Annotated in this window: 199 protein-coding genes and 1 riboswitch (1 of these 200 running past the window's edge); of the genes, 89 read left to right on the forward strand and 110 right to left on the reverse strand. The window is 57.0% G+C overall.

What is annotated here, in order from left to right:
- From bufB to PQU98_RS07165, 4 genes are all read right to left on the reverse strand, one after another.
- Positions 1-597: the 5' portion of an MNIO family bufferin maturase gene (gene bufB / locus PQU98_RS07150; RefSeq protein WP_272744215.1), read on the reverse strand. 213 nt of this gene lie to the left of the window's left edge; only the first 597 of its 810 coding nucleotides appear in the window; the start codon lies at positions 595-597; its stop codon lies off the left edge, out of view.
- A gap of 209 nt (positions 598-806) precedes the next feature.
- Positions 807-1088: a BufA1 family periplasmic bufferin-type metallophore gene (locus tag PQU98_RS07155; RefSeq protein ID WP_272744216.1), complete on the reverse strand. Its 282-nt coding sequence runs from the start codon at positions 1086-1088 to the stop codon at positions 807-809.
- 94 nt (positions 1089-1182) lie between these two features.
- Complete coding sequence (locus PQU98_RS07160) at positions 1183-1815, reverse strand: NrsF family protein (RefSeq protein ID WP_272744217.1); 633 nt, start codon at positions 1813-1815, stop codon at positions 1183-1185.
- The gene (locus PQU98_RS07165) at positions 1812-2372 is read right to left on the reverse strand and encodes a sigma-70 family RNA polymerase sigma factor (protein ID WP_272744218.1); all 561 of its coding nucleotides are present in this window, start codon (positions 2370-2372) and stop codon (positions 1812-1814) included. Before PQU98_RS07165 ends, PQU98_RS07160 begins: the two co-directional genes overlap by 4 nt.
- Positions 2373-2432: 60 nt before the next feature.
- Between PQU98_RS07165 and PQU98_RS07170 the strand changes: the two genes are divergently transcribed.
- The gene (locus tag PQU98_RS07170; protein ID WP_272744219.1) at positions 2433-2903 is read left to right on the forward strand and encodes a DoxX family protein; all 471 of its coding nucleotides are present in this window, start codon (positions 2433-2435) and stop codon (positions 2901-2903) included.
- On the opposite strand, the gene PQU98_RS07175 is transcribed toward PQU98_RS07170, so the two are convergent.
- From PQU98_RS07175 to PQU98_RS07200, 6 genes are all read right to left on the reverse strand, one after another.
- Entirely contained in the window at positions 2893-3579 is a 687-nt protein-coding gene (locus PQU98_RS07175) for an MIP family channel protein (protein ID WP_303649452.1), read from the reverse strand. The two genes, PQU98_RS07170 and PQU98_RS07175, sit on opposite strands and share 11 nt — an antisense overlap.
- Before the next feature lie 73 nt (positions 3580-3652).
- Positions 3653-4837, reverse strand: coding sequence for a patatin-like phospholipase family protein (locus PQU98_RS07180; protein WP_272744220.1), 1185 nt, complete (start codon positions 4835-4837; stop codon positions 3653-3655).
- A 451-nt stretch (positions 4838-5288) separates the two neighbouring features.
- Entirely contained in the window at positions 5289-6173 is an 885-nt protein-coding gene (locus PQU98_RS07185) for an SIMPL domain-containing protein (RefSeq protein ID WP_272744221.1), read from the reverse strand.
- 67 nt (positions 6174-6240) lie between these two features.
- Entirely contained in the window at positions 6241-7527 is a 1287-nt protein-coding gene (locus PQU98_RS07190; RefSeq protein ID WP_272744222.1) for a methyl-accepting chemotaxis protein, read from the reverse strand.
- A 77-nt stretch (positions 7528-7604) separates the two neighbouring features.
- On the reverse strand, positions 7605-8516 hold the full coding sequence (locus PQU98_RS07195; RefSeq protein WP_272744223.1) for a tetratricopeptide repeat protein: 912 nt from the start codon (positions 8514-8516) through the stop codon (positions 7605-7607).
- A 131-nt stretch (positions 8517-8647) separates the two neighbouring features.
- The gene (locus tag PQU98_RS07200) at positions 8648-11932 is read right to left on the reverse strand and encodes a transglutaminase family protein (RefSeq protein ID WP_272744224.1); all 3285 of its coding nucleotides are present in this window, start codon (positions 11930-11932) and stop codon (positions 8648-8650) included.
- A 146-nt stretch (positions 11933-12078) separates the two neighbouring features.
- Between PQU98_RS07200 and PQU98_RS07205 the strand changes: the two genes are divergently transcribed.
- The 4 genes from PQU98_RS07205 (at position 12079) to PQU98_RS07220 (ending at position 17683) form a co-directional block, all read left to right on the forward strand.
- Positions 12079-13968 carry a class II glutamine amidotransferase gene (locus tag PQU98_RS07205; protein WP_272744225.1) on the forward strand — a complete coding sequence of 630 codons (1890 nt, stop codon included), beginning with the start codon at positions 12079-12081 and terminating at the stop codon, positions 13966-13968.
- Between the two features lie 38 nt (positions 13969-14006).
- The gene (locus PQU98_RS07210; protein WP_272744226.1) at positions 14007-15476 is read left to right on the forward strand and encodes a circularly permuted type 2 ATP-grasp protein; all 1470 of its coding nucleotides are present in this window, start codon (positions 14007-14009) and stop codon (positions 15474-15476) included.
- Positions 15477-15652: 176 nt separating this feature from the next.
- Positions 15653-16594 (forward strand): alpha-E domain-containing protein, encoded by a 942-nt coding sequence (locus PQU98_RS07215; RefSeq protein WP_272744227.1) that lies wholly within the window; start codon positions 15653-15655, stop codon positions 16592-16594.
- Positions 16595-16660: 66 nt separating this feature from the next.
- Positions 16661-17683, forward strand: coding sequence for a hypothetical protein (locus PQU98_RS07220; RefSeq protein ID WP_272744228.1), 1023 nt, complete (start codon positions 16661-16663; stop codon positions 17681-17683).
- Here the strand turns inward: PQU98_RS07220 and PQU98_RS07225 are convergent.
- On the reverse strand, positions 17680-18399 hold the full coding sequence (locus PQU98_RS07225; RefSeq protein WP_272744229.1) for a hypothetical protein: 720 nt from the start codon (positions 18397-18399) through the stop codon (positions 17680-17682). The genes PQU98_RS07220 and PQU98_RS07225 overlap by 4 nt on opposite strands.
- A gap of 427 nt (positions 18400-18826) precedes the next feature.
- On the opposite strand from PQU98_RS07225, the gene PQU98_RS07230 reads away from it, so the two are divergent.
- Positions 18827-20068 carry an ROK family transcriptional regulator gene (locus PQU98_RS07230; RefSeq protein WP_272744230.1) on the forward strand — a complete coding sequence of 414 codons (1242 nt, stop codon included), beginning with the start codon at positions 18827-18829 and terminating at the stop codon, positions 20066-20068.
- Between the two features lie 65 nt (positions 20069-20133).
- Here PQU98_RS07230 and PQU98_RS07235 read toward each other — a convergent pair whose 3' ends face one another.
- From PQU98_RS07235 to PQU98_RS07260, 6 genes are all read right to left on the reverse strand, one after another.
- A complete protein-coding gene (locus PQU98_RS07235) occupies positions 20134-21690 on the reverse strand; it encodes a carboxylesterase/lipase family protein (protein ID WP_272744231.1) in 1557 nt (518 codons plus the stop codon).
- A gap of 101 nt (positions 21691-21791) precedes the next feature.
- Positions 21792-22715: an ROK family protein gene (locus tag PQU98_RS07240; protein ID WP_272744232.1), complete on the reverse strand. Its 924-nt coding sequence runs from the start codon at positions 22713-22715 to the stop codon at positions 21792-21794.
- Positions 22716-22826: 111 nt separating this feature from the next.
- Positions 22827-24176: a sugar MFS transporter gene (locus tag PQU98_RS07245; protein ID WP_272744233.1), complete on the reverse strand. Its 1350-nt coding sequence runs from the start codon at positions 24174-24176 to the stop codon at positions 22827-22829.
- Positions 24177-24656: 480 nt separating this feature from the next.
- Positions 24657-26165: a tryptophan halogenase family protein gene (locus tag PQU98_RS07250; RefSeq protein ID WP_272744234.1), complete on the reverse strand. Its 1509-nt coding sequence runs from the start codon at positions 26163-26165 to the stop codon at positions 24657-24659.
- Positions 26166-26186: 21 nt separating this feature from the next.
- Positions 26187-27704, reverse strand: coding sequence for a tryptophan halogenase family protein (locus tag PQU98_RS07255; protein ID WP_272744235.1), 1518 nt, complete (start codon positions 27702-27704; stop codon positions 26187-26189).
- A gap of 99 nt (positions 27705-27803) precedes the next feature.
- Positions 27804-30815 carry a TonB-dependent receptor gene (locus PQU98_RS07260; RefSeq protein WP_272744236.1) on the reverse strand — a complete coding sequence of 1004 codons (3012 nt, stop codon included), beginning with the start codon at positions 30813-30815 and terminating at the stop codon, positions 27804-27806.
- Between the two features lie 646 nt (positions 30816-31461).
- Between PQU98_RS07260 and pyk the strand changes: the two genes are divergently transcribed.
- Positions 31462-32928 carry a pyruvate kinase gene (gene pyk / locus PQU98_RS07265; protein ID WP_272744237.1) on the forward strand — a complete coding sequence of 489 codons (1467 nt, stop codon included), beginning with the start codon at positions 31462-31464 and terminating at the stop codon, positions 32926-32928.
- Between the two features lie 227 nt (positions 32929-33155).
- Here pyk and PQU98_RS07270 read toward each other — a convergent pair whose 3' ends face one another.
- The 3 genes from PQU98_RS07270 to PQU98_RS07280 form a co-directional block, all read right to left on the reverse strand.
- Positions 33156-33716, reverse strand: a complete 561-nt coding sequence (locus PQU98_RS07270; RefSeq protein WP_272744238.1) for a hypothetical protein — start codon at positions 33714-33716, stop codon at positions 33156-33158.
- Between the two features lie 146 nt (positions 33717-33862).
- Positions 33863-34825: a Gfo/Idh/MocA family protein gene (locus PQU98_RS07275; RefSeq protein WP_272744239.1), complete on the reverse strand. Its 963-nt coding sequence runs from the start codon at positions 34823-34825 to the stop codon at positions 33863-33865.
- Between the two features lie 157 nt (positions 34826-34982).
- Positions 34983-35336 carry an L-rhamnose mutarotase gene (locus PQU98_RS07280; RefSeq protein WP_272744240.1) on the reverse strand — a complete coding sequence of 118 codons (354 nt, stop codon included), beginning with the start codon at positions 35334-35336 and terminating at the stop codon, positions 34983-34985.
- A 173-nt stretch (positions 35337-35509) separates the two neighbouring features.
- On the opposite strand from PQU98_RS07280, the gene fucP reads away from it, so the two are divergent.
- From fucP to PQU98_RS07315, 7 genes are all read left to right on the forward strand, one after another.
- Positions 35510-36814 carry an L-fucose:H+ symporter permease gene (gene fucP / locus PQU98_RS07285; RefSeq protein WP_272744241.1) on the forward strand — a complete coding sequence of 435 codons (1305 nt, stop codon included), beginning with the start codon at positions 35510-35512 and terminating at the stop codon, positions 36812-36814.
- A gap of 13 nt (positions 36815-36827) precedes the next feature.
- Entirely contained in the window at positions 36828-37688 is an 861-nt protein-coding gene (locus tag PQU98_RS07290) for an amidohydrolase family protein (protein ID WP_272744242.1), read from the forward strand.
- Positions 37685-38506, forward strand: a complete 822-nt coding sequence (locus PQU98_RS07295; RefSeq protein ID WP_272744243.1) for an IclR family transcriptional regulator — start codon at positions 37685-37687, stop codon at positions 38504-38506. Before PQU98_RS07290 ends, PQU98_RS07295 begins: the two co-directional genes overlap by 4 nt.
- Positions 38507-38643: 137 nt before the next feature.
- The gene (locus PQU98_RS07300) at positions 38644-39660 is read left to right on the forward strand and encodes an aldo/keto reductase (protein WP_272744244.1); all 1017 of its coding nucleotides are present in this window, start codon (positions 38644-38646) and stop codon (positions 39658-39660) included.
- On the forward strand, positions 39657-39947 hold the full coding sequence (locus PQU98_RS07305; RefSeq protein ID WP_272744245.1) for a UxaA family hydrolase: 291 nt from the start codon (positions 39657-39659) through the stop codon (positions 39945-39947). The genes PQU98_RS07300 and PQU98_RS07305 overlap by 4 nt, the downstream gene beginning before the upstream one ends.
- Positions 39947-41191 (forward strand): UxaA family hydrolase, encoded by a 1245-nt coding sequence (locus PQU98_RS07310; protein WP_272744246.1) that lies wholly within the window; start codon positions 39947-39949, stop codon positions 41189-41191. The genes PQU98_RS07305 and PQU98_RS07310 overlap by 1 nt, the downstream gene beginning before the upstream one ends.
- Positions 41192-41380: 189 nt before the next feature.
- Positions 41381-42118, forward strand: coding sequence for an SDR family oxidoreductase (locus tag PQU98_RS07315; RefSeq protein WP_272744247.1), 738 nt, complete (start codon positions 41381-41383; stop codon positions 42116-42118).
- 168 nt (positions 42119-42286) lie between these two features.
- Here PQU98_RS07315 and PQU98_RS07320 read toward each other — a convergent pair whose 3' ends face one another.
- Positions 42287-43195: an aldose 1-epimerase gene (locus PQU98_RS07320; protein WP_272744248.1), complete on the reverse strand. Its 909-nt coding sequence runs from the start codon at positions 43193-43195 to the stop codon at positions 42287-42289.
- A gap of 91 nt (positions 43196-43286) precedes the next feature.
- Positions 43287-44717 (reverse strand): sugar porter family MFS transporter, encoded by a 1431-nt coding sequence (locus PQU98_RS07325; RefSeq protein ID WP_272744249.1) that lies wholly within the window; start codon positions 44715-44717, stop codon positions 43287-43289.
- Between the two features lie 314 nt (positions 44718-45031).
- On the opposite strand from PQU98_RS07325, the gene PQU98_RS07330 reads away from it, so the two are divergent.
- Positions 45032-45976, forward strand: a complete 945-nt coding sequence (locus PQU98_RS07330; protein WP_272744250.1) for a ThuA domain-containing protein — start codon at positions 45032-45034, stop codon at positions 45974-45976.
- A 149-nt stretch (positions 45977-46125) separates the two neighbouring features.
- Here the strand turns inward: PQU98_RS07330 and PQU98_RS07335 are convergent, their stop codons facing one another.
- From PQU98_RS07335 to PQU98_RS07355, 5 genes are all read right to left on the reverse strand, one after another.
- Positions 46126-47913, reverse strand: coding sequence for an IlvD/Edd family dehydratase (locus tag PQU98_RS07335; protein ID WP_272744251.1), 1788 nt, complete (start codon positions 47911-47913; stop codon positions 46126-46128).
- Entirely contained in the window at positions 47906-48805 is a 900-nt protein-coding gene (locus PQU98_RS07340; protein ID WP_272744252.1) for an SMP-30/gluconolactonase/LRE family protein, read from the reverse strand. Before PQU98_RS07340 ends, PQU98_RS07335 begins: the two co-directional genes overlap by 8 nt.
- A gap of 160 nt (positions 48806-48965) precedes the next feature.
- Positions 48966-49715: a D-xylose 1-dehydrogenase gene (gene xylB, locus PQU98_RS07345; protein ID WP_272744253.1), complete on the reverse strand. Its 750-nt coding sequence runs from the start codon at positions 49713-49715 to the stop codon at positions 48966-48968.
- Between the two features lie 33 nt (positions 49716-49748).
- The gene (locus PQU98_RS07350; protein WP_272744254.1) at positions 49749-50945 is read right to left on the reverse strand and encodes a fumarylacetoacetate hydrolase family protein; all 1197 of its coding nucleotides are present in this window, start codon (positions 50943-50945) and stop codon (positions 49749-49751) included.
- Positions 50946-51169: 224 nt separating this feature from the next.
- Complete coding sequence (locus tag PQU98_RS07355; protein ID WP_272744255.1) at positions 51170-52222, reverse strand: LacI family DNA-binding transcriptional regulator; 1053 nt, start codon at positions 52220-52222, stop codon at positions 51170-51172.
- Between the two features lie 288 nt (positions 52223-52510).
- Between PQU98_RS07355 and PQU98_RS07360 the strand changes: the two genes are divergently transcribed.
- Genes PQU98_RS07360 through PQU98_RS07380 form a run of 5 tightly spaced genes read left to right on the forward strand, consistent with a single transcriptional unit; the run spans position 52511 to position 59563 of the window.
- On the forward strand, positions 52511-54697 hold the full coding sequence (locus tag PQU98_RS07360) for a beta propeller repeat protein (RefSeq protein ID WP_272744256.1): 2187 nt from the start codon (positions 52511-52513) through the stop codon (positions 54695-54697).
- Between the two features lie 8 nt (positions 54698-54705).
- Complete coding sequence (locus tag PQU98_RS07365; protein ID WP_272744257.1) at positions 54706-56640, forward strand: sialate O-acetylesterase; 1935 nt, start codon at positions 54706-54708, stop codon at positions 56638-56640.
- Positions 56641-56653: 13 nt separating this feature from the next.
- Positions 56654-57694 carry a glycoside hydrolase family 43 protein gene (locus PQU98_RS07370; RefSeq protein WP_272744258.1) on the forward strand — a complete coding sequence of 347 codons (1041 nt, stop codon included), beginning with the start codon at positions 56654-56656 and terminating at the stop codon, positions 57692-57694.
- A 19-nt stretch (positions 57695-57713) separates the two neighbouring features.
- A complete protein-coding gene (locus tag PQU98_RS07375; RefSeq protein WP_272744259.1) occupies positions 57714-59348 on the forward strand; it encodes an alpha-L-fucosidase in 1635 nt (544 codons plus the stop codon).
- Between the two features lie 26 nt (positions 59349-59374).
- Complete coding sequence (locus PQU98_RS07380) at positions 59375-59563, forward strand: hypothetical protein (RefSeq protein WP_272744260.1); 189 nt, start codon at positions 59375-59377, stop codon at positions 59561-59563.
- Positions 59564-59726: 163 nt separating this feature from the next.
- Here the strand turns inward: PQU98_RS07380 and PQU98_RS07385 are convergent, their stop codons facing one another.
- Both PQU98_RS07385 and PQU98_RS07390 read right to left on the reverse strand, forming a co-directional pair.
- The gene (locus PQU98_RS07385; RefSeq protein WP_272744261.1) at positions 59727-62597 is read right to left on the reverse strand and encodes a glycoside hydrolase family 31 protein; all 2871 of its coding nucleotides are present in this window, start codon (positions 62595-62597) and stop codon (positions 59727-59729) included.
- Between the two features lie 20 nt (positions 62598-62617).
- Positions 62618-64285, reverse strand: coding sequence for a GH35 family beta-galactosidase (locus tag PQU98_RS07390; RefSeq protein WP_272744262.1), 1668 nt, complete (start codon positions 64283-64285; stop codon positions 62618-62620).
- 459 nt (positions 64286-64744) lie between these two features.
- Between PQU98_RS07390 and PQU98_RS07395 the strand changes: the two genes are divergently transcribed.
- On the forward strand, positions 64745-65452 hold the full coding sequence (locus PQU98_RS07395; RefSeq protein ID WP_272744263.1) for a FadR/GntR family transcriptional regulator: 708 nt from the start codon (positions 64745-64747) through the stop codon (positions 65450-65452).
- Between the two features lie 83 nt (positions 65453-65535).
- Here PQU98_RS07395 and PQU98_RS07400 read toward each other — a convergent pair whose 3' ends face one another.
- On the reverse strand, positions 65536-66744 hold the full coding sequence (locus PQU98_RS07400; protein ID WP_272744264.1) for a glycoside hydrolase family 27 protein: 1209 nt from the start codon (positions 66742-66744) through the stop codon (positions 65536-65538).
- 251 nt (positions 66745-66995) lie between these two features.
- On the opposite strand from PQU98_RS07400, the gene PQU98_RS07405 reads away from it, so the two are divergent.
- Positions 66996-67979 (forward strand): NAD-dependent epimerase/dehydratase family protein, encoded by a 984-nt coding sequence (locus PQU98_RS07405; RefSeq protein WP_272744499.1) that lies wholly within the window; start codon positions 66996-66998, stop codon positions 67977-67979.
- Here PQU98_RS07405 and PQU98_RS07410 read toward each other — a convergent pair whose 3' ends face one another.
- The gene (locus tag PQU98_RS07410; protein WP_272744265.1) at positions 67980-68795 is read right to left on the reverse strand and encodes a hypothetical protein; all 816 of its coding nucleotides are present in this window, start codon (positions 68793-68795) and stop codon (positions 67980-67982) included. It abuts the gene before it with no gap.
- Between the two features lie 17 nt (positions 68796-68812).
- Positions 68813-69589: a TrmH family RNA methyltransferase gene (locus PQU98_RS07415; RefSeq protein WP_272744266.1), complete on the reverse strand. Its 777-nt coding sequence runs from the start codon at positions 69587-69589 to the stop codon at positions 68813-68815.
- A gap of 134 nt (positions 69590-69723) precedes the next feature.
- Here PQU98_RS07415 and PQU98_RS07420 point away from each other — a divergent pair, with 134 nt between their 5' ends.
- The 3 genes from PQU98_RS07420 (at position 69724) to PQU98_RS07430 (ending at position 73768) form a co-directional block, all read left to right on the forward strand.
- On the forward strand, positions 69724-71127 hold the full coding sequence (locus PQU98_RS07420) for a glutamine synthetase family protein (RefSeq protein ID WP_272744267.1): 1404 nt from the start codon (positions 69724-69726) through the stop codon (positions 71125-71127).
- A gap of 155 nt (positions 71128-71282) precedes the next feature.
- The gene (locus PQU98_RS07425) at positions 71283-72560 is read left to right on the forward strand and encodes an NAD(P)/FAD-dependent oxidoreductase (RefSeq protein ID WP_272744268.1); all 1278 of its coding nucleotides are present in this window, start codon (positions 71283-71285) and stop codon (positions 72558-72560) included.
- Between the two features lie 161 nt (positions 72561-72721).
- Positions 72722-73768 carry a methyl-accepting chemotaxis protein gene (locus PQU98_RS07430; protein ID WP_272744269.1) on the forward strand — a complete coding sequence of 349 codons (1047 nt, stop codon included), beginning with the start codon at positions 72722-72724 and terminating at the stop codon, positions 73766-73768.
- A 145-nt stretch (positions 73769-73913) separates the two neighbouring features.
- Here the strand turns inward: PQU98_RS07430 and clpB are convergent, their stop codons facing one another.
- Entirely contained in the window at positions 73914-76493 is a 2580-nt protein-coding gene (gene clpB, locus PQU98_RS07435) for an ATP-dependent chaperone ClpB (RefSeq protein WP_272744270.1), read from the reverse strand.
- Positions 76494-76827: 334 nt separating this feature from the next.
- Here clpB and PQU98_RS17050 point away from each other — a divergent pair, with 334 nt between their 5' ends.
- Entirely contained in the window at positions 76828-79380 is a 2553-nt protein-coding gene (locus PQU98_RS17050; protein ID WP_272744271.1) for a PAS domain-containing sensor histidine kinase, read from the forward strand.
- Positions 79381-79707: 327 nt separating this feature from the next.
- Here the strand turns inward: PQU98_RS17050 and PQU98_RS07445 are convergent, their stop codons facing one another.
- The 9 genes from PQU98_RS07445 to PQU98_RS07485 all read right to left on the reverse strand — a co-directional run bounded on the left by PQU98_RS07445 (position 79708) and on the right by PQU98_RS07485 (position 89690).
- Positions 79708-80250 carry a periplasmic heavy metal sensor gene (locus PQU98_RS07445; protein WP_272744272.1) on the reverse strand — a complete coding sequence of 181 codons (543 nt, stop codon included), beginning with the start codon at positions 80248-80250 and terminating at the stop codon, positions 79708-79710.
- A 4-nt stretch (positions 80251-80254) separates the two neighbouring features.
- Complete coding sequence (locus PQU98_RS07450; RefSeq protein ID WP_272744273.1) at positions 80255-80692, reverse strand: hypothetical protein; 438 nt, start codon at positions 80690-80692, stop codon at positions 80255-80257.
- 17 nt (positions 80693-80709) lie between these two features.
- Entirely contained in the window at positions 80710-81285 is a 576-nt protein-coding gene (locus PQU98_RS07455) for an RNA polymerase sigma factor (RefSeq protein ID WP_438263861.1), read from the reverse strand.
- A 322-nt stretch (positions 81286-81607) separates the two neighbouring features.
- Positions 81608-82897 (reverse strand): MFS transporter, encoded by a 1290-nt coding sequence (locus PQU98_RS07460; RefSeq protein ID WP_272744275.1) that lies wholly within the window; start codon positions 82895-82897, stop codon positions 81608-81610.
- 104 nt (positions 82898-83001) lie between these two features.
- Entirely contained in the window at positions 83002-84339 is a 1338-nt protein-coding gene (locus PQU98_RS07465) for a BNR repeat-containing protein (protein ID WP_272744276.1), read from the reverse strand.
- Positions 84340-84344: 5 nt separating this feature from the next.
- Positions 84345-85217 carry a hypothetical protein gene (locus PQU98_RS07470; protein ID WP_272744277.1) on the reverse strand — a complete coding sequence of 291 codons (873 nt, stop codon included), beginning with the start codon at positions 85215-85217 and terminating at the stop codon, positions 84345-84347.
- Between the two features lie 129 nt (positions 85218-85346).
- Complete coding sequence (locus PQU98_RS07475; RefSeq protein ID WP_272744278.1) at positions 85347-86600, reverse strand: DUF2264 domain-containing protein; 1254 nt, start codon at positions 86598-86600, stop codon at positions 85347-85349.
- Between the two features lie 9 nt (positions 86601-86609).
- Positions 86610-88634 (reverse strand): glycoside hydrolase family 88 protein, encoded by a 2025-nt coding sequence (locus tag PQU98_RS07480; protein WP_272744279.1) that lies wholly within the window; start codon positions 88632-88634, stop codon positions 86610-86612.
- Between the two features lie 186 nt (positions 88635-88820).
- Complete coding sequence (locus PQU98_RS07485; RefSeq protein WP_272744280.1) at positions 88821-89690, reverse strand: transglutaminase-like domain-containing protein; 870 nt, start codon at positions 89688-89690, stop codon at positions 88821-88823.
- Between the two features lie 158 nt (positions 89691-89848).
- Here PQU98_RS07485 and PQU98_RS07490 point away from each other — a divergent pair, with 158 nt between their 5' ends.
- The gene (locus tag PQU98_RS07490) at positions 89849-91552 is read left to right on the forward strand and encodes a GH39 family glycosyl hydrolase (protein ID WP_272744281.1); all 1704 of its coding nucleotides are present in this window, start codon (positions 89849-89851) and stop codon (positions 91550-91552) included.
- A gap of 45 nt (positions 91553-91597) precedes the next feature.
- Here the strand turns inward: PQU98_RS07490 and PQU98_RS07495 are convergent, their stop codons facing one another.
- Both PQU98_RS07495 and PQU98_RS07500 read right to left on the reverse strand, forming a co-directional pair.
- Positions 91598-93925, reverse strand: a complete 2328-nt coding sequence (locus PQU98_RS07495; RefSeq protein ID WP_272744282.1) for a S9 family peptidase — start codon at positions 93923-93925, stop codon at positions 91598-91600.
- Positions 93926-93939: 14 nt separating this feature from the next.
- Positions 93940-95742: a DUF885 domain-containing protein gene (locus tag PQU98_RS07500; RefSeq protein ID WP_272744283.1), complete on the reverse strand. Its 1803-nt coding sequence runs from the start codon at positions 95740-95742 to the stop codon at positions 93940-93942.
- A gap of 120 nt (positions 95743-95862) precedes the next feature.
- Between PQU98_RS07500 and PQU98_RS07505 the strand changes: the two genes are divergently transcribed.
- Complete coding sequence (locus tag PQU98_RS07505; protein WP_272744284.1) at positions 95863-96966, forward strand: alpha/beta fold hydrolase; 1104 nt, start codon at positions 95863-95865, stop codon at positions 96964-96966.
- A gap of 5 nt (positions 96967-96971) precedes the next feature.
- On the opposite strand, the gene PQU98_RS07510 is transcribed toward PQU98_RS07505, so the two are convergent.
- Both PQU98_RS07510 and PQU98_RS07515 read right to left on the reverse strand, forming a co-directional pair.
- Positions 96972-100100 (reverse strand): glycoside hydrolase family 2 TIM barrel-domain containing protein, encoded by a 3129-nt coding sequence (locus PQU98_RS07510; protein WP_272744285.1) that lies wholly within the window; start codon positions 100098-100100, stop codon positions 96972-96974.
- On the reverse strand, positions 100097-102517 hold the full coding sequence (locus PQU98_RS07515; protein WP_272744286.1) for a glycoside hydrolase family 127 protein: 2421 nt from the start codon (positions 102515-102517) through the stop codon (positions 100097-100099). Before PQU98_RS07515 ends, PQU98_RS07510 begins: the two co-directional genes overlap by 4 nt.
- A 95-nt stretch (positions 102518-102612) precedes the next feature.
- Here PQU98_RS07515 and PQU98_RS07520 point away from each other — a divergent pair, with 95 nt between their 5' ends.
- Positions 102613-104403 (forward strand): DUF885 domain-containing protein, encoded by a 1791-nt coding sequence (locus tag PQU98_RS07520; protein WP_368408143.1) that lies wholly within the window; start codon positions 102613-102615, stop codon positions 104401-104403.
- Positions 104404-104654: 251 nt separating this feature from the next.
- On the opposite strand, the gene PQU98_RS07525 is transcribed toward PQU98_RS07520, so the two are convergent.
- Positions 104655-107615 (reverse strand): TonB-dependent receptor domain-containing protein, encoded by a 2961-nt coding sequence (locus tag PQU98_RS07525; protein WP_272744287.1) that lies wholly within the window; start codon positions 107613-107615, stop codon positions 104655-104657.
- A gap of 227 nt (positions 107616-107842) precedes the next feature.
- On the opposite strand from PQU98_RS07525, the gene PQU98_RS07530 reads away from it, so the two are divergent.
- The 5 genes from PQU98_RS07530 to PQU98_RS07550 all read left to right on the forward strand — a co-directional run bounded on the left by PQU98_RS07530 (position 107843) and on the right by PQU98_RS07550 (position 113834).
- Positions 107843-108862, forward strand: coding sequence for a cupin-like domain-containing protein (locus tag PQU98_RS07530; protein WP_272744288.1), 1020 nt, complete (start codon positions 107843-107845; stop codon positions 108860-108862).
- A gap of 116 nt (positions 108863-108978) precedes the next feature.
- Positions 108979-110325, forward strand: a complete 1347-nt coding sequence (locus PQU98_RS07535) for a hypothetical protein (protein WP_272744289.1) — start codon at positions 108979-108981, stop codon at positions 110323-110325.
- Positions 110326-110396: 71 nt separating this feature from the next.
- Positions 110397-111164 carry a ThuA domain-containing protein gene (locus PQU98_RS07540; RefSeq protein ID WP_272744290.1) on the forward strand — a complete coding sequence of 256 codons (768 nt, stop codon included), beginning with the start codon at positions 110397-110399 and terminating at the stop codon, positions 111162-111164.
- 92 nt (positions 111165-111256) lie between these two features.
- Positions 111257-112867, forward strand: coding sequence for an AAA family ATPase (locus tag PQU98_RS07545; RefSeq protein ID WP_272744291.1), 1611 nt, complete (start codon positions 111257-111259; stop codon positions 112865-112867).
- A 79-nt stretch (positions 112868-112946) separates the two neighbouring features.
- Positions 112947-113834 carry a dienelactone hydrolase family protein gene (locus PQU98_RS07550; RefSeq protein ID WP_272744292.1) on the forward strand — a complete coding sequence of 296 codons (888 nt, stop codon included), beginning with the start codon at positions 112947-112949 and terminating at the stop codon, positions 113832-113834.
- Here the strand turns inward: PQU98_RS07550 and PQU98_RS07555 are convergent, their stop codons facing one another.
- The 6 genes from PQU98_RS07555 to PQU98_RS07580 all read right to left on the reverse strand — a co-directional run bounded on the left by PQU98_RS07555 (position 113835) and on the right by PQU98_RS07580 (position 118401).
- Positions 113835-114869 carry a glycoside hydrolase family 43 protein gene (locus tag PQU98_RS07555; protein ID WP_272744293.1) on the reverse strand — a complete coding sequence of 345 codons (1035 nt, stop codon included), beginning with the start codon at positions 114867-114869 and terminating at the stop codon, positions 113835-113837. It abuts the gene before it with no gap.
- A 153-nt stretch (positions 114870-115022) separates the two neighbouring features.
- The gene (locus PQU98_RS07560; RefSeq protein WP_272744294.1) at positions 115023-115805 is read right to left on the reverse strand and encodes an MOSC domain-containing protein; all 783 of its coding nucleotides are present in this window, start codon (positions 115803-115805) and stop codon (positions 115023-115025) included.
- Positions 115805-116203, reverse strand: a complete 399-nt coding sequence (locus PQU98_RS07565; RefSeq protein WP_272744295.1) for a hypothetical protein — start codon at positions 116201-116203, stop codon at positions 115805-115807. The genes PQU98_RS07560 and PQU98_RS07565 overlap by 1 nt, the downstream gene beginning before the upstream one ends.
- A complete protein-coding gene (locus PQU98_RS07570; protein WP_272744296.1) occupies positions 116190-116561 on the reverse strand; it encodes a hypothetical protein in 372 nt (123 codons plus the stop codon). The genes PQU98_RS07565 and PQU98_RS07570 overlap by 14 nt, the downstream gene beginning before the upstream one ends.
- 108 nt (positions 116562-116669) lie before the next feature.
- Positions 116670-117743, reverse strand: coding sequence for a peptide chain release factor 1 (gene prfA, locus PQU98_RS07575; protein WP_272744501.1), 1074 nt, complete (start codon positions 117741-117743; stop codon positions 116670-116672).
- A gap of 43 nt (positions 117744-117786) precedes the next feature.
- The gene (locus tag PQU98_RS07580) at positions 117787-118401 is read right to left on the reverse strand and encodes a glutathione S-transferase N-terminal domain-containing protein (RefSeq protein ID WP_272744297.1); all 615 of its coding nucleotides are present in this window, start codon (positions 118399-118401) and stop codon (positions 117787-117789) included.
- A gap of 235 nt (positions 118402-118636) precedes the next feature.
- Here PQU98_RS07580 and PQU98_RS07585 point away from each other — a divergent pair, with 235 nt between their 5' ends.
- On the forward strand, positions 118637-120880 hold the full coding sequence (locus tag PQU98_RS07585; protein ID WP_272744298.1) for a bifunctional diguanylate cyclase/phosphodiesterase: 2244 nt from the start codon (positions 118637-118639) through the stop codon (positions 120878-120880).
- A 98-nt stretch (positions 120881-120978) separates the two neighbouring features.
- Here PQU98_RS07585 and ptsP read toward each other — a convergent pair whose 3' ends face one another.
- Both ptsP and PQU98_RS07595 read right to left on the reverse strand, forming a co-directional pair.
- Complete coding sequence (ptsP, locus tag PQU98_RS07590; protein ID WP_272744299.1) at positions 120979-123240, reverse strand: phosphoenolpyruvate--protein phosphotransferase; 2262 nt, start codon at positions 123238-123240, stop codon at positions 120979-120981.
- Positions 123241-123503: 263 nt separating this feature from the next.
- Positions 123504-124760 carry an aspartate kinase gene (locus tag PQU98_RS07595; RefSeq protein WP_272744300.1) on the reverse strand — a complete coding sequence of 419 codons (1257 nt, stop codon included), beginning with the start codon at positions 124758-124760 and terminating at the stop codon, positions 123504-123506.
- A gap of 153 nt (positions 124761-124913) precedes the next feature.
- Between PQU98_RS07595 and ubiG the strand changes: the two genes are divergently transcribed.
- From ubiG to PQU98_RS07610, 3 genes are all read left to right on the forward strand, one after another.
- The gene (gene ubiG, locus PQU98_RS07600) at positions 124914-125837 is read left to right on the forward strand and encodes a bifunctional 2-polyprenyl-6-hydroxyphenol methylase/3-demethylubiquinol 3-O-methyltransferase UbiG (protein WP_272744301.1); all 924 of its coding nucleotides are present in this window, start codon (positions 124914-124916) and stop codon (positions 125835-125837) included.
- A 226-nt stretch (positions 125838-126063) separates the two neighbouring features.
- Positions 126064-126930, forward strand: coding sequence for a peptide chain release factor N(5)-glutamine methyltransferase (gene prmC / locus PQU98_RS07605; RefSeq protein WP_272744302.1), 867 nt, complete (start codon positions 126064-126066; stop codon positions 126928-126930).
- A 305-nt stretch (positions 126931-127235) separates the two neighbouring features.
- Positions 127236-128213 (forward strand): DUF4167 domain-containing protein, encoded by a 978-nt coding sequence (locus PQU98_RS07610; RefSeq protein ID WP_272744303.1) that lies wholly within the window; start codon positions 127236-127238, stop codon positions 128211-128213.
- A 34-nt stretch (positions 128214-128247) separates the two neighbouring features.
- Here the strand turns inward: PQU98_RS07610 and PQU98_RS07615 are convergent, their stop codons facing one another.
- From PQU98_RS07615 to PQU98_RS07630, 4 genes are read right to left on the reverse strand one after another with little or no spacing between them, the layout of a single operon-like run.
- On the reverse strand, positions 128248-128724 hold the full coding sequence (locus PQU98_RS07615) for a DUF1178 family protein (protein ID WP_272744304.1): 477 nt from the start codon (positions 128722-128724) through the stop codon (positions 128248-128250).
- Positions 128721-129593: a carbon-nitrogen hydrolase family protein gene (locus tag PQU98_RS07620; RefSeq protein ID WP_272744305.1), complete on the reverse strand. Its 873-nt coding sequence runs from the start codon at positions 129591-129593 to the stop codon at positions 128721-128723. Before PQU98_RS07620 ends, PQU98_RS07615 begins: the two co-directional genes overlap by 4 nt.
- 5 nt (positions 129594-129598) lie before the next feature.
- On the reverse strand, positions 129599-129853 hold the full coding sequence (gene grxC / locus PQU98_RS07625; RefSeq protein WP_272744306.1) for a glutaredoxin 3: 255 nt from the start codon (positions 129851-129853) through the stop codon (positions 129599-129601).
- A 58-nt stretch (positions 129854-129911) separates the two neighbouring features.
- Entirely contained in the window at positions 129912-130745 is an 834-nt protein-coding gene (locus tag PQU98_RS07630) for a ComF family protein (RefSeq protein ID WP_272744307.1), read from the reverse strand.
- 24 nt (positions 130746-130769) lie between these two features.
- Here PQU98_RS07630 and PQU98_RS07635 point away from each other — a divergent pair, with 24 nt between their 5' ends.
- The gene (locus tag PQU98_RS07635; protein WP_272744308.1) at positions 130770-131678 is read left to right on the forward strand and encodes a methyltransferase domain-containing protein; all 909 of its coding nucleotides are present in this window, start codon (positions 130770-130772) and stop codon (positions 131676-131678) included.
- Here the strand turns inward: PQU98_RS07635 and PQU98_RS07640 are convergent, their stop codons facing one another.
- The 7 genes from PQU98_RS07640 to PQU98_RS07670 all read right to left on the reverse strand — a co-directional run bounded on the left by PQU98_RS07640 (position 131679) and on the right by PQU98_RS07670 (position 135908).
- Entirely contained in the window at positions 131679-131834 is a 156-nt protein-coding gene (locus PQU98_RS07640) for a hypothetical protein (protein ID WP_272744309.1), read from the reverse strand.
- Between the two features lie 118 nt (positions 131835-131952).
- Positions 131953-132315 carry an endonuclease domain-containing protein gene (locus PQU98_RS07645; protein WP_272744310.1) on the reverse strand — a complete coding sequence of 121 codons (363 nt, stop codon included), beginning with the start codon at positions 132313-132315 and terminating at the stop codon, positions 131953-131955.
- Between the two features lie 56 nt (positions 132316-132371).
- A complete protein-coding gene (gene mutT / locus PQU98_RS07650) occupies positions 132372-132770 on the reverse strand; it encodes an 8-oxo-dGTP diphosphatase MutT (protein WP_272744311.1) in 399 nt (132 codons plus the stop codon).
- Positions 132767-133150, reverse strand: a complete 384-nt coding sequence (locus PQU98_RS07655; protein WP_272744312.1) for a type II toxin-antitoxin system VapC family toxin — start codon at positions 133148-133150, stop codon at positions 132767-132769. The genes mutT and PQU98_RS07655 overlap by 4 nt, the downstream gene beginning before the upstream one ends.
- Positions 133147-133404: a type II toxin-antitoxin system Phd/YefM family antitoxin gene (locus PQU98_RS07660; RefSeq protein WP_272744313.1), complete on the reverse strand. Its 258-nt coding sequence runs from the start codon at positions 133402-133404 to the stop codon at positions 133147-133149. The genes PQU98_RS07655 and PQU98_RS07660 overlap by 4 nt, the downstream gene beginning before the upstream one ends.
- 47 nt (positions 133405-133451) lie before the next feature.
- On the reverse strand, positions 133452-134858 hold the full coding sequence (gene argJ / locus PQU98_RS07665; RefSeq protein WP_272744314.1) for a bifunctional glutamate N-acetyltransferase/amino-acid acetyltransferase ArgJ: 1407 nt from the start codon (positions 134856-134858) through the stop codon (positions 133452-133454).
- 90 nt (positions 134859-134948) lie between these two features.
- On the reverse strand, positions 134949-135908 hold the full coding sequence (locus tag PQU98_RS07670; protein ID WP_272744315.1) for a peptidylprolyl isomerase: 960 nt from the start codon (positions 135906-135908) through the stop codon (positions 134949-134951).
- Between the two features lie 180 nt (positions 135909-136088).
- Between PQU98_RS07670 and secA the strand changes: the two genes are divergently transcribed.
- From secA to PQU98_RS07695, 5 genes are all read left to right on the forward strand, one after another.
- Positions 136089-138956: a preprotein translocase subunit SecA gene (gene secA, locus PQU98_RS07675; protein ID WP_272744316.1), complete on the forward strand. Its 2868-nt coding sequence runs from the start codon at positions 136089-136091 to the stop codon at positions 138954-138956.
- 201 nt (positions 138957-139157) lie between these two features.
- Positions 139158-139748 carry a hypothetical protein gene (locus PQU98_RS07680; RefSeq protein WP_272744317.1) on the forward strand — a complete coding sequence of 197 codons (591 nt, stop codon included), beginning with the start codon at positions 139158-139160 and terminating at the stop codon, positions 139746-139748.
- A 56-nt stretch (positions 139749-139804) separates the two neighbouring features.
- Entirely contained in the window at positions 139805-140512 is a 708-nt protein-coding gene (locus tag PQU98_RS07685) for a hypothetical protein (RefSeq protein ID WP_272744318.1), read from the forward strand.
- A gap of 36 nt (positions 140513-140548) precedes the next feature.
- Positions 140549-141052 carry a DUF2059 domain-containing protein gene (locus PQU98_RS07690; RefSeq protein ID WP_272744319.1) on the forward strand — a complete coding sequence of 168 codons (504 nt, stop codon included), beginning with the start codon at positions 140549-140551 and terminating at the stop codon, positions 141050-141052.
- A gap of 495 nt (positions 141053-141547) precedes the next feature.
- On the forward strand, positions 141548-142669 hold the full coding sequence (locus PQU98_RS07695; protein ID WP_272744320.1) for a Rieske 2Fe-2S domain-containing protein: 1122 nt from the start codon (positions 141548-141550) through the stop codon (positions 142667-142669).
- Positions 142670-142853: 184 nt separating this feature from the next.
- On the opposite strand, the gene PQU98_RS07700 is transcribed toward PQU98_RS07695, so the two are convergent.
- The 3 genes from PQU98_RS07700 to PQU98_RS07710 form a co-directional block, all read right to left on the reverse strand.
- Positions 142854-143054, reverse strand: a complete 201-nt coding sequence (locus tag PQU98_RS07700; RefSeq protein WP_267526033.1) for a DUF3126 family protein — start codon at positions 143052-143054, stop codon at positions 142854-142856.
- Between the two features lie 138 nt (positions 143055-143192).
- Positions 143193-144020: a serine O-acetyltransferase gene (gene cysE, locus PQU98_RS07705; RefSeq protein WP_272744321.1), complete on the reverse strand. Its 828-nt coding sequence runs from the start codon at positions 144018-144020 to the stop codon at positions 143193-143195.
- Between the two features lie 33 nt (positions 144021-144053).
- On the reverse strand, positions 144054-144680 hold the full coding sequence (locus PQU98_RS07710; RefSeq protein WP_272744322.1) for an NUDIX domain-containing protein: 627 nt from the start codon (positions 144678-144680) through the stop codon (positions 144054-144056).
- A gap of 90 nt (positions 144681-144770) precedes the next feature.
- On the opposite strand from PQU98_RS07710, the gene PQU98_RS07715 reads away from it, so the two are divergent.
- A complete protein-coding gene (locus PQU98_RS07715; RefSeq protein WP_272744323.1) occupies positions 144771-145394 on the forward strand; it encodes a nitroreductase family protein in 624 nt (207 codons plus the stop codon).
- A gap of 49 nt (positions 145395-145443) precedes the next feature.
- Here the strand turns inward: PQU98_RS07715 and queF are convergent, their stop codons facing one another.
- Positions 145444-145905: a preQ(1) synthase gene (gene queF, locus PQU98_RS07720; RefSeq protein ID WP_272744324.1), complete on the reverse strand. Its 462-nt coding sequence runs from the start codon at positions 145903-145905 to the stop codon at positions 145444-145446.
- Positions 145906-146087: 182 nt separating this feature from the next.
- On the opposite strand from queF, the gene PQU98_RS07725 reads away from it, so the two are divergent.
- Both PQU98_RS07725 and PQU98_RS07730 read left to right on the forward strand, forming a co-directional pair.
- Positions 146088-147032 (forward strand): NAD(P)H-dependent flavin oxidoreductase, encoded by a 945-nt coding sequence (locus tag PQU98_RS07725; RefSeq protein ID WP_272744325.1) that lies wholly within the window; start codon positions 146088-146090, stop codon positions 147030-147032.
- Positions 147033-147043: 11 nt separating this feature from the next.
- Positions 147044-147727 carry a TorF family putative porin gene (locus tag PQU98_RS07730; RefSeq protein WP_272744326.1) on the forward strand — a complete coding sequence of 228 codons (684 nt, stop codon included), beginning with the start codon at positions 147044-147046 and terminating at the stop codon, positions 147725-147727.
- A gap of 38 nt (positions 147728-147765) precedes the next feature.
- Here the strand turns inward: PQU98_RS07730 and PQU98_RS07735 are convergent, their stop codons facing one another.
- Positions 147766-148377, reverse strand: a complete 612-nt coding sequence (locus PQU98_RS07735) for a TetR/AcrR family transcriptional regulator (protein ID WP_272744327.1) — start codon at positions 148375-148377, stop codon at positions 147766-147768.
- A gap of 385 nt (positions 148378-148762) precedes the next feature.
- On the opposite strand from PQU98_RS07735, the gene PQU98_RS07740 reads away from it, so the two are divergent.
- Positions 148763-148966, forward strand: coding sequence for a twin transmembrane helix small protein (locus PQU98_RS07740; protein WP_272744328.1), 204 nt, complete (start codon positions 148763-148765; stop codon positions 148964-148966).
- Positions 148966-149538, forward strand: coding sequence for a cob(I)yrinic acid a,c-diamide adenosyltransferase (locus tag PQU98_RS07745; protein WP_272744329.1), 573 nt, complete (start codon positions 148966-148968; stop codon positions 149536-149538). The genes PQU98_RS07740 and PQU98_RS07745 overlap by 1 nt, the downstream gene beginning before the upstream one ends.
- A 50-nt stretch (positions 149539-149588) precedes the next feature.
- On the opposite strand, the gene PQU98_RS07750 is transcribed toward PQU98_RS07745, so the two are convergent.
- On the reverse strand, positions 149589-149864 hold the full coding sequence (locus tag PQU98_RS07750) for a hypothetical protein (RefSeq protein ID WP_272744330.1): 276 nt from the start codon (positions 149862-149864) through the stop codon (positions 149589-149591).
- Positions 149865-149873: 9 nt separating this feature from the next.
- Entirely contained in the window at positions 149874-150179 is a 306-nt protein-coding gene (locus tag PQU98_RS07755) for a hypothetical protein (RefSeq protein ID WP_272744331.1), read from the reverse strand.
- A 296-nt stretch (positions 150180-150475) separates the two neighbouring features.
- Here PQU98_RS07755 and PQU98_RS07760 point away from each other — a divergent pair, with 296 nt between their 5' ends.
- The 5 genes from PQU98_RS07760 (at position 150476) to PQU98_RS07780 (ending at position 154844) form a co-directional block, all read left to right on the forward strand.
- A complete protein-coding gene (locus PQU98_RS07760) occupies positions 150476-151222 on the forward strand; it encodes an electron transfer flavoprotein subunit beta/FixA family protein (protein WP_272744332.1) in 747 nt (248 codons plus the stop codon).
- 1 nt (position 151223) lies between these two features.
- Positions 151224-152159, forward strand: coding sequence for an electron transfer flavoprotein subunit alpha/FixB family protein (locus PQU98_RS07765; RefSeq protein ID WP_272744333.1), 936 nt, complete (start codon positions 151224-151226; stop codon positions 152157-152159).
- 125 nt (positions 152160-152284) lie between these two features.
- Positions 152285-153163, forward strand: a complete 879-nt coding sequence (locus tag PQU98_RS07770) for a 3-hydroxybutyryl-CoA dehydrogenase (protein ID WP_272744502.1) — start codon at positions 152285-152287, stop codon at positions 153161-153163.
- A gap of 30 nt (positions 153164-153193) precedes the next feature.
- Entirely contained in the window at positions 153194-153649 is a 456-nt protein-coding gene (locus PQU98_RS07775) for a hypothetical protein (protein ID WP_272744334.1), read from the forward strand.
- Entirely contained in the window at positions 153642-154844 is a 1203-nt protein-coding gene (locus PQU98_RS07780; protein ID WP_272744335.1) for a DUF418 domain-containing protein, read from the forward strand. The genes PQU98_RS07775 and PQU98_RS07780 overlap by 8 nt, the downstream gene beginning before the upstream one ends.
- Positions 154845-154924: 80 nt before the next feature.
- Here the strand turns inward: PQU98_RS07780 and PQU98_RS07785 are convergent, their stop codons facing one another.
- Positions 154925-155587, reverse strand: coding sequence for a Fe2+-dependent dioxygenase (locus PQU98_RS07785; protein ID WP_272744336.1), 663 nt, complete (start codon positions 155585-155587; stop codon positions 154925-154927).
- A gap of 125 nt (positions 155588-155712) precedes the next feature.
- Between PQU98_RS07785 and PQU98_RS07790 the strand changes: the two genes are divergently transcribed.
- The gene (locus tag PQU98_RS07790; RefSeq protein ID WP_272744337.1) at positions 155713-156480 is read left to right on the forward strand and encodes a hypothetical protein; all 768 of its coding nucleotides are present in this window, start codon (positions 155713-155715) and stop codon (positions 156478-156480) included.
- Between the two features lie 280 nt (positions 156481-156760).
- On the opposite strand, the gene PQU98_RS07795 is transcribed toward PQU98_RS07790, so the two are convergent.
- Positions 156761-157546, reverse strand: coding sequence for a TlpA family protein disulfide reductase (locus PQU98_RS07795; protein ID WP_272744338.1), 786 nt, complete (start codon positions 157544-157546; stop codon positions 156761-156763).
- A 52-nt stretch (positions 157547-157598) separates the two neighbouring features.
- Here PQU98_RS07795 and argH point away from each other — a divergent pair, with 52 nt between their 5' ends.
- From argH to PQU98_RS07820, 5 genes are all read left to right on the forward strand, one after another.
- Positions 157599-158966: an argininosuccinate lyase gene (gene argH / locus PQU98_RS07800; RefSeq protein WP_272744503.1), complete on the forward strand. Its 1368-nt coding sequence runs from the start codon at positions 157599-157601 to the stop codon at positions 158964-158966.
- Positions 158967-158979: 13 nt separating this feature from the next.
- Positions 158980-159267, forward strand: a complete 288-nt coding sequence (locus tag PQU98_RS07805; protein WP_373295600.1) for a hypothetical protein — start codon at positions 158980-158982, stop codon at positions 159265-159267.
- A 21-nt stretch (positions 159268-159288) separates the two neighbouring features.
- A complete protein-coding gene (gene lysA, locus PQU98_RS07810) occupies positions 159289-160587 on the forward strand; it encodes a diaminopimelate decarboxylase (RefSeq protein ID WP_272744339.1) in 1299 nt (432 codons plus the stop codon).
- Between the two features lie 21 nt (positions 160588-160608).
- Positions 160609-161178, forward strand: coding sequence for a DUF4175 family protein (locus PQU98_RS07815; RefSeq protein WP_272744340.1), 570 nt, complete (start codon positions 160609-160611; stop codon positions 161176-161178).
- A gap of 84 nt (positions 161179-161262) precedes the next feature.
- Positions 161263-161814: a thermonuclease family protein gene (locus tag PQU98_RS07820; protein ID WP_272744341.1), complete on the forward strand. Its 552-nt coding sequence runs from the start codon at positions 161263-161265 to the stop codon at positions 161812-161814.
- Here the strand turns inward: PQU98_RS07820 and PQU98_RS07825 are convergent.
- Together PQU98_RS07825 and PQU98_RS07830 are read right to left on the reverse strand one after the other, a co-directional pair.
- Complete coding sequence (locus PQU98_RS07825) at positions 161811-162326, reverse strand: phosphoribosyltransferase (protein ID WP_272744342.1); 516 nt, start codon at positions 162324-162326, stop codon at positions 161811-161813. The two genes, PQU98_RS07820 and PQU98_RS07825, sit on opposite strands and share 4 nt — an antisense overlap.
- A gap of 9 nt (positions 162327-162335) precedes the next feature.
- Positions 162336-163304: an MJ0042-type zinc finger domain-containing protein gene (locus PQU98_RS07830; RefSeq protein WP_272744343.1), complete on the reverse strand. Its 969-nt coding sequence runs from the start codon at positions 163302-163304 to the stop codon at positions 162336-162338.
- 96 nt (positions 163305-163400) lie between these two features.
- Between PQU98_RS07830 and PQU98_RS07835 the strand changes: the two genes are divergently transcribed.
- The 4 genes from PQU98_RS07835 to PQU98_RS07850 are packed head-to-tail and all read left to right on the forward strand — an operon-like array spanning position 163401 to position 166502.
- Positions 163401-164222, forward strand: a complete 822-nt coding sequence (locus PQU98_RS07835; protein WP_438263862.1) for a cell division ATP-binding protein FtsE — start codon at positions 163401-163403, stop codon at positions 164220-164222.
- On the forward strand, positions 164219-165148 hold the full coding sequence (locus PQU98_RS07840) for a cell division protein FtsX (protein ID WP_272744344.1): 930 nt from the start codon (positions 164219-164221) through the stop codon (positions 165146-165148). The genes PQU98_RS07835 and PQU98_RS07840 overlap by 4 nt, the downstream gene beginning before the upstream one ends.
- A complete protein-coding gene (locus PQU98_RS07845) occupies positions 165135-165788 on the forward strand; it encodes a YdcF family protein (protein WP_272744345.1) in 654 nt (217 codons plus the stop codon). Before PQU98_RS07840 ends, PQU98_RS07845 begins: the two co-directional genes overlap by 14 nt.
- A 3-nt stretch (positions 165789-165791) precedes the next feature.
- Entirely contained in the window at positions 165792-166502 is a 711-nt protein-coding gene (locus PQU98_RS07850) for a lysophospholipid acyltransferase family protein (protein ID WP_303649524.1), read from the forward strand.
- A gap of 138 nt (positions 166503-166640) precedes the next feature.
- Here PQU98_RS07850 and hisC read toward each other — a convergent pair whose 3' ends face one another.
- Together hisC and PQU98_RS07860 are read right to left on the reverse strand one after the other, a co-directional pair.
- The gene (gene hisC / locus PQU98_RS07855; protein WP_272744347.1) at positions 166641-167738 is read right to left on the reverse strand and encodes a histidinol-phosphate transaminase; all 1098 of its coding nucleotides are present in this window, start codon (positions 167736-167738) and stop codon (positions 166641-166643) included.
- Positions 167739-167750: 12 nt separating this feature from the next.
- Positions 167751-168632 (reverse strand): chorismate mutase, encoded by an 882-nt coding sequence (locus PQU98_RS07860; RefSeq protein ID WP_272744348.1) that lies wholly within the window; start codon positions 168630-168632, stop codon positions 167751-167753.
- Positions 168633-168861: 229 nt separating this feature from the next.
- Between PQU98_RS07860 and PQU98_RS07865 the strand changes: the two genes are divergently transcribed.
- Entirely contained in the window at positions 168862-169374 is a 513-nt protein-coding gene (locus PQU98_RS07865) for a hypothetical protein (protein WP_272744349.1), read from the forward strand.
- A gap of 8 nt (positions 169375-169382) precedes the next feature.
- Here the strand turns inward: PQU98_RS07865 and PQU98_RS07870 are convergent, their stop codons facing one another.
- From PQU98_RS07870 to PQU98_RS07890, 5 genes are all read right to left on the reverse strand, one after another.
- The gene (locus PQU98_RS07870; RefSeq protein ID WP_272744350.1) at positions 169383-170447 is read right to left on the reverse strand and encodes a DUF2125 domain-containing protein; all 1065 of its coding nucleotides are present in this window, start codon (positions 170445-170447) and stop codon (positions 169383-169385) included.
- 197 nt (positions 170448-170644) lie between these two features.
- The gene (locus tag PQU98_RS07875) at positions 170645-173605 is read right to left on the reverse strand and encodes an ATP-dependent DNA helicase (protein WP_368408144.1); all 2961 of its coding nucleotides are present in this window, start codon (positions 173603-173605) and stop codon (positions 170645-170647) included.
- Positions 173606-173650: 45 nt separating this feature from the next.
- On the reverse strand, positions 173651-174484 hold the full coding sequence (locus PQU98_RS07880; RefSeq protein WP_272744351.1) for a TIGR02186 family protein: 834 nt from the start codon (positions 174482-174484) through the stop codon (positions 173651-173653).
- On the reverse strand, positions 174456-175427 hold the full coding sequence (locus PQU98_RS07885) for a sulfite exporter TauE/SafE family protein (protein WP_368408145.1): 972 nt from the start codon (positions 175425-175427) through the stop codon (positions 174456-174458). Before PQU98_RS07885 ends, PQU98_RS07880 begins: the two co-directional genes overlap by 29 nt.
- Positions 175428-175484: 57 nt before the next feature.
- Positions 175485-178790, reverse strand: a complete 3306-nt coding sequence (locus tag PQU98_RS07890) for an SEL1-like repeat protein (protein WP_272744352.1) — start codon at positions 178788-178790, stop codon at positions 175485-175487.
- A gap of 188 nt (positions 178791-178978) precedes the next feature.
- Between PQU98_RS07890 and PQU98_RS07895 the strand changes: the two genes are divergently transcribed.
- Positions 178979-179206, forward strand: a complete 228-nt coding sequence (locus tag PQU98_RS07895; RefSeq protein ID WP_272744353.1) for a hypothetical protein — start codon at positions 178979-178981, stop codon at positions 179204-179206.
- A 217-nt stretch (positions 179207-179423) separates the two neighbouring features.
- Here the strand turns inward: PQU98_RS07895 and argF are convergent, their stop codons facing one another.
- From argF to PQU98_RS07920, 5 genes are all read right to left on the reverse strand, one after another.
- Positions 179424-180341: an ornithine carbamoyltransferase gene (gene argF / locus PQU98_RS07900; protein WP_272744354.1), complete on the reverse strand. Its 918-nt coding sequence runs from the start codon at positions 180339-180341 to the stop codon at positions 179424-179426.
- Positions 180342-180375: 34 nt separating this feature from the next.
- Positions 180376-181575, reverse strand: a complete 1200-nt coding sequence (locus PQU98_RS07905) for an aspartate aminotransferase family protein (RefSeq protein ID WP_272744355.1) — start codon at positions 181573-181575, stop codon at positions 180376-180378.
- Positions 181576-181716: 141 nt separating this feature from the next.
- On the reverse strand, positions 181717-182613 hold the full coding sequence (locus PQU98_RS07910; protein ID WP_272744356.1) for a TraB/GumN family protein: 897 nt from the start codon (positions 182611-182613) through the stop codon (positions 181717-181719).
- A gap of 25 nt (positions 182614-182638) precedes the next feature.
- Positions 182639-182839: a helix-turn-helix transcriptional regulator gene (locus PQU98_RS07915; RefSeq protein WP_272744357.1), complete on the reverse strand. Its 201-nt coding sequence runs from the start codon at positions 182837-182839 to the stop codon at positions 182639-182641.
- The gene (locus PQU98_RS07920; protein WP_272744358.1) at positions 182839-183270 is read right to left on the reverse strand and encodes a hypothetical protein; all 432 of its coding nucleotides are present in this window, start codon (positions 183268-183270) and stop codon (positions 182839-182841) included. Before PQU98_RS07920 ends, PQU98_RS07915 begins: the two co-directional genes overlap by 1 nt.
- A 276-nt stretch (positions 183271-183546) precedes the next feature.
- On the opposite strand from PQU98_RS07920, the gene PQU98_RS07925 reads away from it, so the two are divergent.
- Genes PQU98_RS07925 through PQU98_RS07935 form a run of 3 tightly spaced genes read left to right on the forward strand, consistent with a single transcriptional unit; the run spans position 183547 to position 186531 of the window.
- Positions 183547-184620 carry a GNAT family N-acetyltransferase gene (locus PQU98_RS07925; protein WP_272744359.1) on the forward strand — a complete coding sequence of 358 codons (1074 nt, stop codon included), beginning with the start codon at positions 183547-183549 and terminating at the stop codon, positions 184618-184620.
- Positions 184617-185585, forward strand: a complete 969-nt coding sequence (locus tag PQU98_RS07930) for a glycosyltransferase family 2 protein (RefSeq protein WP_272744360.1) — start codon at positions 184617-184619, stop codon at positions 185583-185585. The genes PQU98_RS07925 and PQU98_RS07930 overlap by 4 nt, the downstream gene beginning before the upstream one ends.
- A 4-nt stretch (positions 185586-185589) precedes the next feature.
- Positions 185590-186531: a cupin domain-containing protein gene (locus PQU98_RS07935; RefSeq protein WP_272744361.1), complete on the forward strand. Its 942-nt coding sequence runs from the start codon at positions 185590-185592 to the stop codon at positions 186529-186531.
- On the opposite strand, the gene metC is transcribed toward PQU98_RS07935, so the two are convergent.
- Positions 186528-187718: a cystathionine beta-lyase gene (metC, locus tag PQU98_RS07940; RefSeq protein ID WP_272744362.1), complete on the reverse strand. Its 1191-nt coding sequence runs from the start codon at positions 187716-187718 to the stop codon at positions 186528-186530. The two genes, PQU98_RS07935 and metC, sit on opposite strands and share 4 nt — an antisense overlap.
- A 284-nt stretch (positions 187719-188002) precedes the next feature.
- Between metC and PQU98_RS07945 the strand changes: the two genes are divergently transcribed.
- From PQU98_RS07945 to PQU98_RS07965, 5 genes are all read left to right on the forward strand, one after another.
- A complete protein-coding gene (locus PQU98_RS07945) occupies positions 188003-189046 on the forward strand; it encodes a sulfate ABC transporter substrate-binding protein (protein WP_272744363.1) in 1044 nt (347 codons plus the stop codon).
- 25 nt (positions 189047-189071) lie between these two features.
- On the forward strand, positions 189072-189998 hold the full coding sequence (gene cysT / locus PQU98_RS07950; RefSeq protein ID WP_272744364.1) for a sulfate ABC transporter permease subunit CysT: 927 nt from the start codon (positions 189072-189074) through the stop codon (positions 189996-189998).
- Positions 189995-190840: a sulfate ABC transporter permease subunit CysW gene (gene cysW, locus PQU98_RS07955; protein WP_272744365.1), complete on the forward strand. Its 846-nt coding sequence runs from the start codon at positions 189995-189997 to the stop codon at positions 190838-190840. The genes cysT and cysW overlap by 4 nt, the downstream gene beginning before the upstream one ends.
- A 22-nt stretch (positions 190841-190862) precedes the next feature.
- Positions 190863-191903 carry a sulfate/molybdate ABC transporter ATP-binding protein gene (locus PQU98_RS07960; RefSeq protein WP_272744366.1) on the forward strand — a complete coding sequence of 347 codons (1041 nt, stop codon included), beginning with the start codon at positions 190863-190865 and terminating at the stop codon, positions 191901-191903.
- Positions 191904-192033: 130 nt separating this feature from the next.
- Positions 192034-193431 carry a glycoside hydrolase family 27 protein gene (locus PQU98_RS07965; protein WP_272744367.1) on the forward strand — a complete coding sequence of 466 codons (1398 nt, stop codon included), beginning with the start codon at positions 192034-192036 and terminating at the stop codon, positions 193429-193431.
- On the opposite strand, the gene PQU98_RS07970 is transcribed toward PQU98_RS07965, so the two are convergent.
- A complete protein-coding gene (locus PQU98_RS07970) occupies positions 193428-194324 on the reverse strand; it encodes a DUF2608 domain-containing protein (RefSeq protein ID WP_272744368.1) in 897 nt (298 codons plus the stop codon). The genes PQU98_RS07965 and PQU98_RS07970 overlap by 4 nt on opposite strands.
- A gap of 120 nt (positions 194325-194444) precedes the next feature.
- A riboswitch (cobalamin riboswitch) is annotated at positions 194445-194628 on the forward strand.
- Between the two features lie 113 nt (positions 194629-194741).
- Here PQU98_RS07970 and PQU98_RS07975 point away from each other — a divergent pair.
- Positions 194742-196586, forward strand: a complete 1845-nt coding sequence (locus PQU98_RS07975) for a TonB-dependent receptor plug domain-containing protein (protein ID WP_272744369.1) — start codon at positions 194742-194744, stop codon at positions 196584-196586.
- Positions 196587-196810: 224 nt separating this feature from the next.
- Here the strand turns inward: PQU98_RS07975 and moaC are convergent, their stop codons facing one another.
- Complete coding sequence (gene moaC, locus PQU98_RS07980) at positions 196811-197299, reverse strand: cyclic pyranopterin monophosphate synthase MoaC (RefSeq protein ID WP_272744370.1); 489 nt, start codon at positions 197297-197299, stop codon at positions 196811-196813.
- Positions 197289-197753: a molybdenum cofactor biosynthesis protein MoaE gene (locus PQU98_RS07985; RefSeq protein ID WP_272744371.1), complete on the reverse strand. Its 465-nt coding sequence runs from the start codon at positions 197751-197753 to the stop codon at positions 197289-197291. The genes moaC and PQU98_RS07985 overlap by 11 nt, the downstream gene beginning before the upstream one ends.
- Before the next feature lie 344 nt (positions 197754-198097).
- Here PQU98_RS07985 and PQU98_RS07990 point away from each other — a divergent pair, with 344 nt between their 5' ends.
- A complete protein-coding gene (locus tag PQU98_RS07990) occupies positions 198098-199306 on the forward strand; it encodes a polysaccharide biosynthesis protein (RefSeq protein WP_272744372.1) in 1209 nt (402 codons plus the stop codon).
- A 43-nt stretch (positions 199307-199349) separates the two neighbouring features.
- Here the strand turns inward: PQU98_RS07990 and cydX are convergent, their stop codons facing one another.
- The 3 genes from cydX to PQU98_RS08005 form a co-directional block, all read right to left on the reverse strand.
- On the reverse strand, positions 199350-199472 hold the full coding sequence (gene cydX, locus PQU98_RS07995) for a cytochrome bd-I oxidase subunit CydX (protein ID WP_272744373.1): 123 nt from the start codon (positions 199470-199472) through the stop codon (positions 199350-199352).
- Between the two features lie 153 nt (positions 199473-199625).
- The gene (gene cydB / locus PQU98_RS08000; protein ID WP_272744374.1) at positions 199626-200774 is read right to left on the reverse strand and encodes a cytochrome d ubiquinol oxidase subunit II; all 1149 of its coding nucleotides are present in this window, start codon (positions 200772-200774) and stop codon (positions 199626-199628) included.
- Positions 200775-200803: 29 nt separating this feature from the next.
- On the reverse strand, positions 200804-202396 hold the full coding sequence (locus PQU98_RS08005) for a cytochrome ubiquinol oxidase subunit I (RefSeq protein ID WP_272744375.1): 1593 nt from the start codon (positions 202394-202396) through the stop codon (positions 200804-200806).
- A gap of 231 nt (positions 202397-202627) precedes the next feature.
- Here PQU98_RS08005 and PQU98_RS08010 point away from each other — a divergent pair, with 231 nt between their 5' ends.
- Genes PQU98_RS08010 through PQU98_RS08020 form a run of 3 tightly spaced genes read left to right on the forward strand, consistent with a single transcriptional unit; the run spans position 202628 to position 206799 of the window.
- A complete protein-coding gene (locus tag PQU98_RS08010) occupies positions 202628-204313 on the forward strand; it encodes an ABC transporter ATP-binding protein/permease (protein ID WP_272744376.1) in 1686 nt (561 codons plus the stop codon).
- A complete protein-coding gene (locus PQU98_RS08015; protein ID WP_272744377.1) occupies positions 204310-205878 on the forward strand; it encodes an ATP-binding cassette domain-containing protein in 1569 nt (522 codons plus the stop codon). Before PQU98_RS08010 ends, PQU98_RS08015 begins: the two co-directional genes overlap by 4 nt.
- A 57-nt stretch (positions 205879-205935) precedes the next feature.
- Positions 205936-206799: an isoaspartyl peptidase/L-asparaginase family protein gene (locus tag PQU98_RS08020; protein ID WP_272744378.1), complete on the forward strand. Its 864-nt coding sequence runs from the start codon at positions 205936-205938 to the stop codon at positions 206797-206799.
- A gap of 14 nt (positions 206800-206813) precedes the next feature.
- On the opposite strand, the gene PQU98_RS08025 is transcribed toward PQU98_RS08020, so the two are convergent.
- Together PQU98_RS08025 and PQU98_RS08030 are read right to left on the reverse strand one after the other, a co-directional pair.
- The gene (locus tag PQU98_RS08025) at positions 206814-207173 is read right to left on the reverse strand and encodes a YbaN family protein (protein ID WP_272744379.1); all 360 of its coding nucleotides are present in this window, start codon (positions 207171-207173) and stop codon (positions 206814-206816) included.
- Positions 207174-207309: 136 nt separating this feature from the next.
- On the reverse strand, positions 207310-207711 hold the full coding sequence (locus tag PQU98_RS08030; RefSeq protein WP_272744380.1) for an acyl-CoA thioesterase: 402 nt from the start codon (positions 207709-207711) through the stop codon (positions 207310-207312).
- Between the two features lie 294 nt (positions 207712-208005).
- On the opposite strand from PQU98_RS08030, the gene PQU98_RS08035 reads away from it, so the two are divergent.
- Complete coding sequence (locus PQU98_RS08035) at positions 208006-208413, forward strand: response regulator (protein ID WP_272744381.1); 408 nt, start codon at positions 208006-208008, stop codon at positions 208411-208413.
- 135 nt (positions 208414-208548) lie between these two features.
- Positions 208549-209289 carry a LuxR family transcriptional regulator gene (locus PQU98_RS08040; protein ID WP_272744382.1) on the forward strand — a complete coding sequence of 247 codons (741 nt, stop codon included), beginning with the start codon at positions 208549-208551 and terminating at the stop codon, positions 209287-209289.
- Here the strand turns inward: PQU98_RS08040 and alkB are convergent.
- Genes alkB through PQU98_RS08055 form a run of 3 tightly spaced genes read right to left on the reverse strand, consistent with a single transcriptional unit; the run spans position 209282 to position 211151 of the window.
- A complete protein-coding gene (alkB, locus tag PQU98_RS08045; protein ID WP_272744383.1) occupies positions 209282-209926 on the reverse strand; it encodes a DNA oxidative demethylase AlkB in 645 nt (214 codons plus the stop codon). The two genes, PQU98_RS08040 and alkB, sit on opposite strands and share 8 nt — an antisense overlap.
- A complete protein-coding gene (locus PQU98_RS08050) occupies positions 209923-210645 on the reverse strand; it encodes a 2OG-Fe(II) oxygenase (protein ID WP_272744384.1) in 723 nt (240 codons plus the stop codon). The genes alkB and PQU98_RS08050 overlap by 4 nt, the downstream gene beginning before the upstream one ends.
- The gene (locus tag PQU98_RS08055) at positions 210645-211151 is read right to left on the reverse strand and encodes a methylated-DNA--[protein]-cysteine S-methyltransferase (protein ID WP_272744385.1); all 507 of its coding nucleotides are present in this window, start codon (positions 211149-211151) and stop codon (positions 210645-210647) included. The genes PQU98_RS08050 and PQU98_RS08055 overlap by 1 nt, the downstream gene beginning before the upstream one ends.
- 441 nt (positions 211152-211592) lie before the next feature.
- Here PQU98_RS08055 and PQU98_RS08060 point away from each other — a divergent pair, with 441 nt between their 5' ends.
- The gene (locus PQU98_RS08060) at positions 211593-213050 is read left to right on the forward strand and encodes an AlkA N-terminal domain-containing protein (RefSeq protein WP_272744386.1); all 1458 of its coding nucleotides are present in this window, start codon (positions 211593-211595) and stop codon (positions 213048-213050) included.
- 112 nt (positions 213051-213162) lie between these two features.
- A complete protein-coding gene (locus PQU98_RS08065; protein ID WP_272744387.1) occupies positions 213163-213855 on the forward strand; it encodes a peptidylprolyl isomerase in 693 nt (230 codons plus the stop codon).
- Positions 213856-213857: 2 nt separating this feature from the next.
- Here the strand turns inward: PQU98_RS08065 and PQU98_RS08070 are convergent, their stop codons facing one another.
- The 3 genes from PQU98_RS08070 to PQU98_RS08080 form a co-directional block, all read right to left on the reverse strand.
- The gene (locus PQU98_RS08070; RefSeq protein WP_272744388.1) at positions 213858-214628 is read right to left on the reverse strand and encodes a metallophosphoesterase family protein; all 771 of its coding nucleotides are present in this window, start codon (positions 214626-214628) and stop codon (positions 213858-213860) included.
- On the reverse strand, positions 214625-215545 hold the full coding sequence (locus tag PQU98_RS08075) for a diacylglycerol/lipid kinase family protein (protein WP_272744389.1): 921 nt from the start codon (positions 215543-215545) through the stop codon (positions 214625-214627). The genes PQU98_RS08070 and PQU98_RS08075 overlap by 4 nt, the downstream gene beginning before the upstream one ends.
- Before the next feature lie 80 nt (positions 215546-215625).
- A complete protein-coding gene (locus PQU98_RS08080) occupies positions 215626-216054 on the reverse strand; it encodes a response regulator (RefSeq protein WP_272744390.1) in 429 nt (142 codons plus the stop codon).
- A gap of 209 nt (positions 216055-216263) precedes the next feature.
- Between PQU98_RS08080 and PQU98_RS08085 the strand changes: the two genes are divergently transcribed.
- The gene (locus tag PQU98_RS08085; RefSeq protein ID WP_272744391.1) at positions 216264-216467 is read left to right on the forward strand and encodes a hypothetical protein; all 204 of its coding nucleotides are present in this window, start codon (positions 216264-216266) and stop codon (positions 216465-216467) included.
- A gap of 46 nt (positions 216468-216513) precedes the next feature.
- On the opposite strand, the gene PQU98_RS08090 is transcribed toward PQU98_RS08085, so the two are convergent.
- Positions 216514-217287 (reverse strand): EF-hand domain-containing protein, encoded by a 774-nt coding sequence (locus PQU98_RS08090; protein ID WP_272744392.1) that lies wholly within the window; start codon positions 217285-217287, stop codon positions 216514-216516.
- 315 nt (positions 217288-217602) lie between these two features.
- Here PQU98_RS08090 and PQU98_RS08095 point away from each other — a divergent pair, with 315 nt between their 5' ends.
- Both PQU98_RS08095 and PQU98_RS08100 read left to right on the forward strand, forming a co-directional pair.
- Positions 217603-218259, forward strand: coding sequence for an EF-hand domain-containing protein (locus PQU98_RS08095; RefSeq protein WP_272744393.1), 657 nt, complete (start codon positions 217603-217605; stop codon positions 218257-218259).
- 312 nt (positions 218260-218571) lie between these two features.
- Complete coding sequence (locus PQU98_RS08100) at positions 218572-219324, forward strand: prephenate dehydrogenase/arogenate dehydrogenase family protein (RefSeq protein WP_272744394.1); 753 nt, start codon at positions 218572-218574, stop codon at positions 219322-219324.
- A 117-nt stretch (positions 219325-219441) separates the two neighbouring features.
- Here the strand turns inward: PQU98_RS08100 and PQU98_RS08105 are convergent, their stop codons facing one another.
- Positions 219442-221301, reverse strand: a complete 1860-nt coding sequence (locus tag PQU98_RS08105; RefSeq protein WP_272744395.1) for a cation:proton antiporter domain-containing protein — start codon at positions 221299-221301, stop codon at positions 219442-219444.
- A gap of 191 nt (positions 221302-221492) precedes the next feature.
- On the opposite strand from PQU98_RS08105, the gene PQU98_RS08110 reads away from it, so the two are divergent.
- Positions 221493-223601 carry a M13 family metallopeptidase gene (locus tag PQU98_RS08110; protein WP_272744396.1) on the forward strand — a complete coding sequence of 703 codons (2109 nt, stop codon included), beginning with the start codon at positions 221493-221495 and terminating at the stop codon, positions 223599-223601.
- Between the two features lie 32 nt (positions 223602-223633).
- On the opposite strand, the gene PQU98_RS08115 is transcribed toward PQU98_RS08110, so the two are convergent.
- Complete coding sequence (locus tag PQU98_RS08115; protein WP_272744397.1) at positions 223634-223876, reverse strand: hypothetical protein; 243 nt, start codon at positions 223874-223876, stop codon at positions 223634-223636.
- Between the two features lie 204 nt (positions 223877-224080).
- Between PQU98_RS08115 and PQU98_RS08120 the strand changes: the two genes are divergently transcribed.
- Entirely contained in the window at positions 224081-224686 is a 606-nt protein-coding gene (locus tag PQU98_RS08120; RefSeq protein WP_272744398.1) for a TetR/AcrR family transcriptional regulator, read from the forward strand.
- A gap of 448 nt (positions 224687-225134) precedes the next feature.
- On the opposite strand, the gene hisS is transcribed toward PQU98_RS08120, so the two are convergent.
- Positions 225135-226619: a histidine--tRNA ligase gene (hisS, locus tag PQU98_RS08125; RefSeq protein WP_272744399.1), complete on the reverse strand. Its 1485-nt coding sequence runs from the start codon at positions 226617-226619 to the stop codon at positions 225135-225137.
- A gap of 123 nt (positions 226620-226742) precedes the next feature.
- Between hisS and PQU98_RS08130 the strand changes: the two genes are divergently transcribed.
- A complete protein-coding gene (locus PQU98_RS08130) occupies positions 226743-227207 on the forward strand; it encodes a hypothetical protein (protein WP_272744400.1) in 465 nt (154 codons plus the stop codon).
- Here the strand turns inward: PQU98_RS08130 and PQU98_RS08135 are convergent.
- Both PQU98_RS08135 and ispG read right to left on the reverse strand, forming a co-directional pair.
- Positions 227196-229235, reverse strand: coding sequence for a protein-disulfide reductase DsbD family protein (locus tag PQU98_RS08135; RefSeq protein ID WP_272744401.1), 2040 nt, complete (start codon positions 229233-229235; stop codon positions 227196-227198). The genes PQU98_RS08130 and PQU98_RS08135 overlap by 12 nt on opposite strands.
- 252 nt (positions 229236-229487) lie before the next feature.
- Positions 229488-230630 carry a flavodoxin-dependent (E)-4-hydroxy-3-methylbut-2-enyl-diphosphate synthase gene (gene ispG / locus PQU98_RS08140; RefSeq protein ID WP_272744402.1) on the reverse strand — a complete coding sequence of 381 codons (1143 nt, stop codon included), beginning with the start codon at positions 230628-230630 and terminating at the stop codon, positions 229488-229490.
- Positions 230631-230686: the final 56 nt, after the last annotated feature.

The raw sequence follows: 230686 nt of genomic DNA on the forward strand, positions 1-230686 counted from the left end.
TGATGGCACGGCATCGATATAGGCACGTGCCTCCCAGCCGTGATTGAAACTGGACACATGGATATTGTTGATATCGAGCAAAATCCCGCAGCCGGTTCGGGCATGGAGTTCGGCGAAAAATTCAGCCTCGCTTAAGGTCGCGCCATCAAATTCGACATAGGTTGACGCGTTTTCCAGCACCAGTTCGCGCCCCAGCTCCGCCTGCACCTGATGGATGCGTGGGACGATATGCGCCAACGCCTCTTCCGTATAAGGAATAGGCAAAAGGTCATGGCTGTTTTGGCCATTAATGCCGGTGAAGCACAGGTGATCGGACACCCAAGACGCCTCAATTTTATCGGCCAGAGCCTTCAGCGCACTCAGATAGTCCGCATCCAGCGGATCGGTCGTGCCGATCGATAGGCCGACCCCGTGCATGACGATGGGATAGTCGGCCCGCAGGTCGCACAGCATGTCGTGATAGCCGCTATGGGCGCGGATATAGTTGTCGGAGATGATCTCCAGCCAATCGACCGACTTAGGCCGCGCGTTCAGAAAATGCCCGTAGTGTGGGCTGCGCAGGCCGACGCCGTATCCAAGATGAGACCGTGGACTCATAATCAACTAAAGCACTCCCCCTGAAATCAGGGGGAGCTGTATTTTTAATTTCAAATTAAAAATACAGAGGGGGTTTAACCCCACCCCCGCCTGACGGCGGTACCTCCCCTGAGATCAGGGGAGGGGTTTTCATAAGCACATTCCGAAACGCGAGTTCGACGAAGTCAAAAGCGTGACGCGGTTTTCGGACATAATGCGCGCCAAAAAATCTACATCTTCTTCGGCGGGGTGAGCGAGCCGCCCATTTTTTCGCACTCACCTTTTTTGACATACACCCACTCGTTCGGGTCATTGTCCTTGGTGGCGTGGCCGGCGCAGGAGTGCGAACCGTCGGCGGAGGCGCAGGCGTTCTTGCCAGCCTTGGCGACGCCGTAGCATTTTTCCTTATCGGCTTTTTCTTTTTTCATGTCGTCGCCCGCAAAGGACGGGGCGGTCGCGACTGCACCGGCCAAGGCCGAAGCGATAGCAGCGGAAATGAGCAGCTTATTCATGGTTGGTTTCCTTCTGTCGGATAACACCGGCCGGATAATTCCGAAATGCCCGGTCTCAATTGCATTCGCCGCGCCCTTGCCCACGGTTACACTATCACCGAAATATTTTGCGGCCCAGTAACAATGCGCCCCCCGACAGGATCAGCATCGGCAGATAGTGCCAGACCAGAAGCCCGACAGATAACGGCTCGGCATCGACCAGCCGGATACCCAGCCCCCCTGCGGCCAGCGCCATGATCAGGCTAAGACCCGCCGCCTGCATGGGCTTTACCACCATAAGCCGCCGTAGCCGGAACAGCATCCACAGCGCCGGAATAATCGCAAATATAACGATACAGATCAGGCAGTGAAAGCCATGCTTATGAAACACCGCCCCCGCCAGATCAGGGGTCGCGGAGGCCGCCGCCGCAAACACCACGGCATAAAGACTCAATGGTAAAATAAACAGATAGGGCCAGCCTGGTAAACGTGCCCGGTCAGGATAGGCGCAGGCCGTTGCGGTCACGCCAGCGGCGATCACAAGGCTAAGGTTCATCATGATTTCAGCAACGAACAGCGGCTCAGACACCCTCGCCCACAGATCCGCCCGCAGCCCGTAAATCAGCGCAATTTGAATGAAACTTATGAACGTTACCGCCATCGTTTCCATACATACCCGTGCAAACGGCACATGACGGACAGGGCGGCCTTTTTCGGACAGTTGCGTAATGAGGGTTTTCATACTCATGATCCGCCCTCCTTAAGTTTATCTCTCAGACGTTTATAGGCCCGGTGGGCCGTAACCTTGACGGCGGAAATGCTCATACCCAATGCCTTACTGACGTCGGCCACCGACATGTCTTTGATATACATGCCGGTGATCACCTTTTGCTGGCCTTCGGGCAGTTCCGCAATGGCCGCAACTATGTGTTCGTCCAAATTGATGCTTTCGGTTACAGGCGCACAAAGATACGCCTCGACATCCTCAATCGCCACCTTTGGCATACGCTGATCGCGATACCTGCGCCGCAAAGCGTCGTTCAGCCGGTAGTGCATGATCGCCGCCAACCACGGCATGCAGGGGCGCTTCACATCATAGGTATGCAGCCCCTTATGGACTGAGATCAGGATTTCCTGCACCACGTCATCACCATCGGCAGCCAGTTTGCGCCGGACATAGCCCTGAGCAATATCGGATATGGCCGTCAGTAGCGCCGCATAGCCCTGGCGGTCACCATCACACGCCGCTACAAACAGTGGATGCAGGCGGGCCTCATGACCTGTGCGGGTGGGCGTGTCAGACACCTGTAACCTTATCCCCAAAGCCAGCGAATAGGATGGCAGCAACCAAAAGGAACCGCCCCGATGCTGACCCGACCTGCGCCTGCGCGCCCGAATCCATCATCTGCGTTTAGATATGACGCCTATCGTCTGAAACGTCTATATACCCTGCCCGAAGTTTTATCCGCCCCGTGGTGGCTGATGGCGCGGGCGTGGATCGGTTGGGTATTTTTCGTCTCCGGCCTGACCAAGATCGCCGATTTCGACACCACCGTTTCCCTGTTTGCCGATGAGTATCAGGTGCCCGTCCTGCCGCCAGAGTTTGCGGCGTTTTCCGCCACCGCGCTTGAGCTGATCTGTCCGGTTCTGTTGTGGCTGGGTCTGGGGACACGGCTGGCGGCCCTACCCCTGCTGATCATGACGGCGGTGATCCAGTTCACTTACCTGCAACACGATCAGCACCTGTTCTGGGCCATTATCCTGACCGGCCTGATCATCCACGGCGGCGGCAAGTGGTCAGTTGATCACCTGATAGTCCGGCGCCTTAAAGCTTAGACTGCAACCATCCGAACCGGTAAACGCCACCCGCCAGTGCCGCTCCAATCAGCGGCGCCACAATAAACAGCCAGAGTTGCGAAATCGCCTGCCCGCCGACAAACAGGGCGGGCCCCAGGCTACGGGCCGGATTGACCGAAACGCCGGTGACCGGAATACCGATGATGTGAATAGCCGCAAGTGTGAGGCCGATGGCCAGCCCTGCAAAACCGGCAGGGCTTGAGGCATGGGTCGAACCCAAAATCACCACCAGAAAGATAAAGGTCGCCACCACCTCAAACAAAAAGGCAGCTCCCATGCCATAGCCGCCGCCGTAGCCTTCACCCCAGCCGTTTTGCCCAAGCCCGTCAACCGCGACATCATATCCACCCAGCTTACCCGACACCACCGCCGCCAGAAATGCCGCCCCGACGATCGCACCCAAACACTGGGCGATGACATAGATGCCAAAATCGCGCGGTGTCATACGTCCGGCGATTAACACCCCCAGCGACACCGCCGGATTGACGTGACAGCCCGACACGCTGCCGATGCCGTAGGCCATAGCCACAATCGCCAGACCAAAGGCAATCGCAATCCCCAGAACGCCAACCACGTCCGATGAAAAGACCACCGCCCCGCACCCGAACACCACCAGCACAAACGTGCCGATAAACTCCGCTAAGGCCTTGTTCATAATCCCCTCCCGAAAGATGACAGCTCGCAACCATACACCCTATGGGAGAAAAATAAAGTCTTGAGTAACGCCGTTACACCTCAGCCTTAACCGCCTTGCCTGATTTCGCCTTGCGTTTGGCGCCGCGCGTGAAGTCATAGACCATCAGCCCGTCTTTTTCAGTGGGCGGCGTGCGCCATTCTTCATGCCGCATGGCGGTTTGCGCATCGGCCACACCGGACGCCCAGTTTTCCAGCATGGTCACGCGCGAAAACTCATAATCTTTCGACTGGGTCTGGCATTGGGTCCCGCGGTGGATCAGGTGCACGATCGTCACCCGGTCATCTGACGCCAGTTCTTTCAGCGCCTGCACCTCCGCGCACGCCTTGATGTCATCGGGGATATGCTCAAACAGCGTGCGTATCGCCTGCCGCAGCACGTATTTTTGCAGGAACGCATCGGTGTTCAAGCGTGTGCGGCTGGAATAGGTGATGTCCTTGATGCGGGCATAGACTTCATCCAGCGTCTCCGGCATCTGCCCCTGCGCGTTAAACAGGTCGATCTGGAACACCAGCGTGTCTTCGTGCATATCCCCGACCCCGCCATGCAGCACGTAGGTCAGTGGCGTATTCGACACCACCCCGCCGTCCCAATAGGCTTCGCCATCGATCATTACTGCCGGAAAGCCGGGCGGCAGGGCACCCGACGCCATGATGTGTTCAGGGGTGATGGTGCGTTCACGATTGTCGAAATAGACGAAATTGCCGCTGGTGACATGCACGGCCCCAAGGCTTAAGCGGATATCGCCGTCATTCAACCGCTTGAAATCGATGTGTTTCAGCAGCGTATCCCTGAGCGGTGACACATCATAAAAGCTGGTCTCAGACGGCAGCATCCACGGCATAGAAAAGGCCGCCTGCGCACTGGGCCGGAAAAACCCAGGTACGCCCTGAAACATGCTCCATAGGCCGCTCATCTGGCGGAAGCTGGTGTTAAACCACGGATTGAGATTGCTCAGGCCATCGGTAGGAAAGGCGGTCGATATCTGTTCCCAGAACGAGGTCAGTTTGGCCATGCGCTGATCCGGGGCATTGCCGGCAATGATCGCCGCATTGATCGCCCCGATCGACACGCCGGCGATCCAGTTGGGCTCAATGCCGTGGGCGTGCAAAACCTGATAGGCCCCGGCCTGATATGAGCCCAGCGCCCCGCCGCCTTGCAGCACCAGCACCACCTGCTCATAGTGAGCGGCCAGTTTCTCAATCGCATCCATTTTCATTTCGGCACCTTTTTCATCAGCGCCCGAAATTACCTGCTGCGATGCAAAAGGTCACGCCTTGTGGGGTATGCTCTCCGAAAGTTGATCACGCGCTGAAAGAGCGCAGCGTTAGGTCAAGGGGGCAAGCCCCCTTGACCCGAAACTTGGCGCAGGTGGCAATAACAACGCTAAATCTTATACTCCCCCACCGCACCTTGCTTCAGGTTTTGCGGCGCTATGTCATGTGGGGGAGGTGGCGCGGCGCGCAAGCGACGTGACGGAGGGGGGCTTAATAGGTATTCCGAGTGCAGCAGCCCCCCACCGTCACGCCTACGGCGTGCCACCTCCCCCACATGACAAACCAACGTTAAACCTGACGCAAAGTGCGGTGGGGGAGTGTAAGATTTATACCTCCCCGGCGTGCCGGGGAGGGGGACCATGAGCGAAGCGAAATGGTGGTGGGGGCTCTTCTTTAATTCAACCCATAAACCACGCAGGCCTTGGCCGTCAGTTCGCGTAAGGGCGGAGCCTGAATGAACGGATTTTGCGCGGCCTTGGCTTCCAGAGCCTCGACGGGTGACGCAGGCGCAGGCGCGGCCATCATAGCGGGCGGTGAATCGTAAGTGACACGATCCTGCTTACGCGTTCCCATAACCGTAATCGCCTGAGTGTCATCATAGGATTCCGGCGCACCCCGCGCCAGTATATCCGTCTCACAGGCCCGGCCCGTCGGGTCGATCACCTTGACCTTACCCAGCACGGCACCGGCATCGGCTGCCGCCGATTTGGCCCGGCGGGCCGCATCCTTCACCGCTTCGGAATAAAGCCAGGACTTGGTTTCATTGGACGGCTCCAGATTAAAATAGATCTGCGCCGTTGACGTCGGATTGGCCGCCAGCACCAGCGCATAGGCCCGCTCCAGCACCGCCATATCGCGCACCTGAAGCGTCAGCCCCAGATTGACCTGATAGGCATCGATCTTATCACCGCGCTGGTTTTCGATCCGGTTGCCGTCTTTGTCCTTGTACTGCTCATAGAGGGCGCGCATGGTGAAGGACGTCGAAATCTGCACCTTATCGGCGCCCAGTTTTTTGAGCGCCTCATTCAGCGCTTTCGTCTGGGCGATGGCTTTGTTCTGCGCCTCTTCAGCGGTCTTGCCGACCGTCTGGAACTGGGCCGAGAAATTGGCACGGTTGGCCTCCACCTCCGTGCGCACAAAGCCGGTCTGGGTGATGACGCTTTCCTTCATCCACCACGGCGCCTTGTCATACGGATAGGCATTGGCCGCAGGCGCCATTTGCGCCACAGCCGTTCCAGCCAGCGCGATCAGTGATGCGGTTAAAATGAGTGTACGCATAGTCCCTCTCCCTCGATGATTGTATCGGCAGAGTTGTAACAGAATGCGTCGATTTTAAGGAAAAGAATTACGCCTCTTTCCTCAGACGCTCCACAAAGGCACGCACCTTATCATGCAGGTTCAGCGCCTCATCGGATACGGTCTCAAGGCCGCTGCGTACCTGCCCCACCGTCTGGGTCGTTTCGCGCGCCACATCGGCTACGGTTTGCAGCGAATGGGTCACTTCGCCTGTCCCCTGGGCCGCCAGAGCCACGTTCTGTGAGATACGCTGGGTGGCCCCTGATTGCATCTCAACCGTGTCGGCAATCACCACCGAGATTTCATTGATCTGCTCAATGGTTTCAGCAATGGCGCGGATGGCCGATTCGGTCTGACCGGTCGCGGCCTGAATATCGCTGATCTGGGCCGAGATTTCTTCGGTTGCCTTGGCCGTCTGCTGGGCCAGAGATTTAACCTCAGAGGCCACCACCGCAAAGCCACGCCCGGCCTCACCGGCGCGGGCCGCCTCGATCGTGGCATTCAGCGCCAGAAGGTTGGTTTGCGACGCAATGGTCTGGATCAGCTTGATGACATCGCCGATGCGCTCCGCCGCGGCCACCAGACGGTTGACGGTTTCCTGAGTATTGGCCGCCTGCTGCACGGCGTCGCGGGCAATGGTGGTGGAACGCCCGACCTGCTCACCGATCGCGCCGATTGACGACGCCAGATCCTGAGTGGCCTCAGATACCGTGGTGACATTGCTGTTGGTCTGACCGTTGATCGAGACCACGCTTTGCGACTGGCGCGAGGTTTCTTCGGCGGAGTGCATCAGGGTGGCGACAATGCCGGACAGGTCATCACTGGCGCGGGAAATCGCGTCAACACTGGCCCCGACATCACCTTGCAAACTGTCGGCCAGATCGCGGAACTCCGCCCGGCGACGGCTGATTTGTTCGGCAGCATTCATGTCCTGAAGCTGGGCCACCGCATAGGGCTTCCCGCCCAGGGTCATCAGGGTGACGGTGGCGATGACCTCAAAGATGGTGCCGTCTTCACGCACATAATTGGTCGGCCCCGTCCACTTGCCGTCACGGGCAATAGCGGCTTCGGTATTTTTGGCCATCTCAATCGCCGTTCGGCCTTCGGGCTGCTGAGCGGCGAAAAACGAGGATACGGGCTTGCCCAGATAGTCGGATTTGTGGCGGGCGCGAATGCCGTGCGCAAAGGCAGTATTGAGGTACACCAGCCCCTCCTCACCCGGCGTCAGGGCGTTGACAAATACCGGTGAGGTCAGGGCCTCCAGCGTTGCCGTCAGCAACTCAAACTCACCTGTTGCCTGATGCTGCTGTTTTTTAGCCAGACCAAATACCGCCATACCCTTAAATCCCTTAAGCGCGAAACTTGCGGGCCACGATGGCGGATTAACTCTAATTTTGTGTAAACCGCGAACGCCTACCCGCGCGTTTTCAACCAGGCTTTCGCCCGCACTTCACCGCGGCGTTGTTCATCCGGGGTGATTTTGGTGCGCAGGTAGTCACGCACCTCCAGAGCCGCCTGTTTCTGGGTCTTGTCAGGTGTGTGACTGGCGATTTCCGCCCATTTATAAGCTTCCGCGGGATCACGCGGCACGCCTTGGCCGCCCAGGCACAGATAGGCGTATTTAAGCTGCGACAGCACATGACCCATATTGGCCGCCTCTTCGAAATAGGTCACGGCGCGGATGGGACTGGCCAGATCACCGCTTAAGGGGTCGGCATAGATTTCGCCAAGGCTATAAAGCGCGTTCATATCCCCGCGAGCGGCGGCCTTCTGAAACCACGGTAAAGCCTCAGCCAACTGACCCTGGCCCTTAAGTTCCTCAGCATAGCGATTAAGCGCCGGGCCATAGCCGGCATCGGTCGATTGCTGCAGCAACTGCGCGGTTTTAACCGGATCGGGCTTTAGTCCCCCCAAGCTCTTGGCGTGGTACTGCGCCAATTGATACTGGGCGCGGCCATCACCGCCACGCGCGGCCTCTCCATACCAATGGGCGGCCAGTCTGAAGCTTGCGGCATCACCTTTGCGGTCATAGATATCCGCCAGTCCCATCATGGCTGGGACATGGCTTTGGGCGGCGGCTTTTTCGTACCATTTGATCGCCTCAGCCTCATTACGATCCTTGCCGGTATCGGCAACAATGGCCTTGATGTATTGAGATTGCGGATCGCCCATGATCTGCGCACGGGCATAGGTCACCCATTCGTTTTCGCCACTGGGAGACGTATCCGCTGTGAAATAGATCGCCGCAGCCCCGCCCGCCAGGGCCACCGGAACCAACAGCCAGACCCACAGGCCTTTTGAGGCTTTACGTTTTTTAGTCTTCACTCAAGTCAGCCCCAGCACAGTCCCAAAGACGATCTCAACGATTCGCTTAGACCTGATTATACCGGCGCGGCTTGCAATTGCCACCCTGCCCGCCTGACACGCGAAGCTTTTACCGCCTTACCCCAAATGCCCTATCCCGGCCAACGCAGATCAAGCGTGACCGGATAGTCGGGATTGAGGATCAGCGGCGGTGGCTTAAGGCGCCCCGGCGTATGGGTCGGGGCCTCAAAGCGCGACAATCTGCGCCCTTCGGCCTCGTTCTCATTAAGCGGCAGGGTCTCATAGTTGCGCCCGCCCGGATGGATGACATGATAGCGGCACCCGCCGATTGAGCGTTCCAGCCGCGTATCAATCACGTCGAAATTGAGCGGCGTATTGATCGGCAGATTGGGATGCAGGGCGCTGTAAGGTGCCCAGGCCTTATAGCGGACACCGGCGACCTGTGTGCCCAGATCACGGGTCGGGTTCAGCGGCAACCGGCGGCCATTGCAAGTCACCACATGCTGTGACGACACCGCCCCTTTGAGCGCAATCTGCAAGCGCTCAACAGAGGAATCAACTCCGCGCGAGGTGCCACCGCCCGATTGTTCTTCGCCCATGACCGGCCACGGCTCCAGCGCGTTCCTGAGTTCCAGCGTGACATCGCCGATCTGAATGTGGCCGACCTGCGGGAAACGGAAATCAAAGAACGGCACAAACCAGTCAGGGCTGAATTTGAACCCGCCCTGATTAAGGTGGGCCAAGACCTCATTCAGGTCCTCGCGCACATAGTGTTCCAGCATGTATTTGTCATGCAGCATCGTGCCCCAGCGCACCAGCTTAGAGGTGTAGGGCTTCTTCCAGAACAGGGCCACAAGTGCCCGTATCAGCAGCGTCTGAATGAGGTTCATCTGTGGATGGGGCGACATTTCAAAGCCGCGCATCTCAAGCAGGCCCAGACGACCACGGTCGCTGTCGGGGCTATAGAGCTTATCGATGCAGAACTCCGCGCGGTGGGTATTGCCGGTCAGATCGACCAGCAGATTGCGCAGCAAACGGTCGACCAGCCAGGGCGGCACATCGCCGGCATCCGGCGCGTCAGGGATGCTGTTGAAGGCGATTTCCAGCTCATAGAGCGAATCGTGACGGGCTTCGTCGATACGCGGGGCCTGAGAGGTCGGCCCGATATATAGCCCGGAAAACAGGTAGGACAGCGACGGGTGGTTCTGCCAGAAGGCGATCATCGAACGCAGCACATCGGGGCGGCGCAAAAACGGGCTGTCGTCGGGCTTTTGCGCGCCCATGACAATGTGGTTGCCGCCACCGGTGCCGACGCGCTTACCATCGATCATGAACTTATCGGCGATCAGGCGCGCGGATTGCGCTTCTTCATAGACCGTGTTCGTGATGAACTTCAGTTCCTCCCAGTTACGGGCGGGCTGGATGTTGACCTCGATCACGCCGGGGTCAGGCGTGACGCTCATGGATTCGACGCGATGATCGCGCGGCGGCGCGTAGCCTTCGATAATGACCGGGGTTTTCAGGTGGCTGGCGACCGCTTCAATGGCCGAAATCAGATCAAGATAATGCTCGATATAGCTGAGCGGCGGCAGGAACAGGAACAGTTTGCCCTGACGCACTTCGGCGCAGATGGCACTTCGTATCAGGCCATTGGGGCCATCATCTGATGCTGCAATTTCTGCCGTCATCTGGGCGAGATTAGCCGCCACAGCCGTCGCCGCCTCAGCTAACGCCCCGTCTTCGGCATAGGGCGAGCGCGGCGGGAAAACATGCTCATTGACCAGCGCCTGATCGACCAGCGGCAAGGCCCCCAAGGGCAGGCGCAGCCCGACCGGCGAGTCGCCGGGGATCAGCATCATCTTGTCGGTGCGGAACCTCCATGCGTTCGACAGCCAGCCACCGGTCTTGGCCGAAAAGGCCAGCGGCAGAACATAACCGGTCGGCTTACCCACATTGGCATCCAGTTGCGCCTGAAGCCGCTTACGCTCGGTCGCCTCAAACACATCCGCCTTGAGCATTTCACCCTCAAGCGGGATGCGCTGCTCTTTCCACAGCAGGTAAGGAATATCCTCATAGGCCGGGAGAACGCGGCCCTGCGGCACACCCAGCACACGGGTCAATGTGGTGAGAAACGTCTCCGCGACTTCTGGCTTAAGGTCTGCGGCCTTGTCAGGGTCAGCCAGTAACGACTGATCCAGCCATATCGGCGTCTTATCCAGCCGCCAGAACATGTTCATCGCCCAACGCGGCAGGATTTCACCCGGATACCACTTGCCCTGCGCATGGTGCGCCAGAGCCCCAATCGCAAACTTGGCCGCCAGACGCTGAAACAGGTCGTAGCCCAGTTTCTTCTTGGCATCCGACAGGGCCGTGAAATGCCACTCATCGCCCGTGCGGTCATCAAGCGACACAAAGGTCGGCTCCCCGCCCATGGTCAGGCGGACATCCTGCTTAATCAGCGCCTCATCGACCTTTTGGCCCAGAGCATCGATGCGCTTCCACTCGCCGTCAGTATAGGGCTTGGTGACGCGGCGGCTTTCATAGATGCGCTCAATCGTCATCTCATGGTGCAGGGTCGATTGCGCGACCTCAAGACTGCCGGAAATGGGGGCGGCCGATGACGGGTTTGGCGTACAGCACAAAGGAATATGGCCTTCGCCGGTAAACAGGCCCGATGTGGGATCAAGTCCGATCCAGCCCGCCCCCGGCAGATAAACCTCGCACCAGGCATGCAGGTCGGTAAAGTCGTGATCCGTCCCCGATGGCCCGTCGAGCGATTTCACATCGGCTTTTAACTGGATCAGGTAACCGGAGGCAAAGCGCGTCGCCAGCCCTTTGTGGCGCAGAATCTGGCACATGAGCCAGGCCATGTCGCGGCACGACCCGCTTTTGAGGGCAAGCGTTTCCGCGCAGGTCTGCACCCCCGGCTCCATGCGGATGGTGTAGCCCAAATCGCCGTTGAGTTTTTGGTTTAGCGCCACCAGATAGTTTATGGTCGGTGTCGCCTCATCTGAAATCCCAGCCACATAACTCATCAGCAGCGGATCGGAATCCTTGATCTCAAGATAGGGCGCCAGCTCTTCCTTAAGCGCCGGATCATAGACAAACGGGATTTTCTCGGCCGTCGGTTCCAGAAAGAAATCGAACGGGTTAAAGACCTTGATTTCCGACACCAGATCGACCTCGACCCGGAAATGGCTGGTCTTTTCGGGGAACACGATCCGCGCCAGATAGTTGCCGAACGGATCCTGCTGCCAGTTGATGAAATGGTTGGCAGGCTCGACCTTTAGCGCGTAGGACTGGACATTGGCGCGGGCGTGTGGGGCGGGTCGCAATCTGATCGTTTGCATCCCCAGACTAATGGGCCGATCATAGCGATAATCGGTGACGTGATGCAGAGCCGTCAGGATACCCATAGATTTAACCTTTAAACTGTTTTCGCGTCACGAATCTGTAACAGGCCCGTTACGAATCCGAAAAAAAATTGTAACCATACGCTCATCAGGGACTAGACAACCGCATCGCAAAAAAGTCTAGTTGCATTGCGGCACGAGGATAAAAATTGTTAAGTGACATCTCATCCGACATTTTAGCTTTTAGTTTCGATGGCTTATCGTCACCGACCATAGACCTGAAATTTCGCGCCGGCCCGCAAAAAGGCGACCACACCCACGGCTGGGGACTGGCCTGGTATCCGGCCGACACCCGCGCGGCTATGGTCGCCAAAGACCCCGCCGCCCGCGATACGACCTCCCTCAAAGACGCGATGAGCGACTGGGAAGGGTTCCGCTCGACCATCTTTTTCTGCAAGGTGCGTGGGGCCGCGTCAGGCTATACCCACCTTGAAACCCAGCCGTTCACGCGGTCTTTTGCGGGGCAGGACTGGGTGTTCATGCACAATGGCAACCTAGATAAAAACGCCCTGTCAAAGCTGCACCATAATAAGTCGATTTTCCTTGAGCCGCTGGGCCGCACCGATTCTGAGCTAGCGCTGGTGTTTTTGCTGGGCCGGATTCAAGATGCCGGGGCGCGCACACTGGCTGAGGTCGATCATAAGGTTTTGGCGGGCTGGTTCGGGCAGCTTGACGATCTGGGCTCGGCCGACATGGCCATATCCGACGGTGTGACCCTGTGTGTGTTTTATGGCTCCAACTCTCAGTCGGAACTGTACTACAGTCGCCTCAAGCCACCGCACGAAGACGAAGCCTTCACCTCGGATGCCGCGTCTTTTGCTATATCCAACCCGCGCGATACGTTTCGCACGGCACTGGTGTTTTCGTCCTCGCCGTTTCAGACCGGCGAGTGGACGAAGATGCAAGGCGGCCAGTTAATCATCGCCCGGCGCGGTTCTATGGTCTGGACCAATAAGGACGCGGTTAAACCCAAACCCGCGCCCCCCAGCCAGCAGGTCGCCCCTGCCGCCACCTCAGCCCTGAGAAGCCGCGGCTTCAATGAGGCTCAGGCCCAGTCACAGCAGCTATCGATTGCCCAGTCGCTTCAGCAGATGGGCAATGTCTCAAAATACGTCATCAATACCCGCTCGATCACCCAGACCCCGGACGGCAGCCCGCTGCTGTACCGGCTCTATGACCTCGTCCATTCGACCGAATATTCGTATGAAAAGCTGGTCGAGCATTCGACCCACATTTTCCGCCTGCTGCCGGTCGAGGATCAAACGCAAGAAGTCATTCATTCGACTTTGAGCCTATCGGTCGAAGGCGAGGATGTGCGCTTTGAGGATGTGTTCGGCAACCAGAACATTCACTATTCGATCATCAAGCCCTATAAGTCGCTGACGGTCAGCGCGCGCTCACTGGTCAAAATCTACGCCTCTCCGCCGGATGATTATCGCCATGCTAGGCGTCAGTTGACGGTGCCGATTTCATGGATGCCGTGGCAGAACCAGATGATGGAGCCTTACATGCTCCTGCTGGAAATGCCGGAAACCCAGATTTCAGAATTGATGATCTATGCCCAGAGCTTTTCTGAGCGCAACGGCCGCAATCTGATGGAAACCCTGAACGATATCAATCAGACCATCTACCGCGATTTCAGCTATATTCCGGGCTCGACCTCTCTGTCGACGACGCCGTTTGATGTCTATGCGTCGCGCAAAGGGGTATGTCAGGATTTTGCCAATCTGTTCATCTGTCTGGCGCGGCTTCTGGGTGTGCCGGCGCGCTACCGGATGGGCTACATCTACACCGGCGCCAACTATGAGAATAAGATTCAGTCCGATGCCTCCCACGCCTGGGCCGAAGTCTATATTCCCTACATTGGCTGGCGCGGGTTTGATCCGACCAACGGCATCATGGTGACGCAGGATCATATCCGTGTCGCCTGCGGTCGGAACTATCTCGACGCCACGCCCACCTCGGGCACCATCTATCGTGGCGGCGGCAAGGAAACACTTCGGGTTCAGGTGACGATGAACGAGGTGTTTCAGACCTAAAACTACATTTTATAACAAAGCCAGACAGGGGATTTAAAATGGCTTTAGAGGCGTATCAGACCAACGGGTTCTATGACGAACTGTTCAAAGGGGACGGCGTGGCGCATGACAGCGCCCTGCCGTTAATCAAGCAGATCGACGCCTTGAGTAAGGCTGACCTTAAGCGCAAGCAAAAATGGGCTGAAGACATTCTTTATCAGTCCGGCAATACCTTCAACGTCTATGGCGATAAGAAGGGCACGGAGAAAATCCTGCCGTTCGATGTCATCCCACGCATGGTGGCGGCCTCGGACTGGGACCGGCTGGAAAAAGGCATTAAGCAACGGATTTACGCGCTTAACCTGTTCATTCAGGACATCTATAATGACCAGAAAATCCTCAAGGACGGGGTGGTCCCGCGTGAGTTGATTTTTTCCTCAGCCTGCTACCTCAAACCGTGTGAAGGCTTAAAACCGCCCAAGGGGGTGTGGACGCATATTTCCGGCACTGACTTTGTACGCGCCGGCGACGGTGAGTTCTATGTACTGGAAGACAATCTGCGCTGCCCGTCGGGCATTTCCTATGTGCTGGAAAACCGGGCGGTGCTGAAACGCATCCTGCCGCACATTTTCCAGTCGATGAAGGTGCGCCCGGTCTCCGACTATGGCGATCACCTCTACCGGACATTGAAATTCATTGCCCCCGAAGGCGTCGAAGACCCCAACATCATCGTGCTCACCCCCGGCATCTATAACAGTGCCTATTTCGAGCACGCTTACCTTGCCCAACAAATGGGCGTGCCACTGGCACAGGGCTCAGACCTGATCGTCAAGGACGACTATGTGTGGATGCGCACCACGCGCGGCTTGAAAAAAGTCGATGTCATCTATCGCCGCATTGATGATGAATTCATGGATCCTGAGACCTTCCGTAAGGAGTCCGTCTTAGGCGTGCCGGGCCTGATGCGCTGTTACCGGATGGGTCATGTCTCTCTGGCCAATGCCCCTGGCACCGGCATTGCCGATGATAAGGCGATCTATGCCTATGTCACTAAAATCATTAAATATTACCTCGACGAAGACCCGATTGCCAACAACGTCCCGACCTATATCTGCGAGGACGATAAAGAGCGCGAATACGTCTTGGCCAATCTCGATAAGCTGGTGGTCAAGGCCGTCAACCTGTCGGGCGGCTACGGGATGCTGATCGGGCCAAAATCGACCAAGGCCGAACAGAAAGAATTCGCCGCCCTGATCAAGGCCAAGCCGCGCGACTATATCGCCCAGCCGACCCTTTCCCTGTCACGGGCGCCCACTCTGGTCGGCAATGCGATTGAGGGCCGTCACGTCGATTTCCGGCCCTATTCGCTGTACGGCGAAGAGATATTTACCCTACCCGGCGGCCTGACACGGGTGGCGCTTAAGAAAGGCTCACTGGTGGTCAATTCGTCTCAGGGCGGCGGTTCCAAGGACACCTGGGTTCTGGGTGACGACACTACCGTCGTGGAAGGGGGCGCAAATGCTGAGTAGATTCGCCTCTCTTCTCCTCCCCTGTTTACGGGGGAGGTGGCAGGCCGCTGTGCGGACTGACGAAGGGGGCATCCCCCTGACCGTTGTTTGCCCCCTCCGTCTTTTGCTATCGCAAAATCCACCTCCCCCGCTGACGCAGGGGAGGAGAATATCTCTCCTTCAGGGAGGCCCAATCCATGCTTAGCCGTGTTGCCAATTCGATCTACTGGATGAGCCGCTATCTGGAGCGCGCCGATAATGTCGCGCGCTTCATAACGGTCAATACCCACCTGATGCTTGACCTGTCGCTCGATAAGGATTCGACCCAGTGGTATCCGCTGATCGCCACGTCCGGCGATGATGAGGACTTCAATAAACGCTACTCGGTCGCCGATGAAAAATCAGTCGTCAAGTTTCTGACCTTTGATCAAAAAAACCCTAATTCGATCATCTCCAGCATCTTTCTCGCCCGCGAAAATGCCCGCACGGTGCGTGAGATCATCCCGGTTGAGATGTGGGAAATGATCAATGAGCTTTATCACCTGACCCAGGCCCAGAGCCGTAAACGCTCTATCGCTGACCTTCAGGACTATTACGAATTCGTGCGCCGCTGCGGCTACATTTTCACGGGCCTTAAGAACAACACCATGTCGCGCGACCAGAGCTGGCAGTTCGCCCACCTTGGGCAGATGCTGGAGCGGGCCGATAAGACCGCGCGCCTGATCGACGTCAAATACTTCCTGCTTTTGCCGCGAGGTCAGGTCATCGACAGCCCCTATGACACCGTGCAGTGGGGGGCCGTGCTCAAATCGGTCGATGCGCTGGAAATGTACCGGCAGCAATATCATTCGATCAACTACCGCGATGTGACCGAGTTTTTGCTGTTCTCGACCGCCTTTCCACGTTCGGTCAGCTTTACGCTGGAATCGGCGGCGTTTTCGCTTGGGATGCTGAGCGGCGATGCGGCCACACCATCGGTCGCCATGCAGGAAATGAAAACCCTGATCGGCAGCATTCAGGGCTCAAACGCCGATGACATCATCGCGTCGGGCTTGCATGAATTTATCGATATATTTCAGTACAATCTGAACCTTGTCGACACGGCGATCTTTGAGAACTATTTCGACCCGGAGGCGTAAAGCCTCTGGACACCCGCCTCTGGAATGTAACATAGTGCCTCAAATTTTGGGGACTATGGGGCATTCATGCGTATTTCAGGTTTATCTTTATCATTGGCGCTACTGTTGGCTCCACCGTCACTATCTGTGGCTCAGGTCGACAGCAACTCACCTGATTATCGGGAACTGGCCCTTACCCTGGAAGCTGAAACAGGGACGATCATTCAGGATCTTAAGATCACTAAAATTGAAACACGTGGCACTGTCACTAAGCAAACCTCCATGAAAGCCCGTTACCGTCAGTCTTACAGCTACGAAGATACAGCCTTTCGCATCAAAAAGAGCCTTATCGATTTCGAACTTACGGACGCAGATGGTACGGTTTACAACGCGAAAACCCCAAAGAGCCCTGAAACTGAAATTTTGCAGATGGTGATCGGCGGCTTCAGCGACGTGACCTACATTGCCGATGACAGCCTGTCACCTCAACGCATAGAAGACTGGGACGGCGTCAGAGCTACAAGCAAAGCCATTCTCGTCAAGGCCGCCGAAATTTCAGGTGTAGCCAACGGGCCCGCTCAGGCCGGAGCGATTGCAGATCAATTGTATGGAAAGCTCACCCCCGAACAAGCTGCAGACCTGTTTTTAAAAGTAGATAAACAAATCACTTTGCCGCATATGATGGGGCTGGAGTTAAACAAGCCTCTTCGCGCTGAAAGCCAGATTCAATCTCCGGTCGGCGGGCCTCCACTCGATGCCGTTGAAGTCGTGACACTGACCGAATGGGATGACGCTAAGCAGACTGCGCGTTTGAGCTATGATTACAGCCCAACTCCGGAATCATTTACGAAATTTATTACTGAATTCATGCCTGTCTTTCTTAAGAACGCGGGCGCTTCAGACAACGTTATTGCTGAGTTCAACTCGTTCCTGAAGGAAGGAAAAACCAGCGATTTGTTCGTTAACAACACGCACTGCGACTACGAAATGGACATTGCGACTGGCCTTGTGCGCCACGGGAAGTGTACGGAGACGGTCGGCATGAACATTCCCGGAGAAAATGTTAAGAATACTCAGATCAGAGAGTTTAGTGAAAAAATAGGCTCCTAAGCCCGCCCCAGTTTTTGCCTCAGCCAGCTTCCCGCATGGGGATCTGCGTAGTGCATGAGACCGGTGGAGCGAATTTTATCGACATCGCATGGCTCATTGGTATGCAGCGTCCGGTAGCCCCAGAACATATAGACATTCCCCGGCTCCATCTTCAACCGTACCGGTTTAAGCCAGCCAGAGCGGACGCCAAACCTTAGCGCCCACTGGCTCGCAGGATTATCCAGCAGCACCTTATCGATCAGATTGTGCACATAGTTGCGTCTGATTTTGCGACGATTAGGGAACATGATCAGGTCGCCAGATATGCCTTCGATCGGGATAATCACCGGCACAAGGGCCGTGAGCACGTAGGAATCATAGTGGAAATAATAGGCGTGTTTTTGCCCCGTCTTCCCCGCCAGACAGCGCAGCACCATATGAAATCGCGATGGCGGCGGCACATTTTGAGTACCGGCGCGGTAAATTTCGCGGCAGGCCCGATTAAAATTACCGCTTTGTGACAAGGCCTCTAAAAGCGTGCCCTGAACCGCGTCAGAGCCGGTGAAGTGCATATATTCCCCCCCGTTGCGACCGACGCGATCCTGCACAAACCGGCGGGTATTTACCAACAGTGCTTCGGGCAGGCAATTGCGGATGACGCCATACCCAAGCGTGTCGATGGAGCGCACCACCGCGTCAATATCTGCGGCTGAAAGGCAAAGAAAAATATCGCTCACAGGCATCTCCGGCTGGTACCGAATCCGACGCAGTTCAGGCCCATCCATAACATCACGTAACGCTCGAAAGGCTAAACGGTTTCACAAACCGCGGCGCAATTGATCTTAAGTGTGACTTTGCAGGCGCAAAAAACCCGCTGACGGAGGGAATTCGTCAGCGGGCGAAGGTGTGGAAGGGGCTGCGGCACCAAGGGTTAAGGCAAGCCTCATGCCCGCGATGAAGCCGTTATTCCGCTGGAAAGTCAATTTAATATTTCAATTTTCTTTAATATATAGCAATATCTGTATACCTACATTACCGCGCATAAAATGGCACGCCGCCGATAATCGTATAAAATATTGTTTACATTGCTGTTTTATATAGTTTAGCGCACTATATCCTTTATAGGCAACAACGTGAGTCGAAGACCATGACCGGAGCCAGAACATGAGCGCAGATGAACGCGTCGATATAGCTTACAAGGCGCCCAAACCCGCAAACTACGGTGAGGGTCTGTCCGGCACCAACCTGGAGCGGGCCGGTGACCATAATCAGCGCGTAACCTTGCAGGCTATCAGAGCCAACGGCCCGATCACGCGCGCTGATCTGGCGCAAATCACCGGTCTTACGGCGCCCGCCATAGCCAATATCACCAAACGTCTTTTGGATGACAACCTGATCCTTAAGGCCGGCCGGCTGCTGGGCGGGCGCGGGCAACCGGCCACCAAGCTGGTTGTAAACCCTGACGGAGCCTTTTCGATCGGCCTCAATATCGACCGCGACCATATCGCCGTCGTCGCCCTCGATTTTCAGGGTAAGGTTCGTGCGCGGGTCAGCAAAGAAGTGCACTTCGCCATGCCCGACGATGTGGTCGCCTTTTTCAAAGCCGCCACCTCTCAGATGGAAGCCAGCCATGCCATCAATTTTGAGCGCCTGATCGGTATTGGCATCGGTATGCCTGACGACCTGGGCCGGGTGCGGCTGCCGAACCGGCCCGAAGCCTATGAACTGTGGTCTCAGATCAACATAGCGGAATTGTTCGAACCGATCCTGAATGTCCCGGTGTGTCTTGAAAACGACGCGACAGCAGCGGCTATAGGCGAAATGCAGTTCGGTCACGGCCTGCAAACCGCCAGTTTCATCTACACTCTGATCAGTGCCGGTCTGGGCGGCGGACTGGTCATTAATGGCCATTATTTCCGCGGTGCCGATGGCCGCAGCGGGGAGATCGGTTTCTTACCCATTACCCGTACATTGCCCGATGGCGACAAGGCGCCAGCCTCGCTTCAGGATGCGGTGTCGCTCTATGCGCTGTACGGTCATCTGAATGCGGCAGGCTTTGCGGTGTCCACCCCGGCTGATCTGGAAAACCTGACCGCGGCTGGCCTGGAAAAAGTCGATGAATGGATTGAGGCCGCTGTGCAGCACCTGCACGATCCGTTCCTGACCTTAAGCTGCGCCATCAATCCGGAAGCCCATTATGTCGGCGGACGGGTACCTGCGGCCTTTATCGAAAAGCTATGCACGCGCCTGAACGAAAACTACGCTAAACTAAGCGACCGGGTGCCTAAGATCGCGCCGGTGACACGGGCGGCCCTGGCGGCGGATGCTGCGGCGATGGGCGCGGCTATTCTGCCGTTCAATGAGCGGTTTTTGCCGATCCGCGAAGCCCTTATGAAAACGGCTTAAAACCTAAGCGCATCCCCAAAAGTGTGAAGCGGTTTTGGGATCTGGATGCGCGACAAAATAAAAGATCAGGGCCGGTTAAGCATATCGCAGACACCGGATCGCAACCGCTGACGGGCCACCGGGCCTGATTTTGAAAACTGCATGTAGTTTTCATCCAGTCCAAACTCAGGCCAATCGGTCAGATTAGAGCCCCCAGGCACACCCGTCTTCGCAAAACCCGCCCAATAGGCCATCAGCGGTGGCCAGGCACTCAAGGTCGCACCGGCGGGCGGCCTGTTAAACACAAAGGCCAGTTCAGAGCCGTGTCCCGCGACCTTAGCCGGATCGGCATCGACATCCAGTTGATATAGCCACACCTTTTGCCCTGCGGACGCCTGATGATCGGCGACCCACACTGACGGGCAACGGAAACTCAAGTCCGTCGCCAGTTGCAGATCGGCCGCACCCAGCACCGGATCAGACGGTGGATCAAGGTTGATATCGAGTTTATAATAACGCTTAGCCGTAAAGGATCGCTCCCCGAACTCACGCTGGATCGTGCTGTAGACCGCATCCTTGCCGCCGTGCAGGCCCAGTTCACGCGCTGACATACCAATGATCAAAGGCACCTTGGCCTGATCACCATCCATAAACACATCTTCGGGCGCCCGTGGCAGGACATGGCCATCAATGGTCGGTTGCAGCCAGATAAAGCTGTCGTCAGGGATGGGCGCGTCCAGCTTATCCGCCGCCGCCTGCAGCGCCTTTGCCGGAGCGGCCCGCAAGCTCACCAGTGCGCGCACACTTCCCGGATCTTTTTCGGTGCGCGGGCCGATCGATTTGGCCAGTTCGACACCCAAAGCCTCGTTCTGGGTCAGGGTGCGGGGGGGCAGGCCAAACTGCGGCGTGCCGCTTTGCATAATCGCCTTATGGAACAGGCCCGCAGCCAGCGGGGAGCTGAGCAACAGGCCGACATCGTGGCTACCCGCGCTATGGCCAAAGATGGTGACATTGTCCGGGTCGCCGCCAAAGGCCGCTATATTGGCTTTTACCCACTCAAGACCCGCGATCTGATCCATCAGCGCATAATTGCCGGAAACCTTGCCGGGACTTTCGGCGCTCAGGGCCGGATGCGACATGAACCCCAAAACGCCCAGCCGGTATTGCAGACTGACCAAAACCACACCCTCTTCGACGAGGCTTGAGGAGATAGTCCCCGCGCCGCCCCCGGCCCGATTGGCCCCGCCGTGGATAAAGACCATGACCGGTAATTTGGCATCGGCACCTAGTTTGGGTGTGCGCAGTTCGAGGTAAAGGCAATCCTCAGCGCTGGAGGCCGCGTCCTTTTCGTTCCAGCCATAGGACACCTGCAGACAGGCCGGCGCGCTCTTTTGGGCCAGCCGCACCCCTTTCCAGTTCGCCACGGCTTGGGGCGGCTTCCAGCGCAGGTCACCGACCGGCGCTTTGGCGAACGGGACGCCCTTGAATGCAAAGCTGTTATTGGGGCCATTTTCGCCCATCAGAGCGCCCTGGGCCGTCCTGATCACGGGGCCATCCGGTTTTGGCGATTGTGCCTGAGCCACAGCCGACAGCGCCAGCCACAGACCTATTACTACCCCACCCTTGTTGCAGACCTTCGCCATAACGCCGCGACCACTTTAATGAATTACGCAGACATTATCTGTCTTAAAAACAACTCATCTGCCAGATAAAAATCTCAGGTCAAAGATCATGGCGTCCGTTTTTAGCCTTCGCGCCACAGATAAGCCGCTCCGCGCACACCGGACGAATCGCCCCAACGCGCGGGTTTAAGCTGCGCTTGCCAGCCATCCGAGAACACATAGGGCTCGATAATCGCCGGCAGACGCTCATAAATTTCCGGTACGTTCGACAAACCACCGCCAAATACAAACACGTCAGGATCCAGAATATTGACGATCGCCGCCATGCCACGGCCCAGGCGGCTCAACAGCCGGTCAAAGGCGGCCACGGCGTCACGATCCCCGGCGCGCATCGCCTCTATGATCTCTTCGCCCTTAAGTGCGCGCCCGGTCGTATGTTCAAAATCGCGCGCAAAGCCGGTGCCTGACACCCAGGTCTCAAGGCAACCGTGCTGCCCGCACCAGCATTTAGGCCCCGGATATTCATTCAGTTTCGGCCACGGCAAGGGCATGTGCCCCCATTCACCCGCCACGCCATTGGCACCTTCAACCAGATGCCCGTCAACCACCAGCCCGCCGCCGCAGCCTGTTCCCACAATAATGGCAAAGACGGATTTCGCCCCCTTCGCCGCCCCATCGATAGCTTCGCTTAAGGCCAGGCAGTTGGCATCGTTGGCCAGACGTACAGGTCGCTTTAACGCCTGCTCCAGATCCTCACGGAACGGCTTACCGTTGAGATAAACCGAATTGGCATTGCGCATGACACCGGTGCGCGGGGACACGGATCCGGGGGAACCAATCCCTATGGTCGCGCTGATACCGGTAAGTTCAGGGACTTTAATTTTAGCTTCGGTCTCTACCCGCGCCGTGAGCTCACGCACCAGCCGGATAGCCGCCGGGTAACTGCCGGGATTGGGTTCACGTTGGCGCGACAGGAAGGTGCCGTCGGCTGACAGCGCTGCTGCCTCGATCTTTGTGCCCCCGAAATCAACACCAATATAAAGCATCTTTGTCCCAGACCGGCCTAAGCGCCGAAATTTTACTCAAATAAAAAGGCCCCTGCCCGTTTTAAGGCTTAAGCAGGGGCCCTCGTTTACAGTTCAGCGTGAGTGGCCCGATTAGTGGCCGCTGGCAACGCCTTCTTCGATGGCATGAGTCGGCGCCTTGGGGGCCACGATCGCAAACCACAACACATAGACATAACAAATCAACGGCGCGATGAAGCCAAGGTTACGGCTGCCGGTCATATCGGTGATGTAGCCGAACACCAGCGGCAGGAACGCGCCCCCGACAATGGCCAGCACCAGCAGACCCGACGTCGCCGAGGTGGCCGCGGTCGAGCGCTCAAGCGTCAGCGTAAAGATGGTCGGGAACATGATCGAGTTGAACAGGCCTACCAGCAGAGCCGCAAAGCCCGGTATGACGCCGGTGGTCAGCGGCAGATCAACGCCCAGCAGATTGACGGTCGAGTTCAAATCCGACGGCACCAGACCGTTGGAGAAGATAACCACCAGACACATGGCCATCGCACCGACGGCAAACACGCCGAGAAGGATATAGCCCTTAACAAACTTCAGCATGGCCGAACCGGCGAAACGGCCGATCATGGCAAACAGCATGTAGAAGGTGATCAGCTTACCGGCATCCTGAGCACCCAGAGCAAAGATATTCTTTTGCTCAAGAAACAGCAGCAGGTTCAGGGAAATCGCCACTTCTGCACCGACGTAAAGGAAGATGCCGATAGCGCCCAGATTGGCCCACTTGGAACCGAGGGCTGAGAACGGCGACACCAGATGGCCCATTTTCGGCGCGGCATCGGTGATCTTTTGACGAACCAGCCAGATGGCGACGATGAAAACAGCCAGAGCGGCCGCGATCAGGAAGTAGACATTGCCCACAAACGACAGGGTTTCCTGACGCAGGGCTTCGGTAACAACCACATCTTCCTTGAAAATGTCGCCGCCCAGAAGGAACTGCGCCCCAAAGAACATACCGCACGCGGCACCGAGCGAGTTAAAAGCCTGCGACAAGTTGAGGCGGAAGTGCGAATCCTTGGCCGAGCCCAGCGACGCGATCAGCGGGTTCGCCGCAACCTGCAACAGCGTCACACCAGACGCCATCGTAAACAGGGCCACGAGGAAGACCGGATAGATCTGAACCTTGGTGGCAAGCAGCGCGATCAGACAGCCGATGACGATACCGCCAAGGCCGAGCAGAACGGATTTGGCATAGCCGAATTTTGACAGGAATGCCGCCGACGGGAATGACATCACCCCGTAAGCAATAAAGAAGGCAAAGCCGGTCAGGTTGGCTTCGAGGTTGTTAAGCGTGAAGACCGTCTTCATGGCCTTCAAAAGCGGATCTAGCAAATTGGTGACGAACGCCCATATAAAGAAAAGCGCCGTAACGTATATGACCGCCAAAACAAGGCCGGAGCCCTTTTTGGCGCTACTTGTTGGTTCGGACATGTACCCTACCCTGTGTTCGGTGACGAAGGCTCTTTATAGGCCCTTCCCGATTAAATAAATCAAATTTCAAAAAGCGCGTTTTGGCGTTAATTTGCAACTGAAAAAATCGCCTGACGTCAATTTTTTTCGTTTTTCGCCCTTTACGCGCAAATCGTACACAGGACGATTTTCAGCAAATACTTATAATTAGCCAACAAATTTGCCTGACAATTAAACCGCCGCACGCCGCAGACGAAATTTAACCATTACGTGAAAATTTTATAAAAAAATTTCGTAACTTAGGTTTTTTTGACGTTAATGCCGATTTCGCATTGCAGCATTTGCGATTCGCGGGCCGCGGTGGCCGGTTACACCCTCACGTCCCCGGTAACACCGGCCCCGCACCAGGTCTTCAGAAAGTCAGCGTGATCAGGAGCCTCACGCGCCGCCACCGCCAAAGCCTGCGCCATTCGGATGAGGTTTGAGCCGTAATATCCGCACTTATCTGCCGGCCAGATCTATCTGATGCTGTAGAAACTGCTGATGCGAAGGCAACTTTGAAACCAGATCCTGAAAGGTGCTTCTGATACCGTTCAAACTCCCCATGAGGTCCGGCAAAGGCACGGCCTCGGCCAAAGGATCATAGGTCGATGGAAAAATGTTCTGGCCAATAAAGACACTTAGCCAACTCGGCCCTTTAAACAATTCCTGATCATGGAGTGACAAACGTCCGGTTTCAGAAAACAGCTCGATCCGCGCTGTCAGTTGATCGGAAATTTGCCGGTTACGGCAATCCTGCCAGAAGCGGCCGTCACGAAGATTTGCCTTATAATGTAATACTAAAAAATCGCGCACACTTTCATAGTCACGCCTGACTTCACGGTTGTACTCATTCACCAAAGACGCCGGAAAATGCTTACGCGGAAGGCATTGGATCAGCTTGATAATGCCTTTCTGGATTAAATGGATCGACGTCGATTCCAAGGGCTCAAGAAAGCCTGACGACAGGCCGATAGCGATACAGTTCTTATTCCATGCCATCTTACGCCGGCCGGACTGAAACCGAATAACTCGCGGATCAGCAAGCGCTTTTCCATCCAGATTGGTCATAAGAACAGATACGGCTTCATCGTCACTAATATAGTTATCGCTGTACACATAGCCATTGCCGATACGATGCTGAAGCGGGATACGCCATTGCCAGCCAGCCTCCCGCGCCGTAGCCCGCGTATAGGGCGTGAGGGTGGCGGCGCTTTCACACGGCACGGCCACCGCGCTGTTACACGGCAGCAGATCACTCCAGTCTTCATAACCGGTTTTAAGCGCCTGCTCGATCAAAAGGCCGCGGAAACCTGAGCAATCTATAAACAGATCACCGGAAATGCGGGCGCTAGTTTCCAACTCAACCGAAGCAATAAAACCGGTTTCACCATCAAGATGGGCCTGGGATATCTTCCCTTCGATACGTTCGACACCACGGCGCTCGGCGTAGTTCCGTAAATATTTTGCATAAAGGCCGGCATCAAAATGATAGGCATATCCCGTCGTAGACAGAGGCGATCGCTGATCCGGCGTTGGCGGGGCAAAACGATTTTCCTTCGCCATAACTACATTCAGGCTAAAATCGCCAAGGTCATAGGGCAAGCCTTGCTGCCGGGCTCTCAGCCAGTAATGCTGAAACTCACAATATCCCAGCTTATCCGGAAATGTGCCGAAGGGATGAATGTAAGATGCCCCCGGCCTGTACCAGTCGCAAAACTGAATCCCCAGCTTGATGCTGCCCTTGGTTTGCAGAAAGAACTCACGTTCGTCCAGTTCAAGCAGACGGTTAAATCCTATAATGGACGGAACGGTGGCCTCTCCGACTCCGACCGTTCCAATCTCCTCGGATTCAATCAGCACCACTCTGGTGGCCGTGCCTTTAAGAACCTGTGACAAGGCTGCGGCCGTCATCCATCCCGCCGTCCCTCCGCCCACAATGACAATGCGCTCAAGATGTGAAGTCTGCATCTGCCCTATCCGTTCGTCGCGCTATACATTTACGATCTGCGCAGCTTTACAGGTCTTTTCAATGAATTCGGTCTGGGTCGGCCACACGGCCGCTGCCTGGCCAATAATGTCATGCATTTTCTCCAGCCGCGCCCGTGTATCCTCCAGCGACAGCACGTTTACCACCGGATCATAGCCTTCCGGCCAGATATTCTGCCCGGTGAACACAGCCAGATAACTGGCTTCCTGGAACAGCTCTTCATGGCGAAAATGTATCCGACCGCGCGCCTTGAAAATATCAATACGACGCTGAAGCGTATCTGGAATGGGCATGTCGCGGCAGTACTGCCAGAACGGCATATCGGGCTTGGTATTCGCCTTATAATGCAGAATGAGGAAATCACGCGTTTCTTCAAATTCCATAGTGGTCAGGCGATTATATTCATCGACACTGGCCTCATCATATCTGTGGGTCGGCAGGAAACCAACGACTCGTGAAATCGCGGTTTGAACCAGATGGATCGAGGTTGACTCCAAGGGTTCCATAAACCCCGATGCCAGACCGATAGAAACGCAGTTCTTGTTCCAGAACTTATTTCGCCGTCCTGTAGTGAACTTCAGCAAGCGCGGATCGGCCAGCGCCTTACTGTCAAGATTACTCAGCAGGACTGAGCGTGCCTCATCCTCAGTGGTAAAGGCGTCACAAAACACGTGCCCGTTGCCAGTTCTGTGTTGCAGCGGGATGCGCCATTGCCAGCCTGCCTGATGCGCGGTTGCCCGCGTATAGGGCGTAAGCGGCTCCACCCGTTCGCTCGGTACGGCTAAGGCACGGTTGCAAGGCAGATATTTCGACCAGTCCTCATATCCCGTTTTCAACGCCTCTTCTATCAGGAGCCCCCGAAATCCGGAACAGTCGACAAAGAAATCGCCCTGAATAGTCTGCCCGCTTTGCAGGGTGACGCTATCGATATAGCCATCCTCCGGATTCAGATTAACGCCCGTGATTTTACCCTCGACACGATGAACCCCTCTGGCCTCACTCACATCCCGTAAAAATCGCGCATAAAGCCCGGCATCGAAGTGATAGGCATAGGTATAGCCCTCATAGACAGTTCCGACATTGGGTTGCGGAGTCGCAAACCGGTTCTGCTTTGCCGCTCGTATGGCCAGGGAATAATCTTCCAAAGGCAAGGCCATGCCGGTCTGGCGCAATCGCAGATAATACTGATGGAATGGTATCAGGTCGATACTCCGGCCATAAGGGCCGAACGGGTGAATATAGGCGTCCCCGCCCTTATCCCAGTTACGAAACTCGATCCCCAGCTTAAACGTTGCCTGAGTCCGCTTAATGAACTCAAGCTCATCAATGCCATTGACACGGTTAAAATTACGAATCGGCGGGATCGAAGCTTCACCCACGCCAACAATACCGATTTCGTCGGATTCTATGAGCGTAATCCTGACGGTTCCACGCAATGCACTGGATAAAGTACTGGCAGATATCCAGCCCGCCGCACCGCCGCCCACGATGACGATGTGTTTTATATGCTCACCGGACATAGGTGTTCCCTACTTATAAATCTGATCCGTTTATAAAAAAGCCCACCCGGAGAGTATCCGGGCGGGCCTTAGAGTCTATAGCCTTATAAGGCTCTGGTCTTAGAACAGGCCGCGCAGCACGATAGCTAAACGACGATCTTGCTCTACCCACGAGTAGTTGGCGACCTGGCCGGGGAAGCCGATCTTCGTGGTGATACGATCGTTGGTCAGGTTGGTGCCCTGCAGACCGATCTTCAGATTCGAGTTGATCTGATAGAAGACCGAAGCATCCAACTGACCATAGGCATCCATCCACACCGGCATGTTCGAGTTGGCCGCGCTGGTGGTCATCAGATATTCCGAACGCCAGTTATAGGCCAGACGTGCCGAGATGTCGTACTTTTCGTACATCAGAGCAAAGTTGAACACCTTATCGGACAGCCCCTCCAGAGGCAGATCTGCTGCAGTGTTCGTGACCTGATTTGTGTCATTGACGTTAGAGATCGGGTTCGCCCCACCGCTGGAGTCGATATAGGTGAAGTTCGTCTGAACCCCGATACCTGACAGGGCTCCCGGCAGGAAGTCGTAGAACTGCTGATAAGCCAGTTCGATACCGGAAATCTCACCTGACTTACCGTTGTGAACACGGTAAACCGGCACATCCAGAGTTACGCCATTGTTGGTAAAGCTTTCAACCTGGCTGGCACCAAAGAAGTAGTTCTTAAGATCCTTCTTGAACGCCGCAGCCGTAAGGCTACCGGTAGGCGCAAAATACCACTCGGCAGTCAAATCGTACTGATTGGCCGTCAACGGCTTCAGGTTCGGGTTACCACCAATACCGGTTATGCTGTTCAGGCTGGCGATGTAATCACCTGGCGCATAGCCGGGATACTGAGCCTGATTACCGGCGTTGACCGTGAAGGTCGTGGTATTCGCCGTAATCGAAGTATAGCCCTGCATATCAGACAGTTGCGGACGCACCATCGCCTTCGATGCCGAGAAACGGAACTGCAACTCGTCGCTCCAGTGCAGACGCAGGTTCAGGCTCGGTAAGACGTCAGTGTAGTCGTTTTGCGACGGTGTGCTGCCAAAAACCTTGGTATTGTTCAAGAACAGCTTGGCGCGGGCAATTTCCGCCTTTTCGGCCGTAGAGGCTGCCGGATCAACATTTGGTGTCGTGATCTGCGGATAGGTCGTGTAAGGCAGGTCGCCTTCTACGTCCGTCTTAACCACACGGAAGCCGACATTGCCGTCAAGCGCCTTACCACCAACGGCATTATCCCTACCGAAATAAAGCGCCGTATAGAAAGCCTTAGTCGTTTCAGACTGCACGTTGATACCGCTCAGGTTGTTATCACTGCGGCCCTGACCAACGGCTTCGTAATCGCCGTTAAAGGGCGTGAAGCCATAACCACAGCCGCCACACCATGCGTTCAGCGAAGCCTGATGCAGGATATCGCCAGCATTACGAGTATTACTGATGAAGGCTTTCGACGCAAACCATGCGCTTGGCAGATCCAGATCCACATTGCCATGCATGAAGTTATCAAGCTTCACATAGGATGCCACATTCGACAATTGTCCGCCGCTGCCGGTCTTGCCCGGCGTTGCGTCGGCCAGATAGTCATTCACACCATCATTAGTGATGTTGTAATCACCACCCCAGTTGCCGCCCGGAGATACAGCACCCCAGTTCCAGCCGGTTTCACGCGTCGTGGAATTTTTGTCCGTGTAGCGAACGCCAACCTTGACCTTCTTGAGCCAGTCACTGTCGAACTCATAGACCGCATCAAAACGCGCCGCAAACTGATCGGCTTCACTATCTTCGTAGTGGTCCATAGCCGACTGATAGGCGTAGCTTGCTGCGGTTTCATAACCGGCGGTCTGACCTATGGTCATCTGCGGCAGGTCGCCCGACAAATCCAGCTTAAAATCGCTGGAAGCGGAATAGGTCGTATTGACAGTCAAAGACATGGCCTTGGACTGTGACTTTACATATTGCAGATCACCCGTCAGCGTCAGGCTGTCCGAAGGATAGAACTTGAAGCTCAAAGAGACATCATTGGTCTCTTTTTCGTCCTCGCCGTAACGCGCGATAAAGATCGGACTGTCATTACCTTCGGCATAGGTCAGAGCACCACGAGTACCGCCAGCATACTTATAAGTCGATTGAGGCGTCGTATTGATATCAAAATAGGCGGTATTTTCCATGCTCTTTGGCGTGGCCTTAGCCTGGATTGCCTGAAGCGTGAATTCCCACTGGTCATTTGGACGCCACTGCAGGGCACCGGCAATAGCCGTGCGCTCCTGATCCCACTCAAGGGACTTATAACCAAAACCCTTAGGCGTCGAACGGCCCTGAGAATCGGTTATGTAAGAATCCGTCGTAACGGAATCCGAACGTGTCCCGACATTGGAAAGCGATCCGTTGAGCAGAAGTCCGATCTCACCGATCGAGGTATCCCAACGATCACTGTAGGTAAGCGAGCCCGACTGGAAGCTGTCTTTGCGTAGGTCGCCGTAGTTGGAGTCCGCTGAGAAGGCAATGATCCGTTTTTTGGAATCAAACGGCAAACGCGTGCGCAGATTGACCGTACCGCCAATAGCGCCTTCAACCTGATCAGAGGTCGTATTCTTGAAGACGTCCACGCCCGCCATAAGGTCAGCAGAGATATCAGCAAAGCCGATTGAGCGCCCGTTTTTAGCCGAAAAAACATCGCGGCCGTTCAGTTCCGTACGCACATAGTTCAGGCCACGAATGGCCACGCCACCGCCTTCACCCGAAAGACGGGCCGGGTCACGGTTGGTGTCCGTACGCTCCAGCGTTACACCGGCAACACGTTGCAGGGCTTCCGAGACCGAGCGATCCGGCAAGGCGCCAATATCAGTCGCCGTAATCGAATCAACAACCGTGTCAGCATCTCTCTTGATCTTTTGCGCGGACTTCAATTGTGCGCGCTGACCGGTGACCACAACTTCGGTCACATCTGAGTCTTCGACCGGAGCCTCCTGCGCCACAGCAGGCATAGCAAGGGCCGCCGCCAGCGCACCCAGTGCGACTGCCGATACCCCGTTTTTAAGCACGATACTGAAAGCGCTGCGCCCGTTAAGCGCAGTACGTGAGTTTTTCATAAAACTCCTCCCTCTAAATAAACCAAGGCTCAACCGCCGATCTTTAGGCCGGCAAAGGTTGAATGCGTCCCAAAATTATGACCGAAACCTGACCCGGAGATTGCCTGCGTGGGAAATCCCTCAGATCGCGCCGCGACCGCTCTTATTCAGTCAAGATGTTGGGAAAATACAGGATTCAATAGATGGCTCCGCGACGTGCACACCACGTCCGGAATTTTGCGCTCTAAGCCTGGACATCCTTCCAAATCAACTGCCGTTGTCCGGCACCCTATCCACTACATTTTAAAGCTTAAAATGAACCGAACGGGCGCTCTTTGGTGGTAGCGATATCATAATATCATTGAGAAGCCAGCATAGAATGACAGCGCTGCCATAAAAAATATGACATAATGGCTCAAAAGTCACACAAATGGTGCGTAAAATCACTTTTACGCCTAAAATTTTGACTACATGGTCAATTATTAGAGCGCCACACGTCACATTTTTGGCGATTGCCACAAAAATATGACTTGACCCCACATTGAGAAACAGCGCTTTGTCGCAGGCCTAAACAGCCCGGCCGGGATCAGAACAGCGCTTTGCCATTCAATCTATAAGGCCGCCCATAACTACCCCCAACTGACATATATTTTGCATGAGTCCGACCTTGAAGATACTTCGCCGCCGCCGCACCAAAATCGTCGCCACCTTAGGCCCCGCGTCCTCTAATGCCGAAATGCTCCAGCAGTTGTTTCAGGCCGGTGCCGATGTTTTCCGTCTTAACTTTTCCCACGGCAGCCACGAAGATCATGGCCGAAATATAGACCTTATCCGTGACTTAGAGGCGCGCACCAAGCATCCCATCGGCATTCTGGCCGATGTTCAGGGCCCGAAACTGCGGGTCGGACGCTTTATGGGCGGGGCGGTTGTGCTGAATAACGGGCAGACCTTCCGGCTAGATCTTAACCCGACGCCGGGCGATTCGCGTCGCGCCAACCTGCCGCATCCTGAGATTATCGCCGCCGCCCAGATCGGTTCGCACCTTCTGCTTGATGATGGCAAGCTGAAACTCAAGGTCGTGCACGTTCGCGAAGATCATCTGGAAACTGTGGTCATCAATGGCGGTCGTCTCAGCGACCGTAAGGGCGTCAACGTTCCTGACGTGGTGCTGCCGATCCCGGCTCTGACTAAAAAAGACCGCGAGGACATGGCCTTTGCGCTGGAACGTGGCGTGGAATATATCGGCCTGTCGTTCGTGCAGCGCCCCGAAGACGTGCTTGAAGCCAAAGAAATCATTAAAGGCCGGGCGTGGGTTTTATCCAAGCTGGAAAAACCACAAGCACTTGATAACTTAGAAGAAATCATGGCGCTTTCCGATGCCGTCATGGTGGCGCGCGGTGATTTGGGCGTTGAATTGCCGCCCGAGGAAGTGCCTCTGGCGCAAAAGCGCATCATCCAGTCGGCCCGCATGATGGGTAAGCCGGTGGTGGTCGCTACCCAGATGCTGGAATCGATGATTTCTGCCCCCACCCCGACCCGCGCCGAAGCTTCAGATGTGGCCACCGCCGTTTTTGATGGCTCGGACGCCGTTATGCTGTCGGCTGAAACCGCCGCCGGACAGTTTCCGATCGAAGCCGTGACCATCATGGACCGCATCATCGCCCGCGTCGAAACCGACGAAGGCTGGCGCGCCAATACCGATCGCAGACGACCGGAGCCGGAAAAAACCACTTCCGGTGCTATGGCCGCCGCGGCCCGTCAGGTCGCGCAAACCATTGATGCGTCGGCGATTGCGGCCCTGACCAACTCGGCCTCGACAGCCCTTCGGGTGGCGCGTGAGCGTCCGAATGTACCGATCCTTGGGCTTACCCCCAATATAGAGACCGCGCGCCGACTGGCCATCACCTGGGGCGTACATGCGATCGAAGCCCCGGTGACGCACTCCATGTCGGAAACCGTCGCTGTCGCCACGCAACTGGCCCGCAGCGAAGGCATTTCTGAGGTCGGTGAAAATATCGTCATCGTCGCAGGCATGCCGTTTGGCAAATCCGGCTCAACCAACGCGCTCCGGGTTGCCAAAGTCACCCGCACCCACGCCCCCGAGCCTGAATTTGTGGCTGATCCCAAATCGTAGGCAGGTAAAATCTTTTGACCTTTAAAAATATGGCCCTGAAGCTGATATTTCAGGGCCATATTTTTATGCCGCGACTTCCCGCAAACCAGCCCCAAAACCGTCCGTTTTCATGTTAGCTTATCAAAATTATCTGAAATAATTTTTATACCTAAAATATAAAGCGCGTCAGAATCCGGCATAATTCAGCACTTGGCATGATACGTAGCGGTTAAATTGTGACGAGGCTTTTAGCCATACGGGCCATCGGTCTCAGAGAAACAGACCGCAGGTGGTGCCAGTTTCCATGACCCGCTCGAATCATCGAATCGGCAGGCGAAATAGGCGGACATATAGGCTTGCTTGAGGAAGGTTTCGTCTTCCATCTGATCGGCATGTTCGACCAGATAAAACAGCACCGTAAATTCATGATCGGCGCGATCGATTTCCTTCATGGCAATGGCGCCTGAAGCCAGAAGCGGGCGCAGGCCTTTGCGGATATGATCGCGCTCGACCTGATTGAGCTTGCCCTTTTCCGAATACATATCCTCAAAGCCCTGATAACCAAGGATAAGCTTTTCATCGTCGCTGTTGAGGGCAGTGATGAACTTGGCCGCCTGCGGCGGCAGATCCGCAACGGACGAGCGTGGCGCGGTCATTTCCGCCTGCATATAGCTGTCGTCAACGCGGATCGGCACCGTCGCGGGCAGGGCATCCTCAGGCACAGCGGGCTTTGCCGGTTGCGGTTTATCGCACGCACTCAGCATGAGCACGCTTGTCAGCGCCGTAAACGTCAGAAACCGTGCGACCATGCCCTCCCCCGCATTAGCTTACGCGCATTTGAGTCCAAAAACCGCCCAACACTTTTTGGAATGCGCTTTAGACTGTTCGTTAGAACCTTAGCCTATAGCTGAGACGATCGCCACCGGATTTCCCCTGTCAGGTGAGCCGAAATTAACTATTCGATATATGACGGTGCTTCGATGCGTTTTCCGACCATGAAAGCATCCGCCACAATCCGCAGCGGGCTCAGGTCAACATCAGAGGTGCCGCTTTTGACCAGATCATGGAAATGGGCATAAAGACCTGAATATTCAGCCTCTTTTTCCTTCATGATCGTCTTGCCATCGATCTCAAGCTCGGTGCCACCCATCGACAGGGTCAGTTTCTCACCGGCTTCGGATTCGACAAAAATGCTCCAGGTCTGCACACCGGTTTGCAGGAAATCATAGTCAGCGCGAATGGCCATCCCCTTGTCGGTCTGCATGTCCATCTCGACCTGAATAGGGGCGTCGCAGTTGGATGGAATATGCAGATCGGCCTTTTTGACCAACACCGTATCGCGTACAATCCGCGTCAGAATCGACAGGGAATTGATGCCCGGATCGAACACGCCCATGCCACCGGCCTCAAAGATCCAGGTCTGGCCCGGGTGCCATTGGCGAACATTTTCCTTCCAGACGATGTGCACCGACTTGATCGGACGCTCTCCCATCCATTTACGGGTCGCTTCGACCGCCGGGGCATAGCGCGAATGCCAGCTCGCCAGTGCCGATACGCCCTTGGCGGCGGCCAGATCGCGGATCAGTTCGGCTTCACCGATAGTCGCTGCGGGCGGTTTTTCAAGGAAAACGTGACGACCGGCCTCGATCACCTCACGCGCGACCTTGAGGCGCACCTGCGGCGGGGTGCACACAGCGACCGCCTCAATTTCCGGATGGGCTTTCAGCATTTCCGCCAGAGTATTATAGGCCTTGATCCCTTCGGGACGCGAGCCGGGGCTGGCGCCGGCAACCAGTTCCAGGTTCGGATTGCTGCGGATCGACGGCACATGCTGATCGACGGCGATCTTGCCCAGGCCAATCAGGCCGATTTTCAGAACATTTTTCTTTTGTACTTTTGACTTCCCGAAGCCGAACATCAACGCTTTTCCCTGCACATCAAGACATTGACAGTCCTCTTAGCGCACAGGCCGGGATCAGGCAATTGTCATATAATTAAAAGCCCGCCGTACTTATTTGTCCGGCAATTGGTTCACCAGATATCGCGCATTCCCAAAACTGTGAAGCGGTTTTTTTTCAGGGTTGCTCACTCAGGTCGAAGACGGACTGAAGCGCCACCCATTTCTCGCCGGGTTTTGCAAACGGCAAAGGCTTTTGAAACTGCCACATCAAATGCTCCCAGGCCTGCACATCCGCGCTGGACGCATCTGAGGCGGCCTTGGCGGCAGGCGAAAACTGAGGGCCGGTTTCCATGATCATGAACATACGGTCGCCCGTCTGCCAGATTTGCATGTCGCGGATATCGGCCGCCCGGATGGAAGCAATGACGGCGGACGGAACTTTGCCCGGGCGGTGCCAGTCCTTATAACGCTCAATCAGGGCCGGATCATCATTCAGATCCAGCGCAAAGCAATGGCGGGTAAGGGTCATAAAGCCTCCTGACGTGATGCGCCCAAGATTTAAGTGGTATTTTTATCCGCGTCCAATATTTTTGACAATATTGTAAATTTCATATTTGACCAGACCATTCATATGTGATGTGTTGGGCAAAACGGCGCAACCCTACAAAAAACAGCGCTAATACAGGTTGAGGACTTAAATTTATGCGCAACGCCGATACTCCGCGCGTGTCATCTTTTGGCGCGCTGTGGCCTTTGATTTTGATTACCAGCCTGTTCTTTTTCTGGGGCATGGCCAATAATCTCAATGATGTCCTGATCCCGCAGTTTAAAAAGGCGTTTTCGCTGACCGACCTGCAATCGGGGCTGGTGCAATCGGCCTTTTATATGGGCTATTTCCTGCTGGCCCTGCCCGCGGGTTTCTTCATGCGCCGCTATGGCTATAAGGCGGCGGTTGTGACCGGCCTGATCCTGTTTGCGGCAGGCGCCTTCCTGTTTTATCCCGCCGCCAATAACCACCAGTATCTGTGGTTCTTAGGGGCCTTGTTTGTCATCGCGTCAGGGCTGGCATTTTTAGAGACCTCAGCCAATCCGCTGATCACCGTGCTGGGGCCGCCTGAGAAAGCCGCGTTCCGGCTTAATCTGGCGCAGGCGTTCAATCCGCTGGGATCGCTGACCGGCATCTGGGTGGGCAAGGAGTTTATCCTGTCCGGCATCGAGCATGACGAAGCCTCATTAAGCGCTCTGTCCGATCAGGCTCGTCAGGCGTTCTACGCGTCCGAATCTCAGGCCGTCCAAGGGCCTTATCTGATTATCGGCGTGGTCATCATCGCCTGGGCCATACTGGTCGCCCTGTCGAAATTCCCCGCTGCCGCGACGGCTAATACCCACGAACATAGTGGCGAAGAGGTAAGTTCAGGGCGCGCTATTTCCGACCTGTTTAAGCGCCCGCATTTCCTGTTTGGCGTGGTCGCGCAGTTTTTCTATGTCGGCGCGCAGGTCGGTATCTGGAGCTACATGATCCGTTACGCTCAGTCCGAACTGGCCATGCCCGAAAAAGACGCCGCTAACTTCCTGTTTATCGCTCTGATCCTGTTTGCCGTGGGCCGATTTGTCGGCACAGCCCTGATGAGCCGCCTGTCACCGGTTCGGATTCTGTCCACCTTTGCCGTCATCAATATCGGACTGTGCGCCTATGCGGCGACGGCCGGCGGGCTTTATGGCCTTTATGCCCTGACGGCGACCTCGTTCTTTATGTCGATCATGTTCCCGACCATCTTCGCCACCGCCGTGCAGGGCCTTGGGCCGCTGACCAAGACCGGATCGTCGCTATTGGTCATGAGCATCGTCAGCGGGGCCTTCCTGCCGCCGCTGATGGGCCTGATTTCCGACGCCAGCCACATCCGCACCTCGATTCTGGTGCCCGCCCTGTGCTTTGTCATCATCGCGCTCTATGGCCTGAGATCGCCCAAATCACCGGTCGCCATCTCAGCCACGACGTCACATTAAAGGCGCCGGGGGTATGATCGATGCACATCATCATCTGTGGCAGATCGGTCGGAATGGTCATAGTTGGCCCACACCTGATCTTGAGGCCATCGACCGCGATTACGGGCTGGATGATCTAAAATCCGAAGCGGTGTCGACTGGCCTTAATGGCAGTATCGTGGTGCAGTCGCAGGCTCATGATGCCGACACTGACTGGCTGCTTGAGGTCGCGTCCCATGATGAGTTGATCCTTGGCGTGGTTGGCTGGGCCGATCTGGCCGCGCCCAATGCCGCCGCCCGCATTGCCGATTTGGCCAGACACCCGAAACTGAAAGGTTTGCGGCCCATGCTGCAAGGCTTAAGCGACGATGACTGGATCAATCAGCCGGCCGTAAGGCCCGCAATAGACGCCATGATCGCCCATGACCTGAGCTTCGATGCCCTCGTCTTTACCCGCCACCTGCCTGCGATTAATCAACTGGCCGAAGACTATCCGGCCTTGCGTATCGTCATTGATCACGGTGCCAAGCCACCCATTGCCCACCGCCACAGCCATCCGGAAGAGACCCGGCACTGGCGCGAGCAAATCACGGCGATCGCCCGCCGCCCCAATGTCCATGCCAAGCTGTCCGGGCTGGTCACCGAAATGAGGCCGGGTCAGCCGATCGAAGATCTGTGGCCCTATGTTGACCACCTGTTTGAGCAGTTCGGCACTGACCGAATCCTGTGGGGCTCAGACTGGCCGGTCGTCAACCTGCGCCAGTCTTACCGATCATGGTTTGATCAGGTTCACCACCACCTGCGGGGCTTATCCGCCAAAAAAATCGATAAAATTTTCGATGCCAATGCCAAACGCTTTTACAAAATCACAACTGAAACAGGGGAAACACAATGAATTTGCACCACAATCTGCGTGTCGACGATAAGGATACTGAGGCCACCGTCTTGAAATACCGTGCCCCGGCACTGGAAAAAGGGCTCGACGTACTCGAATTACTGGCGGCCCACAAACGCCCGCTGACCCTGTCGCAAATATCGGCTCACCTTGATCGTTCGGTCAGTGAGTTGTTCCGCATGGTGCAGGTGCTGGAAAACCGCGGCTATGTCGCCCCGGCCCTGCGCGGCGATGGCCTGGAGCTTACCAATAAGCTGTTTTCGCTCGGCATGAGCCGTGGCCCCAGCCAGAACCTGCTGGCCAGCGCCCTGCCGATCATGCAGGCCTTGAGTGAGGCCACCCATCAGTCGTGCCATATCGCCATCGCCTCCGACAACCACATCGTCGTCATTGCCCGCGTTGAAGCCCCCGGCGATCTTGGCTTTTCGGTGCGCGTCGGCCACCAGGCCAAGGTGGTGCAGTCGACATCAGGCGTTACCCTCTACAGCTTTCAGCCGCCCAAGATAAAGGAAGCGTGGCGCGCCCAGCTTCAGGGGGATGCCGATGCCCAGACCTGGCAATCTTTCGATGACCTGTGCCAGTTCGCCCAGAAAAACGGCTATGTTCAGCGCCGCTCTGATTTTACCGACGGCATCACCGATATTTCCTGCCCGATCTTCAGCGACGGCATGGTGATTGCGGCCATGACCATCCCCTATATCCGGTCCCTGGACAGCCTTAGCTTAGAGGAAACCACCCAGCGCCTGCAAACCGCCGTTCAGAATGTCTCAAAGTCGCTGGGCGGTATTGAATCGGTTGAGCGCGTGTCTATTCGGTAAGACGGCTTTAAGCAAAACGCGCTCTGCAAAAGCCCTTGCTATCGCTTCGCCAAGGGCGTAATTTTATAGATAACAATGATTTTATTGATAAATAAAACACCACTGGAAACGTCATATATGATCAGGGACAGACTTTTTTGAGATCTATCGGACACACAGGTGTGCATCTGTCGCCGCTTGGGTTCGGCGCTGCTGCCATTGGTAACCTTTATCGGCCCTTAAGCAATGAAGCCGCGGCCGAATGCGTGAACGCGGCCACCGCGGCGGGTATTCGCTATTTCGATACCGCTCCGCGTTATGGTCATGGCCTGTCGGAGCGCCGGCTGGGCATGGCGCTGCCTGCCGATGCCGTGATCTCCACCAAGGCTGGCCGCGTGCTGACACCGATCGCTCCGCCTCCATCAGGTACCGAACGCCACGGCTTTGTCGATGGCGATCCGATGGAGGAGCATTTTGACTACAGCTACGACGGTGTGATGAGGTCGTTTGAGGCCAGCCTGCAACGCCTTAATCGCGACCATATCGACATCCTGCTGGCCCACGATCTGGGTCGCCTGACCCACGGTGATAACCATGACCATCACCTTAAGGTTTTTCTGGAGGGCGGCCTCAAAGCCATGCAAACCCTGAAATCCGAAGGCCGCATCAGGGCCATAGGTTTAGGCGTGAATGAAACCGCAATATGTGACACGGTTCTGGATCAGGCCGATGTGGATGTCATCCTGCTGGCCGGACGCTATACCCTGCTGGAGCAAACCCCGCTCGATGCGTTTTTGCCCAGATGTGAGGCGCGCGGTGTATCGATCATTCTGGGCGGGCCTTATAATTCCGGCATACTGATCAGCGGCGTCAAAGGCGATAAGGTGCCGTTTTACGATTATGGCCCCGCGTCCCCTGACATCATCGCGCAGGTGCGACAGATCGAAAACATTTGCGACGCCCATAATGTGCCACTGGCGGCGGCCGCCCTGCAATTTCCGCTGGCTCACCCCTCGGTCGTCAGCGTCATACCCGGCATGGCCTCTCCGGCAGAAGTACACGCCAACACCGCCCTGTTCAATCACCTCATACCAGCGGCCCTTTGGGATGACCTGAGATCTTCAGGCTGCCTCAACACGGCTGCCCCCACGCCCAAAGCACCTGTATCCGCATGATTTCGCCCCTGATCCTTCTTCATCCCACCGACAATGTTCTGGTGTGCCGCGCCGCCATTCCAGCCGGAGGCGTTGTTATGATTGACGATGCGCCCGCTACGATCCCAACTGACATTGAGGTCGGCCATAAGGTGGCGCGCATTGACCTGAAAGCTGGCGACAAGATCCTGAAATACGGAGCACCGATCGGCTCCATGACCCTTGATGCCAGGCGCGGCGATCATGTCCACATGCACAATATGAAAAGCGATTATATTTCCTCTCACACCCGAAAGGTCGTCGGCTGATGACCATTAACAATGCCTACCTCAGACCCGATGGCCGCAAAGGCATCCGCAATGTCATCGCGGTCGCCTATCTGGTCGAATGCGCCCACCATGTCGCCCGCGGCATCGTCAACCGCTTTACCGACTATGAGCAGTTAGCGTCCGGCGTCGTCGGTGATGCCCCAGAAGTTCACCTGATCGGTTTTCCGGGCTGCTATCCCAATGCCTATGCCTTCAAGATGATGCAGGCCCTGACCACCCACCCCAATGTTGGAGGGGTGCTGCTGATTTCTCTGGGCTGCGAAAGCTTTAACCGTGAGCAGCTTAAAACCACCATCGAAGCGTCAGGGCGACCGGTTGAGACTTTGGTGATTCAAAATTCCGGTGGCACCCAGTCTACCATCCAGAAAGGCATTGACGCCGTCCGGCGGATGCAGGCCATTGCTGCCGCCACACCGCGCGTGGACATGGACATATCCGAACTGATCATCGGCACCATCTGCGGCGGTTCGGACGGCACATCAGGCATCACCGCCAATCCCGCCGTCGGGCGGTCATTCGATGCTTTGGGGACGGCAGGCGCGGCCTGTATCTTTGAAGAAACCGGTGAACTGGTCGGGTGCGAGACCATCATGGCCGACCGCGCGGTCACGCCGGAACTGGGGGCCGAGTTAGAGAAAAGCGTCGAAAAGGCCGAACGCTATTACACCATTATGGGCTTTGGTTCCTTCGCGCCCGGCAATGCCGAAGGCGGGCTGACCACCCAGGAAGAAAAGTCGATGGGCGCCTATTCCAAGTCGGGAGCAGCGCCGATCTGCGGGATATTAAAACCGGGTGATCAGCCGCCGACCGGCGGACTTTACCTTTTGGATGTGGTGCCCGACGGTGAGCCGCGCTTTGGCTTTCCCAACATTTCCGACAATGCTGAGATCGTCGAGTTGATCGCCTGCGGGGCCCACATAACCCTGTTTACCACCGGCAGAGGTTCAGTCGTGGGTTCTGCGATTTCGCCAGTGATCAAGATCTGCGCCAATCCGGAGACCTACCGCAAACTGTCTGAGGACATGGATGTCGATGCCGGCCGTATCATGGAAGGCCGCGCCACACTGGATGAGGTGGGTTCTGAAATCACCGATCTGGTGCTCAACGTCGCAAACGGCACCCGCACCAAATCCGAAGCCCTCGGCCATCAGGAATTTATCCTCACCTATAAGGCGTTTGAGCCGATTGGCCCCGCCTGCCTTCCCCTGAAAAGGCAGGCATAAACGTAAAAATGCCCTGTTTACCTTTAAAGCGAGCGTAAATCTTTTCCTTCTCCCCGTATCACGGGGAGAAGGTGGCTTGTGATTTATCGCAAGCCGGATGAGGGGCAAAAAAAGCCCTTCAGCAAAAATGCCCCTCACCCCAACCCTCTCCCCGCCCGCGGGGAGAGGAGGTTAAATGAGAAATTTGAGATGTCACGACTGAACAACAAAACCGCCCTGATTACCGCTGCCGGACAAGGCATAGGCCGCGCCACCGTCGAAGCCTATGTGCGCGAAGGGGCCCACGTCATCGCCGCCGATATCAATGACGCCTCACTGGCCGAGTTGGCGGCCATAGACGGCGTCACCGCCCGTAAACTCGATGTCACTGATGCCGAGGCGATCAAGGCCATCGCCGCCGAGTTTCCGAACATCAATGTGCTCTATAACTGCGCGGGCTTTGTTCACGCGGGCACTATTCTTGACTGCGACGAAGACGACTGGGCGTTTTCCAATAGCCTCAACGTCACGGCCCAGTACCGCCTGATTCGCGCCGTTCTGCCCAACATGATCAAGAACGGCGGGGGCTCAATCATCAATATGTCGTCGATTGCCTCCTCCATCAAAGGCATCCCCAACCGCTTTGCCTACTGCGCCACCAAGGCCGCCGTCATCGGTCTGACCAAGGCGGTCGCCGCTGATTTCGTGGCCCAAGGCATTCGCTGCAACGCCATCTGTCCGGGAACGGTCGAGACCCCGTCCCTGCTGCAACGCTTACGCGACACCGGCGACTTCGATAAGGCCTACAGCGAATTCACCGCCCGTCAGGCGATGGGCCGCTTCGGCAAGCCCGATGAACTGGCCGCATTGGCGGTATTTTTAGGCTCCGACGAATCCGCCTTTATCACCGGCCAGCCCTATATCATCGACGGGGGTTGGGTGAACTAACCAATTCACTCAAAAGTTTGCCGCTGACGCGCCAATACATTTTGAGTGGGTAAGACTTAATCAAGAAAAATATCGAGATTTGAGCTGAATAATAAGGGACTAGCGACGCGGGTATATTTAATACCCGCTAGCAACGGCCCTGTATTAGTCAGCCAAAGACCGGTATTTTTACCCGTGCAGGGTCATGTCCATCCATATCTGCGCCCGCTCACCGGTCTTAAGGCACTTCAGGCCGGAATTGGGTTTATTGAACGGATCGGGCATGTGATTGACCGGCTCAGCGCAGAAGAAATCCTCGCCCGGCGGCACATAGATATGCAGCCAGTGGCAGTCGGGTGAGGCCTTAACCGTCACCACCGCCTCATCGCCCTCGAATACGTCGAACCGGCCATTAAATTCGGTATGGCAGTGATCGAGCAATTGCTCGGCATCGACCACCGCCCCGTTTGTCCAGTCCTTACCGCAATAGACGCCGCCGTGCCATTCGGTCGGCAGGCAGTCGTCGCTCGACAGCCACACCCCCTCGACATGGGCCTTAAGCAGGGTCTGCGGCGACTTAAGGAAATAGGGGTGAAAGCCCAGCCCTGCCGGCATGGCGCAGGGCGAAAGGTTGGTCACCGACAGATATATCCGCATCCCCCCGTCACGCAGTTCACAAATGACTTCGGCGCGGTAATCCCACGGCCATTCCCCGCATTTATGATCAAAAACCAGCCGCGCCCGTGACGCACTGACCTCCGCCACCTGCCAGCTTGCGCGCCAACCCTGACCATGCAGGGTATGGGGATGATCTCCCAGATTGGGTTTAAGCTGAATGTCCTTGGTGCCCAGCACAAAATGGCCGTTTTTGATCCGGTTGGCAAACGGCACCAGCGGAAAATTGCCGGTTTGCAGCACATCATCCGCCCCGTCGGCTGTGGGCCGCAGATAATCGCGCCCCTTGTGTCTCAGGCTAAGGGTCGAGGCCCCCAGATGCGGGGCAATGATCACTTGTGTATCACCGGCGCTTAAGGCAATCGCTGACTCGCGCGCACGGCTTAAGACGAGGGTATCCCCCTCCTCTGTATAATCGGACATGATGGCGTTTTTCCCGGTTTCATTATTATCATTTTTTTAATGCAAAACGGCGGGGCTGATTACCCCGCCGTCGTTTCAGTCTACCCTAAGGTCAGGGCTTTTTCCAGAGACCTTCGATGGCCTCCAGCGTCTTGCCCTTGGTCTCAGGCACGAACTTCCAGACGAAAATCGCCGCCAGAACCGAAAAACCGGCATAGATATAATAGTTTAGTCCGTGGTTGAATGTGGCGTTGATAGCCGTGTCACCATCGATCACTTTGAATGACCAGGTGACGATATAGTTTGAAATCCACTGGGCGGCGACGGCGATAGCCATGGCCTTACCCTTGATGGAGTTCGGGAACATTTCCGACAGCAGCACCCACACAACCGGCCCCCACGACAGGGCGAAACCGGCGATATAGGCCATGGCGGCATAAAGCAGCAGCGTGCCTTCCTGCTTTTGCTGGAACAGGACACCAAGCGCAGCCATAGACGCGGCCATGACCAGAGCCCCCAGAATCAGCAACGGCTTACGGCCCCAGCGGTCAACCGTAAAGGTCGCCACCAGCGTAAACACCACATTGGCCGCCCCGACCAGAACCGTCTGGAACAGGGCCTGATCGGTACCGGCACCGATGTTCTTGAACATCAGCGGCGCATAATAAAGCACGGCATTAATACCAACGAACTGCTGGAACACCGACAGCAGCACCCCGACCACAATCACGCCAAACCCGAACGACAGAAGCTTGCCCGAATGTGCCGTCAGGGAGCCGCGAATTTCGGACATAGTCGCCTGAGCCGCGGCCGGATCGTTCAGTTCGCCCAAAAGCTTTGCAGCCTTATCGTCCTTGCCCTTAAGAACGTACCAGCGCGGCGTGTCCGGCATAACAAAGGCGGCCACAAAGAACAGGGCGGCCGGAAGCGCGGCCGAAGCCAGCATGTGACGCCAACCGGTCGACAACACCCACTCATCCGTACCGGTCTCGGCAATCTTCAGGTTGACGAAATAGACCAGCAACATACCGCCCACAATGGCAATCTGCTGAAAGGTCACCAAAAGCCCGCGGTGCTTGGCCGGAGCGATTTCCGCTATATAGAGCGGTGAAATCAGCGACGCCATGCCGATGGCCACGCCACCGATAAAGCGATAGATCATGAACGGGTTTAGCCCGTCCACGCCCATTTGCCCGACCGGGGCCAGACCAAATTCCGGATAGCCCGACAGCAATGATGAGGCAAAAAACAGAAACGCCGCAATCAGCATGCCGATCCGACGGCCCAGTGCGGTGGCCAGCGGCCCGGCAATCAGTGAGCCGACCACACAGCCCAGCAACGCGATCCCGATAGCGGTGCCCGCCAGAGAGTTGCGCGCCACTTCGGTCAGATCGGTGCGCGGGGTGACGAAATTATGGACGATGGCTTCTTCCGCCCCCGAAATAACGGCGGTGTCGTAGCCGAACAAAAGGCCCCCCAGGGCGGCACCAATCGCCAGCCCCATGACAAGCCCCATGTTCACCTTACCCAGTGATGAGGTCATTGATGTAATCCTTCCTGCGGGCCACGGCCCGTTCCCTGTCTGCGGGCATGAGCCCGTATTCCCTTGACAATAACTGCGGTATATTTTGTGTTTTAACAGGGTCCCTACTGCCCCATCCCGCCGGCGGAACTATTAACGAAAGGGACAGGGTGGGCAAGTGCCGAAACCGGAAAATGCGAAGGAAAGATAAGGTTTTACGCCAATTTTCGTCTTTTTTGCGCATTAATTTGTTAACGCTACCATTGTGCGCCGCACTCACCGCATTGCATATAAATATCGCCCGCCCCCAAAAGCGAATCCGAGGAAACCGTTCGATGCCCAAATCCCTCCCGATCCCCCGCCCCCTTACCCGCCGTGAGTGGCTTTTAGGGGGGGCGGCACTTTTCGCGTCAGGCGTGCCCGCCTACGCCTCAGGACGCCGTATCCGGGTGTTGCTGCTTGATGGTTTCAACAATCACGACTGGCAGCAGACCACCCGCATCGTTCAGACAATCTTAGCGCCCACCGGCCTGTTTGAGGTGACCGTATCGACCGCCCCGCCATCGCCCACCACTCCCGGCTGGGCCGACTGGCGGCCACGGTTTCAAGACTTCGATGTCGTGATCCAGACCTGCAATGATTACAAAAGCGACGCCGGATGGCCCGACGTGGTTAAAGCCGATTTCGAGGCCTATGTTCGCAAGGGCGGCGGGGTTTATGTACTGCACGCCGCCAATAACGGCTTTCCGGACTGGCCAGAATATAATGACATGATCGGGCTGGGCTGGCGGCCCAAGAACTACGGCATCGCCGTCCATATCGACGGTAACGGTAAGATCGCCCGCATCCCTGCCGGTCAGGGCGATAAATCCAGCCACGGCCCGCGCGCCAACGCCCTTGTTCACCGCCTGAATGATCATCCAGTGCATCAGGGTCTGCCGCGCCAATGGATGACGGCAGATCTTGAGCACTATTCTTACGTGCGCGGCCCGGCTAAAAATTTGACCATCCTGACCTATGCCTATGAGGCCAAAACCCAAATGAACTGGCCGCTGGAATGGGTGGTGCGCTATGGGCAGGGCAGGGTCTATGTGGCCAACTATGGCCACGTCTGGACAGGCGACGTTCAGCCGCTAACTTTGCGCAGCGCGGACGTGCAGACGATCCTTCCGCGCGCCCTGCAATGGCTGGCACGCCGCCCGGTGACCTTTCCGGTGCCCTCAGATTTTCCGACCGCGACGAAAACATCAGTGCGGCCGGAGTTTGAAGGGATACACTGATTTAAATCTCCTCCCTACGCAGTGGGGAGGGGGACCATCAAGGGACGTTTGTCCCGCAGATGGTGGAGGGGTACATACCGCATACCCCTCCGTCTCAATGCGGCCTTTGGCCTTACTCGCCACCTCCCCACGCAGTGGGGAGGAGATAATCAATGATTATGCCGTGGCATCTGCTCGGCTATGTGGGTGAATTTCAGCGCCGGTTCCATGACCGCGCCCGTGTGCAGTTGCCCGACCGTCTGGCGGTAGATTTCCTGCCACGGGGTCATGCTGTCTGGATAGGCCGGAATGCCCTCAAGCTTACGGGCGGCGATGACCGCATCGTCAACCAACGCATTACACGCGCCGGTATTGATATCGATGCGGATCATATCGCCGGTGCGCAACCAAGACAGCCCGCCACCGACCGCACTTTCGGGTGAAGCATTGAGGATCGACGGTGAATCCGCTGTGCCCGATTGGCGGCCATCGCCCAGGGTCGGCAGGGACGTGATGCCTTTTTTGAGCAGGGCATCAGGCGGCTGCATATTGACCACTTCGGCCGAACCGGGCCAGCCGACCGGGCCGGAGCCGCGAATGACCAGAATGGTGTTTTCATCGATATTCAGCGCCGGATCATTGATGCGTTCATGATAGTCGGTCGAGCCATCAAACACGACGGCCCTGGCTTCAAAAATGTTTTCCTGCCCCGGCCGCGACAGATAGCGCGTGCGGAACTCATCGGAAATCACGCTGGTTTTCATGATGGCGAACTCAAACAGATTGCCTTTGAGCACGAGGAAACCGGCCCGTGCCATCATCGGCTCAGCCACGGTCGTGATCATTTCACGGTCCTTGGTTTCACGGCCGATGACGTTTTCAGCAATCGTCTTACCCGTAATGGTTTTGGCATCGCCGTCGATCAGGTTTTCCTTGAGCAACTCCACATGGATCGCCGGAACCCCGCCCGCACGGTGGAAGCGTTCCCCCAGATATTTACCCGCCGGCTGCATATTGAGGATCAGCGGAATGTCGTAGGCCGCCATCCAGTCCTGATCGGTCAGCTCAACCCCGGCGTGACGGGCCATAGCGACAATATGCGGCTGGGCATTGGTCGATCCACCGACGGCAGCCACCAGAGCAATCGCATTGAGGAAGGAATTGCGCGTCAGGATTTTCGAGGGTTTTAAGTCTTCCCACGCCATCTCGACAATGCGCTTACCCGTCTCATAGGCCATCTGCCCACGCTCACGGTAAGGGGCCGGGATGGCCGAACAACCGGGCAAAGATAGGCCCAGCGTTTCGGCGACCGCATTCATGGTTGAAGCCGTGCCCATAGTGTTGCAATGGCCTGCCGAGGGGGCCGACGCCGCAGCCGCTTCGATAAATTCGTCCTCGGTCATTTGCCCTGCGGCCAGCTTACGGCGCGACCGCCAGATAACGGTGCCGGAACCGACCAGATCGCCTTCGTGATGGCCATCCAGCATCGGCCCACCCGACAGGACAATGGCCGGAATATCAACTGCCGTGGCGGCCATAATGCCCGCCGGTGTCGTCTTATCGCAGCCGGTCGTCAGCACCACAGCATCGATCGGATAGCCGTGCAGGATCTCGATCATCGTCATGTAGCTGAGGTTACGATCAATAGCTGCAGTCGGACGGCGACAGTTTTCAAAAATCGGGTGACATGGAAACTCCATCGGAATTCCGCCCGCATCGCGGATACCGGCCTTGACGCGGTCAGCCAGATCCAGATGGATGCGGTTGCACGGCGATATGTCCGACCCCGTCTGGGCGATGCCAATGATCGGACGGCCGGAGCGCAGTTCGGCAGGCGTCAGCCCATAATTCATGAAGCGCTCAAGGTAGAGTGCGGCCATATCGATATGGCCGGGGGCCTCGAACCATTCCTGAGAACGGAAACGGCCATTGGGGGTGGCAGGTTTGCGATTAGACATGATCAATCTCATATTGCGGCTGGCCGGCGATATCGGCCTCAAAACTAAACAGGCCACCGGCCAAAGGTTGCGATTTCAGGTCGTCAGCCGACAATCCCTTGGCAGCCGTGGTGGCATAGACGGTTTTCAGATCACGACCACCAAAGGCGATCTTGGTGACGTTGGACACCGGGAATTTGACGCGCCGGATCAAGTGGCCATCAGGCGAATAACAGTTGACGCCCCAGCCGAAAAACAGCGCGTTCCACACGTTTCCGGCGCTGTCGACCACGGGCCCGTCCATATAACCTTCGCCGTGATCGCCGGTTTTTCCGTTCTGATCCAACTGCGCAAAGATTCGCTTACCCGCAATCTCACCGTCATCATCCAGATCAAAGGCATAGATGACCTTTTTCAGGGTGTCGTTATGATAGAGGGTTTTGCCATCAGGGCTGACGGCGGGCCCATTGGTGATGACATAGTCGTCATCCATCTTTTTCAGACCGCGGGCATCATAGCGGTAAAGCGCGCCGGTCGGGTTGTTTTCATCGTCATCCATAGACCCGAACCACAGACGGCCTTTGGCATCGACAAAGCCGTCATTGAGGCGGTTGCCCGGCAGGTGCGGCTCAATGTGGGTCAGCAGCGTGAAATCACCCGTTTTTGGCTCAAACAGATAAAGCCCGGTCTTACAGCCGACCACAAAGCCGCCGCGTTTACGGGGCGCAATAAAGCCGCACGGCGATGGCGCGGTCCATGACTGTTTCGAGCCGATACTGACATCATAGCGATGGATTTTCGACGATTTGATATCGACAAACCATACGGCATGATCCTTGGCCGACCAGATCGGGCCCTCGCCCAGCGTGGCCTTCAAGTCCCAGACGCAGGTGACCTCAAAATTAGCGACCATGTTTCCCATCCTGCGTTTTTTTATTAGCCCCCCCTGTTGCAGGGGGAGCTTTCATTTGATGGCCTGCATCAAATGAAAGAGGGGGTAATCCTGCGCCAACATTACCCCACCTTCCGGCCACAAGTGGCCTCCCTCCTCCCCTCCAAGAGGGGAGGTTCTTCTATCTCCAGCCCGCGTCGATCCAGTAACCGTGACCGGTGCAAAGCGACGCATCGTCAGACGCCAGAAACAGCGCCAGAGAGGCCACATGCTTAGGCTCGATCCGGCCCGGCAGGCATTGTGATTCCACAATCTGGCGCTCACCTTCGGGAGTGTACCATTTCATCTGGCGCGGCGTTTTGACATTGCCCGGAATGATTGAGGTGACACGGATATTATCCGGGCCAAGCTCACGCGCCAGCGCGCGGGTCATGCCCTCAATACCGGCCTTGGCGGTTTCATAGAGCACCAGATCAGGCAAGCCCAGGTGCCAGGAGATCGAGCCGAAATTAATGATCGCGCCACCACCGGCAGACTTCATCCCCGGCGCAATCACGCGCGTCGTCATGGCCAGATGCTTGAGGTTGACGGCGATATTCTTATCAAAAAATTCCGATGTCACTTCCGACAGGGTGTGTCGATCATCGCGGGCGGCATTGTTAAGCAGGATATTGACCGGCCCGTCGGCCAACACGGTTTTCAGCGTCGCCTCTAACGCTGGCGTATCGGTCAGGTCGCACTTATGAAACGTCGGGGCCACCCCCAGCACGCCGGTATCAAGCGTGGCCGATACCTCATCGACCAGATCGATAAAGTGGACGCGGGCACCTTGCTGCACAAAGGCAGTGACAAGACCGCCCCCAATGCCGGAGCCGCCGCCGGTGATGAGAACTTTTTTACCTTTAAGGCTTGGATAGATTGCCGACGACATCAGTCCCCATACTTTCTTGAATTGTATTTATTTTTAAGCGACCGCGTCGTGCGGCTGTACTTTTTTGGTATTCAGCAGGCCGCGCCCCGCCAGATTTGTCATCAGATCAACGATACCATATGACCACGGGGCGGCCTCTTTTGAGGTCACCACGCGGTTGGTAAGCGTCCCCAGTTTCGGTGACGACACGCTGACGATATCGCCGACCTTATGGGTAAAGCCACGTCCCGGCACATCGCGGTCCTGGGTCGGGGCAAACAGCGTTCCCATCATCAGGATGAAACCGTCGGGATATTGATGCTCGCTCAGGGTCTGGCGCACCAGTTCCAGCGGATCACGGCTGATCTCGGTCATGCTGGATTTGCCCTTAAGCACATAACCTTCGGGGCCGGTGATATCGAGATCAAGCTGGGCCGAGCGGACATTGTCAATGCCAAAGGTGTCATCAAACATGCGGATGAAGGGCCCAAGGCCGGTCGAGGCATTATTGTCTTTGGCCTTACCCAGCAGCAGGGCCGAGCGCCCTTCAAAGCAGCGCAGATTGACGTCGTTACCTAGCATGGCCCCCACCGGACGGCCCTTGGGATCCACGACCAGAACCACTTCGGGTTCGGGGTTGTTCCAGGTCGAGTCGGATCGGATACCGACTTCGTCGCCCCAGCCAATCGACGACAACACCGGCCCCTTGGTGAAGACTTCGGCGTCAGGGCCGATGGCGACTTCGAGATATTGCGACCACATGCCGTCAGCGATCAGGGCGTCTTTCAACTTGGCGGCATCGTCTGAACCCGGCACGACGGAGCGGATATCGGCCCCGATACGCTCTTTCAGGGCATCGCGGATGCCTTGCGCCTTATCGGCATCGCCGCGGGCGCGTTCTTCGATCACACGTTCAACGGCGGATACGGCGAAGGTGACCCCGGCCGCCTTGACGCATTGCAGGTCGATAGGCGACAGCAGTTTATCCGCAGACGCCTCACCCGACCATGAGGTCGTGAAGCTGAAACTTTCCAGATCGCCCAGCAGTTTGCCACCGGCGGGAGCACCCTTTTGCGGCCACAGGGCCATCAGTTGCGCCACGGTCGGGGCCACCGGAGTCATGTCATAAACCTTACCACCGGCAACCATGACCGGCGTCGGCCCTTCTGGTAATTGGATGCGTCCAATCAGGGTTGCGTCACGCCAGTCGTCCGGAAGCGCGCTGATCAGGCTGTGGTCAGTGTTCGACATGAAATTGATTTTCCTCAACATTTCCCGAAAAGCAAATCCATCTCACCTAACGGGCACCTTCGACATTTTTGCCGTGTCCGTCAAAATTTATACAGGCTCTGCTTTTTAAATCATGATAGCGCTACCATTTGCGCTGCCGACAGGCGTATGTCAAGCCAAAACACTCATGGTGCAGTGCGAATTTTGAAGCCATCCCCGCCAGATTTTACATGACCTGTAAAAATTTAAGCGTCACTTACCGCAGCCGACGATTGGCGCTCAATCAGGGAGAAATCGCGGATTTCGCGGATAGGCGTATAGGGCGCACCGGTACGCTTGGCACGGATCTGATCCAGCAGCAGTTTCAGCGCCAGCGCCGACATATCCGAAATCGGCTGACGCACGGTTGTCAGTTCCGGCCACACCATCGTTGCCATAGCCGTATCATCAAACCCGACGATCGAGACCTGAGACGGCACGTCGAGCCCCAGCCGATGGGCTGTGGCCACGGCGCCTGCGGCCATATCGTCGTTGGAGGCAAAGATGGCCGTCGGGCGCTCATCACGCCCCAGCAGGGTTTCGGCCGCATCAAAGCCCGAACGATAGGTGAAATAGCCCTGGGCCACATCCGAATCGTCGACCTCAAGCCCCGCCTTGGCCATAGCGGCCACATAACCATCATAGCGAAGCTGGCTGCCATAGTTGTTCGGGTGGCCCTTGATAAAGCCGATCCGGCGGTGTCCCAGCGCAATCAGGCGCTTGGTCATCGAATAGGCGGCCTTATAGTCATCAATACTGACTGAAGTGAAATCAACCGCAGGCCGCGCCGTGGCCACCCCGACAAAAGGTATATTGAGATCCTTCAACGCTTTTGCCACACGGGTCGAATCCGACAACGGTGCAGGCAGGATAACCCCGTCCGTACCGGTGGTTTTCAGCTTTTCAATGGCCGACGCCGCCCCTTCGGGCCCGTCACAGCTCTCAATCGTCAACTGACAGCCGCTCTGGGCACTTTGCTCAAGGATGCCTAACAAAAACTCGCTGAGATAGGCCGACGACGGGTTTGAATACAGTAGCGCCACCCGCGCCACATCCTGCGTCGCCAGACTACGCGCCGCCATATTCGGCGAATAGTTGAGCGCCTCAACCGAGGCCAGAACCTTTTGACGGGTTTCCTCACGCACATTTTTTTCGCCATTGATGACCCGCGACACGGTCATGGGCGATACGCCCACATGACGCGCCACATCATGAATGGTCACTATATTGCCGCCGCGACGCCCGACTTTCCTCGCCAAGTTGTACCCCTAGCCTATTGTGGTCATTTTATTACCATACGCTTTCCCCGGCGATGATAATGAAAATGATATGTAATCAACCAGCTATAGGCATAATCCGCTTTGGCGCTCAAAGCAAATGGCGCGATTTTTACCTGTGAAACCTTTTCCACCTTGCATTATTGTCTAACGCTGTCATATTTTATCCTACAAATATCAAAGGCTTGATCGGCAAACGCCTTCGCAACTGCAAAATACGATTTGCGAAGAAAGCTGAGACAAGCTCAAAAAACATAACGGGAAGCACATATGGTACGGGAAGGTTTCATCGCGGCAGGGCTCTATGCTGCCATGTTAGCGCTCACATCAACATCTTGGGCGCAAACACCAACGCCCGCCCCAAAACCGGCCGCAGCCCCGGTTTATGTCTGGCAGAATGTGGAGATTCTGGGCGGTGGCTTTGTACCGGGGGTGGTGTTTCACCCGACCGAAAAGGGGCTGGTCTATGCCCGCACCGATATTGGCGGGGCCTATCGCTATGATCCGCTGGCCGGTCGTTGGGTGCAGATGCTCGATTTTCTGGGGCGGGCCGACTCGCAGCTTTATGGCGTCCTCTCCATCGGCCTTGATCCGCAAAACCCGGATCGCGTCTATCTGGCGGCGGGTGAGTATCTGGGCGGCAATGCCCGCAAAGGGGCGATCCTGATTTCCAAAGACCGCGGCAAGACCTTTACCAAGACCGAACTGCCGTTCTGGCTGGGCGGCAATGCCGACGGCCGCTCGACCGGTGAACGCCTGGTGGTCGATCCGAAAAACCCGCAGACCCTGTGGCTGGGCACCAGCCGCGACGGCCTGTGGCGCAGCGATGATGGCGCGCTGAACTGGACCAAGACCACCCTGCCCGCCGAACATGTGCTGTGGGTGCTGCCCGATGGCAAAGGCGGCCTCTATGCGGGCGTCGAAGCGAAAGACGGCAAAAGCTTTTATGCCTCACAGGATAACGGCCTGACCTGGGCTACGGTGGCGGGCACACCCAAGGGCCTGATGCCGCACCATGCGGAATTTGATGCCGGTGGCAAGCTGTTCATGACCTTTGCCGACGCCCCCGGCCCGAACGGCGTTAAGGATGGCGCGGTCAGAACCTATGATCCCGATAACGGTCACTGGTTCGACATTACCCCGCTTAAGCCCTCATCCGAAACCTTTGGCTATGCCGGCCTGTCGCTCGACCGGCAAAAACCCGGCACACTGGTGGTTTCGACCCTCAACCGCTGGGGCTCTGGCGATGAGATTTTCCGCTCAACCGATAGCGGGAAATCCTGGAAGCCCTTAAGCGAAAAATCGGCCTTTGAGACATCTCAAGCCCCGTGGTTATTGCCCTATGCGGGTGGCAAGCATGACCACCTCGGCCACTGGATCGGCGATATCGATATCGACCCGTTCGATTCCAGCCGCGTGTTTTATGTGACCGGTTACGGCCTGTGGGAAAACCGTGAACTGGCCAGCATCGATAGTGGCGCCAAGCTCAACTGGCGCTTCACCAATCAGGGACTGGAAGAAACCGCCGTGCTGGAACTGATCAGCCCACCCACGGGCGCGCCTGTGTTTTCAGCATTGGGCGATATCGGCGGGTTCCGCCATGACGACCTGACCTCGGCCCAAAACTCGACCTATTTCCACCCGAACGGCGTCCATACCCGCGGCATGGACTTCGCCGAAGACAAACCCAGCCTGATTGTGCGCACCTCAGACCGCCCGCCGTTTGGCTATTACTCGGAGGACGGCGGCAAGACCTGGACCGGTTTCGCCTCACACCCTGTGACCGTCACTGGCAATGATTACCAGACTATGGGAATCGGGGTATCCGCAGATGGCGCGTCATGGGTATGGATGCCTGCCAAGTCCGAGCCCTATGTCTCAACCGACAAAGGCCAGACCTGGGTCAAATCGAGCGGCGCGCCGGTCAATTCCGAATACCACATCTTCCCGATCGCCGACCGGGTGAACCCGAAAAAATTCTACCTCTATGACAACCGCAAAAAGACGGTCTATGCCTCCGAAGATGGCGGCCTGACGTTTAAGGTTGCCACCACCAGTGCCGTCGACTGGGGCGGACGGATGAGGGCCGCCCCCGGCAATGAGGGCCATCTGTGGGTCGGCGGCTGGAACGGGCTCAATGTGTCGGACGACGGCGGCAAGACCTTCACCACGATGTTCGGCATTCAGGAAGCCTGGGCGGTAGCGTTTGGCAAATCGGCCCCCGGTGAGACCTATCCGGCCCTGTTTGTGTGGGGTAAGCTTAATGACCGCGAAGGGCTTTATTTCTCATCCGATCTGGGCGGGCGCTGGGTACGGCTGACCACGCCGTCAAAACAGTTCGGCTCGATCCGTGGCGTCATGGCGGGCGACCCAAAGGTGTTTGGCCGGCTATATATCGGCACCGATGGGCGGGGCGTATTGTATGGTGATTTCAAACTGCCAGAAGCGGCTAAATAGGGGGTATCATGAGGGTTTTATTGACGGCTATTGCCGCCATAAGTGCGGCGTCACCGGTATGGTCACAGGTGGCATTCGATAATATCTTCAGCGACCATGCCGTCCTGCAACGGGATAAGCCGGTTAAGGTCTGGGGCACAGCGGCGGCGGGAGCGCAGGTAAACCTCGCATTCGCAAGCACCACGTTAAGCGTCACCGCCGATGCCAAGGGGCAGTGGATGGCTACCCTGCCCGCCACCAAAGCGGGAGGGCCTTACACGCTCACGGCCACCAGCGGGGCCTCGATGGCCACGCTCAATGATGTGGTTATGGGCGATGTCTGGCTGTGTTCGGGCCAGTCGAACATGGAATTTCAGACGAAGTATGCCACCAATGCCTATACCGAGGTGCTGAACTCCGCCAATCCGGATATCCGCTTTGTGACGGTAGAGCGCGATGCGCAACCGACCGAAAGGGATCACTTTGCCAAACCTCTGCTCTGGCGCGCGGTCGGGCCGGAGACGACCTCTGATACCTCAGCCGTCTGTTACTTCATGGCCAAGGAACTGCAAAAAACCCAAAAAGTCCCTATCGGCATGATCCATTCGTCATGGGGCGGCACCACCATCCAGTCATGGATGTCGCAGGGGGCACTGCGCGATCTGAAAACCTATGATCAGGGCTTAGAGGTACTTGCCACCTACAGTCGCGATCAGGCCCGCGCCAAAACCGAGTGGCAGGCGATCATGCTCGACTGGTGGCAGGCCAATGAACCCGACGCCAAACAAAAGGCCGCATGGGCCACCCGCGATTTCGACGACAGCGCATGGGATGCGATCACCGTCGATGGTTTCTGGGAAGGCGCAAAGCCCGAACTGGCCTTTTTTGATGGCGTCATCTGGTATCGCACATCTGTCACCTTAACGGCGGCGCAAGCGAAACAGGCGGCCACGATCGAACTGGGGCCGGTCGATGACGGCGACACCACCTTTGTCAACGGCAAGATCGTCGGCGCCACCGAAAGCTGGAACGCGCCGCGCACCTATGCCATCCCCAAGGGAACGCTTAAGGTTGGGGCGAACGTCATTGCCGTGCGCGCCTATGATTCCGGCGGCGGCGGCGGGTTGTGGGGCAAGCCCAACGACCGGCGCATAGCGTTTGCGGACGGATCAAAGGTCGCCCTGCCCGCCCAGTGGAAGTATAAGGTCTCAGCCCCGCTGGCGGCGCTGAAAAGCTCGCCCTCGACACCGTGGCTGGCGACCAGCGGCCTGACCAACCTCTATAACGGCATGATCGCGCCCTTTGCGCCCTATACCCTCAAAGGGGCGGCCTGGTATCAGGGCGAATCCAATGTCTCTCAGCCCGCCGAATATGCCCGCCTGCTGCCCGCGCTGATTGCCGACTGGCGTCGCGCGTTTGAGACGCCAGACCTGCCGTTTCTGGTGGTGCAACTGGCCAATTTCGGGCCGGTGGCCAAGGCGCCAACCCAATCGACATGGGCCGAATTGCGCGAAGCCCAGCGTCAGACCGTCAATGCCGACCCGAAAACCGGGCTGGCCGTCGCCATCGATTTTGGTGACCGCGTCGATATCCACCCGACCCAAAAAGCCGTGGTGGGACAGCGTCTGGCTCTGGCGGCGCGTAAGATCGCTTACGGTGAAAATGTTGTCGCCGGTGGCCCGCAACTGGTCACGGTTGGGCGCAGCGGAGCCGATATTGTCATCACGTTTGACAGCGCCCTTGCAACCTATTCCTCGGCGCAAGCTATCGGGTTTGAAGTCTGCGATGCGGCCAAAATCTGCCGGTTCGCCACCGCCGATGTGTCAGGCATGGTCGTCACCCTCAAAGCCGCCAACACACCGGACGCCAAATTCGTGCGCTATGCCTGGGCCGACGCGCCCTATGTTAATCTCTATTCCGACCAGGATCTGCCCGCCATTCCGTTTGAAGCATCGGTACCGTAGGAAAGGACAGGATATGCGCAGGGTGATACCATCGATTTTGGCGGCGCTGATGTTGACAGCGTGTGCGGTCACGCCGGAGACGCCGGTAAGCCCCCAGTCACAAAGATGGGCCCATGACGCGACCCTCAACCTGCCCGATATGCGTCTGCATGATCCGTTTGTGATCGCCGATAAGACGCAGGGGATATATTATCTCTACACCTCCAATGTCACGGCATTGACCGGATCACCGGACAAGGGCGTGATGGTCTATAAAAGCCGTGATCTGAAATCATGGTCGCCGCCGTCCGTCGTATTCAGCCTGCCCTCTGGTATCTGGGCCAATGGCGGGGCATGGGCGCCTGAGGTGCACGCCTGGAAGGGCAAATACTATCTGTTTGTCACCCTGCATAACGAAGATGCAGCCTTAGCCCCGGTCAATGGCCGAAAGCCCTATCGGCGCGGCACGATCATGGCCGTGTCCGACACACCCGACGGCCCATTTGAACTGATGAATGGTGGCGAACCCGTAGCCCCTGCCGATCTGATGACGCTGGACGGCACGCTTTATGTCGATCGGGCGGGTAAGCCGTGGTACGTCTATTCCCATGAGTGGCTGCAAGTGGGTGACGGCACGATCGAAGCCCTGTCGTTCAGCGACGATCTTAAAGCCCACGGCATCCCAAAGGTTCTGTTCAAGGCCTCAGACAGCCCCGAATCCGCGGTCCAGATTCAGCCCGATGGCACCCGTGCCTATGTCACCGATGGCCCGCAGTTTTATCGCAGTAAAACCGGTGAACTTCTGATGCTGTGGTCGAGTTGGGGCAATGATGGCTACATTCAGACTCAGGCCCGCTCTATCACCGGCGAGCTCTCCGGCCCGTGGCAGCAGCTACCGCGCCTTCTGGGTCAGGACTCCGGCCACGGCATGTTGTTTGAAACCTTTGACGGCCAGTTGATGCTGATCGTCCACCGCCCGTTCAAGAACGCCCGCGGCAAGCTCTATGAGATGCGCGACGCCGGTGATCATTTGGAAATCATCCGCCAGAGAACCGACCTCGATGGCGGAAACTAATTTTACCGAGGAAACGCCTATGACCACCACCCGTCGCAACCTTCTGGCCTCTGGCTCGGCCTTAACCGCAGCCGCTTTGGCCCCTGCAACTCACGCAAAACCGGTAAAATTCAAACCGACCTGGGAGTCTCTGTCTCAGAACTACCAGACACCTGAGTGGTTCAAGGATGCCAAGCTTGGCATCTGGGCGCACTGGGGGCCACAGTGTGTACCGGAGGCGGGCGATTGGTACGGCCGCCAGATGTATATGCAGGGCAATTTCTATTACGACCACCATGTCAAACACTATGGCCATCCCAGTAAAACCGGCTTTCTGGACATCATCGGTCAGTGGAAAGCCGACAAGTGGCAGCCGGAAATCCTGACCAAACTCTATAAGGCGGCAGGCGCCAAGTACATTGTTGCTATGGCCAACCACCACGACAACCTCGATCTGTTCGATTCCAAATATCATCAATGGAACAGCGTCCGCGTCGGTCCGAAAAAGGATATCGTCGGGACGTGGGAAAAACTGGTAAAAGCTGAGGGCCTGCGGTTTGGCGTCTCCAACCACTCGGCCCACGCCTGGCACTGGTGGCAGACGGCTTACGGTTATGATGCCGAAGGCCCGCTTAAAGGCGTGCGCTATGACGCTTATCGCCTGACCAAAAAGGACGGCAAGGGCACATGGTGGGACGGCCTTGACCCGCAGGAGCTTTACACCGGGCGGGCCGAGGGCATGGTGCCGCCTGACGGCATCACGTCGATCACCGACATGCAGGCCTTTAACGACAAAACCTCCGGCGAATGGACCGAGGCGCAGCCGAAGAACAACCCATACTATGCCAAACAGTGGCTGGCCCGTCAGAACGACCTGATGGATAAGTACCGCCCCGATTTTGTCTATATGGACAACTATGTCACCCCGCTGGCTGGCGTGGGGCTTGAAGCGACGGCCTATTTCTATAACCAGTCCACCAAATGGCACGGCAAAAACGAAGCGGTCGTCACTGGCAATAAGCTGGATGCCACGCAAGCCAAAGCCCTGACCAATAATGTCGAGCGCGGGGCGTCGGCTTACCTGAGGCCCGAATACTGGCAGACCTGCACCTGCATCGGCAACTGGCACTATGACCGCGCCCTGTATGAACGTGACGGCTATAAATCGGCCAAGCAGGTCATCCAGTTACTGACTGATGCGGTCTCGAAAAATGGCAACCTTTTGCTGTCGATCCCGATTCGCGGTAACGGCGAAATCGATGAGAAAGAAGTGGCCATCCTTGAGGACATGGCCGCGTGGATGGCCGTCAATAACGAGGCGATCTTCGGCACCCGCGCGTGGCATACGTTTGGGGAAGGCCCGACCGAAGTCGGTGCCGGACACCAGAATGAAGCCGCCGCCAAACCGTTTACCGCTCAGGATATCCGCTTTACCACCAAGGACGGCGCGCTCTATGCGCTGGCGCAGGACTGGCCCGAAAGCGGTCAGATGCTCATAACCACGTTCGCAAAAAATACGCTCAATGCCAAAGCTCGTATTGAAACCGTTGAACTTTTGGGTATAGCTCAACCTCTGGAATTTGAATTGTCTCCAGACGGACTAAATGTGAAACTGCCCGCTCAGCGTCCGGCCGCAACGCCGGTGCTAAAAATCACCGGCCAGACTCTGGTTTAGTCCGCCCATAAGGAACCCGCGCCTTAATGCCTGTTGATGACCCCTGCTGCCCGATCAGCCTCTATGCCCGCCAATTGCGCACCTATATGTGGGCCGTCGACGATATGATCTGCGAACAGAAGCTGGAACAGGCCCGTAAGGTGCAGGCGGTCAGGTCGTGGTTGCTGGGCTTTAATATCGATCCGGATCGGCCTTTGCCGTTCAAGCGCAAATAAAAGAACTCCCCCTGCGGGGCCGCCCGCGCGGTGCAGGGGGAGCTGATTTTAGCGTAGCTAAATATCAGAGGGGGTGAACAGCACTGACTGTCAGTTTACCCCCTCTTCAATTTATGAAAATCATAAATCGAAGCTCCCCCTCCAAGAGGGGGAGTTCTAAGGTTTACCGCTTCACCGTCACAGCCGCGCCATTATAGGTCACCGTACGGTCCGACGCGTCAAAGTCGGTGGTTTTCCCACCTTCGGTGATAAAGCGCACCTTGAACGTCCGGTTGGTCACCATACCCTTATATTCGCCCGAACGTGCACCGATGGTCAGTTCGCCGGTCTTGTCATTATAGGCAAACGGGATGCGGCTGAACTGGCCCTTGATATAGGCATTGGTCACGCCGTCATCTTCATAGAGGCTATAGCTGCCGTTCGCACCGGTATAGACATTGATTGTGATCGGTGCATCGGGCTTTTCATCGACATACTGCATCACCGGCCCAAACGGTACGATCGCGCCCGATTTGACAAACAGCGGGATCTGATCAAGCGGCGCATCGACCGTGATCGTCTGACCGCCCTTGGCCTTGGCACCCGTGTAGACATCGTACCAGTCAGCCCCCGCGGGTAAGTAAACGCTGCGCGAGGTCGCCTGATACTTGGTCACCGGGGCAACCATGATCGATGTACCGAACATATACTGATCACGAAGGTCCTTGGCCTTGGCGTCGTTCGGGAAATCAAGTGCAAAGCCGCGCATGATAGGCGCCGAGTCATAGTGGCTGGCCGCCGCCGCCGTGTAGATATACGGCATCAGGCGGTAACGCAGTTCCAGGAACCACACCATGTTGGCGCGCATGGGCGAGCCTTCGGGTGAGATTTCATGGATTTCGCGCTTCACCCCTTCGCCATGAGAGCGCATCAGCGGCGAGAACGTGCCGAACTGCCACCAGCGCTGGTTCAGCTCACGCCATTCCTTCAGATCATCAGCCGTACCGGTGCCACCGGCGGTGCGGTTTTCCTGCAGACCACCGACCTCTTTGCCCTGAAAACGGGTTTCCTGCGCATAGCCGCCGATGTCGTGCGTCCAGTTCGGCACACCGGAAAAACCCGTCTGCACACCGGCCGAGATCTGGTCATAGAGATTATCCCACGTGCCGACCACATCGCCCGACCACAGGGCCGCCGCGTTGCGCTGCACACCGGCAAAGCCTGAGCGGGTCAGGATAAACTGGCGGGTATCCGGCTGATCAGCACTCAGTCCGTCATACATGGCCTGGGTATTCATGGTGGCATAGGCGTTATGAACCAGAGCCCCCGGCCCCATCTGGGTCGGGGTGATCAGTTCGGCAAATTCCTCCGGTGAGGTGTTGGAACGCACGTCAGGCTCGGTATTATCCATCCACCACGCATCGAAGCCGTACTTCACCAGACCTTCTTTCATCTGGCGGTAATAGATATCGCGCGCTTCTTTGTTATACGGCGAATAGTGGCTGTTGAGATAGCCCGGACCGACCCAGTCCTTAAAGCCCAGTTCGACGTTCTTGGTCCACATATAGCCCTTGGCGTCGAATTCCTTATAATTATCGGTGTTCGGATAGTACTTGCCCCAGATCGAGATCATGATGCGGGCATTCTGGGCGTGAACCTTATCGACCATACCCTTGGGGTCAGGGAAGCGGGTGGCGTCGAACTTATGGCTGCCCCACTGGTCTTCCGGCCAGTAGAACCAGTCCTGCACGATATTGTCGATCGGCCATTTATTGTCGCGGTAGGTTTTGAGCACGCCCAGCAACTGGTCTTGCGTCTCATAGCGTTGACGCGACTGCCAGAAACCGTAAGCCCACTTCGGCATCATCGGCGGGGTGCCGGTGACGTGGTGGTAGCCGCCGATGACACCTTCGATATCCTTGCCCGAAATGAAGTAGTAGTTCAGGCCCGTGCCCGCCTCAGAAGTAAAGCGCAGGGAGTGCTTATCGGCTGAGGCCTCCGGATTGGAATGGTGCAGCGAAACCAGACCGCCGGACGGTTCCCACTCCAGATAGACCTTAACCGGCTTCTTGGCCTCAAAGGTCTGTTCGAAGTTGTTGTACCAGCCGTTCCAGCCCATGCGCCAGATTTCGTGACCAAAGAGGGTCTTGTCATCGATTTTAAGCGTCGCATAGTCGGACGCGAACAGGCGCATCTTATGCACGCCCGCCTTGTCGGAGGTCATGCGGCCTTCCCAGACCACCTTGACCTTTTTGCCGGTCGTCGCTTCCTTGCTGAGGGCCGCATCTTTGGGCCAGTATTTATCGACATCGCTCAGGAACTGGTAACGGACATCCGGCTCGTTGCGCGTCACGATCAGCTTACCGTCGACATAGTATTTGGCGGTAAGCCCGGCCTTGCCGTCCAGCCCGTGCAGCTTAAGATCACGGCTGGCCAGACCGAAACGCACCGGATTACCAAAGCGCGTGACCGAGTTGTTATCCCACAGCACGCCGTAGTTTTGGTCCGAGACCACAAACGGGATGCCGATGTCCATATTGTGCTGGCGCAGTTCGACATCTTCGCCGTTCAGGTTCATCTGGGCGTTCTGGTGCTGGCCCAGACCATAGAACATTTCGGTCGTGCTCTTGTTGAACTGGGCCGAGGTGGCGACATAGGACTTCCCCTCAACCAGAACCGGCTTGATATCGGCCTTGGCCTGCGTCAGCACGGCCTTACCCGACGCATCCTGGAATGTGATCAGGCCGTTTTTCAGGGACACCACGGCCTTGGTTTTACCGGCATCAAGAGTGACGGTGTCGGCTGCACTGCTGACCGCAAACGAGCCCGAAGGCTTGGCGACCGCCATCAGAGATGAGATCTGCGCGCGGGCCGGATCATCGACCGCCAGCACATGGATAATCGAGTCGCTGATGACCTCAAGGCGCACTTCTTTGGCCGAACCGATGTCAGGCTTCACCACAATACCGGTGGCGGTTTTTTCAAAGCTGCCGGCCAGAGCCGTGCTGGCCATCAACATAACCGCCAGAGCGGGAGCGTAGATAAATGGTTTCATAATCGTCTTCCCTGTATCGTTTAATAGGTAGCGAGTTTGATTTTAAGAATAGCCGGTTCGCCGGTCAGGTTCAGGCCGTAGTCGGTCTGATCGCCGTTCCAGACGAAATCGACAACCCATTTGCCATTTTCAAAATGGCCCTGCTCGACCGCGCGGAAGATCAGGTTCTTACCCTTTTGTTTGTCGCCCACGCCGAAATTAAGGCGGGCATGGACGCCGGTGACCAGAAACTCATCTTCGGACAGTTGGGCAACGACCACGCCGCCATTAGGCTTTTCACGGCCCGGCACCGGATCGAACTTACCCAGCCACGTCCATTCGGTCAGGCCAAACTGCCATTCGCCATACATGACGTCGAGCTTCCATTTGCCACCCAGATCGATCGACTGCGGCTTGCGGTCATCGGCTTCGGCCACGCCCCAGACGGGCTTCTCATAGGCGATCTTGGCCCAGTCGCGCATCATCGGCGCAAACAGAGCATATTTCTCACGGAAGGGTTTCAGGCCCTCAGGATTGATGTGACGCCCACCCAGCGGATAGTTGGTATAGCCGGTATAGTCGATGCCGAACGGTGAGAACCCGATCCCGCCGCGCCCCAGTACACTAAAGATATAGCGCGCAAACTCGGTATCCGAGCCGGTTTCCGGCACAAACAACGGATTGTTGTGCTTGGTGTAGTGGCTGAGGGCCGCCTCATAATTGGCCGAGTCGCGCTTATAGATATCGGGCGCAATAATATCGATGGCCGGTGCCGCGGCCTGATAGATGTCGATCACGTTATGGGTCGGCCCGCCGGAGGAGTAGGTTTCCGGCCCGACCTCGACCAGAGGCTCACGCAGGGCCGCATTGACGAACATCGGCAGGTCATAGACCTTGCGGCCCGCGGCGGCGATCTCATTGATGTAGCTCGCTATATGCCAGGCGTGGAAATATTCATCAGCGTGTTTTCCAAACACCTGCGACCACGATCCGCCCTTAGCGATCCCCTTCTTTTTCAGGAGGGCGGCGGGCACCTGACCGGCAAATACCTTTTCCGCCTTAGGGGAATAGTCGCGAACCGAGCCATAGGTGCCACTCTCGTTCTGGGGCTGGATCATGATGACGGTATGCTGATCGCCGTCGATTTTCTTCAGGTGCGTCATCAGGGCGACGAAGGCGGATTTGTCGGCCTCCAAGGTCGTGCGCTCCATCGGCGACAGGCAATAGGACATGGTGCCGTCTTTTTTAGTGATGCGCGGGAAGCGTTTATTGTCCAGCTTCACCCAGTCCGGCGTATAGTTGGGCGAAGTGTTCTTCCACGTCCCGAACCACAGCAGCACCAGCCGCATATCGTTCGCGCGGGCTTGCTTAACCAGTTCATCAACATAGGAAAAATCGAACTGGCCTTCCTTGGGCTCAATCTGCTCCCACGCCACCGGAATTTCCAGCGTATTGGCGTGGATGTCTTTCAGCGCCGGCCAGACCTTGGGCAGTTGCGACACATAGTTCGAAGAGTTATTGGCCTGCCCGCCGAGGATCAGATAAGGCGCGCCATCGACAAACAGCGCCGCCTTGCCGTTCTTTTTCTCAATACGCGGCGACTCTTTTACAGCCTGCGCTACCGTTGGCATGGCGGCCGAAACCATCATCAGGCCGGCACAGGCCCCCATCAGGAAACGCCGCGTCAGCTTTGCGTGCGTGGATATCATACTGAATTCCGGTTGCCCGGCTCCCTCTGAAACATCTGTGTTTAAGTACGGGATATAAACCATGAGCCACACAGCGTCATGCGCCGTGGCCCTCAGCCGCAACTGGATGTCCCTTCAACCATCGCTTCCCGGTTTTTGCTCTTTGCCGCGGTATTTTCGTTTGGCACGCGACGAGCTATTTTATCTTACAAATTTGTGTATCATCAAAAATTCAAACGGCAAGTCAAAATTGATAGCGCTATCATTGAAAAAGGTGTCCAATAGAAAAACGCTTTGAAAACGATGACTAATTTCACTTTCCAAAGCGTGGCCCATTAAACGGAAAAAACAAAAAAATGTGTGTTTGCAGTTATTTAGGCTGGACAAGGACGACATTTTTTGCCGATTAAACAAGGGCTGGTTGAGATTTTACATATAATAGCCCGCGCCAAAGCGGGGCAAATGGCAAGGTAGAGAAACATGCGTACCCATCGTGGCATCAGCCTGACCTACGGGCTTTTGGAAACTCTTGGTCAATCGATCGTCATTGGCGATTTCGATAAGGACGGCTTTCCGACCGAGGCGGAATTATGCGCTAAATTCGGGGCCAGCCGCACGGTTGCCCGCGAAGCCGTGAAAATGCTGACTGCCAAGGGCCTTTTGAGCGCCCGCCCGCGCCAAGGCACCAAAGTCGAGCCGATTACCCAATGGAACCTGCTCGATCCAGATGTCACGCGCTGGTTGATGGAGCGGCAATATTCCAACAAGATTTATCGCGAATTTACCGAGGTGCGCCTGGCGATCGAGCCCGTGGCGGCGGCGCTTGCGGCTCAGCGCGCGAATAAGGCCGATATTCGCGCCATCCGCGACGGGTTAAACGGCATGCGCGATGAGGCCGCAGATCATGATGCGGCCCTTTTGGCCGATATTGATTTCCATGTCGCTATCTTAAAGGCCTCCGGCAATCCGTTCTTTTTGCAATTGCGGGCCCTGATCAATACCGCCCTGCGCATCTCGATCGGTCTGACCAATAAGATTTCCGGCCATACCGCCTCGATCCCGGCCCACGAAGCCGTACTGATCGCCATTGAAAATGGTGATGCCGTTGGCGCTGAAAAAGCCATGCGGGCAATCCTTTTGGAATCGCTGGAACTTCTGGCGTCCTTCAATCCGGAAACAACGCATTAAATCTTTAGTCCCGCGCCGGAGGTGTGGTTGGAGCGGAATGCAGCATCATTCCGCTCCAACCACACCTCCGGCGCACTGGAATTTTAAACCTTCGGCGTAATCCGCACCATGATGACGCCGTGCGGAGCCACCGTGCCGCCGAACTGGCCTTTGACGTTTTTCGTCACGGCCTTAGACCACAGGTCTTTGACATCGGCCTTTAAGGCGGCAGGCAGATCGATCTGATCCCAACTGAGACTCATAGCCTTAGGTTCCAGCGAACGGTTAAACAGCACAACCGCCCGGTCGCCGCCTTTGAGTGGCCGCGCCCAGATTTCGAGATCGCCCTCTTTCCAGATGCGCCGCGCCTGTTGCCCCAGCGGGTCCTGATCGACGGCGATGACATCTTTGTTCGTCAGAATCTTGAGCGTCTCCTCACTCATGGTCGACAGGTCATTGCCTGAAATCAAGGGCGCGGCCAGCATGGCCCACAACGAAAAGTGCGCCTCATATTCCGTCTTGGTCATGCCGCCATTGCCGACTTCGAGCATGTCCGGATCGTTCCAGCGATTCGGACCGGAGTGGCTCCACAGATCAACCTGCTTATCTAAGATATTGGTCATGCCGATCGAATAGCCTTGCTTGCCTTCCCAGGCGTCAAAGATATCCCCGGTCGTGCGCCACATATGGCCGGGCGCGTGCGCCCATTTCGACGGTTCATTATCGCCCCATTCGCAGATCGACAGCAGTATATCCCGCCCCGAAGCCCGCAGCGCCTTGGCCATGATGGTGTAGGCCGCCTCGGCATCCATCGTGCCGGTGTAGCACCAGTCGTATTTCAGATAATCGACGCCCCACTCGGCATACTGGCGCGCATCCTGAAACTCATAGCCGCGGCTGCCCGGACGGCCACCGCAGGTCAGAACGCCTGCGTCGGAATAGAGCCCAAACTTCAGCCCCTTGGAATGGACATAATCCGCCAGCGCCTTGATACCCGACGGGAAACGTTCCGGATCAGCCTGAATATTGCCCTGAGCGTCGCGGCTTTTCTGCCAGCAATCGTCGATGACGATATACTGATAGCCCGCATCCTTCATACCCGATGACGCCATCGCATCAGCCTGACGGCGCACCATAGCCTCATTGATATCGCACTTATACTTATTCCACGAATTCCAACCCATCGGCGGCGTGGCCGCCAGATCAGGCTTTGGGGCCTCAAGCTTTAAGGTTTCATGGGCCAAAGCCGTCGTGGCGCACGATAATGCTCCCAAAAAGGCCAAAGCCTTAAGGGCCGAAGTCAGAAAAGACATAAATCCTCCCGCCCAGCGCACACCTTCGGCGCCGGTTTAGATGATCCCTCAGTGCAGTTATGCCGGAAAATCCGCCCGAAATCGCCGTCCGTTGACCGGCGGCGGCTGTTTATGGAACTAATAAATATGATCAATGCGATGATGGCAAGTCATAAACCTTTTCTAAGGCCGATGACCATATTGTGCGTGACGTAAAGGTGATTGGCGTTTAAACACGCCGCAGGGAATGGCAGTCAAAGGGTTCGGTGACATTGGCTAAGACGGCGATACTGGTAACGGGGGTTGCGGGCTTTATCGGCTTTCATGTGGCTCAGGCTCTGTTGGCGCGTGGTGAGTCCGTGGTCGGCATCGATATTGTCAATGACTATTACGACCCGGCCCTCAAAGATGCCCGCCTTAAGCAGATAGGTGATCACCCGGCGTTTCGCTTTGTGAAGATGGATGTGGCCGAGGCTGAGGCCGTGAAAGACCTGGTGCTTGACGCCGGCATTACCCGCATCATTCACCTCGCCGCTCAGGCCGGGGTGCGCTATTCGATCGAAAACCCGTTTGCCTATCAGCGCTCAAACCTCCAGGGGCACTTAAGCATTCTTGAGGCCAGCCGCGCCGTAGAGGGTTTTGAGCATCTGGTCTATGCCTCGTCGTCCTCGGTTTACGGCGACCGCCCTCTGGCCGGTGACGGTTTCAGCGAAGACGACCGCGTTAACGAACCCGTCTCGCTCTATGCAGCCACCAAGCGCGCCGGTGAACTGATGAGCACGACCTACAGCCACCTGTATGGCATCCCGCAATCAGGCCTGCGGTTCTTTACGGTCTATGGCCCGTGGGGCCGTCCGGACATGGCCTATTTCAGCTTTTCCGAAAAGATCATGAAGGGCGACGCCATTGAGGTTTACGGCGAAGGCCATATGCACCGCGACTTCACCTATATCGATGATATCGTCGAAGGCATTATCGGCGTGCTCGACCATCCGCCCGCCGGTGGCAAAAACGAAATCTACAATATCGGCGCCCATCAGCCGGTCGGCCTGATGGACATGATTTCGACGTTGGAAACCGCGCTGGGGCGTGAGGCCAATAAGATCATGCGCCCGATGCAACCGGGTGATGTCACCACCACCTATGCCGATGTCTCAAAGCTCAAGGCCGTGACGGGCTATGCCCCGTCGACCCCGCTTAAGGACGGGCTGGAACGGTTTGCCACCTGGTTCAAGAGCTATAAGGGCTTGAACTGATTAGTCCTTAAAGCCTTTGACACGCTTCTTGATGTCCGGCGTTTCACAATAGGCCTTATCCGACTCCGTCAGGGTTTCCGGTGCGAAGGCACAGACGCGCGCCGCTGCGAACGGCCCGATGACATCCAGCGGCTCGGTACGGGCATCATGCCTGACGATGACCGCCCGTAGCTCCCCCAGATATTCTTTGAAATCTTTAAGCTCCTTAGCCAGCTTAGACTTAGCCATCTGCTTGCGCGTAGCCTCCAGTTCAGCCAGAGCCACATCGAACTGCCCCAGTTCGCGACGAGCATTCAGGACACGTACCTGACGCACAAAACCAGCCTCATCAGGCTCCGCCATTTTCAGGGCCTCTCCCCGCGCAATCAATTCGGTCTGGTAGCGCACTTTCAGATCGGGATTGCCCTCTGCCTCCCACGTTGCCTGCAATAATAACCAGAAATCATCACTGCTTTCCTGATTAAGCTTATGTTCAAGCCATGCTGCCCGATAAAACGGTGTATCCTTGTCCGTCAGGGCCAGGTACTGCGGCGACGCAATCAGACCTTCCAGCGCCTTAACCTCATCGGGCGAAAACTCACGATACATGACCAGTTTATTGTCCGGGCATATGGGCGGTGTCATGGGAAAATCCGCCGATCCGATCGGCCGGCCATCCGGCCTCTGCCCCCAGGTCGATGACGACATCCAGGTGGAGTCTTCAAAGGACTTTCCGCCGACCGGGCAGGTCACCGTCATCTCGGCAAACGTCACCGCATAGGACGGCATAGCACATAAAGCCGACAGCGCCGCCACGGCTAAAAACCTGATGTTCATGTTCCCCCCAAAAGGCTCTAACGGCACAAGTGATAAAGCACTATTCCCGAAGTGGTGGCGACATTCAAGCTGTCGAAGCCACCGTGCATCGGGATCTGCACACTGATGGCGGCGTCCAGTATCTCACAGCTCAGGCCCGGCCCTTCGGCCCCAAGCAGGAAGGCCGAGCGTTCCGCGGGCACGACCTGATCCAACACCATGTCCCCCGTCGGGCTCAGGGCATAGGCGATCAGATTATGGGTACTCAGCACATCCAGCAGGCTTTCCCCTGCGTTCAGACGGTAATGCGGTACGACCAACGCCCCGCCGACACTGACGCGGATCGCCTTACGGTACAACGGATCACAACAGGCGGCGTCCAGCACAACAGCATCCACGCCAAAGGCCGCCGCATTGCGCATCAGCCCGCCCATATTGTCGGTATTGGCAATGGCGCTCAAGGCCAGTATCCGCAACCGCCCCGCCCGCGCCAGAATGTCCCCAAGGGTGCGGGGCGGCGCATACCGGCCCAACGCCAGATAGCCCCGATGGATCGGAAAGCCCGCCACCTGATCCATCACCGCCTGCTCAACCAGATAAACCAGCACATCATCGGAGACACTCAAGCCCTCAAGCCGCGCCGGTGTGGTCAGGACACTGACCGTCTCACACAAAGGCGAGGCAAACAGCCGCTCCAGCACCACCTTGCCCTCAGCCATAAACAGGCCCTGCCGCCCGGTCAGGTCGCGGTCTTTGACATCACGATAGGGTTCAAGGCGGCTATCATTTGCGGAATTTAGGGGTATAACGGGCATGAGGTTTTGTGATCACATTTACGTAGTCGCCGGATATTTACAGACATTTTCGGTTGAAAATATCCGCGACCTCTCCATGATCAAGCCATACACACATAAGCTGCCCCCTAAAAGCCCTCTTCAAAGTCATACCCATGAAGTCCAAATCCAAACGTCCCAAAACCGGCTATAACAAGCGCGGCGCCAAAGACATCCGTGAAGCGGCCGATTGGTGCGCCTCACAAAACATAGAAGAGATCGAGTGCATGGTGCCGGATCTGGCCGGTGTGGCCCGCGGCAAGATCATGCCGGTGCGCAAATTCCTTCAGGTGGGGTCGATGAACCTGCCCCTGTCGATTTTCTATCAGACCATCACCGGCGATTTTCCGGATCTTGAGGGCATAGTTGGCACGGTCCAGTCCGATACCGACGTGTTTTTGCGCCCCGATTTCAATACGCTGGCCGTGGTGCCCTGGGCGAACGATCCGACGGCCCAGATCATTCACGATGCCTTTTTGCCCGATGGCCGCCCGGTCGAGGAAAGCCCGCGTCAGGTCTTACGGCGCGTGCTCAAACTCTATCACGACAAGGGCTGGAAGCCGGTGATTGCGCCGGAACTTGAGTTTTATCTGGTCGAAAAAAATATCGACCCTGATTATGCGCTGAAACCGCCGACCGGTCGGTCAGGACGGCCTGAGACCGGCCGTCAGGGCTATTCCATTTCGGCGGTCAACGAATTCGATGCCCTGTTTGAGGACATGTACGAATATTCGGAAAGTCAGGGTCTTGAGATTGATACCCTGATCCACGAATCCGGCGTGGCCCAGATGGAAATCAACCTGCGTCACGGCGATCCGCTCGAACTGGCCGATCAGGTATTCATGTTCAAACGCACCATCAAGGAAACGGCGCTGGAACACGATATCTACGCCACCTTTATGGCTAAGCCTATGGCGCTGGAGCCCGGCTCTGCCATGCACATCCACCAGTCGGTGCTGGATGCGCAGACGGGCAATAACCTGTTTTCCGATCCAAAGACCGGTGAGCCGACCCCGGCCTTTTTCCACTTCATCGCCGGACAGCAGAAATATATGCCCGCGATCACCTCGCTTTTGGCACCCTACGTCAATTCCTACCGGCGTCTGTCGCGCGGATCGGGCGCGCCGGTCAACACCCATTGGGGCTATGATAACCGCACAGCGGGCCTTAGGGTGCCACCGTCGGATGCCGAAAACCGCCGGCTTGAGAACCGGATTCCGTCGTCGGATGCCAATCCGTACCTTGCCATCGCAGGCGTGCTGGCGACCGGCTATCTGGGGATGATTGAAGCTAATCAGCCAGCGGCACCGGTCGAGACGGACATGAGCGAAACCCCGTCCCACGATATGCCCTACAGCCTCATTCAGGCGCTGATTAAGATGGAGCGCTCTGAGCCTGTGGCCGAAATTCTGGGGCAGCAGTTCATCACCGCCTATTCGCGCGTCAAGCAGCATGAATATGAGACCTTCATGCGCACCATCAGCCCGTGGGAACGGGAGTTTTTGCTGCTCAGTGTGTAGTGATTTCCTCCTCCCCTGTTTACGGGGGAGGTGGCATTGAGCGCAGCGAAAATGACGGAGGGGGCACACGCCGTTCCCAGTGTGCCCCCTCCGCCCCTACAAGCTAAACGCTTGTCGCGGCACCTCCCCCGCGTTGCAGGGGAGGAGGATTTTGTATGAAAAACACCGGCCATCCGACAGACTCCTGGTACACTCAGACCGCCGATATACCGGCGGCAGCGCCCGCGCTGAACGGCGATGTCCGTACTCATGTCGCCATTATCGGCGGCGGCTATACCGGTCTTGGAGCCGCCATCGAATTGCGAAGGCGCGGCATAGAGTGCGTTCTGCTGGAAAGGGCGCGCATTGGTTCCGGCGCTTCGGGCCGCAATGGCGGGCAAATGCACGTGGGTCAACGCCTTGATCCGCAGCATCTGGAAAGCCTGTTCGGGGCTGACGATGCCCGCGCCTTCTGGGACATGTCGCAGGCGGCATTGGATAGCCTGCATAGCCTGATTGGTGACTATGCCATCGACTGTGATGTCAAACGTGGTCTGATCCATGCCTGGCATCGCCCGAAGTTTGCGCAAGGCGACATCGCCTACGCCGAGTTTGTGCGGGCGCGGTACGGCTATGACAAAACGTCTATCCTCAGCCAATCCGAGGTTGCGACCGAACTGGGCACCAATGTCTATCATGGCGGCATACTGGATATGGGCGGCGGCCATCTGCACCCGCTGAAGCTGGCGCTCGGTATGGCCGAGGCCGCCCGCACCCTTGGGGCGCAGATTTATGAACACAGCCGCGTCACCGCCATTACTCCCAAAGGCGACGGCTATGAGGTGATGACCGATACCGGTCGTGTCACCTGCGATCATGTCCTGTTGTGCGGCAATGGCTATATGCACGGCCTGAGCGATGAGGCCGATGCGAAGGTTCTGCCGATCAACAACTTTATCCTGACGACCGAACCGCTAACTGATCCGGCCATATTGCCAAATGATTATGCTGCCGCCGATTCCCGTTTTGTGGTCAATTACTGGCGAAAGACCCCCGATAACCGCCTGCTGTTTGGCGGCGGCGAGAACTACACGCCGTGGTTCCCCAAGGATATCCGCGCCTTTGTGCGCAAGAACATGCTCAAAATTTACCCGCAGCTTGAGGGCGTCAAAATCAGCCACGGCTGGGGCGGGACATTGGCGATTACACTCACCCGCGCGCCATTTGTGCGAAGACTGTCGCGCAATTTCCTGTGCGCCGCCGGCTATTCCGGTCAGGGCGTGGTGCTGGCCCCCTATTTTGGCAAATTGCTCGCCCATGCGGTTGCGGGCGATGGCCGGGATATTGATCTGCTGAGCCGCCTGCCGGTGCCGCCATTTCCGGGTGGCAGAGCCTTACGTACCCCGGCCCTGATCGCGGGCCTGAGCTGGTATTCACTTATGGATAAGCTCTAACAAGCCTGTCGCAAATCACGACAGTTTATGCTTTATACACAGACACTTATTCCCATAGTATACGAAGAGTTATGTGACAACGCTGTGTTTTAGGGTTAATTAACATTTCAGGTACATGGTTGCATATATTACCACATAGTCCGGTATCCGAAGGGGGAATCGTGTCCATAGCCGAAGCCGTCAAACCCGTCAGCGTCAACGACATTATCGCCCGCACCGCGCGCGCTAAGGAAGTGACCAACGGTAAGGTCCGCGACATCCGCTCAGTTACCAATATGCTGAAAATTCTGGCGCTCAACGCCCTGATCGAAGCCAATCGCGCCGGTGAACTGGGCCGCGGGTTTTCGGTCGTGGCCGATGAGGTGCGCGGCATTTCCACCGAAGTCGAGGGCCTGTCATCGGCTCTGGCCAAGGAACTGGGCGGCGAGTTCGAGACGCTGGAAAAACTGACGCAGGACATGGCCCTGCAAAGTCAGGGCGCGCGCCTGACCGATCTGGCGCTCAATGCTATTGAGTTGATCGACCGCAATCTCTATGAGCGCACCTGCGATGTGCGCTGGTGGGCGACCGATGCAGCTATGGTTGAGGCTGCCGCCGATCCGGTGGCCGACAGATGCGCCTATGCTTCCAAACGGCTGGGGGTGATCCTGGATGCCTATACGGTCTATATCGATTTGTGGCTGTGCGACTCAAGCGGCAATATCATCGCGTCGGGCCGACCGGGACAGTATGGCGTGGCCGGTCACAATGTCAGCAATCGTGACTGGTTTCAGCGCGCCCGCGCCCTGCATAGCGGCAATGATTTTGCGGTGGCTGATATTACCACAGAGCCCCTGCTGAATGGCGCGCAAATCGCGACCTATGCCACCGGCGTGCGCGAAGGCGGTGAGGCGGACGGCAAGCTTTTGGGGATCTTAGGCGTGCATTTCGACTGGCAGCCGCAGGCGCAGACGATCATGACCGGCATTCGTCTGGGGGATGAAGAACGGGCCAAGACCCGCGCCCTGCTGGTTGATGCGTCCGGGCTGGTGATCGCGGCGTCTGATGGCAAGGGTATCCTGTCCGAGCGGGTACAGATCAAATCCGAGGGCCGCTCATCCGGCCATTACCGCGAGACAGACGGCACCATCACAGCCTTCCACACCACACCGGGCTATGAGACCTATGCCGGCCTCGGCTGGCGAGGGGTTCTGGTGCAGCGGCCGTAATAAGAACTCCCCCTGATGCAGGGGGAGCTGATTTGAGCTTAGCTCATATCAGAGGGGGTTAGTTGCGCTACTGTTTACCCCCTCTTCAATTCATTTCATGAATTGAAGCTCCCCCTCCAAGAGGGGGAGTTCTAAGAGCGCCCCCCTAGTTCACCGTTGGTTTCTGAATCACCAGTTCTTCGCCATCATAACCGACGCTGATGACATCACCATCGGCCAGTGCGCCGCTGAGGATGGACTTGGCGATATGATCGACCAGTTCCTTCTGGATGACCCGCTTCAGAGGCCTTGCGCCGTAGGCCGGATCATAACCGCGCTCGGCCAGATGACTTAAGGCCGCGTCATCAATCACCAGACTCATACCGCGTTCGGCAAGCCGCTTTTCAATGCCTTTGAGCTGGATGCGGACAATGGCCGACATGTTGTCACGACCCAGACGATGGAACAGGATCGTCTCATCAATCCGGTTTAGGAACTCCGGCCGGAAGTGGCGACGGACATCGTCCATGACCAAAGGCCGAACGGTTTCCATATCCATCCCCTCCGTCATACTGACAAGATATTGCGACCCCAGATTCGAGGTCATGACGATCAGAGTATTGCGGAAATCTACCACTCGCCCCTGCCCGTCGGTTAACCTGCCGTCATCCAGAACTTGCAACAGGATATTGAACACGTCCGGGTGGGCTTTTTCGACCTCATCGAACAGCACGACCTGATAGGGACGACGGCGCACCGCTTCTGTCAGGGCCCCGCCTTCGTCATAACCGACATAGCCCGGCGGCGCGCCGATCATGCGTGAGACGGAATGTTTTTCCATATATTCGGACATATCCAGCCGCGTGATCGCCGCCTCATCGTCAAAGAGGAACTCCGCCAGCGCCTTATTTAGCTCGGTCTTACCGACGCCGGTTGGCCCCAGAAACAGGAAGGACCCAATCGGTCGGTTCGGGTCTTTCAGGCCCGCGCGCGCGCGGCGCACAGCGTCAGACACGGCTTCCAGCGCCTCATCTTGCCCTACCACGCGTTTGCGCAGTTCGTCCTCCATACGCAGCAGCTTATCGCGCTCGCCCTCCAGCATCTTATCGACGGGGATGCCGGTCCAGCGCGACACGACCTGCGCGATCTGAGATGAATCCACGACTTCCGGCGTGAGGGGAGCCTCTTGTGACGTGGCTTCAGCCCGTTCCAGTTGCTTTTCCAGCGCCGGGATTTGCCCGTACAGGATCTCCGACGCCTTTTGCAGATCACCGGCGCGCTGGACATTGGCCAGTTCGATGCGTGCCCGGTCGAGCGCTTCACGGGCCACGGCAGCAGCCCCGACCTTATCCTTTTCGGCCTTCCACTTTTGCGTCAGGTCAGCCGATTGGGATTCCAGTTCGGACAGGTCTTCGCTGAGTTTTTCCAGACGGGTTTTCGATCCGGCATCGGTTTCCTTATTCAAGGCCTCGCGCTCGATCTTAAGCTGCACGACGCGACGGTCGATTTCGTCCAGTTCTTCGGGCTTGGAATCCACCGCCATGCGAACGCGTGAGGCCGCTTCGTCGATCAGATCAATGGCTTTATCCGGCAGGAAGCGATCCGCAATATAGCGGTTGGACAGGGTCGCAGCGGATACTATGGCCCCGTCCGAAATACGCACACCGTGGTGGACTTCGTACTTTTCCTTCAGGCCGCGCAGAATCGAGATCGTGTCTTCGACGGTCGGTTCCGACACGAACACAGGCTGGAAACGTCGGGCCAGAGCCGCGTCTTTTTCAACATGTTTGCGATACTCATCAAGGGTCGTCGCCCCCACGCAGTGCAACTCACCGCGCGCCAGAGCGGGCTTCAGCAGGTTCGACGCATCCATCGCCCCATCCGATTTACCGGCACCCACCAGGGTGTGCATTTCATCGATAAACAGCACGATCTGACCTTCGGCCTGCGTCACTTCATTCAGCACGGCCTTGAGGCGTTCTTCGAACTCACCGCGGTATTTTGCGCCCGCAATCAGCGAGCCCATATCGAGCGAAAACAGCTTCTTGTCTTTAAGCGATTCCGGCACATCACCATTGATGATGCGCATGGCCAGCCCTTCGACAATGGCCGTCTTACCCACCCCCGGTTCACCGATCAGGACGGGGTTGTTCTTAGTGCGCCGCGCCAGAACCTGAATCGTGCGGCGGATTTCTTCGTCACGGCCAATCACGGGATCAATCTTGCCGTCAAGGGCGGCCTGGGTCAGATCGCGGGCATATTTATTAAGCGCGTCAAAGCCTTCGTCGGCGGAAGCAGAGTTGGCGGGTTTGCCTTTGCGAAAGTTCACTTGCGCATCCTGTAACTGTTTGGCCGTAATACCGGCGGCTTTCAAAAGGGCGGCACTGTCATTCAGGGCCGCAATCGCGATCAGCAAACGATCCGGCGTGACAAAACTGTCGCCCGCTTTAGCCGCTTCGGATTCGGCGTCGTTAAAGACCTTAGCCGTGTCGTTGTGCATGTAAAGCTGCGCGCCTGCGCCGGTGACCGACGGCAGTTTGGCAAACGCCTGATCGACCGCGCCGACAAACGCCGTGGCATTGCCGCCGGCCAGTTCAATCAGGTGCTTCGACAGGCTGTCCTTATCGTCCAGCATGGCCTTCAGCAGGTGCGTCGGCGTGAAATATTGGTGGCTATTCGCCTGCGCCAACCCTTGCGCGCTGCGGATAATGGATTGGGTTTTTTCGGTATATTTTTCGATGTTCATGGCATCCCCTCAAAGGCGGAAATTAGCCGAAGTCCCCTTATGGGCAACTCTGGGCATGGCTCTGATATGGTGTGATATATGGATCACACAAGGGGGTTAGCTCCGCATTTCCCGAACATTTCCCGGCATGGATAGGACGTGAAGACGTCGATGATCTTGACCGCCCCATTCATCCACAGCCCCATTCCCTGTGGTTACATCCATCAACATAAACTTAAGACTCTCGACATAGGATTAACGAACCGTTTACCCTGTTTGTTAACCTCGAATCAATCGGACGGCTTAGTCTATGTCGCAACGCCTCACCCCGTCTTCTGATCAGAGGACAAGCCGGGTGTCGTCAGTCAAAAAGTCTTCATCGCCGCCGGTTGCGCGCAGCGCGTCCCCTCGCGACCAAACTCCAAAATCGGCCCCCGCAGCCTTTGCACCCGTTTCACCGCGCCTGCCGCTGTGGATGAGGGTCTCAACGCTTGCGCTTATCCTTGGGGCCATGCTGACTATGGCAGTCTCGACCTTTCAGGTCACCAACTCCCTGTCGGCCGAAAAAGACGCCGATGGGGAAAGGCTGCTGCTCAATGCCCGTTTAAGCGCTGTCCGCAGCGATGGCCGTATTGATGCCGCCCGCACCGCAATGGACGCCGCCCTCACTCAGGTATCTCACACACCGGGTCAACCGCTCGACGCCACAGAGGCCGCGCTTAAGCTGTCGCGCGGCACATTGCTGTCTGTCGCCCTGATCGCACAGGACGGCTCTGTCATCGCCATGAGCGGCAATGACGAAGCCGCTCTGATCCGGGACGCCGCCAGCCGCAGCGACAAAAGCCTCGACATTCTGACCGCCACCTCACGGCTTGCGCCCGCACCGCGCGCCTATGTCGTCATCAGTTCCGGCCCCGGCCGCCCCAAGGTGGTGGGCCGGTTGAGCGACACGCTTGACGCCACCAATGCCGCCCAGACGGTTCAGGCCCTGATCAGCGCGCGCGGGCAGATCGTGCAGGCCTCCGATCCCCGTCTGATGGGGCAGGATGTTCAAAACGCTCTGGCCATCAGCCCTGAGCAACTGCGCGCCCGCGCCGATGGCGGCAATCTGATTCAGGGGGCCTTATCCGGCGGCGGGTTTGTTAAGCTGGCGGCCGTGCGTGATGGTGAGACCGGCCTGACCTCGGTCTACGGCCTGCCGACCGAACCTTTTTACTCGCCGCAGTCAGGCCTGATCAAGGGGGCGACGGTGATCGGCGCGCCGCTGCTGATCGGACTGCTGTTCGGGGCACTTTTGGTGCTGCAAGACCGGCGCAAGCGGCAGGAAACCCAGGGCTATCAGAGCAATGAAACCCGCTACCGGCTGGCGGTCGATGCCGCGCGCTGCGGTATCTGGGACTGGGATCTGGATAGTGGCACGGTCTCTATCTCGGATGTCATGGCTCATAAGCTGGGCTGGCCCGGCACGACGGTCGCCAGTTCAACCGACATATTGTCGCGTATCGCCGCCGATCAGCGTAATGAGGTCACGCGCGCCCTGCATGACGCCCGCCGCACCGGAAAGCTGGAGGTCGCCTTTCGCGTGCCTATGGACAGCGGCAACATCCTGTGGCTGGAACTGCGCGGGCAAGAGGTCGGCGAGCGTGACGCCTATGGCTTTACGCGCCTGAGCGGGGTGATGCTGGATGTCAGTGAGCAGCGCGTATCGCAGATGCGGGCCCAACGCGCGGAATCACGACTGCTGGATGCCATATCATCGGTGTCGGACGCTTTTGTGCTGTGGGACCGGCGCCAACGTCTGGCTATGTGGAACACTACCTTTGCCGAAACTTTTAGTATCGATGCGCGCTTCCTCAAGGTCGGCACGGCCCGCGACCTGATCGAACAGGTCATGGACATCGCCATCCGCCGTAAACAATCGGTGGCGGATGGCTCATCGATTGAGGCCGAACTGAATGATGGCCGCTGGGTGCAGATCACCGAAAACCGCACCGCCGAAGGTGGCCGGGTGATGACGGCGGTCGATATCACGGTCGTCAAAAACCAGGAAGAAATGAGCCGCCGTTCCGAAGAACAGCTTCAGGGGCTGGTCGAAAAACTGGAGCAAAGCCGAAAGATCCAGGCCGATCTGGCCAAAAACTATGAGCATGAAAAAATCCGCGCGGAATCGGCCAACCACGCCAAGTCCGAGTTTCTGGCCAATATGAGCCATGAACTTAGAACCCCGCTCAATGCCATCAACGGCTTTTCCGAGATCATGGCGCAGGAGATGTTCGGCCCGATCGGCCATCCGCGCTATAAGGAATATGCCGGCGACATCCTCAATTCGGGGCAGCATCTGCTGGCCCTGATTAACGACATTCTGGATATGTCGAAGATCGAAGCCGGCAAGCTGGATATGAACTTCGAGGCTGTGGCCATTGACGATGTGGTCGAAGACACTCTGCGGCTGGTGCGCCAGCGGGCCGAGAAATCGGGGCTTAAACTCAAAGTACACCTGCCGTCATCCCTGCCGGACATTGAGGCCGATTACCGCGCCCTGAAACAGATTTTGCTGAACCTTTTGACCAATGCCATCAAGTTCACGCCCCACGGCGGTAGCGTAACAGTCAGCGCGGTGGCAACCGACCACAGCGTGCACCTTAAGGTCACAGACAGCGGCATCGGTATCTCTGCGCGGGATATGCAGCGTCTGGCCCGCCCGTTCGAGCAGATCGAAAACCAGATGTCCAAGACCCGCGAAGGCACGGGGCTGGGACTGGCCCTGACCAAATCGCTAATTGAGATGCACAATGGCCGCATGGAATTTGACTCTGAGGTCGGCAAGGGCACGGTCGTCAGCGTCATCGTCCCCATCCGCCAGCCGGTTCAGTCGGACGGCGCACAGCGCCCGTCATCGGCGGCGTAAAGGCGAATTTTGCGTTTCCATTTAAAGACTCTCCCCTGATTTCAGGGGGGGGGGATACCGGCTTTAGCCGGAAGAGGGTAAAATTAACCGGCTTTAAGCTCCCCGTCATCCGGTCCAAGGGATCATCTGCCACCCTACCCTGAAATCAGAGGAGGTTCTACGAAACGAACCCATACGCAGTAGCCCTTCTCAATCGCAGAGGGGGCCGCACGAAATCGCTGAAAGCGATGAGATGTGGTGGCGGGGGCATGGGGTATAATCAGTCCCCCTCCGTCATTTTCGCTAACGCTCAAATGCCACCTCCCCGTGCAAGCGTAGGGAGGAGAATTAAGACTTCCCGGCCTCACCGCTGGCGGACGCGGCGGCCTTGGCCGCCTCTTCGCGGGCTTTCTTTTCAGCCATCTGAGCCTTAAACAGCAGCTTACGCAGCTTGAACGACGACTTGATAAAACGGTCGGCTACAATGGCACGCTCAGCAGGCGGCAGGGCAGCCGCCTGATCGACCAGTGTCTGTTCGATACGAATCTTACCCTTGATCTCCAGATCGCGGGCCTGCGCCAGCAATGCCATGATCTTCGCGGCATCATAAGGCTCGGTCTTGGCGACTTCGGCAGCCTGTTTACGCAGTTCCCACGCTGCCTCCATCTCAGGCTCACTGGCCAAAGCGGCGGCGCGCACGGCGGCAATCAGTTTCTGACCATTGGCCGGTGTCATGCCTTCGGTCGCTTCAGTAAGGGCGGTCACCGGCTCAGGCCCCTTGGGCCGAAAGTGCTTATAGCCCCAATAGGCCCCACCCGCGCTCAACGCAAACACGTTCAACGCCAGCGATATACCCAAAGCCCACTTCAATTTGGAATTACCGGATGCCACGATATCAGTTCTCCAGATCGACAATGCTGGTCTGCACCAGCACGTCCTGAACGCGCTGATCGACAATGCTGTGCAGGCTTAAACTCATGCCTAAGATAATCCCCGCCGCACAGGCCGCAGCCAGCGACGCCCCCGTCATCCACACGAACGGCGATTTCAGCGGGGCAGTGCGCGGCGCAAACGGCAAAACCGCGGCCCCTTGCGGCATCAGCAGACCCAGCGTTTGCCAGTGCAAGGCCTCAGACGCCTGCGGTGCTTTGAGGAAGCCCAGTAAGCTATCGACCTCCTGCGCTTCACGCATCATCTGATTGGCCTTCTGCGGCGACTTGCGGCAGAACTCTAACGCGGCGGCGCGCTCATAGGCCGGCCAGCGGTCGGGATTAGCCCCGTAAGCGCTGACGATAGCCTTGAAACGTTGTGAACCTATGGTCTTGATCAACATGCCTGCACTCCTTGCCTTTACGCGCTACGCTTGATGAGACGGGCGGGTGTATCCGCCTGCTCAGGTGACAGCACCGTTTTCAGGTGCCGTCGGCCACGCGCCAAAAGGCTTTCCAGGGCATCCACACTGATGTTCATCAGCGTGGCCGCCTCAATATTCGATAATTCCTGATAGTAACATAAAACGATCGCCAGACGTTGCCGCTCCGGCAGAGTATCCAGCGCCGTCGCCACCTGCTCGGCGGTTTGCTTTTGCTCAAGCTGAACGGATGGCCCGGCCTGCCCGTCGTCCATCTCAAGATCATCGGACGGCACGGTATCCTTGCGGCGACGCAGGCGATCATAGCACAGGTTTAGCGCCACCTTGTGCATCCAGGTATCGAGCCGCGCCTTACCGGGCACCCAGTTGGCGGCCTGTTTCCACACACGGATCAGGGTTTCCTGCGCCACGTCTTCGGCTTCGGTCGCGTCCCCCAGCATCCGCTTGGCCAGAGACAACATGCGCGGCAGTTTTTTGGACACCAGCAATTGCGTCGCGCCGATATCGCCGCGGCTGATTTTCGCCATCAGGTCTTCGTCGGGATCGCCACTCATGCGCGCGTGCTTTTTATCCCCTCTGGAGTCGTTGCAGACTTCGCCCCCATAGCCGTCTGCGACCACCGCCCCCGCAAGATATCGCACCTCACAGGTCATGTGCAACCTGCCCGCCGAAAGGGTTAAGAGTCAAGTGCCCACGCCGGATTAGCGCCGCCTGTGCGGTCGCCGCATCACCCTTTTCGCGTTTTAGACCGTAGCGCACCATGATCCGAGCCAAAATGACCTTACCGAAAAACCATCACTCTGCGCTCTTATCGAGCCAGATTACAAAAGTTTAACGTCAGGCCGCGCTGTTTCCGTCGCTATCCGATATATTGTCTTACAATGGCCGCTTAACGAACCTGAATACTGGATAGATGGTGATCGCTGCCACTAAGACACAGCCCGCCACAAACAGCATGGGCGCCTCAACGCTGCCGGTGCGGTCAGCAATCAGAGGCACAATGTTTTGCGCCACGAAGCCGCCCAGATTGCCGATGGAATTAATCACCGCCAGCCCCGCCGCCGCTGAAGCCCCGGTAAGAAACCGCGACGGCAGCGACCAGAACACCGGCTGGGCGGAAAAGACACCGGCCGCGCCTAAGCATATGAAAGCAAACTTCAAGGCATTTCCCGGCACATAGACGCTGGCCAAAAGACACAGGGCGCCGATAAGCGCCGGGCCCGCGATATAGCGCACCGTGGACTGTGATCGCGCCGCCAGTTTAGGTACGATCCACAGAGCCGCCGCCACCAGCACCCACGGAATTATATTGATCAGGCCGTTGACGGTATTTGACACGCCAAACCCCTTAACAATCGTCGGGAGCCAGTAGGAGATTCCGTAGGCCCCCAGCGGCAGAGACACATACCATAGGGCCAGCACCAGCACGCGCCGGTCAAACAGGGCCTGCAACGGATTATGATGCAAGGTGCGGGCGTCACGCTGATCCTCAGATGTCAGGGTTCGCGTCAGCCAGTCTTTTTCAGCCTCAGTCAGAAACTTGGCCTTGGCCACTGTGTCGGGCAGGTAGAAAAACGTCACTACGGCGGCCAGCAACGCCGGTATACCGGTCGCGATAAACACCCACTGCCAGCCGCGCAGGCCCATCAAGCCGTCCAGATCGAGCAAAACGCCCCCCAGCGGTGCGCCGATCGCATTGGCAATGGCGCTGTAGAACATAAACCCGCCGACCATACGCGCGCGGTAGCTGGTGGGAAACCATATCGTCAGCAGATAAAGCACGCCCGGAAAGAACCCGGCCTCAAACGCGCCCAGCAGGAACCTCAGGATATAGAACATGGTGGCATTGGTGGTGAAGGCCAGCGCCACCGTCACAATCCCCCAGCTTATCATGATGCGCGCAAACCAGATGCGCGGGCCGACCTTTTGCAGGATAAGGTTGCTCGGCACCTCAAACAGGAAGTAGCCGATGAAAAACAGTGAGGCCCCAAGGCCGTAGGCATATTCGCTTAAGCCCAGATCACCGACCATCTGAAGCTTGGCGTAACTGACATTTTGCCGGTCTATATAGGCGATGAGATACAAAAGACCCAGAAACGGCAACAGCCGCAGGGTAATCTTTTTAACGATCTCAGGGCGATCCTCAACCTGTGGCAAGGCACTCATGGGTGGGCCTCTTTTTATGATTATGATGGCGTCTTTGTCTGACCCACCCATTCATAACCATGTTTTTCCGACACGCCAGCGCCGAATGATAGCGCTAACCTGTTTTACGGTAAAACGAACAGCTTAAGCTCACCCGCATCGGGAATGTCCGGCGATGGCCGATCACGTTGCGGCGGTCGCGTGGCCCAGGCCAGCACGTACTGACGCCCTTTGGCATCAAGGGTCGAAATCGTCCTGATGCGCATATCATCCGGCACGGTGAGCATAGGCCGGACATGCTGCGCAAGGTTGGCCACCGGACGCTCTGCGATTAATTTCAGGGTATTGGCATCGATCTCAAACTGGGTGCGCTGCCCCAGCCGCATGACCGGCACGATCAGCCGCCCCTTGTCGCCCGCACGGGCAGCCTCGACAAACAGTTCGGTATCAAGCGAGCCGGTGCCCTTGAAGTCCCAGCGGTAATCGCGCCAAGAACTGATCTGACGGCGCACCCATCCGCCGGCTTCGCGTCTGGCCACCCATATCTGGGTGAAGCCTGAACCATCGTACTTATGATAGGTGATCATCACCCGGCCCTGATCGTCAAAGCCGATTTTGGTATTGCCGTTGATCATGCCGCCCCTGACCGGCACCGGATCGACAATTTCGGCTCTGCTCAGCTTGATCGGCAGGGTCAGCGGCTTACCGTCAGAGGTCTGCCATGAGATCAGATCGCTTGAACGGGCATAGCTCAGATCATGATTGGTCTCAGCATGGGGGCTGTCGCGCCACACCCACGCCATATGAAAATAACCGTCGCTACCCTGCACAGGGCCTTCAAAATAGGCATTGCGCTGCCCCTCGCCATCAACCAGAGGCGCCGAGGTCAGCCCCGCCCATGTCCGCGCTACGTCATCATAGAGGTTGTAGACTTCATTGCCTCGCCCGCTGGTGCCGTCACGGTATTTGAAGATCAGCCGGCCAGACTTGTCTTTCAGGAACACCGGATAGGTCATGGCCCCTTCGCGCTCTTCGCTGACCATGACCGGCACTCGCGTCAGGGTGCGCACATCGCCAGAAGGCGCCGACCTGAAATAGGTCAGCGGATCGACGTGCATATTGGCCGCCACATGGATCGCCCCGCGGCTATCGGCCTCCATCGCGATGAAATTATGGCTGTCCCAGCCCAGCCAGGTATCCAGCTTGTGATAGACCCAGTGCGCCGGATTATTCAGCGGGCGTTGCGCCACGGTCAGTTGCCGGTTGGCATCATAATAGGCGGCATAGATATGGCTTTGTGTGGTCAGAAGCGCGAAATCAACACTATGGCCGCTCCACACCCGGTCGATGGCTTCGGGTGGCGTAGAGGCGGTTTGAGACGTTGCGGTCTGGGGCAGTAAGGTGCACCCCGCAACCGCGGCCAGTATTGTAAAAAATCCCGGCATCTTAAAAAGTCTAAGCATGTATCCTAATATTTTCCATATCGTCCCGCCGTCGTGGTGGGGGCGCACCACAGATAATCGGCGGTGTAATCTTTGGCAATCGTGCGAAAACTGTTCGGGCCCGTGCTGACGTATTTGACGACATCCATCGGATTCTTATCCGGTGAGTCATTGGAAACAAAGTCCACAAAATCGCTTTGTTCGCTGATCAGATACGTCCCTTCAGCCACTTTGACGATTTTACGGAAATGAGTGCTGCCGTCAGCCTCATATTCGTGGCTCAAGGTTTTGCTGATATCAAACAGAGCGTAGTCCATAGTCTTACGATTGCAGTCTTTGCCCGTAATGTAGCGGCCGATCTTGAACGGAAAACCCGCGTGGGTGACATCAACACCCGCCGGGGACGATGCCGGCGTAGACTGTGCGGGCTTAGCTGAGGCCACCTGTGGTGCGTAACAGCCTGCAAGGGCGGTTTTAAGCGCCGCCTGCGCTCCACTCAGGCTGATAATACCGCTACGCCCAGCAATCTGCGCAGTTACCGAATTTTGCGATGACAACAGGTCAAGCAGGGCCGTATTCTGAAGTGGTGCCACAAAGGCCTGACTGTTGCCCATCCGCGTCAAAGTCAGAGTTACGGGCGCCGCCCCCGGAGCGGAGAATGTAATCGGCACCGTCGCCACCTGTGCATTCAGAGCGACCCCGACCCCCAGCATCGGCGTGCGGCCATTGCAGGCCAGTTCCATCATGCGGAGTGGTGCAACGGCGTGGGCAGCAGCAGATTTGCCTCCGTTCTGAGCCGCTTTTACCGACCAGTTATCACCAGTCTGAGCCAGAACAGGCGAAACCCCGATACCGATCATGGCGGTAATCGCGCCCATGCGGACGATAGATTTAAACATGATTGTACCTTTCCACGCCGCAGATTTACTGCCGCAGCGTCAGATGCGCTGGAGATGTTGAGGAATGCTCAGAACCGTATACGCACTACAGAATACAACTTACGTCAAACCTATCATAATCTGTGATTATTAGTAGTCCACCGCATAGTCCTTGGGGAATTTTTGGTGGCTGAAGGCCTTTTTCTGCGTCCAGTCGGCAGCGGGGGCTGTCCAGTACGGATCATCGGCAGGCAGGCCCAGAGCCAGAAAGCTCTCAGACGTAATATACATGCTGCCATTATTGGAATACCAGTCGCCCAGTTCCGGCTGATGACCCGCAAAACCGATGGTCAAATAGCCGTCTTTGGTAAAGTTAGATGGTTCCGTAAATATCGCCTTATGCACCGCCGTCAGAGCCGCGCGCACCTGCCCGCCGGGCAGGCTTGAAGGCAGAGCCCTGCGCCACGCCAAAAGCGCCAGGGGCTGAAACACCGCCGTGCGATAGGTCAGCGACCGACCGATCGGCGGATAGGTGCCGATGGGGGAAATCATCCGCTCCAGATGCTCACAATAGCGACCAGCCCGTTTGATATATTTGACCAGCATGTCCGCGGGTTTCAGATTGTTGAAACCGGCACCGGTGGCCACCAGCACCTCCAGAATTTCAATCAGCATTGGGTAGATGACGTAGGAATTATAATAGTCGAAGTGAAAGGCTTTACCGTCCGCGATCCAGCCATCACCGACATACCATTCATCCATTTTCTTGATGGCCAGATCGATGCGCATCGGATCCCAGTCTTCACCGACCATCAGCAGAAAGGCTTCGTTCATGGCGGCAAACAACAGCCAGTTGGTATAGGGCGGTGACACCCGGCGCAGGCCCTTGATCTCCTCAATGATCCGGCGTTTCGTCGTGGTATCGAGCGGCTCCCACAATTGTTTGGGCGCACGCATCAGGGCATTGGTAAAGTAAGCCGAATCGACCAGCGCCTGCCCTTCGCTGCGCCACAAAAGATAGTCCGGGCTGTTCGGATCGACGCTGTGCATATAGGATTGCAGCGCCGCCTCGGTCAGGGTTTTACGCACCCGCCCCTCTGGTGTATCATCTTGCGGCAGGGTCAGCCACGGCGCCACACCGGCGATCAGGCGGCCGAAACATTCCAGATAGGTAACTGACCTGTCGCGGCCATCCCAGGTCGGGCTGACCTCGACCGGAAAGGTCTTTTTCAACTCGCCCTTAGACATCGGGATCAGCACCGGCTCAGCCATCTTTTGCAGCAAACCGGCCATATAGGCCCGGTCATTCATGGCTTTGGGCTTAGCGGCCTGCGCTGCCCCTGCTGACAAGCCGCCAAGGCTTACGACGCCTGCGCCCAGTTTCATCACATCACGTCTGTGCATCCCCGCCCCCTATTGTGAACTCAGTTCCACCCGCCGTTCATTCAGCCATGAGCGGAAGTCTTCGAGGCTTCCTACGCCCTGACGATCCTGCACCCACGCCGCTCCGAAAGCATAGTCCATCAGTTTCGGATCTTTGAAGGTGACATAAAGGCTAGCCCCATCATCAGACGGCGCGCCGGTCACGGCAGCAGGCTTATAAAAGACTGCAATGCCCAGATCGTCATTGACCAGGCTTTGTTTGCCCCACGTAGCGACATAGGCCCAGCCGTTCGGATCAGCGTCGGAGGTGATCACCGTCACGCCGGGATGCTTAATGACGCCGGTCACAAACGGATCGCCCGCCCCCGTAGCCTTGGCCGATACCCGCGTCAGCGCCGAGCCGGAGCGGATCGAAAACTGCGTGGTCAGGTCGGTTTTGCCGCCATCGAGGTCAGCGTTTTTGACCTCGGTTATCGCCTGCGCCGGATCATTGCCGATCACACGAACACTGATGGCTGACTTGCCCAGTTGCACGGCTTTATTGTCGCGCAGACGGCCGACACTGCCAAGACCGACCGTGTTGCCGACCTTAAAGATATCCATGCCCCACGGAGCCATGTCGTGATAGTCGTCAGCGCCTTTGCCAAGGGTATGGAGCACGGCATCCGGCGTTCTCTTGCCGAAGATATCAATGGCCATGCGCTCATCCAGATAGATCCGGTAGCCAATCAGATCAGACTCCCAGCCTAAGCCTTCAAACGCCATCAGCCCGTCATGCAGAAAGTGATCGGCGGGCACAGCGTAACTGTCCATCAGTTTAAAGGTACCGCCCTGAAGCCGGTTGTCCTTCAAGGTGCCGCCCTGCTGCACGTTCAGCACCGCCTGAGCGCGCGGGGCTGAGGCCGATGGCACGGTCAGGTCTTTGCCCGGCTTGAGGTCAAGGTCAGCCACAGCGGTCGCGGCCAGCAGGAATGCGCCGACGCCGTAAAACTGAGTGTCGTCATAGGAGACATTTTCGGGACGGTCGCCGACTGGCTGAACATAGCCCAGCTTACCGTCCGGGTGCACGGAACGGGTCAGGGCCGTCCAGCCCTTACGCACCGCCGGCTCATAGGTTTTGCGATCCAGCAATCCGGCCTTGATGCCCCAGGCCAGACCATAGGTAAAAAAGCCCGTACCGCTCGATTCCGGCCGTGAGGTGGCGGGGTCGGCCAGCAGGGACGGCGACCAGTAACCATCGGGCTTTTGAATCTGGATCAGTTTGGCCGACATTTCCTTAAAGACGGTTTCCATCTCGACGCGGCCCGGATCGCCCTCAGGTAATAATGGGATCATGCGCGCCAGACCGGCATGGACCCAACCATCACCGCGGCTCCAGAACACCTTTTCACCGCTTGGGCCGCGCCGGTTAAAAAAGCGCGAGTCGCGGTAATAGAGGTGTTCGTCCTTGTCATAAAGATAGGCGGTCGTGGCCGAAAATTCGCGCTTGGCATAGTCGGCATATTTCAGATCGCCGGTGAGCTTAGATAGCTCCAGCCACGCCGCCGGGGCCATGAATATGGCGTCCGACCAGCACCAGCGCTGATCGCAATCGACCCCGCGCGGATCGGAATAGTCGCGGTGCTCCAGCCCAACCGTCGGCGGATGGGCCAGTATCCGGTCAAAGCGCTCTTTCAGCGGGGCAATCGCTGCGGAACCGGCCCCGTTACGCGAGGCCCACAGATAAGACTGACCGATGACATGATCGTCGGCATGATAGGTACGCGACCCCAGTTGCCATTTATTACCCATGCCGCGCGCGATGATGGTCTGCTTATAGATCGGATTGTCACTGCGGTCGGCAAGGTCGGTCAGGCCGACAAACAAAGCCCCCTGTACCCATCCGGTTTTGTGCGGTGTATCGCCTGACGCGTTCAGCGGTACAAATCCGCCCGCCATAGTGGCCAGTTGATAATCCGCCACTTTTTCGGCCAGCGCTATGACCTCGGCGCGCTTGTAGGGAATAGCTTTCGTCTGTTCAGACGGTTTAGGCGCGGCGATGGCTGTGCTGGTCACAGGCCCAAATCCTGCCATCAGCGCAACCGCCGCAACCATAAGACATTTGCGTGATGAATATCGGATGTGCCTCATACCTGTTCCGCTCCGGATTTTTAATTTTCTGCCTCAGTTATGGAACACATCGGCCAAAAATCCAATACTAAAAATCGGAACGATGGATCAAATATAGAGACAAACGTTCAATCAAGCCGCCCCGGCATGGGGCGCCGGCTCTTCGGTGGAAATCGCTTGGGTCGTGCGCTCGAACGGTTCGGGTGAGCCATCAGCGCGTTGCATGGTGACCTCCACAGGCCCGCAATCGACGATCCCGCCAAAGGGGGAGCAAAAGGCAATTTCGGCAGCGTCGCGCCCGACGCCGATCCTGACCAGACCATCCAGACTGGCTTGGCGGGTGGCGTCAAACAACCACCACCGCCCCTCAAGATAGACTTCAAATACCGCATGGAAATCGCTGGGTTCCAGGCCGTAAGCATAGCAACTCACAAACCGCGCGGGGATCTCAAGCGCCCGGCAAAACGCGATGCCCAGATGGGCAAAGTCGCGGCATACGCCTGCCCGCAGGATCAGGCTTTCTGTGGCAATCGTCTGCTCGTTTGACGACCCGCGCCGGTAGTCAATATTGTTGTAAAGCCAGTTGCAGATGGCGGTGACGCGGTTAAACCCCGGCCGCAGGTAGCCAAACTCCTTACGCGCGAAATCGGCCAGCCGGTCAGACGGCACAAAGCGTGACGGCAGCAAAAACGGCATGATATCGAGGGGAAGATGCTGAACCGGCATTTCTTTGATACTGTCGGGGTCAGCGCTGTGGGGATCGAGAGACACTTCGGCCTCATAACGCACGGTCATCGGGCCGGGCTGCGCATGGATACCGAAATAGCGGTTATTAATGTCGGGGACGATGTAGGTGTTTAGCGTCTGATCCGGAATGACGATCAGGGTTTCAATGAGATCGATATGCCGCTTAAGCCGGGCGACTTCGATATTGAAGATAAATACTGTGGGCGTAATGACCTCATAGTTGAGGACACAACCGAGCTTATATCGAACGGTCATCTAAGCGATTCCAGCAAAGGGAAAAAACGATACTAAGCTCAAATGACCTGAAAGAAGTCCATGCTTTTCTGCAAGTCGGAGAGGGGTTCGTCCACCTTGACAAAAGACATCCGATCACCTCCAATCACAATTAAACAATTAAGAACAGGATGGAGACCATGCAAGGATTTAAGCGCGCCAGATTAAAGACAGGCGCGGCCATATTGGCGTCTGCAGCCATGTTGGTGGCATGGCCCGTCGCCGCGCAAGACAGCTTTCCGGTGACCATCACGGTCGATGCCGCCAAACCGACCGGCCCGCTCAAGCCGGTCTGGCGCTTTTTCGGGGCCGATGAGCCCAACTACGCCACCATGAAGGACGGCCAGAAACTGCTGACCCATCTGGGAGAGTTAAAACCCAAACAGGTCTATTTCCGCGCCCACAACCTGCTCAATACCGGCGACGGCACCGCCGCCTTCAAGTGGGGATCAACCAACGCCTATACCGAAGATAAGGACGGCAATCCGGTCTATAACTGGATGATCACCGATATGATCATCGATTCATATCTTGATCGCGGCGTGCGGCCCTATCTACAGATCGGCTTTATGCCAGAGGCTTTGTCGTCGGCACCGGAAGGTACAGCTTATCGCCATTCGTGGCGGCCCGGTTTCAGGTACGAACTGATCGAAGGCGGCTGGAACTATCCGCCCAATGATTACAAAAAGTGGGAAGAACTGGTCTATCAATGGACCAAGCATAATGTCGAACGCTATGGCCGCGATGAGGTTCTGACCTGGTATTTTGAGGTGTGGAACGAACCGAACGGCCCGTCCTACTGGAAGGGCACGCCGGAGGAGTTTTATAAGACCCACGACTACGCCATTGCCGGCGTCAAACGCGCCCTCCCCGAAGCGAAGGTCGGCGGGCCGGATGTGGCCGGTTCCGGCGGCGCCTTCATGGACGGGTTCCTGAAACATGTGGTGTCAGGCACTAACTACGCCACGGGTGAGACCGGCACGCCGACGGATTTTCTGGCTTTCCATGCCAAGGGCAGCCCGAAATTTATCAAGGATGCGTCTGGCGGTTATGTCCAGATGGGCATGTATAACCACCTGAAAGCCGTCGATAACGGATTTAAGAAAATCGCCGCCGTGCCGGAACTAAAATCCGCCCCCATCGTCATCGGTGAGAGCGATCCGGAAGGCTGTGCCGCCTGCCCCGGCCCGCAAAACGGCTATCGCAATGGTACTATGTATTCCAGCTATACCGCGGCGTCTTTTGCCCGCATCTGGGAACTGTCGGAACGGCACAAGGTCAATCTGGAAGGGGTGCTGACCTGGGCCTTCACCTTTGAGGATCAGCCGTGGTTTGCCGGTTATCGGCAACTGGCCAGCAATGGCATCGACCTGCCCGTACTCAATGTCTTTCGCATGTACGCCAAGCTTGGGCCAGAGTCTGTAGCTGCCAGCAGTTCGGCGCAAGTGCCGCTTGATGAGATGATCGCCAGCGTGACCCAGAAAAACGATGTCGGCGTCATGGCCACTCGTGACGGCGCAAAAGTGGCCGTTCTGATATGGCATTATAACGATAACGACCTGACAGGCCCTGATGCCGATATCAGCCTGAAACTGTCGGGTTTGGGCAAGGCCAAGACCCGCAAGGTGACGCAGTATCTGGTCGATAAGACCACCGCTAATGCCTATACGGTCTGGCAAAAGATGGGCGCGCCGCAATCGCCCGATCAGGATCAGTATAAGGTGCTGGAAGCCGCATCCGTCATGCACCCGAAAGTCCTGCCCGCGATGGCGGTCAGCAAGGGGGCCGCGGCCCTTGATATGCCTCTCGCCCGACAAGGGGTCACGCTTCTGATTATCGAGTAATTAAAAAGCCACCGCACATTGATACGGTGGCTTTTTTGCTGTGCCTCAAGGGGCTTTGGAGGCCGTGGACGGATCGCTGTTCCAGTCCGGCGTGTCCTCACCCTGAAGGTGGCGGATGAAGAAATCATACTGACGGCGCAGGCCGTAGGATACATCGCCCGTAGTTCTTAGCGCGCCATGACCATCGTTCGGGACGATCAGCAGATCAAAATCCTTACGCGCCTTGATCAGGGCATTGACGACCTGAAGCGTTGAGGCCGGATCGACGTTCATATCCAACTCGCCCGTCACCAGCAGAATATTGCCGGTCATGTTTTTGGCATTATCGACGCCGGATGACCGTGAATAGCTTTCGTCAATCGGCCAGCCCATCCACGCTTCGTTCCAGCCGATCTTGTCCATGCGGTTGTCGAAACAGCCGGCATAGGCCACGGCGGCCTTATAGAAATCGGGCTGGAAGACCAGAGCGCTTAAGGAGTTCTGACCGCCGGCGGAACCACCGTAGATACCGACGCGGCTGATGTCGTAATAGGCGTACTTGGAGGCCGCCGCCTTATGCCAGGCAATCCGGTCGGGGAACCCCGTATCGCCGATATCTTTCCAAGCCTTATCGTGAAAGGCTTTGGAACGGTTAAGCGTACCCATGCCGTCGATCTGCACGACGATGAAGCCCATGTCGGCCAGAGCCTGCATACCGATGACCTTATCGCCGCTGGAGTGCGGACCGAACGGCCAGAAGGTCTTGGGCACAAAGGATGAATGTGGTCCGGCATAGATATTTTCGATGACCGGATATTTTTTATTGGGATCGAAATTCTGTGGGCGAACAATCACGCCCCAGATGTCGGTTGTGCCGTCGCGGCCCTTGGCGGTGAACACTTCCGGCGGCTTGAAACCGGCGGCAAGTAACCGTGCGATATCCGGCGTTTCAAGCTGCACCAGTTCCGCACCATCAGCCTTATGCAGCTTGGCGATATTGGGCTGATCGACACGCGAATAGGTATCGACATAGAACTGCATGTCCGATGAAAACGCCACATCGTGATAAGCATGGGTCGTGGTGATCGGTGTCAGATTGCGGCCATCGAAATCGACTCGATAGTAGTGCTGAAGGTAAGGGTCTTCACCTTTGCGCATCCCATTAGCGGCAAACCAGATCTGGCGTTTTTTTTCATCGACCTTGATGACCTGCCGGACGACGAACTCGCCTTTGGTGATCTGTGTCTTCACCTTACCTGACTTTGCGTCATAGAGATAAAGATGGTTCCAGCCATCACGCTCCGACATCCAGATGACTTCCTTGCCCTCACCGCCGACATCGTGCGCGAAACTGCGGCTATAGCTGTTGATGAAGGTTTTGCTGGTGTCTTCGGCGACTACGCGCGCCTTACCCGATGCGGCATCGACTTCAATCAGGCGGTAGACTTGATGGCCGCGTTGATCGAACTCAAAGCGCACCCCGGCACTGTCTTTACGCCATTTCAGATCCCCCATCTGAATTGGGTTAGCAAAGAGCTCAAACGGCACATTGATCTGACGTTTTGCGGCGACATCAAACAAAACGGGCCGGTCGATATCGATGGCATCTCCGGGTTTGGGATAAAGCTGGACATCGACCTTGGGCTGCACCTGATCGGGCGGGGATGAGATCACGCGGGTGACTTCGCGGCGGTAACCGGGTGTTACGCGATATGCGGCCAGCTTGCCTGAATCCGGCGACCAGACGATCGATTCCGAATCATAGAAATTGCCCTCAGAGCCATCGGTCGACAGCAACGTCACCGCCCCACCGGCTGCCGCCGGTTTCACGGCGATATTATAGCCCTGAACGAACGCAACCCACTGACCATCGGGCGACGGTTTGGGCGTATTATCAGCAGGCACCTTAAGGTCACGGACGACGCCAAAGCCACGTGGCTGACGCTTATCGACCTGCGGCGCGCAGACATAATCCGTCAGCGTGCATATCCATGTCACCTCATTGAGGCGCGCCGTCACCGTCTGGGCATCGGTCATCTGCATGGTGGTGAAGTTTTCGGTGAACGGTAGTTTCAGGCCCGTAAAGGGCTTACCCATCGCCTTAGTGAACGCCGCCGCCAGCCGGTCATGGTCAAAGGCCGGAGCTTTGCCTTGAGTATCGGCATCCAGCATGACAAATTCGAACCCGCCCGGCACCGTGCGGCGATAGACGTACTTGTGCGTACCTTCGATCCAGTGACCCGGTTCGGCGATATTTTGCGCAAAACCAACCCAAGCCTCACGCAGGCCGATCGAGCGTTCATAGTCAGCCACCGTTGGGGACGCAGCCATAACCGGTGCCGCAAATGCAAGCGTAAGGGCAGCCACAGCCACCGCGCTGAGGTATTTTTTCATGGACGATCCAGACATCAGTTTGCCACAGGTGTCGTCGTGGCTTTAGTTTGCACACGTACTTTTTCAGCGGCGATATAGGCTTTCATTTCCGACTCAAACGTCGTCAGTGGGACTGAACCCATATTGAGAATGGTGTCGTGGAAGGTACGTTGATCAAAATCCATACCCAGCTCAGTCTCCGCCAAGCTACGCATTTCGCGCATCTTAAGCTCACCCAGCTTGTACGCCAGAGCCTGTGCGGGCCAGGCGATATAGCGGTCAATCTCGTTCTTGATATCCAGCGGGGCCAGAGCGGTATTTTCGGTCAGATAGTCCATCGCCTGCTGACGGGTCCAGCCCTTGGTGTGCATCCCCGTATCTATCACCAGACGCACGGCGCGCCACATCTCAAAAGTCTGACGGCCAAACTCTTCGTAGGGCGTCTCATAAATGCCCATCTTGGTGCCCAGCCATTCGGTATAGAGCCCCCAGCCTTCGCCGTAGCCGGAAAAGCCCGTGCCACGACGGAAATCAGGTCTTGGCGGCGCTTCTAAGGCGGCCGCCGCCTGATAGGAGTGGCCCGGCGTACACTCATGCAGGGTCAGGGCCGCGAGGTTATAGAGCGGGCGCGACGGCAGATCATAAGTGTTCATCAGGCAGCTATCGAGGCCGCCACGACCCGACGTATAGATCGGCGCCACCGCATCCGGCACAGGTAAAATGGCATGGCGATAGCGCGGCAGGACGTTGAAGAAATCCTTCAACTTGCCGTCAGCTTTTTTGGAGACATAGGCTGAATAGGACAAAAGTTCGCGCGGGGTTTTGGCATAGAATTGCGGATCGGTGCGCATGAACACCAGAAACTCCGGGAAGGTACCGGTAAAGCCGCTATCCTTCATAGTCTGCTCCATGTCGGCGCGGATACGGGCCACTTCTTTCAGGCCGATCTGATGGACCTCATCGGGCGTGAGGTCGAGGGTGATAAACTCCTGCATCCGCGCTTTGTAAAACGCCTTACCATCCGGCAGGCTGTAGGCAGCGATATCGCGCCGCGCCCTGGGCTGATATTCCTTGGTAAAAAAGGTGTGCAGCTTAACATAGGCCGGCGCCACCACGTCGCGGATGACGGTCTGGGCTTCGGCCTTCAACGCGGCCTGTTCAGCGGCAGGCACCGTGTCCGGCATCTGGGCAAAGGCTTCATAAAACGGGTTGGTCGTGTCGGCCTTGGTATAGGCCTCCATCGTCTTTTCACGGCCGATGGTCGAGACATAGGGCACGGTCCAGCCGCGTTTGAGGCCCGCCTTCATATTGACGGTGTTCTCGTCGAAATAACGCGGGATGTCCTTCATTCGGCTCAGGTATTTGCGATAGTCCTCCGCCGTACGGTACGGCGTGCGCGGGTTCATGCCGGTCCAGAAAAAGCTGTCGGAATTGAACGGCGCCTCATAGGTCTTGAAACGGATCTGATTGGCTTCAGCGGATACCGACGCCAGAAACACGTCGTAATTGATCTTTTCGTCGTGGGACAGTTGCGCCACCGGCAGTGTGCTCAGTTCGGCCAGCACCTTATCCCAGTAGGCCAGACGGCGGGCATAGGTTTGCGGCGTCACGCTGGGGAGTTTGTCTGAGCTAGTGCCTCTCCCCGGCCCGGAGCGGCCATACTCCGCCTGCCGCCAGGTCCACTCGGCTTCATAAAGCGCTTTCAGGCGCTGATCGGCGGTTTGATCGGCTTGAGCCATTGGCGGGCTTGCCGTTTGCGCCAAAACGGTCTGAGATAAGGTCAGCGGAGAGACCGTACATACTAAACCCAGAAAAAGTGAAACTGCTGATCGCGCCATATCCCTGCCACCTGTTTGAACATCACTGAATTGTATGTTGTATACGATATACTTTAGTGTCAACACTTAGCCCACCCGTTCACGCGTCTTTTATCGCGCAACCGCTTACCGGAGCCCGTCATGACCAAACTGAGGTTGAAATCCTTCAAAGTACATCTGGCCGCCGCTATGATCGGGGCAATTTTGGCCGCCTCACCAGCGTCGGCGTTTGACGCCTCACTCGCCAAACCGGCCAGCGTGACCCTGACGGATTTCCGCTTCAAGTCCGGCGAAACCTTAGCCGAACTTAAGATGAATTACCGCACCCTGGGCACCCCGCACTATGATGCCAAAGGCCGGATCGATAATGCCATCATGATCCTGCATGGCACCGGCGGGTCGGGCGCTCAGTTTCTGGTGCCGCAGTTCGCCGATGAGCTTTACGGCCCCGGTCAGCCGCTCGATATCACCCGTTATTTCATCATTCTGCCCGACAATATCGGACATGGCGCCTCGTCTAAACCCAGCGACGGGTTGCGTATGGCGTTCCCGAAATATGACTATGACGACATGGTCGAAGCCCAGCGCCAGATGCTCAAAGCCGGCCTCAAGATCGATCATCTGCGGCTGATCTTCGGCACGTCGATGGGTTGTATGCACATCTTTGTCTGGGCCGAGACACACCCTGATTTTGCCGACGCGCTGATGCCGATGGCCTGCCAGCCGGTTGAGATCGCCGGGCGCAACCGCATGTGGCGCGTCGCCGCTATGGATGCCATCCGTGCCGATCCGGTCTGGCAAGACGGCAACTACACGGCTCAGCCGGTTCACGGCCTGCGCACGGCGGCGGCCCTGTCGGTCATGGCCGGCAGCGCGCCGGAATATCTTCAGGCCCAGTTCCCGACCCGTGCGGCGGCGGAGGCCAATATCCGTGAACGGATCGAGAAAGACATCGCGTCGCGCGATGCCAATGATTTCATCTATCAGTTCGACGCGTCACGCACCTATAATCCGTGGCCAAAACTAGAGAAAATAACGGCCCCCACCGTATGGATCAATTCCGGCGATGATTTCATCAATCCGCCGGAGTTGGGCATACCGGAAAAAGCCCTGCCGCGTCTGAAAACCACGACCTATCGCCTGATCCCGTCGTCACCGGAGACGCGCGGTCACGGCACCCATACCTGGGCAAAGTTCTGGAAGGATGACCTGACCAAACTGCTGAAAAAGACGGAACACAAATAGAGGGGCTATTTCACGATCGGCTTTAGCGTAAAGCCGTAGCTGATCGGCGCATGGGGGATGCGGTATTTCATCAGCGGCCGCCCGATCCAGTTCCAGCCGGTATCGCCGCCAACACCCGATTGCACGGCATCGATCATCAGGGTGCCGTCGCCGTGGGGCGTAATATCGGAACTATGGCGCTTGCCCACCGGTTGCAGGTACAGATCCTCAACCGGAAAGGCCAGAGCATTGGCCGACAAAGGCTGATGGCCGGTGACCTTAAGCCCCACACCGGCATCGGTTTTAAGTGCCATCCAACGCACATCGGTCTTATTGCCGCTCTCCTGCGGGCGGATATAGTCGTGATACTGATCCGCGACCTTACCCGCATAAAGACCAATAGCCGCGCCGGTCTTGCGATCCCAGTAGCTTTCCTGCGGCCCGCGACCGTACCATTCGATGTTGGCCAGTTTTGGATTGCTGGTGAACTTCATCCCAACCCGCAGCGGATCGGGCAGGTCATCACGCACCGGCACGTAGTCGGCCTTTACATCGAGTGTACCATCACCATAGAGCCTGTAGGTCGTGGTGAATTTCACCGATCCCGCCCCGACGCGCCAGCCGACCCTGACCTCACCGGCCTCAGACACATCGAGGGTTTCCAGTGTGCGCTTTTCGCTCAAAGACTTCCAGATCGCGTGGCTGGTGGCCACGCCGGTGCCGTCGTCATTGTCGGTCAGGCCGCGCCAGAAATAGGGCGTGCCGCCGGTCAGCAAGGTCTCACCGCCGACCGCATAAGATTTGATCTCACCGGTTTTAGTATCCACCGTCAGACGCGTCGGTCCGGCGGATAGTTCAACCTGCGCCGCAGACTTGGCCACTTTCAACGAACCCGCAGGCGTTACAGGTACAGGCTTTGCGGCCTGCATGACAAACTGCGTCCAACCCATAGATGAGCCTTTGGCCAAGCCCGGCATACGGTCGTCTTTGGCAGTGGCATAAAGGGTAAGCACATATTCCGCTGACGGATCATAGCTGACGGCACCCAGATCAAGCGAAATCTCTGACCGGCCAGCCGCAGGGGCACTGACACCACTAAGCGTCCCCGTTTTAACCGTAATGCCGTCGCGTTCCAGCTTCCAGCCGAAGTCATAGCCGCTGAGATCGATCAGGTCGTTACGATTGACGACCGTGACCTTACCGGACGTAGGGTCGCCTTCAAACACGACCGGCGAATAGACTTTTTGCAGCTCGTAATATTCAGGGTCAGGCGTGCGGTCGGCCTGAATGACGCCGTCACCGATGGTCGCCGTATCTTCCCATGAGCCATCACCATAATCAAAACCCTGCGCCCAGTATTCACGCCCTTTGTCATCTTTGCGGAGCATGGACTGATCAACCCAGTCCCAGATAAATCCACCCTGCAGTTTTTTATAAGCGCGGATGGTTTCCCAGTACTCCTCAAGATTACCCAGAGAATTACCCATAGCATGGGCGTATTCGGTCTGGATCATCGGCTGGCTGTAGCGGTCATCTTTCGCGTAGTCCGCCATCTTTTCGATGTCGTCATACATGGGCGCATAGATATCGACATAAAGATTGGGGAGGTGCTCTTCCCCGATGGTGCCGTGGCCTAAGAAATTAATCAGGCGGGTCTTGTCGTTATCGCGAATCCACTTGGCAGACTTTTCAAACGCCGGCCCGATACCCGCTTCGTTGCCGAGCGACCAGAAGATGACCGAGGTGACGTTCTTATCGCGCTCAACCATGCGCGAAACGCGGTCCAGATGGGCGGCGTACCAGTGCGGCTTATAGCCCAGTTGGGCCTTATAGCGCTGATCAATGTCGCGGATCATGGCCATATAGGTATGGCTCTCGATATTGGCCTCATCCATGACATAGAGGCCGTATTCATCGGCCAGATCATAGACGTGCGGGTCGTTCGGGTAGTGCGACAGGCGCAGGGCATTGACGTGGGCCTGCTTCATCAGCTCCATGTCTTTGCGTGTTGTCTCCGGCGATACGACGCGGAAGGTGCGCGGGTCATGTTCATGGCGGTTGACGCCCTTGATCATCACGCGCTTGCCATTGACCTGCACCTCGCCATTACGCATCTCAACTGTGCGGAAACCAATTTTCTTTGCGGTGGCCGAAATCAGGGCGCCCTTACCGTCCCGATATTCGATAACCATGCGGTACAGGTTTGGCGCTTCCGCCGACCACGGCTTGACGTTTTTGATCGTGCCGGACAGCTTCGCGGGCTTTTGCGTTGTGGCGCGACCGGACGTTTTCAGAACCGCGACATCGCCGTCATAGACGGTTGCCGTGATCGTCCCCGATCCCCTGGCGCCGCCCAGTTCGGCCTCAAGCGAAAATACTCCGTCCCTATAGGTCTTATCGAGCAGACCCTTGACCGTATAATCGGCCAGCCGCGTTTTCGGCTCGGCATAGAGGTAGACACTGCGCTCAAACCCCGACAGGCGCCAGAAATCCTGATCCTCCAGGTACGATCCGTCGGCATAGCGGTAAAGTTCGATGGAAATGGTGTTTCTGCCACCCTTGACATATTTCGTCAGATCAAATTCCGACGGCAGTTTGGAGTCTTCGGCATAGCCGACCTTTTCACCATTGACGAAGATGTAATAGGCCGCCCCCGCCGCCCCGATATGCAAAATAACATCGCGGCCATCCCAAGCGGCAGGCAAATCGAAGTCCCGCCGGTAAGAGCCGACCTCATTGACCTCATGCTTGACGAACGGCTCATTGGCCCCGAACGGATAACCTGCTGCGCTAAAGATCGGCGTGCCATAGCCCTGCGCCTGAAGTATGCCCGGCACCTGAACCGTACCCCAGCCAGAGACATCGTAATCAGGCTTATAGAAATCGACCGGACGGGTTTCCGGCGTCTTTGAAAAGGCAAACTTCCACGTCCCGTCCAGCGACAGATAGTTAGCAGAGGCCGCCATATCGCCCGCCACAGCCTTATCGACCGTTTCGTAATTGAAAAAGGTCGCTTTCATGGGCAGGCGGTTGACGGCGACCACTTCCGGCTGCTCCCACTCGGCCCGGCCTGATACGTCGGGCGCGGCCAAAGCCACCACGGGTATGGCCATGACGGTGGCCAAAAGGAGCGAACGCCACACTACCGAACTCATGCCTTGTTACCTTTATCGGCTGTAAATATACGCACCCCAAACACCGGCCCGCACCGGCTCATGGCGGCAGGTTCAAAACGGATGCGCACCTTTTGTTTGCCGCGCGTCAACTCCACCGGCACGGCATAGTCGATATCGAAGAATTCACCCGGTTTTGTGCCGGTCAGAAGCTGATGGGCGATGCGCACGCCGTCGATGCTGATGTAGAAATTCTTGTTGACCTCTGAGCCCCAGTAGGTCGCCTGAAGCACTAGCGGCCCGGCAGGTTTGCCGTCCCTGGTGACGGCCATATCGAACTCGAAGAAGCCATCGGTGCGGGCATCGCGGCCCTTACGACCGCGATAGGTGACGGGATAGGACGCCCCGCCGGTCGTTAAGTTATGATCCCGCTCCGGCTGCATCTCCCCCAGATACATGATGTCCATTGACCGCTCAGCCAGCGCTTTAAGGGCGGCCTGTTCCGCGCGCACCTGTTCTTGCGCCACCACCCATTCAGCATCGGTATAGCGGTTAAAATAGACGGCGATGCGGCGCTCATATTGCGCGTAAAACGGCTTAAGCGTGACATCACCCGGACGGCCCAGACCTTGCGTGCGGTAGACGGCCACCTCCCCTGCTACAGGCTTAAGGCCCGCCAGAATATCGGCCCCGACCAGCACCGGCGGCGTCCCTTCCCAGACCTCACCGCGGGTCGGTGGGCCCGCCTCTCCCAGATCGGCCGCCAGTACCATAGGCCCACGCAGGACCGAGACCACCTTATCCGTCCCCGGCGGGGTTTCCAGACGCAGATCAAGCGGCAGATCCAGCGTCACCACATCGCCTGAGCGCCAGGTGCGGGTGATCAGGGCATAGCCTTTTTCGACCTTGGCCAGCGCCGGCTTCCCATTGACCAGAAGCGTGTTCGATTTCGCCCAGCCCGGAATCCGCAGGGCAACGGCAAAGGCTTTAGCACCGTTCACCCGCTTCAGGTTCAGGGTGATTTTGCCCTCATAGGGATATTGTGTCGTCAATTCGAAATCAGCGCCCTTGGCCTGCCAGTTGGCCGTCGAAGGGATGTAGAGATTGACGAAAAAGGTATCCTTGCCTTCCCAATAGATGGAATCGCCATGCTTGGAATTAGTCTCGATACCCGACAACAGACAGCAGGTGAAGGTTTCAAATGGCGTCGAATATCGCCGCGCCGTGCCTGACATCAGCGGCATCATGTAGGTGAACATGCCCGTTTCAGGATGCTGTTGCGCCAGCATGTGATTGAGGTGGGCGCGTTCATAATAATCGAAATAGGCCGCATTGGGCGACCAGCTATACAGATGCCGCGTCAATTTCAGCATATTGTAGGTGTTGCAGCTTTCGCAGGTCTGCTCGGTAATATGTTTTGCGACATTATCCGGCTGGAAAAAATGCTCGCGGTCAGCATTGCCGCCGATGACATAGGAATGGTGGTTAACCACCCGCTCCCAGAAATAGCCCGACGCCTTAGCATAGTCAGGCTTGCCGGTGATTTCATGCAGGCGGGCCAGACCGATCAGCTTTGGCACCTGGGTATTGGCATGAAGGTTAGCCAGTTCATCACGGCCTTCGGTCAGGGGCGCCATGACCTTGGTATGGTAAAAAGTCTTTTCCGCTAACTTGAGCCAGCGCGGGTCCTTGGTGCGCGCATAAAGCTCGGCAAAGCTTTCATTGATGCCGCCAAATTCGCAGTCGAGCACGGTCTGAATTTGCGCCTCACTTAGCGGTGCAAACACTTTTTCGATATAACCCGACAGGCCGATCAAAATCGGGATACCTTTATCGTTGCCGGTATAGGTCTGGGCATCCATCAGTCCGGCATAGAGCTTATGCCAGTTATAAAACGGCACCCAACAACCGTTAAGATCAAAGCCCATCGAACGGATATCACCGGCCATGATTTCGGGGAAAATCTCTTTGCCATCGACGATCGTGCCGTCCTTACGTTTACGCATAAAACCGGCGACATAGCCGTCGCCGTGCGCGGCCTGACATTTAGCCAATTCATCGATGATGTAGTTGATGCGCGTCACACATTCGGCGTGGCCGGTCTGGGCATACATTAGCGACAGGGCCGACAGGTAATGACCCAGAGCCTCACCGGCAATGGTGTCGGATTCCCAGCCGCCATAGATTTCGCCCTTCACCGACAGGCCCGCGAACTTATGGTAGTTGTGCAAAAGCCGGTCGGGCTCCAGCGCCATCAGATATTTCGTGTTCAATTCTACCGCATGCAGATAGCGTGACGGCAGCAGGCGCACATCCTTCAGCGGCAAAGACGCCGCCCGCCCCGGTAAGCTGGTGCCAGAGGCCGCGTGCGCAAGGCCTGGCACGGTCGTCACCATAGCGCCAAATGCCGCACTGCTCAGCAATGACCGGCGTGACAGATGAAGGGGGGAATGTGTCATGGCAAGCCTCTCACGGACAAAGGATGTTGCACAGGATTAATTATACCGTATACAATTTCAACATAGCTGTAATATTTCGTGAGGCAAGCCCAAAGATGCCGTTAGTATCCCCGTCACCTGTGCGCCCCCTACTGATGAGCCTGTACCTGACCACCAGTTTGTTTTCAGGCACGATGGCCACGGTTGCGGTCGCCGAAACCACGGCAGCGCCCCCAAGCTCTGCGTCATCGCCTGACGCAGCCTTCACCGCCATATATGAGGCCGAATGGGAATGGCGGAAAAGCCTTGGCCCGCGCGAAGATGACGAAACACCTGACCGCCTGCCTGATGTTTCAAAGGCCGCGCAGGACGCCAAGCTGAAAAAGTGGCTTGAGGTTAAAGCCGCACTTGACCGCATCGATCCGAAGACACTGTCCACCGAGCAGCAGATCAATTACATCGTCTATCGCCATCAGATCGACACCCAACTGGCGGATCAGAAATTCCGCAATTACGAGATGAACTTCGGCTTCTGGAACAGCCTGAGCTGGGGCATCCCTAAAAACCTGCGCACCGAAGCTGAGTATCGCCGCTATATCGCCTGGCTGAACGACGTGCCGCGCTTCTTCGATCAAAGCACGGATAATCTGCGCGCTGGCTTAAAGCGCGGATTTACGCCGTCTCGCATCTCCATTCAGGGACGCGACTCTTCGGTCTCCATCCCCTATGAGGGTAAGGCCGTCACCGATACCAATTTCTACGCGCCGTTTAAGACCCTGCCCGCCTCAATCCCTGCGGAAACACAGGCTGAATTACGCCGTCTGGGGGCGCAGGCCATCACTGATAAGGTTATCCCTGCGCATAAAAAGCTGCTGGTTTTCCTGCGCAGCGAATATATGCCCAAGGCCCGAACCACGATTGCGGCCTATGACCTGCCCGATGGTAAAAACTACTATCAGGCCCTGATCCGCGAATATGTGACGCTGGACATGACGCCGGATGAAATCCACCAGATCGGCCTCGATGAAGTCGCCAAGATCAGGGCTGAAATGTTTGATGTCATGAAGCAGGTCAAATATGCCGGCACGTTGCAGGAATTCAACGATTTCCTGCGCACCGATCCGCAATTCTACGTCGATACGCCGCAGCAATTCCTTGATCGCGGCTCACGCATTTCCAAGGAATTTGACGGCAAGGCCAAAGACTATTTTGGCCGCCTGCCGCGTCAGCGCTTTGCCGTTATCCCGACGCCTGAAGCCATCGCGCCGTTCAATACAGGTGGCAATGGTGGGCCGGGGGTTCTGATCCTCAACACCTACAATCTAAAATCCCGCCCGCTCTATACCCTGCCCGCGCTGGTGCTGCACGAGGGCGCGCCGGGCCACGCCATGCAGATGCCGTTTGCATTGGAGAACAAGACCCTGCCGGAGTTCCGTCAGTCGACCTATATCTCAGCTTATGGCGAAGGCTGGGCGCTGTATGCCGAACGACTGGGGGGCGAGATGGGCATGTATCACACCCCCTATGAGCATTTCGGCATGCTGACCTATCAGATGTGGCGCGCCTGCCGTCTGGTGGTCGATACCGGTATGCACGCCAAGGGCTGGACCCGCGATCAGGCCCTGACGTTCCTGCGCGACAATACGGCCCTCAGCGAGCACGAAATCACCACCGAGACCGACCGCTATATCAATACACCGGGTCAGGCCCTCAGCTACTATATGGGTGAAATCGCCATCTGGGAGGCCCGCGCCAAGGCGGAAAAAGCGCTGGGTGATAAATTCGACCTGCGCAACTTCCATGACATGGTGCTGGATCTGGGCTCTGTGCCGCTGACGGTACTTGAAGCGCGTAATGACCGCTTTATCGCCGATGGCGGCAAGAGCCCCTATGAGGACGAAAAATAATCGCTTTCACCTTTTCTGAAACGTATGGGACGCCCGCAGGCGTCCCTTTTTTTTGTCTGATGCTAAGGCTTAGGGAATAAAAAACGCCCGTCCCGCTATTGCCGGACGAGCGATGAAAGTTTGCCCTGAGAGCCGGCGATCAATGGAGTCATATCGCCTGTTGCTTCAGGATGGAGGGGAAGATGGAAGGTAGGATAGTGTGGCGGATGAAGCCCTGAGACCTCACCCGCCTGAGTTACGCAATTGTCAGCTTAGAACTTGGACGAAATCCCGATGAACAGCATGCGGCCCAGTGGGTCGTAGGTGCTGGGGAAGGTGTTGCCGTTGCCGTTTTCAGCCAGCAGCCCCCCCATGATCGCGGGTGGATCCTTGTCGAAGAGGTTGTTGATACCGGCGCGAGCCACCAGACCGTAAGGCAGGTCCTTGGTCACCGCGATATCAATGTAGTTGTACGGCTTGATTTCGGCATTGAGGGTCGACTTCGTACCGGTCAGGTACTGATCGTCGCTGTTGGTGGACAGCTTGGTCTCACCAAAGTGACGCCAGTTGATCGACACGGTGGTCGGGGCCCAGATCTTGTCGCCCGGCACGGTCCAGGTAGCACGCAGGTTATGGCGCCACTCCGGAGATGGCTGACCGCAGGTGGCACCGTAGTAGCCCTTACAGTCATAGGATCCCAGACCCGGCAGCACTTCGGTCTCCAGCGAGTCAAGCAGCGTGCCCACGAACGAGAAGTTTACGTTGCCGAAATCCGATGTCCAAAGGTAGCTACCCGAAAAATCGATGCCTTTGGTTTCCAGATAGCCGGTGTTGACGTTCGTTGAGATCACATAGCCGCCGCTGGTATCGCTGCCATACAGTGCACCGTTGTTCGGGTTACGACGGATCAAGCCACAGTAGAAGGCATCGCCCGTGTTCAGACACTGCGAAACCGCTGTCTGGGCCTGAACCGAACCGATATAGCCGTCGATATGGATTTCATAATAGTCCACACTGAGCGCCAGCCCCGGAACGAAGCCCGGCGTAAAGACGAAACCGTAGGTCTTGGTCTCGGCTTCTTCAGGGCTCAGATCAGGGTTGCCACCGCCCAGTGCCGTACCGACATCAGCCTGAGTATCGATAATACCGATAGCCAGTTGTGCCGGGGTAGCCCCCGTGCGGGCACACAGGGTCGCCGCATTGGCGCCCAAAGCCCCAATCTGGCTCACTGAACAGGGATCGATCAGAGCGACGTTGCCAACTGCCTGAGAGGCGAACAGTTCGGTGATATTCGCAGCGCGCATAGCCTTGTTGTAGCTGGCGCGGAACAGGATATCGCTGGTCGGAGCATAGCGGACTTCGAACTTAGAGGTCTCAGTCTTCTTTTCGCTGCCTTCCGAGGTCGACGACGAGACGTTATAGGTCGAGCTGCGGTAACCAAGTGAGGCATTCAATGAACGGATGAAAGGCTTATCCGCCGCGATCGGCACTTCGATTTCGGTAAACCATTCATCAGCAGACACTTTTCCATCCGCATTAGACGCGTAGGAAAGCTGGCTTTCGTCGCGACGTTCATCCAGCGATTCCTTACGGTGTTCAGCACCCAGAACGATCGCCAGACCATCTTCAGCCCAAGGGGAAGTGATGCCATACTGGCCCAGATCACCGCTGACATAGGCATTGAAGACATCGATGGTCTGCTCATTACGCGTAAAGGTTGGTGCGTAGACGAAGGCATAGGCTTCGGCCGACGGGCCATTGGCGCTGAAAATATCGAACGGTTTACAGTTATTCGACTCATCAAAACAGACGGTCTGACCATTGCGCGTCACCGCGTTCAGAGCCTGCTCAGCCTTATCCTGATTGATGTCGTTCTGATAGTTGAACTGACCAATCGTGGTCGCGTGCATGTAGTTGGCGTCGTATCTCCAGCCTTCGACGATATCGCCACGCAGGCCAGCCGTGAAGCGGTAGTTGGTGTGACGCATATCATTACGGCGCGGTGTACCGGTGGCGGCGCGATAGGCTGCCCAGGTGGTCATATCGACAGAGGCGTTTCCGTAATTGGAACCACACAGCAAGTTACCCTGCTGAGCACTCATGAACGGGTTGGCGCAGTTGATGGTGAAGTCACGGCCTGACCAGATAGCCGAAGGGGCAACCTGACTGACCGAGTGATCATCCATGAACATGAAGCTGCCATAGGCTTCGGCATGATCATTGAACGTATAGTTGGCGAATGCGCCGGCCTGATAACGCTCGGAGTTACGCAAGGTGTAGTTATCCGGGGCATAGTTATAGGCAAACGACGAGTTATTTGCGACCCAGGTCTTGGAACCGTCCTTAGAGTTGGCAAGTGCCACGCCATTGCTCGGACCGCTTTGTGGTAAGAACCAGCCGTAAGCGTGCGTGCCCGAACCACCGCAACTGAATGACCCACCAGCCGCATCAGCAAATTGAAGCGCACAGTTGGAATAATCGCGCGAATCCTGACGCACGGCTTCCATCTTGCGGTAGCCGAAATAACCGGTGATGTTGCCCTTGCCGTCGTCGATATCGCCACCGGCGGCTATGTTGAAGTCGTACTTTTCACCATCCCAGACATGATTGTCAGCCAGCTTAATGCCTTTGTTGCCCTGAATGGTACGCAGGCCATCATTGTCATTGTGGTGGTTATAGATGCTGTATTGCGCATCGACGCGCACGCCGTTCAGCTTTTTGCGCATGATAAAGTTGACCACACCCGACATGGCGTCAGAGCCGTAAACCGACGACGCACCGCCGGTCAGAACGTCCGTGCGCTCAACCAGAGTCGACGGTACGAAGTTCAGGTCGACACCGAGAGTCGGCAGGAAACGCTGACCGTCGATCAGCACCAGAGCGCGGTTACCACCCAGACTGCGCAGGTTAACGCCGGCTGTACCATCAGAGTTGTTCGACTGGTTTTCATTGTTGCCCGCTTCGATTTGCGGCAGCTTAGCCAGGAAGCTATCGACACCCGTGGCCCCCTGAAGCTTGACTTCAGCAGCATCCACCGTGGTGATCGGTGAAGCGCTCTTGAGGTTTGGGCGGCGGATACGTGTACCCGTGACCACGACTTCCTGTACCATTTCATCCGCAGCAGGATCAACCGGTGCATCCTGAGCAAAGGCCGGCATGGCCGAAACACCGGACATAATGGCTGAAAACGCCACTCCGGCCATGATCAAGGCACGTTTGTTTCTCGTTTGCATATGTAACCCCTAATGCTGATATCTGACGCCACCCCATGCGCCTGAGAGCATGGAGTGAAATAATTCTGACATAAATTATAAGAACCACTTGAACCGCGCCACGTCAATTATAAATTATACGATTACACCACATAAAGTATACCATTTTGCTCATAGCCCTCTTAGTGATGCTTTTTTACCATTGTCGCCATCGGTTTTGTGTGTCCAAGATACCCATGAGGTAGCCCATGATCCCGGTCAGAATTTATGAAAACGTCGATGCCAGCCTGTTTCGGGAAACGATTCTCCCACAAAATGAACCTGCCATCCTGAAAGGTGTTGTCGCGCATTGGCCATCGGCAGGACTGGCCCGAACATCGGATCAGGCCATTGCCGATTATCTGATGGCCTGTGACACAGGTGAAGTCGCAGGCGTCTATGTCGGGCCGCCCCGCATTCGCGGCCGCTTCTTTTACGGCATGGATACCCATACCTATAATTTCGAGCATGGCCCCGCCCCCATCCGTCAGGCAATAGACCATATAATGGCTGAACAGGATAAGCCGCATCCAGCGGCCATCTATGTTCAGTCGGCGCCAGTTGAGCGTCACATGCCGCGGTTTGGGGCTGAAAACCGGCTTGATCTCATACCGCCGGATGTTGCGCCCCGTATCTGGATCGGCAACGGGTCGGTCACCCGTGCTCATTTCGACCTCAATCATAACATCGCCTGCGTGGTGGCCGGGCAACGCACCTTTACACTGTTCCCACCGGATCAGACCCCTAACCTCTATCCCGGCCCGTTTGAGCGCACCATCGGCGGCGTGCCGGTCAGCATGGTCGATATCGATAATCCTGATTTTGATAAACACCCGCGATATAAAGCCGCGGCGGATCACATGTTAACTGCCGGGCTTGAAGCCGGAGACGCCATATATATCCCATACGGCTGGTGGCATCATGTCCGCTCAATATCGCCATTCAATGTCCTGATTAACTACTGGTGGGATGAAAACGCGTCTAAGGCCGATGTCAGCGCCAACCCTTATGACGCCCTCTATCATGCGTTTCTGGCCATCCGTGACATGCCCGATACGCAACGCGATGTGTGGAAAACTTTGTTCAACTATTATGTTTTTAAGGATTATGGCGATCCGGCCGCGCATCTGACGACGCGCGATCAGGGACTTCTTGGGCCCTTTACCCCGAAAAGCGCCGAAAAATTACGCCAGAGCCTTGTCAAATCCCTGACCGGTGGCAAAACTTGATCTGACTTAAAGCCTTTAATGTGCGCGGCGCACCATTTGCATTTGCCCTTTATGACTTGAGCGCATCGTCCCCTTCTGAGACGATGTTGCGCGCCTCATATGCCGAGGGGATGTGAATGTTTGAATTTGGTCGCGAACTAAGACGTATTTTCGGCAATCAGGGCCGGTTTGAATCGGACTCCAGTTTGTACGAATTATTGAACCTTGAACTGCTGATCTCTCAGGGCCGCAGCCTTGATATTGAGGCCGGCCGCGTCTCGACCAAAAATCGCTTTGATCCCCATATCGAATCCGCCACCATCTGGCGCGAATACGCCCGCAGAACCGGCGACCCGCTGGCGATGCGCAAAGCCGCCGCCGCCGCTGAATCTGCCGGTAAGGACGCCAAAACCATCGCTCAGGCCGTGCAGGCCGTGCTGGAGCAGGCCCTGACCTGCCTGACTGGCGCCGACCTGTTTGAAACCGCAGAATTATTGACCTCCGCCGAAGGGCTGCTGGCCGAAGGGCGCGTCGCGGTGGCGGGCATCAGCCCCGCCGACCCGGTACTTAACGCGCGCCTGTCGCTGGTCGAAGGGATGCTGGGGGCGCGCCTTGCTCTGCGCGAAGGCGTGGGCGAACTTGATGCAGCACTGAACGCTATGGCTCATATCGATCGTGCCGTCGAAAAGTTCGACAAACAGGTCCGCCTGACCAAAACCAACCGCGACAAGATCTGGGCCGCTCAGGCGCGTCTGGAGCGGGCCGATCTTTTGATGGCGGTCGGTATCGATCGTCAGGACTCAAGCCTTATGGGCGCGGTGATCAAGGACCTTGAGGCCGTGCGCGCCCGTCTGGATTCGGCCTATGAACCGGTGACCTTTGCCACCATCGTCACCCGCCTGGCCGAAGCGCACATCCATCAGGGCCAGATCGAAGGCAATGCCGAAGCCGTCTCGATCGGCATCGCCCTGCTCAGTTCCGAAGACGAACTGATGGTCTATGAACACAGCCCGCTCGATTGGGTCTGCCACAAAATGGCCCTGTCGTGCGGCCTTGAGGTGCTGGCGACCCTGACCGGCGCTGACTATATTTTCGATAAGGCGCTGGCCGTCTATGACTTGGCGCTTAAGCGACCGCTGCAAAAGGGCTTAGGCATACGGGCGCGGTTGATGAGCCTGCGGGCCTCATGCCTGGCGCAGCGTGCCGAAGCCACCGGTGATCTTAAGTCGCTCGATGATGCCGAGCGGGCGTTTAAGGAACAACTGCGCGCCACCCGTCCGCTCGAAGACCCGGTTGACTGGGCGATCCTTCAGACCAATCTGGGCAAGCTTTATGTCACGCGCGGCGACATCACCGGCTTTATGCTGGAGCGGGCCTCAGCCGCCTATGCCCTTGATGCCGCAAAGGAAATCTTCCTTGAACATGGCCTGCACAGCCTTGCCGCCACGGCAGAGGGCCATCTGGTGCGCCTGCGGGGGATTTAAAAGACAGCGCGTGACAAACGATCAAATCAAGGGAACACTGCGGTAAAAGCAGCAACCTTTGAGAGATAGCGATGCAGCGCAGGGCGATATTATCAGGCATGGCGGCGGCAATCATGGCGCCAAAGGCCGTGTGGGCGGACACGCAGTTCAAGGTGCTGGTGATCGGCATGCCCAGCAAATACCACTACGAATATGTGCCCGTTGCCCGCGAAAGCCTAGAGCGGATGGCGAGGCTGCACGCCTTTGAGGTGGTGTGGAGCCACAATGCCTATGTTCTGGATCAGGATTTGAAGCCCTTTGCGGCCATCATGCTGCTCAACACCCCGACCGAGGATTTATCGGCCGATCATCGCGCCAAGTTCGAGGCCTATGTGCGCGCAGGCGGCCATGTCATGGTGGTTCACAGGGCGGCGATTGCCCTGCCGGCCGATAGCTGGCCGTGGTATGAAAAACTGGTTGGGCGCACGGTGGGTGTGCATCCCATGCTGCAAACCGGCGTGGTGACAGTGGTCGACAAAAGCTTTCCCGCGACCTTTGGATTGCCGCAGCGCTGGATCTGGAGCGATGAGTTCTACACCACCACCAACCCGCACAATGTAAAGATTACGCCGGTGCTGAACGTCGATGAAACCAGCTATGACCCGACCAAGATCTGGCCCGGTCAAGTCGTCAAAGGCATGGGCAAGGACCACCCGATCGCCTGGTATCACAGCTATGAAGGGGCGCGCGTGTTTGTGACGACCTTGGGCCATAATGTCGAGATGTACCGCGACCCGCAGTATCTCAGCCACCTGCTGGGCGGCCTCTACTGGACCGCCACGGGCCGCGGGCGGGGGTAGTAAGTTCGCATACCTAAAAGCTTTATCGTGGTACCCATCAAGCACTTAACTTTTGCCTTAATAAAGAACAACAGCTCAAAGAGTTCGGTCATATGTTTATAAAAAAAATTCGCCTGAAGAACGGTTACAAGCGTTTTCATGACCTAACCATTGATCTAGGCGAAAACCCTGCTCGTATCGTCGCATTAGTGGGACCAAATGGTTGTGGTAAGAGTAGCGTTCTAGATGGTTTGCTATATCACGCTAGTGCGCGCCAGCGTATTGGTGGTGGCATTGCTCGAGATGTAAGTTACCACTCAATGACAGGTGTCGGTTCGCTAACATGGCAGGATGTAGAAATCCAATTTACCGCCGGAAATTTTTCTGAAATCCGCGCTCTAAAGGAGAAAACTGGGAAAGCTAATACCATTTTCTCATTTCGTAGTCCTTACCGTTATAATAGCCTACTCAAAATCACAGAAACCAAAGCGGTATCTGAAATTTGGAAGAACTCCTACGGCGCAGGCGATGCCTCAAGTCTCGACGCTAAGATGGAAGATAATTATAGAAGATTATACTCGGTGTATAATCTATATCGTGATGAAAATGATTTAAAACCTAGTGAGGCGAAGGCCAAAATAATTGGCGATCTCAATACGTCCATTAAGAAGTGTCTTGATCTAGAGATTTCCAACCTTGGAAATGTCGAAGGTAATCAAGGGACGCTTTATTTTAGAAAACCAGACCATCCAAAAGAGTTTGAATTTAACGTCCTGTCCTCCGGGGAAAAGGAGGTTGTTGACCTACTGCTTGATTTGTATCTCCGCAAAGAGGACTATTCTGACACTGTTTTTCTTATTGATGAGCCAGAACTTCACATAAACACCGCTATTCAAGGCAACCTACTTGAAGAGATTGACCGACTTATTGGGCCTGATTGCCAAATATGGCTCACAACCCATAGCATCGGATTTCTCCGCGCGTTACAGACGAAAATGAAAGATAAATGCCAGATCATTCAATTTCGCTCTGAGTACAATCTCGCCGCTGAGGCTCATACGCTGACACCAGTTAAAGTCGGGCCGGGTACTTGGCGGGACTTATTTGCAATTGCTTTAGATGATCTGGCACACCTAGTTAGTCCCTCGACCATAATTTATTGCGAAGGAAGAGCCGAACCCGGTTCGGGAGGTCGAGAACAAGGTATGGATGCGCGAGTGTTCAACCGCATTTTCGCTGAATCACACCCTGACGCCCTCTTTACATCTAGCGGTGGGAATACCGAACCTGACCAGCGTAGTGCAATCGCCCTACTTGTCCTGAGTAAGGTATTTCCCAAAGTGGACATCTGGGTGCTTAAAGATCGAGATATGGCATCTGGAAAGCCAACGGACGAAAACGACCGCAGAGTTTATCTTAATACAAATCCGGACAATCACCGGGTACTTAAACGGTGGGAAATTGAGAATTATCTCTATGATAAAGAGGTATTGAAGGCATATTGCGCAGGTAAGGGGCTGCAATTTGATGAAGCCGCTTACGATGCCTTCGTTACCAATATAGACGATCAAAATCTAAAGGATGAAACGCAGCGGATAAAGAATTTTTGCGGCATAAAAAGCAGCATTAATGCGGAAGTTTTCAAGATTGCATTGTCCGATTATATAATTTCATCAATGGTTGTGTTCAAAGAACTTGAAGAGTGCATATTTTCTAGGCAATAACGCCGCCTCCCAAATCCCCATAGCCATGCCCGTCAAAACCACGTAACCTCATCTGAAAACCGCCACAGGAGAGGCCGCCATGACCGATGAGACGCCGCCGTTTAAGCGCGAAGTGCTCCAGCTTTTTGACCAGTATGTGCACGGCCTCATCAGCCGGCGGGGCTTTTTAGAAGGAGCGGCGAAATATACCGCAGGCGCTGCCGGGGCGGTGGCGACCCTGACCGCCCTGTCACCCGATTTCGCTCGCGCCCAGACCGCTGCCGATGACAGCCGCCTTACAACCACCCGCGTCGATATAGCGTCTCCCGACGGCAATGGCACCATCAAGGCTTATCTGATCAAGCCCGCCAAGATCAAAACCAAGCTGCCGGTTGTGGTGGTCGTCCATGAAAACCGTGGGCTTAATCCGCACATCGAAGACATTGCGCGGCGGGTAGCCCTCGACGGCTATATTGCGCTGGCGCCCGATGCCCTGACGACGCTGGGCGGTTATCCCGGCAATGAAGACGATGCCCGCGCCCTGTTCCAGAAACTGGATCAACCCAAGACTCGCAATGACTTTGTCGCCGCCGCAGACTATGCCCGCACCTTAACCAACAGCACCGGCAAAGTCGGCGTGGTCGGGTTCTGCTACGGCGGGGCGATTGCCAACCTATTGGCCACGCGCATCCCCACGCTCAAAGCCGCCGTACCGTTTTACGGATCGCCCGCCCCTCTGGCCGATGTACCGAACATCAAGGCCGAACTGCTGGTGCACATGGGCGGCAATGATGCCCGCGTCAATGCCACTTGGCCGGACTATGAGGCCGCGCTCAAGGCCGCCGGTGTGCGCTATGAAGCCTATATCTACGACAATGCCGAGCATGGCTTCAACAACGACACCACCCCGCGCTTTAAACCCGATGCCGCCAAGCTGGCGTGGGAGCGGACGATGTCGCTGTTTGCGCGGACGCTGAAAGGGGCCTGATCAGTCCTTCCACGCGCCGTTGGCGATCGGTTCACCGAAATCCGGCACGCCATCGGCTGTATAGCCAAAATGCTGAACGCGGGTGTGGCGGTTCGGATCGAACAGCGAATTGCCGGTGATTTTTTGATAGTCGCGGCCATGATAGACCAGTACGTCCCGGCCCTTTTCATCGGTAATGAAACTGTTGTGGCCAGGGCCCCAGACCTTGTTCTTGGGTGAGCTTTTGAACACCGGCACCGGCGATTTGGTCCATGAGGCCGCATCCATGATATCGGCGTCTTCGCTGGCCGTCAGCATGCCTAAACAATAGTTCTCATCGGTGGCACTGGCCGAATAGGTCAGGAACAGGCGGCCATTACGGTGCAGAACCGTCGGGGCCTCAGCGACCTTATATTTGACGATTTCCCAGTCATAGGTCGGCACGGTCAGGCGCACCGGCGTGGCCGCCAGTTTCGACGGCGAGGCCAGCGGGGCCAGATACAGATTTGAGTTGGTCTCAATCCCCGGTTCCTTTTGCGCCCACAACAGATAGCGCGTGCCTTTGTGGACAAAGGTGGTGGCATCCAGATTGAACGTATCCCACGGCATTTCGACCCGCACCGGCTTGCCCCAGCGGCCGGTCAGCGGATTGGGATCGGGGCTGGAGATAACATAGGTGCGCACCCGGAATGGCTCGCCCTTATCGCCCGCGCCAAAATAGAGGTGCCACTGGCCGTCAAAATGATGGATCTCCGGTGCCCAGATATAGCCGCCCATTTTCCCTTCGAGCGGTCGCTTCCACACCACGACTTCACCTGCGGTTTGCAGGCCGGCAATGGTACGCGACCGGCGCACGATCAGGCGGTCATATTCCGGAACAGTGGCGGTGAAATAATAATAGCCGTCGTCATGCTGCATGATCTGCGCATCGGCGCGCTGACGCACCAGCGGATTGACCGGTTTAGGCGGCGTTTGCGCAAAGACCGGAGCGGTCGCGGATGCACTGGCAGCAGCGATCACAAAACCGCGGCGGGAAAAGCGGGGAAGGTTCGACATTATAATTCTCGCAAGGACGTTTCAGTAGATAGGTGCCCGATCCCGATATTATTATGACTTCATCGCGCGACGCCTGCCGCCTCGATATGTCGGACAAATTTGTTTTAACGCCTTAGCCCAGATTGTCAAATCTGGCACTTGCTGACCGAATGATCACATCACATGCCCGATATCGTCGACACGCACCGTACCTTCGCGGATAACACGGCAATAGATGCCGCAATCGCGGTGGCCGTAATGTTCAAACAGAGCCGCCACCAGATCGACATCGCGCGCGGCCGTTTCCGGATTCACATGGGTTGCCACGCAGCGCACGATCGGTTTTAAGGCCTCAAGCTCCGGTCCGTCGTTGCCCAGTTTGATCGTCTTACCTACCCAGTCATGATCAACAAACGGCGGCAAGCCTTTCATCCACACATTGGCCCGCAGGCGCAACGGATCGAGATCACGTCCGATCTTCAGCCCCAGATCATTCAGCGAATTGAGATTGAGCAGCGACACAAACCCCTTGGCCGAATCCGTAAAACGATGATGATCTACCCGCGTTTCCAGCAGCTTAAGCGGAAAGCGCACCGGATCATAATCCTCATGGGCGGCCAGCACGTTTTCAACATGGCGCGCCAGTGAGGCACGGGCCGCCGGTTGCGTCAGGTCAAACACCTCAACCGAGCCATCCTCGTCTTCGATGCGAAAGGTCTCAGCGATCTCATCATAGCGGGTTTTCAGCCGCGCCACGGCGGCGAAGCGCGCCAGCACGGCAAACTTCATCTTGGACAAAAACTGAGGGTCTTCGGCGGTAAAGCCCGACGGCCCGACCTCCAGCGCATAAAGCCGATCAAACGGAAAAAATCCGTCTATGCTGAGCGCCGCCGACCTTAGCGGCTCCGGCGTAAAACCTTTGATCGGGTGGCGGTACAGGCCGGAGATGGTGAACATTAAGCTGCTTTCTTTGAAGCCTTTGATTTAGTCATCACGACTAGCCAAGTAATGAAGAGCAGCGCCACAAGAAATACCGGATACGACCAGTTCAGCCCCTCAATCGTGCCTGTCAGATAGAAAAAACGCACGACTACGACCAAAGTATAGAAAATCAGGCTTGCAACTATCAATGGTTTTAAAAACTTAACCCGATCAATAGGCGTTAAATTTATGAACCCAAGACTACAACCAAGGACGCTAATAAAACTTGGCATCTCAGCCGCAAATTTCAAAAACACCTGATCACCTGCCCAAAGTTTGGGAAGTTCCGTATATACAACCAGCCCGTTTATGACGGTTAAAATGATAGCAACCATAGCGAAATTTAGGATTTTTACCGCATTACCCTCTTCCACCGGCTCCCCCATTACTGCGTTTAAAAAATCCGTAACCAGCGCAGGACAGTATAAACACCGGCAGGTAAATCAGTACCAGCCCCAACAGCCAGTTGTCCTGCCAGTACTGCCAGGTCGCGGTAAAGTCATGATCACGCAGATTATAGCCGATTATCCCTATGGTCACGATGACCACAGCGCCCGCGGCCCAAAGCGTCAGGACTTTGCGACGCGCGTCGTTCACCGGCAAGAAATCGATAACCGTAACAATGACCAGACCAAGGATCACCGGCCACAAGGTCGATATGTACTCACTATCAAAGGCCATCAGGCTCATGAAGATCACAATAGCCAACAGCCGCATGAGCTTTAGGTTCATAGCCCCCCCCCATGAATGGGCAAAGCTTACCCGAATTGCGGGCGGTTTCAAGCTCGTGTTTTGCCCCTCACCCCACCCCTCTCCCCGCTTGCGGGGAGAGGGAATTTATTATCCCATCTCGTCTTCCAACATGGCCAGGCGTTCGGCCTGATCTTCGGCGATCAGGGCGTTGATCATGGCGTCCATCTCGCCTTCCATAAACTGCGGCAGGTTATAGATGGTCAGGTTGATGCGGTGATCAGTGATGCGTCCTTGCGGGTAGTTATAGGTGCGGATGCGTTCCGACCGATCGCCCGATCCGACCTGGGACTTGCGGGCATCGGAGCGAGCAGTATCGAGCGCCTGACGCTGCTGATCGTAAAGCCGCGCTTTCAGGTTACGCATGGCAATGGCGCGGTTCATGTGCTGCGATTTTTCGGATGAGGTCACCACGATCCCCGACGGCATGTGGGTGATCCGCACGGCCGAATCCGTCTTGTTGACGTGCTGTCCGCCGGAACCCGACGCGCGGTAGGTGTCGATCCGGATATCCTTATCGAGGATTTCGATCTCAACGTCCTGAGCTTCGGGCAGAACCGCGACGGTGGCCGCCGAGGTATGAATGCGCCCTTGCGTTTCCGTGGCGGGCACGCGCTGAACGCGGTGAACACCGGATTCAAACTTCATCTTACCGAACACGCCGTCGCCGGTAACTGAGGCGATGATTTCCTTATAGCCGCCGGCGTCGCCCTCACTGATCGAGTCAATCTCAACGCGCCAGCCCTGCGTTACCGCATAGCGGCTATACATGCGAAACAGATCGCCCGCAAAGATCGCCGCTTCGTCGCCGCCGGTGCCCGCACGGACTTCGAGAATGGCCGAGGCGTTTTCGTCCTTGTCCTTGGGCGCCAGTAACAAGGCTACACCGCGCTCAAGTTCGGGCAGGCTGGCTTTCAGTTCCTGCAACTCCTCTTCGGCCAGCGGTGACAGTTCCGGGTCTTTGAGGGCCATCAGTTCCTCAAGCTCCGGCACCTGTGCGCGGGCTTTCAGTACGCGCTCGACCGCTTCCGCCACGGGCTTAAGCTCGGCGTGCTCTTTCGACAGCTTGACGATTTCAGCGCCATCGGTGACGGCCCCCATGCGCGCTTCGATCATTTTGAAACGATCAAGCACCTGATCAAGCTTTTGTTGCGGCAGACGGATCACTGGGAACACCTTCATCAAACTGTGACGGTGCCTTTAGCACCTATCGCGGATAGGTATCAATAAAGCTCTGGCGCTTTTCCAGTGCTGCCGCCAATGCCACCAACTTTGGTGATGACGACTGCCATTCAATATGCGGATAACGGAACTCCAGATAGGTCGCCGCGATGCCCAGCGTAATCGCGCCCATATCCAGGCCGTGCTGTTCGACCTCATCCAAGGTCGGACATTCGCTTTCGGCCACCGCAAACCCGCGCAGCAAATTGCGCTCCCAGCGCGTCAGCCACATCGGTGAGCGCTCAGATTCAGGCCTGCGATTTTCCAGCACGATCTTGACCGTCATTTCCATCAGGCCATCAGCCAGAGTTTCCAGACGACGCACCCGCCAGTGGGCTTCGCCCCCCATCGGATAAAGTTTCAATCCGCTGTCGAAATGCGTATCCAGCCACTGACAGATCAGGGCGGAGTCAAAATAGTTGACGCCCTCATCGGTTTGCAGGGCCGGGATCTGGGATATCGGGTTGATGGCCAGAAGCTCAGGCGCATCATCGGTAGCCGCCGTCAGAAATTCTTCGACGCGATTTGTCAGACCTTTTTCACGCACGGCAATCCGGCACTTTCGGACGAACGGTGAGCCTGTACCGATAATGAGTTTCATTTGATTTTGCCTTCTGTGTCATCAGTCCGCGCCTTTAAGACATCGCAAAACCCTGTCCGTCAAGGGATTTAACGTGTGAAGCCCTCGGCGGGCGCACCTCCTGAATCAAGTGATCACGCCCCACAGAAACCTTTACAAACCCTTAAAATACAAGGATTTCCGTTTGCGTTAATTTAATACCTTGCGTGTATAAGTGGCCACAGTAGAACGCATTTCCCTCAAAATGAGGCCTTTGGTGACCAAAGAACGCAGTGAATTTAAACTGATCGCGCCGATGGCGCTGATCGTGCTGGCGGCAGTCTGCGCCCTGGTGGGCAGCCTGTGGGTCTGGGCCGAACAGACCGACCGTGCCGCCCGTGAACGCGAAGAAAATCTGGTTCGCGCCGGGATTCACAATATGGTCAATGAAACCTCGGCTCTGCTTAATCCCATGGCGATATGGGATGAGGCGGTCAGGAACACTGATCATAACTATAATCCTGAGTGGGTTCAGAACGTTTACGGCGACTACATGAGGAGTATTCTGGGCTTTGAACTATCCTACCTGCTGGATGATAAGGATCAGCCGGTTTTCGCCTCACGTCGTGGACGCGAGATACCTGCCCGCAGCTACCACGGCTTTTCATCCGAAGCACGCAGCCTGTTGTCAAACGTACGCAGCAATTTCGATCCGGTCACCCGCAAGCTGATCCAGAAAGACGCAACCCGCACCAAGTACGGTAAGTTAATCCAGGTCAATGGCCGGGTCTATGCCTTCGGGGCAGCCCTGATCAGTACAGAACGCAAAAGCCAGATCACCCGCGAACGCCCCTTTGTTATTCTGGGGGCCCGCGAAATTTCCGCGTCGGCACTCAACACACTGGCCGACAGCTACGCCCTGAGCAAGGTGCGCATGCTCCGCCCCGGTCAGGCAGCCCAGCCCGGCAGCGCCAATGTCATTTTTCAGGACGATGAGGGCCGCGCCCTGCTCCACCTGTCATGGATGCCGGAAACGCCGGGCCGTAAGCTGTTTATCGGCGCGCTTGGCCCCGTACTTTTAGTCTCGCTCGGCCTTGGGGCTGTGGCCGTGCTGATGCTGCACCAGTCCCAGCGCGCCGCCCGCAGCCTGATTGCCTCTGAGGCCAAGGCCAAGCACATGGCCCTGCACGATAATCTGACCGGCCTGCCCAACCGCACCCTGTTTGCCGACCGTCTGGTGCAGGCGACCGAACGCGTGCGCCGTCTGGGCGGCAATGTCGCGGTCTTTTGCATCGGCCTTGACCGCTTTAAGGATGTTAATGACACGCTGGGCCACCAGGCCGGTGACGAACTGATCCGTAACTGCGGTCAGCGCATTTCCTCCATGATCCGCGCCGGGGATACGCTGGCCCGTCTGGGCGGTGATGAATTTGTGATTATCCAGACCGATACCGACGGCCATTCGGCCTCAGCGCTTGCCAAGCGCGTTCAGGAAAACCTGACCGGCACGGTGACGCTTGATTCCGGTCAGGTCTTCTGCTCGTGCTCGATCGGCGTGACCCTGATCAGCGATGCCGATGTCGAGCCGGCCGAAGCGCTACGTCAAGCCGATCTGGCCCTTTACCGCGCCAAGGAACTGGGCCGCGGTCAGTATGCCTTCTTCGAACTTGAGATGGACGCCACCATCAAGCTGCGCAAGATGCTGGAAACCGGCTTACGCGAAGCCATTCACTGCGAAGAAATCGACGTGGTCTATCAGCCGCAGGTCGATCATTTCGGCACCATTGTCGGTGTCGAGGCTCTGGCGCGCTGGACCCACCGCGAACGTGGTCCGATCTCGCCCGGATACTTCATTCCGCTGGCCGAAGAGTGCAACCTGATGATCGATCTGGGTGCCGTGATCATGCGCCGCGCTATGATGGACAGCCATCGCTGGCCGGGCCTGAAGGTTGCGGTCAACGTCTCGGCCACCCAATTGCGCTCCGGCCAGTTCATCCCGCGTCTGAAGGAAATGATGCAGGAGACCGGTGTATCGGCCACGCGCATCGAGATCGAAATCACCGAAGGTGTCCTGCTGAACGACGACCATCAGACCCAGATCATCCTTAAGGATCTGCGCAGCATGGGCTTTTCGATTGCGCTTGATGATTTCGGCACCGGCTATTCGAGCTTGAGCTATCTCGGCCGCTATCCGGTCGATAAGATCAAGATCGACCGCTCGTTCGTGTCAAACCTTGGGGTCGATGCCGAAGCCGATGCCGTTATCCGTGCCATCGTCAAGCTGGCCAAGGCTTTGCACCTGAACATCGTCGCCGAAGGGGTCGAAACCAAACAGCAGCGCAGCATCCTGAAACAAGCCGGCTGCCCGATCATTCAGGGCTTCCTGTTCTCAAAGCCGGTTAAGGTAGAAGAGATCGATGCCCTGCTGGCCGTGCAAGTACCACCACCCGTCAAGACTCGCATCCAGACTTCGGCACGCGGCACCACCTCGGTGTCACAATCGATGGCGATGATGAAGTGATACTCACCGAAAAGTTTTTGGCTTACGCCAAAATACATTTTCTGGGGTTCAATATCGAAAAGAGTTCCCTCGGGGCGGCCCGACGGGAACTCTTTGCTTTATAAGTCTACATTCAATTTTCTGGCAAGCGACAGAATCTCGCTCCTTAGCGAACTGTAGGAACTCGTCATCATGCGGGTAATAGCCTTGAACGCCGCCTCACGATCACAGCTTAGGATCATGCGCTTGACCTGGCCCAGCCCTGCCGGTGGCATCGACAGGCGGTTGAACCCCAGCGCCACCAGCACAAAGGCTTCCAGCGGCTTACCCGCCATTTCACCGCATACTGAGACCGGTGTGCCGCTCTCATCCGCCGCCTGACGAATGGACGACAGAGCCCGCAGCATCGGCGGCGACAGCACGTCATAACGTTCCGACACCCGCGGATTGGTCCGGTCAGCGGCAAACAGATATTGCGTCAGGTCATTGGTGCCGACACTGGCGAAATCGACCATCGGCAGCAGGGCATCCAGATGCCACAACAGGGACGGACATTCGATCATCACCCCGACCCGCAATACAGATGGCAAGGCCCGCCCGCGCCGCTTGGCCCAGGCCATTTCGACATCAACCCATTCGCGCGCCTGACGGAACTCATCAATTGAGGCCACCATCGGGAACATGATGCGCAATTCGCGCCCACGGGCGGCGATGATCAGAGCACGTATCTGCATCCGCAGCAGGGCCGGACGATCAAGCCCCATGCGCACCGCCCGCCAACCCAGAGCCGGGTTTTCCTCACGCTCGGTTTCCATATAGGGCAGGATCTTATCCCCGCCCAGATCAAGGGTGCGGAAGGTCACGGGCTTATCGCCCGCCTCATCCATCACCCGCTCATAAAGCTCGGTCTGGCGCTTGAGGCGCGGCAGATCCTCAGAAACCATGAACTGAAATTCAGTGCGGAACAAACCGATCCCTTCGGCGCCGGTTTCGTGCATGATCTCAAGATCGAACTCCAGCCCCGCGTTCATCAGCATGGCGACGCTGTGGCCATCCTTAGTGACCGCAGGCACGTTCTTGATCTTGATGAACTCGGCCCGTTGCTGGGCGCGGACATCCATACGGGCGTGGGTGGCACCGATAATATCAGGACGCGGCCTAAGGTAAGCTTCGCCGGTTTCGCCATCGACAATAACGGCATCATTCTGGCTGACCTTGTCACGCAGACCGCTTAGCCTACCGACACACGGGATTTGCAGCGCCCGCGCCACAATGGCAGCATGGGCGGCCGCCGAGCCTTCTTCCAGCAAGATGCCTTTCAGCCTCTTGCGGTCATATTCCAGCAAATCGGCCGGCCCCAGATCACGCGCCACCAATATGGAATCCTCAGGGATTTCCCGCGCGACCGTGCTCTTGCCCGCCAGTACCCGCAACAGACGGTTGGCCAGATCTTCGAGGTCATGCAGGCGTTCACGCATATAGGCGTCACGCGCCGAGTTCATCCGGGCGCGCTGCTCGTTACGGACGCGCTCAACGGCGGCTTCGGCGGTCAGGCCTGAGCGTACCGCCTCGACCAGATTGCGCGTCCAGCCGCGGTCATGGGCGAACATGCGATAGGTTTCAAGCACATCAAAGGTCGGCCCCGCCAGACCGTGCTGGCCTTCAAACATCTCATCGATCTGTTCGCGCAGCGACGTGATCGCGGTTAGCAGGCGCACCTCTTCGGCGACCGGATCATCCGACAACAGATGCTCAGGCGTGACCGGCACCTCATGCAGGATAACCACCCCAAGGGCGATACCGTCCGCAAAGGCCGCGCCTTTGAGCCGCTCAGGCTTATGGGGTGCCAGCTCGATATCTTTAAGTTCATCAAAGACCTGAAGATCGCCCGCCGCCACCATTTCGGCCAGAACCATGGCGATGATCTGAAGATCCTCAACCTCTTCTTCCTGATAGTGGCGCATGGCCCTGTTCTGGACAACCAGAACGCCAATAGTGCGACCGCCGCGCAGCAACGGCACGCCCAGGAATGAGTTATAGGGATCCTCGCCCGTCTCCGGACGATAGGCAAAGTTCGGGTTTGACGGCGCGTCCGACAGATTAAGCGGGGCCCCGGCGCGGGCCACTTCACCGACCAGACCTTCGGACAGACGCAGACGGGTATTGTGCACGGCGGCGCGGTTCAGGCCTTCGGTGGCAAACAATTCCAGTTCTTCGGAGGTGCGGCGCAGATAGATCGAACAAACCTCGGCCACCATCGAATTGGCGATAATACGCACGACAGCATCGAGGCGGGCCTGTGCGGTGGTACCGTCGGCCATGACCTCACGGATTTGCCGCAGCAGCCCTCTCTGGCCCTTAATGGCGAGACCGGATTTCATAGTGAACGCATTCCCTCAAACAACGCCTTAAGCGTCACTATTATATTTTTCGCGTACCCACACCATAGAAAAACGCCACAGGTCAAGCCCTGCGGCGTTTTTACACTCACATATCCGTAATGACCGGACATTTAATTCAAAGCAGAAAATTTCGCAGGGCCGCCCCTAGAAAATTTTCTTCGATCCAAAGGGGGCACATGGGGGAAAGTTATTTCCCCCATAATTGTTTAAAGAGGCGGGGAAAGTCATTTCCCCCATGAGAGTTAGACACCAATCTTATCGAGGCCGTAAGCCGCGTGCAGCGCGCGCACGGCCAGTTCGGTATAGGCCTCATCAATCAGCACAGAAATCTTGATCTCAGAGGTCGAGATGACCTGGATATTGATCCCCTTGTCCGACAAAGCACGGAACATGGTCTCAGCCACACCGGTGTGCGAACGCATACCGACACCGACGATCGAGACCTTGGCGACATTTTCATCGACTTTCAGCGTATCAAAGCCAAGTTCACCCTTGGCTGCGGTCATCAGGTCAGCCGCCGCCTGAGCGTCACGCCTACCGACCGTGAACAACTGGTTGGCATAGTCGCCCGAACGCTTTTCAGACTGGACGATCATGTCGACATTGATATTGGCCTGCGCCAGCTTTGAGAACACCGCTGCCGAGACACCAACCTTGTTCGGCAGGCCCAGAAGGGTGATCTTGGCTTCATCACGGCTGAAGGCCACGCCGGAAATAATATGCTTTTCCACGATTTCGTCCTCGTCGCACACGATGGTGCCCTGATCAATGTTTTCGCCCGGCTCCACAAAGGAAGACAGCACGCGCACCGGCATACGCTGCCCCATAGCCAGTTCGACCGAGCGGGTCTGAAGCACCTTGGCCCCAAGGGACGCCATTTCCAGCATCTCTTCAAATGAAATCTTTTTGAGGCGGCGGGCCTTGGCTTCCACGCGCGGATCGGTGGTATAGACCCCATCCACGTCGGTATAGATATCGCAGCGAATTGCCTTAACCGCAGCGGCCACAGCCACGGCTGAGGTATCAGACCCGCCACGGCCCAGCGTCGTGATGCGGCCGGATTCGGTGACACCCTGAAAGCCCGGCACGACCACGATCTGACCAGCATCAAGCGCGGTCTCAAGCTTGGCCGGCGGGATATCGAGAATACGGGCCTTACCGTGAATGTCGGAGGTAATAATCGGCACCTGCCAGCCCATCATCGAAATGGCGTCATAGCCCATATTACGCAGAACCATGCTGAGAAGCCCGGCGGTCACCTGCTCACCCGACGCCACGACGACATCATATTCGTCATCACCCTCAATGGCTTTGCCTGTGGGTTTCCCCGCACCATCGGTCCAGGCGACCAGTTCGTTGGTTTTGCCTGACATGGCCGAAACCACGACCGCGACATTATGGCCGGCATCGACCTCAGCCGCGACCAGACGCGCCGCTCTGCGGATGCGTTCCAGATCGGCCATCGACGTGCCGCCGAATTTCATGACTAAGCGAGTCACTGTGATACAAATCCTGACTGTTTGACGGACAAAAGATGCTATGAAGACCTATTCTTAAAGCTTGCCCGTCGCTCAAGGCGGGCATATCTAGCGACATGACGCGTTTGCTGCAAGCGTTTGCAGTGCGTTTACGGCGCAATTTGGATACAAATAATGGCCTTAAACCGACAAGAATTACCCGAAACGGAAGCATTGACTACGTCTGGCGGTGAAAATTCCGCCAAAACCGTATCTATTGAGACAAATTCACCCGCATCCGGCTTTTCGATCGACGAAGGCGAAGTGGCGCGTTTTTCGGCCTTGGCCGCCAAGTGGTGGGACGTGAAGGGTGAGTTTGCGCCGCTCCATAGATTCAACCCGACCCGCGTGCGCTTTATCCGCGACACCTGCCTGATGCATTTTTCGCATCTTTCCAGCGCCCGACCGGGCGTCGGCGACCGTTCGCCGCCCCCGCGGAGCCAGGAGCGCAGCGAATTAGGCGTGAGCGATATAGAACTCGGCGATGATGTGCACCCCTTTGGCCATATGCGCCTGCTCGATGTCGGCTGCGGCGGCGGGTTGTTGTCTGAGCCCATGCGGCGAATGGGGTTTGAGGTCACCGGCCTTGACGCGTCGGAAAAAAATATCGGCACCGCCCGCGCCCATGCCGCGCAGGGCAATCTCGATATCCGCTATCTGGCCCAGACAGTTGAGCAACTGGCAGCGGCCGGTGAGCCTCAGTTCGATGTTGTCCTGTGCATGGAAGTCATCGAGCACGTCGCAGACCCGCGTGAGTTCCTGAAAACCTGTGCATCCCTAGTCAAGCCCGGCGGGCTGATGTTTGTCGCCACACTTAACCGCACCACCAAGGCGTTTGCGCTGGGGATCGTCGCCGCCGAATATGTGCTGCGCTGGGTGCCGCAAGGGACCCATGACTGGAACAAGTTCCTGAAACCATCAGAGATCGAAAGTTTTCTGAGTGAAACCGCCCTCACCACCGATCCGGCGGTAGGGGTTAGCTATAATCCTCTGCTCGACCAGTGGGCCTTGTCGAACGATACCGCCGTCAACTATATGATGGTCGCCAGAGCTTTTTGATGCGCGGGGCTAACGCTTCGCTCCTTGAGCCCACGCCCATTAATGGGGATAGCCCCCACCACCATTCGCTTTGCTCATGGTCCCCCTCCCCAGGCACTTTAGTGCACTACCGCCGTGCTACTTGAGCGCTTTGGGGAGGTATATAACCTCTGATACTCCCCCGGCGTGCCGGGGGAGGTGGCAGCCGCAAGGCTGACGGAGGGGGGCCTCTTAAACGGAACCACCAATGACCGAAACTACAACCACCCTCGTCACCGCCTGGAAATCCGCCCAGAGCCGCCTTAAGGAGGCTGGACTCGATTCTCCCGCCATCGATGCCCGTCTGTTGCTGGAGGCCGCCACCGGCGCCTCCCGTACTGAGATCGTCACCGACCCGTATCGTCCGCTAACCGCGGATCAGGTCGCCACCCTCGAAGACTATCTGTCAAAGCGCCTCAAGCGGATGCCGGTATCGCGCATTCTGGGGCGCAAGGGCTTCTGGAAGCTGATGCTCAACATCAACTCCCACGTCCTGTCGCCCCGTCCTGAGACCGAATGCCTGGTCGATCTGATCCTCAAGCGCACCGAAGAGGGCCAGTCGTTTCAGGTGGCTGATCTGGGGGTTGGCTCCGGCGCGATCCTATTGTCGATTCTGGCCGAGCGGCCGGCGGCCCGCGGCCTCGGCACCGACATTTCGGAAGAGGCTCTGGCCGTGGCACGCGAAAATGCAGCCAATCTGGGTCTTGCCGGACGTGCGGCATTTTTACGCACCTCCTGGGCAGTCGGTATGGCCGATGACAGCTTTGATTTTGTCGCCTCAAACCCGCCTTATATCCGCTCAGACGTGATCCCGACCCTTGATCCGGAAGTGAAAGAGCACGACCCGATTCTGGCGCTGGATGGCGGCCCGGACGGTTTGCAGGCCTATATCGAGCTTATCCCCGATGTTTTCCGTGTCCTCAAAAAAGACGGCATGGCCTATATCGAAATCGGCTTCGATCAATCCGAAGCGGTTGAAAAGATTATGAAAGACGCTGGCTTTATCAACGTCCACACCCTGCTCGACCTGTCGACAAACCCACGCATCGTGATCGGCCAAAAATTCGCACTTTAAAAAAAGACTTGGCGTTTGATCCTTTTGCCGCTAATCAAGGGGTGTCTTCCATCCCTTGTTAACGCCTATGGTGATACGAATTACTCGCATCACAGAAATCATGGCGAAGCAGGCTGGCCGGGCGCGTTACGGGTATTTCAATCGGGGCAACCCAGCGCGCACAACCGACCCAAAAGACATCACCAAATACTATGGTCGTATCCATCTGAATAACCATAAGCATTTGCTGGATTTACGAAAATTTGCCGCCCCAATGCGGGCGAAGCGTATAGAACGGTCGCACACACATGAAAGATTTCAGGGGTATGAAACGGCAACGTGGCCGGAATCGCAATACCACCAAACCCTCTGGTCAGCAGAACAATAATCCCAACCGCGCCTACGAATCGACTGGCCCCGAAGGGGCCAAGGTTCGCGGTAATGCTCAGACCATCTATGAAAAATATCAGCAGCTTGCCCGTGACGCCAACTCGTCCGGGGATCGGGTTCTAGCCGAAAACTACCTGCAGCACGCGGAACATTACTTCCGCCTGATCCGCCAGATGCAGCCGACCCGTCCGGTGTCAGAATTTGTCGCCCGCGATCCGTTCTCGAATTTCTACGACATCGACGAAGACGCTGAGACCGAGACCGAATCCACCGAAGCCGTGACTGAAGGCGCTGAGGCCGAAACCTATGAGACCGGTGACGCCGCCGAAGGTGACCAGCGCCCCCGTCGCGATGACCGCAATGAGGATCGCAACCGCGACCGTAATAACCGCGATCGCAACGACAGGGATCGTAACGACCGCAATCGTGACCGTAACGACCGGGATCGTAACCGTGATCGCGATCGCTCGTTTGAAGCACGTGAGCCGAGAGAGCCGCGTGAACCGCGCCCTGAGCGAGGGCCAGAGCGTGAGCAATTTGATGGCGATGGCAATCGCCGCGAAACCCGCCGTGAGCGTTATGAGCGCCGCCGCAATCAGCGCCTGAACGAGCAGGAGCAGATCGTTGCCGATCCGTTGGGAGCGGTGCCGGTCACTGCCTCGACCGAGCCTTTAGCGCCAGTCACTTTGGCACCTGTGCCTCTGGCACCTGCGGCTGAACCCGCCTTTACACCACCGTCTGCCAGTGTCGATGCCGACCATCTGCCGGCCTTCCTGCGCGCGCCCCGCACGCCGCGTGAAGTCGAAGCGGTCTCCCCCCCTGAGTCGGATGAAGCTCCTGCTGAGGCGGTCAAAAAGCCCCGCGCGCCCCGCCGTAAAAAGACAGAGGCCGAGATTACTTCCGAAGAAGCCTGATCACAAACAAGCCCCCTGACTTCAGGGGGCTTTTTTAATTCAGTTTTGAATTGCCCGCAGGCTTTGGGGCCGGTGACGGTACAACCGGCGCATCGGCCTTAGGCGCTACCGGCTTCATGACCGGCAAGGGTGCAACCGGAACCCCGTCCTCGATCAGGGATTTAACATCCTGCGGCGTGGCTTCGCCGTAAATAGGCCGGTCTTTGGAATAGCCCTCATGGATATCGCGGGCCTCTTTGGCAAAGCCCTCACCGACATAATCGAAATTTTTCTCGACGTGCTGGCGCATCTGATAGGCGGCTTCGGCCATAACCCGGTGGGCTTCCGCGACCGGATCCTTGCCCTTGGTGGTGCGCACACTGGGGGCCATGATGGCTTTTTCAATATCGGTTGCACCACACATCGGACATTCGATCAGCCCGCGCGTCTTTTGCTCATCAAAGCTTGATGAGGACGAAAACCACGCCTCAAACTCATGGGCGTGCGGGCACTTTAGAGCATAGCGGATCATGACAGGGTAATATCCCGATCGTGCTGAAGCTGCGGCAGGGCCGCACGCGCCTTGGCCACTTCGGACAGATCAAGTGTGGCGAACAGCACATCCGGACGGTCGTGATCCAGCGACGCGATCACTTCACCCCACGGCCCAATGACCAAGGAATGACCCCAGGTCTTGCGGCCATCTTCGTGAGCGCCACCTTGGGCCGGGGCCAGCATAAACGCGCCGGTTTCAATCGCCCGCGCCCGTAGCAGCACTTCCCAGTGCGCCTTACCCGTAGGCTGAGTAAAGGCGGCAGGCGTGGTGATCACCGATGCCCCGGCCTTGGCCAGCAGCCGGAACAGATAGGCAAAGCGCACGTCATAACAGATGCTCATGCCGAGTTTGACGCCGGCAACATCCGCGACCACCGCCCGTGTCCCCCCCGTGATGCCATTGCTTTCTTTATAGGATTCACCATTCGTCAGTTCGACATCGAACAGATGCACCTTATCGTAGGTGTCGATGATGTTACCATCGGGCCCGATCAGCAGGGTGCGGTTGACGGCGCGGGCGTCTTTAGTCGCGCTACCGCTATCGCTGCTTGAGCGCAGTTCACCATCCTTATCCAGCACGATGGCCGACCCCATCAGGATCGGCACCGACAACCGCCGCGCCAGATCGCGATAGCCCTGAACGCACATGTCGTCATCGGCGGTTGTGACCTTGAGCGCCTTCTGATCCTTACGGATCTCCATCAGATTGGAACATTCCGGGGTCAGAATAAGTTGCGCCCCTTCCGCCGCCGCCCTCTCAATGAGCGGGGTGGCCTGAGTAAGCGCTGCCGCCTGATCGGCGGGCGTGGTTAGCTGAATAAGAGCGACTTTCAGAGCATCAGACATGTGCATTAGCCCGCCAGCAGCGGATCAAGCCCTCCGCGCGACTCAAGGGCCAACAGGTCATCACAACCGCCGACATGCAGACCGTCGATGAAAATCTGCGGATAGGTGCTGCGGCCGGAGCGCTGGTTCATTTGGGCTCGCAGTTCCGGGTCATGTGAGGCCACAATATCTTCATAGGTGACGCCTTTTTTATCAAACAACGCCTTGGCGCGTTCACAATAGGGGCAGTAGGGTTTGGTATAGATTTCGATCTTGGCCATTAAAACGACTTCCACTGACGGGCTATATTGAACTGTATATAATCCAGATGCAGAATAATTAAAGACCTGCATCGGCCTCAGAGGCGGCGCGCGCAATCACCGCCACATCGATCTGGCGTACACCGGCGGCGATCAGCACCTTACTACAGGCCCGTACCGTAGCCCCCGTCGTGAACACATCATCGACCAGCACCACATGCCGCCCGCGTAAGCGGCGCGCGCCAGCAAGAGTGACCATGAAGGCAGCCTTGAGATTGCGTTCTCGCTCAACCTTAGAGCCCTGACGAATGGTCGGTCGAACCCGGCGCAAGCCATCGGCCAGATAATCCTTATCATATTGCCGCGCCAAAGGCCTTGCGATCTCAGCGGCCTGATTGTAGCGCCGGCTCCACAGGCGCGACCAATGCAGCGGCACCGGCACGATGATATCACAGTCCGCAATCAATTCTGCCGCGGCCCGCCCGATCCACTGGGTAAACATCGGCGCCATATCGGTCCGATCTGCATGTTTGAACGGCAGGATCAGGCTTTTGGACGCCTCGCCATAAAGACAGGCCGCCCGCGTGCGCGTAAATGGAAACGGTTTCAGGGTGCAGCCTTCGCATCGCCCTCCGGCCCCCAGATAAATCCCCCCCGCCAGTGGCCTTGCACACATATCGCAGCCCTCATCGCTTAAGAACCGGATCTGCCCCCAGGTGTCCGCCGACAGGCCCCCCAGCATCATGGCTTCATTGGGCGCAGCATAATTGACCGGATCATGGGGGTCACGATCCAGCATCTGCGCCGGATAGATGGCGTCAATCACACCGCGCACGGCATTACGGCCATTATCTGCGATCAGCCCCTTAACCTTGGCTGGCAATTCGCTTAAAGCAACCCATCTGTTATCCATTGTGCCCTCGTATTGCCCGCCCACATGACCCAGCTTCCCCCGCGCCTGTTCGACCGCTCACTTCTGGCCCGCCGCCTCGACCGCGTGGCGCATGGCTTTGGTGCGGCCAGTTTCCTGAAAACCCGCGCCGTAGAAGACAGCCTGGCTACCCTCAGCGCTATCAACCGCACGTTTGACCTGACGCTGGATATTGGGGCCAGAGACGGCACGTTTGGCAAGTGTTTAAAATCATCCCATGCGGCTACCAAGATCGGCACCCTGATCGAGGCCGACATTTCGCAAGGTATGACGCAGGGACGATCCGGCAATGGTCATATTCAAATCGTGCTGGACGAAGAAGCCCTGCCGTTCGGGGACGATACACTGGATCTGATCGTGTCGCCGCTCAACCTGCACAGTGTCAATGACCTGCCGGGGGTGCTTGTGCAAATCCGGCGAGCCCTCAAAGGCGATGGGCTGTTTATCGGCTCGATGCTGGGCGGGGAGACCTTGCGGGAATTGCGCACCGTCCTGATGGAGGCCGAAATCGAGGTGCGCGGCGGCTATGGCCCGCGTATAGCGCCTTTTGCCGAAAGCTATGATCTGGTGGATTTGCTTAAGCGCACCGGCTTTGCCATGCCGGTTGTCGATGCCGATAAGGTCAGTGTGACCTATGAACATCCCTTGCGCCTCTTGCAAGATTTGCGGGCTATGGGCGAGACCAACATCCTGCATGATCGCCCGCGTAAGGGCCTTAACCGGGCGATATTGGCGAAGGCCTTTGCGCTCTATCAGGAACGGTTTGGGGGGGATGACGGACGGGTGACGGCGACGTTTGAGATCATCACCCTGTCCGGCTGGAAACCGCACGAACGTCAGCAAAAACCGCTACGGCCCGGCTCGGCCAAGATGCGTCTGGCCGATGCGCTGGGGGTCAAGGAAGGCAAGCTCTAATCAGGAATTGGCCACAAACGCAAAGATAAACACGCTCAGGAATACCAGCATGGCCAGATGATAGTCGCGTCGGTTAAGTAGGCCGAACACGCGCCTGAGCACGATGTGCGGACGCCTTAAGATAGCATGGGTCAAAATAGCACTGGTGCGAGCCATTTCCGGTCCTCTGGCGGTTGATCAGAGCACCGGCTGCAAAATCATTGCCGTTAGCATCTCCTGCCCCGTAAACGGGGAAGGTGGATTTTTGCGTAAGCAAAAAGACGGAAGGGGCAAACTATAAATCCATCAACCTCTGCCGCGCCAAGGCTATGACGCCTTGGGCGATCTCGTCAGGAGCTTCCAGCAAATCTCTGGCAATGATCCTGTGAGTTTTAATGCCCTGTTCCTTAAGCCACTCATCGCGAATTTCATCGTGCACATGCTGTTCAGCATGGGTGTGGATTTCGCCGTCCACCTCGATCGCCAGCCGCACTTTCGCACAATAAAAGTCGAGAATATACTGGCCAATGGCGTGCTGACGCCGAAAACGCAAGCCATCCCCCAAATCCCCACGTATCCGCATCCACAACCAAACTTCCGGCTTGGTCATGTCTTTGCGCAACCGGCGTGCCGTGACGATTTTTGCATCTGCCCGCAAGTTTCCCCCTTCCACCACTTCGTGGTCCCCCTTCCCCGTAAACTGGGAAGGAGATTCTAGATAAAATCTATAAGGTAAGCCACCAGCGGATCATCAGCAGGGGGCATGGGGTAGGTGCGCATATCCTTGGGCTTGACCCATTTGATGGCCTGATGCTCAATGGCTGTGGGTTGACCTTCCCAGCGGCGGATCAGGTACAGCGGCATCAGCAGGTGAAACGTCTCATAGGTATGGGACGCGAACACAAACGGCGCCAGACATGCCTGTTTGACGGTGATACCCAGTTCTTCCTGCAATTCACGGATCAGCGCGGCTTCGGGGGTTTCCCCGGCTTCGACCTTGCCGCCCGGAAACTCCCACAGGCCCGCCAGTTGCTTGCCCTCCGGCCGCTGAGCAATCAGCACCCGCCCGTCATCATCCACAAGGGCCGCCGCAACGACGAGGACGGTTTTCATATCGCGCTCACAATGTCGGTTTGAGAAAAATCGTTGCCGACGAATAACAGCGGGCAATTATGGGTCTTGGCGGTAGCATAGGAAAAACAATCCATTAGATTAAGCGAAGCTTTGTGCCGCCCCTTGCCCCAAACCATATAGGCCGCTGTGACCAGTTCGGCGATTTCTTCATCGACAGGAACAATTTCAATATCCAGCCGATCCATCAGGGTCTGCAAATCGGAAAGTATCCCGCGATGCCCGGCCACAACAGACACCTCGGCCAGTATAGCGGCTGGCATAAGGAGTTTTTCGGCTGTATCGAGTACATTCATACATGTGGGCGCCGCTGGCTCTGTCAATACAATCGACATCAAGGCCGAACTGTCGATGACGATCATTCGGGCATACCGTCATCACCATAAAGAAAATCAGCTGAATGAGCCGCATCGGGGCCTGGCAGCACCTTGTCTTTCACCGCATTCTGGAAATCCTCCAGAATTTTACGGCGCTGTTGTGGTGTAAGCTTCGCCTTGACCGGCACCAGACGCACCGCCGCGTGGCCGTGACGGGTCAAAACAACCTCATCGCCCGCCTCGGCACGGCGCACGAGATCCGTCAGTTGAGCCTTGGCATCGGTAACAGAAATAAACATGGCAGCCTCCGCTTATAATTTAGACCATTAAACGGTCTAAATCAATCCTAGCTGCGGTAGTCGCCGTTGATGGAAATATATCCATGCGTCAGATCGCAGGTATAGACGTGGGCGGCACCGCGACCGACGCCGACATCGACGCTGACTTCAAGTTCGGCGTTTTTCATATAGGCGCTCATGGCGGCTTCGTTATAGGTCAGGGATACCGCACCGTTTTCGGCGGCGACAAGATCCCCGAATTTGATTGAGATACGGTCGCGGTCGACCTCTTCCTCGGTCTTGCCCACCGCCATAACGATCCGGCCCCAGTTGGCGTCTTCACCCGCAAAGGCGGTCTTGACCAGCGGGCTTTCGGCGATGGACTTGGCGATTTTACGGGCGGATGCCGGTGATGACGCACCGGTCACATTGATCTTGACCAGCTTACGGGCGCCTTCGCCGTCGCGCACCAACTGGATAGCGAGGCTGTGCATGACCTTTTCCAGCTTGACGCGGAAATCAGCCAGCCGCCGGTCACCGGCACGACTGATCTTGGGTGACCGCGACGCCCCTGTGGCAAACAACAGCGCCGTGTCGTTGGTCGAGGTGTCGCCGTCAACGGTCACGCAATTGAACGTCGTGCGGGTATAAAGCCCCAGCAGGGATTGCAGCACACCAGCCGACAGATTGGCGTCGGTGACGATAAAGGCCAGCATGGTTGCCATGTCTGGCGCGATCATGCCGGAGCCCTTGGCGATACCGGCAATGCGCACTTCAACCCCGTCAATTTCGGCAAATTCATAGGCCCCTTTGGGGAAGGTGTCAGTAGTCATGATCGCCTGCGCCGCCTGATGCCAGGCATCGGCTTTGAAACCGGCATCAATTTCCGGCAGCTTGGCGGCAATCTTGGCATCGTCCAGCACCTGCCCGATCACGCCGGTTGAGGCCAGCATGATATCGCGCTGACGGCAATCGAGCCTGCGCGATACGGCGGCGGCGGTCCGGCGGGCGGCATCGGCCCCCAGCCTGCCCGTAAAAGCATTGGCGCACCCGGCATTGACCACCAGCGCGCGGATGTCGCTGCCCTCATTAGCGGCCAGTTGTTTCTTGCACCAGTCAACTGGTGCGGAGCCGATGGTGTGGCGCGTGAAGACACCTGCCGCCGTGGTGCCTTCAGCAAATTTCATAACCATCACATCAGGCCTGACGTGTTTATAGAAACCCGCGCTGGCAATAGCGATTTCGACACCGGCCACCACCGGCATGACCGGCAACGGCACCATCAGCGGTGACACCTCAAGGCCGGGCTTCCCAGTTGTAGGCTTTATAGGCTCCACCGCCGCACCACCGCCCAGACCGGCCATTTCCGCCCCTGTCTGCACGGCGCGTTTCAGCGCATTCGCCAACGGGTCGAGCGCACGCTCCAGACCGCTTGCAGGCGAAGGTGACGCACCGGTGGAAGGGGTTTTAGCCATGAGTACAAACTCCGCAAACAAGGCAGGAACAATCTGGATTTAGCCCCTTATCAGAGGCTAAACCGTTCGCCAAATAAAGATTTTACAAACTTAACGCGGTGCGGCGGCCGCGCTGGCTGAGGCCGCATCAGACGTCGCTTCCGAAGCCATCACGGCCTCTTTGGCCGCCGATGCCGGCTCCTGCTCGGCACCGACACCAAAGTCGGAGTCCTTGACCAGCATCTTGACATCGGCCTTGTCGCGCAGCTTGGTCAGCAGGATGCGCACCTGATCATAGGTCAGAAAGCGCAGGATCTGCGGGCGCGCTTCATCCAGCGACAGAGGCTGTTCCTGACGGCGATCTTCGACTTTCAGGATGGCAAAGCCGCCATCAATCTCGATCGGCCCGGCGATCTGGCCGGGCTTGGCGTTGGCCAATACACCCTTATAGGCCGCGGGCATGACATCAGTAGTGAAATAGCCCATATCGCCGCCATTAAAACGCGTCGCCTGATCGGTCGATTTTTCCATCGCCAGTGCCTCAAACATCGATCCGGCCTGAAGCTGTTTGATGATCGCTTCCCCCTCTTCACGGGTGCGGGTCATGATCAGGCGGGCGCGGATTTCTTCCGACTGCTTGGCCAGTTTGAGCTGTTCGTCATAAAGATTTTTAACCGCATTGTCGTCAATGGCGGCATCCACCGTGTTTTCGACCAGCATATCCCCCAAAATTCGCTCACGGGCCGCCGCCAGACGGCGCTGAGCGACAATGGATTTATCGAGACCGTTTTTAACCGCCTCACGGGCCAGAAGCTTCTGGTCAATGACCTCCTCCAGCATCCGGCGGAACAGATCAGACGTGATATCGAGCGGCTCCCCCTCCCCGATCAGGCCTTGCGCGACCGCTTCGTTGCGCACGTCCGAGGCCCACACGGTCTGGTCTTCGATCTTGGCCACAGCCGTATCGCCGGGTTCAGGCGCAGGCTCATTAATAGAGGGCTTATCGCAGGCCGAAATGACCAGAGCCATCATCAGACCCGTCATCGCCAGAACTATTTTACCCTTACCCATCCCAAACCCCATATATCCGCTCCCCAAATACGCCCTTAGCTGTGGTGCACGTTGACATACACCAGTTGGCCGCTTAAGTCAGTCCCCGCGCTTGAATAAGGCGCAAACCATACTATTTGCAATGATACCCTCCGCACTGTTCACGCGGACCTCATATAATTCAAGCATAGAGTTCTTCGAATGCTGGCATTTGCCCAAAAGCTCTTCGGCTCCTCCAATGAGCGCAAAGTCAAGTCCATGTTGCAGCGCGCGACGCGCATTTCAGGCCTTGAGCCGAAATATAAGGCCATGAGCGACGAAGAGCTGTCCGGGCAAACCGCCCTGTTCAAAGAGCGTATCGCCAAGGGTGCCTCGCTTGATTCGCTGCTCGAAGAAGCCTTTGCCGTGGTGCGCGAAGCCGCCTGGCGCTCGATCGGGCAGCGTCACTATGACGTTCAGCTTACCGGCGCCATGATCCTGCATGACGGCGGCATTGCCGAAATGCGTACCGGTGAAGGCAAAACCCTTGTGGGCACGGCGCCGGTCTATCTCAACGCCCTGTCAGGCAAGGGCGTGCATGTCATCACCGTCAACGATTATCTGGCCCGCCGCGACTGCGAGTTCATGAGCCGGGTCTATAAGTTCCTTGGCATGACCACCGGCGTGATCGTGCAGGGCCTAAGTCAGCCTGAGCGCAAGGCCGCCTATAATGCCGACATCACCTACGGCACCAATAACGAATTCGGCTTTGATTATCTGCGTGACAATCTGGTCTACAATTCCCGCGAAAAGGTTCAGCGCGGTCACAATTTCGCGATTGTCGACGAAGTTGACTCGATCCTGATCGACGAAGCCCGTACCCCGCTGATTATCTCCGGCCCGACCGAAGACCGTTCCGAACTTTATAAGATCCTCGACGGCATCATGCGCGAGATGATCACCGATCCGGAAACCTTTGAACTGGACGAAAAACAGCGTCAGGTGCTGCTGTCGGAACTGGGCTCTGAGCGTCTCGAAGAAGTGCTGGAAGCTCGCGGGCTGCTGGCCGAAGATTCGGCAGGGCTCTATGATCCGGCCAATATTTCGCTGGTTCACCATGCCAATCAGGCCCTGCGCGCCAATACGCTCTATACGGCCAACAAGGACTATATCGTCAAGGCCAACGATCGCGGCGAACACGAAGTCGTCCTGATCGACGAATTTACTGGCCGGATGATGACGGGCCGCAGGTTATCCGAAGGTCTGCATCAGGCGATTGAGGCCAAGGAAAAGGTCGAGATCCAGCCCGAAAATCAGACACTGGCCTCGGTCACCATCCAGAACTATTTCCGCATGTACGCCAAGCTGTCGGGCATGACCGGCACCGCCGCGACCGAAGCTGCGGAATTTGGTGACATCTATAAGATGGACGTGCTCGAAGTCCCGACCAACCGTCCGATCAAACGTATCGATGACGACGATGAGGTTTACCGCACCGAAGCCGAAAAACTGAACGCCATCGCTGCCCAGGTCGCCTATTGCTATAATCGCGGACAGCCGATTCTGGTCGGTACAGCATCGATCGAGAAATCCGAACTTTTGTCGGAGTTCCTCAAAAAATATAGCTTCAAATCCGAAGACTCTCGCACGGTTAAGCCTGAGTATGCGGGCAAAGATGCCAAGGAACTGAATAAGCTCGGCGATGACGCCTATGACATCACCTATAAGACCGGCAAGGGCATCCCCCACAGCGTTCTGAACGCCCGCCATCACGAAAACGAAGCCTATATCATCGCCGATGCGGGTGTCCCTGGCACGGTCACTATCGCCACCAACATGGCCGGTCGCGGTACTGACATTCAGTTGGGCGGCAATGTTGATCTGCGTGTACAAAAGTGGCTGGAAGACGAAGCCGAAGCGGGCCGCGACCCCAGCGCCGAGCAGATTCTGGCTAAACGGGGCGAGATCGAAACCAGCGTGGCAGGTCTTAAGCAAAAGGCGCTTGAAGCGGGCGGCCTGTTCGTGCTGGGGACTGAGCGCCACGAAAGCCGCCGTATCGACAATCAGCTACGCGGACGTACCGGCCGTCAGGGCGACCCTGGCCGCTCAAAGTTTTTCCTGTCCTGCGAAGACGATCTGATGCGCATTTTTGCCGGTGATCGCCTCAACGCCATGATGAAGACGCTCGGTGTCGAAGATGGCGAAGCGATCACCCACAAGCTGCTCAATTCGGCCATCGCCACCGCCCAAAAGCGCATTGAGCAGCGCAACTACGAGATCCGTAAGAACCTGCTGAAATACGACGATGTGGTCAACGACCAGCGCAAGGCCGTGTTTGAGCAGCGTCAGGAATTTATGGATTCTGAGGACCTGTCGGAACTGATCGCCGAAATGCGCGTCGACACGATTTCTGATCTGGTTGAGCGCCACCTGCCGCCCAAGGCCTATGCCGAGCAGTGGGATGTTGAGGGCCTTAAAGAGCGCTGTCAGGCCCTGCTCGGCCTTGACCTGCCGATCGAAGAGTGGGCACGCGAAGAAGGCATTGCCAACGAGGAAATCGAAGAGCGCATCCAGAATCTGGCGGCCGAGAAGATGGCCAAGCGTCTTGAGATGCTCGGCAATGACCAGATGAAGGCGCTGGAGAAGAACTTCCTGCTGCAAATGATTGACATGCAGTGGCGTGAGCATCTGATGCACCTTGACCATTTGCGCGCGGTTATCGGCCTGCGCGGCTATGGCCAGCGCGACCCGCTTAATGAATATAAGACCGAGGCCTTCACTCTGTTTGAAACCCTGCTGGTTAACCTGCGCCACAATACAACGCGCTGGCTGATGACCTTGGAAATCCGCTTTGAAGAGCCCGCCCCGCAACCGGCAGCCTTTGATCCGATCCAGTTTGAGGAAATCCACCTCGATCCGCTGACCGGTCACAACGAAGCGGGGGCTGATCCGTCGAGCCTGACGCCGGAACAGCGCGCAGCCCTGCCGAACTCATCGCTTCCAGCCGGTTGGGAAAACACGTCGCGCAATGGCAATTGCCCGTGCGGATCGGGGAAGAAGTTCAAGCACTGCCACGGGGCATTGGTTTAAGGCTCATCGAAAAGTCCTTCGCTATCGCTCAGTGTACTTTTCCGATGGATTGTAAGTGTTGATTTCAGGCGTGGAGCTATCCGCGCCTGAAATTATTTGGGGGGCATCTTGGCCACACTTAGCCACTGAAATCAGAGCCATAAATTCAGCCATTGCCACGGCCACGCCTATTAACTATCATTAACCCTGAATTGGGGGTTGATGATGATGGGTGTGGGACTTCACAGATTAGCCGCGGTATCTGCGGGCGCGATGTTACTGGCTGGTGCCGCACAGGCTCAGGTCGTGGTTGAGGATCGTCCCGTCCATGCCCCTGCCGTCATCACCGACCTGGCTCAGGACGCTCTGGCTCAGGTCAATGACACCGCCAATGCCACTGCCGAAGCCCGTAAAATCGCGCTCTATCGCCAACTGATGGAGCTTAACGGCACCTCCCGCAACATCCGCACCATCATGCTCAACACCAAGGCTGCGGTACGTCTGGTCATACTCGACCGCGCCAAAGCCACCTCTTTGAGTGCGGTGCAGGAGCAAAAACTCGATCAGATATCGGATGATATCCTCAAAGAAACCGAGTTTAGCCTGATCAATGCGGTCGCATTGTCTCAGGCCAAGGCATTTTCCGAAGACGAAATTACCCTGCTGATCAAAGCTAACGGCTCTGAGGCCGGGATGCGCTACAATGCCGGCAAGTTCATGGCGCCAGAAGCCAGTGCTCAGCAAATTCAGACCTACATGGTCGATGCCGTGGTCAAGATCATCAAGACCTTCAAGGAACAGGTTCAGAGCTAAGGCTCTGTCGCTTACGATACGGGGATGGCCCTTAACTGGGCAATGTGGGGGTATTAGTGTTTAAATTCAACTGTTTGATTGCTATTTTCGGTCTAATCACTGCCGCGTCCAGCGCCGCTGCCGCCGCATCGATTGATGCGCCGAACGCCCTGCCCAAACTCGTCCTCGATCCGATCCGCCAGCAGGCGATGGCGCAAAAGCAGCCCGTCATAGACGCTGAGACGCTTAAAGCCATCATTGATAAATCGTCCAAAGCGGCAGAATTAAAAGCCCAGCCCCTGATCCCCCTGCCTGGCAGCGCCCTCGATGCCAGTCAGCCCGCGGCAGCCCCCGCCGAAGACCCCGCGTTCCTGGAGCGGGTCGAACTGATGCGTAAGCTGTTTGAAGTCGATGGCACCGATGAAATCACGCGCCACTTCATCAACAATGTCCACATGCGCCTCATTATTCTTGAGGTTAATAATTACATCGATATCAACAGCTTATCTGAGAATGATAAATACCGCATCGCGACCATTGCGGCCGTGGCAGCCAGCGAACTGGGTGATAAGGTGCTCAATCTGGGTGCCCGCCAGCACGCGCTATATCTAACCCGCGATGAGATTTTGCAACTTACCGCCGACCTCAGCAATAGCGCCCAAAAGAAGCTGACCTACATCCGCATGAACGATGACGGCGCCGTCGACAAACGGGCCGAAATCGATATGCAGATTGCTGCGCTCAAAATCATTCAGGCCTATGAGGCAGCCCCAACGGCGCCCTGAATAAATCTCAAATCGTTTTAAGGATAACTAAAGCCTATGTTAAAATTCGTATCGCGCCTGCTCCTTGCTGCCGTTGTGGTAATAAGCCCAATGACGGCCCATGCCGCTGCCGATCCGGCGCTGGCCAAGCGCACTGAACTGGCGGTTCAGGTGGTCAAGGCCGAAGGTACCGAAGAACAAACACGCATCGGTCTGCAAAAAATCCTCCCGCTTATGATGTCCATGATCAAATCCCAAGATGCTTTTAAGGACTACAGCGACAGCGAGATTCAGAAACTGTCGGATCTGATAGGCACAGAACTGAATAACGCCATACCGGAACTGACGCAAAAATATGCGGCGTTTTATGCCAACAAACTGACCGATGCCCAACTCAACAGCGTGCTCGCTTTTTATGCCACAACGGAGGGGAAAACCTATGCCGCCACGCGCGTCACCGCCGCCTCTGAATTACAGAGCGAATTTGAAGGGATAGGCCAAAAAGCAGCCCTGAACGCGATGCAGAAATTTTTGGAATGGAAGAGTAAGCAGCCGAAATAATTACGGTAAAATCTGAAGTGCAATAAGTAACCCGCTACAGCTATTCGCCTGTAGCGGGTTAAATTCTTAATAGCGGTTAAATTTTAGTAGTCGAAATCCAAATTTGCGCTACACTCCTTTACGTTAACGTCCACTAAAAACCAAGGACGGACAGCCTTAAGGGAGGCAAAACCGATGAAGTGCGTGCGTAAGGTCTTGGCGGCCGTTGCGGTCGTTTCTCTATTGTCGGCAGGGGCGGTTCAGGCTCAGAATGCCATTCAGTGCAAGCGTAATTGCGATAATACTTATAATACTTGCCAGAAAACCGATAAAAATTCGGACAAATGTCTGAAAGCCTGGCTCCAATGTAAGAAAACCTGCCCGAAATAGCTAAGCCCTGCCCCTGATGCGTGGCAACGCGCCGCAGGGGCGGAAACCTATAAAAGACTTTGGGCGCACGAATGAGGACTGCTATAGTGGGCGGCATATTGCTCACCAATTGAATCTGTAGCCTTCATGCCTGACCAAGCCGCCCCCTCTGAACTCTCATCGCCCGCGAATGCGCCGCGCGAACGCATGGTCTTTGGTCAGGGTTTTCTCAAGGACTGCTGGTATTTCGCGGCCCTCTCATCAGAACTGATCAGCGGTAAATTGCAGCGCTATGTGCTGCTGGATGAGCCCGTGTTGCTGGGGCGCGATCTCAATGGCGCTGTTTACGGGATGCGTGATATCTGTCCGCACCGCGCAGCACCATTATCTGCCGGTCAGATGATAAAGGATGAAAGCGGCGCCTGCATCGTGCAATGCCCCTATCACGGCTGGACATTCAATACGGCGGGAACCTGCACTAAAATACCGTCCCTGACCTCGGATCAGGACATGGATGCTTCGAAAATTCGGGTGCGTCAGTATGCGGTCAAGGAGCAGCAGGGGCTGGTCTGGGTCTATGTGACCTCCGACCCGCGCCGACCGGTCGAACCGGATCATGAGCCGCCTACCCTGCCGGGGGTTGTTGGCGGCAAGCCGATTATCGTTGAGCGCATGGATTTCGATAGCCATATTGACCATGCGGTGGTGGGCCTCATGGACCCCGCCCACGGCCCCTATGTTCATCAGCAATGGTGGTGGCGGTCGTCCAAGAAGCAGTTAGAGAAATCAAAGGCTTTTGCGCCGACCGAATATGGCTTTGCGATGGTGCGCCATGCCCCGTCAAAGAACTCCCGCGCCTATCGGATTTTGGGCGGCGCGCCGGCGACCGAGATCACCTTTCGCCTGCCCGGTGTGCGTTATGAGCATATTGTGATCGGTGAGCGCCAGATTCTGGGCCTGACGTGCCTGACGCCGATTGATGGCAAAACCACGCGCATCACCCAGATTTTCTGGTCGGATCACAGCATTTTCCGCGCCATTACACCGTTTTTCCGGCTGGGGGCGAAGGCCTTCCTCAAGCAGGACGGCGATATGGTCAATTTGCAGAATGAGGGCCTGAAATACGACCCCAGCCTGTTGTGGATCGACGATGCCGATACTCAGGCCAAATGGTATCAGCAGCTAAAGCGGGAATGGGTACAATCGCGTGCTGATAAACGGGCATTTGCCAACCCGATCAAACCCGCTACGCTCAAGTGGACGAGTTAAAGGCACTTTCCTCCTCCCCTGCAACGCGGGGGAGGTGTCAGCAAGGCTGACGGAGGGGGCAAAGCGCCTGTCAATTACCTAAAATCAGGGCAAATATAGATATTCCGAAATGCCCCCTCCGTCATGCCATAAATGGCATGACACCTCCCCCGCAGCGCTAACGCTTGCAAGGGAGGAGGAAGAATTACAAATCTTCCTTCAATATGGCCATTTCGAAGATGTATGACCCCTCTTCGTCTTCGTCGACATAGACCACGCCGATGAACTCTTCACCGATATAGACTTCCGACGAATCCTTTTGCTTACGGGCTTTGACCTCAAGGCCCTTGGTGCCGAAGGTTTTGGTGAGGTAGTCCTGGACCTTGGTGATATCCGAAGCGTTCATCGTTTTAAGTCTCTCGTTATTACCGGCTGTCATCAAAGCATGAATCCCGACACGCGGGGATAAACTTTGCGTTAGACGTCTATAGCGACGACTACGTCAGCGCAAACCGAAACCTGCGCAATGCTCAGATTTTTGGGATTAAATCACGTAGTCGTAAACGACGTCGGAGATCATCTGATCCATGCTTCGGGCCGGATCATTGCAGGTTTTGCAGTTGATCAGGCGCGCCGGCACACCTGCCGCCGTGCAGTGTTCCGGAACGGGCTTAAGCACCACGGAACCCGCAGCAATTTTGGCATGGTCGCCGATCTTAATGTTGCCCAGCACCTTGGCTCCGGCCCCCAGAAGGACACCATTGCCGATCTTGGGGTGACGGTCGCCGGTATGGGCACCGGTACCGCCCAGGGTAACGCCGTGCAGCATGGAAACATCGTCCCCCACCACCGCGGTTTCACCGATCACAATGCCGGTGCCGTGGTCCATGAAAATCCCTTTGCCCATCGTGGCAGCGGGATGGATATCGATCTGGAACAGTTCCGACACGCGGCTCTGGAAATGGTGAGCCATCGTAAAGCGCCCGTCCCGCCACAGCCGGTTGGCGATGCGGTAGATCTGGATCGAGATGAAGCCCTTGAAGAACATGAAGGCCTGCAAATAGCCCTTTGCAGCAGGGTCACGCTCATAAACCGCCTGAAGGTCACGCTCGGCGGCCTCGATCAGAGCAGTGTCCTTGGAATAATAGTCGTCGATGATCTCACGCAGGGTCATTTCACCAAAGCCTGCATCATTAAGCTTGCGCGCGATATGGAACGACAGGGCGCAGTTCAGGCCGTCGTGGGACAATATGGTCGAATGCAGCATCGACGCCAAAGCGGGCTCGGCCTTAGCGGCCTCCAGCGCTTCGGTGCGCAGCGTATGCCAGATCGGCGTATCATTGCGCGAAATGACATCAAACTTATTGGCCATATCTTTGCCTCCGGTAGGATAGGGATACTTCCCTTATCCCAAGATCGCGTTAATCAGGTGCTTTGGCAATTCGCCGCTAACTGCCATATGGTGAACGCGCAGAGCACACACAACCGTCTGAGAGTCCCTCACCTGCCCGTTTATAACAGCTTTCAGTAAATCTTTGAAGGGGATGCGCCGGATTTCGAGGCTTTCGGTGTCATCGAGCGCGCCTTCGGCAGATGTGAGACCAGTCGCCAGATAGCCCGTCGCCACTTCATCGGTAATGGAGTTGGACAAATCCATCTGGATGATTTCACGCCAGTATTCGGCCTTCAACCCCGCCTCTTCGGCCAGTTCGCGCTTAGCCCCCTCAAGTGGATCTTCGCCGTCAGGTACACCCCCTTCTGGCAGCTCCCAACTATAGGTATTGAGCGCAAACCTTTGCTGACCCACGATCACGACCGTGCCGTCATCAAACAAAGGCACCACCGCCACCGCTCGATTGCGAAACCGCGTTACGCCATAGTGGGCCGCATTGCCTGTTGGGGCGACAACATCATAACTTTCAACCCGCATCCACGGGTTTTCAAACACGGTTTTCTGCGTCAGGATTTGCCAGTCAGGGCGTGACGCTGCGGCATCAGCACTATCCCACGGTGGCAGGTTACTATTTTTCATGAGAAAGACTCGCAATTTTCCTGTTAATGCCGCAGATGACAGCCTATATCTATATGAACAGTTACAGTTTGATTTTGAAGAGACAATTCCATGAGTTTACCTGATTTCGACCTGAACCCAATTGAATTTGGCACGGCCCTGCCCGCTATCAAATCAAAAGAAACCTTGGAACTGTTGCTGCGCCGACGCTCGGCCCCGGCCCCGACGCTGGGCCTGCCTGCTCCGTCAGAAGACGAAATTGAACTGTTGATCAGCATCGGCTTGCGCGTACCCGATCACGGCAAGATCGGACCGTGGCGGATTGTGCGCTTTACGCCTGAGACCAAAAGCCATCTGGTCGATAAACTGAAGGCACTGGCCGAAAGCCGCAGTGATAAACAAGCGGCGGGTGCGCTTTTGAAACTGGCGACCCCACCGGAAGCTTTGCTGGTCATCTCCTCCCCGGTTCAGCCTCATAAAATTCCCCTGTGGGAGCAGCAATTGTCGGCCGCCGCCATCTGCCAGAACCTGCTGATCGCGGCCGGTGCCTTGGGCTATGGTGCCAACTGGATCACCGACTGGTATTCCTATGACGCCGAGGCTAAGGAACTGCTCGGCTTGAAAGACGGCGAAGAGGTCGCTGGCTTTATCTTCCTCGGCACTCCGTCAGAGGCGCCGCTGGAGCGCGACCGCCCGAACTATGCTGAGCGCATCAGTTGGTGGGCAGGGTCCTAGACCCTGCACCCATAACTTAAACTAACGGGTCAAGGGCCTGTGGTCCTTGTTAGCCTCGCCCGCGATATGGAGCCACCCCCGTCTCCGGCACCCAGACTCCCTTGGGGGCCTCACCGGTTTGCCAGAAGACATCGATCGGGATGCCGCCGCGCGGATACCAGTAACCGGCAATGCGCAGCCAGCGCGGATCGAGCAGCTCTTTGAGGCGCTTGGCGATATAGATGGTGCAGTCCTCATGAAACGCGCCGTGATTACGGAACGACGTCAGAAACAGTTTGAGCGACTTTGATTCCACCAGCCACTCACCCGGCACATAGTCGATGACAATATGCGCAAAGTCCGGCTGGCCCGTCACCGGACACAGGGATGTGAATTCCGGCGCGGTAAAGCGGGCAACATAATCGACATCGGGATGCGGATTGGGCACGCGCTCAAGCACGGCGTCTTTCGGATCATTGACCGGACGAGCATCGCCGCCCAATTGGGTAAGGTTATCTGTGTAATGGCTCATGCTTTGCGTCTGTAATACCACAGCCGCCAAAAATGAAGCAAAATCGCCATAAGGTGACGCAAGGGCGCAAAGACATTTTCTCTCGGCAGACGAATTTAACGCTTGCGAAACCTTAATTTAAACCTATTGAAACCCCTTTAGATTATTGTCCCTGTACTGAATAAAGCGAAAGCTGTAACCTGATGCCGCTGTCTGCCAGTCTGAAAAAAGGCCTGAGTTTTCCTGCCATAGCGGCGCCGATGTTTCTGGTGTCAGGCCCGGAACTGGTCATTGCCACCTGCAAATCCGGCATGATCGGCACCTTTCCGGCCCTTAATCAGCGCACGTCCGAAGGCTATGCGCAGTGGCTCACTGAGATTAAATCTGCCTTGACGCCTGAGGATGCAGCCTTCGGGGTCAACCTGATCGTCCACAATACCAATACCCGACTGATGGCCGATCTTCAGATCACGGTCGATCATAAGGTGCCGCTGGTCATCACCTCGCTCGGCGCGGTGAAAGATGTGGTCGATGCTGTCCATGCCTATGGCGGCGTCGTCTTTCACGATGTCATCAATGCCCGCCATGCCAAAAAGGCCGCTGAGGCCGGGGTCGATGGCCTGATCCTGGTGGCAGCCGGCGCCGGTGGCCACGCCGGCAATCAGCATCCGTTCGCCCTGATCAATGAGATCAAGAGCTTTTTTGACGGCACAATTATTCTATCGGGCGCTATCTCTACCGGCCGCGATGTCGCCGCCTCCCTGATGGCCGGTGCAGACCTCGCCTATATGGGCACGCGCTTTATCGCCACCACCGAGGCCCGCGCCGATGGCGCCTACAAAGACATGCTGGTTGAAACCAGCGCCAAAGACATTACCTACACGGATGCCATTTCCGGCATCAATGCCAACTTTCTGACGCCGTCGCTGATCGCCAACGGACTTGATCCGGCCGCGGCCAAAGATCCGCACCACACGATCGACATGGCCCATGAACTCAACCCCGAGGCCAAGGCCTGGAAAACCGTATGGTCTGCCGGTCAAGGGGTTGGCTCAATACACGAAATACTGCCCGTAGCCGAACTGGTTGCGCGCATGAGGGGGGAATTCAACGCCGCGGTTGCGGATTTTAGTCAGCGTACACGTTAAAGGGACAACCCATGCGTACCCCCATTCTGCTTAGTTTCGCCGCCCTGTTTGCGGTCTCTTCTGCTCATGCGTCCGAAGCCGGGCAAATTAATATCAGTGGTCAAATCAATATCGGCACAGAAGGCGTTTCAAAGGGCATTTCCGAAACTGATGGCAATGGTCAGATTGTTGGCGCCCTGACCGCCAGCCACAAAGCCTTCTTCGTTGGTGTACGCGCTAAAAACACTACGGGCTCAGACGGAACTGACGGGCAGACCCAGTGGTTTGCCGGTGCCAAAGGCGACATCGCCGGCTTCAAGGCTAGTCTGCAACTGCTTTATAAGACCAACAACAACGCCCGCCCGGGTACGGACGATGATTTCTATGAATGGCAAAGCGACATCAGCCGCACATTCGACAAGACAACGGTTAAATATACAGCGGTCTATTCACCGGATTCTTCTGGATCCACCGAAGAAGCCTGGTGGCATGACGTGAGCGTGGCGCAAAAGCTGACTGATAAATGGACCTTGTCAGGTTGCGTCGGCATTCGCCGCCTCTCTCCCGAACGTGACTATACCGGCTATAATCTGGGCGCGACCTATGCCGTCACGAAACAGACCGGCCTTGATGTGCGTTACTATGACACTGACAAGCATGAATATGGTAAGCGCTTTGGCGACCGTGTCGTGCTGACCCTGACGCAAAAGTTCTAAACTAAAAAAGCGGCCCCTCATTTGAGAGGCCGGCTTTTTTAAGCCTGAACAGCCTTAAGACCTGCAATGATCAGGACGATCTGCTGTTTTAGGCGGCTGATTAAATCCTCGACGGACATATCGCCGTGAAACCCACGCCGCAGGTTCGAAAAGCACAGGTCTTCCAGAATTTCAGCCGCACTCTCAATCGGGCTGGCAACGGGAATATCGCCTTTGTCACGCGCGAATTGCAGGCTTTCCAACATGGTCTGGCGCACAAGGTCGCTTAAACGGGCGATCTGGTTGAAGGCGGGATCTTTGCGCGCCCAGTTCATCACAAAGGCCGACATGACCAACTGCATATCGGTGTGTGCGGCCTCATAGGTGCAGCGCAGTTGTTTCAACAGACGCTCTGCCAGAGGCAGGGCCGGATCATGGGCGTCGATCATCCGCTCCAGCACCACGGCGGATTCGGCTTCGACGACCTTGATAAAAATCTCGTTCTTGTCACTGAAATTGGCAAACAAAGCCCCGGTCGACAAACCGGCCTCTTTGGCTATATCGCGAAGGGTGGCCGCCTCAAAGCCGCGATCCCGGAAAAGCGCCTTGGCCGCGGCCAGAATCTTTTGCCGGTTCAGCTCTTTGGATCTGGCTCTTGCACCTAAAGGCAAAACTCTCTCCTCGCGCGCTAATTTCTCTTTTAACTCGTACGCCTTGTACATACGCCTACTCTTTACTCAAATTACTAAAAAATAAGGCAGAGTTTACCTAAGGTAACCCTGCCCCTGAATGTCGCTCCCGAGCCCTATATAAGAACTTGAAGCGTATAATCCAATAGGCAAAATCAGACCGCATCCCCCGGCTAAATATGATATACGCGCATCTGGCCTATATCTGTCGCTGGCATTTTGCGATTGCGAATGACTTAAACCATGCCTTGTGACGGTAACATGGCGTTCACCTGAGACGTGTGCAGTTATGCACACAAATACACACATCCACCACCCTTTGGCTGAAAGCCTGAATCACACAACCTGACTTAACGGATTTTATTGAATGAACGCATTACTGACCAATCTGGCCCTCATCGCCATGCTGGGCGTACTGGTGGTTTTAAGCCTTGGAATTTTCAGCCTGGCTAAGGGCGGCACGTTCCGCGAGCGCTGGTCCAATAAGCTGATGCGCCTGCGCGTACTGTTGCAGGCCATCGCGATTATCCTGCTGTGCGTGCTGTTGTGGTGGCGGTCTCAGAACGGCTGATGGTCAAGCTCAATAAAATCTATACCCGCACCGGTGATAGCGGCGACACAGGTTTGGCTGACGGTGCACGCCGCCTGAAAAGTGATGCCCGCATCCGCGCCTTTGGCAGCATTGATGAAACTAATTCTATGATCGGCGTGGCACGGCTTTATGTCGCAGCCGCTCCCGATTTCGATCCGGTGCTGGCCAGAGTGCAGAACGACCTGTTCGACTTGGGCGCCGATCTGGCCGTGCCTGAGGATGGTCAGCCTAAGACGTGGACGCCGATCCGCATCAAGGCCGTTCAGGTCATTGCCCTTGAGGCCGCTATTGACAGATATAACGCCGAACTGTCGCCGCTGAATTCGTTTATCCTGCCAGCGGGAAATCCTTTAAGTGCGCACCTGCATCTGGCGCGCACCATCGCCCGCCGTGCCGAAAGCGATCTGGTGGCGCTCATAAACACACCTAATGAGGTCGTCACGCCCGAAGCGCTTAAATACCTCAACCGACTGTCGGATCTGCTGTTCGTGCTGGCCCGTTACGCCAATAACAAAGGCGCGGACGATGTACTTTGGGTGCCGTCGACTTAATTCCCTCTCCCCGCTCGCGGGGAGAGGGTTAGGGTGAGGGGCAAAAACCGCTACCGCTCTTCGTCTTTCCAGCGCTTAAAAGACTCAGTTTGGATATCGCGTTTGTTCAGTAACCGCCGATAGCTGAAGTGTCTTAACAAACGCCAGATGCCATCAATCAACCAGATAACCGCGAAACCAGCAAAATAGATGGCCATAAAGGCCTGCCAGTTAATGGTCAGTCCCTCTAAGTTAAATCCGCTGAAGGCAAATTCGACACTTATCCGCACCAATGCAATGGTCGAATAAGTGATAAGCCACCATTTACTCCACCCCAGCGCCCCCACGCTTCCCCCTTATTGCGCAGTTTCGGCTTCCGTCACAACCGGGGCCTTGGCGCCGGGGGCGGTATTGTTAGCCGTCGGGGCCTGTTCGGTCGGCCAGTGGATTTCACGCCCCTCGCCTGCCGGTCGGCCCGTGATCGTCGGCAGATAGACCGGCGCGCGGCAGATGCGGTACTCATTTGACCACCACGCCCCTTTGGCCTCGCACTTCTTGCGCGGAATTTCATACAGGGCCGTATAGACCCATGCCCCCGCCGACGCGAAAATAAACACGATCAGCGCAATAATCTTGAGGCGCATGATCAGATTATTTTTCATGGGTTGTCCTCTTAAAGTTACTCACGCTGGCTTAGGGTGAGGCAAAGGTGGTGTTAACGGCGCAAGAGCCGGTGCAAATTGACTTTAGGGCACTGCAAATTCTTGTGAAATGCCTGCAATTGACGGCCTTTATGTATCTCTTTGATTGACTTTGGCAAGCAGGCTCGTCACTTATCTCGGCCAAATCTTGAGGGTTTAGACTCTTAAGATACGTTTGAAACAAAAAGCCTATTGCCTCTGCGGTATGTCAATTTTACGGCCACCGCAAAGGCTTCATGTCTTAAGGTGAGAGACTGATGAAAATTCTGGTCCCCGTGAAGCGGGTCATAGATTACAACGTCAAGGTACGCGTCAAGGCCGATCAGACCGGCGTCGATCTGGCCAATGTCAAGATGTCGATGAACCCCTTTGATGAGATTGCCGTCGAAGAAGCCGTCCGCCTCAAGGAAGCCGGCATTGCCACTGAAATCGTTGCCGTCTCCATTGGCGTCGCCCAATCCGAAGCCATCCTGCGCACGGCCCTGGCTATGGGTGCCGATCGCGGCCTGCTGATCCAGACCGATCAGGACATCGAACCGCTCGGCATCGCCAAGCTACTCAAGGCCGTGATTGCCGAAGAAACCCCCAACATTGTCCTGATGGGCAAGCAAGCCATCGACGGTGACAACAACGCCACCGGCCAGATGCTGTCGACGCTGCTCGGCTGGCCGCAGGCAACCTTTGCGTCAAAAGTCGTCATCGAAGGCGATGAAGCGAAAGTCACCCGCGAAGTGGACGGCGGCCTACAAACGCTTGGGGTCAAGTTACCTGCGGTTATCACCACCGACCTGCGCCTGAATGAGCCGCGCTATGCGTCTTTACCCAACATCATGAAGGCCAAGAAGAAGCCGCTCGACACCAAGTCCGTGGCCGACTACGGCGTCGATGTCGCCCCGCGCCTCAAGGTGCTGAAAGTGACCGAGCCACCAAAGCGTTCGGCGGGCATCAAGGTGGCCGATGCCAGTGCTCTGGTCGCCAATCTGAAAACTGCGGGAGTGCTGTAATATGGCTGTTTTAGTTATTGCCGATCATGACGGCGTCACCTTACGCGACTCGACGCTTAAGGTTCTGACCGCAGCCAAGGCTCTCTCGGCCGATATCGACGTGCTGGTCTATGGTGCGGGTTCCGCAACCGTAGCCGCGCAGGCCGCCAAGGCTTCCGGTGTGCGCAAAGTCCTGACTTCTGAGAGCGCCGGTCTCAATGCCGACATCGCCGAAGATGTCGCCGCGCTCATCGCCGGACTGGCGGCAGGTTATGACGCCGTCGCTATTCCCGCCTCCGCGTCGGGTAAGAACTTCGCCCCGCGCGTGGCCGCACTGTTGGATGTTTCTATCATTTCCGACGTTATCGAAGTGATCGATGCCAAGACCTTTGTGCGTCCGATCTATGCCGGTAATGCGCTGGAAACGGTTCAAACTTCAGACGCCAAGGTCGTCCTCACCGTGCGCCCGACCACGTTTACGGCGGTGGCTGCGGATGGCGGTTCGGCGGCGGTCGAAGCCGCGTCAGTCCCGGCTGATTTCGCAGGCACCCGCTTTGTCGGCGAGGAAAAAGTCACCTCCGATCGTCCAGAACTGGGTGCGGCCAAGGTCGTCGTATCCGGCGGACGCGCGCTCGGTTCCGCCGATGAGTTCCATGCGGTGATTGAGCCTCTGGCCGATAAGCTGGGGGCCGCTGTCGGTGCGTCTCGTGCCGCAGTGGATGCCGGGTATGCGCCGAACGACTATCAGGTCGGTCAGACGGGTAAGGTCGTGGCCCCGGCCCTTTATATCGCGGTCGGCATATCGGGTGCCATTCAGCACCTGGCCGGGATGAAGGATTCCAAGGTTATCGTCGCCATCAACAAAGACCCCGAAGCGCCGATTTTCCAGATCGCTGATTACGGTCTGGTTGAGGATTACAAAACTGCCGTTCCGGCCCTCATGGCTGCCCTTGGCTAAGGGGATCCGCGCCTTGTTGCGTTTAGAATCCCCCTGAGCCAACTCAGGGGGATTTCTTTTAGGCTTGATTGTCAGAGCAGGCCCTATAGTCTTAGACATATAATTCAGTAACAGGTGCAGTGGTGATAACGAATATCAAGTCAGTTGGCATTATCGGCGCGGGTCAAATGGGGGCCGGTATCGCTCAGGTCTGCGCTCAGGCGGGCTACACGGTTTTGCTGCACGATCAGAAGGTTGAGGCCGTCCACGCTGCCTTGGAAAAGATCAATAAGGGCCTGAACCGCCTGATTGAAAAAGAGGCCATTACGCCAGATGACGCTAAGGCCAGCATGGGCCGCCTGCAACCGGCAGCCTCCGCCCACGACCTGAAAGACTGCGACCTGGTGATCGAAGCCGCCACCGAAAATGAAGAGATCAAAAAAGCCATCTTCAAGTCGGTCAGTGAGCACTTAAAACCTGACGCTATTCTGGCCTCAAACACCTCCTCGATCTCGATCACGCGTCTGGCGGCGGCGTCCGATCGTCCGGGCAAGTTCATCGGCCTGCATTTCATGAATCCGGTGCCAGTGATGAAACTGGTCGAGATCATCCGCGGTATCGCCACCGAGCCTGAGACCTATCAGATAGCCGTTGAGTTTGCCCAAAGCTTAGGCAAGATCACCGCCAATTCCGAGGATTATCCGGCCTTTATCGTCAACCGCATCCTGATCCCCATGATTAATGAAGCGATCTACACGCTTTATGAGGGCGTCGGCACGGTTGACGCTATCGACACCGCCCTGAAGCTGGGGGCTAATCACCCGATGGGCCCATTGGAGCTGGGCGATTTCATCGGCCTTGATACGGTGCTGGCGATCATGGAAATGCTGCATGATGGTCTGGCGGATTCCAAGTACCGGCCTTGCCCGCTGCTGGTGAAATATGTCGAAGCCGGCTGGCTGGGGCGCAAAACCGGCCGCGGTTTCTATGACTATCGCGGCGAAAAGCCAGTGCCTACACGCTAATCCCCGCCCCTTTAAGACAAGAGCCCTTAAGTGCTTCAGCTTCGTCAACCCGCTTTTCCATGGATGGTCACCAGCCTGATCGGGGCGATGGTGCTGCATGGCGGCGTGTGGTTTTTCGCGCGACTGCTCGCCCCGCAAGGCGCCGATGCCGTGGCCGAAACCCAGAGGCAAATCGGGCTTGGTTTCTTTTGGATGGTCGGCACACTGGCCCTGTGGTCGCTTAAGGTGCCCACATCGCGCGTCAAGGCCACACTGTCTGGATTGACCTGCGCGGGCCTGATTGGTTTGTTAGGCAGTGCTTTGGCGTTCGGACAGTTTCTGGTGCACCATAAAGTCCCCGCTACATCGCAAAACCTCATTCCGTTTGCCGGGTTCAGCCTGCTGATGGTGGTCGCGCAACTGATTCTAGCCATACCCGCGGCCATCGCTATGCAACAGATTGCCCTGAAACGCACCCCGCCCGATACGGCGGTTCCCCATGCCTGACACTGCCGCCCGCCGTATTGTCTATCTCGACATCGTGCGGGGCCTGAGCATTCTGGGCATACTGTTTGTCAATGCCGTGGCCTTTGCCATGCCGATGCACGTCTATATTAATCCGGCGATTTCACCGCTTGGGCTGACGGATATCGACACCGCCGTGTGGTGGGTCGATGAGGTCTTTTTTACCGGCAAGTTCATCACCATTTTTTCGATGCTGTTTGGCGTCAGCCTCTATCTGATCAGCGCATCAGACCCCGACGATCTGCCGCTGACGCAGCGGGTGATCGGGCGCCGGCTGGGTTGGATGGTGATCTTTGGCCTGATCCACGGCGCGCTGATCTGGTACGGGGATATTTTGCTGCTCTATGCCATATGCGGGTTCGTGTTTTTTAGCTGGCGCAATCTGGAGGCCAAGCCGCTGCTGGTCGTCGGCAGCGTGCTCTATCTAATCGGCAATGGCATCATCCTGTGGCCCGCGATCAATGACGGGATTGGGGTTATACCCGAACCGTCCGTGCCAATGCCCGATCTGCTCAATCCGACTATCGAGCTTATGCGTTCAGGGTTCACAGGTTCTCTGCGCGGAAATTTCACCATGTGGTCGCAGTCGATCATCAATGAAATCCTGTTCTACCTGCCGGTGACGGTCGGGCTGATGATGATCGGACTTGGCCTGTTCAAATCCGGCTTTTTACGGGGTGAGAGCCGTAGTGTGACCTATGCCGCAATCATCGTCCTTGCCGGGGCAAGCCTTACCCTGATCGGCGGCCAAGCTGCCGTGATCATTGCCGAAGGCTTTCCCGCCGTTCGGATCATGGGGCTTTATGCGATCGCCAATGAATATCTGTCGATCATCGTCAGTCTGGGCTATGTGTCGACTTTGATCCTGATCGCCCGGACATCATGGGGTCTGAAACTGCTGTCGCCCCTGCGCGATGCCGGACGCATGGCCTTCACCAACTATTTGCTGCAATCGCTGATCATGACGGTGATTTTCTACGGTGGTCGTGCGCCTGAAAGCTGGGGCCTGGGGCTATATGGCACGGTAGGCAATGCGGGCCTTGTCCCCGTAGTCACCGCCATCTGGGCGGGACAGCTTATTGTCAGCAGCCTGTGGATGCGCGCCTTCCGCTATGGCCCGTTCGAGTGGGGATGGCGGTGCTTAAGTCATCAGCGATGGATGCCGATTTTAAAGTAAGAGCCCCCACCACCCTTTTGCTACGCAAAACGGCCCCCCTCCCCAGTAAACTGGGGAGGTATAAGAAGATGGGCTCTTACTTACACTTCGCTCCACATCCGAAGCAGATTCCCGACCGTCTTATCGACCATCAGTTTCTGCGCGCTTTCGGGCAGGCTGGCCCGCACCTGATCAAGGTCAAACAGCACTTCACGCTGATCGTCCCGCCGTATCTGGCTCTGGACCCAGCCGACACAGGCGCGTCGTTCGCCCTCAGTCACCGGCGTTACCTGATGCAAAAGCCCCGTGCGGTAGACAATCATATCCCCGGCTTCCAGGCGCACATCGCGCACACCTTCGACGCTCTCCAGCGACAACGCTCCACCCTCATAAGTATGACGCGGCGACAAAAACAGGGTGAACGACAAATCGGTGCGCAAATGCCCGCCTGTTTCATCCTTCATCATGGCGTCATCGGTGTGCATCCCGTAGGCATTGCCAACACCGTACCGGCTAAGGATCAGGCGCGACCACTTCGCCGGCCGGACATAGGACATAAACAGGGGATGACGCTCCATCGCTTTTCGCAAGAACCCGCGCAGGGCAATCGCCTTCGGGTCGCGCCAATCGGCCTGCTGGTTCGACTTGACCTTGCGCGCCGCAGCCCCCGCAGTTTGCTTGCCGTCAGTCAACCGCATCTCATCAAACAGGGCCGTCACACGCTTAAGGTCTTCGTCATCCAGTACGCGATTGATCAGCAGCATGTCAGACCTTAATTTACGTCGTAAGCTAAAAACTAATATTGCGAACCACTTGCAAAGTGGCACATGGTGGGGTACAGACCACACCACATTGATATACGGCGTCAACTTATTTCGGGTGATTTTAGATGATCGAGTTCAAACCTAAACTGTGGACCGGCGCGGCCGGCGGCCTGATGATGCTTGGGGCGCTTAGCGCCTGCGGTGAAAAGCCAAAAGATGGCGCCGCCACGACCGAAGACGCTGCCTCAAGCGCCGATGCCGCCAATACTGCTGTTGTCGCCGGTGGTGAAGCCGGTGAAGGTGGCGCAGTTCTGGCCTATTCCTCGATCCCGGAATCCAGCCGCCTGACTCTGCGTTTGCAGCACATCAAGGGCTTCCTGCTGGTCGGCCAAAAAGTGGCCAAGTCCGCCGATGGCACCGAAGGCGCAGCTATCGTGATCGGTCAGGGCCTGTCCGAAGCGCTCGATCCGCAGGAGCCTAAGCTGGTTGCCGCAGGTCTTGATGTCGCCGCCGTGCGCAAGGCCGCTGAGACCGGTTCCGAGGCCGATATCAAGGCCGCCCTTGCCGCCATCGATGCGACCTATGCCAAAAACCCCGGCGTGCCTAAGGACACCGCCATCGGTATGGCTGAACTGACGCAAGGCCTTTACGCCGAAGTCCTCAAAGAAGGCATTATCGACCCGACCGAATATCTGCACTCACAGGGTGCCGCTCTGGCGCTTCAGGATCTGGTCGCCAAGGAAAAATCTCTGGCCCCGGTCAAGGCTGATGTCGATGGCTTGTCGGCCTTCTGGCCGACCACTCTGGCTCCGGAAGAGGCCGCCAAGATTGTCGACAAGTCCAAGGTGGTCTCTTCGGTCAGCCGCATTCAGTTGGCCATCAATTCACTATAACCCACAGCGTTATTAGTCTGCGTATCGGCCACACCGTGATCCTCAGTCACGATGCGGCCCGGACAACCTGAACCCGGCAGATGCGCAGACATATAAGGGCGGCGATCCATCCCCGATCGCCGCCCTTTTTATGGCCTGAAATGGCATCCCACCTCCCTATGGAATGGGGAGGTGTCAGCAAGGCTGACGGAGGGGGCGAAGCTGACAGCAAAATACCCCTCCGTCTTGCCGCTACGCGCCAATCCACCTCCCCACTCCGTAGGGAGGAGAGATCGCGATTTTACTGGGTAAGAAGGTGGTCCAGCAGCGCCTTCACCTCTGGCTGATCCCAGTGGGCCTCGCCCTCTAAGCGGGCAACCTCGCGGCCCTGCTTATCGATAATCAGGGTCGTCGGCATAGCGTTGACGACATATTTCGACGGCGCGGCAAAGTGCGGGTCGTTATAAATACCCAGTGGCTCATGCACCCCGATAAAGCTTTTGACGTCCGGCAGCTTTTCTTCGGTATCGACACTGAGCGGCAACACTTTCATCTGATCGACCGGATACATGCCTTGTAGTCGGGCCAGAGTCGGCATTTCGACCCGGCAGGGCGCGCACCAGGTCGCCCAGACGTTCAGCACCACGACCCTGCCCGCAAAATCGCTGACGTGAACCGGCTTTTTGTCGCCGTCATAAAATTCGATATCGGTCAAAGGCTTTGGTGCCTCATGCGTGATCAGTTTGGCCAAAGTCCCCGTAGCATAGGCTTTCAACGGCCCCTGCGCTGAAGGTTCCACCACCGCCTGAACCGCCTTACCGTCAGGCTTCATGGCGATCACGGCAAACAGGCCCGCCGCGAGCACAACCACCACGCCCAGACCGATCGCCATACCCAGACGACGCTTATTCTTTTTGGCCTCGACGATTTTGGCTTTTGACTGATCTTCGGACTTGCCCTGAACCGCCTCAGGGATTTCATCCTGTCGCGCATTTTCATCCGAAAACCGCTTCACACTTTTCGGAATGCGCTCTATGGGTGCCTCAGTTTTTTTCTCACCGTTATTTTCGTCCGGAAATTCACCCATGACCGATCAGTCCGACACCCAAAAGCCAGCGGCCCCTGCTGAGGGCCAGAAAATGTGGGGCGGTCGCTTCAATGCCAAGCCCGATCAGATCATGCAGGCCATCAATGTCTCCATTGAGGTCGACAAACGCCTGTGGGCCGAGGACATTGCGGGCTCACGCGCCCACGCCGCCATGTTGAGTAAGCAAGGTATCATAAGTTCCGAGGATGCCCAACAGATTGATACCGGATTGGCGACAATTGCCGAAGAGATTCAATCAGGTGCGTTCCCCTTCCGTGCAGAATATGAAGATATTCACATGAATGTCGAAGCGCGCCTGCGTGAACTGATCGGCACCACTGCCGGGCGTCTGCATACCGCACGCTCACGCAATGATCAGGTCGCCACTGATTTTCGCCTGTGGGTGCGTACTCAGGTCGACCACACGATTGCGCAACTGACCGACCTGCAACACGCCCTTTTGGAAAGGGCCGAAGACTATGCCGATGCCCTGATGCCGGGGTTTACGCACCTTCAGCCCGCCCAGCCGGTGACCTTTGGCCATCACCTGATGGCCTATGTCGAAATGTTTAGCCGCGATGCCTCCCGCTTTGCTGACGCCCGCGCCCGTATGAATGAAAACCCGCTCGGCTCGGCGGCCCTTGCCGGATCGCCGTTCAATATCGACCGCTTTGCGACGTCCGCCGCGCTGGGTTTCGACCGGCCAATGGGCAATAGCCTCGACGGCGTGTCCGCCCGTGATTTCGCCCTCGAATCCCTGAGCCATGCCAGTATTTGCGCCGGTCACCTGTCGCGTCTGGCCGAAGAAATCGTCATCTGGACGACACCGCAGTTCGGATTCGTTAAGCTATCCGATGCGTTCTCGACCGGTTCATCTATCATGCCGCAAAAGCGCAATCCCGATGCGGCTGAACTGGTGCGTGCCAAGACCGGCCGGATCACGGGCGCTTTGATTGCGCTGACCACCGTCATGAAAGGCCTGCCACTGGCCTATTCCAAGGACATGCAGGAAGATAAGCCGCCGGTATTCGAAGCCTTCGATAGCCTTGATCTGGCGCTGGCGGCCATGACCGGCATGGTGCGTGACCTTACCGCCAACACAGCGCGCATGAAGGCCGCCGCCTCTAGCGGGTTCTCGACCGCCACCGACCTGGCCGACTGGCTGGTGCGCAACCTCAACATGCCGTTCCGCGATGCCCACCACGTCACCGGGGCCGCGGTAAAGCTGGCTGAAAGCCGTGACATTGACCTGGCGCAATTAAGCCTCAATGACCTGCAAAAACTTGAAGCAGGTATTACCGATGATGTGTATAAGGTTCTCACTCCCGAAGCGTCGTGTGCCTCACGCCAAAGCTATGGCGGCACGGCGCCGGATCAGGTGCGTTTGCAAATCGAGCGCCACAAACAGCGCTTAAGCTAAAAGGGATTTAAAGGTGATGGTGAAACTGGGGAAAGCCGCTCTCATTCTCGGCGTGGCGATGGGTTTGGGTTTAAGCGCCTGCGGCAAGCAGGGCGAGCTTGAGAAAGCACCGCCGTTGTGGGGCAAGGAAGCCAAGGCCGAACGCGAGGCTATTAAAACCGCCGAAGCGCAGGGCAAGAAAACCGAAAAATCCCTGCCGCGCGCCAGCGATAAGCCCGCCGCCGCGGATCCTTACTACAGCAATAACGTCAAGGTGCAGGACGCCCCGCTTGAGGGCACGGGCAATTCCCAGCGCCAGTAACACTTAAAAGATAAGAGTTCGATGAACCATTTCGACTACAAAGGCGGCGACATGTTTTGTGAGCAGGTTTCGCTCAAAGAACTGGCCGACAATATCGGCACGCCGCTCTATGTCTATTCGTCCGCCACGCTGGAGCGGCACTATAAGGTGTTTGCCGGTGAACTGATCGATCAGCCGGAACTTAAAAGCCCCAAGGGCGAAGATCCGCTGATAGCCTTTGCGATGAAGTCGAACTCTAACCGCGCCGTCCTGCGCACACTCGCACGACTGGGCTGTGGGGCCGATACAGTGTCGGAAGGTGAAATCAGGCGCGCACTGGATGCCGGTATCGCACCGGAAAAAATCGTCTTTTCCGGCGTGGGTAAGACCGATGCTGAAATGGCGTTTGCGCTTAAGGCCGGTATCTATCAGCTCAATGTCGAGTCCCGTCCTGAACTTTTGCGCCTGTCGAAGGTCGCGGCGTCGCTGAATATGGTCGCCCCCCTGGTCATCCGCATCAATCCGGGTGTCGGTGCGGGTGGGCATGCCAAGATCACCACCGGCGGCGCGAAAGACAAATTCGGGGTTTCCGCGCAAGAGGCTATCGCGCTCTATGCCGAAGCGGCCCGCGATCCGAATCTGGCGCCGCTGGGTATCGCCTGCCATATCGGTAGCCAGATTTCCGATCTGGCCCCCATGCAGGCGGCGTTTGCCCGCATGAAGGGCTGGGTGCTGGAACTACGCGCACAAGGCTTAAGTGTCGAGCGCCTTGATCTCGGTGGCGGATTGGGCGTGCCCTATTTCAACCAGCCGGCCCCGCCCTCACCTGATGTCTTTGCCGAGATGGTGGCACTTACTGTCGGCAATCTGGGGGTGCGCTATACGTTTGAGCCTGGCCGCCTGATCGCCGCCAATGCAGGCATTATGCTGTCGCGCGTCATCCACGTCCATGAGCGCAAGGATAGCGGTCAGCAATTCTTAGTGGTCGATGCCGCTATGAACGACCTGATGCGTCCGGCCCTCTATGACGCCTTTCACGATATCCGGCCGGTAGCGCAATCCGGTGATGACAAAACTGCCACCTACGATGTGGTTGGCCCCGTTTGCGAAACCGGTGACACCTTCACCCGCGACCGCACATTACCGGAACTCAAAGCCGGTGAGTTGATCGCCTTCATGTCGGCGGGTGCCTACGGTGCGGTGATGGGAGGCGAATATAATTCGCGTCCACTCGCCCCTGAGGTGTTGGTGCGTGACGATAAATGGGCAATAGTGCGCCCTAGGCCCAGCTATGAAGACATGCTGAAGCGTGAAACACTGCCGGAATGGCTCTCGGACTAAAGGCATGATCGGGGGGATCGGATGAAGCTGCAACGACCATCGCGTTTTTCAGATCATGGCCGGGCCATGACCGGCACAGAATGGGTCATGATCTGGGAGCGGATACTGCCCGCGTTGGCGCCCATTGTCGTAAGTGCGGCTCTGATTGCTGTTGCCGGTCAGTGGGGCCTGTTTGCATTGCTGATACCCTTGGCTCATGCCGGGGTTTTAGCCGGAATCATCACCGTGACACTGCTGTTTGTCGTGCGGGGCCTGATGCGCTTTAAACGCCCAACCTTTCAGGAAATCATCGCCCGTCTGGCGCTGGATAACGGCTATGAGTATCATCAGATTCTGGGGATGCGGCACCTTAAAAGCCACCCGAAACTTAAACTTGCCAAGCCCAAGGCCGGACTGGCTGAGGGCGACCCTATGGCTTTGCGCTTTGTGGCGGCCCTTGCAGCGGTGTTGGGCTTTCTGATTATCGGGCCGGTATCCATTAACCAGGTCGGCGCCGCGTTTAACCCTTTCCTTAAGGATCGCCCGCCCGCACCGGCTGCCATTATAATGGTAACCCAAAACCTGATGGGCCACGCCCCCCAAAAGGGTTAACCTTAGTCTTTAAGATTTAAGCAACACCCCTGTGGATAATTTGATCGCTGGCCGCATCCGGTCTTGTCTGCACTCGTTAGTTTTATGACCAAATTTGAATTGGCCGCGCGCCGGTCAAACCGTCCGAAAACAAGGCGTCCCCTGCTCAGCACCGCTTTGTTGTGGGTGACCCTGATCGTGGTCGGTGTTGTCGTTTACGATAAGACCTTTCCGGCCCCCGCGCCTGCCGAAGCCGCCGCTCAATCCACCTTACAAGGCCGCGCCACCGCCATTGATGGCGATGGCTTGAAAATCAGCGACCACGAGATTCGGCTGCATGGCATTGATGCCTTTGAATATGACCAGACCTGCGGGACTTTCACCTGCGGTCAGGCGTCCAAAGACCATCTGGCGCAACTGATTGCGGGAAAGTCTGTCACCTGCTGGGCCCGCGATACCGACCACTATGGACGCGTGGTCGCCATCTGCAAGGCGGGCGACAAAGACATCGCCGCCGAACAGGTCAGATCAGGTCTGGCGCTGGCCTATACCCGTTATTCCGATATATATGTCCCGCTCGAAAAAGCCGCCCGCGATCAGCGCCGCGGCGCCTGGGCCTATGATTTCAGCCGCCCGGAAAGCCACCGGCATAATTAGTCTAAAGCGCCTATGTAGGGCAGCCCTCGCATTTTCGCGCCGTCATCAAGGCCATAACCGACCAGATAGCGCAGCGGCGCTTCCCAGCCAACCACATCGGCCTCAATGGCTCGCCCTACCGGCTTCTGCGCCATGACGGCGATGATGACCTCAGACGCACCGGCCCTAAGCACATGGTCGCGGGCAAATTTCAGCGACGCGCCGGTATCGAGCACATCATCCATCAAAAGCACCTGCCGCCCTTGTACCGGGCGCTGTAAGTCAGCCCGCAACAGCAGTTCTCCGCTTTCACGGCCATCGCCATAGGATGACAGCCACAGGGCATCAAAGCTCAGGTCAATCCCCAGCCGCGCCAGAGCCCGCGTCAGATCGGCGGCAAACCATAACCCGCCCGTCAGCAGGCAAATCCCCACGCAATCGGGCTTTAACCGTGGGGCCAGCGCCTCAGCCACCCTCGCCACACAGTCGGCGATTTCGGCTTCGCTTAACAGAACAGTTGGCGCAGCGGTCATGGTCTTTACTCAGTGATGCGGTGTCGTTTTCAGCGGCGGCGGGGCATGGCCGTCTCCGGCCGATGACAAGGCTGGTTTCAGGGCCGGCTCAGGGTGAGCCTCTGCCGCCGGTTCATGGCTTGCCTCAGATACAGCGTGCGGATCAGCCGCTTGCTGAGCATGGTCGCCCGCTGCCGGTGCGTGATGATCACCGGCACTATCTTCGCCGTGACCATCCGCCGGAACCGCATGGCCTTCGGTTTTATGACCAGCCGAGGCGTGCTGCGTGGCCTTGGGTTTACCGCCCGTCTTCATAGCCACCAGATCGAACATCAGCTCCACCGATGACGCCATGTTTTTGGCATCCGGCACATCAAACACCAGAGTACGAGTCTCATTGGGCGCCACCACCAGACCATTGGATGGCACCAGAATGGTCGATACGGTGCGGTTTTCGCCATCCAGAATCTTGGCCCTGACCGGGGGCACCGGCGTGTCTTCGTCGCGCAGATTCTTCACCTCGGCATGGACGCTGACCACAAAGCGCCCGCCCTTAAACGACGGCTCGACCTTATAGTTGACGAACTCCAGCCCCGCCGCATTAACCTTAAGCCCAGCCATAGCATAGGCGTTGGCGACACCGGGAAAGGCGCGCACAATATCCACCCGCAGAAAATAGCTTAAGCCCAGAATGGCGACGAACACGGCGGCCAACCCGCCCCAGATCATGCCTTGCGTCGCCAACGCCTGAGCGCGCTTTTTATCGACCAGCATGGTGCGGTAAAGCTTGGGCAATTCCTTGGCCTTGACCTCAGCCGGTTTTTTGTCGGCCGGTTTAGGATCTGCCGCTGCACTCAAGGGCAACTCAATGGGCTCTTCGGGTTTTTGGGCATGCCACATGGTCTTGCACGCCGCACAGCGCACATTGCGCCCGGCCGGGCCTAAGCTCGTATCAGCGATCTCATAGCTGGTCGCGCAATTGGGACAGGTGAGAATCATTTAAGCAGAATCAATTCTGGCGAATCGCCAGATAAAGCCCATATTAATACCTGTCCGTTTTATGCTTCGGAAACCCTTAACAAGTGATCAAGCCCGTTGCGCCAATATGCCCCGTCTGCCCCGCCCGACAGCTCTGATGAACAGGCGATTCTGTCGTTCATCGACGTCAGTCTGGGCTACGGGCGCGACGCCAAAATCAGCCGCGACCCTAATCAGTTCATTCTGAAATCCCTTAATTTTCAAATCGCTGCGGGATCATTTCATTTTCTGACCGGCCCATCGGGTGCGGGTAAAACCTCATTGCTCAAGATGATTTATCTGGCCCAGCAACCCAGTGCCGGACAGATTTTATTGATGGGCGAAAAAATTAACCCTGATGACCGCGATCAGCGCACACGCCTGCGCAGACGGCTGGGCGTGGTCTTTCAGGAGTTCAGGCTGCTGGATCATCTCAATGTTTTCGACAATGCCGCCCTGCCTTTGGTCGTAACCGGCGCTAAACCCCGCGAATATTCAAACGATGTGACCGAACTGCTGACCTGGGTGGGCTTAAAAAACCACCTGCACCTGATGCCGCCAGTGCTGTCGGGCGGGGAGAAACAAAGGCTGGCCATTGCGCGCGCGGTGGTGCATCGCCCGACGCTGATTCTGGCCGATGAGCCGACCGGCAATATCGATTATGCGATGGGCCTGCGTATCATGCGCCTCCTGATCGAGTTAAACCGGTTGGGCGCGACGGTAATCTTTGCGACCCACGACGAAAGCCTGATACAGGCGTCAGGTATGCCGGTCTTGGAACTGCGCCACGGCAATATCCATAAGCGTGACCTGAGCCGCGACCTGTCGGCGCGTCTGCAACCGGGCCACGCATCTGAACCTCTGGCACCGGAGCGCAGTATACCGGAGCATGGGGCATGATCCGCGTGTTACGCCGTAAGAAAATCAAACCGCCTAAGGACGGGTTCCCCGGCATTGTCCGTGCCGACCTTTTGCCGGCCGAAGACACGCGTGAAGTCTCGCTGCATTTCATCATCGCGGTTTTGTGCTTCATCGCCTGTCTATCGGCGATTCTGGCTATGGCATCTGACCGCGCCGCGCAAGGCTGGGCCCGCGACATCCGATCCGAAGTCACAGTGCAGGTGCGACCATCAGGCTTAGAGACCGGGGCTATGGCCGCCGCCAAGGCTGCTGAGGTTCTGGGCGGCGTCAAGGGCGTCGAAGAAGCCGCGGCCCTTGAGCCTGAGCGCGCCCGCGACCTGATCAAGCCGTGGCTGGGCGATGCCGTGCTCGATGACCTGCCGATACCCAATCTGGTTGAGGTCAGACTTGATCCCGAACATCCCGCTACCGCCATTGACATCATGAGTGCTCTGACCGCCCGCGACATTGACGCCAGTCTGGATGACCATTCGACATGGCTTAAAGACATCGAACAATCCGCGCTGATTATCCGGCTGATATCGTTTGCGATTTTCACCATTGTCGCGGTTGCCACAGGGGCCGTTGTCAGCTTTGCCACCCGCGCTGGTCTGGCCACGCGCTCTGATATCATCGAAATTTTGAGCCTGTGCGGCGCGTCCGATGGCTTTATCGCCCAGCGGTTTCAGTCCCGCTTTATGCGTCTGGCCGTCACCTCCGGTGTTATGGGCGCGGCGGCGGCGGGTCTGGTCACTATAATTATCAAATTGATCTCCCCGTCACAAAGCTTTGCCTTAGCCCTTCCCTTTTCGTGGTTTGACCTGTTAATATTAATACCGTGTCCGTTGCTGGTGGCGTTGATTTCCGCCACAACCGCACGCATGGTGACGTTGCGACTATTGGGGGGAGCATATGAAAAAGCGTAAGATTATGCTGGCTATCCTCAGCCTGATCCTGTTGTGGGTGGCAGGTCTGTTTTTCTTTGCCGACCGCGTGATCGATTCGACCCCTGCCATCGAGCCCGAAGATAAGGCTGACGCCATTGTGGCCCTGACCGGTGCCTCCGACATGCGTATCCGCGAAGGCATGCGCCTGCTGGAACGGCGCAAGGGTGACCGGCTGCTGATTTCGGGGGTCAACAAAGAGGTGCGCCGGCCGGAACTACTGCCCGTAACCGATGGCTCAAAGCGGCTCTATGACTGCTGCGTTGATCTGGGATTTGATGCGGTCGACACGGTCGGCAATGCCGCCGAAATCGCCGCCTGGGCCCGCGCCAAGGACTATGATGACCTGATTGTGGTGACCTCTGATTACCATATGCCGCGCAGTCTGCTGGAGATCAAACAAGCCCTGCCCGAAGCGACCCTGCATGCTTACCCGGTCGCTACACCGTCTCTGGATGCGCGGGCCTGGTGGAAATCGACGTCGGGATCGCGGGTTCTGGTGATCGAATATTGCAAATATCTCGCCATACTGGGGCGTAATCTGGTAGGGAGTGTCGCTTCGCTGTTCGGCAAGGATAAAGCTGCCGAAAGCTCTGCTGCAGCCCCGGAGACTTCTTCTTAAGTGATGGCTTTGAGAAATATTCTGTTTCAGATCTGGCTTTACGGCATGATCTTTCTGGTCGGTTTCGGCCTGTCCCCCCTGCTGCTGCTGCCGCGAAAAATGGTGATGGGTATCATCAGGTGGTGGGCGAAGTGTGTAATTTGGGGCCTTAAGGTCATCTCCGGCGTCAAGGTAGAGTTTCGCGGACTTGAGCACGCTCCCAAAGGCGCGGCTCTGATTGCGGGCAAGCACATGAGTATGCTTGATACCATCGCGCCGTTTCTGGTCCTGCCGGATACCTGTTTCGTGCTCAAAAAAGAGCTGACGCGCATGCCGTTTTTCGGCTGGTACATGTGGCGCGCCCATATGATCCCGATCAAGCGCGAAGACGCGGCCAAGGCGCTTAAAGCCATGCTGGTCATGGCCAAGGAACGCCTGCGCGAACAGCGCCAGATCGTCATCTTCCCCGAAGGTACGCGTACCGAAGTCGGCGAAGACCCGGTCTATAAGCCGGGCGTGGCCGCTATTTACCGCGATCTGGATGCACCGTGCCACTTGATGGCCACCAATTCAGGTCAGTGCTGGCCCGCCCACGGCATAAAGCGCTATCCCGGTACTGTGGTTTATGAGTTCCTGCCCCCCCTGCCCGCCGGTATGAAACGCGCCGAATTTATGGGTGCGGTGCGCGAGCGTATCGAGACCGCCTCAAACGCCCTGATGGCAGAGAATAACTGACAGAACCTCCCCTCTTGGAGGGGAGGAGGGAGGTCTGATTTATTAGACCGGAAGGTGGGGTAATTACGGCCCGAAGATTTACCCCCTCTGATATCAGGCTAACGCATGATATCAGCTCCCGCTGCAACAGGGGGAGTTCTAAGATTTAAACCGTCCCAACGCCTCAAGGAAGGCGCGGTTTTCATCGTCCTTACCCACCGTGACGCGCAGCGCATTCGGCAGGCCATAGTTCTTGACCCAACGGATGATGATGCCCTCACGCATCAGATGGTCATTGGCATCGGACGCCGCCTGCTCACTGTCAAAATGGATCAGCAGGAAGTTGCCCGCCGAACGCTCGACCCGGTAGCCCAGCGCCCTAATTTCCTGGATCAAGCGCGGCCGCCAGTTGAGCACCTGCTGGCGCGAGGCATCAATATGGGCCTGATCCTGCAAGGCCGCTGCCGCCGCATATTGTGCCGGCAGATTGATATTGAACGGCATGCGCATCCGCTCCATCGCCTCAATCATGCCGATCGGCGCATAGCCGAACCCGACCCGCAAACCGGCCAGACCGTGAATCTTTGAAAACGTCCGCGTCACCACAATATTGTCATGAGCCCGCGCAATGCCGAACGACGTCTCCCATGTCGGCTCATCAGCAAATTCGGCATAGGCCTCATCGATCACCAGAATAACCGACGGATCAAGCTCCGCCCGCAGGTACGCGATCTCTTCCGGCGTATTCCAGGTGCCGGTCGGATTAGCCGGGTTGGAGATATAGACGATCTTGGTGCGCGCATCGACCAGTTCCAGGATACGCGGGATCTCGACCCGCAATTCCGGTTCCGGCGCCAGACGCACCTCCGACTGGCAGGCCTGTGCGCTGATGCGATAGGCCAGAAAGCCGAACTCACCGGTGACAATATTGTCGCCCGGCGTGAGATAGGTCTGGTTCAGCATGCCAAACACCTCGTCCGAGCCATTGCCGAAAATCAGACGCTCCGGCTCCAGATCATGGTATTTTGACACAGCGTCCCGCAAGGGTGACGCCAGACCATCGGGATAGCGAAACAGCTTGGCGCGGGCCTCATCATAGGCGGCAACAGCCAGCGCAGACGTGCCCAGAGCATTTTCATTGGACGACAGCTTGATCGGCTCTTTGACGCCCTCGATCTTTGATTTGCCGCCGACATAGGCATGGATATCCATGATGCCGGGTTTCGGTTGCGGCAAACGGGTCAGGATATCGGTCATGAGCTTACACTTTCAATAGATTCGGGCGGCGGCACCGATCACGCCGGACAGGCTGCCAAAGCCGCTCAGGCGGTCGTCATCTTCCTGCACATAGCCGGTAAGCGACCATAGCTTCAAGCCGGAGGCCTGACAAATCGGATCGGCGATCAGGCCCCGCTGAGACAGGATATCACTCAGCTTATGATCCGCACCGGCATAGTCGGTCACCCAAAAGGTGACATCATTTCCGGTCGGTTCCGGCTGAATCGCGGCAACCCCAAGGGCCTGCGGACGGCCACTCGCCTCTTCCGGCAAGGCCGCCATGACGCGCACATGGGGTTCAGCCAGCAACCGCGCCCACCACGCCCCACCCTTGGGATCAAGGCTGATGACCCCAACATGGCGCGGATCACGCGCCGCGGCAATGGCGGCTACCGGATCGGCAACCTGGCTAAGCACCGGTGCCGCGCCAAAACGCTGACGGGCCCATAGCGTCACATCGGCCTTATCTCCCGCCCATAAATTAAGGTGCAGACCGCCACGATCTGCACCCTGAATACGCAGGGACTCTGAGATTAACTCACGCCATATGCGGATGATCACGGCATCAGACACCTTACGGCCCGGTGCGGACAACAGCTTACGGATCAGCAAGGCCTCACGATCCGGACGCAGCAAGGATACCTGCTCTGCCGGCACTCGCGCGCGGTGCACCGTCTCAACCGCCGCCTCATGGGCCTTGGCGATCGCTATCGCTTCGGCCAGACTGGCACGCGTATCAACCAGACGCAACAAATCCGCATCGATCTGATCAATGCGCCTACGTAAGGACTCCAGCGACGGAGCCTCAGCGGGTTGAGGGGTTTGCGCGTTCACGTAAAGGAGGTCACTCTCAAGGTTATGGTCATACTTCATAGCCATTTCACAGGCGGCCCGCAAGCGCGCTTTTGTGACAGATTACCGCCTATCATATTGATGCAATTGAAACTTTTAAAGCTTTCAGTGTGCGCCAAAATCCACAACCGGATAGATTTGCAAGGCTTAGCCAAGGTAGGTCATAAATCCGGTTTGGCAGACCCAAGATTTCATATTACAAATTTATTTAATCGCCGAAAAAGGCGTACACATAAACAGGGAAGACATTATGACCTCAACCTTTACACGCCGCCATCTTGTGGCGGGAACGGCCGCCCTTACGCTGATGCCTCTGCGGGCGCAGGCGCAAACTCCGACAGCGGTACTCATCTATGCCGATGGCCTGAAAAATGGCTGGTGGATCGGCGGCTGGTCGAAATTTCAGCCCCAGTTTGCTTTTGACGATGGCTCAAAGCCGGTGGCGGTGACTATGGCAGCCTGGAACGCACTGACCTTTCAAACCAGCGCCCCGTTTGATCTCACCGGCTATACGACCATCACTTTCATTGTGCACGGCGGCACCAAGGGTAAGCAGACCTTCAAACTATCAGCCAAACTCGGCGACAAGGTCGTGTCGGGGACTGAATTAGGCGTCACCGCCCCCAAGGGTAAATGGGCGCGTATCGATGTGCGTCTCAAGGATCTTAAGATGAAGGATACCAAATTCGACACCCTGATGTTCAACAACGCCTCTGCCGAAGAGCTGTCAGAATATTATATCAACTATGTTCTAATCCAATAATTCAGAATTTAAAACACCTTGGGGGCGTCGGAAACCTTGAGCGGGCCGGTATAGGTGCCGCCGTCCCTGAACTCGAAATTCATCACCACCGCCTTTTCGGCGACCATGCGCACCCCGACCAGAGGCCGCGCCAGAGGCTCATATTCCGCCCCGATCAGGCCGGTCGACAGCAGAAAGCCGAACGGATCACCCGAACCGGAAATCTCAAGCTTTAGCTGGCCGTTCAGACGGCGATTGGTATCGACGCTCATCAGGTCGCTTTCCAGAAACAGGTTCAGTTCCTCGATCTTCAGCGACGACTTCATGGCGCTCAAAGCCCCGCCGCCCTTTTGCCAGTGCTCGACACTTTGGCCCCAGTCAACGCCCTTAAACTGCGAGACATGGTTGACGCTGGCTTCCCAGTGCAGATTGAACGGCTTGGTCTGGCCGATCTTACCGGCCAGACTTAACGGATCGCCTTTGGCGCCGGTTATGCGCACCAGAATATCAGCCATATCAGCGGTTTTGGCATTGGGGCGCAGATAGGCCTCAAACCGCTCGGCCCCATTCAGCGCAAACGGGCGGGCCGGATCGGAAGACACAAACACGGGATTAAGCCCCTCAATCGCCACATCATAGATCGGCTTATTGAGGCCCGACACACTGGCGCGCAGGGCATCGCCGGTTACCGTCACCTGCCCCAGATCAAGGCCGTTATGGCGCCCACGCAACAGAGTCAGGCCCTTTTCGGCCACCATCACCCATTTATCGAGCGCATAGGCATTGGCTTCAGCCGCGATCACGGGTGCGGCAAAGCCCTTACCCGACGGGGCCACCACCTCGACTTTTTTGAATTCCATGAACATGCGGAACGGATAGCCGCGCACACTGACCGGATCATACTGGACATGATAACCGGCGCGGATCAGGGCTTCGCGGTGCGCAACCAGATTGCTCTCGACCTGACGGGCCATATAGATCCAGTAGGCGCTCCATAGCCCGAGCGCGATCAGCACGATCAGGAACGGCCAGGCCAGCCCCCATTTGGTCGGTGCTTTTTTGGGTGGTTGTTTGTGCGGCTCAGTTTCAGACATTACAGCCTCTGTGAACAGAACCTCCCCTGATTTCAGGGGAGGGTGGCAGACGATCCTTTAGGATCGGGTGACGGGTGGGGTTAAATCCCGCTGAAGATTAACCCCCTCTTCTGTTTCAGCTTTCGCGTAAACAGAAGCTCCCCCTGCATCAGGGGGAGTTCTTTTATTAACCAAACCTCCCCCCCTCCGGTAAAGCCCTATTGTGTCGGGGGCGGAAATAAAAACGCCTCAATGGCCGCCAATGCCTCGGCCAAGGTGCAGCGCTGCAACACCACCCCATCGGGCAGGCTCTCAAACAGACGGGTCGGCGCTGCGGAATCGAGCATGACAAACACACCCTTGTCATCCTTGCGCCGGATCAGCCGCCCGAAGGCCTGAGCCAGCTTTGCCCGCACCAGCGCATCGTCATAAAGCCGGCCACCGAAATGCTCACGCCGCGCCCGGTGCAAACTGTCCGGCCTCGGCCAGGGCACCCGATCAAAGGCAATCAGGCGCAAGGCTCCGCCCGGCACATCGATACCGTCACGCACCGCATCGGTGCCCAGCAGACAGGAATTATGCTCAGACCTGAACACGCTCACCAGATCCGACACATCAAGCGGATCAACATGCTGGGCGTAGAGCGAAATCCCGGCCTCGGCCAGCGGACGGTGCAGGTGCTCATAGACGGCCTTAAGACGGCGGATGGCGGTGAACAACCCAAGGCCCCCGCCGCGAGACGCCAGAAACAGCGCCCGCATGGCCGCCGTCAGCGCTCTCGCATCGTCGCGGGCAACATCGGTGACTACAAACAACCGCGCCTGCTCACCATAATCAAACGGCGAGGTGATGCGCACATCCTTGGCGCCCATCACCAGATGGTTGGCCCCCGTCCGCTGCCGTGCCAGCGCAAACCGGTCCTCGGAACTGCCATCGCTGAGCGTTGCCGAGGCCATCAGTACCCCGTGGGCCGGTTTCAGCACATATTCAGCCAGCGGGATCGACGGATCGACATAGTGACGGTTCAGACTGACATCGACGACACGGCCACCCACCGCCTCAGCCGCAAACCAGTCGACAAAGGCCGGTTGATTGGATGGCGGCCCCGTTTCACCCTCGTCCTTGGCCATATGCTGTAACAACGCGCGCCAGGCCGGCAGCGTAATCCGCGCCCGCCGCTCCAGCCCGCGCAGAGCCCCATCAAGCCTTATGCGTTCCTGCGGTTCCAGTTCGGTATTTTCAGCGTCAAGAACATCTTCAATCGCCCGCACCAGCGCCAGCAACGGCGCTTCGATCCCGCGCAGGGCCACCGCCGCCGCCTTTGACGCCTCAGCCACTTCGGGCAGGCACGGATGGGCCTCGCATTCGCCACCCGCCTCCGTATCGGGCCGGAACCGTGAGCGCGAAGTGGTGTCGGCCTGACGAATTTCCACCTGCTTCATGACCGTGGCCAGAAGCGCCTCGATCGGCCCCAGCGGCTCCATCATATTCCCGGATTGCGTGCGCGTCGTCAGGCGCTGGGACCAACCTTCCTGCGGCAGAACATGGGCGGCGCGGATCAGGTCTTTAAGGGCATTTTGCGCTGTCTCACGCGTGGCCAGCAAATCCCCCAGCCGCTGCTCCAGTCCGCGTGATCTGCGCCGATGACCTTCGTTGCCGCGTATCCAGCGACGCAGCTCCGCCGCTTCGAACCCCGACAAAGCGGTCGAAAAGGCCGAATCCGCCGCCTCAAACACATGGTGGCCCTCGTCGAAGATCAGGCGCGACAACACCGGCACTTCGGACGGTTCTTCGCTGCGATCATCGGTCGCTTTCAGGTTTGCTTTCTGGGCGGCGTGCAGCTCATAGGCCGCCTGCGCCATAACCAGCGCATGGTTGGCGATAACGATCTGCGCCGATTTCGCCTTACGGATCGATTTTTCGACAAAGCACACCCGGTAGTGGGCGCAGGCCGAATGGATACACTCCCCGCGCCGGTCAACCAAGGCCGCCGGATTGAGCGACTGAAACAGGTGCGCGCCCGACCCGACCGGCAGCAGCGACGGCAGCCAGGTCGGAAAATCCCCGCCCATGATATCGCCGTCGCGGCTATAGACCACCCAACGCGCCATCAGGCCCGCAATAATCGCCTCCCCCGGCGTCTGACTGGCCGCCGTCAGCCGTTCCTGATAATTAAGCAGGCACAGATAGTTTTCGCGCCCCTTACGCACCGCCACCTTCATCTGGCGCTCAGCGTCGGTATCAAACAGGGCGCGGGTATCATTGAAAATCTGTTTTTGCAGCGCGCGGGTGTAGGTCGACACCCACACCTTGCCTTGGGCTTTTTGTGCCCAGGCCTGAGCGGACGCTAAGTAACCTAACGTCTTGCCGACACCAGTACCCGCCTCGGCCAGCACCATGTGCGGCTGATCCATCACCCATTTCGGCTGAAAGATGGTGCGCGCCGACTGGGCAAAGGCCAGTTGCTCGGGGCGGCGCTCATCAAGCCCTGCCCGCACCAGATGGCGCGACAGGGCGTCGGCGATTTCATCCTCAGTCACCGATACCGATTTGGGCGGCACGTCCGGGGCCTGATCCTCCCATTCATCGAGCAGCGACCAGACCTCAAGTGCGGGCGGGATCACAAAATCGGCCGGCAACGGATTGCGCGACAGGGCCGCCTCAACCGCCGTCGCCCACACCCAGCCGTTTTTTGCCATAAAGTTCAGGCTGGCACGCGCCATCAGCCGGAAAGCCACCGACGCTGCGGCCAGTTCAGCCAGCAAATCCTCGGCCACCCGGAACAGCAACCACGCGCCGTCTTCGGGCCCATCCGGCTCGCCGTAGCCCATAATCTGCGCCACACCCGCGACTGACGGGGCGCAAAACTGCGCCGGACGCACAAAGGCAAACAGTTCCAGCACATCGAAATGCTGCACTTCTCGGTAGCCACGCCCCGCAAACAGACGCTGGCGGATAAACGGCGCATTAGCCAGCAGCAGCCCCTCACGCCCCCACAGTTCGCGCAAATGCACGACCTCGATCCGGCGGGTCTGGCGGCCATTACTGAGGCCCGCCTTTGACGGCAGGAAGGCCAGAGACTGCTCCGGCAGAACCTCACGAAAGCTTAAGGCCTGTGCATCTGTCGTAGCCGCAGCAAGCATATCCGGATCGGTTACGGGGGGATCATCACGAGTCACCCCAACAACTTAAACACTGACACGCATAAAACCAACCGATGAAAGCTATCCTCGGCGGAAAATCCGCGATGCCCCAAGGCCCAGCCCGATGCAGATCAGGGCGCTGACGATACCATAAAGCCACGGCCTGCGGTGGGCAGTGTCATAGATGAAGCGCTCAAACCCGACCTTTTCGACCCGCAGCAGCTTGGCGCTGTAGCTGACCGGCTCCCCATCACGAAACAGCCAGACCTCGGCCTTATAGGTGCCGATCGGCGCATCCGACGGCAGGTCGATCTCAGCGCGGAACAGGTTGCGGTCGACAAAGCGTACCCCGAACGGATTATCGCTGTAGAGGCTGGATTTCTGTTTCAGGCGCGTCACCGCCTGACGCCACTCCAGATAATCGTCCTCAAGGCTGTTGACCACCACATCGCGCACGCCGTAACGCGTCACGATTTTAGTGTCGCGCGGCGTATCCATGGCGATATAATCGACCCCCAGACCCAGACGGCGGCGGTTGGAAAAGCCGGTTATCTTATCCAATGGCTGGGATGAGGCGGCCATGTAAAAGCCCGGCGCGCCTTCGAAAACCACCGGGCGGCTGTTGAGCCACAGGCCCGCCACCTGCACCTTGCGGATCAGGCGCATCGAAGCCCTGGGGCCGGAGACCACGACCACGATATCCGAGGGCTGATCGCGGCTTTCGACGACCGCGCCATAGACCACAACCTTGGCCCCCTGAAACGAAGATGATACCTCGATCCGGTTCTGGGTCAGGTCGGTCGACAACAGGTTAGACGACGGCGCCGGCGTCGGCAGGGTCTGAATAATCGCCGGAGGTATAACGGGAGGCAGGACGGCGACCATCTTACGGCTGTCCTGTGGGTACAAGGACAAACGGGTTCTGCGGCGGCACAAACAGCGACAGCCCCATCTGCAATCCGGCCATCAGAATGATCACCGCCATGATGGCGCGCAGTTCATCGGCGCGGAAACGGTTGGCCATGCGGATGCCCGCCTGCCCGCCGATAACCCCACCGGCCAGCAGGATCAGCGCCAGGATCATATCGACGCTGTGGTTGCGCACGGCCTGAAGGATCATGGTGACAAAGGTGGTTATAACGATCTGAAACAGGCTGGTGCCAACCACGACCGAAGCCTTCATGCGCAGGATATAGATCATGGCGGGGACAATCAAAAACCCGCCGCCCACGCCCATCATGGCCGATAATATGCCGACCAGAAGCCCGATCGCCGCCGGAGGAATAAAGCTGATATATAGCCCTGAGCGCGGAAAGCGCATCTTGAACGGCAGGCCGTAAATCCAGACCGGGCGCTTGACCTTTGGCCGGGGCGGGGCCTCACCCTTGCGGCGCAGCAACATGGCGGTCAAGGACTCTTTCAGCATCATGCCGCCGATGGAGCCCAATACCAAAAGATAGGCAAGAGAGACCACCAGATCGATCTGCCCCAGTAACCGCAAAATCCGGAAAATTTCGACGCCTATAACGGCACCGACCACACCACCAGCAGCCATGACCGCGCCCATACGGTAATCGACACTATCGCTCTGGCTATAGCTCATGACCGAAGAGGTCGAGGTCGCCAGCACATGGCCCGCCTGAGAAGCCACCGCAACCGAAGGCGGAATACCCAGCGAGACCAGAACCGGCGCCATCAGAAACCCGCCGCCGACACCAAACAGGCCAGACACAAATCCCACCAGCACCCCAAGCCCGATCATAGTCAGGACATTGACCGACATTTCGGCAATGGGCAGGTAGATATCCACGTTCACAGGCTCAGGTTCTAAAGCGGCCAGAATGGCAAAGGCCTGCACAAATGCACGCCGTTAACCAAGCTTAGCCTGATTAACTGAACAGAGTCTGAACAGGTCTTAGGGTTGCGGCGCAGATGGTGCCGAAGCCAGATTACCAGGCTCATCCTTTACGGCCTGAAATCCATTGGCCTGAGCTTCCGCGATCCGGCGCTGGGGGGCCGATAGTTCAGCCTTAAGTTCCGTTACCGCCTGCGCGGCTTCTTTATCACCACCGGCAGATGCTATCAGCAACCACTTATAGGCCTCGGTCGGATTGAGCGTAACCCCAATGCCTTCACGGTTCATAACCCCCAGATTATACTGGCTGTCGACCACACCCCGCTCGGCGGCACGCTTAAACCAGATAGCGGCTTGTCCGCGATCCTGCTGGCCGCCATCACCGGCATAATACATCAAACCCAGATTGTGCATGGCGCGCGAAACACCGCCTTCCGCGGCACGCTGCGTCCACAAACGGGCCTGTGCCTTGTCCGGCGCAATACCCGCTATGCCCTCTTCGCCATCATAAATCCGCCCCAAGCGAAATTGTGCTGGCGCATAGCCCTGATTGGCCACGGCCTTAAGTTTATCAATGGCCACAGGATCGTTCGCGCTTAAAGCCTGCACCGCGTCCTGAAACTGACGATCCAGAGCGTCACGATCCTGAACCGGTGAGGTCACTGCAGCAGCGGCAATCGGTGCCGCCGGTACCTCCGCGCCAGCATTACGCTTGACCGGCGGTGCGCCGGCGCTGTCTTCTTTTAATACGACGTAGCCCCCGGCCCCCACTGCCGTCAGGGCCACCGCCACCGATGAGGCCTTAAACGCCTTTTTCAGGGTTTCCGCTATTCCGGTTTTTGGTCCTGATTTCTGAGCTGCCTTCGGGGCCTGTTTTTGCACCTTTGGCGCCTGCTCCACCGTTGCCGCCCGCGTGCGGGACGCACCGAGCTTCAGGCTGCCAAGACCGGGACGCCGATCGTCTGTGCCTTCAAGACTGGCCCGAACCGCCGCCCGTGCCGCCGCCAAAGCATCACGCGTGGAAACGGAAGCCCCCTCCTCAATCGGCGCGTCTTCATCATCACGGCGCGCCCCAAAGCTTTTCAGAGGTTCAGTCTCAAAAATATCGTCACGGCCTTCTTGGGTGTCACTCAAAGCAAAAGGATCGCCTTCAACAGACAATGACGCATTCGGCTGGGTTTTACGCGACAGGGCGACATCAGCGAACGGATCACCGTCATCATCCCCGAAATCAGCGCGGGCAAATGGATCCTGAGGCGCGGTCGCAGATGTGTGGACATCCACATCTGTATCTTCGTCTTCAAACGGGTCAAAGTCAGGTTTGAATCTTGACTGCCCTAGGCCATCGTCAGAGCGCTCATCATCAGAATGCCCATCACTCAGCGGTGCCTCGCCAAAGCCTGTAACCGATTTCAGCAATTGCCCGGTCAGATCAAGCTTATCTGCGTCCGCGTCTTTGTCATTTAATTCGTCAAAGTCCAGACGGGTGCTGACGGCATGATCAAGATCAAGTTCATCATCGGCTGCCGTCACCCCCTGGGCATTGGCAATTGCCGCAGGGGCATGGACTTCCACTTCCGGCACATATGTGGTGCGCGGTGTCGCGAAGGCACTTGGCAACACGTCATCCGCAGGGACGGGGCGGGTCATCCGCTCGGCCAGTTGCTGGCTCTCGGCCTTGCTCAGGCGCTGCTCAATACGGGTGCGGGCGTCCTCAAGGATTTTAGCGGTGCGTTCTTCGCTTTGGCGGATACGGTCGCCCAGATCGGCATGGGTGTGTTCATGGCTCTGGCGCAGATGCTCTTGCACCCCGTCCAGAACCTGAGCTGTGCGGCGCTCGCTCTCGGAAATACGGCTCGACAGGCGCTCGGAAATGCGGGCAATTTCACCGCTTAAGTGTTCCAGTGCCTGGGAATGATGCCCATCCAGACGCGCAAAGCGGGCATCCACCGAATCCGCCACGCGGCGAATCTCAGCGTTCAAACGATCTGCCGCGTCATGGCCCTGGCGCTCCACGCCCGTCATTCTCCGGTTAAGGTTATCAGCCACCTTTAGGACATTATGGCCCATCTGTTCAATGGCCTTGGCTGAACGCTGGTCAACCTGCGCCAATTGTTCGTGTACGCCGCTTAATGCCTGCTCGATATTCTGGTGCGTGACCTGTTCGAGTGAACGGGCAATTTCAACGCGCGCCTCGTCGATACGACGGGTCAGATCATCGGCCAGACGGCGCAGCGACTGCACCGATTCCGGGTCCGACACATCACCGCGCTCTTCGGTCCGCAGCAGACGCGAATCCAGCGCTGCAAAACTTTGCTCAAGGGTTTTCAGCGCCGTCGACGTCTGGGCTTCGGCACTGTCCAGACGCTGGGACACCTGGGCCACGACCTTATCGATCAGGCTCTGCGCTGCAGCATCAGGGTCACGCAATTCCATCTGGGTCAGACGGTGCGACAACCCCAGCATATCTGAGCGCACATCCTTGAAATTTTCACGGTTGCGGACATCGGTTTCATAGAGTTGATTGGAAATCTTACCCAAAGCCCCTTCGAGGGCGTTGATGGTTTCGCGCTGCTGCGGGGCGCGCAACTCGGCCTCAAGCCGGGCCACCCGCTCGCGTTCTTCGCGTAAGTGCCCGGACAGGCCCTCAAGCCGTTCCGCCTGCGCATCGACCAGACGTTCCGCCGCCTCAAGACGCTCCGCCAGCACCGCCTGGTCTTCTTCGGTACGCATCAGGCGCTCACGCGAGGTAAATACGTCGTCGGCATGGCTTTCCAGCTTTTCCGCCAGATGTTCCGTGCGCGCTGCAACCCCGGCTTCGGTTCGCTCCAGACGGGTCAGCAAGCCCTCAACCGCCTGAGACACCCCGCGCACCGCCGAGGCCGAACGCGTCTCAGAGGTTTCAATGCGCGAACCCAGAGATTCCAGAGCGCGCGCGACCCGCGACAGGTCTTCTGACCCCGCAGACGGGCGCTCATAACGGTCATAGCCGTCATCAAAACGGGCCGCACGTTCGCGCGCGGCCTCAGATGAGAAGGCTGGCGCCGACCGGCGCGGACGGTTTAAAAACTCTTCATCATGACGTGATGACGTGTAGGTGCGCTTCATACGCCCGCCCCCCGAAGGATAGTATTCGCCGGTTTCCGTTTCGGTTTCCGGCTGATAATCGTTTTGTGGCACATAGGGGCGGCGGCCACGGCTTTCGTCACGCGCTTGCGGGCGAGCCGGCTCGGGCTCATCGCCTTCCAGAATCACCTGATTAAGCCACTCCCCAAGGGTCATGCCGGAACGGCGCGCCAGATCCTTGGCGACTTCACGCGCCTTCGAATCTATACCCTTAACACTCCAAGGTGTGCCCGCAGACATGCGAATCCCCTACTTATCCAACTTATGAGGCTAACCACCATCATCTTGCGTGTAAACCTTTTGTTAACCACCATCTATTGGGATAACGCCATTCTCCTGTGGAGAAACAGGGCATTATATAAACACCTGATAAGGGAAAATAGCGCCAAAGCCTTGCGCCACGCCACATTCCTACCATATTCGCAGACATGGAATTTGATCTTGGCACCACACTCATTATGTTTTTTGGCGCTGTTATAGCGTGCATCCTCAGCGGCTATCTGGGGGCGCGGCCACCCAATCTCAAAACCGATGCCGTCCGGCTTGTGCCTTACCGGTTGATCATGCTGCTGTCCGGCACCGCGTCGATCATCCTGCTGGTGCACATCTTAGCCCTCGTCGGCGGCAATCCCCAGCCCGCATTTCAGCCCTATTAGACCTCATGGATAAAGTTTCTGGCCATAGGCCAGAATACTTTTCCATGTTTGCAGTATCGAGAAAATTTTCTCGAAGCGGTTCTTCGAAAATTTTCGCTTTTTCCTTAAATTTTAAATCTTAAGATTTGAGGCCAGTACTAGGCGTCAAGCGCCGCAGGTACACTAAGTACCTGCCAGCGACGACCCAAAATCCTGCCTTGGCGTAATGACCCAAAGATTACGATTTAAAACACCAGGCCAGGATGGATTTCTGCGCATGTATCCGGTTTTCGGCCTCGTCCCAGATAACGGACTGCGGGCCATCAATGACGCCTTCGGTGACTTCCTCGCCGCGGTGAGCGGGCAGGCAGTGCAGGAACAGGGCGTCGGGCCCCGCCAGCGCCATCAGAGCTTCATTGACCTGATAGGGGCCAAGGGCGGCCATACGCTCATCGTAATCCGTATCGCCCATGCTGACCCAGGTGTCGGCCATGACGGCATCGGCGCCCGCGACGGCGGCTTTCGGGTCGTGGGTGACGGTGATTTTGGCCCCCGCCCCGTGCGCCAGATCGGCGTCTGAGGGGCTATATTGCGGCGGGCAGGCGATGGTGAGCGAAAAGCCCAGTTTCGGTGCCGCATGGATGAACGACGCGCAGACATTGTTGCCATCGCCGATCCAGGCCAGGGTCTTACCTTTAACCGGCCCGCGATGTTCTTCGATCGTCTGAAGATCAGCGATAATCTGGCACGGGTGGCTCTTGTCGGTCAGGCCGTTGATCACCGGAATGGTGGCGTGGGCGGCCAGTTGCTCAACATCCTCATGGCGGTTGGCGCGGATCATAATGGCATCGACCATGCGCGACAAAACCTTGGCGGTGTCCTCAATGGTCTCCCCGCGCCCAAGCTGCATATCGCTGGCGGTCGAGATAATGCCGTCACCGCCAAGCTGACGGATAGCCGCATCGAACGAAAAGCGCGTGCGGGTCGAGTTCTTCTGGAAAATCATGGCCAGGACGCGGTCTTTGGCCGGGGCATCGGCATCGACGCGCCCTTTCGGCCAGCCAAGGCGGGCAGATTTGCGCGCATGGGCGTCATCAAGAATAGAGCGGAGATCCTCCGGGCTTAACGCCCAGAGGTCGAGAAAGTGACGGGTCATCTGTACCCCCTTTATTTTGGATGTCCGGCCCCTGTTATGCCGTCTCTTTGGCCTTTTCGCGGGCGGCGATGAAGGTTTTTTCCAGCAGGCCAATGGCCTCGCGGGCTTCATCAAGCGTGACGTTAAGCGGCGGCAACAGACGCACGCAGTTGTCCGAACCACCAGCAATCAGTATCCCGACATCACGCGCCAAAGCCATAACCTCGCGGTTGACCGGCTTGACCTTGATCCCGACCAGAAGCCCTTTGCCGCGCACCTCAAGGGCGACATCGCCATAAGACGCGATCAGGCCCTGAAGCTGCTGGCGCAGATAGTTTGAAACCTCATTGACGTGCTCAAGAGTTTCCGGCTTCGACAGTTCATTATAGGCCGCAAGACCTACCGCCATAGCCAGCGGATTGCCGCCGAAGGTCGAACCGTGCGCCCCAACGACCATACCGGATGCTGCCTCAGAGGTTGCCAGGCACGCCCCGATCGGGAAACCGCCACCCAGCGCCTTGGCCGTGGTTAGGACATCAGGCTCAACCGACGACCACTGATAGGCCCACAGCTTGCCCGTCCGGCCCATGCCGCACTGGATTTCGTCAAACATCAACAGCAGGCCATTGTCGTCGCACAACTGACGCAGATTTTTCAGTTCAGTTTCGGTCAGGGCGCGCGCGCCACCTTCGCCCTGCACCGGCTCGACCAGAATAGCCGCTGCGGTCGGCGCCTCAGCCGCCGCCTTGATCGCCTCATGATCATCCACCGACAGATGCACATAGCCCGGCAGCTTCGGACCAAATCCGGTCAGATAGGCGTCATTGCCGCCGGCATTGACCGCCGCGTAGGTACGGCCATGAAAGGCCCCGTGAAATGTAATCACGTCAATACGCTCAGGGTTGCCCTTGGCGGCATGATATTTACGCGCCAGCTTCAGCGCGCACTCGATCGCTTCGGTGCCGGAATTGGTGAAGAACACCTGATCGGCAAAGCTGTCGGCGCATAGGCGCTCGGCCAGAACTTCCTGATCCGGAATCCGGAAAATGTTGGACACATGCCACAGCTTTTGCGCCTGTTTCGTCACGGCATCAATCAGGATCGGATTGGCATGGCCCAGACCGTTGGTGGCGATACCCTGCACAAAGTCCAGAAAACGTCGGCCATCTTTCGTGTAAAGGCTGACGCCTTCGCCGCGCTCAACCTCAATGGGGGCGCGGTTGTAAACACTGAAAAGATGATCTGTCTGGCTCATGGTAACATCCCAAAAGATAAAATCCTCTTCGCGTGTACGAAGAGGATAGAAATCTAAGTAGAACTTAGAGCCGCCTTTTGGGGAAATTTATCCCCAATGTCAATAAAAAGCGCGCTCAAAGTCCTGATTAAAGATCACACCTTACTTAAGGGCATCGACCTTAATACCCTTTGCTTTCAAAAGGGTCGGCACCCCGTCCGGCCCGACCAGATGGCCGGTACCCACCACGACCAGTGACGTACCGGAACCGGCCAGAATCTGCTCGATCTGCGGCACCCAGTTCTGATTGCGGCCTTTGAGCAGCACATCATAAAGCTTAGGCGTCTTGACCATCATTTCTTCAGTAAAGATTTTTTCCAGCGTGGCTTCATCGCCGGTGTGCCAGGCGGTGAGCATGGTCTCAAGCAATGCCTTGCCTTCCTCTTCCTGATTAAGCACGTCGATCAGGAACTGGCGTGAGGTCTCATCGTCAAAGCTACCGAAAAAGCCCATCTGCTGTTCAATCGTTTCAAAGCCCTTAACCGGCTTGCCTGCCGCCTTGGCCTGATCGAGCAGGGTTTTATCGACACCTGAATTGGGATCAAAACCTGACGCCATCATGGATTTAACGGTAATCAGCAGACCGACGGCCCACGGCTTGAGGTTACGCGCCTGCGTCATCGGCAGGCCATGACGATCCAGCGCGGCATTAAGCTTGGCAATATCGGCCTCACTCATCCCCTCGGTCAGATTGCCCTTGGGGTTGATGGCGTGTTTCAGAAATGCCGAACCGGCGGCCGCCTGATCATCCAGATTGGCAATTTCCAGCCACATCTCCCTGGAGTTCGCCATCGCGGTTTTGATGCGAGCATCCTGCCACTGCATATCGGGCTTTAGAAGATGGATCGACCCCAGCAGATAGACGGTCGAATCCGCATCCTTGACCACCCACATCAGCGGGGCGCCGGCTTTGGCGGTTTGAGCCTGAGCGGTCAGCGGCAAAAGCGCCACCCCGGCCACAACCAGCACTTTGAACATGGCTTTAAAAGATTTCAGCATGATGTTTCCTTGTAATTTTCGTAAACTAAGCGTTTTGATCCGGCATAAATATGTCTTCGATCCGTTGCTGAAATATGTCAGCAATTTTGAACGCCAGTGGTAATGACGGATCATACTTTTCCGTCTCAATGGCATTGATCGTCTGGCGCGAGACACCCAGCCGATCAGCCAGATCAGCCTGAGACCAGTCGCGCTCGGCCCTCAGAACTTTTATACGGTTTTTCATTATCTATGTCTCAGCCACCAGATACCCCAGGCAATGACATAACCAACAATCGGCGGGATCAACCCGGTCATGATACCAAATTCAAATGCCGATCCGTGCGCATTGAAGTAGGCCATAAGACTCTCGCCAAATTCCCCCCCGGTCGCAACTGACAGGAAGTAAACCGGCATAACCACCATCAGGCCGCATGACCCGCCCCAGAACCAGGCCCACTTATGCGCCTCCCGCACCGCCTCATCAGAGGCGCGCCACCATAAAATGCTGACCGCCATGGCCAGCACAATCAGCAGGGCGATCATGCCCCACAGCAGAGGCGTCCCAAGCGATGGAAGTTGATGTCCGGAGGCTTTCAGGAAACCAATAACCCCGCCCAATAGCATCGCAATGACGATATAAATCGTACCCGTAATGTGAAATGCCCGCTTATCCATATCAACACCCCTTAACATTTAGACAAGCAAGCTTTACACTCACCATTTGCCACATGTCAAGCATGCCTGTCATAATGACATGCAGATTTTACAGATCACAAATTAAACGGCTTTCAAAATAATATTTCTGAACCAACCGAATATTTACAGGTCTGTGTGAGTGTGGCCGGGCTTAAGGGTCTGCGCCCTGTATGTGAGTTACCCGGCCCTATGATGATCTGTGATCTTGTCCGTCCCCATGACCTGAGGCCTTCTGACCTAGGCCTTTGGCGCGATATGATCCGCGCCACTCCTGATTTTCGTTCGCCTCTTTTGTCACCGGAATTCACTCAGATTGTAGCCAACATAAGGCATGACGTTCGGGTCGCCGTCTATCGCCGTAAGGGTCAGACGATAGGTTTTCTGCCCCACCATCGCCGCGCCGGCGGCATGGCCCGTCCTGTCGGTGCCCCGTTTTCAGACTATACCGCCTTCATCAGCTTTCCCGATCCAGATATAGCCATAGCTGAGGCGCTCAGATTGGCCCACATCGACCGGTTTCAGGTCATCGGCCTGATTGATCCCTACGGCGTGTTTGGCGATATTGGCGGGCAGACCGACCATGCCTGCGGGATCGACCTGACCCAGCCGCTCGATCACATTCCGCACAAACATGTCAAAAATATCAACCGCCTGCGCCGCCGGCTTGAGGAACAGCACGGAGAGGTGGCCTTCATTACCCCTGACCGGAATCCTGACCATTTCGAGTTGATGCTACGCCTGAAGCGCGAGCAGGCCCGCACCACCGGTTTGCATGATTTTCTGGCACCCAAATGGGTCGACACCCTGATGCGGCAACTGTTTGCCGCGACTGTTGAGGGCTTACACGGCCAGATGCTGACCCTGAGCGTCGGCGGTAAAGGGATTATTTTCCATTATGGTGTAAGACTGGGCGATGTCATGCACCCGTGGATATCCAGCTTTGATCCGGCCTACAGCGCCTTTTCTCCCGGTCAGGTGTTTCTGGCCGGTTGCGCCGATGTGCTCAAAGCCGACGGCGTCGACTATTACGACCTGTCGACCGGTGAGCAACACTACAAAACCGCCTTTGGCAATACCCATCGCACCGTGACCCACGGGCACGTCTATGGCGACAGCATGGCAGGCCGATGCGCGGCGCACACATCCGCATGGACGCGAGAGATCACACAATCCCTGTCGCCCCGCATGGCCGAAATCACCGTGCGCCTTAATCGCCGCCTCGATCAGATCTGCGCGCTGGAGCTGGACACGCCTGCCCGCCTCAGGGGTATTTGGCGGGCCGCGCTTGCCACACCACAGCGCCTGAAATTACCGGAGCCCCGCGGATGAAGCCCATGCCTCAGGACAGTTTTACCGCCGTGCGCCTTAGCGTGATTATTCCGACCTTCCGTCGCCCCGATGGACTGACCCTCGCCGTGCGCTCTGTACTGGCGCAAACCGGCCTAGAGCACGTTTTGGTGCGCATTATCGTCTGTGACAACTCGCCGGAAGCGTCCGCGCGTGAGGTCGTGGCCGCCATCGCAGGCGACATTGAGATCACCTATCTGCATGAACCAGCCACCGGTGTAGCCAATGCCCGCAATACGGCGCTGGCGGCGACCACCGACGATTTCATCGCTTTTCTGGATGATGACGAAGAAGCGCCCTTTGACTGGCTGTCGAAATTGCTGGCCACCCAAAACGCCCTTGATGCCGATGTGGTGTTCGGGCCGGTCAGTGCCCGCCTGAAAGCCGCAGATGTGCAATACCCCGCCTATTTTGAAGCCTTCTTTTCGCGCTTTGGCCCCGATCACACCCAACTGATTGACCACTATTATGGTTGCGGCAACAGCCTGCTGCGCCGGTCCGCCCTGCCCGACATTCACGAAGTATTTTCCGTCGATCGCAATGACTGCGGCGGTGAGGACGATAAACTGTTCTACGGAATGCGTGAGCAGGGCAAGCGCATGGTCTGGGCGGCAGATGCGGTCGTGTGGGAAGACGTGCCGGAAAGCCGATCGACCCTGAACTATACCCTGCCGCGCGCCTTTGCCTATGGTCAGGGGCCATCGACTTCGGCCATGACCCATAATCCGCCCAAACCGTTCACCTGCGCCTACTGGATGGTCAATGGCGCCGTTCAGGCCGTGGTGTTTGGCCTGTGGGGCGGACTGCTGACCCTTGTTCGTGCCAAAGGGGCCGCAGGGGCGCTGGATAAATGCGCGCGGGGCCTGGGCAAGCTGATCTGGTTCCCGCCGTTCAAGCTTGGCTTTTACGGCACCGCCCTGCTCAAAACTAACGCCCCCGGAAGATGAGATTATGACCGGACTGCTCAACTGGTCGGACGACCACCGCCAGAATTTCACGAAAAAGACCCTGCTGTTTTCGCACAAACTGGCAGGCTCAGACCTGTTCACGGACGAAGCCCTGATCGCCTTAATCGACCGCTATCCGCCGGAAAAGCTTGAAGTGTTCAGCATGGGTTATGATCCGTCCAACTGGGGGCAGTGGTATCTGGGCCGCCGCTCTGGCCTTGATGGCCGCGCCCTGATGGAAGGTGTCAGAGCCGGACGTCTGTGGCTTAATCTGCGTAAGGTTAATCACGCCGATCCGGCTTTTAATGAACTCTGTGGGCGGATGTTTGCCGAACTGGAGTTTGAGACCGACCAAAAGACCCTGAAACCTGATCTGGGGCTGCTGATTTCTTCTCCGAACGCCCATGTGTTTTACCACCTTGATATCCCGCTGGTGATGCTGTGGCAGGTGCGCGGTATCAAAAAACTGTATGTCTATCCACCCAAGACCCCGTTCGTCACCAACCCGAACCTTGAGGGCATCGCGTTGCGTGAAAGCGACGAGCAACTGCCCTATGAGGCGGCGTGGGATGAGGCCGCTATGGTGCATGACCTTAAGCCCGGTGAGATGATCACCTGGCCGCAAAACGCACCGCATCGCATCGTCAATCACGGCATGGTCAATGTGTCGATGTCGATTGAATTCATGACGCCAGCGGCCATCTGGCGCGCCAATGTGCTATACGCCAATGGCTGTTTGCGCCGTTGGTTTGGCCTCAAGCCGGAGATCGATAAGCGCTTTTTGACGTGGGAAGCGGTTAGGATCGCCTATGCCCGCGCCATTAAGGCTTTTGGTGGCTTTAATGGCGCCAAGAGCCCGCTGGTGCCGCGCTTTTCGCTCGACGCGAACAAGCCCGGCGTACCGCAGTTTGATGATGGTGTGGATGTGCCTAAGAAAGCCGCCTAACCGATAGCCGCGCGATAAACCTCCAGCGCCTGCGCGATATCGGCCTTGAGGTCGGCAGGGTCTTCGAGACCGACGTAAAACCGGATCAACGAGCCTTCATAGGCCAAATTCTGTGATTGCCCCAGTTTAGCGCGGCCCATAAGCTGCGGCTCGAAATGGATAGCCAGACTTTCAAACCCGCCCCAGCTAAAGCCCAGCCCGAACAGCTTAAGCGCATTCAAAAACGCGCAGGAGGCGGCTATATTGCCGCCTTTCAGTACTACCGAAAACAGACCGTTAGAACCGGTGAAATCGCGCTTGAACAGATCATGCCCCGGAAAGGACTCCAGCCCCGGATGCAGCACGCGATCCACCAGATCATGACCTTCCAGCCAGCGGGCCAGTTCTAACCCCGACTTGCCGCTTTGCTCCAACCGCAGATGCAGGGTGCGCAAACCCCGGATGGCCAGATAGCTCTCATCGGCCGAGGTGAAGAACGAAAACGCCCGCGACGTGTCATCCAGACGCTTGGCCAAAGCCTTATCCTTGACCGCCACCGTACCGATCAGGATATCGGAATGGCCGCCGACATATTTGGTCAGGGCCTGCATCGACATATCGATGCCGTGATCCAGCGGCTTGAAAAGCACACCGGCGCCATAGGTATTATCGCAAAGCGTCAGTATACCGCGCGCTTTGGCAGCCTTGGCAATGGCCGGAATATCCTGAATATCAAACGTCAGCGACCCCGGCGATTCGACGATGATCAGGGCCGTTTTGTCGTTGGTCAGGGCCATGACCTCATCCGCACTGGCACCGGCATCATAATAGCGGGCGGTCACGCCAAAGCGCGCCATCTGGGTCTGAAGGAACCGGCGGATCGGGCCGTAGCAGCTATTGACACACACCACCTCATCACCGGCCTTAAGGCAGGCTGTGATCGCCAGCGTCAGGGCCGACAGCCCCGTCGGCAGCAGGAATACGTCGGTCGCCCCTTCCAGTTCGCACATCAGGCGCATCAGTTCACGCTGGGTGCTAAGTCCCTCAATGCCGTAGCCCGGCTGAATGCGGTCATCATAAAGATCTTCGGCGCAGGCATAAAGCACGGTCGAACCGCGTTCGACCCCGACATTGACGGCGCGGTGAGACGGCGCCAGATCATAGGTGGCACTGGTCAGGCGGGTACGCTCGGAAACAGACTTCGACATTGAAAATTCCGTATACAGTTGCGGCCCCTTACAACCATTTCGCTTTCTCCTTGGCAACCGATATGTGCAATGACCATTGGTTAGAGATGCTAACCGTATCGCTGAAAAATCGTCGCCTGACGTGACGGCCCCAGTTGTTTAAACAACCATCAGCAAGTAGGAATTTACAAAACCCTCTGATATCCGGAGTGTTTACGCGATCCTGATTTGCGCTGACCATAAGGCTTTGATAGTCTCCGCCAACAAACAGGCCGGACACACAGAAGTATAGGGATAGAACCGATATGACGAAATCCGACGCATCCCGCCGCCAGTTTCTGAAAACCGTCACAGGCGCTGCCTTGATGACAGGTGCAGCTTCTGCGCTTACGGCCTGCGGTAAGCCGGCTACCCAATCCTTGCTTAACGTGTCGTTTGACCCGACCCGCGAGTTCTATTCCGCCTACAATTCCCTGTTTGCGAAAAAATACGCAACCGGCGGAAAGGCTGCCCCCACCTTCAACCAAAGCCACGGCGGCTCAGGCAAGCAGGCGCGCGCGGTCGTCGATGGCCTCAAGGCGGATGTCCTGTCACTGGCTCTGGCCCACGATATTGACGCGGTGGCCGCCACCGGCCTGCTGGCTGCCGATTGGGCGTCGCGCCTGCCGAACAATTCCGTCGCCTATAATTCGACTATTCTGCTGCTGGTGCGCAAAGGCAATCCCAAGGACATCAAGGACTGGGGCGACCTGGTAAAACCGGGGGTTCAGGTCATCACACCAAACCCGAAAACATCAGGGGCGGCGCGCTGGAACTATCTGGTCGCCTACGGTTGGGCGCTCAGAACCAACAATGGCGATGAAGCGAAGGCGCAAGCTTATCTGGAGGCGCTGTTTAAAAATGTGCCGGTACTCGACACTGGCGCGCGCGGGGCGACCACCACCTTCATTCAGCGCGGTCAGGGCGATGTCCTGATCAACTGGGAATCCGAAGCCCTGATGAGTGCGGCCAAGGACGGTGCTCAGTTCGACATCGTCTATCCGTCCCTGTCCATTGCGGCCGATACCCCCGTCGCGTGGGTTGACAAAAACGTCACCGCCAATGGCACCGAAGCGCTGGCCAAGGCCTATCTTGAAGGCCTCTATGATGAGGATGCCCAGACCCTGGCGGCACAGCATTTTTACCGCCCGACCAATCCCGATGTTCTGAAATCCTTTGCGGATCGCTTTCCGGCCATTGAGCAACTGAATATCGATAAGGATTTTGGGGGCTGGACCACGGCCAATGCGCGCCACTTTGAGCAAGGTGCGCTCTTCGACCAGATTTCCGCCAAGATTTTCAAAGCCTAACCTGATTGCAGCGTAAACGCCCCTCATGACGACAGACACAAACCTATCTGCCGGAGACGCCCGTTTGGAAACAAACGGGCGTTCGCCGCATCAGATCAAACCCGAAGGCTTTAAGCCGCCCAAGGCCACCCACAGGACGCAGCACGTCTTGCCGGGCTTTCATGCGTCATTAGGCATTACGCTGACCTATCTGTCGCTGATCGTACTGCTGCCGCTGGTGGCACTGGTGCTCAGACCGTGGGAAGCCGGGCTTGACGGCTTTATACGCACCGTCACTGACGTGCGCGTGGTCAAGGCGTTGCAGTTAAGCTTTACCACCGCCTTTTGGGCCGCGGCCGTCAATCTGATTGCCGGTCTGGTGGTGGCGTGGGTGCTGACACGCTATGAGTTTCCGGGCAAAAAGATCATTGACGCCATTGTCGACCTGCCGTTTGCCCTGCCGACGGCGGTGGCCGGCGTGTCGCTGTCCAGCCTCTATGCCCCCAATGGCTGGGTAGGATCATTGTTTGACCCCTTCGGCATCAAGATCGCCTACACGCCGATTGGGATTTTCATAGCCCTTGTGTTCATCGGCCTGCCGTTTGTGGTGCGCTCGGTTCAGCCCGTTCTGGCCGAATTTGATGCCGAGGTCGAAGAGGCCGCCCTGACCCTTGGGGCCACACCGATGCAGACGGCGATCAAGGTGATTTTGCCGTCATTGGCCCCCGCCCTGATCACCGGCTTTTCGCTGGCCTTTGCCCGTGCCGTCGGGGAATATGGATCGGTCATCTTTATTGCCGGCAATATGCCCTATATTTCCGAGATTTCACCGCTACTGATCGTCATTAAACTCGAAGAGTTTGACTATGCCGGTGCGGCATCGGTGGCCATCGCCATGCTGGCCCTGTCGTTCACCATCCTGCTGGTCACCAACTTTGTTCAGGTGCTCCTGTCCCGCCGAGGCCGCGCATGAAAGTCAAAGCCCCCGAAGCGCCCAAATCACCGGCCGCCCTTGGCCTTATGGCCTTTGCCCTGTTCTGGATCGCGCTGATCATCGTCCTGCCGCTGATCAATGTGTTGTTTGAAGCGTTCCGAACCGGGGTCGCGCCCTATCTTTCGGCCATACTGGAACCCGATGCCGTCAGCGCCATCAAACTCACCCTGCTGGTGGCGGCCATCGCCGTGCCGTTGAATGCCATCTTCGGCATTGCTGCCGCCTGGTGCATCACGCGCTTTGAGTTCAAGGGCAAGGGCCTGTTGCTATCCATCCTTGACCTGCCCTTTACCCTGTCGCCGGTCATTTCCGGCCTGGTGTGGATTCTGCTGTTCGGGGCCCACGGCTGGTTCGGGTCGTGGCTTGATGCCAACAATATCCGCATCGTCTTTGCCCTGCCAGGTCTGGTCATCGCCACGGTTCTGGTCACCCTGCCGTTTGTGGCGCGGGAGTTGATTCCGCTGATGCTTGATCAGGGCACGGATGAGGAAATCGCCGCCGTCACCTTAGGGGCGCGCGGCTGGGACGTGTTTTTCCGCATCACCCTGCCCAACATCAAATGGGCGCTGACGTATGGCGTGCTGCTATGTACCGCCCGTGCGATGGGGGAGTTTGGCGCCGTGTCAATCGTCTCCGGCCACATTCGCGGCCTGACCAACACCCTGCCGCTACACATCGAAGTGTTGTACAACGAATATAATACGGTTGCGGCTTTTGCTACCGCCTCGATTCTGGCGGGGCTGGCCGTCGTGACCCTCATCCTTAAGACCCTGCTTGAGTGGCGTTTTGCCGACGAGCTTTCCGCCCATCGCAGGCACTAACTGTTTTCCGAGATTTTCGCTTATGTCACTGATTGTCAATAACATTACCAAGAGCTTCTCGGATTTTGCCGCGCTCAATCAGGTCTCGTTCGAGACCCATTCCGGTGAGTTTCTGGCCCTGCTCGGCCCGTCAGGGTCGGGTAAAACGACGCTACTGCGCCTGCTGGCCGGTCTTGATCAGCCCGATTCCGGCACGGTCACCTTTGAGGGCGAAGACTATCTGGCGCTCAATGCCCGCGAACGCCGCATCGGCATGGTGTTTCAGTCCTACGCCCTGTTCCGCCACATGACGGTTGAGCAAAACATCGCGTTCGGCCTCAATGTCCGCCCGGCCAAGGAGCGCCCCTCAAAGGCCGAGATCAAGGCCAAGGTGCAGAGCCTTTTAAAGCTCATTCAACTCGAAGACCTGGGCAAGCGCTTTCCGTCGCAACTGTCCGGCGGTCAGCGTCAGCGGGTCGCTCTGGCGCGTGCTCTGGCCATTTCGCCGCGTATCCTGTTGCTGGATGAACCGTTCGGCGCATTGGATGCTCTGGTGCGCAAAGATCTTCGTCGCTGGTTGCGCCGCATCCATGACGAAACCGGTGTGACCACCATTTTTGTGACCCACGATCAGGAAGAAGCGCTGGATCTGGCCGACCGCGTGGTGGTGCTGAAAGATGGCCAGATCGAGCAGATCGGCAAACCGCTTGAACTTTACCGCAAACCGGCCTCCAGTTTCGTGTTCGATTTCCTCGGCACTAACAATCAGGTCACGGCGACGGTCAGTGGCGCAGAGGCCGCGTTCGACGGCTTTACGGTTCCAGCCATCATCACCGGCGACCTGACGGGCGAGCAACTGGTCCGGTTCCGGCCGTTCGATGCCCATGTCTCAAAAGACGGGCCGGGCTTTAAGGGTAAGGTCTTATCGATCCTGCCCGCCGGCGCCAACCTGCGCCTTGAGGTTCAGGCCGAGGACGGCACGGTGTTCGAGACCCAGCACGCCCACGATTCCGACGCCAGCGACCTTGCACTTAACGACACGGTCTATGTGAAGCCGATCAAGGTCTATGTGTTCGGCACGTAACGCTGTCAGATTTCGTTAAGCACCTGTCCCGCCCATCCGGCACGGACTGTTGTGTGTTGACTCGGCCTCTTTATTTATCATACAAATACCTCTCGACAGGCGTTATAATAAAGTTTGCAGGGACACCATTATGCCAACAGATCACTCACGCGCTCTTTTGGTCCGAAGAAAAACCGTTCTTAGCCTGATGTTGCTGGCAGCACTTACGGCAGCATCCGTCCACGCCGAAGAAACTGCCCCTACGCCCGTGCCTCACACGGCCCCCATCCGCCAGATGGCCCCAACTATGGGCTGGAACCCGTGGAACGCGTTTCGCACCGAAGTTACTGAAGACAAAATCATCGCGATTGCAGAAACCCTGAACAGGTCAGGCCTTAAAGCTGCAGGCTATCGTTACATCAATATCGATGACGGCTGGTGGCTTAAGCGCCGTGCCGACGGGCGCATTATCATCCGCACGACTATGTTCCCCAGCGCGGCCCTGCCCGACGGCGAGACGAGCTTTCGCCCGTTTACAGACCGTCTGCATGCTATGAATTTCAAAGTCGGGATCTATACTGATATCGGCCGGAATGTCTGCTCTCAGGCATGGGATGCCAAAAGCCCGAACCTGCCCACAGGCTCTCAGGCCGAACGCGAAGTCGGCTCAATGGGCCATCAGACCGAAGACATGCGTCTGTTCTTCGGTGAATGGAACTTTGATCTGGTCAAGGTCGATGCCTGCGGTCTGGCTGATTTCGGCCCCGACCGGCCTTATGTGAAAAACGATACCTATCGTGCGCTGAAGCCGGCGATTATCCGCGGACGCCCAGATCTGTCCGATATCAATGGCGTTGAAAGCCTGTACCGTGACCTTAAGGCTGCCATTACGCAGGTGCGTCCGAACGATGACGTTATTCTATCAATCTGCACCTGGGGCGAAGCCGATGTCGCCCGCTGGGGCCATAAGTATGGCCAGCAATGGCGAACCAGCGCCGACATCCGCGCCAACTGGGCATCGATGCTGCACAATTTCGATACCGCTGTCTCTGGCATCACAGCCACACCATCAGGCCGGGGCAATGATCCGGACATGCTCGAAATCGGCAACGGCGACTTTGATGTCCGCCATCTGACTGAGGCGCGTGCCCATATGTCGATGTGGGCGATTATCGGAGCACCGCTTATCCTTGGCTCAGACCTCACCAAATGGTCGCAAGACCTGATCGATATCGCTGGCAATCGCAACGTCATTGCCGTCAATCAAGACATAGCGGGGCGACCGAGGGTTATATCTTCGGATGCGCGCATCCAGATAATTACAAGGCCCCTCAGCACACCCGGTACTCAGGCGGTGGCCCTGATCAATCGCGGCGCAAACCCGCAGACGGCCTCAGTCAACCGTGCGCAACTGGGGCTGACCGCTACGTCTGAGGTGACCCTGCGCGACCTGTGGCTCGATACGACACAGAAACTGGTGGGCGATGTGCTAACAGTTACCCTTGCTCCCCGTGAGACGTTTCTGGTACTGATAACAACGCAGCCTTAATCCCCAAACCCGTAGCTATACCCGCACAACACACTTTCGAACGCCACGCACAGGCTGGCGCGGATAGCGTCCGATTGCGCATCGGCAGCCTTAAGCCGAGCCGGACTGTCATGCAGTTCCCCATTACGCGGCCAGATTTTCTCATAGCGGAAGACATGAAACCGGATCTTTGAGGTCGTGGTGGCGGCACGCACCATGTCGTCAACATTACGGCGGCTGTCGTCAACAAAGACGATATCGGTAAAGGGCTTGGGGGCGATGGACGCGGCCAGAAGTTGCACCATCACGCCCTTATCCTGCCCAGCCGCCAGCATGATCCCGTCTGAGACGGTGATATCGCGATGCGGCCCGTCCGGCAAAGTCACCTTGAGCTTTTGAGCGGCCTTGCGGATTTCGTCATCGCCCAGACGCCCGCGCCGGGTGCACAGCGGTTTGACACATTCGGGTGCGGCACTGAAATCATAGCCCGCGGCGATAAGCGCCCGCTCGGTCGCCCCGCGCAGTTCGCTCCCGCGCGCGCTTAGGGTATAGACCGGAATCCCCGCCGTTTGCAGGTCGCGCACAAGCTGCGGGCCGTCACCTTGCGTCGGTTTCAGACCCGCCAGCGTCAGCCACAGGGCCTGTTCATACAGGATCACGTCGCGCTGTTCACCTTGGGCTCCGTCAAGCTTGCCGCCCAGCCAGCCCTCAGACCCCAGATCGCCCGGCACGGTCAGCAGGGTGTCATCAATATCAAACACCACCAGCACGCGCTTTGACCTGTCGGCCTTGAGACTATGAGCCAGATCGGTGGCGACTTTCAGGTCGGTTATGGACGCAAACCCCGCAGCCTGCGCCACAGCCGTTGAGGCCATCATCCACGCCGCCGCACATATCCCTGCCCAAATTTTCATCACGCATCCTTGCGACCGTTTCATAAGATACCTCTGGCAAACCCGAAAACGCTCACACGGTCAAGGTTTAAGCGGCCAAAATCGCACCGAACCCTTGACCCCTGCCCGCAAACGGCCTAATCCCCGCCCCGTGCAAGAGGTGCCGTGAGAACGGCTTAATAGGGAACCGGGTGTAATCCCCGGACTGTCCCCGCAACTGTAAGCGCTAAGTTTTCGGCCATATGCCACTGAAGATGACTTCGGGAAGGCGGTCGCAAATGTCTGAGGCGCAAGTCAGGAGACCTGCCCTTTGCTGTCGTCCTTTGCGTGATCGGGGTGTGTCACAAGAGCGGGAGCGTTTCCTGAGCGGCGATATGTTTGACAGCGCGGATCGATGATCCGTGGCTGTTGCTTCGTCTGCGAAAGACTATACGACCCATGCGAACCTACCTTATTCCCGCCCTGACCACCGCCTCAGCCCTGGCGCTAATGACCGTGGCCGGTCACGCCAGATCAGAAAATATCACCGAAGTTGTGGTCTCCGTCACCCGTGAGCCCGTCGCCCTGTCAAAGGTCGGCCAGAGCGTCACCGTGTTTGATGCCACCACCATTGAGGCCCGTCAGGAACTGTTCCTCGGCGACCTGATCGCCCAGTCCCCGTCCGTCTCGATCGCCCAGACCGGCGGGCCCGGTCAGGTCGGCACCGCCCGTTTCCGCGGCGCGGAAAGCGACCGGAGCCTGTTCATCATCGACGGCGTAAAGCTGGGCGATCCGTCCCAGATCGGCGGCGGGCTGAACCTCGGCCTTTTGGCGCTCAATGATGCCGAGCGCGTCGAAGTCCTGCGCGGCCCTCTATCGACCCTGTGGGGCTCTCAGGCCATCGGCGGCGTGGTCGCCATCACCACCCGCACCCCGAAAAAACCACTGGAAGCGCGCGTCTCTGTCGAAGGACTGGACGACTATGTCACCGCCCGCGCCTCGATCGGCGGCAAGGCTGATCGCCTGACCTGGGGCCTGTCGGGGGCCTATATAGACGATGAAGGCGTGTCGTCACTGCGCACAGGTTCAGAAAAAGATGGCTTTGAGCAAAAGCACCTCAACGGTTATCTGAACTACGCCCTGACCGACACATCTGGCCTGCGCGCCCGCGTGAGCCATACCGAAAGCGATTACGATTTCGATGGCTATGATGCGTCGTTTGCTCTGGCCGATACCCGCGACTTTGGCACGCAGGATGAAACGGTGGCCAGCGCCGGTTATTACAATCAAATGCTGGATGGCCGTCTGAAAAACAGCGTCACCGTCTCACAGACCAAGACCGAGCGCGAAACCTCGGATCTGGCCAACGCGACCTCCTATCCGTTTGAGGGCCGCCAGACCAGCTATGACTATACCGGCGCCTATAAGCTATCGGACGCGACCCAGTTCGTATTCGGCGCGTCATCCGAACGCTCAAAAATCATCACCGCCGGCCTTGTCAAATCCGTGACCCTGAACGGCCTGTTCGCGCAGGTGCGTCAGGATATCGATGCCCTGACCCTGAACGCCAGCATCCGCCGCGACGACCACTCGACCTTTGGTGACAATACCATCGGCCAGATCGCGGCCGCCTATACCCTCAGTGACACCGTGGTTCTGCACGCAAGCCTGGGGCAGGGTTTCAAGGCCCCAAGCCTCTATCAGCTTTATGACGGCTGGTCGGGCAATGTCGCCCTTAAGCCAGAAGAGGCCACCAATATCGACTTCGGAGTCGATGTTTACGGTGCCAACAATGGCCGCTATGGCGTGTCGGTATTTGGTCGCAAGACCGAAAACCAGATCGACTATGATATGTCGACCTTCACCTATGGCAATATCGCCCAGACCAAGGCCTACGGCATTGAACTGGAAGCCGCCCGTGATCTGACCGATAACGTGTCCGTTTCCGGTAACTATAGCCACATCATCGCCCGCGACAACGCTAAGGACAGCTTCACCTATAAGAACGATCTGGGTCGAGCCCCTAAGCATATGGCCAATGCCCATATCGACTGGCAGGCGACGCAGGCCTTATCGCTCGGCGCCTCCGCGCGCTATGCCGGTAAGTCGTTTGAAAATATCTATAATGCCCGTGAACTGGGGGCCTACACTCTGGTCGATCTGCGGGCCGCATACCGCGTGAACGACACGGTCACCGTCTTTGGCCGCATTGAGAACGCCACCGACGAAGACTATGAAACAGCGGCCAATTACGGCTCCACCGGGCGTCGTCTGTGGCTCGGCATTCGCGCCAATATGTATTAATAGTGTCACCAAGAAAGGCTAAAAGCTTAACGGGAGTTAAGCCTGTCGGGAGCGCTTTCCCTATGGCTTTTTTATTCTCCGCCGGTCTACCCATAGACGTCCCGCCAACCCTATAAAGGCGGAATATATAGCTTTAAGTCTTTCTTTTATTTCTTTTTTGTCCTCCCATTAAAAAGGCCTCATGGTTCCCGTGAGGCCTTTTTATTGTTTATGGGAAATTAATTTTATACCGCATTCTTATTCGGCCAGTCACCGGATTTTCCGCCCGACTTAGACGTAACTTCGATGCCCTCCAGGCGCATGGTCTTATCGACGGCTTTGAGCATGTCATAAAGCGCCAGGCCCGCTACGCTGACCGCCGTCAGCGCTTCCATCTCAACCCCGGTCGGGCCGGTGGTCTTCACCACAGCCTCAATATCAAAACCGGCCCCATCATCCATAGCCGTGATCCGGACCTCGACCTTGGACAGGGCCAGAGGGTGACATAGGGGAATAAGATCAGCCGTACGCTTGGCGCCCATGATACCCGCCAGCTCGGCGGTGGTGATCACCGCCCCCTTGGGTGCCTTACCATCGCGGACGATCGCCACAGTCTCCGCCGCACAGATCAGCCGCCCGCGCGCGGTGGCGACCCGTGCCGTTGCAGCCTTTTCGGACACATCGACCATGTGCGCGCGGCCATCGCCGCCAATATGGCTCAATTCAGTTGTCATCTTCCCACCTTTTTCTGTCGGCCTGATCGGCGGCGGTCGGTTCGATCCAGCGCTCCGCACCGGCCCCCTGCTCGCGCTTCCAGAACGCGGCCTCTGATTTCAGCCGGTCCATCATGTAATCCGCCGCTTCAAATGCGGCCCGCCGGTGGGCCGAAGCTGCCGCGACAAAAACAATATCCTCACCCGCCTTCACTTGACCGCAGCGATGCAGCACCATGACCCGCGCCACATCAAAACGCGCGCAGGCAGCTTGTGCTACCGCCTCCATACTGGCTTCGGTCATGCCCGGATACCAGTCGAGGTACAGATGATCGACGGCACCGCCCGCCTTATCGACGGGGCGCACCTTGCCGGTAAAGGTGACGATGGCGCCATCTGCACTTTCAGAAAAGGCCTGAAAGGCAGCTTTGCTGTCCAAAGCCTCCGGCAACAGCCGTACAATCATATGATCCATGCGCTACCATAGCCGAGACCTTTGGTGCAGGCAAAGCGCGGAAATGGTCAAAAAATGCAAACCGGTTTTATAACACCTCAAGAATCGCCCCCTGTGCCCATCAGGAGACGCAAACGCAATTTATGCTCATTTGCGCGTTTACAACCTGAGATTTTTTACGACTTCCTTATTTTAAACAAGATTGGTGTGCAAGGCGGTCGCATTATCAAACACAAAAACCACAGAAAGCTTCGAAATCAGCGAAATCAGGCATTTTATTAGTGTCATTTACACCTGCTATGATAGGCTGATTTTGTTATTTGAGCGTTGATTGTTTTCGTTAGACTATTTTCGGTTTGGATTAGATGGGCCCTGTGCATTTCCAGATGTTGCGCCTTTTGGCCTCCACACCTTTTTTTGGAAAAAAGCCTCAGCGTCTGACTATCCCGTCCGCTGATGACCAAATCGCCTATAAAAACCTCCTCCATCGCCCGCAAGTCAGCCTCGACCTGAGCGAACTTAAAGAATTCTATAATGGTAAACGCATACTGATCACCGGGGCCGGTGGCTCCATCGGCTCGGAGATCGCCCAGCAGGTCGTTGATATGGGTGCGGCCCATGTCAGTCTGGTCGAGAACTCCGAGTTAGCGCTCTATTCCATTGATCAGGCGCTGGGGCTTAAAGTCGGGTTTTCTATGACCAAACGCGCTATTCTTTGCGATATTCGTCGCAAGGATAGATTGATGAGCGTGGTGCGAACTGAACGCCCGGACATCATTTTCCATGCCGCCGCCTTAAAGCATGTGCCGATGGTCGAGCAGAACCCTTCTGAGGGGGTGTTGACCAATGTGCTGGGTACGCAGAACCTGATCGAAGTGGCCAATACCTGCAAGGTGGCGCAACTGGTCATGATTTCCTCGGATAAGGCCGTAGCCCCGTCATCGCTTATGGGGGCGACCAAACGGCTGGCGGAACATCTGATCCGTCATAATGGCCTCAAATCCTCGGCCTATACGCAGGCCTGCGTGGTGCGATTTGGTAATGTGCTGGGCTCGACCGGCTCGGTCGTGCCACTATTCCGGTCTCAGATTGAGCGCGGTGGTCCGATTACCATCACCGACCCCAAGGCCGAACGCTTTTTCATGACGATCCTTGAGGCGGTTCAGCTTGTGCTGCAGGCCGCGCTTCAGAACACCAAATCCAGCGCCGATATGCCGAATCTCTATGTTCTGGAAATGGGCACGCCGGTAAAGATTGTCGATCTGGCCAAGCGTATGATCAGGCTCTATGGCCTCAAGGCCGGACGCGACATCGAGATCAAGTTCATCGGCCTGCGTGACGGTGAAAAGCTGACCGAAGACCTGACCGATATTGATGAGACTCAGGCGCCGGTCATGCCCGGTATTTTTGAGGTCGTCAGCCAGAACGAAACCCACGTCATTGAACCGGAAGACTTGGAGCGTCTGTTCCAGATTGCCTCTAAGTCCGAGGATGACCTGGTGCGATCCCTGCTGTTTTCATTCGTCAACAAGATCCACCGGCCGCAGACAAACCTCACCGCCGCCGCTGAATAAAACAAACCCCGGAAGTTAACTTCCGGGGTTTTTCGCAAAGTTCTTAATCCTTGAACGGATCTTCGGCATCGGGATCGTCTTCGGTCAGAAACTCAAACCAGATGCCATTTAGGACACCGAAAGTCACGGCCAGTCCCAATCCTAAAATCCATGTAAAATACCACATCTCATTTTTCCTTACAGAAGCAGAAAATTTTCGCAGAGCCGCCTCAAGAAAATTTTCTTCGTTATTGAGGAAGGGAGTTCATGAGGGAAACCTGGGTTTCCTCATGAAACAAACAAAGGGGGCACATGGGGGAAAGTTATTTCCCCCATGATATCAATACATATCCGGGTTCGTTCTGATATTTTGGATACCCACCCGCCCGAACAGAACCTTGTAAACCCACGCCGTATAGGCCAGCACCATCGGCAGCAAGACCACCGTCACCAGAAGCATGACAAACAGGGTCATGTGTGAACTGGACGCTGTCCAGACCAGAAGGCTTGAGTTCGCATCCAGCGTCGACGGCAGGATAATCGGGAACATGGACGCCCCAACGGAACCAATGATACCGAAAATCCCCAGAGATGATCCACCAAAGGCCAGAGCCTCCGACTTAAGCTTAAGCCCGATCAGCGCCAGCACGGGCCCGGCAAAGCCCACAATCGGTGCAATCCACATCCACGGATAGGTGGCGTAGTTGGTAAGCCACGCCCCCGCTGCGGGCACCACTTCGGCCCGGCGCGGATTGGAGACGCCGCTGGCCGCCACATCACCTGTCAACTGGTAACCCAAATTGCCAAATTTGAGGAACATGAAGCCAAACGCAAACAGGACGATCAGGGCAATGCCGGCGACAAAGCCATAGGTCATGGCGCGTTTGTGAACCTCGCCGCGCTCCAGCTTAAGACCGAGCCAGGTCGCTCCTTGCAAAACCACCATAGCCACCGAGGTCAGACCGCACAGTACGGTGAACGGCGTAAACAGCCCCAGCAAACCGCCTTCATAGGTAATGCGCAGATCGCTATCGAGACGGAAGGGCGCACCACTCAGCACGTTGCCGATGGCCACACCAAAAACAAGCGTCGGTACGAATCCACCGATAAACAGCGCCCAGTCCCAGTTCCGGCGCCAGGCCTTGCCCGGCCGCTTAGAGCGGTACTTAAAGCCCACCGGCCGCAGGATCATAGACATCAGCACCACGAACATCGCCAGATAAAAGCCGGAGAAACTGACGGCATAGACAAACGGCCAGGCGGCGAAAATGGCCCCGCCACCGAGGATAAACCACACCTGATTGCCTTCCCAGGTGGCCGAGATCGTATTGATAACAGCCCGGCGCTCTTCGTCAGTTTTAGCAACAAACGGCAGCAGGGTCGCTACGCCCATGTCAAAACCATCCATGATGGCAAAGCCGATCAGCAAAACCCCGATCAATGCCCACCAGATGACCCTTAAGGTCTGATAGTCCAATGGCAATTCCATAATTGCACTCCTTAAATTCGTTTCGGGGGTTACTCGGCCGGACCGGCCACGCCGCGTCCATCGGCCAGCGGGCTGGCGTCCGGTTCATCGTGCATGTGGCCCATCTTGGCCGCATAGGGTCCTTTTTTGATCGTCTTGATCATGAGTTTGACTTCAATGACCGCCAGTGTGCCGTACATCAGGGTAAAGCCGATGATGGTCATCCATATCTGCGACTTGGTGAGAGATGAGGCCCCCATAAAGGTCGGCAGAACCCCTTCGACCGCCCAGGGCTGACGCCCGATTTCGGCCAGCATCCACCCCGCTTCGATGGCTATCCACGGCAGCGGCATAGCCAGTACACACAGGCGCAGGAACCAGCGCGTATACTCGGCTTTGCGCAGCGACACCAAAATGAAAGCCACCGCAAACAGCGCAATCATAGCCACCCCGATCCCCGCCATAATCCGGAACGTCCAGAACATGACCGGCACGTTCGGGATAACATCCAGTGAGGCTTTGACGATTTGCTCATTGGTCGCTGTACGCGGATCGCTGACATAAGCCTTCAGCAGATAGCCATAGCCGAGATCGCGCTTATGGGCTTCGAACTGCGCACGGGCGGCAATATCGGCTTCGTTGACTTTCAGCTTTTCAACCGCATCATAGGCAAGGATGCCGGAACGGATGCGATCTTCAGCATGATCGACCAGTTCCAGAATACCGACGACCGGACGATCCAGACTGCGGGTCGAAATCAGACCCAGCACATAGGGAACTTTGATCTCCAGATCAGTATGCTGGGTCTGCATGTTCGGAATACCAAACAGGGTAAGCCCCGCAGGCGCCGGCTCGGTGTGCCACATGGCCTCTAACGCGGCCAGTTTCATCTTCTGGTTATCGGTCAGGGCGTAGCCTGACTCATCGCCCAGAACCACCACCGACAGGGAGGACGCCAGACCAAAGGCTGCGGCCACCGCCATAGAACGCTTGGCGACACTCACCCACTTACCTTTCAGCAGGTAGATGGCTGAGATACCGAGCACAAAGACCGCAGCGCAGACATAGCCTGCCGACACCGTATGGACGAACTTGGCCTGGGCGATCGGGTTGAACAGCACGGCCATGAAGTCGTTGACTTCCATGCGCATGGTCGCCGGATTGAACTCCGCCCCAACTGGATTTTGCATCCAGCCGTTGGCGATCAAAATCCATAGAGCCGACAGGTTGGTGCCCAACGCCACCAGAAACGTCACCATAAGGTGCCCGACGCGCGACAGCTTATCCCAGCCAAAGAACATCAGGCCGACAAAGGTGGCCTCCAGGAAAAAAGCCATCAGCCCTTCGATCGCCAGCGGCGCCCCGAAGATGTCGCCAACAAAGTGCGAAAAATACGACCAGTTGGTGCCGAACTGAAACTCCATGGTAAGGCCCGTGGCCACACCCAGCACAAAGTTGATCCCGAACAGTGTCCCCCAGAAGCGGGTGACGGTCCGCCATATTTCACGCCGCGTCAGAACATAGACGCTTTCCATGATGACCAGCATAAAAGACAGGCCGAGCGTCAGCGGCACAAACAAGAAGTGATAAAGCGCAGTCAAAGCAAATTGCAGACGCGATAACTCAACGGTACTTAAATCCATAATAATTCCCCGTGCCCGTTCAACATTCCGATAATTATCCTACACAAATTGTATTCCCGTCATGCGGCATAGTGTCACGAAGTCTGCATGAAACCTTTATGACAATAGACACGCACGGACAGCTTGACTAATTTCACGACGCTTTTGAGAGCCAAAATCACTTAACAGCCCACCCGAAGCGCCCTAATGTCCGCGCTGTAACAGTAAGCTCACGCCAGATACAGGAACCAAATGTCGCACCCCACGGGCACCTCAGCTATGCCCCCGCCGGAACTTACACCCACCCAATGCCTCAGACGGTGGCAAACCCTGGCCGCAGGCCCATCACGTCTGGCAGCGTTATTAAGTCTGTTAGACGTGGTCGCGGCCATAGGATTTGCAGGCGCCTTAAGCGCCATTCTGGGCGGTTTAAGGCTTGAAGGTGCTGGCGGTTTAAATATGTGGTGGGCGCTGATTCTGGTGGCGTCCCTCTGCGCCAAAGCAGGTTTAGGTTATGTAATTCAAAAATTTAACCACAAATCGGCACGAACCATTACCCTTAATGTTCGTATGGATATTACCGGAAGACTTTTGCGCGGCCAAGGCCTTTCCTCAACTCATGCGGTAAAACTTACGTCACTGTTCGAGGATACCGAAGCCCTGGAGGGATACTACGCCCGCTTTCTGCCCGCACGCACACTCGCGGCGATCACCCCCCTGATCGTGATTGCAGTCGTGGCGGTGATGAGCCCACTGTCGGCCCTGATTTTATTGGCCACGCTGCTTCCCTTTGTCGCACTGATGGCGCTGTCGGGCCTGACAACTTCGGCCCAGTCCCGCAAACAGCTTGATGCTTTGGCGCGCCTGTCCAACCTGTTTGCCGACCGGATGCGCGCCCTGCCCCTGATCTTAAGCTTCGACAATGGCCCGGCCCAGACGCGTGCGGTTGATCGCGCCGCCCGTGAGGTATCCGAGCGCACCTTAAGCGTGCTAAAAATCGCCTTTACGGCGTCGGGGATTCTGGAGTTTTTCAGCGCACTCGGTGTGGCTCTGGTCGCCGTCTATTGCGGCTTTGCCCTGCTGGGCCTGCTACCATTTCCGGTAGCGGATGTTCTGGATTTCAGAGGCGGAGATGCCTTTACGGCGGCGTTTTTCGCGTTAGCCTTAAGCCCCGAAGTCTATGCGCCGATGCGCCGCTTAAGCGCCGCCTATCATGACCAGCAAACAGCGGTGGCCGCGACCGAGCGGCTGATGCAGTTGACCCCGCGCGTGAGTGATGCGGCCACCGCTCTGGCCGTTCACGCAGCCCCTGCCATTGCTTTTGATAAGGTTATTGCCCGATTCGAGGACGATCCCGATTACCGTATAGGGCCGGTTAGTTTCGACGCCGCCCCCGGCGAGGTTATAACCATAACCGGCGATACCGGCTCCGGCAAATCGACCCTGCTGCGCCGCCTGCTTAATCCGTCCGAGGCGTTTGACGGCCAGATTTTGATCAACGGAGCGGCTTTGACCGCCGGTATGACCATAGCGCCATCGATTTCATGGATGTCCCAGCACACGCCGATGATAGCGGGGACAATTAGTGATAATCTGCGGCTGTCGAATACGACCTTAACGGACGCCGATATGCAGGACGTGCTGGATATCACTGGCGTATCGTCCATCATTGCTGCCCGCAAGGACGGGCTGGATCACATTCTGGATGAACGTGGGTCGGGATTGTCAGGCGGTGAGCGTCGACGGATCGGACTGGCGCGCGCCCTGCTCAAGCCTGCGCCGATTTTGATACTGGATGAACCGACCGCCGATCTGGATGCTCAGGCCGAAGCGGATATTTTAAAGGCTCTGGCATGGGGTTTCAAAGGCCGCACCGTCATCATGGCGACCCACTCTGAGGCCCTGAAAGCTCTGGCGGATAAGGTGGTGCGGTTATGAGCGCCTTTAAAATCTATTTCAAACAGGCCACCCGTCCGTTCCGCAGCGACCTGATGACCGCAGGCTTAAGTGCCGCCGCCGTCAGCATCGCCGCCGTCTGCCTGTTAGGCGTATCGGGCTGGTTTCTGGCCGGGGCTGCCATTGCTGGTGCCGCTGGCGGGGTGGCGGTGCAGATGTTCAACTATCTGCTGCCCAGTGCCGCCATTCGCTTTTTAGCCATTGCGCGCACCCTGCTGCGCTATGTCGAACGCTACAGCGGCCACGCCGCCGCATTGCGGGCGCTGGCGGTTGTGCGTCCGCACCTGTTCGCGCGTATTGCCACGGCTGATCCTCAAGCTACCCTAAAACTCAGCCGCGGGGAGACCTCCGCGCGCTTTGTGCAGGACATCACCGTGTTGGAAAACCGGCTGGTGGCGCAAAGTGCGCCCGCTTCAGCGATGGGCGGTATCATCGCCGCCATAGCTTTAAGTCTGTTTCTGTCGCCGTGGGCCGCCGTGATTTTCATCGCCGGTCTGGGGGTGACGATTGGCGCCGGAATATGGCTGGGTCAAAAAACCGCCCGTAATGATCAGACCCAGCGCGAGCAGGCAATTCTGGGCGGTTTGAAACAGCGGTTCTTTGAGATTCTGCCCCTGACGCCGGATATTGCCGCCTATGACCTGAGCGAACGCCTTATGGCCGATATGGCCGCGCGGGAATACGATCTGGTCAGCGCAAAATCCGGTCAGATATCGCGGGATGGCCTGATCCAGAGTGTGTCGCTGGTGGTCATGGGGGTGACGCTGGCCGTACTGTTTCTAACCCACCGTGGTCATGACCTGCCGCTATTGGCGCTGGCGGTTCTGGCCATCACAGTCGGGTTTGAGAGTTCCGCGCCCCTGCTTAAGGCCTTCGCCCAAAAGCGTGTTTTTGATGAAGCCGAAACCCGTGTGGCGGACCTCTATGATCAGGCCATACCGCACACCACCGATACCTATGCCCCCCTTACCGACGGTTTGCTAACGATCGGCGGTCAAAATTACCGGCTGGGCCACGATACCCGCTTGCTGATTTCCGGTGCGTCCGGTGCAGGCAAGACGCGGCGGATTGAGATATTGATGGGGCTGCGGCCCGCGGATGCGAACATGGGGCAGTTTAGCCGCAGCCTGTTCAGCTTAAGTCCACAGGATGCCACGCCGCTCAATGGCACAATCCGCGATAATCTGATGATGGCGTTCTCAGCCGAGGCCCTCAAAACCTGCTCCAAAACCGAGCTTGACGCCAGAATGGTGGCAGCACTTAGCGATGCGCAACTGACCTCAAAATCGCTCGATATGTGGATTGGGGACGGCGGCGTTACGCTATCAGGCGGCGAGAAAAAACGCCTCGGCATTGCCCGCGCCCTGCTGCGGGACGCACCCGTACTGATCCTAGATGAGCCGACCGAAGGGCTGGATGCCGACACTGAAAACCGTCTGATTAATGCCCTTGAGACCCGCCTCATCGCTGAACAACGCGGGCTGATCCTGATCAGTCATAAGCCTGCGCCCCGCCGTCTGTGTCGTGAGGTTTTGAATATGGATTGACCGCGCCTGGACGCGGGGATAAGGGCAGTTTCACCAGAGACTACCCCGGAGACGAATATGATCGCTTTTGCCCTTCACGGCGGTGCCGGTGCCAAAGCAGGCCGCGACTACAGCGCCGAGATTGCCGACATGCGCCGCATTGCCGAGGCGGCACGCACGGCGTTGATGGCTGGCGCGACGGCGCTCGATGTGGTGACCGATACGGTGCGCGCGCTTGAAGATTCCGGGCTTTATGTGGCGGGCAAGGGCGCATCGCCCAACCTGAATGGTGAGTTTGAGCTTGATGCCAGTCTCATGAATGGCTTCGACAAATCATGCGGGGCGGTGGCGGCCTTACAGGGCTATGCCAACCCGATTGACGTCGCCCGCGCCGTGATGGAACGCACGCCCCATGTCTTTTTAGCCGGAGACGGCGCCCGCCGGTTTGCGCAAAATCAAGGTTTTGAGGCGCTGAGCGATCCCGAAACCTATTTCACTCGCGCTGGCTTGTTTGAATCCAACCACCCGCCGGGAACCTTGGCGCACGGCACGGTCGGGTGTGTGTGCCTGGACAGTTTCGGCAATCTGGCGGCAGGCACCTCAACGGCAGGTGTGTTTGGCAAGCTGCCGGGACGGGTCGGGGATACGCCGGTCATTGGCTCCGGCACCTGGGCCGACGCGGATGTTGCCGTGTCCTGTACCGGTCAGGGCGAATACTTCATCCGCGCCCAGGTCGCCGCGCAAGTGGCTTATCGCCTCAAGGCAGGTCAGTCTTTGAGCGATGCCACCGCCGCCGCCTTACAGGAGGTGGTCGAATTCGGCGGCGAAGGCGGGCTGATCAGCGTCAGTCGAACGGGCGAGGTGCAGGTTCCATTCCGCTCTGCTGGTATGAAACGGGCGTGGTTTAGCGGCGACACAGAGATCAAATCCGAAGCGTTTTAGCGGGTGAGGACGGCTCATTCCGGCCTTGTGGCCACATAGATCGCGCAAGCCGCAATCGCCACCAAAACGCCCGCAGCCAGAAATATATTCGGTCGCGCGCCCCAGTAAAACAGGCCATAGCCCACGGCCATCCCCCCCAGCGCCATAACCTTGGCCGGACGGGATATGGCCTTGCGGTCATTCCAGTTGCGCAAGGTCGGCCCAAAGCGCGGATGGTTGAGCAGCCATGCTTCAAGCCTTGGTGAGGACTTCCCAAAACACCAGACCGCTACAATCAGGAAAATGGTCGACGGCATCAGCGGCAAAAACGCGCCCACGATACCCAGCCCGACCATGACCAGCCCGGCCACACACCAGATCAGGCGCGCAGGCATAGTTGCGCTTTTACGGGGCCCTTCAGCGCTCATGGCGGGATTTCGTGCAACTCATTCGCACAGCCTAACAGACCCACCCGTCAATGGAAGCCTTAAAGCTTATCTGCGGCACAAGACCACAGCTCAACCCGCCAAATCAGCTCATAAGCGTATCGAAAAACGCGCCGCGCGTGAGCTTGCCCTTAATCTTGCAGATCACATCGACATGGGCTTTGAGACAGACCGTCCCCTCCGGCAGGCGCCTGATGACCTGATCGAATCGCGCGCGCGGACCATGCCGAGTGACGCTTGAGACCACTTCAAAGCGATCTCCGCCCGTCAGCGGCGACAGAAACGTCAGGTCCATGTGCGCGACCATCAGGAAAATTTCCTGCGCCACCAGATCCTTAAAATGCACGCCGCGCGCCTCTAGGAATTCATGGCGGGCGTGTTCGCAATAGACCAGATAATTGGCATTGTTAACGACCCCTTGCGCGTCACATTCGGAATCACGCACCTTCATTTCAACACTGAAACTGTCTGTTTCCGCTGCGCTCATAAGGGCCTCCAGCATAGGTAATCGGCATTTAAGGCTTAAGCGCCGCAAAAGCAATTGCCGTGAATTCTAAACTCTGCCTCTGTCCCGTAACTACGGGACATGACGTTCACGGACAATTCCCTCATAAAGCGAACATCCGGTATAGGGCATTCGAGTGCATGTCCTAAGGAACAAAGGGCGTTTTTCTTTGTTCCTGTGCGGGGTCGATGTGCCGCTCCCCCCCTGAGCACATGGCCCCGTGCAACGGCCAAACCGTTAGTGCGCGTATCTTTTTATATCCCAAGGATAGCCGCCATGAACACTTCGTCCGCCCCGTCAAAACTTCTGGTCATCGATGATTGCGACGCCAATCTGGTGTTTGTGCGCTATATGCTCACGGCGCTCGGTGCCGATTTTGATATCGCCCGTTCTGAGGCCGATGCCGAGGCGTTGATGGATGCACAAGACTACGGCGCCGTGATGATTGATCATCAGGCTATGCGTGTCAATGCGCTGGATATCCTGGCCCGCATCAGGGCCCGCAGTGCCCACCAACCCGTCACGATTGTCACCACGGCTGATCCGTCGCGCCAGACGATCGTGCGCTTCTTTGAGGCTGGCTGTGATCACTTTGTCCATCGCCCATTAACGGCAAAAGCCTTATGCCGGGTCATTCCCAACATGCTGTTTACCAGCGACGAAGCGTTTGCGATGGCCAGTTGAGGTAAATTCTTCCCCACACCACACTGATAGCGCTGTCCTGAGGCGTTCTTTATTTTTTAGTGTGGTGCGACATGGGTATGTGCGTTATGTAGGGCTCGATGCTGATCGAGCCCCGATGCCGCATGGACAGACGACATGGCGCAAGTACCCGCGTTTCAGACCTATCTCGAAGAGATTCATCGGGGCGAAAGCTTTGACGAAATATGGTCGCTGCTCAATCATTATCGGGCCGATCGGGGCTTCCTGAGCCTGACCTACATTCATTTTCCGCCTCTGGGCGCGCTGGATCAGGAAAGACCGCTGGTCGCCGCCGAAGGGTTCCCGGATGACTGGGTAGCGCATTATGTTGCCAACGATTTTGCCGATATTGATCCGGTTCTGGAATTTGCCAAGACGGCCATCATACCTTTCTACTGGTCGAACATCCTGAACGCAGATTATCGCGATGCCGCCCAGTCCTTAGAGGTCAAACGTTTCATTACCGATTTTCTGGAATTCAATGTGGGCGAAGGGCTTGGGTTTCCGCTCTATGGCCCGATGGGGCGAAGGGCTCTGTGTTCAGTGGGGCTACCCATGTTAAAAATGGACGTTGCCCCGGCCCTGCGGCAGGAACTGCAAATTCTGTTTCAGGCCGCACATTTGCGATACTGCGACCTGATCCAGCAAAATCAATCACGTCAGGCCGACCTGTCACCGCGTGAGGTCGAAATCCTGAGTTGGGTTGCGCGCGGCAAATCCAACAGCGTGATTGCCAATATTCTGGATGTGTCCGCCCATACGGTCGACACCCACATGCGACGCATCTACGCCAAGCTGAATGTCACCGACCGGGTTGCGGCGGCTATTTACGGCGTCGGCGCCGGCATACTCAGATAGGCGCGACTCGCCTGAACGTCAGGTTCAAACGCCTTTGTCCGACGCCGGGAAAATCCCCGGCTTTTAGGGGCGCAATGCCGTGAAAATATAGCCGCGACCGCCCTCCGAAGACAAACACATCGCCGTGCCTTAAGATGATCTTGCGCACGTTTGATGACCGTTCCGTCCCGCCCCATAGGAAGACCGCCTCAAGCCCCAGCGATACCGACACGATCGGCTGCGACTGATCCGGTTCATCGCGATCCTGATGCAGCGACATCTTAGCCCCCGGTTCATAGCGGTTGATCAGGCAGACATCAGGATCAAAGCCATTATAACCTGTGGCCTGCGCAGCGCGTACGGCCAATGCGTGAAAGGTTGGCGGCATGGCGGGCCAGAACTTGCCGGTCGCAGGATCACTGGCTTCATAGCGATATCCACGCCGGTCTGATACCCAGCCCTGCGCGCCGCAATTGGTCATGGCCGCCGACATGGCCTTGCCGCCCGGTGTCATCAGATGACGAAAAGGGGCCACCTCAGCCAGAACATCAATCGCCTCCACCAGATCGGTCGCTTGCGCCTGTGCAAAGGCCCGTAATAAAACGGCGCCATCGCCCATGCTCTCCGGGCGACCATCCTCAAATAAATCAAACGTCATGCCGCATCATGGAAAATGATGCCGGCGGAAAAGCGCTCACCGGTGCGAATTGGGCTTACCCCGTGACGCATGGTTACGCGGTAATTCCCGCGTACGCCCCTGACCGGACGGTGGTGAACGGCGATGACCGCCGCATCGCCCCGGTGAAGTGGCACGACCTCGGCCCGCGACTGCATTCGCGGTCGCTGCTCAGTCAGCACCAGTTCCCCACCGGTGAAATCCTCATTCGGTTCCGACAACAGCATAACTACCTGCAACGGAAAGACATGCTCCCCGTATAAGTCCTGATGCAGGCAATTGTAATCGCCCTCATGATAGCGCAAAAGCAGTGGCGTCGGCCGAACCTGCCCGGCCTCATGACAGCGCGCCAGAAAGTCATCGTGATGCAAAGGATAGCGCGTGGCGATATCCATATAGGCGTTCCAGCGGTTAGCGATCGGGGCCAAAATTTCATAGAGATCACGCCGCAGCGCCTGAATTAAGGGCGGCAGCGGATAGCTGAAATACTTATATTCGCCCCGCCCGAAACCATGACGGGCCATGTGGATATGGTTTCTGAATTCCTGATCGTTCGGCCACAGAGCCTTCAACGCGGCACAGTCTTCGGCGCTGATCAGCCCCGGCAACAATCCCCACCCTTGCGCATCCAGTTCGCGCATCAGGCGCGGGGTGTCCGCGCATCTTGAGTCATCATGTACCGGCGAAAACAGCGTGTCCATCACAGAACCGCCTCCCGTTGCAACAGTGCGGCTTTGCGCTCCACACCCCAGCGATACCCGGTCAGAGAGCCATTTTTGCCGACAATTCGATGACAGGGTACGATGACCGCGACATGATTGGCTCCGCAGGCGGCGGCGACCGCGCGCACCGCCTTGGGTTTGCCGACACGCTGCGCCAATTCGCTATAGGTCAGGGTTTCGCCGGCCCGCACAGTCATCAGCGCCTGCCACACGCTGCGCTGAAAGGCTGTGCCGCGCAGATCAAGCGCCCCACCCCAGGCCGTATCCGGCGCATCGATGAGTTGCACAACAGACGAAACCATTGCCGCTAAACCGTCTGCATCTTCTGTTAAGTCGGCCTTTGGAAACCGCGACTGAAGCTCGGCGCGTAAAGCGTCCTCATCGTCATCGATCATCAGGCTGCACAGCCCGTCTTCGCTGCGGGCGACCAGCACCCACCCCAAAGACGATGGCCCGATGGCGTAATGGAGAACTTCGGTGAACATAACATAAACTCCGGTTTCAATTATAGCAGAGCCTGACTATGCAGAATAATTAATTCCATCACCGGCCATTTTCGGACATTTAATCTGGACGTATACCCCCTTTACTAACTGGTCTGTTCCCTTCAGGAGGGTGTAGCCTTAAGAACTCCCCCTGCTTCAGGGGGAGCTTCTGTTTAAGCGACAGCTTAAACAGAAGAGGGGGTTATATGCCTCCGACTTCTGCCTCTAACCCGCCTTCATTTACCCACCTCCGGCCTAACGGCCTCCGCCTCCCCTCCAAGAGGGGAGGTTCTAAGAAAACGAATCCATATTCGATAGCCTCGGTGCGCCGGGAGAGCGGTGGCGGCCGTGCCGTGGCGACCTGAAGAGGCAGCGGAAGGGGGCCTCTTTACATGTCCGAAAATGGCGAGTCGATTCAACGGGACGTGTTATGCTGGCCTTATGAACGATACATCAGACCTCTATTACAACGCCTCCCTTGCCCGTGACACCCGCTTTGACGGCGTATTTTTCATGGGCGTGACTTCGACCGGGATCTACTGCCGTCCGATCTGTCCGGCCAAAAAACCAAGGCCTGATAACTGCCGCTTTTTCGACAGCGCCGAAGCGGCCGAAAAAGCTGCCTTTCGACCCTGCCTGCGTTGCCGGCCTGAACTGGCCCCCGGCCTTGCCCCTATTGATGATGCCGGACGTATCGCCAGCCTGATCGCCCATCGTCTGGAAGAAGGTGTGATTGCCGGCGACAGCAGTTTGGAGGACATCGCTGACCAGTTCGCCCTAAGCGCCCGCCAGATCCGGCGTATTGTGCACAGCGAACTGGGCGTGTCCCCCATTGAACTGATCCAGACGCGCCGTCTACTGCTGGCCAAGCAATTGCTAACCGAAACCCGCCTGCCCGTGACCGAAATCGCCTTTGCCAGCGGTTTTGCAAGCCTGCGCCGATTTAATGATGCCTTTCAGAAGCACTATAAACTGACACCCTCTGGTTTACGCAAAAATACGGACCAGCCCCCCGCCGATACGCTGGAGTTGCGCCTGAGCTACCGCCCGCCCTATGACTGGGACGGTATACTGGCGTTTTTGAAAGGCCGGATCATGACCGGCGTCGATGTCGTTGAGGGCGATACCTACGCCCGCACGGTTGAGATAGGCCCACATAAAGGCTGGATCAGGGTGCGGCATGCGCCCGAAAAATACGCCCTGATCGCCGAAATAGCCCCCGGTCTTTTGCCGGTCTTGCCCGCGCTTTTTGGGCGACTGAAAAACCTGTTCGACCTTCAGGCCCGGCCCGACATCATCAATGCCTGCCTGTCCGAGGATGCCCTATTGCGCCCGTGGGTGGAGCTTAATCCGGGCCAACGCGTGCCCGGCGCTTTTGACGGATTTGAGATGACCATGCGCGCCATTCTGGGTCAGCAGGTCACGGTCAAGGCCGCCACCACCTTATCATGCCGCTTTGCCGATGCGTTTGGGGAGAGCGTGCAGACGCCCATTTCCGGCCTCACACGCTTAAGCCCCAGACCGGAACAGATTGCCGCTGCAACTGTGGATGACATCGCGTCACTGGGCATCATAAGCCGGCGCGCCCAGTGCATGATCGCGGTGGCGGAGGCAGTGTGCGCGGGCACCTTAAGTCTTGAGGCCGGGATCAAACCCGATAAGGTTATCGCGCAACTGACGACCATTCCCGGTATCGGGCCGTGGACCGCGCATTATATCGCCATGCGGGCATTGCGCTGGCCGGATGCGTTCCCAAAGGAAGACATTGCCGTGCTCAATAATCTCAGCCACGGCTTGCCCCAGCGCATCACGCCGAAACAAGCTGAAGCCGCCTCCCAAAACTGGCGGCCGTGGCGCGCCTATGCCGTCATGCACATCTGGAACCGGCCAGCGGATTGACACCACCCTTGCCAAGACCGCGTTAAGTCCGGTATCAGCATAAGCGCTTTCCAAAAAGTGTATGCGGTTTTTGGATCCAAAAGCGCGACAAAACATAAGCATGGAGGTGAGGATGAGACGTCATTTTCTAATGGGTACGCTGGCTCTGGCCGCCACTCACCTGACCGCCTGTTTTCAGCCGCCGCAAGCCGCGAAAAAACCGGAACCTAAAAAACCGGCAGTCATGCCGACACCCCCGCCTCCGCCCCCACCGCCGGTCTTGCCTGATATTACCACCGTGGCGCTTGAGACTTCAAAAGGCGAGATCGTCGTTGAGCTTTATGGCAAGAAAGCCCCGATCACGGTTGCTAATTTCCTGCGTTATGTCGATACAGGTAAGTTCGAGGGCGCCAATTTCTGGCGGGCCATGAAGTCCTATAAGGGCGGCTTTGTGCAGGCTACCGCCAACGGCCACAAATTCGCACCCATTACTCATGAATCGACCAAGATGACCGGCCTCTCCCACACTGACGGCACCATTTCTATGGCGCGTTATGATGTCGGTACGGCCTCCAACGGCTTTACGATCTCGGTCGGCGACATGACCTATATGGATGCGGGTCAGGATGATCCGGATGGTTTCGCAGCCTTCGGTAAAGTCACCAAGGGCATGGATGTGGTCAAAAAAATCCTGAACGGCAAGATCACCAAGGAAAAATTCGAAAGCGGCTGGGACGGGCAAATGCTGGCCGAACCGGTCACCATCCTGTCGGCCAAACGCATAGACGGATCAAAACCACCGGCACCGGTGACGACGCCGGATTAAACCTATTTCGTGTGCGTCAGGGCCTCGAAGGTTGTGAATGCGCCCTTATCGTACCTGAGCATATCAATACGCACGCTGGTGGGGGCGAAATTAAGGATATTAAATCCGTGCGGCTGTCTGCGGATGCGGTGCGACATGCCGGTCGAGGCATTGAGAAACAGGGTCGTATGCCCGGACGTAACGCGTGGTTCGATATAGGCATGATGCTGATGCCCGGCCAGTACGACATCGACCTTAGCCTCATCGACCGCCTCTAAAAACCGCCGCACATTAAACAGGCTGACATCGAGCGGGAAATCCTTGGAATTCATGGCCGGATGATGAACCGCAACCACCCGCCACGGAGGGGTTGAGGCCGCAAAGGTGCGTTTGATATCACGACACTGGCCACGACTTATGGAGCCATTGGCCCAGTTCCAGTGGGGCAGGATCATGCGGGCCGAATTTATGCCCTTAACCTGCACCAACGCCGACTGAAACTGCGGGTTCAGTTCCTGAGCGATGAAGCGCTTGTAGCGGCCAAACGGGCTGATGAAGCGCTCCAGGTCCATACCGGGCAGGTCGTGATTACCAGGTATGCACAGTAACGGACAGGTCAGCTTGGAAAAGAAGGCTTGCGCCTGTTCAAATTCATCAACGGTCGCCGACTGAGTGATATCGCCGCTGGCAATGATCAGATCAAGCTCGGCCCCGTTCAGATGCACCAGCAAGGCATCGCGCACCTCATCTTCGTGGGCGCCGAAATGCAGGTCGGAAATGTGGGCTATCCTCATACCGCCTCCGCCGCTTTTGGCTGCGGAACCAACATCTGGATATGATGTGGCTTAATCGTAAACACCAATGGCGTCATCAGTTCAGCCACCTCGCCGTCGATTGACACCAGTTCTTTTTTACGGTGGGTGTTAAGCGACATGCGCTTACCGACCTGTTCAGACATGTCGGGATCTTTCAGCCAGTTCCCGACCATCAGCCGCAGCAATAACCGTAAATGTGACCAGCGCGATTTAGTGGTCGAGGCATAGATCGCCAGTTCCCCGCCCTGCAAGCTCTCGCGCTTAAAATTACTCTCAGTCCAGCTTGTGGTTTCGGCAAAGCGATTGTTCGAGATCACTACCGCTGCGGCCCGGAACTTTAGACGCGCCCCGTCGATCTGAAGCCTGATGCGCTGGCGCTTGTTCTTATCCAGATGATCAACCACAAACAAAAACAGGCGCGGAATCAGCAGGAAATTATAGCGGGTGCGGTTTTCTTCGCGAAAGACCGACGCCTGCGGCATGGTGCCAATGCTGGCGCAGCACAGGAATAGCTCACCATTGACGAAACCTGCATCAACATCCTGAATGTCATGGCCTTCGGCATAGGCCGTGAGTGCGGCCTGAAGCGAGTTGAGGTTAAGATCCTTGGCCATCAGGTTCATGGTGCCGAACGGCAAAACACCAAAGGCTTTTTTCTTGCCCACTAAAGCCGCAGCCATTTCGCGGATGGTGCCATCACCCCCGCCGATCAGCAACGGCGCATCTGATTTGGCAAATCGCATAAGGGTTTGCGCCATATCGTCGGGTTCGCAGAAACACAGCTCCGCAACCGCGATGCCGCTGGCCTCGATCGCGCTCTCAATGGCCGGCTGGCCCATATTCAGCACCGTGCCGGAACGGTTATTAATCAGTATATTAAAGCCCGTATCCGCCATGTCGCCTCTCAGATCATTGACCTTGAGAATGGCATATCTATTTGTAAATATTCAATAATGCCTGTGACTTTAGAGGCAGTTCAGCCTCTGGGCATCAGCCGTAACAGGGCCAGCATTTCGCCCAGCACATCGAAATTGACCGGCTTGACGAGGTGCAGGTCAAAGCCCGCTTCAGCGGTTTTACGGCGCATAGCGTCATCGCCCCAGCCGGTTTGGGCAATAATTTTCACGCTGCGGGTCTCATGCGCCGCGCGTAAGGCCTGACAGACAGCAATGCCATCCATGCCAGGCATACCGATATCGAGCAAGATGACTTCGGGTTTGAACTCACGCGCGATCTGGAGGGCGGTCGGGCCGTCATAGCAGGCCAGAACTTCATCGCCCCAGCCTTCGATTGCCCATTTCAGCGTCATGGCCGACTGACGATTATCATCAACCACCAGAACCCGCAGCCCGTTCTCAGACAGACCTTCTGGCCATGCCGCATCATCCGCTACACTTACGTTCATCACCCTAACCAAAGCCTTATCTGTCGCGACCCTGCCGTAGCGACACGAGATCACTTAGACGCCTGTCTATAAAAAATCAGTAGGGTAGCCCTGCTTTGGCCGAAATTTCGTCTTACGAGCATTTTTCTTCGCTGCTTATAAGTTTTAACGTCCCGGAAATGACGTTTTGATAAGCTGTGATAGCGTTCATTTAACCGTGGTTTAGCCTAATGTCGTTTTTGTCTCGCCTCTATATGCCCAAGAAACTGATGATCGCCGCCTGGGTCATGATCGCGACCCTGTGTCTGGCCATGACGGCTCAGTACATCTGGCATGTGGACACGATCCGCTACGTCATGACGGTGGTTTACTATCTATTGCTCGATTATGCCTGGGCCAATATCCGCCGTGAGTGGCAAAGACTCGAGGATTAGTTTCTCGCAAAAAAAACGAGCCGTTCTGGCTCGTTCTCGTAGCGGTTTACGCCGCCACCGATGTGGTCGAGGTCTGTTTCGTGCCTTCCGACAGGGCCTGATAGACCGAGGTCATCCACTGGGCGGTCAGGCTGGCGATTTTCGCGGCAGTGTCTTCGCTGACGGTCGCATCGCTTGTGGCGGCTTCGGTCGATGTGGTCTCAGACATCATTGGGGGTGGCGGCCCCTTCGGCGGGCCATTAGCCTTCATGGTTTCGTCAAATGCCGCCTTTTCCTCCTCAGTTACCGAACCATCACCGTCGGCATCCATGTGGCTGAACAATTCCTCGATCATGGACGCATCCGCACTGTCCTCAGATTCTGATGAGGCCAGCATTTCATCAAGACTGACCGTACCGTCCTGATTGGTATCAAGTTCATCAAAAGTTTGGGGGGCCTGACCACCACCACCACCACCGGCAGGTGGCGGGCCGGACGGACGTGATCCGGCGCCTTGGCCTTCTTCCTGAGCCTGCAACATGCTGCCCATAGTCGCAGATGACATGGAACTTGTGAAAAACGCCAGACCTTCTTCTTCGGTGACCGAACCGTCACCATCGGTATCCATGACCGAGAACCGATCCGCCGCCGAAGACGTTGCGGAAGACGATGCCGTAGCACCGGATTGCGTCTTTCCGGATTTACTAGTGGCCTGCGAAGACTCCAGTTCTTCCAGGGTCATTTTGCCATCCCCGTCGGCATCAATGCTGCTGAACAGCTTTGAGTGCATCTGCGACAGAGAGACGCTGGAATAGGCAGATGTCGTACTACCGATCTGCATATTTACCTCCTTTTTTGAGTTTCGGCCCAATCGCCAAAACAAATAAAAAAGGCCATCACTTACTTAACAACATGTTGAATTAACAACAATTTCATCAATTACACAAAATCATGTCCATACATATCAACATACAGCCAACAAGCACTCATTTATGTCATCGAATACACAAAAATATGCAGATACTATCCGGCACAATTTACCGGTCTGCATATTTTTCGCGCTCAGTCTTATTATTTCCTTACGGACATGAAATCACCATGAAATCCCCGCACAGCTCAGCTTAGTTTGATGCGTTTACTGACAACGGAATAACCCATGACCCGCTTTTTTCTGTTCCTGCCTTTGCTGGTGCTGACGGCTCCCGCTGTCGCGCAAATGCCATCCGAAGGTGGCCCCGACCGCCCCGCCATCAACCAGATTTTCTTCAGCCCGTCAGGTGAAGTGTTTCGTGCCAAAACCCCGGCGCCCTATCCGGTCGCTGACTGGTTCAAAAAAGCCGATGCCGACAGTGATGGCAAATTGACGCGGGCCGAGTTCGTGGCCGATGCCAAACGCTATTTCGCCGTCATCGATAAGGACGAAAACGGTGTGATTTCCTCACCGGAGAACACCCGCTACGAAGAAGAACTGGCCCCCGAAATTCTGTCGCGCGTGCCCATGATCACCCAGCCGCCAAAGGGACGCACCACAGATGCCGAGGGTAAACCCTTATCCAATCAGCCCTATCAGCGCCAGATCACCGGCGCCGCCCAGTTCAGCCTGATCAATGAGCCACAACCCGTGCGCGGGGCCGATGCCAATTTCGATTTCAAGATCACCTCTGCCGAATGGGAATCAGCCTCTCTGGCGCGGTTCCGCCTGCTGGATAAAGATAGCGACGGCGCCCTCACCCTCGACACCCTTTCCAAAACCCCCATGCAGCAAGCCCTTGAGGCTCCCCGCGATGGCAAGGACAAAAAACGACGCCGATAACATGGCTAATCTGGCGGCAAGTAGTATTAAATGATACAACTTGCCGCCAGGCAGTATTGATTGCGGTCACTATTGTTGCATTCGCAACAAATAAGCAAAATCAAAAATTCAAGGCGCTTTTTTGCACTTAAAAGCCAGATTTAAGGCTGCTTTTTTCCATTTAATACCAGCGTTTGGTATAAGTTTTTATGCAACCCCGCGCCTTTCGTATAAAAGCTTACGCTTTCGTAAGATTTACGACCCTTTCATCTCGCCTCAACTTTGGCGATGTGTTACCAAGGCAACCCCTTAAATCATTGACGGCGGCGTTGCGTGCCTAAAAAAGTTCATAAGCTCGGTTTGTTTGGTCTTGGCGCGTTTGGCCGCCTGATTGTGCGCCACCTGTCGCCCTATTTCGACATTCTGGCCTATGACCCCTCCCCCGAAGCGAAAGCCTACGCCAAACGCCACAATGTCGAGCTGGTATCGCTGGAAGAAGCCGCCGCCAATAAGATCGTTATACTGGCCACGCCAATCCGCACGCTAAAAGCCCTGGCCGAACAGATCGCCCCCCATGTGCCGCTCAACGGTCTGGTGATCGATGTCGGCTCGGTTAAGGTCAATCCGGCCCAGTGGCTGACCGACGCCCTGCCCAAATCGGTGTGCGTCCTGTGCACCCATCCGCTGTTCGGACCACAATCGGCGCGTTACGGCATTCATAATATGGAAATTGTCGTCTGCCCGGTGCGGGTGCGCCACCTGCCGCCGATCGTGAAATTCCTTGAGAAAACACTGGATCTTAAGGTGTCGGTGACGACCCCCGAAGTTCATGACCGCGCTCTGGCCGCCGTGCAGGGCCTGACCCACCTGATCGCCAAGGTGCTCAACGGCATGGGCTCCCTGCCGACCGAACACACCACCCGTTCCTATGACCTTTTGATGCAGGGCGTCGGTTTGGTCTCCGGCGACAGTGATGAGTTGTTTATGTCGATTGAGCGCGACAACCCGTTCGCCGCCGAAATCCGCAAGCGTTTTTTCCATGAAATCGACAGTCTGCGTACTCGCCTGGAAAATGGGCATAAGTAGTCAAGCGCTCATGCGCCGCGCAGGCTCGCCGCACACCTCAGCGTACTAACGCTACGCTCCTTGAGCACAATTGCCGGCGCACGGTCGTGCTTGCCAACAGCTTCGCAGTTGGAGAGCCTAAACCGCCTTTTCCGTGGGCTTAGGCTCACGTTTGGTTGTCCGCAGCACCCGTGTGCCGCGGCCTTCAGGGGCATGGATCGCCAGACGGGCGCGGAACTCATCGCGCTTGTCATGGATCGAGGCCAGCACCAGCCCCATCGGCACGCCCAGATCCACCAGCGTGTTTTCCGCCAGTTGCAGTGACGCCTCAATCGTTTCCGGCACCGCGTCCGTCACGCCCAGCTCATACAGCCGCTCAGCATGATGCGCATCCCGTGCCCGCGCGATCAGGCAAATATCGTCGCGCAATGACCGCACGGCCTTGACGACATTATCGGTAAAGGCGGCATTTGAGACCGTCACCACCACGGCTTTGCGGTGCTCAAGGCCTAAGCGCGCCAGAAACTCGACATTGGACGCATCGCCATACCAGGTTTCAAGGTGTTGCGACCGCGCCCGTGAGGTCACCTTCGGATTCACATCCACGATCGTAAAGCTGATATTGTGCCGCCCCAGCATGTCAACCACCAGTTCACCCACGCGGCCATAGCCGACCACCAGAACCTCATTAGGAACCTCAGTGACCATATCCGGGGCCGCCGATGGTTCGGCTTCCTTTTGCGGGCTGAAACGTTTGGTAAAACGGGTCACGGCCGTGCCGATCACAGGCAAAAGAAACAGGCTGATGATGGCAGCGAGAATAACCGCCTGACCGATCTGCGGATCAATTAGTTTGCGCCCCATGCCCTCATCAATAATGACGAACGCAAACTCGCCCGCCGGCCCCAAAAGGGCCGCCACTTCAAGTGCTGCGGCCCGCGGCAGGCCATAAAGCCGCGCCAGAGGGTAAACGACCACAACCTTAAGCGCGATCAGTCCACCCGCCAGCGCCAGCACCAGTACCGGAGAAGCCATGACGGCGTCGATATCCAGCCGCGCCCCGACAGTGACGAAAAACAACCCCAGCAGCAGCCCCTTGAACGGCTCGATCATAAGCTCGATTTCGCGCCGGTACTCCGTCTCGGCCAGCAGCAGGCCGCCGACAAACGCCCCCATAGCCATAGACAGGCCCGCCATCACCGCCGCCTGCCCCGAAATCAGCACGACCAAGAGACACGCCGCCATAAAAATTTCCGGGCTTTTGGTCAGGGCTGCCGATTTAAACAATGGCCGCAGCAGCATCCGACCGCCTAAAACCAAAAGCGCCATGACCACAATCGTAGGGATGATCGCCAGAACGCCCTGAACGCCAGTGGGGCCACCTTCGCCGCCGGCCAGCACAATGACGGCAATCAGGATCGGCGCCACCGCCAGATCCTGCGCCAGCAGAACCGAAAACACGCTGCGGCCGGTGGCGGTGTTGAGCTTTTTCAGTTCCGCCAGCACCGGCATGACCATGGCCGTCGACGACAGGGCCAGCGCCATAGCCAGCGCGATCGCACTTTCCGGTGGGCGCTTCATCATCAGGAACAGACCAAACAGCACCAGCGTACACAGGATGATCTGAAGCATCCCAAGCCCGAACACCATCCGCCGCATGGCCTTGAGGCGCTCCCACGTCAGTTCCAGTCCAATGGCAAACAACAGGAACACCACGCCCAGTTCAGCCAGATTGTGGATGTCTTCGGATTGGGTAACCGTAAACTTGGCCAGCACCGGCCACATATCCGCCAGCCGCCCCAGCCCGTCCGGCCCCAGAATGACGCCGACCATCAGGAACCCCAGAACCGGCGAAATCCTGAAGCGGTTAAACAGCGGTACAAACACCGCCGCCGCCGTCAGAAACACGATTCCCACGGCATATTGACCGCTGATGGCCGCGGCATGTCCAACCACCGGTGCGGCCTGCACCGTGTGGGCAAGGATATCCGAGGCCATTACGCAACCATCCTTTTCGTCATGGGGTTGAAAATCACATTCCTGTCCCCAAAAAGAAAGCCCCAAAGCTGATCAGGGCTCAAAAAAATCTGAAAAAATACCGCCTGATACAGAGAAAATTCATGACAAATCCGTCGCAAAGTGCTCATTTCCAAAACTGGTTTCAAATGTGCTTAATTTCGAGGTATTTCATGATCCGCCTGCGTCTTTTATCTACTCTGGCGTCCGCCGCCCTGATTGCCGGTTCTGCGCAGGCCGACACCCGTCAGTGTATTGATCAGGACTGCCGCTTTGAGACTCTGCATGGTCTGGAAAGCCTGACCGCCGCCGATGAAGCGGGATCGACAGTGGCCGAGACGTTTGGCACCTGGGGCTTTGATGTGGCGGGCATGGACACCTCGGTTAAGCCGGGCGATGACTTCAGCACCTATGCGGGCGGCAAGGCGATCGCGACCATTGAAATCCCCGCCGATCGCACCAATTACGGCAGCTTTTATGCCCTGCGCACCCTGTCGGAAAATCGCCTCAAGGCCTTAATTGACAAGCTGGCCGCAGCCGAAGGGCTGAGCGGCGACGACCTGAAGGTTGCCGATTTCTATAAGTCTATGATGGATCAGGCGCGCAAAGAGCAACTCGATATTGCCCCGGTCTATCCTCTGCTGGCCGACATCCGAAAGATAAAAAGCCACCGCGAGATGGCCGCCTTTATGGGCCGCACTCAGGGCACCTTTGGGTCATCCGTGTTCGGCGCAAGTATTTATGACGACGCCAAGAACCCGCAGATTAATACGCTCTATATGAGCACCAGCGGCCTTAGCCTGCCCGACCGGGATTATTACCTCAAGCCTGAATTCGCCGACAAGAAAGCCAAATACGAGGCCTATATCACCGACATGCTGCGTATGGCGGGCGTACCTGATGCCGCCAGAACAGCCGCAGACGTGGTGGCGTTTGAGACAAAACTGGCCGACGCAAGCTGGACACGGGTTGAGAGCCGTAACCGTGACAAGACCTATAACCCGATCACCCCGGCGGAGTTAAAAACCTTTGCCCCCGGTTTTGACTGGGCCGCCTTTATGGCCAGCGCGGACCTAAAGAGCGCCCAAACCATCGTCATGCGCCAGAACACGGCCTTTCCGAACTTCGCCAAAATCTATGCCGATACGCCGATCGAAACGCTCAAGGCCTGGCAGACCTTTAAGGTGTTAAACCAATCAGCGCCTTACCTTTCGACACGGTTTTCACAGCGCGCATGGGAATTCAATTCCCGCGACCTGTCAGGCGCGCTTGAACAACGTGCCCTGTGGAAGCGTTCAATCAGCGTGACCGAATCTTATCTGGGCGAAGCCTTGGGACGGGCCTATGTTGCCGAATATTTCCCGGCCGAGTCCAAGACCAAAATGGAAACTCTGGTCGCTGACCTGCGATCCGCGCTGAAAATCCGCATCGATAATCTGGCGTGGATGTCGCCGCAAACCAAGGTCAAGGCGCAGGAAAAACTGTCGAAATTCCACGTCAAGATCGGTTACCCGGACACATGGAAAGACTATTCCAAACTCAGCATCAGACAGGATGACTTGATCGGCAATATTGCCCACGCGCAAAATCATGAATGGGCTGAAGATGTCGCCAAGCTGGGTAAGCCCGTCGACCCTGAGGAATGGGGTATGACCCCGCAGACGGTCAACGCCTATTATAACTCAGTGAAGAACGAGATTGTGTTTCCTGCCGCTATTTTGCAAGCCCCGTTCTTTGACCCCAACGCCGATCCAGCCGTCAATTACGGTGCGATTGGCGGCGTGATTGGTCACGAGATCATCCACGGTTTTGACGATCAGGGCCGCAAATCCGATGGTGACGGGGTCTTGCGCGATTGGTGGACCGCGGAGGATGCCGCCAAATTTGAGGCGCAGGCCGCAAAGCTTGGCGCGCAGTACGATAGCTATGAGCCCCTGCCCGGCGCCAGGGTGCAGGGTAAGCTGACTATGGGCGAAAACATTGCCGATCTGGGCGGCATTGTGCTGGGGCTGGATGCCTATCGCCTGTCCCTAAAAGGCGCGCCCGCGCCGGCTCTTGATGGGTTCACGGGTGATCAGCGGGTCATGCTGGGCTGGTCGCAGGTCTGGCGCTCCAAATACCGTGACGACGCCCTGCGCCAGCAGGTCGTCTCCGACCCGCACGCCCCGGCCAGCTTCCGCATCATTGGCCCGCTGCGCAATGTCGATGACTGGTATAAGGCCTTTGGCGTCGCTGATGGCAAATATTATCTGACGCCTGAAGAGCGCGTGCGTCTTTGGTAGGACAAAAACGGGCTCCGGCGGAGCCCGTTTTTTTAGCCTTGAGCCCGGTCTGACCACATGAGGCCAAACAGTCGCAGCAGCAAACCTGCGAACAGGACGCCCGCACCGATTTGGGCCTGCATCTCATAGCGCCCGAAGTGGCCCGACATATCATAAGTGGTCGACGGCAGTTGTCCGACGCTCACATATACCGCCAGCAATATGCCAATCGGCGCAATCATCAGGGCAGACCCCAGAATCATAGTGGTACGGGCCGAAAATTTGAAACGAGCCATGTGCGACTCTTTAATCCTAACATCCCCTCGCGAAACCGCGCGCCGGTAAGCCAACGCTTTCTGCGTTTACGGCAGAAGCATGAAACCAGCGCTTTAACACGGGGACAGAATGTGCTATGAACGCCGTTCACTGTTTCTGTATAAATAATTTCTGAACATTGTTCAATAAATATTTTGAACGACGTTCATATTTTTGAGTGCATCATGTCATCACCCACCATGTCCGCCCGCCGTCAGGCCCAGCTTGAAGCCCTGCTCGATGCTGCCGAGGCCCGCATCAGCACCGATGGTATAGACAATCTCAAAGCCCGCGATCTGGCGGCGGACATTGGGATTGCGCTGGGTGGGCTTTATAATCTGGTCGCGGATATGGAAATGCTGTCTTTGCTGGTTGCACAACGCACCATGACCCGTCTGGATAAGGCGTTTACTGAGGCCGCCCAAGCCCCCTTGACGGATAACGCCAGTGCCGTGGCCCGCCTGGAAGGCATAGCTCATACCTATTATCGCTTTGCGCGGGAAAATCTGCTGCTATGGCGGGCGATGTTTGAAATGAGGCTGAAAAACACGCCCCTACCCGAATGGAACAAAAACGCCCAGTTCGGCCTGTTCGCCCATGTCGCGGCACCGCTGAAAGTACTGATGCCAGAGGCCGATGATATGGCCGTTACCGTCACCGCCCGCACCCTGTTTTCCGCCGTGCATGGCATAGTGGTCATCGCGTTAGAGGAACGCATCATCGCGATCCCGAATGAGTCGGTTGAACACCAGATAAGCTGGCTGATCCGCGCTGCCTGCGATAGTCTTTAAATTTAAGGATGACAATTTGCCGAAAGACAATGTGGCCGGTCATGGACGCACAAAATCATGGACGCACAAAATCATGGACGCACAAAATTATAATTTTGACAAAATTGTCAAAATTTCTTCTTTACTTATGCAATTGTGAATTTACTACGAAAAGCAGATAGGCATTTGGACATAAAGTAAGGGCCTGTCTGAGGGGGATAATCTCTGACAGGCCCTTCTTTGTTATGCAGGCGTTTCCTCCCCGAAACGCCGGGAACCGACTTTCCTCTTCGGGGGAAAGTTCCGTTCTCTTGAGACCGACAAAACAGTTTTTCGGCAGCGGTGTCAATAGATTTTATAACATTATGTCAAAAATAAAGTGACCTTTTAGACCTTGCGACATAATTGCCACGCGTAACATTGTTACGCAATAAATACTGCGCAGCATTTGACAACGCTGTCAAAGAATTTACGAAGATTTAATAATAGTTTTCAGATGGTTAATAGCATCTTGACGCGGCAAGGTCACCTGCCCCGGACGCCCCTCACGCCAGGCTTTGTTATCTGAAATTTCCGCAGCCATTTCGCGCCCAAGATCGAGATCTTTGATGGTAACCGTACCATTAGCCAGCTCATCGCCGCCAATCATGGCCACCGCCGGCGACAGACGCCGGTCGGCATATTTCATCTGAGCCTTCATGCCCGAACGGCCAAGGTAAACCTCTGCCGGAATGCCCGCGGCACGGATTTCTGACGCCAGTTTGAAATATTCGCCCATATCCGAATCAGAAAAGGCGATAATGACCACCGGCCCGCGCACAGGGGCAGCTTTCCCGCCTTCCGTAAGCGCCAGAGCCGCCGCCAGACGCGACACACCGAACGAAAATCCGGTGGCTGGCACGCGCTCACCGGTAAAGCGCGCCACCAGATCATCATAGCGCCCCCCGCCACCGACCGAACCGAACTTGACCAACTCGCCCTTTTCGTCGCGGGTTTCCAGCAGAAGCTCGGCCTCAAACACCGCGCCGGTGTAATATTCCAGACCGCGCACAATCGACGGATCAAAAATGGCATCCGCCTCACCGACGCCCAGCCCGTTCAGAGTTGCACCAATGCGACTGAGATCCTCAAGGCCGCTCATGCCCTCCGGTGAGTTGGCCAGAACCGCGGCCAGACGATCGAGAACCACTGAACGTTCGGCATTACCCGCCGCTACGAACGCCAGCACGGCGGCAATAGCCGCGTCGTTCAGATTGGCCCCCTTGGTGAAGTCGCCGGACTCATCCTTACGCCCGCCCCCCAACAACAGCTCAACACCGGTGAGCCCCAGCCGGTCGAGTTTATCGATGGCGCGTAGCACGCCCATCTGCTGTCCGGCATCAACCACGCCCAGACTGTTCAGCAGTCCGTTCAGCAGCTTACGATTATTGATCTTAAGCACGGTCGAACCGGCCGGCAGACCGGCGGCCTTAAAACCAGCTACGGCCAGAGCGATGATTTCAGCATCGGCTTCGGGACGATCGGTGCCGACCGTATCGGCATCACACTGCATAAACTCACGCAGACGACCCGGCCCTGGCTTTTCATTGCGCCACACCGGCCCAAAGGCATAACGGCGGAAAGGCTTAGGAAGACCGTCCCAGTTCTGGGCCGCAAACCGCGCCAGCGGGGCTGTGTGGTCGTAACGCAGCGCCATCCACTGATCATCGTCGTCTTCGACCGCGAACACGCCGACATTCGGACGGTCGGCATCAGGCAGAAATTTGCCGAGCGCGTCGGCATATTCAAAAGCCGAGGTTTGCAGGGCCTCAAAACCAAAATCCTCATAGACCTTAGACACCGCCGTGATCAGGCGGCGCTCCGCCGCGATCTGGGATGCGCGTTTATCGGCAAAACCACGCGGGGCGCGGGCTTCGGGGCGGAAATCTTTGGGATCGGGAGTGCTGTCGGTCATGGCCGTGGCGATAGAACATCCAGCCTCAAGTGACAAGTTTTTTCACGGCGGCCCACCCCTTGCGTTAACCCCTTATTGGGCGGATTGCGGCATATCAAAGCTATGAAATATGCCCTACTTGCTATGACACTGATGGTAGCGCCGTTGAGCGCCTGCGCGACCACGCCAGCGTCCGTGAATGCCATTGCCAAAGAACAGCCCTATGCAGGGATCGTCAAGCAGTCGGGCGCGCTCAAGGCCCGTAGCGATACATATAACAAGGCGCCGTCCCTGACACTTCTGAACAACGCAAAATTTCAGGCCTTTGTGGCCGACGTGGGCAACCTGTCCGAACAGAACCTGAAAGCTCATTTCGACATGAAGGCGCGCGGTACGGACAATGACCTGAAATGTGTACTCAAGGGCGTGTCGATTGATTTGAAGCTCAAACACGATGCCCTGCTGGCCGCGAAAACCGATGCAGAGTTAAAACACACCCTGACCGAATTATCGGCGCTGCTGAGTGACAATATAGATGTGATCACCACGCCGGCCACGGTTCAGTCCGGCATGGACTGCGTACTGGAATTTGGGGCTTCAGGCACCTGACTTCATCATTTTAATGACGTCATCCTTATTCAGCAGTTGCGGCAGGATAACCGGCTCGGCGCCATTCGGGCCATACCAGACATAGAGCGGCACACCCGAGCGGCCATAGCGGCTGAGATAAGCCGAGATACGCGCATCCTGATTGGTCCAGTCCCCTACCATATAGACCGTATTGGTGGCCTTCAGCACCCTGGCGAAATCTTCGGTATGGAACACCAGCCGCTCATTGACCTTGCACGACACGCACCAGGCCGCCGTCAGATCGACCATGACATTCTTACCCTCAGCCCGCAGTTGGGCGATGCGCTCGACCGAAAAGGCTTCATAGGGTACATCGGCCTTTATTGCGGCGGGTGTGGTCACCGCGCGGGTTTGAGCCGCCGAGGCCACCGCCAATACAATCCCCAACCCCAGCAAAACCGGACGCGTGACGGCGGGTATGAGTGTGCGCACGACACCAAATACAATCAGCCCAAGGGCTATGATCAACGCAAACAGGCCAAAGCCGGAGACCTGCTGGGCAAACACCCACACCATCCAAAGGGCTGCCAGATACATCGGCACGGCCAGAATATGCTTGAATTTATCCATCCACGGGCCGGGCTTAGGCAGGCGTTTGGCCAGTCCGGGCAGATAGGTAATGGCGTAGGTCAGGCCTACGATCGGCAGGGCAAACCCGATGCCCAACGCCAAAAAGATCACAAAGCTGATGAACCCGCCCTGGGCCAGAGCGACGCCGATGGCGGTGGCCATAAATGGCGCTGTGCAGGGGGCGGCGACCACGACCGCCAGCACGCCAGTCAGGAACGCACCGATGTAGGGGTTCTTTCCAACCGTACCGCCACCCAGATTTTGTAGTCCCGAACCGATATTAAACAGGCCTGACAGATTAAGCGCGACCAGCAGCATGACAATGCTAAGGGCTGCCGTCACAAACGGCGACTGCAACTGAAAGCCCCAGCCAAGCGCCGCACCCAAGGCTTGCGCCACGCTGATCATCACCGCCAGCGCCACAAAGCTTATGATCACGCCCGCCCCGTACAGCAGGGCCTCATGGCGGGCCAGACGATGATCATGCCCCGCCCGCGATACCGCCAGTATCTTCATGGACAGGATGGGAAAGACGCACGGCATCAGGTTGAGAATAATCCCGCCGACAAAGGCCAGCCCCGCGGCGATAATCACCCCCACGACGGACACCTCACCCGTTGCCGCGCTTAAGCCCCCAAGCCCTCGTAAACTCAGCGGGATATCGCCTTCATTGAGCGTGACCTGATAGCTGTCACCGTTCGGAAAGGCGACTACACCGGAGATGGGCCCCGACACAGGCTTATCGTCTGCTGTCGTGGCCCTGAGTGTAAAGCCGTCCGCCCCAGTGTCGAGCGCCTGAGCCGCAGCGGGCGGGACGGCGCCGGCGGTAATCGGAAAGAAATAGGCGCCATTTGGCTTTTCGAAAATTTCGGAACTATCAGGCGCCGGAAAGCCTAATTCGAGAACATTACCAGTTTTACGGAAATATCCAGCCGGGGCCGATTTCGGCAGGGCCTCAAACGCCTTCTGAAAGGCCCGATCTTCGCCCCCGGAAGGCCCGACCGGCAGATTAAGACTGACAGTGACCGTTTCCGGTACGCAAACTTTTTCACAAACCAGAAAATCAACACGCGCCTTGAGCGGCAGTATATCGCCGTCAGTAAGCGCCGTGCCATTGGTCAGTTGGTAAAAGAGGTAGGTTTCCCCGCTATAGCCGTAATTGACCAGCCCCATATAGGGCTGACGCTCCGGCGTTTGCCACTGCGGCTCCCCCACCGTCACCTTATCCGGCAGCGACCAGGTGACCACAGGTGCCAGCCCCGTATCGCCAGGATTTTGCCAGTAGGTATGCCAGCCCTTAAGCGGCTCATGGCGGATGGCGATCCAGATGTCGCCGCCTTTGGAGACCGCTTTGCGTTCAGACACCAGTTCGGTCGTCAAGTGCGAGGTCTTGACGGGCTGAGCCTGAGCGGGCGCAAATAACACCGCAATAAACAACAAAAACCACTGAACTAAAGAACTCCCCCTCTTGGAGGGGGAGCTTGAGTTTGATGATAGATCAAAATCAAGAGGGGGTAAAAACGGCCCGCACACTATCCCGTCACTCTGCTTCATTACCCCAACTGCCCTTTTAGCAGGGCTATCGCGTACTACTTATACGCACAAAACCCGAGTTTTAACCCCACCCGTCATCCGGTCCTAGAGGATCGTCTGCCACCCTACCCTGAAATCAGGGGAGGGTCTTTTTATTTACTCTGCGGCGGCAACCGGCATCAGGGCATCCTGCTGCGCCTTCAGTTCCTCAGCCTTACGTTCTACGAGTTCGACAATATGTTCGATCATATCGGCATTGGCTAATTTATGATCAGGCTTACCGGCCATATAGACCATGCCCGCCCCCGCCCCGCCGCCGGTGAAGCCGACATCGGTAAACAGAGCCTCACCCGGCCCGTTTACAACGCAACCGATGATCGACAGCGACATCGGCGTTGAGATATGCGCCAGTCGTTCTTCGAGCTTCGCGACCGTATCAATGACGTTGAATCCCTGCCGCGCGCACGATGGACAGGCGATGATATTGACGCCGCGGTGACGCAGGCCCAGAGATTTCAGTATGTCGAACCCGACCTTGATTTCTTCGACCGGATCCGCGGCCAAAGATACACGGATGGTGTCGCCAATCCCGGCCCACAACAGATTACCCAGGCCGATCGCAGATTTAATCGTGCCGGTACGTAAAGGCCCGGCCTCAGTCACCCCGATATGCAGCGGGCAGTCAATGGCATCGGCCAGAGCCTGATAAGCGGCCACAGTCAGGAACACGTCCGACGCCTTGACCGAAATCTTGAACTCATGGAAATCGTGGTCACGCAGAATATTGGCGTGGAACAAAGCGCTTTCGACCATGGCTTCGGGACAGGGCTCACCATAGCGTTCCAGCAGTTCCTTCTCCAGCGATCCGGCATTGACGCCGATGCGCATGGAGCAGCCATAGTCTTTGGCCGCCTGAACCACCTCACGCACCCGGTCGGCTGAGCCGATATTGCCGGGATTTATACGCAGACAGGCCGCACCGGCCTTGGCGGCCTCAATGGCTCGCTTATAGTGGAAATGGATATCGGCCACAATCGGGATGGCTGTATTGTCAACAATCGTCCTGAGCGCCTGTGTCGACTCTACGTCCGGGCACGACACCCGCACGATATCGGCCCCCGCCTCTTCAAGCGCCGCGATCTGGCGCAGGGTGGCCTGCGCGTCCGACGTCAGGGTATTGGTCATGGACTGCACCGTGATCGGGGCATCACCACCGACTTCGACGGAGCCCACGCGGATTTTACGGCTTTTGCGACGTTCGATCATGCGCCAGGGGCGCACATGCTGGTGCGAACTCATAGACCACCTCTGTTACCTGCCCCCTACTTAAGGCCTTTTGGCCCGTAATAAAAGAG

Source organism: Asticcacaulis machinosus, assembly GCF_028550435.1.
In the GTDB taxonomy this organism is placed as follows: Bacteria; Pseudomonadota; Alphaproteobacteria; order Caulobacterales; family Caulobacteraceae; genus Asticcacaulis; species Asticcacaulis machinosus.

Bases quoted from the DNA above. Each gene is read 5' to 3' on its own strand.
- PQU98_RS07465 (WP_272744276.1), bottom strand. From the start codon at position 84,339: ATGCTTAGACTTTTTAAGATGCCGGGATTTTTTACAATACTGGCCGCG.
- PQU98_RS07925 (WP_272744359.1), top strand. From the start codon at position 183,547: ATGATCCGCGCCACTCCTGATTTTCGTTCGCCTCTTTTGTCACCGGAA.
- PQU98_RS08080 (WP_272744390.1), bottom strand. From the start codon at position 216,054: ATGAACGTAAGTGTAGCGGATGATGCGGCATGGCCAGAAGGTCTGTCT.
- PQU98_RS08090 (WP_272744392.1), bottom strand. From the start codon at position 217,287: ATGCAGATCGGTAGTACGACATCTGCCTATTCCAGCGTCTCTCTGTCG.
- PQU98_RS07275 (WP_272744239.1), bottom strand. From the start codon at position 34,825: ATGTTCGGCTTCGGGAAGTCAAAAGTACAAAAGAAAAATGTTCTGAAA.
- PQU98_RS07865 (WP_272744349.1), top strand. From the start codon at position 168,862: ATGACCTCAACCTTTACACGCCGCCATCTTGTGGCGGGAACGGCCGCC.
- PQU98_RS07490 (WP_272744281.1), top strand. From the start codon at position 89,849: ATGCAAGGATTTAAGCGCGCCAGATTAAAGACAGGCGCGGCCATATTG.
- PQU98_RS07460 (WP_272744275.1), bottom strand. From the start codon at position 82,897: ATGAGTGCCTTGCCACAGGTTGAGGATCGCCCTGAGATCGTTAAAAAG.
- PQU98_RS07470 (WP_272744277.1), bottom strand. From the start codon at position 85,217: ATGTTTAAATCTATCGTCCGCATGGGCGCGATTACCGCCATGATCGGT.
- PQU98_RS07425 (WP_272744268.1), top strand. From the start codon at position 71,283: ATGAAAAACACCGGCCATCCGACAGACTCCTGGTACACTCAGACCGCC.
- PQU98_RS07570 (WP_272744296.1), bottom strand. From the start codon at position 116,561: ATGAACCTAAAGCTCATGCGGCTGTTGGCTATTGTGATCTTCATGAGC.
- xylB (WP_272744253.1), bottom strand. From the start codon at position 49,715: ATGTCGTCGGCAATCTATCCAAGCCTTAAAGGTAAAAAAGTTCTCATC.
- PQU98_RS07700 (WP_267526033.1), bottom strand. From the start codon at position 143,054: ATGAACGCTTCGGATATCACCAAGGTCCAGGACTACCTCACCAAAACC.
- PQU98_RS07510 (WP_272744285.1), bottom strand. From the start codon at position 100,100: ATGAGTTCGGTAGTGTGGCGTTCGCTCCTTTTGGCCACCGTCATGGCC.
- PQU98_RS07985 (WP_272744371.1), bottom strand. From the start codon at position 197,753: ATGGATCATATGATTGTACGGCTGTTGCCGGAGGCTTTGGACAGCAAA.
- PQU98_RS07530 (WP_272744288.1), top strand. From the start codon at position 107,843: ATGATCCCGGTCAGAATTTATGAAAACGTCGATGCCAGCCTGTTTCGG.
- PQU98_RS07660 (WP_272744313.1), bottom strand. From the start codon at position 133,404: ATGTTTATTTCTGTTACCGATGCCAAGGCTCAACTGACGGATCTCGTG.
- PQU98_RS07260 (WP_272744236.1), bottom strand. From the start codon at position 30,815: ATGAAAAACTCACGTACTGCGCTTAACGGGCGCAGCGCTTTCAGTATC.
- PQU98_RS08050 (WP_272744384.1), bottom strand. From the start codon at position 210,645: ATGGACACGCTGTTTTCGCCGGTACATGATGACTCAAGATGCGCGGAC.
- PQU98_RS07680 (WP_272744317.1), top strand. From the start codon at position 139,158: ATGATGATGGGTGTGGGACTTCACAGATTAGCCGCGGTATCTGCGGGC.
- PQU98_RS07725 (WP_272744325.1), top strand. From the start codon at position 146,088: ATGCCGCTGTCTGCCAGTCTGAAAAAAGGCCTGAGTTTTCCTGCCATA.
- PQU98_RS07730 (WP_272744326.1), top strand. From the start codon at position 147,044: ATGCGTACCCCCATTCTGCTTAGTTTCGCCGCCCTGTTTGCGGTCTCT.
- PQU98_RS07715 (WP_272744323.1), top strand. From the start codon at position 144,771: ATGAGTTTACCTGATTTCGACCTGAACCCAATTGAATTTGGCACGGCC.
- PQU98_RS07560 (WP_272744294.1), bottom strand. From the start codon at position 115,805: ATGTTCACCATCTCCGGCCTGTACCGCCACCCGATCAAAGGTTTTACG.
- PQU98_RS07240 (WP_272744232.1), bottom strand. From the start codon at position 22,715: ATGCTTTATATTGGTGTTGATTTCGGGGGCACAAAGATCGAGGCAGCA.
- PQU98_RS07765 (WP_272744333.1), top strand. From the start codon at position 151,224: ATGGCTGTTTTAGTTATTGCCGATCATGACGGCGTCACCTTACGCGAC.
- PQU98_RS07270 (WP_272744238.1), bottom strand. From the start codon at position 33,716: ATGGTCGCACGGTTTCTGACGTTTACGGCGCTGACAAGCGTGCTCATG.
- PQU98_RS07755 (WP_272744331.1), bottom strand. From the start codon at position 150,179: ATGAAAAATAATCTGATCATGCGCCTCAAGATTATTGCGCTGATCGTG.
- PQU98_RS08040 (WP_272744382.1), top strand. From the start codon at position 208,549: ATGGCGCAAGTACCCGCGTTTCAGACCTATCTCGAAGAGATTCATCGG.
- PQU98_RS07505 (WP_272744284.1), top strand. From the start codon at position 95,863: ATGACCAAACTGAGGTTGAAATCCTTCAAAGTACATCTGGCCGCCGCT.
- PQU98_RS07295 (WP_272744243.1), top strand. From the start codon at position 37,685: ATGAATTTGCACCACAATCTGCGTGTCGACGATAAGGATACTGAGGCC.
- PQU98_RS08020 (WP_272744378.1), top strand. From the start codon at position 205,936: ATGATCGCTTTTGCCCTTCACGGCGGTGCCGGTGCCAAAGCAGGCCGC.
- PQU98_RS07190 (WP_272744222.1), bottom strand. From the start codon at position 7,527: ATGGCGGTATTTGGTCTGGCTAAAAAACAGCAGCATCAGGCAACAGGT.
- PQU98_RS07200 (WP_272744224.1), bottom strand. From the start codon at position 11,932: ATGGGTATCCTGACGGCTCTGCATCACGTCACCGATTATCGCTATGAT.
- PQU98_RS07315 (WP_272744247.1), top strand. From the start codon at position 41,381: ATGTCACGACTGAACAACAAAACCGCCCTGATTACCGCTGCCGGACAA.
- PQU98_RS07245 (WP_272744233.1), bottom strand. From the start codon at position 24,176: ATGTCCGAACCAACAAGTAGCGCCAAAAAGGGCTCCGGCCTTGTTTTG.
- PQU98_RS07380 (WP_272744260.1), top strand. From the start codon at position 59,375: ATGCCTGTTGATGACCCCTGCTGCCCGATCAGCCTCTATGCCCGCCAA.
- PQU98_RS07385 (WP_272744261.1), bottom strand. From the start codon at position 62,597: ATGAAACCATTTATCTACGCTCCCGCTCTGGCGGTTATGTTGATGGCC.
- PQU98_RS07710 (WP_272744322.1), bottom strand. From the start codon at position 144,680: ATGAAAAATAGTAACCTGCCACCGTGGGATAGTGCTGATGCCGCAGCG.
- PQU98_RS07780 (WP_272744335.1), top strand. From the start codon at position 153,642: ATGCCTGACACTGCCGCCCGCCGTATTGTCTATCTCGACATCGTGCGG.
- argF (WP_272744354.1), bottom strand. From the start codon at position 180,341: ATGACCCGTCACTTTCTCGACCTCTGGGCGTTAAGCCCGGAGGATCTC.
- PQU98_RS07635 (WP_272744308.1), top strand. From the start codon at position 130,770: ATGACCCAGCTTCCCCCGCGCCTGTTCGACCGCTCACTTCTGGCCCGC.
- PQU98_RS07850 (WP_303649524.1), top strand. From the start codon at position 165,792: ATGGCTTTGAGAAATATTCTGTTTCAGATCTGGCTTTACGGCATGATC.
- hisS (WP_272744399.1), bottom strand. From the start codon at position 226,619: ATGACCGACAGCACTCCCGATCCCAAAGATTTCCGCCCCGAAGCCCGC.
- PQU98_RS07230 (WP_272744230.1), top strand. From the start codon at position 18,827: ATGAGCGCAGATGAACGCGTCGATATAGCTTACAAGGCGCCCAAACCC.
- PQU98_RS07860 (WP_272744348.1), bottom strand. From the start codon at position 168,632: ATGAAGTATGACCATAACCTTGAGAGTGACCTCCTTTACGTGAACGCG.
- prmC (WP_272744302.1), top strand. From the start codon at position 126,064: ATGACCGAAACTACAACCACCCTCGTCACCGCCTGGAAATCCGCCCAG.
- PQU98_RS08060 (WP_272744386.1), top strand. From the start codon at position 211,593: ATGAACGATACATCAGACCTCTATTACAACGCCTCCCTTGCCCGTGAC.
- cysE (WP_272744321.1), bottom strand. From the start codon at position 144,020: ATGGCCAATAAGTTTGATGTCATTTCGCGCAATGATACGCCGATCTGG.
- PQU98_RS08120 (WP_272744398.1), top strand. From the start codon at position 224,081: ATGTCATCACCCACCATGTCCGCCCGCCGTCAGGCCCAGCTTGAAGCC.
- PQU98_RS07415 (WP_272744266.1), bottom strand. From the start codon at position 69,589: ATGCCCGTTATACCCCTAAATTCCGCAAATGATAGCCGCCTTGAACCC.
- PQU98_RS07180 (WP_272744220.1), bottom strand. From the start codon at position 4,837: ATGAAAATGGATGCGATTGAGAAACTGGCCGCTCACTATGAGCAGGTG.
- PQU98_RS07760 (WP_272744332.1), top strand. From the start codon at position 150,476: ATGAAAATTCTGGTCCCCGTGAAGCGGGTCATAGATTACAACGTCAAG.
- PQU98_RS07235 (WP_272744231.1), bottom strand. From the start codon at position 21,690: ATGGCGAAGGTCTGCAACAAGGGTGGGGTAGTAATAGGTCTGTGGCTG.
- PQU98_RS07400 (WP_272744264.1), bottom strand. From the start codon at position 66,744: ATGTCTTTTCTGACTTCGGCCCTTAAGGCTTTGGCCTTTTTGGGAGCA.
- PQU98_RS07370 (WP_272744258.1), top strand. From the start codon at position 56,654: ATGCGCAGGGTGATACCATCGATTTTGGCGGCGCTGATGTTGACAGCG.
- PQU98_RS07535 (WP_272744289.1), top strand. From the start codon at position 108,979: ATGTTTGAATTTGGTCGCGAACTAAGACGTATTTTCGGCAATCAGGGC.
- PQU98_RS07975 (WP_272744369.1), top strand. From the start codon at position 194,742: ATGCGAACCTACCTTATTCCCGCCCTGACCACCGCCTCAGCCCTGGCG.
- PQU98_RS07210 (WP_272744226.1), top strand. From the start codon at position 14,007: ATGGCTTTAGAGGCGTATCAGACCAACGGGTTCTATGACGAACTGTTC.
- PQU98_RS07620 (WP_272744305.1), bottom strand. From the start codon at position 129,593: ATGTCTGATGCTCTGAAAGTCGCTCTTATTCAGCTAACCACGCCCGCC.
- PQU98_RS07255 (WP_272744235.1), bottom strand. From the start codon at position 27,704: ATGTCCGGTGAGCATATAAAACACATCGTCATCGTGGGCGGCGGTGCG.
- PQU98_RS07655 (WP_272744312.1), bottom strand. From the start codon at position 133,150: ATGATCGTCATCGACAGTTCGGCCTTGATGTCGATTGTATTGACAGAG.
- PQU98_RS07630 (WP_272744307.1), bottom strand. From the start codon at position 130,745: ATGGATAACAGATGGGTTGCTTTAAGCGAATTGCCAGCCAAGGTTAAG.
- moaC (WP_272744370.1), bottom strand. From the start codon at position 197,299: ATGACAACTGAATTGAGCCATATTGGCGGCGATGGCCGCGCGCACATG.
- PQU98_RS07305 (WP_272744245.1), top strand. From the start codon at position 39,657: ATGATTTCGCCCCTGATCCTTCTTCATCCCACCGACAATGTTCTGGTG.
- PQU98_RS07495 (WP_272744282.1), bottom strand. From the start codon at position 93,925: ATGAAAAAATACCTCAGCGCGGTGGCTGTGGCTGCCCTTACGCTTGCA.
- PQU98_RS07815 (WP_272744340.1), top strand. From the start codon at position 160,609: ATGAAGCTGCAACGACCATCGCGTTTTTCAGATCATGGCCGGGCCATG.
- metC (WP_272744362.1), bottom strand. From the start codon at position 187,718: ATGTCGAAGTCTGTTTCCGAGCGTACCCGCCTGACCAGTGCCACCTAT.
- PQU98_RS08075 (WP_272744389.1), bottom strand. From the start codon at position 215,545: ATGGCGGATACGGGCTTTAATATACTGATTAATAACCGTTCCGGCACG.
- PQU98_RS07280 (WP_272744240.1), bottom strand. From the start codon at position 35,336: ATGACCCTTACCCGCCATTGCTTTGCGCTGGATCTGAATGATGATCCG.
- PQU98_RS07155 (WP_272744216.1), bottom strand. From the start codon at position 1,088: ATGAATAAGCTGCTCATTTCCGCTGCTATCGCTTCGGCCTTGGCCGGT.
- PQU98_RS07515 (WP_272744286.1), bottom strand. From the start codon at position 102,517: ATGACACATTCCCCCCTTCATCTGTCACGCCGGTCATTGCTGAGCAGT.
- PQU98_RS07170 (WP_272744219.1), top strand. From the start codon at position 2,433: ATGCTGACCCGACCTGCGCCTGCGCGCCCGAATCCATCATCTGCGTTT.
- cysW (WP_272744365.1), top strand. From the start codon at position 189,995: ATGAAAGTCAAAGCCCCCGAAGCGCCCAAATCACCGGCCGCCCTTGGC.
- PQU98_RS07455 (WP_438263861.1), bottom strand. From the start codon at position 81,285: ATGAGTGGCGATCCCGACGAAGACCTGATGGCGAAAATCAGCCGCGGC.
- PQU98_RS07350 (WP_272744254.1), bottom strand. From the start codon at position 50,945: ATGTCGAACACTGACCACAGCCTGATCAGCGCGCTTCCGGACGACTGG.
- PQU98_RS07555 (WP_272744293.1), bottom strand. From the start codon at position 114,869: ATGTCGAACCTTCCCCGCTTTTCCCGCCGCGGTTTTGTGATCGCTGCT.
- PQU98_RS07390 (WP_272744262.1), bottom strand. From the start codon at position 64,285: ATGATATCCACGCACGCAAAGCTGACGCGGCGTTTCCTGATGGGGGCC.
- PQU98_RS08030 (WP_272744380.1), bottom strand. From the start codon at position 207,711: ATGAGCGCAGCGGAAACAGACAGTTTCAGTGTTGAAATGAAGGTGCGT.
- secA (WP_272744316.1), top strand. From the start codon at position 136,089: ATGCTGGCATTTGCCCAAAAGCTCTTCGGCTCCTCCAATGAGCGCAAA.
- PQU98_RS07220 (WP_272744228.1), top strand. From the start codon at position 16,661: ATGCGTATTTCAGGTTTATCTTTATCATTGGCGCTACTGTTGGCTCCA.
- cydB (WP_272744374.1), bottom strand. From the start codon at position 200,774: ATGGAATTGCCATTGGACTATCAGACCTTAAGGGTCATCTGGTGGGCA.
- PQU98_RS07905 (WP_272744355.1), bottom strand. From the start codon at position 181,575: ATGAGCCAGACAGATCATCTTTTCAGTGTTTACAACCGCGCCCCCATT.
- PQU98_RS08095 (WP_272744393.1), top strand. From the start codon at position 217,603: ATGACCCGCTTTTTTCTGTTCCTGCCTTTGCTGGTGCTGACGGCTCCC.
- ubiG (WP_272744301.1), top strand. From the start codon at position 124,914: ATGGCCTTAAACCGACAAGAATTACCCGAAACGGAAGCATTGACTACG.
- PQU98_RS07845 (WP_272744345.1), top strand. From the start codon at position 165,135: ATGAAAAAGCGTAAGATTATGCTGGCTATCCTCAGCCTGATCCTGTTG.
- clpB (WP_272744270.1), bottom strand. From the start codon at position 76,493: ATGAACATCGAAAAATATACCGAAAAAACCCAATCCATTATCCGCAGC.
- queF (WP_272744324.1), bottom strand. From the start codon at position 145,905: ATGAGCCATTACACAGATAACCTTACCCAATTGGGCGGCGATGCTCGT.
- PQU98_RS07325 (WP_272744249.1), bottom strand. From the start codon at position 44,717: ATGACCTCATCACTGGGTAAGGTGAACATGGGGCTTGTCATGGGGCTG.
- cydX (WP_272744373.1), bottom strand. From the start codon at position 199,472: ATGTGGTATTTTACATGGATTTTAGGATTGGGACTGGCCGTGACTTTC.
- PQU98_RS07870 (WP_272744350.1), bottom strand. From the start codon at position 170,447: ATGTCTGAAACTGAGCCGCACAAACAACCACCCAAAAAAGCACCGACC.
- PQU98_RS07525 (WP_272744287.1), bottom strand. From the start codon at position 107,615: ATGCAAACGAGAAACAAACGTGCCTTGATCATGGCCGGAGTGGCGTTT.
- PQU98_RS07965 (WP_272744367.1), top strand. From the start codon at position 192,034: ATGCCAACAGATCACTCACGCGCTCTTTTGGTCCGAAGAAAAACCGTT.
- PQU98_RS07895 (WP_272744353.1), top strand. From the start codon at position 178,979: ATGGAATTTGATCTTGGCACCACACTCATTATGTTTTTTGGCGCTGTT.
- PQU98_RS07930 (WP_272744360.1), top strand. From the start codon at position 184,617: ATGAAGCCCATGCCTCAGGACAGTTTTACCGCCGTGCGCCTTAGCGTG.
- PQU98_RS07910 (WP_272744356.1), bottom strand. From the start codon at position 182,613: ATGCTGAAATCTTTTAAAGCCATGTTCAAAGTGCTGGTTGTGGCCGGG.
- PQU98_RS07420 (WP_272744267.1), top strand. From the start codon at position 69,724: ATGAAGTCCAAATCCAAACGTCCCAAAACCGGCTATAACAAGCGCGGC.
- grxC (WP_272744306.1), bottom strand. From the start codon at position 129,853: ATGGCCAAGATCGAAATCTATACCAAACCCTACTGCCCCTATTGTGAA.
- PQU98_RS07450 (WP_272744273.1), bottom strand. From the start codon at position 80,692: ATGTTGATCAAGACCATAGGTTCACAACGTTTCAAGGCTATCGTCAGC.
- PQU98_RS07175 (WP_303649452.1), bottom strand. From the start codon at position 3,579: ATGAACAAGGCCTTAGCGGAGTTTATCGGCACGTTTGTGCTGGTGGTG.
- PQU98_RS07320 (WP_272744248.1), bottom strand. From the start codon at position 43,195: ATGTCCGATTATACAGAGGAGGGGGATACCCTCGTCTTAAGCCGTGCG.
- PQU98_RS08035 (WP_272744381.1), top strand. From the start codon at position 208,006: ATGAACACTTCGTCCGCCCCGTCAAAACTTCTGGTCATCGATGATTGC.
- PQU98_RS07330 (WP_272744250.1), top strand. From the start codon at position 45,032: ATGCCCAAATCCCTCCCGATCCCCCGCCCCCTTACCCGCCGTGAGTGG.
- PQU98_RS07830 (WP_272744343.1), bottom strand. From the start codon at position 163,304: ATGATTCTCACCTGTCCCAATTGCGCGACCAGCTATGAGATCGCTGAT.
- PQU98_RS08070 (WP_272744388.1), bottom strand. From the start codon at position 214,628: ATGAGGATAGCCCACATTTCCGACCTGCATTTCGGCGCCCACGAAGAT.
- PQU98_RS07375 (WP_272744259.1), top strand. From the start codon at position 57,714: ATGACCACCACCCGTCGCAACCTTCTGGCCTCTGGCTCGGCCTTAACC.
- alkB (WP_272744383.1), bottom strand. From the start codon at position 209,926: ATGACGTTTGATTTATTTGAGGATGGTCGCCCGGAGAGCATGGGCGAT.
- PQU98_RS07840 (WP_272744344.1), top strand. From the start codon at position 164,219: ATGATCCGCGTGTTACGCCGTAAGAAAATCAAACCGCCTAAGGACGGG.
- PQU98_RS08085 (WP_272744391.1), top strand. From the start codon at position 216,264: ATGTCGTTTTTGTCTCGCCTCTATATGCCCAAGAAACTGATGATCGCC.
- argJ (WP_272744314.1), bottom strand. From the start codon at position 134,858: ATGGCTAAAACCCCTTCCACCGGTGCGTCACCTTCGCCTGCAAGCGGT.
- PQU98_RS07615 (WP_272744304.1), bottom strand. From the start codon at position 128,724: ATGATCCGCTATGCTCTAAAGTGCCCGCACGCCCATGAGTTTGAGGCG.
- PQU98_RS07990 (WP_272744372.1), top strand. From the start codon at position 198,098: ATGGGCCCTGTGCATTTCCAGATGTTGCGCCTTTTGGCCTCCACACCT.
- PQU98_RS08065 (WP_272744387.1), top strand. From the start codon at position 213,163: ATGAGACGTCATTTTCTAATGGGTACGCTGGCTCTGGCCGCCACTCAC.
- PQU98_RS07970 (WP_272744368.1), bottom strand. From the start codon at position 194,324: ATGAAAATTTGGGCAGGGATATGTGCGGCGGCGTGGATGATGGCCTCA.
- PQU98_RS07790 (WP_272744337.1), top strand. From the start codon at position 155,713: ATGATCGAGTTCAAACCTAAACTGTGGACCGGCGCGGCCGGCGGCCTG.
- PQU98_RS07540 (WP_272744290.1), top strand. From the start codon at position 110,397: ATGCAGCGCAGGGCGATATTATCAGGCATGGCGGCGGCAATCATGGCG.
- argH (WP_272744503.1), top strand. From the start codon at position 157,599: ATGTGGGGCGGTCGCTTCAATGCCAAGCCCGATCAGATCATGCAGGCC.
- PQU98_RS07740 (WP_272744328.1), top strand. From the start codon at position 148,763: ATGAACGCATTACTGACCAATCTGGCCCTCATCGCCATGCTGGGCGTA.
- PQU98_RS07945 (WP_272744363.1), top strand. From the start codon at position 188,003: ATGACGAAATCCGACGCATCCCGCCGCCAGTTTCTGAAAACCGTCACA.
- PQU98_RS07690 (WP_272744319.1), top strand. From the start codon at position 140,549: ATGTTAAAATTCGTATCGCGCCTGCTCCTTGCTGCCGTTGTGGTAATA.
- PQU98_RS07920 (WP_272744358.1), bottom strand. From the start codon at position 183,270: ATGGATAAGCGGGCATTTCACATTACGGGTACGATTTATATCGTCATT.
- PQU98_RS08105 (WP_272744395.1), bottom strand. From the start codon at position 221,301: ATGGCCTCGGATATCCTTGCCCACACGGTGCAGGCCGCACCGGTGGTT.
- PQU98_RS07310 (WP_272744246.1), top strand. From the start codon at position 39,947: ATGACCATTAACAATGCCTACCTCAGACCCGATGGCCGCAAAGGCATC.
- PQU98_RS07185 (WP_272744221.1), bottom strand. From the start codon at position 6,173: ATGCGTACACTCATTTTAACCGCATCACTGATCGCGCTGGCTGGAACG.
- PQU98_RS08115 (WP_272744397.1), bottom strand. From the start codon at position 223,876: ATGGCTCGTTTCAAATTTTCGGCCCGTACCACTATGATTCTGGGGTCT.
- PQU98_RS08130 (WP_272744400.1), top strand. From the start codon at position 226,743: ATGACACTGATGGTAGCGCCGTTGAGCGCCTGCGCGACCACGCCAGCG.
- lysA (WP_272744339.1), top strand. From the start codon at position 159,289: ATGAACCATTTCGACTACAAAGGCGGCGACATGTTTTGTGAGCAGGTT.
- PQU98_RS07820 (WP_272744341.1), top strand. From the start codon at position 161,263: ATGACCAAATTTGAATTGGCCGCGCGCCGGTCAAACCGTCCGAAAACA.
- PQU98_RS07825 (WP_272744342.1), bottom strand. From the start codon at position 162,326: ATGACCGCTGCGCCAACTGTTCTGTTAAGCGAAGCCGAAATCGCCGAC.
- PQU98_RS07670 (WP_272744315.1), bottom strand. From the start codon at position 135,908: ATGGGTAAGGGTAAAATAGTTCTGGCGATGACGGGTCTGATGATGGCT.
- cysT (WP_272744364.1), top strand. From the start codon at position 189,072: ATGACGACAGACACAAACCTATCTGCCGGAGACGCCCGTTTGGAAACA.
- PQU98_RS07395 (WP_272744263.1), top strand. From the start codon at position 64,745: ATGCGTACCCATCGTGGCATCAGCCTGACCTACGGGCTTTTGGAAACT.
- PQU98_RS08110 (WP_272744396.1), top strand. From the start codon at position 221,493: ATGATCCGCCTGCGTCTTTTATCTACTCTGGCGTCCGCCGCCCTGATT.
- PQU98_RS07795 (WP_272744338.1), bottom strand. From the start codon at position 157,546: ATGGGTGAATTTCCGGACGAAAATAACGGTGAGAAAAAAACTGAGGCA.
- hisC (WP_272744347.1), bottom strand. From the start codon at position 167,738: ATGACCGATATCCTGACCCGTTTGCCGCAACCGAAACCCGGCATCATG.
- PQU98_RS07745 (WP_272744329.1), top strand. From the start codon at position 148,966: ATGGTCAAGCTCAATAAAATCTATACCCGCACCGGTGATAGCGGCGAC.
- PQU98_RS07640 (WP_272744309.1), bottom strand. From the start codon at position 131,834: ATGGCTCGCACCAGTGCTATTTTGACCCATGCTATCTTAAGGCGTCCG.
- ptsP (WP_272744299.1), bottom strand. From the start codon at position 123,240: ATGAAATCCGGTCTCGCCATTAAGGGCCAGAGAGGGCTGCTGCGGCAA.
- PQU98_RS07500 (WP_272744283.1), bottom strand. From the start codon at position 95,742: ATGGCGCGATCAGCAGTTTCACTTTTTCTGGGTTTAGTATGTACGGTC.
- PQU98_RS07520 (WP_368408143.1), top strand. From the start codon at position 102,613: ATGCCGTTAGTATCCCCGTCACCTGTGCGCCCCCTACTGATGAGCCTG.
- PQU98_RS07580 (WP_272744297.1), bottom strand. From the start codon at position 118,401: ATGAAACTCATTATCGGTACAGGCTCACCGTTCGTCCGAAAGTGCCGG.
- PQU98_RS07785 (WP_272744336.1), bottom strand. From the start codon at position 155,587: ATGCTGCTGATCAATCGCGTACTGGATGACGAAGACCTTAAGCGTGTG.
- PQU98_RS08025 (WP_272744379.1), bottom strand. From the start codon at position 207,173: ATGCCTGCGCGCCTGATCTGGTGTGTGGCCGGGCTGGTCATGGTCGGG.
- fucP (WP_272744241.1), top strand. From the start codon at position 35,510: ATGCGCAACGCCGATACTCCGCGCGTGTCATCTTTTGGCGCGCTGTGG.
- PQU98_RS07160 (WP_272744217.1), bottom strand. From the start codon at position 1,815: ATGAGTATGAAAACCCTCATTACGCAACTGTCCGAAAAAGGCCGCCCT.
- PQU98_RS07475 (WP_272744278.1), bottom strand. From the start codon at position 86,600: ATGCACAGACGTGATGTGATGAAACTGGGCGCAGGCGTCGTAAGCCTT.
- PQU98_RS07550 (WP_272744292.1), top strand. From the start codon at position 112,947: ATGACCGATGAGACGCCGCCGTTTAAGCGCGAAGTGCTCCAGCTTTTT.
- PQU98_RS07610 (WP_272744303.1), top strand. From the start codon at position 127,236: ATGAAACGGCAACGTGGCCGGAATCGCAATACCACCAAACCCTCTGGT.
- PQU98_RS07360 (WP_272744256.1), top strand. From the start codon at position 52,511: ATGGTACGGGAAGGTTTCATCGCGGCAGGGCTCTATGCTGCCATGTTA.
- PQU98_RS07340 (WP_272744252.1), bottom strand. From the start codon at position 48,805: ATGGTCGCTAATTTTGAGGTCACCTGCGTCTGGGACTTGAAGGCCACG.
- PQU98_RS07695 (WP_272744320.1), top strand. From the start codon at position 141,548: ATGCCTGACCAAGCCGCCCCCTCTGAACTCTCATCGCCCGCGAATGCG.
- PQU98_RS08010 (WP_272744376.1), top strand. From the start codon at position 202,628: ATGTCGCACCCCACGGGCACCTCAGCTATGCCCCCGCCGGAACTTACA.
- PQU98_RS07215 (WP_272744227.1), top strand. From the start codon at position 15,653: ATGCTTAGCCGTGTTGCCAATTCGATCTACTGGATGAGCCGCTATCTG.
- PQU98_RS08015 (WP_272744377.1), top strand. From the start codon at position 204,310: ATGAGCGCCTTTAAAATCTATTTCAAACAGGCCACCCGTCCGTTCCGC.
- PQU98_RS07935 (WP_272744361.1), top strand. From the start codon at position 185,590: ATGACCGGACTGCTCAACTGGTCGGACGACCACCGCCAGAATTTCACG.
- PQU98_RS07890 (WP_272744352.1), bottom strand. From the start codon at position 178,790: ATGTCTGCGGGCACACCTTGGAGTGTTAAGGGTATAGATTCGAAGGCG.
- PQU98_RS07960 (WP_272744366.1), top strand. From the start codon at position 190,863: ATGTCACTGATTGTCAATAACATTACCAAGAGCTTCTCGGATTTTGCC.
- PQU98_RS08055 (WP_272744385.1), bottom strand. From the start codon at position 211,151: ATGTTCACCGAAGTTCTCCATTACGCCATCGGGCCATCGTCTTTGGGG.
- mutT (WP_272744311.1), bottom strand. From the start codon at position 132,770: ATGAAAACCGTCCTCGTCGTTGCGGCGGCCCTTGTGGATGATGACGGG.
- PQU98_RS07410 (WP_272744265.1), bottom strand. From the start codon at position 68,795: ATGAACATCAGGTTTTTAGCCGTGGCGGCGCTGTCGGCTTTATGTGCT.
- PQU98_RS07485 (WP_272744280.1), bottom strand. From the start codon at position 89,690: ATGACCGTTCGATATAAGCTCGGTTGTGTCCTCAACTATGAGGTCATT.
- ispG (WP_272744402.1), bottom strand. From the start codon at position 230,630: ATGAGTTCGCACCAGCATGTGCGCCCCTGGCGCATGATCGAACGTCGC.
- PQU98_RS07545 (WP_272744291.1), top strand. From the start codon at position 111,257: ATGTTTATAAAAAAAATTCGCCTGAAGAACGGTTACAAGCGTTTTCAT.
- PQU98_RS08005 (WP_272744375.1), bottom strand. From the start codon at position 202,396: ATGGATTTAAGTACCGTTGAGTTATCGCGTCTGCAATTTGCTTTGACT.
- PQU98_RS07290 (WP_272744242.1), top strand. From the start codon at position 36,828: ATGATCGATGCACATCATCATCTGTGGCAGATCGGTCGGAATGGTCAT.
- PQU98_RS07915 (WP_272744357.1), bottom strand. From the start codon at position 182,839: ATGAAAAACCGTATAAAAGTTCTGAGGGCCGAGCGCGACTGGTCTCAG.
- PQU98_RS07335 (WP_272744251.1), bottom strand. From the start codon at position 47,913: ATGTCTAATCGCAAACCTGCCACCCCCAATGGCCGTTTCCGTTCTCAG.
- PQU98_RS07250 (WP_272744234.1), bottom strand. From the start codon at position 26,165: ATGCAGACTTCACATCTTGAGCGCATTGTCATTGTGGGCGGAGGGACG.
- PQU98_RS07365 (WP_272744257.1), top strand. From the start codon at position 54,706: ATGAGGGTTTTATTGACGGCTATTGCCGCCATAAGTGCGGCGTCACCG.